The 227,266-nt window shown below is 56.3% G+C and carries 220 protein-coding genes (1 of these 220 running past the window's edge); 85 read left to right on the plus strand and 135 right to left on the minus strand.

Features of this window, described 5'->3' with window-relative positions; all coding sequences use genetic code 11:
* The 16 genes from AC0B60_RS11360 to AC0B60_RS11435 form a co-directional block, all read right to left on the minus strand.
* Window positions 1-232: the 5' portion of an isopropylmalate isomerase gene (locus AC0B60_RS11360; protein ID WP_465086138.1), read on the minus strand. It extends 197 nt beyond the left edge of the window; only the first 232 of its 429 coding nucleotides appear in the window; its start codon is at window positions 230-232; its stop codon lies beyond the left edge, outside the window.
* On the minus strand, window positions 222-812 hold the full coding sequence (locus AC0B60_RS11365) for an isochorismatase family protein (protein ID WP_465085921.1): 591 nt from the start codon (window positions 810-812) through the stop codon (window positions 222-224). The genes AC0B60_RS11360 and AC0B60_RS11365 overlap by 11 nt, the downstream gene beginning before the upstream one ends.
* The gene (locus AC0B60_RS11370; RefSeq protein WP_465085922.1) at window positions 809-2,686 is read right to left on the minus strand and encodes a hydantoinase B/oxoprolinase family protein; all 1,878 of its coding nucleotides are present in this window, start codon (window positions 2,684-2,686) and stop codon (window positions 809-811) included. The genes AC0B60_RS11365 and AC0B60_RS11370 overlap by 4 nt, the downstream gene beginning before the upstream one ends.
* Window positions 2,687-2,690: 4 nt before the next feature.
* Complete coding sequence (locus tag AC0B60_RS11375; RefSeq protein ID WP_465085923.1) at window positions 2,691-4,763, minus strand: hydantoinase/oxoprolinase family protein; 2,073 nt, start codon at window positions 4,761-4,763, stop codon at window positions 2,691-2,693.
* 37 nt (window positions 4,764-4,800) lie between these two features.
* On the minus strand, window positions 4,801-6,066 hold the full coding sequence (locus AC0B60_RS11380; protein WP_465085924.1) for a DUF1329 domain-containing protein: 1,266 nt from the start codon (window positions 6,064-6,066) through the stop codon (window positions 4,801-4,803).
* A 10-nt stretch (window positions 6,067-6,076) separates the two neighbouring features.
* Window positions 6,077-7,753 carry a DUF1302 family protein gene (locus AC0B60_RS11385; RefSeq protein WP_465085925.1) on the minus strand — a complete coding sequence of 559 codons (1,677 nt, stop codon included), beginning with the start codon at window positions 7,751-7,753 and terminating at the stop codon, window positions 6,077-6,079.
* 15 nt (window positions 7,754-7,768) lie between these two features.
* Window positions 7,769-10,162, minus strand: a complete 2,394-nt coding sequence (locus tag AC0B60_RS11390) for an efflux RND transporter permease subunit (protein ID WP_465085926.1) — start codon at window positions 10,160-10,162, stop codon at window positions 7,769-7,771.
* 2 nt (window positions 10,163-10,164) lie between these two features.
* A complete protein-coding gene (locus tag AC0B60_RS11395) occupies window positions 10,165-11,142 on the minus strand; it encodes a YCF48-related protein (RefSeq protein ID WP_465085927.1) in 978 nt (325 codons plus the stop codon).
* Complete coding sequence (locus AC0B60_RS11400) at window positions 11,132-12,061, minus strand: hydroxymethylglutaryl-CoA lyase (RefSeq protein ID WP_465085928.1); 930 nt, start codon at window positions 12,059-12,061, stop codon at window positions 11,132-11,134. The genes AC0B60_RS11395 and AC0B60_RS11400 overlap by 11 nt, the downstream gene beginning before the upstream one ends.
* A gap of 3 nt (window positions 12,062-12,064) precedes the next feature.
* A complete protein-coding gene (locus AC0B60_RS11405; protein ID WP_465085929.1) occupies window positions 12,065-13,261 on the minus strand; it encodes a CaiB/BaiF CoA transferase family protein in 1,197 nt (398 codons plus the stop codon).
* Between the two features lie 259 nt (window positions 13,262-13,520).
* Window positions 13,521-14,774, minus strand: a complete 1,254-nt coding sequence (locus tag AC0B60_RS11410; protein ID WP_465085930.1) for a D-amino acid dehydrogenase — start codon at window positions 14,772-14,774, stop codon at window positions 13,521-13,523.
* Window positions 14,775-14,835: 61 nt separating this feature from the next.
* Window positions 14,836-15,189 (minus strand): translation initiation factor Sui1, encoded by a 354-nt coding sequence (locus AC0B60_RS11415; protein WP_465085931.1) that lies wholly within the window; start codon window positions 15,187-15,189, stop codon window positions 14,836-14,838.
* A 37-nt stretch (window positions 15,190-15,226) separates the two neighbouring features.
* Window positions 15,227-15,751: a DUF4136 domain-containing protein gene (locus AC0B60_RS11420; protein WP_465085932.1), complete on the minus strand. Its 525-nt coding sequence runs from the start codon at window positions 15,749-15,751 to the stop codon at window positions 15,227-15,229.
* A gap of 78 nt (window positions 15,752-15,829) precedes the next feature.
* Window positions 15,830-16,435 (minus strand): YigZ family protein, encoded by a 606-nt coding sequence (locus AC0B60_RS11425; RefSeq protein WP_465085933.1) that lies wholly within the window; start codon window positions 16,433-16,435, stop codon window positions 15,830-15,832.
* A gap of 57 nt (window positions 16,436-16,492) precedes the next feature.
* Window positions 16,493-17,815 (minus strand): HAMP domain-containing sensor histidine kinase, encoded by a 1,323-nt coding sequence (locus tag AC0B60_RS11430; RefSeq protein ID WP_465085934.1) that lies wholly within the window; start codon window positions 17,813-17,815, stop codon window positions 16,493-16,495.
* Window positions 17,812-18,498 carry a response regulator transcription factor gene (locus AC0B60_RS11435; RefSeq protein ID WP_465085935.1) on the minus strand — a complete coding sequence of 229 codons (687 nt, stop codon included), beginning with the start codon at window positions 18,496-18,498 and terminating at the stop codon, window positions 17,812-17,814. Before AC0B60_RS11435 ends, AC0B60_RS11430 begins: the two co-directional genes overlap by 4 nt.
* Window positions 18,499-18,687: 189 nt before the next feature.
* Between AC0B60_RS11435 and AC0B60_RS11440 the strand changes: the two genes are divergently transcribed.
* The 3 genes from AC0B60_RS11440 to AC0B60_RS11450 are packed head-to-tail and all read left to right on the plus strand — an operon-like array spanning window position 18,688 to window position 20,964.
* Window positions 18,688-19,047, plus strand: coding sequence for a hypothetical protein (locus AC0B60_RS11440; RefSeq protein WP_465085936.1), 360 nt, complete (start codon window positions 18,688-18,690; stop codon window positions 19,045-19,047).
* A 55-nt stretch (window positions 19,048-19,102) separates the two neighbouring features.
* Window positions 19,103-20,272: a GNAT family N-acetyltransferase gene (locus AC0B60_RS11445; RefSeq protein ID WP_465085937.1), complete on the plus strand. Its 1,170-nt coding sequence runs from the start codon at window positions 19,103-19,105 to the stop codon at window positions 20,270-20,272.
* Window positions 20,273-20,313: 41 nt separating this feature from the next.
* Window positions 20,314-20,964, plus strand: a complete 651-nt coding sequence (locus tag AC0B60_RS11450; RefSeq protein ID WP_465085938.1) for a hypothetical protein — start codon at window positions 20,314-20,316, stop codon at window positions 20,962-20,964.
* 42 nt (window positions 20,965-21,006) lie between these two features.
* On the opposite strand, the gene AC0B60_RS11455 is transcribed toward AC0B60_RS11450, so the two are convergent.
* Together AC0B60_RS11455 and AC0B60_RS11460 are read right to left on the minus strand one after the other, a co-directional pair.
* The gene (locus AC0B60_RS11455; protein ID WP_465085939.1) at window positions 21,007-22,362 is read right to left on the minus strand and encodes a nicotinate phosphoribosyltransferase; all 1,356 of its coding nucleotides are present in this window, start codon (window positions 22,360-22,362) and stop codon (window positions 21,007-21,009) included.
* 81 nt (window positions 22,363-22,443) lie between these two features.
* Window positions 22,444-22,659, minus strand: a complete 216-nt coding sequence (locus tag AC0B60_RS11460; RefSeq protein WP_465085940.1) for a dodecin — start codon at window positions 22,657-22,659, stop codon at window positions 22,444-22,446.
* A gap of 194 nt (window positions 22,660-22,853) precedes the next feature.
* Here AC0B60_RS11460 and AC0B60_RS11465 point away from each other — a divergent pair, with 194 nt between their 5' ends.
* Complete coding sequence (locus AC0B60_RS11465) at window positions 22,854-23,624, plus strand: DUF3750 domain-containing protein (RefSeq protein ID WP_465085941.1); 771 nt, start codon at window positions 22,854-22,856, stop codon at window positions 23,622-23,624.
* A 142-nt stretch (window positions 23,625-23,766) separates the two neighbouring features.
* On the opposite strand, the gene AC0B60_RS11470 is transcribed toward AC0B60_RS11465, so the two are convergent.
* Genes AC0B60_RS11470 through AC0B60_RS11480 form a run of 3 tightly spaced genes read right to left on the minus strand, consistent with a single transcriptional unit; the run spans window position 23,767 to window position 25,729 of the window.
* Complete coding sequence (locus tag AC0B60_RS11470) at window positions 23,767-24,081, minus strand: AzlD family protein (RefSeq protein ID WP_465085942.1); 315 nt, start codon at window positions 24,079-24,081, stop codon at window positions 23,767-23,769.
* A complete protein-coding gene (locus tag AC0B60_RS11475) occupies window positions 24,078-24,821 on the minus strand; it encodes an AzlC family ABC transporter permease (protein ID WP_465085943.1) in 744 nt (247 codons plus the stop codon). The genes AC0B60_RS11470 and AC0B60_RS11475 overlap by 4 nt, the downstream gene beginning before the upstream one ends.
* 53 nt (window positions 24,822-24,874) lie before the next feature.
* Entirely contained in the window at window positions 24,875-25,729 is an 855-nt protein-coding gene (locus AC0B60_RS11480; RefSeq protein ID WP_465085944.1) for an NAD-dependent protein deacetylase, read from the minus strand.
* Window positions 25,730-25,966: 237 nt separating this feature from the next.
* Between AC0B60_RS11480 and AC0B60_RS11485 the strand changes: the two genes are divergently transcribed.
* A complete protein-coding gene (locus AC0B60_RS11485; RefSeq protein ID WP_075197036.1) occupies window positions 25,967-26,395 on the plus strand; it encodes an organic hydroperoxide resistance protein in 429 nt (142 codons plus the stop codon).
* A 64-nt stretch (window positions 26,396-26,459) separates the two neighbouring features.
* On the opposite strand, the gene AC0B60_RS11490 is transcribed toward AC0B60_RS11485, so the two are convergent.
* Window positions 26,460-27,074, minus strand: coding sequence for a LysE family translocator (locus tag AC0B60_RS11490; RefSeq protein WP_465085945.1), 615 nt, complete (start codon window positions 27,072-27,074; stop codon window positions 26,460-26,462).
* Window positions 27,075-27,189: 115 nt separating this feature from the next.
* Window positions 27,190-27,756, minus strand: coding sequence for a DUF1415 domain-containing protein (locus AC0B60_RS11495; protein ID WP_465085946.1), 567 nt, complete (start codon window positions 27,754-27,756; stop codon window positions 27,190-27,192).
* A gap of 121 nt (window positions 27,757-27,877) precedes the next feature.
* On the opposite strand from AC0B60_RS11495, the gene AC0B60_RS11500 reads away from it, so the two are divergent.
* On the plus strand, window positions 27,878-28,783 hold the full coding sequence (locus AC0B60_RS11500) for a haloalkane dehalogenase (RefSeq protein ID WP_465085947.1): 906 nt from the start codon (window positions 27,878-27,880) through the stop codon (window positions 28,781-28,783).
* Here the strand turns inward: AC0B60_RS11500 and AC0B60_RS11505 are convergent.
* Window positions 28,774-30,360, minus strand: coding sequence for an ABC-F family ATPase (locus AC0B60_RS11505; RefSeq protein WP_465085948.1), 1,587 nt, complete (start codon window positions 30,358-30,360; stop codon window positions 28,774-28,776). The two genes, AC0B60_RS11500 and AC0B60_RS11505, sit on opposite strands and share 10 nt — an antisense overlap.
* A 193-nt stretch (window positions 30,361-30,553) precedes the next feature.
* On the opposite strand from AC0B60_RS11505, the gene AC0B60_RS11510 reads away from it, so the two are divergent.
* The 3 genes from AC0B60_RS11510 (at window position 30,554) to AC0B60_RS11520 (ending at window position 32,663) form a co-directional block, all read left to right on the plus strand.
* On the plus strand, window positions 30,554-30,832 hold the full coding sequence (locus tag AC0B60_RS11510; RefSeq protein ID WP_007152613.1) for a peptidylprolyl isomerase: 279 nt from the start codon (window positions 30,554-30,556) through the stop codon (window positions 30,830-30,832).
* Window positions 30,832-31,788: a succinyl-CoA synthetase subunit beta gene (locus AC0B60_RS11515; protein ID WP_465085949.1), complete on the plus strand. Its 957-nt coding sequence runs from the start codon at window positions 30,832-30,834 to the stop codon at window positions 31,786-31,788. Before AC0B60_RS11510 ends, AC0B60_RS11515 begins: the two co-directional genes overlap by 1 nt.
* Before the next feature lie 92 nt (window positions 31,789-31,880).
* Complete coding sequence (locus AC0B60_RS11520) at window positions 31,881-32,663, plus strand: substrate-binding periplasmic protein (protein WP_465085950.1); 783 nt, start codon at window positions 31,881-31,883, stop codon at window positions 32,661-32,663.
* 11 nt (window positions 32,664-32,674) lie between these two features.
* Here the strand turns inward: AC0B60_RS11520 and AC0B60_RS11525 are convergent, their stop codons facing one another.
* The gene (locus AC0B60_RS11525) at window positions 32,675-33,853 is read right to left on the minus strand and encodes a M24 family metallopeptidase (RefSeq protein WP_465085951.1); all 1,179 of its coding nucleotides are present in this window, start codon (window positions 33,851-33,853) and stop codon (window positions 32,675-32,677) included.
* A gap of 74 nt (window positions 33,854-33,927) precedes the next feature.
* Window positions 33,928-34,746, minus strand: coding sequence for a DUF2059 domain-containing protein (locus tag AC0B60_RS11530; RefSeq protein WP_465085952.1), 819 nt, complete (start codon window positions 34,744-34,746; stop codon window positions 33,928-33,930).
* 205 nt (window positions 34,747-34,951) lie between these two features.
* Between AC0B60_RS11530 and AC0B60_RS11535 the strand changes: the two genes are divergently transcribed.
* On the plus strand, window positions 34,952-35,605 hold the full coding sequence (locus tag AC0B60_RS11535) for a transglycosylase SLT domain-containing protein (RefSeq protein ID WP_007152618.1): 654 nt from the start codon (window positions 34,952-34,954) through the stop codon (window positions 35,603-35,605).
* Between the two features lie 20 nt (window positions 35,606-35,625).
* Here the strand turns inward: AC0B60_RS11535 and AC0B60_RS11540 are convergent, their stop codons facing one another.
* The gene (locus tag AC0B60_RS11540; RefSeq protein WP_465085953.1) at window positions 35,626-36,519 is read right to left on the minus strand and encodes a LysR family transcriptional regulator; all 894 of its coding nucleotides are present in this window, start codon (window positions 36,517-36,519) and stop codon (window positions 35,626-35,628) included.
* A gap of 128 nt (window positions 36,520-36,647) precedes the next feature.
* Here AC0B60_RS11540 and AC0B60_RS11545 point away from each other — a divergent pair, with 128 nt between their 5' ends.
* Complete coding sequence (locus AC0B60_RS11545) at window positions 36,648-36,845, plus strand: hypothetical protein (protein ID WP_465085954.1); 198 nt, start codon at window positions 36,648-36,650, stop codon at window positions 36,843-36,845.
* Between the two features lie 96 nt (window positions 36,846-36,941).
* On the opposite strand, the gene AC0B60_RS11550 is transcribed toward AC0B60_RS11545, so the two are convergent.
* The gene (locus AC0B60_RS11550; protein WP_465085955.1) at window positions 36,942-38,624 is read right to left on the minus strand and encodes an AMP-binding protein; all 1,683 of its coding nucleotides are present in this window, start codon (window positions 38,622-38,624) and stop codon (window positions 36,942-36,944) included.
* Between the two features lie 208 nt (window positions 38,625-38,832).
* Here AC0B60_RS11550 and AC0B60_RS11555 point away from each other — a divergent pair, with 208 nt between their 5' ends.
* Window positions 38,833-39,747, plus strand: a complete 915-nt coding sequence (locus AC0B60_RS11555; RefSeq protein ID WP_465085956.1) for a glutathione S-transferase family protein — start codon at window positions 38,833-38,835, stop codon at window positions 39,745-39,747.
* A 4-nt stretch (window positions 39,748-39,751) separates the two neighbouring features.
* Here the strand turns inward: AC0B60_RS11555 and AC0B60_RS11560 are convergent, their stop codons facing one another.
* Genes AC0B60_RS11560 through AC0B60_RS11575 form a run of 4 tightly spaced genes read right to left on the minus strand, consistent with a single transcriptional unit; the run spans window position 39,752 to window position 43,109 of the window.
* Window positions 39,752-41,014 carry a DUF5610 domain-containing protein gene (locus AC0B60_RS11560; RefSeq protein WP_465085957.1) on the minus strand — a complete coding sequence of 421 codons (1,263 nt, stop codon included), beginning with the start codon at window positions 41,012-41,014 and terminating at the stop codon, window positions 39,752-39,754.
* A gap of 50 nt (window positions 41,015-41,064) precedes the next feature.
* On the minus strand, window positions 41,065-41,691 hold the full coding sequence (locus AC0B60_RS11565) for a TPM domain-containing protein (protein WP_465085958.1): 627 nt from the start codon (window positions 41,689-41,691) through the stop codon (window positions 41,065-41,067).
* Between the two features lie 60 nt (window positions 41,692-41,751).
* Entirely contained in the window at window positions 41,752-42,507 is a 756-nt protein-coding gene (locus tag AC0B60_RS11570; protein ID WP_465085959.1) for a TPM domain-containing protein, read from the minus strand.
* The gene (locus tag AC0B60_RS11575) at window positions 42,507-43,109 is read right to left on the minus strand and encodes a LemA family protein (RefSeq protein ID WP_465086139.1); all 603 of its coding nucleotides are present in this window, start codon (window positions 43,107-43,109) and stop codon (window positions 42,507-42,509) included. The genes AC0B60_RS11570 and AC0B60_RS11575 overlap by 1 nt, the downstream gene beginning before the upstream one ends.
* Before the next feature lie 206 nt (window positions 43,110-43,315).
* Between AC0B60_RS11575 and AC0B60_RS11580 the strand changes: the two genes are divergently transcribed.
* Window positions 43,316-43,591 (plus strand): YebG family protein, encoded by a 276-nt coding sequence (locus AC0B60_RS11580; RefSeq protein WP_007152627.1) that lies wholly within the window; start codon window positions 43,316-43,318, stop codon window positions 43,589-43,591.
* Window positions 43,592-43,614: 23 nt separating this feature from the next.
* Here the strand turns inward: AC0B60_RS11580 and AC0B60_RS11585 are convergent, their stop codons facing one another.
* Window positions 43,615-44,043 carry an Lrp/AsnC family transcriptional regulator gene (locus AC0B60_RS11585; protein ID WP_465085960.1) on the minus strand — a complete coding sequence of 143 codons (429 nt, stop codon included), beginning with the start codon at window positions 44,041-44,043 and terminating at the stop codon, window positions 43,615-43,617.
* 131 nt (window positions 44,044-44,174) lie between these two features.
* On the opposite strand from AC0B60_RS11585, the gene AC0B60_RS11590 reads away from it, so the two are divergent.
* Complete coding sequence (locus AC0B60_RS11590) at window positions 44,175-45,305, plus strand: arginine N-succinyltransferase (RefSeq protein ID WP_465085961.1); 1,131 nt, start codon at window positions 44,175-44,177, stop codon at window positions 45,303-45,305.
* Window positions 45,292-46,098, plus strand: a complete 807-nt coding sequence (locus tag AC0B60_RS11595) for a 2-oxoadipate dioxygenase/decarboxylase family protein (RefSeq protein WP_465085962.1) — start codon at window positions 45,292-45,294, stop codon at window positions 46,096-46,098. Before AC0B60_RS11590 ends, AC0B60_RS11595 begins: the two co-directional genes overlap by 14 nt.
* Before the next feature lie 12 nt (window positions 46,099-46,110).
* Here AC0B60_RS11595 and AC0B60_RS11600 read toward each other — a convergent pair whose 3' ends face one another.
* Entirely contained in the window at window positions 46,111-46,983 is an 873-nt protein-coding gene (locus AC0B60_RS11600) for a diacylglycerol/lipid kinase family protein (RefSeq protein WP_465085963.1), read from the minus strand.
* Window positions 46,984-47,119: 136 nt separating this feature from the next.
* Between AC0B60_RS11600 and AC0B60_RS11605 the strand changes: the two genes are divergently transcribed.
* A complete protein-coding gene (locus tag AC0B60_RS11605) occupies window positions 47,120-47,905 on the plus strand; it encodes a ZIP family metal transporter (RefSeq protein ID WP_465085964.1) in 786 nt (261 codons plus the stop codon).
* Here AC0B60_RS11605 and AC0B60_RS11610 read toward each other — a convergent pair.
* Window positions 47,902-48,690, minus strand: coding sequence for a TSUP family transporter (locus AC0B60_RS11610; RefSeq protein ID WP_465085965.1), 789 nt, complete (start codon window positions 48,688-48,690; stop codon window positions 47,902-47,904). The genes AC0B60_RS11605 and AC0B60_RS11610 overlap by 4 nt on opposite strands.
* 235 nt (window positions 48,691-48,925) lie before the next feature.
* On the opposite strand from AC0B60_RS11610, the gene AC0B60_RS11615 reads away from it, so the two are divergent.
* Window positions 48,926-49,591 carry an AbiTii domain-containing protein gene (locus AC0B60_RS11615; protein ID WP_465085966.1) on the plus strand — a complete coding sequence of 222 codons (666 nt, stop codon included), beginning with the start codon at window positions 48,926-48,928 and terminating at the stop codon, window positions 49,589-49,591.
* Here AC0B60_RS11615 and AC0B60_RS11620 read toward each other — a convergent pair.
* The 3 genes from AC0B60_RS11620 to AC0B60_RS11630 all read right to left on the minus strand — a co-directional run bounded on the left by AC0B60_RS11620 (window position 49,588) and on the right by AC0B60_RS11630 (window position 52,282).
* Window positions 49,588-50,655, minus strand: coding sequence for a peptidoglycan -binding protein (locus AC0B60_RS11620; protein ID WP_465085967.1), 1,068 nt, complete (start codon window positions 50,653-50,655; stop codon window positions 49,588-49,590). The genes AC0B60_RS11615 and AC0B60_RS11620 overlap by 4 nt on opposite strands.
* Window positions 50,656-50,667: 12 nt before the next feature.
* A complete protein-coding gene (locus AC0B60_RS11625) occupies window positions 50,668-51,390 on the minus strand; it encodes a flagellar motor protein MotA (RefSeq protein WP_465085968.1) in 723 nt (240 codons plus the stop codon).
* A 106-nt stretch (window positions 51,391-51,496) separates the two neighbouring features.
* Window positions 51,497-52,282, minus strand: a complete 786-nt coding sequence (locus AC0B60_RS11630; protein ID WP_465085969.1) for a substrate-binding periplasmic protein — start codon at window positions 52,280-52,282, stop codon at window positions 51,497-51,499.
* Window positions 52,283-52,485: 203 nt separating this feature from the next.
* On the opposite strand from AC0B60_RS11630, the gene AC0B60_RS11635 reads away from it, so the two are divergent.
* The 9 genes from AC0B60_RS11635 (at window position 52,486) to AC0B60_RS11675 (ending at window position 63,814) form a co-directional block, all read left to right on the plus strand.
* Complete coding sequence (locus tag AC0B60_RS11635; RefSeq protein ID WP_465085970.1) at window positions 52,486-56,187, plus strand: DUF1631 family protein; 3,702 nt, start codon at window positions 52,486-52,488, stop codon at window positions 56,185-56,187.
* A gap of 35 nt (window positions 56,188-56,222) precedes the next feature.
* Window positions 56,223-56,507 (plus strand): Rdx family protein, encoded by a 285-nt coding sequence (locus AC0B60_RS11640; protein WP_278367796.1) that lies wholly within the window; start codon window positions 56,223-56,225, stop codon window positions 56,505-56,507.
* Window positions 56,508-56,672: 165 nt separating this feature from the next.
* A complete protein-coding gene (locus AC0B60_RS11645) occupies window positions 56,673-57,380 on the plus strand; it encodes a DUF3581 family protein (RefSeq protein WP_465085971.1) in 708 nt (235 codons plus the stop codon).
* A 4-nt stretch (window positions 57,381-57,384) separates the two neighbouring features.
* A complete protein-coding gene (locus AC0B60_RS11650; RefSeq protein ID WP_465085972.1) occupies window positions 57,385-57,843 on the plus strand; it encodes a DUF4112 domain-containing protein in 459 nt (152 codons plus the stop codon).
* A 99-nt stretch (window positions 57,844-57,942) separates the two neighbouring features.
* Entirely contained in the window at window positions 57,943-58,161 is a 219-nt protein-coding gene (locus tag AC0B60_RS11655) for a hypothetical protein (protein ID WP_465085973.1), read from the plus strand.
* Between the two features lie 49 nt (window positions 58,162-58,210).
* Window positions 58,211-60,094, plus strand: a complete 1,884-nt coding sequence (locus AC0B60_RS11660; protein ID WP_465085974.1) for an N-acyl-D-amino-acid deacylase family protein — start codon at window positions 58,211-58,213, stop codon at window positions 60,092-60,094.
* Between the two features lie 360 nt (window positions 60,095-60,454).
* Window positions 60,455-61,297, plus strand: a complete 843-nt coding sequence (locus AC0B60_RS11665; RefSeq protein WP_465085975.1) for a formate/nitrite transporter family protein — start codon at window positions 60,455-60,457, stop codon at window positions 61,295-61,297.
* 7 nt (window positions 61,298-61,304) lie between these two features.
* Window positions 61,305-63,023 (plus strand): protein kinase domain-containing protein, encoded by a 1,719-nt coding sequence (locus AC0B60_RS11670; RefSeq protein ID WP_465085976.1) that lies wholly within the window; start codon window positions 61,305-61,307, stop codon window positions 63,021-63,023.
* A gap of 47 nt (window positions 63,024-63,070) precedes the next feature.
* Complete coding sequence (locus tag AC0B60_RS11675) at window positions 63,071-63,814, plus strand: maleate cis-trans isomerase family protein (RefSeq protein WP_465085977.1); 744 nt, start codon at window positions 63,071-63,073, stop codon at window positions 63,812-63,814.
* Here AC0B60_RS11675 and AC0B60_RS11680 read toward each other — a convergent pair.
* Entirely contained in the window at window positions 63,811-64,704 is an 894-nt protein-coding gene (locus tag AC0B60_RS11680) for a DMT family transporter (RefSeq protein ID WP_465085978.1), read from the minus strand. The genes AC0B60_RS11675 and AC0B60_RS11680 overlap by 4 nt on opposite strands.
* 144 nt (window positions 64,705-64,848) lie before the next feature.
* Entirely contained in the window at window positions 64,849-65,328 is a 480-nt protein-coding gene (locus tag AC0B60_RS11685) for a sll1863 family stress response protein (protein ID WP_465085979.1), read from the minus strand.
* Window positions 65,329-65,549: 221 nt separating this feature from the next.
* On the opposite strand from AC0B60_RS11685, the gene AC0B60_RS11690 reads away from it, so the two are divergent.
* Entirely contained in the window at window positions 65,550-65,726 is a 177-nt protein-coding gene (locus AC0B60_RS11690; protein WP_465085980.1) for a DUF1328 domain-containing protein, read from the plus strand.
* Window positions 65,727-65,759: 33 nt separating this feature from the next.
* On the opposite strand, the gene AC0B60_RS11695 is transcribed toward AC0B60_RS11690, so the two are convergent.
* Window positions 65,760-66,284, minus strand: a complete 525-nt coding sequence (locus AC0B60_RS11695; RefSeq protein ID WP_465086140.1) for a shikimate kinase — start codon at window positions 66,282-66,284, stop codon at window positions 65,760-65,762.
* 178 nt (window positions 66,285-66,462) lie between these two features.
* Here AC0B60_RS11695 and AC0B60_RS11700 point away from each other — a divergent pair, with 178 nt between their 5' ends.
* The gene (locus tag AC0B60_RS11700) at window positions 66,463-67,164 is read left to right on the plus strand and encodes a lytic transglycosylase domain-containing protein (RefSeq protein ID WP_465085981.1); all 702 of its coding nucleotides are present in this window, start codon (window positions 66,463-66,465) and stop codon (window positions 67,162-67,164) included.
* Between the two features lie 5 nt (window positions 67,165-67,169).
* On the opposite strand, the gene AC0B60_RS11705 is transcribed toward AC0B60_RS11700, so the two are convergent.
* Together AC0B60_RS11705 and mtgA are read right to left on the minus strand one after the other, a co-directional pair.
* Window positions 67,170-67,796, minus strand: a complete 627-nt coding sequence (locus tag AC0B60_RS11705) for a LysE family translocator (RefSeq protein WP_465085982.1) — start codon at window positions 67,794-67,796, stop codon at window positions 67,170-67,172.
* A 56-nt stretch (window positions 67,797-67,852) separates the two neighbouring features.
* The gene (gene mtgA, locus AC0B60_RS11710; protein WP_465085983.1) at window positions 67,853-68,554 is read right to left on the minus strand and encodes a monofunctional biosynthetic peptidoglycan transglycosylase; all 702 of its coding nucleotides are present in this window, start codon (window positions 68,552-68,554) and stop codon (window positions 67,853-67,855) included.
* Between the two features lie 65 nt (window positions 68,555-68,619).
* On the opposite strand from mtgA, the gene AC0B60_RS11715 reads away from it, so the two are divergent.
* Window positions 68,620-69,312 carry a pseudouridine synthase gene (locus AC0B60_RS11715; RefSeq protein WP_465085984.1) on the plus strand — a complete coding sequence of 231 codons (693 nt, stop codon included), beginning with the start codon at window positions 68,620-68,622 and terminating at the stop codon, window positions 69,310-69,312.
* A 55-nt stretch (window positions 69,313-69,367) separates the two neighbouring features.
* Here AC0B60_RS11715 and AC0B60_RS11720 read toward each other — a convergent pair whose 3' ends face one another.
* On the minus strand, window positions 69,368-71,107 hold the full coding sequence (locus AC0B60_RS11720; protein WP_465085985.1) for an extracellular catalytic domain type 1 short-chain-length polyhydroxyalkanoate depolymerase: 1,740 nt from the start codon (window positions 71,105-71,107) through the stop codon (window positions 69,368-69,370).
* Between the two features lie 230 nt (window positions 71,108-71,337).
* Here AC0B60_RS11720 and AC0B60_RS11725 point away from each other — a divergent pair, with 230 nt between their 5' ends.
* Window positions 71,338-71,982 (plus strand): DsbA family oxidoreductase, encoded by a 645-nt coding sequence (locus AC0B60_RS11725; protein WP_465085986.1) that lies wholly within the window; start codon window positions 71,338-71,340, stop codon window positions 71,980-71,982.
* Window positions 71,983-72,033: 51 nt separating this feature from the next.
* Here the strand turns inward: AC0B60_RS11725 and putA are convergent, their stop codons facing one another.
* Window positions 72,034-75,663, minus strand: coding sequence for a bifunctional proline dehydrogenase/L-glutamate gamma-semialdehyde dehydrogenase PutA (putA, locus tag AC0B60_RS11730; RefSeq protein WP_465085987.1), 3,630 nt, complete (start codon window positions 75,661-75,663; stop codon window positions 72,034-72,036).
* Between the two features lie 168 nt (window positions 75,664-75,831).
* Complete coding sequence (locus tag AC0B60_RS11735) at window positions 75,832-79,332, minus strand: NAD-glutamate dehydrogenase (RefSeq protein WP_465085988.1); 3,501 nt, start codon at window positions 79,330-79,332, stop codon at window positions 75,832-75,834.
* A 159-nt stretch (window positions 79,333-79,491) separates the two neighbouring features.
* On the opposite strand from AC0B60_RS11735, the gene AC0B60_RS11740 reads away from it, so the two are divergent.
* Window positions 79,492-79,944: an Lrp/AsnC ligand binding domain-containing protein gene (locus tag AC0B60_RS11740; protein WP_465085989.1), complete on the plus strand. Its 453-nt coding sequence runs from the start codon at window positions 79,492-79,494 to the stop codon at window positions 79,942-79,944.
* 43 nt (window positions 79,945-79,987) lie between these two features.
* Here the strand turns inward: AC0B60_RS11740 and efpL are convergent, their stop codons facing one another.
* Window positions 79,988-80,554 carry an elongation factor P-like protein EfpL gene (gene efpL / locus AC0B60_RS11745; protein WP_465085990.1) on the minus strand — a complete coding sequence of 189 codons (567 nt, stop codon included), beginning with the start codon at window positions 80,552-80,554 and terminating at the stop codon, window positions 79,988-79,990.
* Window positions 80,555-80,641: 87 nt separating this feature from the next.
* Window positions 80,642-81,673: a threonine aldolase family protein gene (locus AC0B60_RS11750; RefSeq protein ID WP_465085991.1), complete on the minus strand. Its 1,032-nt coding sequence runs from the start codon at window positions 81,671-81,673 to the stop codon at window positions 80,642-80,644.
* Window positions 81,674-81,928: 255 nt separating this feature from the next.
* On the opposite strand from AC0B60_RS11750, the gene AC0B60_RS11755 reads away from it, so the two are divergent.
* From AC0B60_RS11755 to AC0B60_RS11770, 4 genes are all read left to right on the plus strand, one after another.
* Window positions 81,929-84,019: a TonB-dependent siderophore receptor gene (locus AC0B60_RS11755; protein WP_465085992.1), complete on the plus strand. Its 2,091-nt coding sequence runs from the start codon at window positions 81,929-81,931 to the stop codon at window positions 84,017-84,019.
* A 98-nt stretch (window positions 84,020-84,117) separates the two neighbouring features.
* Complete coding sequence (locus tag AC0B60_RS11760) at window positions 84,118-84,729, plus strand: sigma-70 family RNA polymerase sigma factor (protein WP_465085993.1); 612 nt, start codon at window positions 84,118-84,120, stop codon at window positions 84,727-84,729.
* Entirely contained in the window at window positions 84,726-85,481 is a 756-nt protein-coding gene (locus tag AC0B60_RS11765; protein ID WP_465085994.1) for an anti-sigma factor, read from the plus strand. The genes AC0B60_RS11760 and AC0B60_RS11765 overlap by 4 nt, the downstream gene beginning before the upstream one ends.
* Before the next feature lie 107 nt (window positions 85,482-85,588).
* Window positions 85,589-86,008 (plus strand): DUF7282 domain-containing protein, encoded by a 420-nt coding sequence (locus tag AC0B60_RS11770; protein ID WP_465085995.1) that lies wholly within the window; start codon window positions 85,589-85,591, stop codon window positions 86,006-86,008.
* Between the two features lie 30 nt (window positions 86,009-86,038).
* Here AC0B60_RS11770 and AC0B60_RS11775 read toward each other — a convergent pair whose 3' ends face one another.
* The 3 genes from AC0B60_RS11775 to AC0B60_RS11785 form a co-directional block, all read right to left on the minus strand.
* A complete protein-coding gene (locus tag AC0B60_RS11775) occupies window positions 86,039-88,585 on the minus strand; it encodes a DUF2339 domain-containing protein (RefSeq protein ID WP_465085996.1) in 2,547 nt (848 codons plus the stop codon).
* Window positions 88,586-88,660: 75 nt separating this feature from the next.
* Window positions 88,661-88,987: a hypothetical protein gene (locus tag AC0B60_RS11780; protein ID WP_465085997.1), complete on the minus strand. Its 327-nt coding sequence runs from the start codon at window positions 88,985-88,987 to the stop codon at window positions 88,661-88,663.
* A 120-nt stretch (window positions 88,988-89,107) separates the two neighbouring features.
* A complete protein-coding gene (locus tag AC0B60_RS11785; RefSeq protein ID WP_465085998.1) occupies window positions 89,108-89,728 on the minus strand; it encodes a pyridoxamine 5'-phosphate oxidase family protein in 621 nt (206 codons plus the stop codon).
* A 93-nt stretch (window positions 89,729-89,821) separates the two neighbouring features.
* Here AC0B60_RS11785 and pdxR point away from each other — a divergent pair, with 93 nt between their 5' ends.
* The 3 genes from pdxR to AC0B60_RS11800 all read left to right on the plus strand — a co-directional run bounded on the left by pdxR (window position 89,822) and on the right by AC0B60_RS11800 (window position 93,955).
* A complete protein-coding gene (gene pdxR / locus AC0B60_RS11790) occupies window positions 89,822-91,252 on the plus strand; it encodes a MocR-like pyridoxine biosynthesis transcription factor PdxR (RefSeq protein ID WP_465085999.1) in 1,431 nt (476 codons plus the stop codon).
* A 41-nt stretch (window positions 91,253-91,293) separates the two neighbouring features.
* Window positions 91,294-91,437 (plus strand): DUF3096 domain-containing protein, encoded by a 144-nt coding sequence (locus tag AC0B60_RS11795; RefSeq protein WP_007152669.1) that lies wholly within the window; start codon window positions 91,294-91,296, stop codon window positions 91,435-91,437.
* A 94-nt stretch (window positions 91,438-91,531) separates the two neighbouring features.
* The gene (locus AC0B60_RS11800) at window positions 91,532-93,955 is read left to right on the plus strand and encodes a putative bifunctional diguanylate cyclase/phosphodiesterase (protein ID WP_465086000.1); all 2,424 of its coding nucleotides are present in this window, start codon (window positions 91,532-91,534) and stop codon (window positions 93,953-93,955) included.
* On the opposite strand, the gene AC0B60_RS11805 is transcribed toward AC0B60_RS11800, so the two are convergent.
* Together AC0B60_RS11805 and AC0B60_RS11810 are read right to left on the minus strand one after the other, a co-directional pair.
* On the minus strand, window positions 93,936-96,530 hold the full coding sequence (locus tag AC0B60_RS11805) for an EAL domain-containing protein (protein WP_465086001.1): 2,595 nt from the start codon (window positions 96,528-96,530) through the stop codon (window positions 93,936-93,938). The genes AC0B60_RS11800 and AC0B60_RS11805 overlap by 20 nt on opposite strands.
* Before the next feature lie 144 nt (window positions 96,531-96,674).
* On the minus strand, window positions 96,675-97,532 hold the full coding sequence (locus AC0B60_RS11810; protein WP_465086002.1) for a DMT family transporter: 858 nt from the start codon (window positions 97,530-97,532) through the stop codon (window positions 96,675-96,677).
* Window positions 97,533-97,654: 122 nt separating this feature from the next.
* On the opposite strand from AC0B60_RS11810, the gene AC0B60_RS11815 reads away from it, so the two are divergent.
* From AC0B60_RS11815 to AC0B60_RS11825, 3 genes are all read left to right on the plus strand, one after another.
* The gene (locus tag AC0B60_RS11815; RefSeq protein ID WP_465086003.1) at window positions 97,655-98,578 is read left to right on the plus strand and encodes a helix-turn-helix domain-containing protein; all 924 of its coding nucleotides are present in this window, start codon (window positions 97,655-97,657) and stop codon (window positions 98,576-98,578) included.
* Window positions 98,579-98,713: 135 nt separating this feature from the next.
* A complete protein-coding gene (locus AC0B60_RS11820) occupies window positions 98,714-99,457 on the plus strand; it encodes a substrate-binding periplasmic protein (protein WP_465086004.1) in 744 nt (247 codons plus the stop codon).
* Between the two features lie 251 nt (window positions 99,458-99,708).
* Window positions 99,709-101,331 (plus strand): M28 family metallopeptidase, encoded by a 1,623-nt coding sequence (locus AC0B60_RS11825; protein ID WP_465086005.1) that lies wholly within the window; start codon window positions 99,709-99,711, stop codon window positions 101,329-101,331.
* 12 nt (window positions 101,332-101,343) lie between these two features.
* Here the strand turns inward: AC0B60_RS11825 and AC0B60_RS11830 are convergent, their stop codons facing one another.
* Window positions 101,344-103,077, minus strand: coding sequence for a BamA/TamA family outer membrane protein (locus AC0B60_RS11830; protein WP_465086006.1), 1,734 nt, complete (start codon window positions 103,075-103,077; stop codon window positions 101,344-101,346).
* A 131-nt stretch (window positions 103,078-103,208) separates the two neighbouring features.
* A complete protein-coding gene (locus AC0B60_RS11835; protein WP_465086007.1) occupies window positions 103,209-103,583 on the minus strand; it encodes a hypothetical protein in 375 nt (124 codons plus the stop codon).
* Between the two features lie 111 nt (window positions 103,584-103,694).
* Here AC0B60_RS11835 and AC0B60_RS11840 point away from each other — a divergent pair, with 111 nt between their 5' ends.
* Window positions 103,695-104,264, plus strand: a complete 570-nt coding sequence (locus AC0B60_RS11840; protein ID WP_465086008.1) for an NnrU family protein — start codon at window positions 103,695-103,697, stop codon at window positions 104,262-104,264.
* 4 nt (window positions 104,265-104,268) lie between these two features.
* Here the strand turns inward: AC0B60_RS11840 and AC0B60_RS11845 are convergent, their stop codons facing one another.
* Together AC0B60_RS11845 and AC0B60_RS11850 are read right to left on the minus strand one after the other, a co-directional pair.
* Window positions 104,269-105,162, minus strand: coding sequence for a sigma-70 family RNA polymerase sigma factor (locus AC0B60_RS11845; protein WP_465086009.1), 894 nt, complete (start codon window positions 105,160-105,162; stop codon window positions 104,269-104,271).
* A 25-nt stretch (window positions 105,163-105,187) separates the two neighbouring features.
* Window positions 105,188-105,640 (minus strand): carboxymuconolactone decarboxylase family protein, encoded by a 453-nt coding sequence (locus tag AC0B60_RS11850; RefSeq protein WP_465086010.1) that lies wholly within the window; start codon window positions 105,638-105,640, stop codon window positions 105,188-105,190.
* A 133-nt stretch (window positions 105,641-105,773) separates the two neighbouring features.
* Between AC0B60_RS11850 and AC0B60_RS11855 the strand changes: the two genes are divergently transcribed.
* Complete coding sequence (locus AC0B60_RS11855; protein WP_465086011.1) at window positions 105,774-106,619, plus strand: DUF72 domain-containing protein; 846 nt, start codon at window positions 105,774-105,776, stop codon at window positions 106,617-106,619.
* A gap of 1 nt (window position 106,620) precedes the next feature.
* Here the strand turns inward: AC0B60_RS11855 and AC0B60_RS11860 are convergent, their stop codons facing one another.
* The 5 genes from AC0B60_RS11860 to AC0B60_RS11880 form a co-directional block, all read right to left on the minus strand.
* Window positions 106,621-107,262 (minus strand): response regulator, encoded by a 642-nt coding sequence (locus AC0B60_RS11860; protein WP_465086012.1) that lies wholly within the window; start codon window positions 107,260-107,262, stop codon window positions 106,621-106,623.
* A gap of 54 nt (window positions 107,263-107,316) precedes the next feature.
* Window positions 107,317-108,708: a cache domain-containing protein gene (locus AC0B60_RS11865; protein WP_465086013.1), complete on the minus strand. Its 1,392-nt coding sequence runs from the start codon at window positions 108,706-108,708 to the stop codon at window positions 107,317-107,319.
* A gap of 118 nt (window positions 108,709-108,826) precedes the next feature.
* The gene (locus AC0B60_RS11870) at window positions 108,827-110,119 is read right to left on the minus strand and encodes a TRAP transporter large permease (RefSeq protein ID WP_465086014.1); all 1,293 of its coding nucleotides are present in this window, start codon (window positions 110,117-110,119) and stop codon (window positions 108,827-108,829) included.
* On the minus strand, window positions 110,116-110,661 hold the full coding sequence (locus AC0B60_RS11875; protein ID WP_465086015.1) for a TRAP transporter small permease subunit: 546 nt from the start codon (window positions 110,659-110,661) through the stop codon (window positions 110,116-110,118). Before AC0B60_RS11875 ends, AC0B60_RS11870 begins: the two co-directional genes overlap by 4 nt.
* A 119-nt stretch (window positions 110,662-110,780) precedes the next feature.
* Entirely contained in the window at window positions 110,781-111,863 is a 1,083-nt protein-coding gene (locus AC0B60_RS11880; RefSeq protein ID WP_465086016.1) for a TRAP transporter substrate-binding protein, read from the minus strand.
* Window positions 111,864-112,462: 599 nt separating this feature from the next.
* On the opposite strand from AC0B60_RS11880, the gene AC0B60_RS11885 reads away from it, so the two are divergent.
* Window positions 112,463-113,605 (plus strand): fibronectin type III domain-containing protein, encoded by a 1,143-nt coding sequence (locus AC0B60_RS11885; RefSeq protein WP_465086017.1) that lies wholly within the window; start codon window positions 112,463-112,465, stop codon window positions 113,603-113,605.
* A 66-nt stretch (window positions 113,606-113,671) separates the two neighbouring features.
* Here AC0B60_RS11885 and AC0B60_RS11890 read toward each other — a convergent pair whose 3' ends face one another.
* Window positions 113,672-115,282, minus strand: coding sequence for a BCCT family transporter (locus AC0B60_RS11890; protein ID WP_465086018.1), 1,611 nt, complete (start codon window positions 115,280-115,282; stop codon window positions 113,672-113,674).
* Between the two features lie 130 nt (window positions 115,283-115,412).
* The gene (locus AC0B60_RS11895; RefSeq protein WP_465086019.1) at window positions 115,413-116,270 is read right to left on the minus strand and encodes a DMT family transporter; all 858 of its coding nucleotides are present in this window, start codon (window positions 116,268-116,270) and stop codon (window positions 115,413-115,415) included.
* Between the two features lie 191 nt (window positions 116,271-116,461).
* Between AC0B60_RS11895 and AC0B60_RS11900 the strand changes: the two genes are divergently transcribed.
* From AC0B60_RS11900 to tenA, 6 genes are all read left to right on the plus strand, one after another.
* The gene (locus tag AC0B60_RS11900; RefSeq protein ID WP_465086020.1) at window positions 116,462-119,788 is read left to right on the plus strand and encodes an alkaline phosphatase family protein; all 3,327 of its coding nucleotides are present in this window, start codon (window positions 116,462-116,464) and stop codon (window positions 119,786-119,788) included.
* 79 nt (window positions 119,789-119,867) lie between these two features.
* Window positions 119,868-120,680 carry a gamma-glutamylcyclotransferase family protein gene (locus tag AC0B60_RS11905; RefSeq protein ID WP_465086021.1) on the plus strand — a complete coding sequence of 271 codons (813 nt, stop codon included), beginning with the start codon at window positions 119,868-119,870 and terminating at the stop codon, window positions 120,678-120,680.
* A gap of 9 nt (window positions 120,681-120,689) precedes the next feature.
* Window positions 120,690-121,409, plus strand: a complete 720-nt coding sequence (locus AC0B60_RS11910; protein WP_465086022.1) for a hypothetical protein — start codon at window positions 120,690-120,692, stop codon at window positions 121,407-121,409.
* Between the two features lie 25 nt (window positions 121,410-121,434).
* On the plus strand, window positions 121,435-126,489 hold the full coding sequence (locus tag AC0B60_RS11915; protein WP_465086023.1) for a diguanylate cyclase: 5,055 nt from the start codon (window positions 121,435-121,437) through the stop codon (window positions 126,487-126,489).
* Between the two features lie 41 nt (window positions 126,490-126,530).
* Window positions 126,531-127,712, plus strand: a complete 1,182-nt coding sequence (locus tag AC0B60_RS11920; RefSeq protein ID WP_465086026.1) for an AAA family ATPase — start codon at window positions 126,531-126,533, stop codon at window positions 127,710-127,712.
* 104 nt (window positions 127,713-127,816) lie between these two features.
* Entirely contained in the window at window positions 127,817-128,485 is a 669-nt protein-coding gene (gene tenA / locus AC0B60_RS11925) for a thiaminase II (RefSeq protein WP_465086027.1), read from the plus strand.
* A gap of 11 nt (window positions 128,486-128,496) precedes the next feature.
* On the opposite strand, the gene AC0B60_RS11930 is transcribed toward tenA, so the two are convergent.
* Entirely contained in the window at window positions 128,497-128,841 is a 345-nt protein-coding gene (locus tag AC0B60_RS11930) for a PBPRA1643 family SWIM/SEC-C metal-binding motif protein (protein WP_465086028.1), read from the minus strand.
* A 199-nt stretch (window positions 128,842-129,040) separates the two neighbouring features.
* Between AC0B60_RS11930 and AC0B60_RS11935 the strand changes: the two genes are divergently transcribed.
* Window positions 129,041-129,364: a 2OG-Fe(II) oxygenase gene (locus tag AC0B60_RS11935; RefSeq protein WP_465086029.1), complete on the plus strand. Its 324-nt coding sequence runs from the start codon at window positions 129,041-129,043 to the stop codon at window positions 129,362-129,364.
* Window positions 129,365-129,387: 23 nt separating this feature from the next.
* Here the strand turns inward: AC0B60_RS11935 and AC0B60_RS11940 are convergent, their stop codons facing one another.
* The 5 genes from AC0B60_RS11940 to AC0B60_RS11960 form a co-directional block, all read right to left on the minus strand.
* A complete protein-coding gene (locus tag AC0B60_RS11940; protein WP_465086030.1) occupies window positions 129,388-130,110 on the minus strand; it encodes a DnaJ domain-containing protein in 723 nt (240 codons plus the stop codon).
* A gap of 58 nt (window positions 130,111-130,168) precedes the next feature.
* Window positions 130,169-130,864: a VWA domain-containing protein gene (locus AC0B60_RS11945; protein WP_465086031.1), complete on the minus strand. Its 696-nt coding sequence runs from the start codon at window positions 130,862-130,864 to the stop codon at window positions 130,169-130,171.
* Window positions 130,865-130,872: 8 nt separating this feature from the next.
* Window positions 130,873-131,511: an SDR family oxidoreductase gene (locus AC0B60_RS11950; RefSeq protein WP_465086032.1), complete on the minus strand. Its 639-nt coding sequence runs from the start codon at window positions 131,509-131,511 to the stop codon at window positions 130,873-130,875.
* 132 nt (window positions 131,512-131,643) lie between these two features.
* Window positions 131,644-132,195 carry a hypothetical protein gene (locus AC0B60_RS11955; protein WP_465086033.1) on the minus strand — a complete coding sequence of 184 codons (552 nt, stop codon included), beginning with the start codon at window positions 132,193-132,195 and terminating at the stop codon, window positions 131,644-131,646.
* A gap of 129 nt (window positions 132,196-132,324) precedes the next feature.
* The gene (locus AC0B60_RS11960; RefSeq protein ID WP_465086034.1) at window positions 132,325-132,777 is read right to left on the minus strand and encodes a GatB/YqeY domain-containing protein; all 453 of its coding nucleotides are present in this window, start codon (window positions 132,775-132,777) and stop codon (window positions 132,325-132,327) included.
* Between the two features lie 134 nt (window positions 132,778-132,911).
* Here AC0B60_RS11960 and AC0B60_RS11965 point away from each other — a divergent pair, with 134 nt between their 5' ends.
* On the plus strand, window positions 132,912-133,580 hold the full coding sequence (locus AC0B60_RS11965) for a glutathione S-transferase family protein (RefSeq protein ID WP_465086035.1): 669 nt from the start codon (window positions 132,912-132,914) through the stop codon (window positions 133,578-133,580).
* 111 nt (window positions 133,581-133,691) lie between these two features.
* Window positions 133,692-134,189 (plus strand): DUF2780 domain-containing protein, encoded by a 498-nt coding sequence (locus AC0B60_RS11970; protein ID WP_465086037.1) that lies wholly within the window; start codon window positions 133,692-133,694, stop codon window positions 134,187-134,189.
* A gap of 27 nt (window positions 134,190-134,216) precedes the next feature.
* Here AC0B60_RS11970 and AC0B60_RS11975 read toward each other — a convergent pair whose 3' ends face one another.
* Window positions 134,217-134,633: an acyl-CoA thioesterase gene (locus AC0B60_RS11975; protein ID WP_465086038.1), complete on the minus strand. Its 417-nt coding sequence runs from the start codon at window positions 134,631-134,633 to the stop codon at window positions 134,217-134,219.
* 15 nt (window positions 134,634-134,648) lie between these two features.
* On the minus strand, window positions 134,649-135,785 hold the full coding sequence (locus AC0B60_RS11980) for a zinc-dependent alcohol dehydrogenase family protein (RefSeq protein WP_465086039.1): 1,137 nt from the start codon (window positions 135,783-135,785) through the stop codon (window positions 134,649-134,651).
* 185 nt (window positions 135,786-135,970) lie between these two features.
* Here AC0B60_RS11980 and AC0B60_RS11985 point away from each other — a divergent pair, with 185 nt between their 5' ends.
* Window positions 135,971-136,936: a DUF6635 family protein gene (locus AC0B60_RS11985; protein WP_465086040.1), complete on the plus strand. Its 966-nt coding sequence runs from the start codon at window positions 135,971-135,973 to the stop codon at window positions 136,934-136,936.
* Between the two features lie 19 nt (window positions 136,937-136,955).
* On the opposite strand, the gene AC0B60_RS11990 is transcribed toward AC0B60_RS11985, so the two are convergent.
* Complete coding sequence (locus AC0B60_RS11990; RefSeq protein ID WP_465086041.1) at window positions 136,956-137,642, minus strand: SDR family oxidoreductase; 687 nt, start codon at window positions 137,640-137,642, stop codon at window positions 136,956-136,958.
* A gap of 226 nt (window positions 137,643-137,868) precedes the next feature.
* On the opposite strand from AC0B60_RS11990, the gene AC0B60_RS11995 reads away from it, so the two are divergent.
* The 4 genes from AC0B60_RS11995 (at window position 137,869) to AC0B60_RS12010 (ending at window position 140,993) form a co-directional block, all read left to right on the plus strand.
* On the plus strand, window positions 137,869-139,035 hold the full coding sequence (locus AC0B60_RS11995; RefSeq protein ID WP_465086042.1) for a methyl-accepting chemotaxis protein: 1,167 nt from the start codon (window positions 137,869-137,871) through the stop codon (window positions 139,033-139,035).
* Window positions 139,035-139,853, plus strand: coding sequence for a nitrate- and nitrite sensing domain-containing protein (locus AC0B60_RS12000; protein ID WP_465086043.1), 819 nt, complete (start codon window positions 139,035-139,037; stop codon window positions 139,851-139,853). The genes AC0B60_RS11995 and AC0B60_RS12000 overlap by 1 nt, the downstream gene beginning before the upstream one ends.
* 147 nt (window positions 139,854-140,000) lie before the next feature.
* Entirely contained in the window at window positions 140,001-140,444 is a 444-nt protein-coding gene (locus AC0B60_RS12005) for a YHS domain-containing (seleno)protein (RefSeq protein ID WP_465086045.1), read from the plus strand.
* A gap of 57 nt (window positions 140,445-140,501) precedes the next feature.
* Complete coding sequence (locus AC0B60_RS12010) at window positions 140,502-140,993, plus strand: MOSC domain-containing protein (protein WP_465086046.1); 492 nt, start codon at window positions 140,502-140,504, stop codon at window positions 140,991-140,993.
* Between the two features lie 14 nt (window positions 140,994-141,007).
* Here the strand turns inward: AC0B60_RS12010 and AC0B60_RS12015 are convergent, their stop codons facing one another.
* From AC0B60_RS12015 to AC0B60_RS12045, 7 genes are all read right to left on the minus strand, one after another.
* Complete coding sequence (locus tag AC0B60_RS12015; RefSeq protein ID WP_465086047.1) at window positions 141,008-141,442, minus strand: DUF4399 domain-containing protein; 435 nt, start codon at window positions 141,440-141,442, stop codon at window positions 141,008-141,010.
* 92 nt (window positions 141,443-141,534) lie between these two features.
* A complete protein-coding gene (locus AC0B60_RS12020) occupies window positions 141,535-142,488 on the minus strand; it encodes an adenosine deaminase (RefSeq protein WP_465086048.1) in 954 nt (317 codons plus the stop codon).
* A 41-nt stretch (window positions 142,489-142,529) separates the two neighbouring features.
* Window positions 142,530-142,985 (minus strand): CopD family protein, encoded by a 456-nt coding sequence (locus AC0B60_RS12025; RefSeq protein ID WP_465086050.1) that lies wholly within the window; start codon window positions 142,983-142,985, stop codon window positions 142,530-142,532.
* 95 nt (window positions 142,986-143,080) lie between these two features.
* Window positions 143,081-144,361, minus strand: coding sequence for an SO2930 family diheme c-type cytochrome (locus AC0B60_RS12030; RefSeq protein ID WP_465086051.1), 1,281 nt, complete (start codon window positions 144,359-144,361; stop codon window positions 143,081-143,083).
* A 13-nt stretch (window positions 144,362-144,374) separates the two neighbouring features.
* Window positions 144,375-145,961 carry a parallel beta-helix domain-containing protein gene (locus AC0B60_RS12035; RefSeq protein WP_465086052.1) on the minus strand — a complete coding sequence of 529 codons (1,587 nt, stop codon included), beginning with the start codon at window positions 145,959-145,961 and terminating at the stop codon, window positions 144,375-144,377.
* A 222-nt stretch (window positions 145,962-146,183) separates the two neighbouring features.
* On the minus strand, window positions 146,184-147,236 hold the full coding sequence (locus tag AC0B60_RS12040) for a helix-turn-helix domain-containing protein (RefSeq protein ID WP_465086141.1): 1,053 nt from the start codon (window positions 147,234-147,236) through the stop codon (window positions 146,184-146,186).
* Between the two features lie 160 nt (window positions 147,237-147,396).
* Window positions 147,397-147,846: a hypothetical protein gene (locus tag AC0B60_RS12045; protein ID WP_465086054.1), complete on the minus strand. Its 450-nt coding sequence runs from the start codon at window positions 147,844-147,846 to the stop codon at window positions 147,397-147,399.
* A gap of 114 nt (window positions 147,847-147,960) precedes the next feature.
* Between AC0B60_RS12045 and AC0B60_RS12050 the strand changes: the two genes are divergently transcribed.
* Window positions 147,961-148,527 carry a nucleoside 2-deoxyribosyltransferase gene (locus AC0B60_RS12050; RefSeq protein ID WP_465086055.1) on the plus strand — a complete coding sequence of 189 codons (567 nt, stop codon included), beginning with the start codon at window positions 147,961-147,963 and terminating at the stop codon, window positions 148,525-148,527.
* A gap of 49 nt (window positions 148,528-148,576) precedes the next feature.
* Here AC0B60_RS12050 and AC0B60_RS12055 read toward each other — a convergent pair whose 3' ends face one another.
* Complete coding sequence (locus AC0B60_RS12055) at window positions 148,577-149,359, minus strand: helix-turn-helix domain-containing protein (protein WP_465086057.1); 783 nt, start codon at window positions 149,357-149,359, stop codon at window positions 148,577-148,579.
* A 151-nt stretch (window positions 149,360-149,510) separates the two neighbouring features.
* Between AC0B60_RS12055 and AC0B60_RS12060 the strand changes: the two genes are divergently transcribed.
* Window positions 149,511-149,918, plus strand: a complete 408-nt coding sequence (locus AC0B60_RS12060) for a hypothetical protein (RefSeq protein WP_465086059.1) — start codon at window positions 149,511-149,513, stop codon at window positions 149,916-149,918.
* A gap of 46 nt (window positions 149,919-149,964) precedes the next feature.
* Here AC0B60_RS12060 and AC0B60_RS12065 read toward each other — a convergent pair whose 3' ends face one another.
* The 3 genes from AC0B60_RS12065 to AC0B60_RS12075 all read right to left on the minus strand — a co-directional run bounded on the left by AC0B60_RS12065 (window position 149,965) and on the right by AC0B60_RS12075 (window position 151,728).
* Window positions 149,965-150,450 (minus strand): hypothetical protein, encoded by a 486-nt coding sequence (locus tag AC0B60_RS12065; RefSeq protein ID WP_465086061.1) that lies wholly within the window; start codon window positions 150,448-150,450, stop codon window positions 149,965-149,967.
* Between the two features lie 8 nt (window positions 150,451-150,458).
* The gene (locus AC0B60_RS12070; protein WP_465086063.1) at window positions 150,459-150,839 is read right to left on the minus strand and encodes a DUF6152 family protein; all 381 of its coding nucleotides are present in this window, start codon (window positions 150,837-150,839) and stop codon (window positions 150,459-150,461) included.
* A 106-nt stretch (window positions 150,840-150,945) separates the two neighbouring features.
* Entirely contained in the window at window positions 150,946-151,728 is a 783-nt protein-coding gene (locus AC0B60_RS12075; RefSeq protein ID WP_465086064.1) for an MBL fold metallo-hydrolase, read from the minus strand.
* A gap of 90 nt (window positions 151,729-151,818) precedes the next feature.
* Between AC0B60_RS12075 and AC0B60_RS12080 the strand changes: the two genes are divergently transcribed.
* The gene (locus AC0B60_RS12080) at window positions 151,819-152,781 is read left to right on the plus strand and encodes a GlxA family transcriptional regulator (protein WP_465086065.1); all 963 of its coding nucleotides are present in this window, start codon (window positions 151,819-151,821) and stop codon (window positions 152,779-152,781) included.
* Window positions 152,782-152,792: 11 nt separating this feature from the next.
* Here AC0B60_RS12080 and AC0B60_RS12085 read toward each other — a convergent pair whose 3' ends face one another.
* The 6 genes from AC0B60_RS12085 to AC0B60_RS12110 all read right to left on the minus strand — a co-directional run bounded on the left by AC0B60_RS12085 (window position 152,793) and on the right by AC0B60_RS12110 (window position 157,137).
* A complete protein-coding gene (locus AC0B60_RS12085) occupies window positions 152,793-153,740 on the minus strand; it encodes a DUF4124 domain-containing protein (protein ID WP_465086066.1) in 948 nt (315 codons plus the stop codon).
* A gap of 18 nt (window positions 153,741-153,758) precedes the next feature.
* Window positions 153,759-154,010 carry a hypothetical protein gene (locus AC0B60_RS12090; protein ID WP_465086142.1) on the minus strand — a complete coding sequence of 84 codons (252 nt, stop codon included), beginning with the start codon at window positions 154,008-154,010 and terminating at the stop codon, window positions 153,759-153,761.
* A 33-nt stretch (window positions 154,011-154,043) separates the two neighbouring features.
* Window positions 154,044-154,523, minus strand: a complete 480-nt coding sequence (locus AC0B60_RS12095) for an FKBP-type peptidyl-prolyl cis-trans isomerase (protein ID WP_465086067.1) — start codon at window positions 154,521-154,523, stop codon at window positions 154,044-154,046.
* 76 nt (window positions 154,524-154,599) lie between these two features.
* Window positions 154,600-156,399 carry a DEAD/DEAH box helicase family protein gene (locus AC0B60_RS12100; RefSeq protein ID WP_465086068.1) on the minus strand — a complete coding sequence of 600 codons (1,800 nt, stop codon included), beginning with the start codon at window positions 156,397-156,399 and terminating at the stop codon, window positions 154,600-154,602.
* Between the two features lie 58 nt (window positions 156,400-156,457).
* Entirely contained in the window at window positions 156,458-156,691 is a 234-nt protein-coding gene (locus AC0B60_RS12105; RefSeq protein WP_465086069.1) for a hypothetical protein, read from the minus strand.
* A complete protein-coding gene (locus AC0B60_RS12110; RefSeq protein WP_465086070.1) occupies window positions 156,688-157,137 on the minus strand; it encodes a hypothetical protein in 450 nt (149 codons plus the stop codon). The genes AC0B60_RS12105 and AC0B60_RS12110 overlap by 4 nt, the downstream gene beginning before the upstream one ends.
* A gap of 244 nt (window positions 157,138-157,381) precedes the next feature.
* Between AC0B60_RS12110 and AC0B60_RS12115 the strand changes: the two genes are divergently transcribed.
* Both AC0B60_RS12115 and AC0B60_RS12120 read left to right on the plus strand, forming a co-directional pair.
* Window positions 157,382-157,942, plus strand: a complete 561-nt coding sequence (locus AC0B60_RS12115) for a hypothetical protein (RefSeq protein WP_465086071.1) — start codon at window positions 157,382-157,384, stop codon at window positions 157,940-157,942.
* 49 nt (window positions 157,943-157,991) lie between these two features.
* Complete coding sequence (locus tag AC0B60_RS12120; protein WP_465086072.1) at window positions 157,992-158,183, plus strand: helix-turn-helix domain-containing protein; 192 nt, start codon at window positions 157,992-157,994, stop codon at window positions 158,181-158,183.
* A gap of 8 nt (window positions 158,184-158,191) precedes the next feature.
* On the opposite strand, the gene AC0B60_RS12125 is transcribed toward AC0B60_RS12120, so the two are convergent.
* The gene (locus AC0B60_RS12125) at window positions 158,192-159,922 is read right to left on the minus strand and encodes a mechanosensitive ion channel family protein (RefSeq protein ID WP_465086073.1); all 1,731 of its coding nucleotides are present in this window, start codon (window positions 159,920-159,922) and stop codon (window positions 158,192-158,194) included.
* Window positions 159,923-160,506: 584 nt separating this feature from the next.
* Between AC0B60_RS12125 and phnD the strand changes: the two genes are divergently transcribed.
* The 5 genes from phnD (at window position 160,507) to AC0B60_RS12150 (ending at window position 164,825) form a co-directional block, all read left to right on the plus strand.
* The gene (phnD, locus tag AC0B60_RS12130; protein WP_465086074.1) at window positions 160,507-161,499 is read left to right on the plus strand and encodes a phosphate/phosphite/phosphonate ABC transporter substrate-binding protein; all 993 of its coding nucleotides are present in this window, start codon (window positions 160,507-160,509) and stop codon (window positions 161,497-161,499) included.
* 53 nt (window positions 161,500-161,552) lie between these two features.
* Window positions 161,553-162,347 carry a phosphonate ABC transporter ATP-binding protein gene (phnC, locus tag AC0B60_RS12135; RefSeq protein WP_465086075.1) on the plus strand — a complete coding sequence of 265 codons (795 nt, stop codon included), beginning with the start codon at window positions 161,553-161,555 and terminating at the stop codon, window positions 162,345-162,347.
* Window positions 162,344-163,162 carry a phosphonate ABC transporter, permease protein PhnE gene (gene phnE, locus AC0B60_RS12140; RefSeq protein WP_465086076.1) on the plus strand — a complete coding sequence of 273 codons (819 nt, stop codon included), beginning with the start codon at window positions 162,344-162,346 and terminating at the stop codon, window positions 163,160-163,162. Before phnC ends, phnE (AC0B60_RS12140) begins: the two co-directional genes overlap by 4 nt.
* On the plus strand, window positions 163,156-163,965 hold the full coding sequence (gene phnE, locus AC0B60_RS12145; RefSeq protein ID WP_465086077.1) for a phosphonate ABC transporter, permease protein PhnE: 810 nt from the start codon (window positions 163,156-163,158) through the stop codon (window positions 163,963-163,965). Before phnE (AC0B60_RS12140) ends, phnE (AC0B60_RS12145) begins: the two co-directional genes overlap by 7 nt.
* 68 nt (window positions 163,966-164,033) lie before the next feature.
* Complete coding sequence (locus AC0B60_RS12150; protein WP_465086078.1) at window positions 164,034-164,825, plus strand: DeoR/GlpR family DNA-binding transcription regulator; 792 nt, start codon at window positions 164,034-164,036, stop codon at window positions 164,823-164,825.
* Between the two features lie 104 nt (window positions 164,826-164,929).
* Here the strand turns inward: AC0B60_RS12150 and AC0B60_RS12155 are convergent, their stop codons facing one another.
* The 3 genes from AC0B60_RS12155 to AC0B60_RS12165 all read right to left on the minus strand — a co-directional run bounded on the left by AC0B60_RS12155 (window position 164,930) and on the right by AC0B60_RS12165 (window position 166,722).
* Entirely contained in the window at window positions 164,930-165,571 is a 642-nt protein-coding gene (locus AC0B60_RS12155; protein WP_465086079.1) for a DUF1294 domain-containing protein, read from the minus strand.
* Between the two features lie 91 nt (window positions 165,572-165,662).
* Entirely contained in the window at window positions 165,663-166,142 is a 480-nt protein-coding gene (locus AC0B60_RS12160; protein ID WP_465086080.1) for a nuclease-related domain-containing protein, read from the minus strand.
* A 217-nt stretch (window positions 166,143-166,359) separates the two neighbouring features.
* Window positions 166,360-166,722 carry a hypothetical protein gene (locus tag AC0B60_RS12165; protein WP_465086081.1) on the minus strand — a complete coding sequence of 121 codons (363 nt, stop codon included), beginning with the start codon at window positions 166,720-166,722 and terminating at the stop codon, window positions 166,360-166,362.
* Between the two features lie 525 nt (window positions 166,723-167,247).
* On the opposite strand from AC0B60_RS12165, the gene AC0B60_RS12170 reads away from it, so the two are divergent.
* From AC0B60_RS12170 to AC0B60_RS12180, 3 genes are all read left to right on the plus strand, one after another.
* A complete protein-coding gene (locus AC0B60_RS12170; RefSeq protein WP_465086082.1) occupies window positions 167,248-167,571 on the plus strand; it encodes a type II toxin-antitoxin system RelE/ParE family toxin in 324 nt (107 codons plus the stop codon).
* Window positions 167,568-167,858 carry a helix-turn-helix domain-containing protein gene (locus tag AC0B60_RS12175; RefSeq protein WP_465086083.1) on the plus strand — a complete coding sequence of 97 codons (291 nt, stop codon included), beginning with the start codon at window positions 167,568-167,570 and terminating at the stop codon, window positions 167,856-167,858. The genes AC0B60_RS12170 and AC0B60_RS12175 overlap by 4 nt, the downstream gene beginning before the upstream one ends.
* Window positions 167,859-167,933: 75 nt before the next feature.
* The gene (locus AC0B60_RS12180; protein WP_465086143.1) at window positions 167,934-168,386 is read left to right on the plus strand and encodes a DUF3010 family protein; all 453 of its coding nucleotides are present in this window, start codon (window positions 167,934-167,936) and stop codon (window positions 168,384-168,386) included.
* 17 nt (window positions 168,387-168,403) lie between these two features.
* Here the strand turns inward: AC0B60_RS12180 and AC0B60_RS12185 are convergent, their stop codons facing one another.
* Window positions 168,404-169,672, minus strand: coding sequence for a dicarboxylate/amino acid:cation symporter (locus AC0B60_RS12185; RefSeq protein ID WP_465086084.1), 1,269 nt, complete (start codon window positions 169,670-169,672; stop codon window positions 168,404-168,406).
* Between the two features lie 429 nt (window positions 169,673-170,101).
* Between AC0B60_RS12185 and rlmF the strand changes: the two genes are divergently transcribed.
* Window positions 170,102-171,034 carry a 23S rRNA (adenine(1618)-N(6))-methyltransferase RlmF gene (gene rlmF, locus AC0B60_RS12190; protein WP_465086085.1) on the plus strand — a complete coding sequence of 311 codons (933 nt, stop codon included), beginning with the start codon at window positions 170,102-170,104 and terminating at the stop codon, window positions 171,032-171,034.
* Window positions 171,035-171,097: 63 nt separating this feature from the next.
* Here the strand turns inward: rlmF and gcvA are convergent, their stop codons facing one another.
* Window positions 171,098-171,976, minus strand: a complete 879-nt coding sequence (gene gcvA / locus AC0B60_RS12195) for a transcriptional regulator GcvA (protein ID WP_465086086.1) — start codon at window positions 171,974-171,976, stop codon at window positions 171,098-171,100.
* A 126-nt stretch (window positions 171,977-172,102) separates the two neighbouring features.
* Here gcvA and AC0B60_RS12200 point away from each other — a divergent pair, with 126 nt between their 5' ends.
* Window positions 172,103-172,276: an RSP_7527 family protein gene (locus AC0B60_RS12200; protein WP_465086087.1), complete on the plus strand. Its 174-nt coding sequence runs from the start codon at window positions 172,103-172,105 to the stop codon at window positions 172,274-172,276.
* Window positions 172,277-172,381: 105 nt separating this feature from the next.
* On the opposite strand, the gene AC0B60_RS12205 is transcribed toward AC0B60_RS12200, so the two are convergent.
* The 11 genes from AC0B60_RS12205 to AC0B60_RS12255 form a co-directional block, all read right to left on the minus strand.
* Window positions 172,382-173,359, minus strand: coding sequence for a 5'-nucleotidase (locus tag AC0B60_RS12205; RefSeq protein WP_465086088.1), 978 nt, complete (start codon window positions 173,357-173,359; stop codon window positions 172,382-172,384).
* Between the two features lie 75 nt (window positions 173,360-173,434).
* On the minus strand, window positions 173,435-173,890 hold the full coding sequence (locus tag AC0B60_RS12210; RefSeq protein ID WP_465086089.1) for a metallophosphoesterase family protein: 456 nt from the start codon (window positions 173,888-173,890) through the stop codon (window positions 173,435-173,437).
* A 39-nt stretch (window positions 173,891-173,929) separates the two neighbouring features.
* Entirely contained in the window at window positions 173,930-174,388 is a 459-nt protein-coding gene (locus AC0B60_RS12215) for a DUF4174 domain-containing protein (protein ID WP_465086090.1), read from the minus strand.
* Between the two features lie 64 nt (window positions 174,389-174,452).
* Window positions 174,453-174,893: a thioredoxin TrxC gene (gene trxC / locus AC0B60_RS12220; RefSeq protein WP_465086091.1), complete on the minus strand. Its 441-nt coding sequence runs from the start codon at window positions 174,891-174,893 to the stop codon at window positions 174,453-174,455.
* Window positions 174,894-175,071: 178 nt separating this feature from the next.
* Window positions 175,072-176,037, minus strand: a complete 966-nt coding sequence (gene rho / locus AC0B60_RS12225) for a transcription termination factor Rho (protein ID WP_465086092.1) — start codon at window positions 176,035-176,037, stop codon at window positions 175,072-175,074.
* Between the two features lie 37 nt (window positions 176,038-176,074).
* Entirely contained in the window at window positions 176,075-176,308 is a 234-nt protein-coding gene (locus AC0B60_RS12230) for a hypothetical protein (RefSeq protein WP_465086093.1), read from the minus strand.
* Between the two features lie 237 nt (window positions 176,309-176,545).
* Window positions 176,546-176,962, minus strand: a complete 417-nt coding sequence (locus AC0B60_RS12235) for a helix-turn-helix domain-containing protein (RefSeq protein ID WP_465086094.1) — start codon at window positions 176,960-176,962, stop codon at window positions 176,546-176,548.
* Window positions 176,963-176,967: 5 nt separating this feature from the next.
* Entirely contained in the window at window positions 176,968-177,075 is a 108-nt protein-coding gene (locus tag AC0B60_RS12240; protein WP_465086095.1) for a type II toxin-antitoxin system HigB family toxin, read from the minus strand.
* Window positions 177,072-177,254: a PAAR domain-containing protein gene (locus AC0B60_RS12245; RefSeq protein ID WP_465086096.1), complete on the minus strand. Its 183-nt coding sequence runs from the start codon at window positions 177,252-177,254 to the stop codon at window positions 177,072-177,074. Before AC0B60_RS12245 ends, AC0B60_RS12240 begins: the two co-directional genes overlap by 4 nt.
* Before the next feature lie 214 nt (window positions 177,255-177,468).
* Complete coding sequence (locus tag AC0B60_RS12250) at window positions 177,469-178,065, minus strand: HNH endonuclease (RefSeq protein ID WP_465086097.1); 597 nt, start codon at window positions 178,063-178,065, stop codon at window positions 177,469-177,471.
* A 420-nt stretch (window positions 178,066-178,485) separates the two neighbouring features.
* Window positions 178,486-179,271 (minus strand): hypothetical protein, encoded by a 786-nt coding sequence (locus AC0B60_RS12255; RefSeq protein WP_465086098.1) that lies wholly within the window; start codon window positions 179,269-179,271, stop codon window positions 178,486-178,488.
* Between the two features lie 144 nt (window positions 179,272-179,415).
* On the opposite strand from AC0B60_RS12255, the gene AC0B60_RS12260 reads away from it, so the two are divergent.
* The 4 genes from AC0B60_RS12260 to AC0B60_RS12275 all read left to right on the plus strand — a co-directional run bounded on the left by AC0B60_RS12260 (window position 179,416) and on the right by AC0B60_RS12275 (window position 182,886).
* Window positions 179,416-180,156 (plus strand): NYN domain-containing protein, encoded by a 741-nt coding sequence (locus AC0B60_RS12260; RefSeq protein ID WP_465086099.1) that lies wholly within the window; start codon window positions 179,416-179,418, stop codon window positions 180,154-180,156.
* A gap of 68 nt (window positions 180,157-180,224) precedes the next feature.
* Window positions 180,225-181,154, plus strand: a complete 930-nt coding sequence (locus AC0B60_RS12265) for a zinc dependent phospholipase C family protein (RefSeq protein ID WP_465086100.1) — start codon at window positions 180,225-180,227, stop codon at window positions 181,152-181,154.
* The gene (locus tag AC0B60_RS12270; protein ID WP_465086101.1) at window positions 181,151-181,567 is read left to right on the plus strand and encodes a hypothetical protein; all 417 of its coding nucleotides are present in this window, start codon (window positions 181,151-181,153) and stop codon (window positions 181,565-181,567) included. The genes AC0B60_RS12265 and AC0B60_RS12270 overlap by 4 nt, the downstream gene beginning before the upstream one ends.
* Window positions 181,558-182,886, plus strand: coding sequence for a hypothetical protein (locus AC0B60_RS12275; protein WP_465086102.1), 1,329 nt, complete (start codon window positions 181,558-181,560; stop codon window positions 182,884-182,886). Before AC0B60_RS12270 ends, AC0B60_RS12275 begins: the two co-directional genes overlap by 10 nt.
* A gap of 335 nt (window positions 182,887-183,221) precedes the next feature.
* Here the strand turns inward: AC0B60_RS12275 and AC0B60_RS12280 are convergent, their stop codons facing one another.
* Window positions 183,222-183,938: a glutathione S-transferase gene (locus AC0B60_RS12280; RefSeq protein ID WP_465086103.1), complete on the minus strand. Its 717-nt coding sequence runs from the start codon at window positions 183,936-183,938 to the stop codon at window positions 183,222-183,224.
* Window positions 183,939-184,244: 306 nt separating this feature from the next.
* Between AC0B60_RS12280 and AC0B60_RS12285 the strand changes: the two genes are divergently transcribed.
* The 3 genes from AC0B60_RS12285 to AC0B60_RS12295 all read left to right on the plus strand — a co-directional run bounded on the left by AC0B60_RS12285 (window position 184,245) and on the right by AC0B60_RS12295 (window position 185,553).
* Window positions 184,245-184,820: a hypothetical protein gene (locus tag AC0B60_RS12285; RefSeq protein WP_465086104.1), complete on the plus strand. Its 576-nt coding sequence runs from the start codon at window positions 184,245-184,247 to the stop codon at window positions 184,818-184,820.
* Between the two features lie 31 nt (window positions 184,821-184,851).
* Window positions 184,852-185,157, plus strand: a complete 306-nt coding sequence (locus tag AC0B60_RS12290) for a hypothetical protein (protein ID WP_465086105.1) — start codon at window positions 184,852-184,854, stop codon at window positions 185,155-185,157.
* A gap of 195 nt (window positions 185,158-185,352) precedes the next feature.
* Window positions 185,353-185,553, plus strand: coding sequence for a hypothetical protein (locus AC0B60_RS12295; RefSeq protein ID WP_465086106.1), 201 nt, complete (start codon window positions 185,353-185,355; stop codon window positions 185,551-185,553).
* 25 nt (window positions 185,554-185,578) lie between these two features.
* Here the strand turns inward: AC0B60_RS12295 and AC0B60_RS12300 are convergent, their stop codons facing one another.
* From AC0B60_RS12300 to urtA, 16 genes are all read right to left on the minus strand, one after another.
* Window positions 185,579-187,738 (minus strand): DEAD/DEAH box helicase, encoded by a 2,160-nt coding sequence (locus AC0B60_RS12300; protein ID WP_465086107.1) that lies wholly within the window; start codon window positions 187,736-187,738, stop codon window positions 185,579-185,581.
* Window positions 187,728-189,395, minus strand: a complete 1,668-nt coding sequence (locus AC0B60_RS12305) for a dsDNA nuclease domain-containing protein (RefSeq protein WP_465086108.1) — start codon at window positions 189,393-189,395, stop codon at window positions 187,728-187,730. Before AC0B60_RS12305 ends, AC0B60_RS12300 begins: the two co-directional genes overlap by 11 nt.
* 100 nt (window positions 189,396-189,495) lie before the next feature.
* Window positions 189,496-190,320 (minus strand): nuclease-related domain-containing protein, encoded by an 825-nt coding sequence (locus AC0B60_RS12310; protein ID WP_465086109.1) that lies wholly within the window; start codon window positions 190,318-190,320, stop codon window positions 189,496-189,498.
* Window positions 190,321-190,486: 166 nt separating this feature from the next.
* Window positions 190,487-191,071 carry a HupE/UreJ family protein gene (locus AC0B60_RS12315; RefSeq protein WP_465086110.1) on the minus strand — a complete coding sequence of 195 codons (585 nt, stop codon included), beginning with the start codon at window positions 191,069-191,071 and terminating at the stop codon, window positions 190,487-190,489.
* Between the two features lie 45 nt (window positions 191,072-191,116).
* Window positions 191,117-191,755, minus strand: coding sequence for an urease accessory protein UreG (ureG, locus tag AC0B60_RS12320; protein ID WP_465086111.1), 639 nt, complete (start codon window positions 191,753-191,755; stop codon window positions 191,117-191,119).
* 23 nt (window positions 191,756-191,778) lie between these two features.
* Window positions 191,779-192,492, minus strand: coding sequence for an urease accessory protein UreF (locus AC0B60_RS12325; RefSeq protein ID WP_465086112.1), 714 nt, complete (start codon window positions 192,490-192,492; stop codon window positions 191,779-191,781).
* Window positions 192,464-193,006 (minus strand): urease accessory protein UreE, encoded by a 543-nt coding sequence (gene ureE, locus AC0B60_RS12330; RefSeq protein WP_465086113.1) that lies wholly within the window; start codon window positions 193,004-193,006, stop codon window positions 192,464-192,466. The genes AC0B60_RS12325 and ureE overlap by 29 nt, the downstream gene beginning before the upstream one ends.
* A 38-nt stretch (window positions 193,007-193,044) precedes the next feature.
* Entirely contained in the window at window positions 193,045-194,748 is a 1,704-nt protein-coding gene (gene ureC, locus AC0B60_RS12335; RefSeq protein WP_465086114.1) for an urease subunit alpha, read from the minus strand.
* Complete coding sequence (locus tag AC0B60_RS12340) at window positions 194,745-195,062, minus strand: urease subunit beta (protein WP_465086115.1); 318 nt, start codon at window positions 195,060-195,062, stop codon at window positions 194,745-194,747. The genes ureC and AC0B60_RS12340 overlap by 4 nt, the downstream gene beginning before the upstream one ends.
* A 10-nt stretch (window positions 195,063-195,072) precedes the next feature.
* Window positions 195,073-195,375 carry an urease subunit gamma gene (gene ureA, locus AC0B60_RS12345; RefSeq protein WP_465086116.1) on the minus strand — a complete coding sequence of 101 codons (303 nt, stop codon included), beginning with the start codon at window positions 195,373-195,375 and terminating at the stop codon, window positions 195,073-195,075.
* 348 nt (window positions 195,376-195,723) lie between these two features.
* Entirely contained in the window at window positions 195,724-196,626 is a 903-nt protein-coding gene (locus AC0B60_RS12350; protein WP_465086117.1) for an urease accessory protein UreD, read from the minus strand.
* Window positions 196,623-197,321, minus strand: coding sequence for an urea ABC transporter ATP-binding subunit UrtE (urtE, locus tag AC0B60_RS12355; protein ID WP_465086144.1), 699 nt, complete (start codon window positions 197,319-197,321; stop codon window positions 196,623-196,625). The genes AC0B60_RS12350 and urtE overlap by 4 nt, the downstream gene beginning before the upstream one ends.
* A 17-nt stretch (window positions 197,322-197,338) precedes the next feature.
* Window positions 197,339-198,163: an urea ABC transporter ATP-binding protein UrtD gene (gene urtD, locus AC0B60_RS12360; protein ID WP_465086118.1), complete on the minus strand. Its 825-nt coding sequence runs from the start codon at window positions 198,161-198,163 to the stop codon at window positions 197,339-197,341.
* Window positions 198,160-199,296, minus strand: a complete 1,137-nt coding sequence (urtC, locus tag AC0B60_RS12365) for an urea ABC transporter permease subunit UrtC (RefSeq protein WP_465086119.1) — start codon at window positions 199,294-199,296, stop codon at window positions 198,160-198,162. Before urtC ends, urtD begins: the two co-directional genes overlap by 4 nt.
* Window positions 199,297-199,299: 3 nt before the next feature.
* Window positions 199,300-200,898: an urea ABC transporter permease subunit UrtB gene (gene urtB / locus AC0B60_RS12370; protein ID WP_465086120.1), complete on the minus strand. Its 1,599-nt coding sequence runs from the start codon at window positions 200,896-200,898 to the stop codon at window positions 199,300-199,302.
* 97 nt (window positions 200,899-200,995) lie between these two features.
* Window positions 200,996-202,306: an urea ABC transporter substrate-binding protein gene (gene urtA, locus AC0B60_RS12375; RefSeq protein ID WP_465086121.1), complete on the minus strand. Its 1,311-nt coding sequence runs from the start codon at window positions 202,304-202,306 to the stop codon at window positions 200,996-200,998.
* Window positions 202,307-203,109: 803 nt separating this feature from the next.
* Here urtA and AC0B60_RS12380 point away from each other — a divergent pair.
* The 5 genes from AC0B60_RS12380 (at window position 203,110) to AC0B60_RS12400 (ending at window position 207,336) form a co-directional block, all read left to right on the plus strand.
* Window positions 203,110-203,379: a ComEA family DNA-binding protein gene (locus tag AC0B60_RS12380; protein WP_465086122.1), complete on the plus strand. Its 270-nt coding sequence runs from the start codon at window positions 203,110-203,112 to the stop codon at window positions 203,377-203,379.
* Between the two features lie 168 nt (window positions 203,380-203,547).
* On the plus strand, window positions 203,548-204,327 hold the full coding sequence (locus tag AC0B60_RS12385) for a (Fe-S)-binding protein (RefSeq protein ID WP_465086123.1): 780 nt from the start codon (window positions 203,548-203,550) through the stop codon (window positions 204,325-204,327).
* Complete coding sequence (locus AC0B60_RS12390) at window positions 204,324-205,763, plus strand: LutB/LldF family L-lactate oxidation iron-sulfur protein (protein WP_465086124.1); 1,440 nt, start codon at window positions 204,324-204,326, stop codon at window positions 205,761-205,763. Before AC0B60_RS12385 ends, AC0B60_RS12390 begins: the two co-directional genes overlap by 4 nt.
* On the plus strand, window positions 205,760-206,419 hold the full coding sequence (locus tag AC0B60_RS12395) for a LutC/YkgG family protein (protein WP_465086125.1): 660 nt from the start codon (window positions 205,760-205,762) through the stop codon (window positions 206,417-206,419). The genes AC0B60_RS12390 and AC0B60_RS12395 overlap by 4 nt, the downstream gene beginning before the upstream one ends.
* Window positions 206,416-207,336, plus strand: coding sequence for a DMT family transporter (locus tag AC0B60_RS12400; RefSeq protein ID WP_465086126.1), 921 nt, complete (start codon window positions 206,416-206,418; stop codon window positions 207,334-207,336). The genes AC0B60_RS12395 and AC0B60_RS12400 overlap by 4 nt, the downstream gene beginning before the upstream one ends.
* Window positions 207,337-207,355: 19 nt before the next feature.
* Here AC0B60_RS12400 and gloA read toward each other — a convergent pair whose 3' ends face one another.
* The 11 genes from gloA to AC0B60_RS12455 all read right to left on the minus strand — a co-directional run.
* On the minus strand, window positions 207,356-207,913 hold the full coding sequence (gloA, locus tag AC0B60_RS12405; RefSeq protein ID WP_465086127.1) for a lactoylglutathione lyase: 558 nt from the start codon (window positions 207,911-207,913) through the stop codon (window positions 207,356-207,358).
* A 279-nt stretch (window positions 207,914-208,192) separates the two neighbouring features.
* Window positions 208,193-209,329, minus strand: a complete 1,137-nt coding sequence (locus tag AC0B60_RS12410) for an alkane 1-monooxygenase (protein WP_465086128.1) — start codon at window positions 209,327-209,329, stop codon at window positions 208,193-208,195.
* A gap of 198 nt (window positions 209,330-209,527) precedes the next feature.
* Window positions 209,528-210,898: a sigma-54-dependent transcriptional regulator gene (locus AC0B60_RS12415; protein ID WP_465086129.1), complete on the minus strand. Its 1,371-nt coding sequence runs from the start codon at window positions 210,896-210,898 to the stop codon at window positions 209,528-209,530.
* Window positions 210,895-213,084 carry a sensor histidine kinase gene (locus tag AC0B60_RS12420; RefSeq protein ID WP_465086130.1) on the minus strand — a complete coding sequence of 730 codons (2,190 nt, stop codon included), beginning with the start codon at window positions 213,082-213,084 and terminating at the stop codon, window positions 210,895-210,897. Before AC0B60_RS12420 ends, AC0B60_RS12415 begins: the two co-directional genes overlap by 4 nt.
* A complete protein-coding gene (locus tag AC0B60_RS12425; RefSeq protein ID WP_465086131.1) occupies window positions 213,071-215,089 on the minus strand; it encodes a TRAP transporter permease in 2,019 nt (672 codons plus the stop codon). The genes AC0B60_RS12420 and AC0B60_RS12425 overlap by 14 nt, the downstream gene beginning before the upstream one ends.
* Window positions 215,086-215,601, minus strand: a complete 516-nt coding sequence (locus AC0B60_RS12430; protein WP_465086132.1) for a DUF1850 domain-containing protein — start codon at window positions 215,599-215,601, stop codon at window positions 215,086-215,088. The genes AC0B60_RS12425 and AC0B60_RS12430 overlap by 4 nt, the downstream gene beginning before the upstream one ends.
* A gap of 18 nt (window positions 215,602-215,619) precedes the next feature.
* Window positions 215,620-216,579, minus strand: a complete 960-nt coding sequence (locus AC0B60_RS12435) for a TAXI family TRAP transporter solute-binding subunit (RefSeq protein WP_465086133.1) — start codon at window positions 216,577-216,579, stop codon at window positions 215,620-215,622.
* A gap of 245 nt (window positions 216,580-216,824) precedes the next feature.
* A complete protein-coding gene (locus tag AC0B60_RS12440) occupies window positions 216,825-218,015 on the minus strand; it encodes an HlyD family type I secretion periplasmic adaptor subunit (protein WP_465086134.1) in 1,191 nt (396 codons plus the stop codon).
* Window positions 218,008-220,170 carry a type I secretion system permease/ATPase gene (locus AC0B60_RS12445; RefSeq protein ID WP_465086135.1) on the minus strand — a complete coding sequence of 721 codons (2,163 nt, stop codon included), beginning with the start codon at window positions 220,168-220,170 and terminating at the stop codon, window positions 218,008-218,010. Before AC0B60_RS12445 ends, AC0B60_RS12440 begins: the two co-directional genes overlap by 8 nt.
* Complete coding sequence (locus AC0B60_RS12450; protein WP_465086136.1) at window positions 220,167-221,441, minus strand: TolC family protein; 1,275 nt, start codon at window positions 221,439-221,441, stop codon at window positions 220,167-220,169. The genes AC0B60_RS12445 and AC0B60_RS12450 overlap by 4 nt, the downstream gene beginning before the upstream one ends.
* The coding region (locus AC0B60_RS12455; RefSeq protein WP_465086137.1) for an Ig-like domain-containing protein at window positions 221,438-227,266 on the minus strand (5,829 nt) is incomplete at its 5' end. The genes AC0B60_RS12455 and AC0B60_RS12450, both read right to left, overlap by 4 nt.

Below are 227,266 nucleotides of genomic sequence, written 5' to 3' on the forward strand. Positions count from 1 at the left end.
GAAGCGTCTCGGCTCTGGTTTTTAGGCCACTATCAGATTCACTCAAAGCCGCCACGTTGGTCTTGAACCCCCGTACGTACAGATCCCGGTAATGTTCACAGGCCTCCGGCTCGGCCGCGAGGGCGTCCAGAAACGCCTCGCGGTTCGATCCAGTCTCGGGCGGGTTTGGCAATGAAGCACAAGCGGCTAGCGTCAGGCTCAGAGAAACCGCTACCCAACGGTCAGAAAACATATTCAATCGTTTCTGCCAACGAGAGCACATCCACGTATTTGGTGTTCAGATCCTTCAGGTTCGCGGCGTGGGCGTCGCGATCCCGGTCGCCACAGGCGTCCTCAACCACGATGGTGCGGTATTCGTGTTGCAGGCAGCCAAGCGCCGTGGCACGCACACAGCCGCTGGTAGTCAGCCCTGTCACGACGGCACCATCAGCCCCGACACTTGTCAGCTGTTGATGCAAGTCCGTTTGAAAGAAACCACTGGGCCACTGTTTGGTCACCAAGACTTCGTTGTCGCGCCGTTCAAGTCTTGGGTCGATCACTTCCAGCCCGGAACCTGCCTGTAGCACCTCCAACTCAGGAAGTTTCTCGCGAAATATTCGCGCCTGCTCAGGCGAGCTGTAGGCCACGGTCGTGAACATAACCGGCAGGCCCGCAGCACGAAACCGGTTCAGCAATACACGGTTGGCTTCAATCACCGCGTCACACTCCGCGGCCAGCGGGCTGAGCGCGGGGTCGGTAAACCCCAGGCTCATATCCACCACGATCAACGCGTATCGTTCGGCTTTTCCAAGGGTGCGAGAGTCCAGGCTCATGCCACACCTCCTGCGCCGGATTTCCAGACTGGCATGGCAGGCGCAGGCAGGCCCGTCTCCTCCTGGCACCGCGCCTTGATTTCCTCGATAGTGCCACCTCGGGAGAACAAGGCCGAGCTGTCTCGGGTTGATGCCATATCCTGTCGCAGTGCCGCGGTGGCACTATCGTCGATTCGGCCTTTCGCATCCAGGACAACGCCGTAGCGTTTCGCGCCCTCGACACTCACGAGACCCTTGAGAACGTCTGAAGCCACCGCTTTCGAATCTCGCTCCAGGGGATTGCCCCAACCGCCGCCACCCCAGGTGTCAAAGATCACCAGATCGCCGGTTTCCACTTTAACGTGGTCACACTTCGACGGCAGCATTCGACGCTCACCGTTGGCTTTTACCAGTTCCTTGCGGCTGCGCTGGCCGGGGTCGCCACCGTTCACGCCCCAGGGATATGTCAACCAGCGATCATCGTGGATGGAGATTTCGCCATCAGCCAGCAACCGATAACCCACACGAATACCGTTACCGCCCCGATGCAACCCGGCGCCGCCGGAATCCGTGATGGTTTCATAGGTCTCAATTCGCAGCGGGAAGTATGCTTCAACAAACTCATTGGGTACGTTGGTGAAGCCTGGCCAGAGTGAGTGGCCATCCGGCCCATCGCCCACCGGCCGACCGGGAATACCGCCGAAGCCGATCTGGAACAGCTGGAACCACTCATTATTCTCGTCGTAACCCGAGTACATGAAATGGGGCGAATCCGAGAAGCCAGCACCACTCATGGCGTCCGGCGTACCCTGTCCCAGCAGCCCCCCCATCACATCGAAGATACGTCCCAGAAGATGGGTCCGGCAGGACAGCGCCGCCGGGAAATTGGGCTTGAGGATGGAACCCTGGGGAATATTCACTTCCACCAGATCATAGAAGCCGTCGTTGAATAGAATCGACGGATCGAACAGGTTGATGGTGAAGGCGCCAAAGAACATCTTGAACATCTCCTCGTTGAGGTAGAAGTTCACGGAAGATGGCGCCTGTGGGTCTGTGCCCTCAAAGTCAAAAATGGCTTTGTCACCTTCGCGCCACATGGTGCAGCGGATGGTGTAGGGGCCAAGGCCTGCACCGTCGTCACAGATATAATCTTCGAACGAGCGCTTTTCTTCCGGCACCACTGCACGGATGATTTCCCGCATGGCAATGAAGTTACGATCCAGCATCATGCCCAGGGCACTGGTGAAGATGTCGTCGCCGAACCGGTTGGCGAGTTCCACGCAACGTCGTCCGGCGGTGCGGCAGGACGCCACAATGGCGTTGAAGTCGGACTTGTTCCAGCGTGGCATGCGCACGTTGTGCAGGATCAGATCCAGCACGTCTTCGTTCAGCTCGCCTTTCTTGTAGATCTTCACCGGTGGAATGCGGATGCCTTCCTCATAGATGGTTTGCGCGTCGGTGGGCAGACTGCCAGGCACCTTGCCGCCCACATCCGACATGTGTCCGAACATGGCAGCCCAGTTAATCAGACGGCCATCCTTGAAGATCGGCACCAGCACCAGCCAGTCTGGCAGGTGACTGACCGCACCGTCACACATATAAGGATCATTGGTCAGGAAAATGTCACCCTCTTCAATGGTGCCCTCGTAAGACTGGGTAAACCCGGTAATGAAAGAGCCAAACTGCCCCACCACCATCTTGCCCTCGTGATTGGCGATCATGGGGAAGGCATCCCCCTGCTCGCGGATACCGGGGGACATGGCGGTGCGGATCAGCACCGCATCCATCTCGTTGCGGGCGTTGGCCATGGCGTTCTCGATGATGTCGAGGGTGACGGTATCCACGTCCACGCGTTGCAGCGGTGTGCTGTTGGGTTGAATGATATTCGCAGACATACGATTACTCCCTGCCCTTATGACCAACGGGTTCAATCAGCAGATTCCCCACCCTGTCGACTTCCGCCTGATAGCCGGGGAAGACCACGGTGGTGGAATCCATCTCGGTGACAATCGCCGGCCCCGGCACAATGTGTCCGGGCCAGAGTTTCTCGCGATCATACAAGGTGGCGTTGTGGTCCTGACCGTCAAAATAGATCGCACTCTCGCCGGTAACTGCCTCGCTCAGGCTTTCGGCCTCGGTGGTCCATTCCTTCTCAGTAATGTTGGGCCGCGGTGCTCGGGCGATGGCGCGCAGGTTCACCAGCTCGTGTTCTTCGTCCAGCGAGAAGCTAAACAGCTGATGATGCTCCGCGTCGAACGCATCCTGTAGCAAGGCCAGGCCTTTCGCTTTCAGCTCTCGCGGCTCTATGTCCTGTGTCAGCAACAGCGCCTGGCCCTGATAACGAACGTCCGCCTGCCAGGTGATGGTTTGCTGGTCCCGGGGAATGTCCTGAACTTCCAGAGATTGATTGACCTGTTGGGTCAACGTTTCGAGGATGTCCAGAATTTCGGACTGGCCCAGTTTGGAGAAGCCTTTGATCAGTGACCGTGACGCCTCATCCTTCACCCGTGTTGTGGCGTCACCATAGGCGCAAAGCACGCCGGGCGATGGCGGTACAATCACCGGCCAGGCATCCATCAGTATACCCAGGGCGTTGGCGTGCAGTGGGCCGGCACCGCCAAACCCGCACAGGGCAAACTCCCGCGGGTCGTAGCCCTGTTCGACCGAGATCAGCCGCAGCGCCCCGAACATATGCTCGTTGGCGATCCGCACAATGCCCTCTGCAGCTTCTTTCAGAGACACGCCCATGCCATCAGCGACTTTCTGAACCGCCGCTTCGGCGAGATCCTTGCGAATCTCCATGTCGCCGCCCAGCTTCTGGTTTGACGGCAGGTAACCGAGTACCACGTTGGCGTCAGTCACCGTGGGCTGGTCACCACCCTTGTTGTAGGCAGCCGGCCCGGGTTCCGCGCCCGCACTGTCCGGGCCAACACGCAAAGCCTTGGTCAGCTCCGGCACAAAAGCGATAGAGCCACCGCCGGCGCCAACCGTGCGCACGTCCACCGAAGGCGCTCGCACGGCCACGTCACCCACCCGGGTTTCCCGTCTCAGGCGTGCGCTGTTGTTTTCGATCAGTGCCACGTCAGTTGAGGTACCGCCCACGTCGAATGTCAGTACCTTGTCGAAGCCACCCCGTGAGCAGAACCAGATGGCTCCGGCCACGCCCCCGGCCGGGCCGGACAGCAGCAGATTTACCGGCGTGTAAGACGCGGAATCGCAGGTAGCCAGACCACCGTCGGAGCGCAGGATGGACAGTTGAACATCGTCTGCCAGGCGGGATTTGATCTCGTGTTCCAGATGGTCCAGGTAATTGGACACCTCCGGGCGCACAAAACTGTTTACCACGGTGGTTTCCGTACGCTCATACTCCTGCATTTCGGGTACTACCCGCGAAGACAGCGACACCGGAATCTCCGGCATTACCTGGGCGGCGATGTCGGCGATTTTCTCTTCATTCACGCCGCTGGCGTAAGCGTTGATCAGCGACACCGTCAGCGCCTCGATTCCAGACTCCCGCAATGCTTCCAGCTTCTGACGAATGTCTGCCTCATCCAGCTCGGTGACCACTTCGCCTTTTGCGCTCACCCGCTCAATCGCTTCCACGGTATGCTCCAGCGACGCCAGCAACGGCTGCTTGTTGAAGATCACCCAACCGCCCAGACCACCGGGCACAAACGAGCGTGCAATGTGCAGCACCTGCCGATATCCCTGAGTGGTCACCAGACCTACCTTTGCTCCCTTCTGAGTCAGAATGGCATTGGTGGCCACCGTGGTGCCATGCATGACCGAGCGGATCTGCTTCGGGTCAATACCCGACGTGCGGCAGATCTTCTCGATCCCGTTCAGTACGCCCTGGGACGAATCCGAGGGCGTGGAGGGCACCTTCGCGGTGAAGGTGGCCCCGGTATCATCGTTGATGAGAAGCAGGTCCGTGAAGGTGCCGCCCACATCAACCCCTAATCTAAAGCTCATACTTCCTCCTGACTGTTCAGTCGGGTAATGGCGGACATCAGCGCACTGCTGCCTGCTCAAGTTCACGGAGACTGATGGCATCCCCATCAACGCCCTGAGTATTCAGTTTCGCATTGGGTGCGAGCACGAAAATGGTAGCGTGACGACGCTGGTAATCGATCGTGAAGCCTGCATTGGAAACAATGCCCCGATCACCGTCTTCCGTCTCAATCGTCCTAAGGTTGTAGTTCATCCACTTCCAGAATTCCCCTTTACGGTCGTACACGTCTGCCATGTAGAAGCGTGGGAACTGGGTATCCATGTACATGACCTTCTTGCTGTAGGGGTGTTCGGGTGGTGCCACCGCCTCGATCACCCAGACTTCGCGAGGTTCCCACTGATCGTTCGGATTCCAGTAAGGCGCATTGTCCAGATCCACAATCGGGTACTCTGCGTTTCCGCTGGCATCCTGGTTCCAGGACGTCGCCTGACTATTGGCTACAACCAGGATCTTCCGCTTGCCCAGCAGTTTGTACTCCGGATACCACGTGGGATGCGCGTTGAAGATCTCGATATCATCGTTTAGCTGGTCCGTGCCACCGATCGGGTCCATCCAGGTGCCACCAGACAGACGACGGGTACGGCGAACAGACTTGAGATACGCCCAGCTGTCATCAAGCTTCGGGCTGTCGTAACGCACAGTGAACAGGCCCAGGCCGCGGATGTCGTTCGGGTAAGTGGCGTACAGCAACTGCTTCCACAGGACATCGCCATCACCCTCTACGGTCTTTTCTTCACCCAGGCGCCCTTTCATGTAGTAACGGCGCAGCACCCATTCCTGAGTCCGCTCCAGGCCACGGTCGTCGTCGATGAACAGGTAAGCGAATTCCGGATAGTCCTGATAGTTCTTGGTGGGCTGGGATACGTGGTGATTCCAGATCAGCTTTTCAGCCGCGTTGGGGGTATCCGCCGTGACGTTGGGGAATGGCATACCGGCTTTCCAACCCTCCATCATCCGGGTATCCGGATTGAACGTGGCCTGATCCGAATACGTCTCGGTGGCCGCCAGATAGTCTTCGCCCAGTTGAATGTCTTCCGACGCTTTCAGGGTAATCTGCAAGCCCTCTTCACGGATCAGGCGCTTCTGCAGGCCGGTCAACAGCGAATCAATGCGGTCACCCTCGAAGGTATCGCTCAGCCGCGCATCCAGGTTGCCCGCGTTGATGGTATCGCCCGGAGACAATTCCGCCGCAGCCAGACTCCCGGCACCTACCATTAGGCCAAAGGCCAGCGTGAGACTTCTAATGGATGTCATTGTTTTCATGATGGTCTCCTCAGAACTGGTAAGTCAGGCGGGCGGTGAGTTGGTCGTTGCCCGAAAAGTAGCCGAACAGATTCGTGTCGTTGAAGCCTTGCAACGGGCGCTCCTGATCGGTCTCGTGGAAGAAAATATCCGCTTCAACGCGAACACGAACGTGATCACCGTAGGCCAATTCAACGGCCGGAATCACAAAACCACCGCCGTACGTCAGGTCGGAACCCACTGCCAGCGACGGATTGATCTGGTCGTTGGCATAGTTAGTCGCCAGAACCGCCGTGATGATGCTACTGAATTCCTTAGTTTCGCCGCCGAATCCGGCCAGGTTGACCAGTTGCTCGTCTTCTTCGAAATCGGTAATCCAGTTATTGAACAGCTGGACGGTGAAAAAGGAAGGACGACTGGTGCCCAGGTATTCCTGAAGATCCAGCTGCTTGTCGATGCGGAACATGGTTCGCAGCAGGTTCTTCTCTTCGATGCCACAGAAACCGGGGAAGAAGCCACAGGCCTCGCCCGCGCCGAGCCCGGCCAGACCGCCTTCTGTCCCCACGTTGTAGGGCGCTTCCGGGATATAGGCGATCTCGGTGCTGAACACCAGATCAGGGCCCGCAAAGTAGCTGTTGGCGGTTACGCCAAAGATATCGATGTAGGGATAGATGAACTCCCCAGCCTCAGCTGGATCACCTTCGTAGTCGTAGGGGTTGGTCTGCAAATCCGGACGGGCGCCGTTGGCAGCGGGGTTGGGATTCACCACCGGGTTGGGATTGGGGCCATGGAACCAGCCCAGCGAATAACCCCAGTCCCCGGCCAAACCGTTCCAGCGCAGACCGTAGGAATCGTCGTCCATATCCGCGTCGGAATGGTCGTAGTTGTATGGGACGTTTGCACCTAACGGCGCGGATTCAAAGGTAATGCCTTTGTTGGGATTGTTCGCCCAGCGACCGCCTTCCACGTCATAATTGTTGCCGCGGTTTTCGCCATCGTTCAGTTGGCCCGGGATAAAGAGCAGTTGGAGACTACCTTCGAGGCTGTCCACCCGCTGGACCAGATTGACCAGGTTCAGCGGCTTGCGCAGCTCTTCGTTTTCCGGCTCCAGGAATGAGCGCCAGCGGAAGTCATAGCCATGAACCACGTCCAGCAACTGGAAGAAGTCTGTTTCGCCCCAGACCACCTGCTGTCTTCCCACCTTGAGGTTGGTGGTGTCAGTCAAATCTCCCTGAATCCAGAGTTCGCGAATTTCCTCATCATCGTAAACGTCGTCGCGTAAATCGACTGATGATCTGGGCGCTCCGCCAGTCTGCGCCCACTCATCGGCAACGGCCTGAAGGTCCTTCAGGTAGTCGGTTGGCGACTCCCGAGAAACCCTGCCGGTGAACTTGAAACGCACACCATCAAAGTCCCGGAAAAGATTGAGCTTGGCTACCGTTCTGGCCATCGACAGGTCATAGCGATAATCGTCACGCTGCTCGCCGTCAAAAACGGCCGGGCCCGGGCCGATCAGAGTTGGGTTTTCCAGGTTCCAGGACAGATATTCCCGCAGGTAACCGGTAACCTCCCAGTCTTTGGTTAACCAGTCTTCCTCCGCCATCACCATCTGTGGCGCACTCATGGTGGCAGCAACCACGCTGGCCGCTAAAAGCCCGCGCTTCCAGAGACAGCTCTCCACCTGTTTTTTGTTTGTTTTAGTACTCATAGGATTTACCCATTCTCAGTGAGTGGATTGCGCTAGCCGGTCCGAGCCTGGGGCGGAATCGGCCTGTTGAGGCGCTTCATCGAAGATGAACTTCGGCTTCAGCACCCGGACAAGGGAGGGCATGACGAACAGCGAAGTGAACGCTGATACGAGTAGCCACAGCCCAATGAGAGTTCCCATTTCCGCCTGGAAGCGAAGGGACGAAAAAGACCAGAGCAGAACACCAGCGGCCAGCGTGACCGACGTAAGCAGAACGCCTCGGCCAGCGGAGAAGAGCGCCTGACGGATCGCCTCCATATGCTCTGCCTCGGGGTATTTCTCAAGGTATTCCTTGATGGAGTCGACAATGTAAAAGGCATAATCGACGCCCAGCCCGATACCCAGGGCAACCACCGGCAAGGTACTGATGCTCATGCCAATCCCCTGCCATGCCATAAAGGCGAAAGTGACAACGTTGGAAATCAGCACCGGGACAATGAAGAAGATGCCACTGGCGGATGACCGGTACACCGCCAGACAAGAGAGGATGACCACCAGTAACGCCAGAGCGATGGCCTCGATCTGGTCGGACAAGAGGATTTCATTCACCGCTGCAATGACGCCCAACGATCCACCGGCCAGACGCACAGTCACGCCATCGAGCGGGTTCTCGGCGATGAACCGTTTGATCTGATAGGTAGCTTGACGCAGGGTTTCACCCTGGCGATCGCGGAAAAAGAGAATGACCGATCCGTTCTGGAACAGGGTGTCTGCAAACTGCGCCAGGTCATCCGGTGCGGCGCCCTGCATGTAGAAACTGATCAGCTCGCCGTTTTCCAGGCGGCTGGCACCCAGTTCTCGGTATCGCGGGTTGCCCTCATAAAGGTTACGCCGCACGTCCACCACAATATCCGCCAGTGAGATACTGCCGCCGACCTGGGGCATGCGTTCCATCCGGCGCTGAAAGCGTTGCATCCAGTCCAGTACGTCCGGGCGCTTCAGAGCATCTTCCTCTGCGCCCTCAAGAACGATAAACATCTGCTCAGTGCCCGGATAGTTGGCATTGATCAGAGCACTGTCGCGGTTAAAAGACGAGTCCTCCCACAGAATCGGCGAACCGGTGGTAGCGTCACCAATCGTCAGGTCGGTCGCCTTGAACACCAGCAACCCCACGCCTACCAACGTGACGGGCAGCACGTAATAGCGCCCGCGTGTCTCAACCACTTTTACGGCAAGACTCAGCACCGCCGTCAGCAGAAAGCGCAAGTTCACCGGGTGGGCGTTGCGCAAGGGAGCCTTTACCCAACTGAGCATCACCGGGGTCAGAATGACGGCGGAAAACCCGATGGTTATCACCCAGATGGCGCCGATAATAGAGACTTTCTGAAGTAGTGGAATGGGGGTCAAAACCACACAGAGAATGGCACCGGCATCAGAGACCAGACCTAGCAAGCCCGGACGAAACAATTCCTTCATGGTCTGCTCGGCGGCGCGCCGCGGCTCCACGCCTTCGCCATCGCAGAGGTCGTCAAAGCGGGTGATCAACTGAACTGCGTGACTGAAGCATCTCGCGGTAATGATAAAGGCAACCACGATGACCAGTGGATCAAAGTTGAACCCCAGCAATACGCCGATACCCAGCGCCCAGATGGTAGACACGACACCACTTAGCAGCGGCAACAGCGTGCCCCGCCAGGTGCGGTTAAGCAGAAACAGTGCGAACAGCATGGCCGCCAGAGACAGCAGCGCGATGGCCACGGTTTCTTCCAGATAGAAATCTACCCAGCCGTAAAGAATGGGCTCGCCAACCACGTGATGACTGACCTGATCCTTGACCGGAGAAGCATCGAGGATGGCCTGTATCTGCGGAAAGATCTTGCTGTAGTCCACCAGATGGTCATAGAAATCCATCTGCAATAGCGTCGAACCCAGATCCTGTTCGACATAGATCCCGTATACCAGAGGGTTGTTGAGCACCGAATCCCTGAGAGCCTGAATATCGCCCTGAGTTTCGGGAACATCCGGCCACATCAGTGGCACGCTCTCGATTCCCATGGAAGACGCGCTGACGGATTTCAGCTTGCGGGACGCCAGAGACACCACCTGGAAGGGATTCACACCGCTGACCTTGGCCAGTTCCCGGGTTACTCTCTGAACTTCATCCAGAATCGGCTTGGTGAAAATGGTGCCTTCTTTGGCCTTAATCAGAATGCTGACCTTGTTGGTGCCACCAAAGGTATCTTTATACCCTTCGTGAACGTCCACATAGGGATGGTCACTTGGGACCATATCGCTAAATACGGTGCGCACATCCATCTTAAGCAGCGTCAGCGCCATCAAGAGGGTGGCCCCCAAAATGACGCCCGCCACCGGGCCGCGATGACGGATACAAAATTCGGACAGAGACCCTGCGAAGCGACTCACTGACATGATTATTCGCCCCCCTCAGGCCAATGAGTCCAATCCCGGTTTTTCAGACGGCCAATAGTGGCGCCGGCAACCAGCACAGCCTGTTCCGCCGGCAGTAGACGAGTATGAAATCCGCTGTCGAACCCCGCAGGACGCAACGGACTCCAATCCCGGCCATTTTCAGAGGCCACCAGCACACCGCCATTGCCCGTTGCCAGCCAGCCACTTCCGTCATGAACTACGTCATAGAGGTGCTCTTCAGTCGCGGCGTCACGGCGCTGCCAGCTCTCGCCCTGATCGTCGCTGGTATAAGCCACACCGCCATTACCCACAATCACGCCCCGGTGACCGTCGAACGCGATGGACCTGAGGCTTTCATAGCCCAGCTCCTCACCGTCCCAGGTCAATCCGCCATCCACAGAACGATAGAGGGTTCCAAACTCTGCGGTGATCCAGAGTGTACCGTCCGCCGACTGGACAATGTCATTCAGGCCGACATCCCCATCAATGCTCACATCAGTCCACTGCTGACCGTCAGCACTGCCACGAAAAACGGCACCCATTTCACCAATGGCCCAGAAGTACCCGTCGAGCCAGGCGATCTCGATCAGCTTGCCAGCGATGTCCGAGACGGGTAACTGCTGGCTATCCCAGCTCGTTCCGTTGTTGCGGAATAACCAGCCCTGGTTACCCACTGCAATCACCAGCCCACTGGGCGAAGTAGCAATGCCTTGAAGATTGACGCTGAGATCCATACTATGGCGAACCCAGTCATCCCCGCCGGCACTGCGTTCCAGAACGATCCCGTTGTTCCCTGCAAACCAGTACCCCTGCTGATCGGAACCCGCCACGTCATAGAACAGATCCCTCGGCTCGCTCAGTGGTTGCGGCAAAGGAAGCGGCTCCACCGACGGCTTGATGAATGCTGCCGCGTAAGCCAGACCACTGACGACAGCCCAGGGTGCAACCTGTGCCGCAAAACCCAGGACCTTACCCACCATGGTTCAGCGCTCCGTTGTGTTTGTCCCACTGTTGGGCCAGCCAGCGATATGACTTACCACCAAGCGGAACCCCGGTCATGACTTCGATGTCCCTCACAACCGGCACCAGGTCCAGGGGCTGTATTCCAGTTTCATACCCCATGCTCTCAAGCAGCAGCACCACATCTTCCGTCGCCACGTTGCCGGTGGCGCCAGGCGAAAAGGGACAACCGCCCAAGCCACCAATTGAGGAGTCAAACTCCCTGACACCGAAATCAATTGCAGCAAGAATATTGGCCAGGGCGAACCCACGGGTGTCATGGAAATGACAGGAGAGCTTTTCGATGGGAGCAACTTCCGCCACACCGTGGAGAACCTGCCGCACTTGGGCAGGGTTGGCCGCTCCGATGGTGTCCGCGATGATGATTTTCGCAGCGCCCGCCTCCTGCATCTGCTTTGCAAACCGCTTCACAACGGACGGGTGTACCCGGCCTTCAAATGGACACTCGACGGCCACCGCCAGATATGCCTGGACCTCAATGCCCTCGCCGCATCCGCGCCGGACAATGGATTCACAGACCTCGGCGGTCTGATCCAGCGACATGCGGATGTTCTTCTGATTCATGGTTTCGGTGACCGACAGAACTACGTTGAGCACCTCCGCCCCGGCCTCCGTCGCCAACTCATAACCTTTCATGTTAGGAATCAGTCCTGCGTAGCGAACCGACTGCCTAGACGGCAGGTCGGCAAAGATCTCTGCCGTGCCTGCCATCTGGGGAACCGCTTTCGGCGACACAAAGCTGCCTGCCTCCAGGTGGCGAATGCCGGCATCAACCAGACTTGAAATCATGGCCAGTCGGTCGCTCGCCGTCAGGGTTTTACCCTGACTCTGGAGCCCGTCTCTTGGCCCGACTTCGTTCACTCGAAACGTCTCAGCCATGATTTACCCCACTACCTTCTTGTTGCGCAGTTCGTTGATGCGATCACTGCTATAGCCCATCGCCCGCAACACCTCTTCTGTGTGTTGCCCGAGTAGCGGTGGTGGCGTGAATGATTCCGTGGCATCAACACTCATCTTGATGGGGTTCCCTGGTGCTTTAACGGAACCGCCATCAGGCTGGGGAATGTCCACCACCATATTGCGAAAGAGCACCTGAGGATCGGACAACGCATCCGAGAACTTATTGACCGGAGCGCAGGGAATGCGCGCGCTGGAAAGCAGCTCAACCCAGTGTTCAGTGGTGTTGGTCTCCAGCAGTTCGGTCAGGATGCCGTTGATCTTGTGTTTGTCCGCAAACCGGCCAGGCTGGGTTCGGTACTTCGGATCTTTCAGGTCGTCGATATCAAGCAGCTCTACAAGGTTGTCCCAGAAACTGTCGAAGATAACGGCGATAATGACGAACCCGTTGCTGGTGCGGAAGGCATCGTAGGGCACGTGGACAAAATGGGCATTGCCGATGGGCGACGGGTTGTCGCCACTGAGGAAATACATGGTGGCCATGTAATTGAGCATGCTGATCTGGCAATCCAGCATGGAAATGTCAACGTGCTGGCCATAGCCGTGGGTCGCTCGCGAATGCAGGGCCGCAAGAATGCCCATGACCGCGAACATCCCGCCACCAAGGTCACCAATGGGAATACCGGCCCTTGCCGGGTGGCTTTCATCATGCCCGGTGATGGACATACCACCACCAATACCCTGTACCACCTGATCAAAAGCCGGGCGCAAATAATTCGGACCGTCCTGACCGAAACCGGTGACGGAGCACGTGATGATTTGAGGATTTACTTTTTTGAGGTGGTCGTGATCGATCTTCAGCTTTGTCGGAACACCAGCGGAGAAGTTGTCGATCACGATATCGGACTCTTTCACCAGGTCATAAAAGGTTTCCAGGCCCTCGTCAGATTTGAGATCAATACAAATACTTTTCTTATTGCGATTCAGGGTGATGAAATAAGCTCCCTGGCCGTTGTAGGAATTATTCGGATCCTTTGCCAACAGGCTGCGGGTACCTTCGCCTTTCAGCGGTTCCACCTTGATCGAGTCTGCGCCAAGGTCAGCGAGAATCATCCCGGCGTAAGGCCCCGAGAGCATGTGCGTCAGATCAATAATCCGTACGCCTTCCAGTGGTTTTGTCATAGTCAGCCAGCACACTGTTGTCAGAATGAGTGTTACCGTCCCGGGCACCAGGACGCTTTCACTACACAATCGCAAACGCGGTGCCAACTTTCAGATATGGCGGATTCTCAACCTTAATGCCATGAAATATAAGTATTTATGCGGATAGGACGAGAAACCATAAAACGGCCGCTCTACAAATTAGATATTTCAATATGAAATTTTATGTTTCATATTGAAATTTCGAAGGGCATGGAGCTTCGTGGAAGGGACCGGGCCGCTACAGCCCGGCAAACGCAAAATCAACATCCGGAGTGCGGCCAGCCACAATGTCCGCCAGTGCTGCGGCAGAACCGCAGGAATGCGTCCACCCCAACGTGCCGTGGCCGGTGTTCAGGTAGAGGTTGCCGAAGTGGCTCTTTCCGATGTAGGGCACATTGGAGGGGGTCGCCGGGCGCAGTCCGGCCCAGAATTCGGCCCTTTCCCAGTGCCCCGCATCGGGCATCAACTCTGCGGTGCGCCGGACGATCGTTCGGCAACGGGTCAGGTTCAGCTCCCGGTTGTAGCCGCTCAGTTCCGCGGTGCCCGCCACCCGTATGCGGTCGCCCAGTCTTGAGTACACCAGCTTGTACTCATCGTCGGTAAGACTGACGTTGAAGGCAGCGGCCTCGTTCTTCACCGGCACGGTGATGGAGTAGCCTTTCGCTGGGTAAATGTTCAGAGTCAGGCCCAGTTTTCGAGCAAGAATAGCGCTAAAGCTACCCAGGCACAGCACGTAGTTGTCGGCACGAAGGGTCTGGTGGCGGCCTTCACGTATAACATTGACTCCGAGAACACGATCCTGGGTGTTCTCGAACCCCAGGATCTCGCTGTTGTAGAGGAACTCCACACCGGCTTCCTCAGCCTTTTTCGCCAGGGACTGGGTGAATTGACGGGCATCACCGGATTCATCTTCCGAGGTGTACGTGGCGCCGGCAATCCGGTCTTTAACCGGAGCCAGGGCGGGTTCCAGTTCGACGGCCCTGTTGGCGTCAATCACCTGACGATCACACCCCAGTTCTCGCATGATGCGGGCCGGCCTCAGGGCCGATTCGAATTCCCCAGGATTGGTGTAGAAATGCAGGATGCCTTTCGCGAGATGGTCGTATTCAATGCCGATGTCCTGGCGCAACGCTTGTAAATGAGCGCGGCTGTAGATCCCCAGATTCACGATCTGCCGAATGTTGTAAGCCGCCCGGGAAGCCGTGCACTGCTTTAGGAACGCCATCGCCCAGCGCCACTGCGCCGGGTCCAGGCGGGGACGAAAAAGCAGTGGTGCATCGGACCGGGCTAGCCATTTGAGGATCTTCAAGGGGGCAGAAGGGTTAGCCCAGGGCTCGGCGTGGGATACCGATATCTGGCCGCCGTTGGCATAACTGGTTTCGGTGCCTGCCTGATTTTGCCGGTCTACAACCGTGACGTCATATCCCTGCTGCCTTAGGAACCATGCGCTTGTAACACCAACAACACCTGCACCCAGTACCAGTACGTGCATTCATTTTCTCCGGTTGAACAAGTTCAGAACGCCTTACAGTATACATGATAGTATACAAAACTCAGCCTCCGGACCGTTTCACCGTCCAACCTTTTTCCTTCAAAAGGGGCACCAGCAGGTCTCGCTGGTCACCCTGGATCTCCACAGTGCCCTCTTTCACCGTGCCGCCGGTTCCGCACCGGGCTTTCAGCACCTTCGCGAACGCTTTCAATTCCTTGTCATCCATCGGAATACCGGTAATCAAGGTAACACCCTTTCCTTTGCGCCCCTTGGTTTCCCGGCTGACGCGCACAACGCCATCGCCGGCGGGACGAACCGGTGCCCCGCAGACGCATTCATCAACGGGGTGGCGACAGTCTGGGCACATACGTCCCTGTTCCGTGGAGAACACCAGTCCCCCAGAACGATTCTTCATAACGCCCTCATGTAGTTTTAGAGCCCTGTTGAGACACTCACGTCCCGGGAGGGTATTTTTCGAACATGTCCGTGACTATCTCGTCGATCAGCTCCCGCCGAGACTCGGTTGTCTGGTTCTCATTCAGATAACGCCGGCTCGCTGCGCGCCAGACAACCCGGTCGGTCTCTGTGTCTACCAGCTCCACCACCAGCTTGCCTTCCTGAACTTCACGCACTGGCGGAGCCGACGATAGCCCCCAACCAAAGTTACCACTGCCAAAGCCGAAGCCGAGTCCAACACCACTACGTTCGAGACGCTCCTCCTCAACCACCTGCCAGGTGACAAGCAGGTCTGCCTCGCTTTCTTCCACTTTACGCATGGCCTTTCGGTTCAGTTCTCGCTCAACCGCGCTCTCTATCCGACCACCATCAAGCGAGGTGAAAGACTGATCCTCGCCCTTCGGTGCAAATGCCCAGGAACTGTAGTTACCGAAAACCGCGTTGGAATCGTAATCGGTGACCACATTGCTGGCACAGCCCGTCAGGGCCATCAAAAACAGGGACACAACGATAGCTTTCATAATCTTGGTTGCCTCTTTCCATACTTCATTTATTAAAGTATACGCACAGTCGACACGAAGCGTTTCGCAAATGGTTCCTTAACTGTCAAAACGGTAACCCATGCCCCGTGCATCGCAAAACGCCGTGAATTCCAGGTTCCGCTCTTCCACCAAGCTCACGTCAGCCGTTACACCGGCGCTGTAGCCAACGTTGTCAATCTCGGCACCGTTTTGGTCACACCAATGCCTGAGTGGCTGTTCATCAGCGAAAGTCATAGTCACCGTTACTCGTGACATGGGTCGCTGGATCACCCTTTCAACCCCCGAAAGAACAGCTTCAGTCGCTCCTGCATAAGCCCTGACGAGGCCGCCGGCCCCGAGTTTGATACCACCGAAATACCGTATCACCATCACCAGCACGTCTCCCAGATCCTTGTGCTGAATGACACTGAGAATGGGCTTTCCTGCGGTTCCTGATGGTTCGCCATCGTCGTTCATGGCGGCTTCGGCGGCCGCGCCGGGCCGACCTATCTGATAGGCCCAGCAGATATGGCGGGCGTCCGGGTGGTCGTTCCGGGCCTGTTCGAGCCAGGCCTTGACGTCATCCCGGGACGAGACCGGCGCAACCCGGGCAATAAACCGACTCTTTTTGATCTCCGTCTCCCGCTCCAGAAAGCCAGCGGGTATAGGGTAATCCTTGGGCATAATACCTGTTCCTGATACACGTCCATCCTGGGGCCGACACCAAGCCCTTTTCGCTCTTCAACCAGTAGTAAAGAGCGGAAAGCTCAACACCACCACCAAACCACCCGGTTCGGCATTGAACGCCTCTATCCGACCGTCATGGATGGCAACGATGTCTCTCGCAATAGCCAGGCCAAGCCCCCACCCCTTACCCCCACGGGACTTGTCGGCCCTGTAGAAGGGCTCAAACAGATGAGGCAGCACGTCTTCAGGCACACCCGGACCTTCATCTCGCATCTCCACCAACAAGTGTCGCTGATCACAGCGCAACGCGACATGCACATTCTTTCCCGGCGGCGTATGATCCAGGGCGTTCTGGAGGACATTGTCCAATGCCCGCTGAATGAGCCCGCGATCACCCAGCAACGACGTGTTGCGGCAGCCCTCATCGACCAGAAGCTGGCAATCCACTCCACGGTGCTCGGCGTAGTCCGCCGCATCCTTGAGAATGTCGTTGATCACCACGACTGGCTGCACGGCTTCCCGCTCGATATCGCCCCCCTGCTCCGAGACCCTGTACAGCGTCAGGATTTGAGAGGTCATCGCTTCCAGACGTTCATTCTGCCGCAGGATAGACGCCAAAAGGTCCGCATCCACGCTACCATCACTGGCCAGCTCAATGGCAATCCGTTGCCGCGTCAGAGGGGTTCGCAGATCGTGGGATATATCACGCAACAGGTGCGTCTGGCGATCGAGCAAACTGCACAGTTGCTGGGTCATGGCGTTGAAGGCCGTCGCCAAAGCACCCACCTCATCCCGTCTACTTGCGATGCGATCACTGACCCGAAGGGCGTTGTCACCACCAGCGATTGCACGGGCAGTGGATTCCATGTGCTTCAGGGGACGGGACACCAGGCGCGCAATCCACCAGCAAGCAAGAGTGATGATGACGAATGCCAGCCCCAGTTCCAGTAGACGGAACAACCGGGGATCAAGCCAGCCTTCGCCATCCAGTCGGGGCCAAGCCACCAGACGATGGTCCTCACCAACCTCAATAACCGCCGGTTTCTGCCGGTACCAACCACCCGACTTCATACGCTCCCGGATGGATGAAGGCAGGTCACCGTCGTTGTGATCTGCGTCTATCAGTAACAGGTGAAGGTCCAGGCTGCGCCCCTGTTCTTTCAGAAAGCGCCAGGCCGCGCCACGACCCTCATTTTCCCGGACCACCAGAGCTTCCAACGCCAGCTCCCGCAGGCCGACCTGCCGTTCGATGGCTTCTCGTTCCCGTTCCATCAAGGCGCGGGTAGCCACATTGCTCATCAACACCGTGATCGCCATGGCCAGCCAGATCGACAGGAATATCCGCCAGAACAGGGGAAACCTGAGCCGCCGGATCATACCGGCACCCGGTAGCTGTAGCCCAGCCCGCGTACGGTTTCAATTCGGGGCGGGTCGTCGTTCCCCAGCTTTTTCCGGAGGTTGCTGATGTGCATATCCAGGGTGCGATCGTAGGCTTCCAGACGACGGCCCAGGGCCCACTGCATCAGATCTGTCTTGCGTACCACACTGCCCGCATGGGCCAGCAGTACCTGCAACACTTCGTATTCGGTAGCGGTCAGGTCCAGCGCCACGTCGCTCTGGTAGATTCGACGATGAACCGGCTCGACCCGCAGGTCACCGTATGCCCTTGACTCCTCCATTCCCACTTCCTGATCCCAGGCAACACGGCGGAGCAATGCCTGTAGCCGAGCGATCAGCTCCCGGGGATTGCAGGGTTTGGGTATGTAATCATCCGCGCCAACTTCAAAACCCACGATGCGATCCGTCTCATCGCCACGGGCCGTCAGCAATACGACGGGAAGATGGGTTTTTGCCCTTAACTGGCGCAGCACCTCCAGGCCGCTGATATCCGGCAACATGATATCCAGCACCACCAGGTCGCAGTGCTGGCCCAACGCCAGAGATAACCCGTCGTGGCCATTTGCGGCTTCTCTTACCGTAAAACCCTGATTGGACAGATAGCGGGACAGCAGTTCCCGCAGCTCCTCGTCGTCTTCAACCAACAGCACCCGGTTCTGCATGGAAATCCTCCGTTGTGACTGAATGCAGTCTAACACGCCAGCGCAAGCCCACTGATTTGCATCATTTTCCTTTGCATAACCTTTACAGTTCGCTGACGCCGCCTGACACCATCCTCAGCTAGCATAGTCCCTGTGAGTTCAAACCGAGCCTGCTGGTGCAGACTCATTTACAACACAGGAGAACACTCAATGAAACACATCACTTCCGGACGCGTTGCCAGTGCTTTGATTGCTGCAGCCCTTTTGACCAGCCCTATGGCAATGGCCTCGGACCACGGCGAACACCACCGAGGCAAACACGATAGAGCCGAAATGTGCGAGAACATGCGCGAAGGCAAAGGCTGGTTCAACGACGAAAAACGCCAGGCAAAACGGGAAGAGCACCGCAACGACATGGCAAATCGCCTGAAACTGACCGACGAACAACGCGAGATCTGGGACGAGATCCACGAGGAAAGGCAGGAAAAACGAAGCGCCAAGATGGAAAAACGGCGAGCGAAAATGGAAAAGCGCTGTGAGGCCATGGAAAACCGCACTTCCGAGCAGTGATCACACACCGGGTTCTGACGTATGGTACAGGGTAAACCACGGAGAAGCCCTGACCATGCCAGAACCCGGTACCGCAGAACTGACAATCCAGCCCGTCCAGTCCATTGATGACATTCATCCGGAAGACTGGAACGGGTTTGTCGACCGTTATAACCCCTTTCTTCAACACCAGTTCCTGCGCGCACTGGAAGAGTCTGGCTGTACAACCACCGCCACAGGCTGGCAGCCGGCCCATCTGGCGTTCTACCTGGACAACCAGCTTGCCGGTGTGGCTCCGGCCTACCTGAAAACCCACTCCATGGGGGAATACGTCTTTGACTGGGCCTGGGCCGATGCCTATCAACGCTATGGCATGGACTACTATCCCAAGCTACTGATTGCCATCCCATTCACGCCCTGCCAGGGGCCACGGCTGTTGTTTTCTGAAACCCTTCGCCAGTGGATGACGCCCGAACGAATCCACGAGGCGCTGGATGCCACCACCAACCGCCTGGAGGCCCACTCCTGGCACCTGCTTTTCCCGGATCGCCGGGACCAGGCACTGCTGGACAAGAGCGACCAGCTTCACCGGATCGGCTGCCAGTTCCACTGGCACAACCACGGCTACAACACCTTCGAGGATTTTCTCGCCCGGCTGACGTCGCGCAAGCGCAAGTCAATCCGCAAGGAAAGAAGACAGGTTGCCGATCAGGGCATTTCATTCCGACATTATTCGGGAGACGATATCCCGGATAACGTGCTCGCGGCCTTCCACGTGTTTTACCAGGCCACCTACCTGAAACGGGGCCAGCGGCCATACCTGAACAAGACCTTTCTTCGCCTGCTGAAGGACGGACAACCAGAGCAACTCCACCTTGTCATGGCGATAAAAGAGGGTGAGATGATCGCCGGCGCCCTGTTCCTGATGGGTGAGGATACGCTCTACGGGCGTTACTGGGGTTGCCTGGAGGAATTCGACCACCTGCATTTTGAAACCTGCTACTATCAAGGCATCGAACTGGCCATACGGCTGGGGCTGGCACGCTTCGATGCTGGCGCGCAAGGGGAACACAAACTGGTTCGGGGGTTTGAGCCGGTGATCACCCATTCCTGGCATGGCGTTATGCATCCCGGTTTTCGTGACGCCATCGCAAGGTTTACCAGCGAAGAAGCGGAGCATGTCATGGCCTATACTGAAGATGCCCTGCGCGCGCTGCCATTCAGACAAGCCGAGCAGAACCAGTAGCTAGCCAGGGGTCGTGCAGACACTTACCGGAGCGGGCAGCCATGGATATGGACTACCTTTTCGACTTTTTCGCGACAACACAACTGACGTTTTTCATTGCGATTGCCGCACTCATTGTGTCCATCATCGCCCTGTTTTCGGCCGCCGCCGCCAGACGGGCCGCGGCGGAACAGAGCAACACCGTGAAACAACGCGTTGACAGCCTCTGGCAAGACATGGATGAAATACGCGTGTCCCAGTTCAACGGCTCCGGTTCCACGGAAACCGGCAGCGCCATCGCCGGCGAACAATTCTCGGCTGAAAAGGCCGCTTACGAGGCTATCTGGCCCCTGGTCTGGCTACTGCACGACAAGCTGGGCATGTTCCTGCGTTCCGTGGAGTCCGATGAACCCGCCGGCGAGCTGCGTCTGGAAGCCCGCAAGGCGGCGCTGGACGCGCGCAGCACCCTCAATCGTGTACGCCCGTTCTGCCACGACGACATCGATGGGCTCATTACGCAACTGATTGATAACCACATAAGGGCACACCTGGCCGCCTGCCATTTCATGGATCTACGCAAGGACTCTCTGTCGTCGAACACCAGCCATGAACGAGAGGTGCAGAAAGAAAAGTTCCATACACTTTACGAGGGCCAGTCCCGCGAACTTCTGAACCAGTTGGTTGGCGCCATCAGGCGGCGCATGCTTCGGTAATCCAGGGCCACACGGTATCTCGCACTTCCGGCTTACAATCGGTCAGCCCCTGACCTTTGCCAACGTGTCCCGCTGCAACGCTCTGAGAAAGTCACTGATGACAACCGGATGCTCATGCGCGGGCTCCAGCGAGCGAAACCGGCTCGGCAGGGTATTTATCGCCCGCTTCGCGCTCTCCACCTGACTATCCAGTGTCGGAATGGCACCTTCGATGATTTGACCTCGCCTCATGACCGGCTTCAACAGCGGCTCGCCATCAAACACTTCATCCCGGCCGGCAACGACGTCCTGTACGAGGCGGCCGTTAAAGTCGAGGCGACGATAGACTTGCTTTCGGCCCGGGAACGACTGCTTGCCAGGGGAGTTTTTCATTCTTGGCAAGTCAGCGTACTCCGTAAGTTTGAACGCGAGTTCCAATGCCGACTCATCGTTCGAGGCCGCGATGGCAGTGCCAACACCGAAGCCATCGATGGGGGCGTTGCCGGAGACGAGTGTCGCGATCTTGTATTCATCCAGACCACCGCTCGCCATGACTTTTACATCGCCAAGGCCAGCCTCATCCAGCATCCGCCGGCATTCAGCGGCCTCATTGGCAAGGTCACCGGAATCCAGGCGGATGCCGCCAATGCGCACATCCGGTTCTTCTTGCAGCCAATCGATGATCCGCGCCACCGCCGAGCGGGTGTCGTAGGTATCAACCAGCAGTGTTGTACCTGGGTAAAGCCGGGCATAGGCCCTGAACGCCTCCATCTCATCTGTACAAGCCTGAACAAAGCTGTGTGCCATAGTGCCGTATACCGGCATGTTGAAATCCAGGCCCGCCAGGACATTGCTGGTTCCGGCCAGGCCCGCGAATCGGTAAGCGCGCACACCCCGGTGTGCTGCATCCATACCATGGGTACGGCGCATTCCGAAGTCGACGACAGGCCGGCCTTGCGCCGCGAATATCAGGCGGACCGCCTTGGACGCCAGTACCGATTCCAGATGCACATAGTTCATCACCAGGCTTTCCAGCAACTGAACCTCGGCAACAGGCCCTTCCACTTCCAGCAATGGTTCCTGAGGGAATACTGGCGTTCCTTCCGCAATCGCGTGCACAGAACCGCTGAAGCGGAATTCCCGTAGCCAGTCCAGAAAGCGGGGCTGGAACTGGCCCAGGGATTCCAGGCGCTTTATGTGTTCATCGGTGAAGGCAAGAGATTCAATAATATAGGCCGCGTGCTGCTGGCCACAGGCAAGAACGAAATTACGGTTTTCAGGAAGCTCGCGAAAGAAAAGACTGAAAACCGCGTTTCCGGTCATGCCTTCGGACCAATATGCCTGGGCCATGGCCAGCTCATATAGATCCACCAATAGCGGCAGGTCAGTCTCTTTTACAACCGGGGGTTGTTTCAGCACAGTTCCGCGCCCTCCTCGTCCAGTTGGGTAGCGTCGAATTCGGAATAGGCATCCACTGAAACTTATGCAATCTACCGAATATCAACTTCCTTCAATCTTGAAGCCAATCTTGAGCACGACCTGATAGTGTCCAACTTTTCCGTCGACCACATGGCCGCGCGTCTCCTGCACCTCGAACCATTCGATGCTACGAAGATTCTTGCTGCATTCGGTAATCGCGTTCTCAATGGCATCCTCGATACTCTTCTTCGAAGAGCCAACCACTTCCACCTTCTTGTAAACATGATGGTCGGACATAAAACCTCCTGTCCCAAAAGCAGTGAGTGTCAGGCAAGTGCTTTGAATGCCTGTATTTTCAGCGTATACCAGTAAACCGTGGCCATCAAATGGCCAGATGCGAGGTGGACGGGAACTTTGCGGCGCGAATGAACTCTGAACTCCTTGCATCGTGCCATCGTAAAATATGGGTCATTCAACGTTTCTGGATTCAGATGAAGATCTTCAAGCGCTGCTTTATTGGTCTCACCCTGACACTGTCACTCTTGCTTGCCGGCCCGCTGTTGCTGGCCGCCTGCGCCGGCCTCCAGGACTCCGGGAGCTGGCGAACGACGGACCGCTCCAGTGCGGGTATTGCCCCACCCCCGGAGCAGGAGCAGGCGGCGGTGGTTCAGGTCTACGGTGCCCGTGCCTATAACTGGCGGGGTTATTTTTCATTGCATACCTGGATCAGCACCAAAGAGGCGGGGGCCGACGGTTACTATGTTCATGAAGTCACCGGTTGGCGTCACTACGTTGTCCAGTCCCGGCCAGACGACCCGGATCGCGCCTGGTACGGCGCACCGCCGACGTTGATTGCGGATATCCGCGGTGAGCAGGCGGCGCGGATTATTGATCAGCTTGGTGAGGTGATTAACCGCTATCCATACCCAACGGAATACACCGCCTGGCCCGGCCCCAACAGCAACACCTTCGTCGCCTGGGTGATCCGCCAGATTCCGGAAATGGACGTGGCCCTGCCGAATCATGCCATTGGTAAGGACTACCTGGGTAACGGCGTCCTGTCTGAGGTGCCTGGCGGGAGTGGTTACCAGCTATCGCTTGGTGGCTATTTTGGTGTTCTGGCCGGTGTTCGCGAAGGATTCGAATTAAACATTCTTGGACTGTCCATGGGCATCAATCCGCTGGGGCTCGGTATAAAGCTTCCGGGTATTGGTGAGCTGGCACTGCGAAATACCAATCCGATGCCGGAAGTGACCCCTTAGCTGAAGAGCGCAGGCGGGCAGGCCTTCCCAAAAATGTGCGGAGCCATGGATGGCGGAGCCCAAGCGTACACGGACGTATTTACAGCGTTTTTTGGGAAGGCCTGCCCGCCTGCGCCTACTCCAGAACTAAGAATTACAGCACCTAAATACCCGCGTAGCGGACCAACCCCGCACTCGCAATACCGGCTGCGATAGCGGGCAAAGGCTTTTTCGTGGCCAGCATGATGATGGCGGTGACAACCAGCGCAGCCAATGACCCGGCATCACCACCGACCGCCATGGGAACGATGATCGCGATCAGCACCGAACTGGCCATGGTGTTGATGAAACTTTCGATGCGGGGATTAATTGTTACGAAAGACATCAGGAACACACCGCCGAAGCGAGTTGCCAGGGTGACAAGCGTCATGATGGCTATCAGCGCCAGAGTGCCGGCGACCGTGGTTTCAACCGTCATGATGAACGCCCCTCTTCAACAGATTCCGATGCTTCGGGCTTCTTTTCCATCCAGAAAAAACCAATGGCACCACCGGCCAACGCCCCGACAACCACATGGGTATTGGGCGGCAGCCATTTCCAGGCCGCCAATGACGAGATCGCTGCAACCGTCCAGGCCACCAGTGTTCGCGGTGATTTATTGCCTCCGAGCGCCATCGCCAGCAGGAAACAGCCGAGAACCATATCCAGGCCCAGTGCTTTGGGGTTCTGCAGCAACCCACCGAAATAGACGCCGAGCCAGGTTCCGATTATCCACGCTACCCACAGAACAAGACCACCGCCGAGGATAACTTCCAGGTTTCGCTTACCACTCTGGTATTCCTGCGCGGACACCGCCCAGTTGGCGTCCGTCAGGAGCAACAGTAAGCCATAGCGTCGACCCGGAGACACATCCCTGAGCATGGGGTACAGGGAAGCCCCCATCAGCAGATGGCGGGAATTAATGGCGAATACGACGGCCATCAAAGGAATCAGCGACACCTCGCTACCCCACATATCGACAGCGGCAAACTGGGAGGCGCCCGCAAATACCGTGGTGCTCATGAGAATCGCCTGCAGCGGTTCCAGTCCTTTCTGGATGGCCGCCAATCCAAAGGCAGCACCAAAGGCCACCACAAATAACGAGATGGGAAGAAGCCGGAAAAATTCCGCGCGGACTTTTTCTGGTTGAAGCTGGTAGGAATATGTATGAACGTTCATCTAAGCAAGCTAATGAAACCAGCTTCAGATGCGTATAGGTAGATGCCGAAGCGTCAGAGCTGGCCCAAGGCGCAGGCCAGGGTGTCACTGATGCCGGCGTTAAGCTTCAGGTCCACCAGCGAATCAGCACGGGTACGCCCCAGATTCAATGTCGCCATGGGTTTACCCCATTCTCTGGCGTAGCGACAAAACCGAAATCCGGAATAGACCATCAACGAAGAGCCAATCACCAACAAGCCATCACACGCCTTGAGCGTGTCCAGTGAGGACGTCACCCGGCCCTTGGGCACGTAGTCCCCGAAAAACACCACATCCGGTTTAAGAATGCCGTCACAACCCGGGCAGTCCGCAATGCGGAACTCAGAGAAATCCACCTCCAGATCGGCATCACCATCCGGAGCAGCGCCGGCGGAATAGTGCTCAAACGTTGGGTTCATATCCGCGCAACGCTCGTGGACCTCGTCCCGCTTGCAGCGATATCCGCAATCCATGCAAACAACCTCGTCGGCCCTGCCGTGCAAATCCGTTACCGAACGGCTACCCGCCTGCTGATGCAGGCGATCCACGTTCTGGGTGACGAGCAAGCGGCTATAACGGCGAGATTCCAACTCTGCTACATGATGATGCGCCGTGTTGGGCCTGGCATTGCGGATGATCGGCCAACCAATCAGGCTTCGCCCCCAGTATCGCTGGCGCACCACCGAGCTTGTCATAAAGTCCTGATGCTGGACCGGCTGTTTGCGTTTCCAGGCTCCATCGCCATCCCGATAGTCAGGAATGCCGGAATCGGTGCTGACGCCGGCTCCCGTCAATATCATCAGGCCAGGATGCCGGTGGATAAATTCCGCCAGCATGGCCCCCGCCTGCTCGGGAGAATGCAGCTCCAATGGCTGGTCTGCAGCCGGCATTGTTACGCCTTTGACAGGTTTTTGAATGACAGGCATCACACTCACAACTCGTTGGGAACACCCTCTACTTTAGGGAGCAAACCCGCCGCTGCCAATAGTAGCAACCGGAAAACATTCGGATAAGGGCACAACGTCTTATTTGCATTGTGCAAAATTTAATTTTGTGCAACTATTAATCCTGAAATAAAATCATCAACACACGATGCGTTTTAATGCGCATAAAGGAGAGTCGAAAACATGTCTATTGAACAGGTTGTTTATCGCGCGTCAGCAGAAGCCACCGGTGGCCGTGACGGCCGGGCCATCTCCTCGGACGGTGTCCTCGACGTTGAACTGACAACACCGAAAGAAATGGGTGGTGCCGGTGGCAAAGGCTCCAACCCGGAGCAGTTGTTCGCGGCCGGTTATTCTGCATGCTTCATCGGCGCCATGAAGTTCGTCGCTGGCCGGGACAAGCTTCCCATGCCAGAGGACGCGTCCATTGAGGGTGTGGTCGGCATTGGCCAGATTCCCGGAGGCTTCGGGATTGAGGTGGAACTGAAAATCTCTCTGCCGGGCATGGACGACCAACAGGCTAAGCAGCTGATTGATGCAGCCCACCAGGTGTGCCCCTACTCCAACGCCACCCGTGGCAACATCGATGTGACACTGACCCGAGTGGATTGATATAGACTGGTCGATCACGGAAATCTGACAGCGGGGGGGTGCGTTACCCGCTGTCAGAAACCGACTAGACCAGCTTTGCGGTTTCCACCGACAGCATGGGAATAACCGACAGCGCAAGCAGCGCGCCCATGGTCCAGTTGAACATCCTTCGATACAACGGCCTGTGCAGCAATTTCCGCAACCCAGCCCCACCAAGCATCCAGCTCCCGACACAGGGCACGCTGACCAGCAAAAAGGTCAGTCCAATCCAGAATGACTGCTGCAGCACTTCGCCACTACTGACCGTTGTGAACGTCGCCAACGCGCCAACAGCCATAACCCAGGCCTTGGGATTCACCCATTGGAAGGCCGCCGCCTGAAGGAACGACAACGGCTTGCTGGTTTTCTCACCGTCGATCTCTGTGGCTGTGGTCGCTATTCGCCAGGCCAGATACAGTAAATAGGTAATACCAAGAACCTTGATCACCAGATGCAACTGCGGAAAGGCTTCAAACACTTTCCCCAGGCCGAGACTGATGGCGACCACCATGGCGGGAAAACCAATACAGATGCCCAGATAGTGAGGCAGCGTTCGCCACACCCCAAAATTGACACCTGACGTCATGATCATGATGTTGTTCGGGCCCGGTGTTACCGTCGACACCAGCGCGAACAGCAATACACTGAGTAAGATTTCCATGTTCCTGGCGAAGCTCCCTGTTACCAATGCGTTTCCCAGTCAATCCTACGCAGCGGGTTGCAGGCGAAACAGATTCAGAAGTGCGGTTTTTTGACCATAACAGTTGGCAGGCTCATTACTCGTTGTTCAGGTTGCTCTCCGGGCAGAATGCGAGGGCGAGCAGATCGCGCATGTGTCCTGCACCCAATCGATTCATCAGCTCGACATTCTGCTCTGGTATCGATTCCGTTCCCGGGTATCCGTCAATCGCACGCTCCAGGCTACGCTCCCTCAGCAGATGCAGCATCGGGTAAGGTGAGCGATTGGTGTAGTTTTCGGCGTCGCTCGGATTGGTCCCGCCAAACTGATAGTCAGGATGAAAGCTGGCAATCTGGTAGACGCCGTCCAGCTCGAGATGCGCAAGAAGGCCGTCGGCCGCGGCGAGAAAATCGTTGTAATCTAGAAAGTTATCCAGCACGCCTGGGTGCACCAACAGTGTCGTCTCAACCTCCGGATGCTGGTCCAGGTGCATCAGTTCTTCCTGCAGCGCCATTAACAGGGTCTCTTCCGAATTGGCATCCGTGGCCGCAAAACGAATGCGCTCGTTCACCAGTTCCCGGCGGGCAAATGGACACAGATTGAGACCAATGACCACCTCTGACACCCAGCGCCGCGTGGCGGCCAGAACCGAATCATGCTCCACGTTGAAACTCCCATGCGTTTGAAGGGCCTGAAAAGGGCGGAAAAGAGCCGACACACCCGTGGCAAGTCGTGATACGTTAAGCAAGCTTACAATAATTCCGTGACGGATGCCGGAGAACACGATGAACGCGCTACGAACACCTGACAAACGATTTGAACGCCTGCTGGATTACCCCTTCGCCCCCCATTACCTGGAGGTCGACGGATTGCGCATGCATTACATCGATGAAGGGCCTTCGGACGCCAGCCCGGTGCTGATGATGCACGGCGAGCCTTCCTGGTCGTACCTCTACCGGCATATGATTCCCATCTGCGCAGCAGCAGGGCACCGGGTGATCGCGCCAGACCTGATCGGTTTTGGCAAATCCGACAAACCCACGGACATCAACGCGTACAGTTACCAGAGCCATATGGACTGGATGCAGGCCTTCCTCGACCAGACCAACCTGCGCGACATTACTCTCGTATGCCAGGACTGGGGATCTCTTCTCGGCCTGAGACTGGCGGCGGAAAACCCGGAGCGATTCCGTGCCATCGTTGTGGGTAATGGCATGCTGCCTACCGGCGACCAGCCTGTGCCCAAAGCGTTCCAGTTATGGAAGAACTTCGCGCTATACAGCCCCTGGTTTCCCATTGCCCGCATTATCAATACCGGAAGCTTTCACACACTGGGCCCCGACGAGCGTCGTGCCTACGATGCGCCATTCCCCAACAAGAAGTACAAGGCCGGTGCCCGCGCTTTTCCGAAGCTGGTGCCAGTGACACCGGACAACCCCGCCAGCGAGGCCAATCGCGAGGCCTGGAAGGTTCTGGAGCAGTGGAAGAAGCCGTTCCTGACCACCTTCAGCAACGGCGACCCGATCACCCGGGGCGGCGACCGTTACATGCAGGAGAGAATTCCCGGCGCCAAGGGCCAGCCCCACACCACCCTCACCGGTGGACACTTCCTGCAGGAAGACTCACCGGTTGAGTTTGCAGGCGCCATCAATAGCCTGCTGGCCCGCCTGGACGAAGGCGATCAAACATAACCCTGGCTTCGTAGGTAGTCGTCATAACTGCCGCTGAAGTCGGTTATGCCGTCGGCCCTCAGTTCAATAATTCGAGTGGCAAGGGATGACACAAACTCCCGGTCATGGCTGACAAACACCAGCGTGCCCGGGTAATTCTCCAACGCCAGGTTCAGGGCTTCAATGGATTCCATATCCAGGTGGTTAGTGGGCTCGTCCATCAGCATGACATTGGGCTTTTCCAGGATTAGCTTGCCGAACAGCATGCGACCTTGCTCTCCGCCTGAAATCACCTTCACTGATTTACCGATATCATCCCCTGAAAACAGCATGCGGCCGAGGGTTCCCCGAACCAGTTGTTCACCGCCAGTGGTCCATTGCGACATCCACTCGGTCAGATCCATATCCTCATCAAAATCGGCGCCGTGATCCTGGGCGTAATAGCCTACCTGGGCACTATCGGTCCATTTAACATCACCGCTGTCAGGTGTCATAGCGCCGGCCATGCACTGCATCAGTGTGGTTTTGCCAATACCGTTGGGCCCGATGATAGCTACCCGCTCACCCGCTTCGATTTGCAGATTCATCTTTTCGAACAGAGACTTGCCATCAAAGCCCTTGGTGAACTCCTTCAACGTTACCGCCTGGCGATGCAGCTTCTTGGTTTGCTCAAACCGGATGAACGGACTTACCCGACTGGACGGCTTGACCTCCTCCAACTGGATCTTGTCGATCTGTCGGGCGCGTGAGGTTGCCTGTTTGGCTTTGGAAGCGTTGGCGGAAAAGCGACTGACAAACTGCTGCAACTCGGCAATCTGGGCTTTTTTCTTGGCATTATCCGACAGCATACGCTCACGGGCCTGGGTGGCAGCGGTCATGTATTCGTCGTAGTTACCCGGGAACAGCCTCAACTCGCCATAGTCCAGGTCCGCCATGTGGGTACACACGCTGTTCAGGAAATGGCGGTCGTGGGAAATAATGATCATGGTGCTGTTGCGGGCCACCAGAATGTTTTCCAGCCAGCGGATGGTATTGATATCCAGGTGGTTGGTGGGCTCGTCCAGCAGCAGGATATCGGGGTCGGAAAACAATGCCTGAGCCAGCAACACCCGCAGTTTCCAGCCTGGTGCAACAGCGCTCATGGGGCCGTTGTGCTGTTCCAGGGGAATATCCAGGCCCAGCAGCAGTTCGCCGGCACGGGCATCGGCGGTATAACCATCCATCTCTGCGAACTGCACCTCCAGGTCCGCCACGGCCATGCCGTCTTCCTCGCTCATTTCAGCGAGCGAGTAGATGCGGTCACGCTCGGCTTTTACACGCCAGAGCTCTTCGTGGCCCATAATGACGGTATCAATCACCGAGCAGTCCTCGTAGGCAAACTGGTCCTGGCGCAGCTTACCCAGCCGCTGGTTCTGGTCCACCATAACCTGGCCGGCTGACGGTTCCAGGTCACCGCCCAGAATTTTCATGAACGTGGACTTGCCGCAGCCATTGGCGCCGATCAGACCGTAGCGGTTGCCATTGCCGAATTTGACGGAGACGTTTTCGAAAAGGGGTTTGGCCCCGAACTGCATGGTAATGTTCGCGGTGGATATCAAGAATAGACCTGCTGAGAGTGAAGACCGGGCACGGGCCGGCGAAAGAAAAGCCGGCATTGTACAGGTTTGTGGCCCAAACCGTGAGACAGCAGAAACACGGATAAAAAGCGCTTGCCTCAACGGCCCAGTGCGGGCAGCATTTCACCCTCGGTGATTGCAACATAATCCTCAATCGAAAAAAGGAAACCACACCATGACACAGGCAACCGCGCGTCACATCCTTGTAGACAGCGAAGCAAAATGTGAAGAGCTGAAGCTAGCCATTGAAGGCGGCCAGGACTTCGCGGAAGTGGCGAAGCAACATTCTTCCTGCCCCTCTGGCCGCAACGGCGGCGACCTGGGCGCGTTCGGCCCGGGCCAGATGGTTCCGGAATTCGACAAGGTGGTTTTCAGTGGTGAAGTGAACAAAGTGCTCGGCCCGGTAAAAACCCAGTTCGGCTACCACTTGCTGGAAGTGACCAGCCGGAGCTAATGGCCTTAAACCTGCCAATGTACCGGCCTGCCCGCAACGCCCAGATATTCCGGTATCTGGCGTTTGCGGGCATGATTCTGATTGCACCTCTGTTTTTTGTCGGCGGCCCCGGTTGGTCCGATGGGCCGTTGTTCAAGTCCGCCTGGAATCTCGGGCACATCCTGTTCTTCGCTCTGTCGACCCTGGCCATTCAGCCCTGGCGGATCTGGACGGGATGGTCTCTCTGGGGCATTGGCACCCTTGCTGTACTCGTACTGGGCACTGGCATCGAACTGCTTCAACACGGAACCAGCCGCCAGATGGACTGGCAGGATATCCTCCGCAACCAGGTAGGCGTATGGACCATCCTGGCCGTGCGGCCACGGGCCTCGCTCACCCGGCAGTCCCGGCCTTTGGTCTGGCCATTGAGGCTCATTGTGACCGCGCTGCTGGTTGCGGAAATCGGCGCCACGGCAAGAATCGCCATTCAGCAGTACCGCGTCAGCCAACTATTGCCGACACTCTACGACTTCCGCCAGCCAGACCCTTCGCCATTTTGGGACGGCGTCATAGAGCCGGTAACCGACCATGCTATAAACACCCATAACCGTGCACTGAGGATATCCCTGTCCACAGCGCGTTATTCAGGAGTTTCCCTACACAATTTACCCGAAGACTGGCGTGACTATGACCGCCTCGTCATCAATTTGTACAACCCTCAGGATCACCCATTGCCAATGATTCTGAGAATCAACGACATGGAGCATGACCTGGGCGACAACGACTACAATGACCGCTTCAACACCCGTCTCCCCCTGGCGCCCGGCTCCAACCAATTCGAACTGGACCTCGACAGGATCAGGACAGCCCCGAAAGGCCGATCAATGAATATGCAGGCCATCAGGCGGCTGATTCTGTTCACGGTTGCACTGCCAGAGCCCAAGACCCTCTACCTGCGTGACATTCGGCTGGAATGACGGATCATTATCCCTGGTCTACTATCAAAAGGAGAAGCACCCGTAAGGTATCTCCTTGCCTCTCTTTGCAACATCCTTGTGTAGGCGATTGCATGAAAGCTTTAAAAGCGTACTTCGTTGCGCTGGTTGTGTTGTGGTCGGTTCCGGCATTAGCAGATGATGGCGAGCGACAACTGAGCATTAGCGTTGGCGACTGGCCTCCCTTTTTCGTGGAGAGTGAGCCTGGTCAGGGCACGGTTGCCCGGCTGGTCAGAGACATCTTTGCGGCGGAAGGTTACACGGTCAAATTCCACTTCCTGCCCTGGAAACGTGCCTATCGTGAAGCCGCGAATGGCAGGCACGACGCCACAGCCATCTGGATGTACACCGCCGACCGACAGAAAGACTTCCTCTACAGTGATCCGGTGATGAACGAGCGCTTCGTGCTGTTTTACCGCAAGGATACGCCCATTGAATGGAACCAGATGCAGGACCTTGCCGACCTTACGCTTGGGGGAAGCATCGGATACAGCTACGGCCCCGAATTCGATAGCGCCATCGAGAACGGTACCCTGAACGTGGAATGGGTCGCCTCCACGGAACTTAATTTCCGCCGCCTGCTATTTGGCCGGATTGATGCCTTCCCGGAAGAAATCAACGTTGGCTACTACATTCTTCGCCGGGAAACGGATCCACAGGAAACCAGTCAGATTACCCATCACCCGGAGCCCATTCTGGAGAATCAAAGCTTCGTGCTGTTCCCGGCCAACGAACCGGAAACACAAGCCCTGCGAGAGGTCTTCAACAAGCGCTTGCAGATGTTTCGGGAAAATGGCCGCTACGACACCTATTTTGAAACCAAGCCCCAGGCATCACTGAACAAAGTGAGAAAGTAGCCGGTTTACATTCAGTCGAGCCGCCAGGGGTTCGCCGTCAGCGGTTCACCACCATGCTCTCCCACCAGTACCGTATCGCTGCACCCCATGCCCCACTGCCCCGGAATCCTCAGGCAAATGGGTAGATGAAACACCATCCCCGGCTGGAACACCGTCGACTCTCCCCGGGCGATAAAACCGGACCCTTCCACCCATGACGGGGGAAACTGCGCCCCCACCGTGTAGCCAAACACCCCGGAGAAAAACACCTCACTGGCCAGTGGGGCCATAACCTGCTCCGCAGCCCTGGCGGCGGAATCGAAAGTTTGGCCCGGCACCATGGATGCCTTAAGGGTATCCACCACGCGACGGCAACCGTCGAAAACCGCCCGCATCCTGGCCGACGGCTGACCCGCCACCAGCGTACGCATCATCGGTGCCGTGTAACGTTGCCAGGCAGCGCCAAACTCAAGGAACACCGTATCGCCGTCTTCAATCCGGCAGCGCTTGTGATTGGTGTGGATGACACTGCTGCGCAGCCCGACCGTTACGATAGGCTGCATGCTCATGAATTCACTGCCGCCCGCCAGAAGGCTTTCGGCACCGACGGCTGCGATGTCGTTGTCGGTCATACCGGGGCGGATGGACGCAGCCGCGGCTTCGATGCCCTGGCCCGTGATGCGGGCACTCTGCCGCAGACAGTCAATCTCCGCGGGTGATTTCACGATACGGATGCTTTTCAGCAGCCCGGACGCATCCACAAACTGTGTGTCCGGAAGTCGCTGTTTAAGCCCTTCAAGGACCCCCTGGCGAAGCGAGCCATGCCAGTAATCAACCCCTACCTTCGCACCGTGCCCGGCCAGCGAATGCGCCAGAGGATCCAGCACATCGCCTACACCTTCCCAACGATAACCGATAACGTGATCTACCCGGGTGGTCACCATGGCGGGACCGGTTTCGATGGAGGGCACTTGAAGGGTTATCGTGTCGGCCGTGACCACCAGGGCAACATGAACGGACACTTCAAAGGTACTGTAACCGGTCAGATAAAACAGGTCGGACGGGTCGGTTAACAGAACGGCTCCGAGGCCCTCTGAAAGCATCCTGGCGCGAAGGTGTTTGAGACGCTGTTGGTACTCCGCCTCGGGAAAGGGACATTCCCGGCCCCTGAGTTCGGTGGCCAGGGTTTGCTGGTAGGCATTGAAATCCATGGGGCCGTCTCCGCTGCGGAAAGTTACTACTGGAGACTGGACCCAAAACAGTGGCTTTTCAATCTTTGTCGGTGTCAGCGCGGATTAAAAAAGCGCACCAACTGGTTGCCGATGGATTCCACCGGTTCTGTAATCGAAGTCTGAACGCTGTTGGTGACTACCCGGGTGAATGCCGAGCCGGCATCACTTTCGAGAAACTCGATGTACGCCTTCAACTCGGAAGGGCTGAGATCCTGATAGGTGTAGAGGTAGCCATCGTAAACCTGCTGGGCGACCATACCCCGCAACATGCCGCGTTGGTTCTCGATTTTTTTCTGAAGCTGTTCGAAGGTTGGGCCCTTGCTACCGTTGAACGCCGCCATGGCGGAGGCCAACCCCAACTGCACAGCGACGGTGGTATCCACGGCACTCTCCGTTGCGCGGGCAGCCCGGTCAAAGCGGGTAAACAGTTTGGCCCTTTCGCTACCCTTATATTGCTCCTGCAACGCCGCAGCATTGGCTTCCACCTGCTTCCAGGAGTCAGGGTTGGAGGCGGCCACCTCGGCCTTGGAAATTTTCTCTGCCAGCGGCGTCTTATACCAGGCCAATACCGAGTTCAGTTGCCCCTCGCTGAGCCCCTGGTCCAGATCTTCCACCAGTTGCGCGCGAATCTCGGCAACGCTGAACGCATTACTCACAACGCTGCTGATGGTGTTGGCAACAAATGGCTCAACCCGTCCGCTTTGTTTCAGACCCTGGCGGATGCCCTGGCTCATCATCGCCGGGTACTGGGCGACAACCTCATCAATGGGCGACACCCGGAGCACCGAGTCCGCCAGTGGGCTTGCGGTGGCAGAGCCGCAGACCAGCAAAAGAAAAAGTAATGCCGGTTTAACTTGGGATAGTGCGCGCATGAATCTAGTATCCTCTGGTAACGAGAATCTCGTTATGCCATGGAGCCGGCGGGAGCTGCAAGCAAAGCCGACCAGTAACAGATGACCATTTTGTAGTGTGGAGTGACAGGGCCCGGTCCCGCCCATGAAGAAACGCCGTAATCGACCGAAAAACAGACGACTCAGCCGGCTTAGAAGCAGCCGAGTGAAAATCTGGAAGTCCCGAATGCGGTGGTATGGCCTACCAACGCTGGGCTTGGGGCTGGCAATCACCATTGTCGCCATCATGCGTTTCAGTCTGTTGGAGCCAGACCCACCGGCAAATCCGGAAGACGTCTGTGAAATCTTCCGTGAGCATCCGGTATGGTACGACTATGCGAGCCGTTCAAAGGAGCGCTGGGGCACTCCGATTGCAACGCAGCTGGCCTTTGTCTACTACGAATCGTCGTTTCGCAGCCACGCCCGCCCACCACGGACCCGCCTGCTGGGGTTCATTCCCTGGCGCCGGCCAACATCCGCCTATGGCTACGCCCAGGCGCTCGACCCGGCATGGGCCGAGTACCTGGCCGCAAACGGAGACGGTCTGTCCGTAGTAAGAACCAACATGAAATACGCACTCGATTTCGTGGGCTGGTATAACCACCTGACCCGGAGAGACGTGGGCATTCCTCTCACCAGCCCCGAAAAACTGTACCTCGCCTACCACGAAGGCAGGACCGGCTACCAGCGACAGAGTTACCTCGCCAAGCCGGAGGTAAGGTCACTGGCCACTCGGGTCCAGAACCGGGCCTTCCGCTACGACCGCCAGCTCCAGACCTGCGAGGAGGAATTCCAGTGCTGGCGTTTCTACCAGTTCTGGCCCTTCTGTGGTGACTGGTAAGCACAGACCATGATTGGGCTTCAGCTCTCGCCTTCCACCCGGGGTGTCAGCCGGGCCAGACTGGCGGTCAGGAACTCCATCACTATCCTTACCCGGGCCATTTGTTGTGTGTCGTGGTTCACCATCAGCCACAGGTCAACCCCCTCGCCTTCAAGTGGCTCCGACAGACGCGTCAGCTCCTTCGTACTGTCGCCCAGGTAGCAGGGCAACGCCGCCACTCCTGCCCCGGCCCGCGCCAGGGCATGCATGGCCAGAAGACTGTTACAGCGGATGACGGACGACGCGTTCTTCAAGTGCTTGCGATACCATCGCCCCGTTGCCAGGTGGCTGAAGCTCTCATCCGGCAGAATCCAGAGCGCCTGATCGGGGGCGTTATCAAGATCCAGTTCAGGATTCCGTTTTTGGTAGTCGACCGAGCTATAAATGGCCGACTCAATCGTACCTATGCGCTCGCCTTCCAGTGTGGCCTGGGGCTTGTTTACCGGCCGCAGCGTCAGGTCTGCCTCGCGGTGGCTTAGGTTCAGCACATCGTTGTCGGTGAGCACTTCCAGCTCGATGTCCGGGTACTCCCGGACGAGCTCTGCAATCATCGGACTGATAAGAGCCTTCACCATGGTGTCGGTGGCCGCCAATCGAACCTTGCCGACAGGAGCTGAATCCTGCCCGACCAACTGCCGTTCAAGATTTTCCATATCGGCAGCCAGCCTTTCGGCTTCACGGAACGCGGTTTCACCCACAGGGGTGAGTTGCAGACCATCCCGGTTACGCTCAAAGAACTGAACGCCCATCTGCTCTTCCATCTGGTCCAGGCGACGAAGCACCGTGGTCTGGTGAACGCCCAATATCTCACCAGCTTTGGCAAGGGTTCCCCCTATTGCCAGGGCGTGTATGTATCGAAGATAATCCCAATCCATAGAGACTGCATATTTGCAACGTGAGTACGGAGTTTAACGTATTTAAACTGCAAATACGAAGCCGTACACTTCTTTATATAGTCAGCTAACCAATATTTTTTAATCCACCAGATAAGGAGGAAGGCGCTATGACTCAAGACCATATCGCAACCGTATACCCGCTGCCGTCCAGTATCCTCCACAACAGTACTGAGGTCAGGCGCCAATATACCCGTGCAGCCGCAAGGCAGGCCGTACAGGTTATCAGTCGGAAAGTGAATTCCTGGAAAAAGAAGGCAGCAACCGCGTCGCCGGAGATGCCCCAGATGATGCAGGGCGAGCACTAAGCCCGTCCCTGTATGGGTAAGTAAGGGAAGACAGATTTCGTAAACGCCGGTGGGCCTGAATATCCAGGCCCACCGGCGTTTTCGTTTTTGGGGGGGTCAGAACTCCCAGATCACCTTTTGCCTCTTGCCAAACCACTCGTCCATTTTGCGGTTGTAGAAGTCCTCGATCACATTTCGTTTGATCTTCATGGTGGGTGTGAGCATGCCATTTTCCATGGTCCAGGGTTCTTTCACCACCACCACGAACGCCAGCTTTTCATGAGCCTCGCACTCACTGTTAACGGCATCCAACTCCGCCGCCAGCTCCCTCTCCAGTTCGTCGCGGCTGCCACCTGCTTCCAGCGCCTCCCGTGCTTCTTCGGATAACAGTACCATCAGGCAAGGCTGGGGTTGGTTGGCTCCCGCCACACACACGACCTCTGCCCTGGGATGATTAAAGCGACTTTCGATGGGCACTGGCACCACATACTTACCCTTGGAGGTTTTGAACAGATCCTTGACGCGGCCAGTGATGCGCAGATACCCCTCGCTGTCGATCTCGCCCATATCGCCGGTTTTAAGGAAGCCGTCCTCGGTAACGTCCTCGCGGGTTTTCTCTTCGTTTTTATAGTAGCCCAGCATCTGGCCGGGGCTCTTGACCTGCACTTCGCCATTCTCAGCCAGGCGATGCTCCGCGCCCGGGTTGGTAACGCCGACGGTACCCACCTTGGCCTGGCCCGGACGGTTGGCATGGGAATAGCCGAAGTTTTCCGACATCCCATACACCTCCAGCAGTTCCAGACCGAGGTTCCGGTACCAGCCAATAATCTCGCCGGAGAGTGGCGCCGCCCCCGTCAGGGCCGCCCGGCAATGATCCAGGCCCAGCTGTTTCAATACCTTCTTTTTCACCAGCTTGTTCAAAACCGGAATATTGAACAGTACCTTCTGTTTCTTCGGCGGCAACTTGCTGTTGATGGCCAGGTAGAACTTCATCCACAGCCTGGGCACCGAGAAGAATAGGGTCGGCCGGGCTCTTTGCAGGTCTTCCTGGAAGGTATCCAGGGAATTGGCAAAATAAAGATGGAAACTGTAATAAAGCGACTGGGTTTCCACGGCCGCACGTTCAGCAACATGGGCAAGGGGCAGATAGGAAAGCATTCTCTCTTCCTGAGTGACCGGGAATACCTGCTGCAGCCCATCGGCGACGGATATCATGGCGCGAAAACTGTGCATAACGCCTTTGGGGCGACCGGTGCTTCCCGACGTATAAACAATGGTGGCCATGTCGTCAGGGTCCGGCAAACCGGGCTCGGTCGGCTGCTGTTGGGCGATGATATCCAGCCACTTCGGCGTGTCGTCCCGGGGTGACATTGGCAAAGAGATAACCGGCAAGTCTCCGGGGATGTGGCCCTTGATATCGTTCCAGCCGTCGGCTTTGCCGTCCAGCTTCCCCAGGAACAGCAGTTTCGCTTCGCTGTGCTCCAGCACATAAGCTGCTGTCTCACCATTGAGAGTTGGGTAAAGCGGAACTGAAACGTGGCCGGCGGCCCAAATGGCGAGGTCTGACAGGATCCAGTGCGCACTGTTCTTGCCGAGAATGGCAATATTGCTGCGCTCAGGCAGCCCCTTGGTTGCCAGATGCGCCGACATCCGGGACACCTGGTCGGCGGCCTGTTTCCAGGTAATGTCTTCGGTGGTGCCATCGGGAAATGGCTGGGTCAGGTATACCTTGTCGGGTGTTTGCTTTGCCCAGTAGTACAGGCAGTGGAGGGGCGTTTGCTTGTTGCTGTCTGCAGCCATCAAGGGCTCCTTATTGTTGTCGTCTTTTCTGACGTTATTTTTAGGCAACCAAAGCATAGTACCTGTATTTCCCGTTTCCTCAAGCCTGGGCGACGGTGACGGGCCGGCTGGCCCACACGGACAACTCCCGGCCTTTCGCCCAACGGGATTGCAGGGTAACCTCCCGGATCGCTCCAGATAACATTGCCATATAAGGATGGGTTACCCCATGCAAGAGTTCACTCTGTACCACTACGCCATGTCGCCTTTTTCCGAGAAGGTTCGGGCCATGCTGGGCTACGCCGGCCTTTCCTGGCAGTCCGTTATCGTCAGGGAAATGCCGCCCCGGCCTATGCTTTCCGCGCTGGCGGGCGGTTACCGCAAGGTTCCCGTGGCCCAGAGTGGCGCCGATGTGTTCTGCGACAGCCGCGCCATCGCGGACGAAATAGCACGCCTGAGTGGCAAACCGGAACTGAGCCTGGCCAGCCAGCCGCAAGCAGTCATCGACTTTGTGCGAACCACGGACCTTGAGGTTTTTCTTGCCTGCGTGATTGCCGCCAGCGATGGCCGCATGTTGCGAAAGCTGATCCGTGACACGTCGCTGCTGAACGCCTTACGCTTCCTCAAGGACCGCATCACCATGGGCACAAAGTCCCGCGTGAAAGCGGTACGAGGGCCGCAGGCAAAAGCCAAGGTTATGGCGCACATCGAAACCATGGAGTCGATGCTGGCGAAAGACTTCCTGTTTGGTGACACTCCCTGCATCGCGGATTTTTCGGCCTACCATGGCCTGTGGTTTGTCTGCGATCTGGCGGGCAAGCCCTGGCTGCGGGACTACCCGAAGGTGGCGGCATGGCTGGAGCGAATGAAAACCTTCGGGCATGGCGAACATCGCGAAATCACCGCCGACCAGGCGTTGGACATCGCCCGTAATGCAACGCCACGAGCCATTGAGTCTGCCGGTGATGATGATTTAACAGGAAAGAACGTCGAAGTCGCACCCGATGACTACGGGCGCGACCCGGTCACAGGACGCCTGGTGTTCGCAGATGAGCAAACCCTGATTTTGGAGCGTTCCCACGCGCGTGTCGGGCAGGTCCATGTTCACTTCCCGAAACAGGGCTATGCAATCAAGCCGGCCTGATGCCTCAAGCCGGCTCGCCCTCCGGGCCTGTGCTTTCAAAAGCTGCCAGCACTGACGACAGAAAGTCATCCATTAACGAGCGCGGCGCGGGACTGTTTCCGCCGCCCCGCTCGTTCTGGAGCAACTGGAAATCGTCCAGCAGTTTCTGCATGAGCCCTTCCATTGTCTGAAGGTCCATGCCTTTGGCGACCGACTCCTGAGCGAGCCCCTGAATGCCCCGGGCGAAACCGCCGAGCGGGCGCAACTGCATGTCTGCTGAAGGCTCTCTATTGCCGGAAGGCTCGCGGGATACGGACTCGTATGCGGCGGCGGATACCATTCGGGTGGCAGAGAGGTTCAGGCTGAAGCTGGCCAACTCGTCGCCACCCAGGTTCAGCGACTGGGCTGTTTGAAAGGCACCCTGGATATCGCCGTCGAAAAAGCGGCCTGACACCTGTTGCACTCTGCCAAAAAGGTCCGCGAGCGCGGCTTTCTCACCGTCATCCAGACTGCCCTCCACCGAGAACGCATAACGCCCCGAAAACAGACTGGCTGAGCGTACTTCCTCAGACCGGACACCATCACTCTCGCGGGCACTTGCCGACATCGCCGAGTACCGTTGCTCATCCATGCGAACGGTCACACGGTCGCCGTCACGGGTGGTGACCTCAAACGCAAACGACTCTTTGCTGGCACTCTCCACCATCGCCGCTGTTACTCGGCTCTCGGACGACACCCCGCTCTGCAGATATCGCGACTCCAGGTCAGACAAACCGTCCTGGATACGCGTGAAGCTGTCGTCGATATCACGATTCAGTGTTCCCGTCATCAACCCCAGAGCTTCGATCTGCTCCCGCGCCTCGGAGAACCCCTGTTCAACGCCACGACGTGCATCTGAAAGCAGGCCGGCCAGACGTTCTGAATCGGCACCGGTAGCCGCTTCCTTTTGCAGGCGCTGCTGGACAAAGCCCAGCACACGGCTGGCCACGTCGACGGCTGTCGGCGGTTCGAATCGATTTCGGGTGGAGGCAGATGCGTCGGGGCCGGAGGCCCCGAGCCGTTGCTGAAGCTGTTGCTCCAGCCTGCTTCGGAGTACGTTGATGGCATCCTCGGGCGTGCGGATCGCCCCCCTGCCCTGTTCCCTGACCTTGGCAGGCTCGGGGTCATTGCTTGTCGACCGGCTTCCCGATGGCTCTGCGCCGGAGCGACCTGGCCTTCCGGAACCGGGAATATTAATTGGAGAAACCATACCCTCACCCCTCATCAGCGCTGTCTGCAGGCAGGACATGGGATGCTTCCGCAGCCTGCCCCTGTTTATCGGCAGACCGGCGCCAGGCATTAAGAACGTTTCGGTATTAGCACCAGATGATTAGGCAATTCGTTTTTCTCGCGGGTTGCGGGCAACTGCTCCCGCAGATGCTGGCCGCAACTTTCGATGCAACCGAGAAAGCCGGCCAGGGTGTCGCCACTGCGAACCTGGTTGGTAAAAGTGCCGACAATATCTTCCCAAACCCCGTCGCTGACCTTATCGGCGATGCCCTGATCCACCAGGATCTCAACATAGTGTTCCGCTTCCGACACGAAAATCAGCATACCGACGCCGCCCTGGGTGTGATGAAGATCCTGCTCCAGGAATTGCCGCCGGGCCATGTTGGACGCCCGCCAGAAGCGAACAGCCCTTGGCACCAGATGATGTCCCACACCCGGAAACCGAAACAACAGGCATAACACGCTAAAGGTTACCCACTGGACCACTAGCAACCAGTCCGCGCTCAGCGAACCGGTAAAGTAATTGATCGCTCCGGGCACCAGTAGTGCAATAACCCCGGCCCAGAGCAGGGGGATATAGGAATAATCATCGGAGGCTGCGGCGAGCACGGTTACCAGTTCCGCGTCGGTCTCACGCTCCACCTCTGTGATAGCCGCAGCCACCTGTTGTTGCTCACTGCCTGTTAATAACGTCATGTTCGTTCCGGTGTTGCTGAATCAATAGGTTCGCTGTCTATTCGCGTTGAGGCGCCGGCGCTACCAACCGCCGGAGGCACCGCCACCGCCGAAGCCACCGCCTCCGCCGCTGAAGCCACCACCGCCAAAACCGCCGCCGCGACCACCACCAAGACCGCCAACGAGCGCACCGGCCAGCAGAGCACTGCGGCCACCACGGCCTCTGCCAACACCGCCTCTAAAGAATGCACTCAGCACAATGATGAAAAACAGGATGCCTAACGCCGGATGGGGCCGGTCATCCTTGACCCTGGAGCGCCCGGACTTTGGCACTGCAAGTGGCTCACCGCCCAATACCTGGACCATGGCAGCTGTTCCGTTGGCAATGCCGGTAGCGAAATCTCCCTGCCTGAACGCCGGGGTAACGATCTGGTTGATGATGGTGGCGGATGTCGCGTCGGTCAGACGACCTTCCAGCCCGTAGCCAACTTCGATCCGAATCCGCCGCTCTTCCTTGGCGACAATCAACAGCGCACCGTTGTCTTCACCTTCCTGGCCAATTCCCCAGTGACGACCCAACTGGTAGCCAAAGTCTTCAATGGCATAGCCCTGGAGGTCGGGCAACGTCACCACAACCACCTGTTCGGTCGTTGATTGCTCGTGGGCCTCCAGCATCTGGCTGAGGCGACCTTCAACCTTGGAGGGCAGCATGTTGGCGCCATCAACCACGCGACCAGTCAGTTCGGGGAAATCAGGATTGGACTGCGCCTGGGCACTGGCCTGGCCCAGCACAACCAGGGCCAGGAAAACGATCACTGTGTGGAAACGAACAGGCATCAGAACTCCACCTGTGGCGCATCCTGGGCATCGGGGGTGGTGGCTTCGAAGTTGGCTCGCAACTCAAGGTCGCTGTACAGCATGCTGTGCCAGAGACGGCCCGGGAAAGTCCGGATTTCCGTGTTGTAGCGTTCAACCGCCTGGATAAAGTCACGCCTTGCGACCGAGATACGGTTCTCCGTGCCCTCCAGTTGCGACTGCAGCGCCAGGAAGTTCTGGTTTGATTTCAGATCCGGGTAGCGTTCGGAAACCGCCATCAGTCGGCTGAGCGCACTGCTGAGCTCGCCCTGCACCTGTTGGAACTGTTTCAGCTTCTCGGGATTGTTGAGAATGCTTTCGTCGACTTGGATAGAGGTGGCCTTTGAGCGGGCTTCGGTGACCGCCGTCAGGGTTTCCTGTTCCTGGTCCGCAAAACCTTTCACCGTTTCAACGAGGTTCGGCACCAGATCCGCCCGCCGCTGGTACTGATTCTCCACCTGCGCCCAGGCCGACTTAACCTGCTCGTCGTACGTTGGAATGTTGTTGATGCCGCAACCTGTGAGCAGCAAGGCCATCAGGGCCAGGCCTGCAAGTTGAAAGGGCGTTCGGCCCGGGCGGGCCATAGGTTGGTCATGCATAACGTATCGATTCCTTGATGGTAGGTCTGGTCATCGTCGGCCTAAGACACTATCACATTTTTCCGCCCGACATCTGCCACACAGGCCGCCGAAAACACTGTATACATATACAGATATGTTCAGTATACTCACCGCAGATTCAATGAACCCCACCAGACACGACAACGTGCGGGAACACACTGGAGAAAGTCATGGCCGTACAAGCGCTGTATTACTCGGAGAGGGATGGACTGGAGATGGCACTGAAACACCCCGACACAATGCTCTTCTCGTCCAAAGCGGAAGCCGATGCCCGGGACAAGGTCCTGGAACTTGCCGAGGAAATCACCCAGTTTCTGCAAGCGCGGGTAGAGGGCCTGGATGAAGCCATGGCGGAAAAAGCCGCACTGGCCATTGCCGAGGAAAAGGACCTGTTCGCCAAGGCCCTGAAAAAACCCTCGTTACTGAACGAAACCACCGACGCATAATCGTAAATGGCGGCAAGACTGTATTAACGCCTGAAACGCGTCTCCAGAACCACTGCCGAGTTGGTTCGCTCCACGCCCTCAAGATTACCGATCTCATCCAGAACAGCGCTCAGTTCCTCCAGGGACTGAGCCTGGACAATGGCAATCAGGTCATACTCTCCGCTGACAGAATACAACTGGGATACCTGGCTGATCTGTTCCAGGGCTGCGTTTGTTCGAGCCGTCAGCTTCTGGAAGACCTTGATCGACACATGGGCCTCTACCTGGGTTGCCGAGTATTCACCCCCAAGCTCAACGGAATACCCGCGAATCACACCACTCGCTTCGAGCTTTGCAATACGGTTCTGCACCGTGGAGCGCGACAAGTCCAGTGCCCTGGCCAGGTCCGAGACACTGCAACGGGCATTCTGGCGCAAGTGTAAAAGCAACTTTTGGTCCTGCTTACTGATCATATCGACATTATCCCAGGTCAAATTGCCACAATATATCATCATTTATCATTTTTTGACGCTACAAAATAGCATCACACCCCATCATACTGACCCTGCCAACTATCCGCTTCCAGCGGTCAGCAGATGAGGACATGTCTATGATTATCCGCCCGGTTGCCCTCTCAGACCTCGCCGCTCTGCAGCAGATTGCCGTGGAATCCGGCCCCGGTTTTACCTCACTGGTCGATGACCGTGACTTCCTGATCCAGAAAATTCGCCATTCCATGGACAGTTTTGACCGCCATACCGACACCCCGGGCGACGAAGGCTATCTGTTCGTGTTGGAAGACCCGGAAACCGGGGAAATCATGGGAACCACCGGCATTGAAGCCTCGGTAGGCATCCGACGCCCGCTTTATCACTATCATCGCAGCCAGGTCGTTCACCACTCGCCGGAACTGAATCTGCTCCGCCGACTGGAAGTCCTCAACATGTGCAATCATTACACTGGCTGCAGCGAGATCTGCACACTGTTCCTGCGGCCCAAGTTTCGGCGCGCGCACGCGGGCAAGCTGCTCTCCCGGGTTCGCTTTCTGTTTATGGCCCAACATCCGCAGCGTTTTGCCGAGACTGTCATCGCTGAAATGCGAGGCATCTCAGACGAAGGCGGACAGTCGCCGTTCTGGAATTGGTTGCGGACCCATTTCGTGGATCTTGATTTCAGCACGGTGACACGCATGGTGGGCACGGGCGACAATGGCTTCATCGCTGACCTGATGCCCCGACACCCGCTCTACACCCATTTGATGGACGAAGACGCCCGCGCGGTTATCGGGCAGGTGCACCCGCACACCCGTCCAGCCCTGGCCATGCTGGAAGCCGAAAGGTTTCGCCACAACGGCTATGTGGATCTGTTTGATGCCGGCCCGACCGTTGAAGCAAGGCTGGCCGATATCCGCTCGGTATCGACATCCATCGGCTGCCGCATCCAGATCGTCGATGATGTGCGACCGACGCTCGAGGAATGGAACCGGGGCGGCCAGGGGCGGCTGCTGGCCATCACCAACACCGAAACGGCGGATTTCCGCGCCACTGTCACCAGTGCGGCCAGATACCTGCCAGCTCACAATCTCCTGCAAGTACCGGCGGCACTGGCAAAGTCACTCCATCTGCGCAACGATGGAGACGTCCGATTCATGGAACTTGCAACCGCACAGAGCGGCGCTGCGACGACAGCCATTCCACTGCGCCAACAACAGGAGGCCATCCATGCACACCGATAGAGATACATTGTTCCGCCACCTTTGGGACAATTACTGCGAGGTGACACCCTCGGCACAGGATATCCACCGGTTGCTGGACGACACCCAGGGTGGCGACATCGTGAACGACCACATTGCCCTGCGAACCTTCAATCTTGAGAAGGTAAACCTGGACAAACTGGCCGCGCACTTCCTGGCGCTGGGATATCACGAAGGCGGCGACTATCACTTCGACGCCAAGAAACTGTACGCGAAACACTACGAGCATCAGGATCCGACTGCCCCCAAGGTGTTCATTTCCGAGTTGCTGGTTGATCAGTGTTCCGGGTCACTGCAATCCATTGTGGAAGGCCTGGTGAGCCAGATGGACCCTACCGCCGTCACCAGGGACGACTTTCTCTATTCCGGTCGTCACTGGGATGTCGACCACGCCACCTACCAGACCCTGCTGGAGGAAAGTGAATACGCGGCCTGGGTAGCGGCTTGGGGTTATCGGGCCAACCACTTCACGGTAAGCATCAATCATCTCAGCCGATTCAAAACCGTGGCTGAAATCAATCAGGCCCTCAAGGACAACGGCTATCGCGTGAACAGTTCCGGAGGTGAGGTCAAAGGCTCTCCGGAAGAGCTGCTGGAACAATCTTCCACCATGGCGGATCGTGCCGACGTCCGGTTTAAGGATCAGACCGTGGCCATACCGAGCTGTTTCTACGAATTCGCACGTCGCTATGCAAAGCCCGACGGAGAGCTCTACAGTGGTTTTGTCGCCGCCTCGGCGGACAAGATTTTCGAGAGCACGGACAGCCGGACCTGAAGGACAGAGCCTTCAGGTCGTTACCAGTTCCTCACAGATGACCTTCAGACAGGCTGGCCTGCAGCGAGCACGAAGCGGCGTGTGGCCAGCGATGTCTCCATCCATGGTGACCGTTCGTCGCGAACGGGTGGTGATCGACACAGTTGGGCTTTTAAGGTGGACCACCGTACTGGTTCGTTTCGGAGAGTGACGGCTCAACCGCACCGTCAGAAAGGCAATAAAAAGCTGTAACAGCGAACGCGGCCTCACGGCCACGACATCCAACTGACCATCCCCCGCCGATGCCTGGGGAATCTCGTTGCCACCGCCGAAAAAGGCACCGGAGGAAACCGCAATGGTCAACCATCGCCCGGCCACGGTTCCCTTTTCCGTTTCGATGAGGCCATGGAACCCCCGGTTCACCCGCAATTTCTGCAGCAACGCTACGCCATAGCTGAAGCGCCCAAGCAGTCGTTTGGCGTCCGCCGACGACTCCCGAACCGGCAATGTGCCGAGCCCAATATGAGCCACGTTCAGGAACAGACCATTTTCAGTGGCGGCAACATCCAGCATACGGGTCCGTCCCGCCGAGATCAGGTTGCAGATATGCTGGGGATCGTCGGGCAGCCCCAGGTTGCGGGCAAAATCATTGGCGGTCCCGGAAGGCAGAACCGCCAGGGTAGCGCCGGTATCAAGACAAAAACCGGCCGCCGCATTGACTGAGCCATCACCTCCGGCCGCGAGGATGAAGTCCCTGGGGCCCACCTCTTCGGTCCAGCTCTGGTCGTCCAGACTACAATCCCTGATATCGACAACGCCCGCACTTTCAAGATAGCTGCGCCAGAACTCAGCGCCACGACTGTTTTTTTCCCCCGCTTTGGGGTTAGCCATCAACCAGTAAACCATTGCATATCCATGCTTCCTGAGTCAGTTTTGGATTTTTGACGTACTAAGGTATAAGCCATGGCAGCGAAACTTGCCATCAACATGGTCAAGGTTTAACTGCGCTGCAACGCCGCCACCGATGAACGAAGGGAGACCAATGCTGGAAGATATCAACGTTGTCTGGCTGGGGTCGATTGCCAGCCTGCTGGCAGGCCTTGGGACGGGTGTCGGTGCCTTGGGTGTGTTCCTGGTCAGGAAACTCACGCCACAACTGCAGGACGGTATGCTCAGCGCCGCTGCAGGGGTCATGCTCGCGGCATCGTTTTTCTCGCTGCTGCTCCCGGGCATCGAATACGGCGAACAGCTGACCGGCGCCACCTGGAGCGCCTCACTGATGGTCATCGCCGGCCTCCTGATGGGCGCGGGCCTGCTCTTCAGCATTCATCAACGACTGCCCCACGAACACTTCTCCCTGGGCCGAGAAGGCCCTGACAGCGCCCGTATTCGGCGAATATGGCTGTTCATCATCGCCATTGCCCTGCACAATTTTCCCGAAGGCATGGCCGTAGGTGTCGGGTTTGCCGGCGGTGACATCGGCAATGGTATTGCCCTGGCGGTGGGTATCGGGCTTCAGAACATCCCGGAAGGTCTCGCCGTGGCCGTCTCCTTGCTGGCGATCGAGCACTCACGTCTAAAATCCTTTGGCATCGCCTTACTGACCGGACTTCTGGAACCGATCGGGGGACTCTTCGGCAGCACCATGGTATGGCTGGCAGAACCCATCATGCCGTGGACACTGGGCTTTGCCGCCGGGGCCATGTTGTTCATTATCAGCGATGAGATCATCCCCGAGACCCATCAGGGCCGTTTCAAGACGCTCTCGACCTTCTCGCTTCTGGGCGGTTTCGTCATCATGATGTTCCTTGACGCCACACTGGGTTAACCGGGAAACAATACCCGCGCCATGCCGATGCTGCTGACGATCAACAAAACAACGCCCAGCACCCGGAAGAAGATCGGTGTTTCCGCTTTCAGCATGCGGTCGTGAACGTAAAGCCCGATGACGTGACCAATGGCAGCGCAGGGTAACAGCCACAAGTGGTGGATCAGCTGCAGGTCGACCCCTACCCAGATAAACGCCGCCATCTTGATCACCACCAGGATGAACCAGAGCGCGAACAGGGTGTCCCGCAAGCGTTCTTTCGGCAGGTGCTGCGCCACGACGGCAATAATCAGAGGGGCACCAATCAGGGACGTACCGCTGATGTAACCGCCCACCATCAGAAACACCGCGTCCACAGTCCGGCTGCCGCTGCGAAAGGGCCTGTCCAGGATGTAGGAAACGGAATACAGGGACACGATCACAAAGATAATGGTGCTCATAATCTCTGACGGCAATGTGATCAGCCCGAACACCCCGATCAGCTTGGGCACAATCATGATCGCCAGAATCCGCCAGAGATAGTGCCAGTCAACCGTACCCACGACCGCTACGCCATCGTCATTCGTACCCGAAGACTTGCGGTTGTTCATCCAGATGGTCAGGGAAGAAAACACCAGCAGGTGCACTGCAATGAGGGGCAGGAACACCAGCGGGTCGTCCAGCACCAGCAGCAGGAAAGGCAGTGACAACACTGCCCCGCCGAATCCCAACCCCGAACGGACAAACCCGCTCCAGATAAAAATCAGGCCAATCAGGACATACTGGTACAACGCCAAGTCAGACATAGAGGTATCGAGGTTCCGGGAGCCAAGTTCACAAATACAAAGGTGAATGAGCATACCTGCCGGGCAGCCCTTACTTCCAGTAACAAACTGGCTACTTTTCTACAACGGAAGAAATGACAGAAAGCGCCTAGTTTTTAATCAATGCTTCCGGTAAAGCCGCCGGACAGAATTTCCGACAAGAACAACAGCCAGGCAGGAGGTGGGCCCTTCTGCCCGTGGTAAATGGAGAACAGCCATGTCAGCAGCAGTTGATCATCTGGACGAACGGCTCCGGGACGACGGAGAATCACTTGAGGAGATCATGCCCTCAGCCATCACCCTGGCCATGATGCTGCGCCACCGGACGATGGCGTCGTGGATGCGAATCGAGTTTGACGGCTACAGTGATACTTCGGAACTCCCGCCCTACCGGCGCGATGTTCCCGGCCACATCGTGGCCCGTTCACCTCAATACGGTTGGATTCCGGCCCCGGTTGAAGACCAGCAGAAACAGGACTTCGGCCATCGGGACATGCCCGAAGGCGTAAAATCCCTGGAGAAAACCTGCCTGGCCTGCAAGAAAGGCACGGGCCACCGTATTGTTTTCGACAAAGAGGAAATGGCCACGCTTCAGTCTCATATCAACCTGACCGCCGAGCTGGCCATTACCATCAGCAGGGACAGCTATAGCAAGCTTCTTCGGGTTGTTCGTTGCGCGCTGTATCTGTGGGAACAGGAACTCGTGGAACATGGGCTCAGTGGAGACCATAATTCCTACAGCGCACAGGAACGGGAAAAGGTGGCTCACCTCGATGATCCGGAGCGGTTCTGGCGCAAGGCACTTGAGGAAAACGCCGACCTACCCATTCCCGACGTACGGGAAACCGGGTTCTTCGAACGGTTCTTCGGACGGACGGGCTAGCGGTCAGTCAGCTTGATCTCGATACGTCGGTTCCGTCGCAGCGCCTCGGCAGAACCGCCCGAAGCAACCGGGAAAAACTCCCCGAAGCCGGCAGCCACCATGCGGTTCTGGGGTACGCCTTCGGACGCCAAGTAACGCACCACCGCCACGGCCCTGGCGGTGGAAAGCTCCCAGTTCGAGGGAAACGCTTCGGTATTGATGGGAATACGGTCAGTGTGACCGTCGATGCGCAGAATCCAGTCGATGTCTTCGGGAATGGCGGCCACGACGTCCAGCAGTACGTCCGCGAGCTTGTCCAGCTCCTGCTGGCCCTCTTGCCCGAGACTCGCGGAGCCGGACGCAAACAGCAGTTCTGACGGCAACAGGAACCGATCACCGACAATGCGGATGTTCTCGTTGTCCTGCAGAATATCCCGCAATCTGCCAAAGAATTCAGACTGATAGCGCTCCAGTTCATTGACGCGCTCCGCCAGCAACGTATTTAGGCGCTTCCCCACCTCTTCAAGTTCGGCTGCTTTCTCGGCGGTGAGATCCTTCTGTAACCGCAACGCAGCGGTGATGCGGCTGAGCTGGTCCTGCAGCGCCGCAATCTGGTTCGAGAGTTGCTGGATAATCGCGCGCTGGGAGGCCGTTAGCTGCTCTTCATCCTCCAACTCCGACTCGGCACTAGCGATCGCCTTGCCAAGATCCTCAACCCGCAGGGCCTGGGCCTCGGCATTGTATTGCTGCTCCAACCGCCGGGCCTTCTCCTCCTCCAGCTCCTCACTAAGCGTATTGTTCAGCGCGAGGCTTTCACTGAAGCGGTTCTGGACCGCGGCCATCTCGTTTTCCAGGGCAGCGGTTTCCTCCTGCTCAAGACCAAGCAGCCGGGAAATCTCCTGCAAGCGGCTATTAAGCCTGGCCAGCTCCGAATCCCGATCAGAGAGGGTTTGCGACAGGTACAACTGGCTGACCACGTAGATAAGCAGCATGAAGATGATCAACATCAGCAATGCCGACAAAGCATCGACGTATCCTGGCCATACGTTGATACTGCTGCGGGTTCGACGCCGGGAACCGATCATGGGGCAAGCCTGCTATCGCGGGTCATCATCAACCCGGTCCACCAGATTGGTTACACCTGTCAGCCATTCCTCCAGGCCGTCGTAAAACCGGTTCTGTGCGTGGCCTGCCTGGATATCCAGAAAACCCAGAACCAACGAGCCACCAAGCCCCAGCAACGAGGAGCTGAACGCCGTGCCCATGCCTTCCAGGGGTTCCAGAAGGCCAGACTGCAGGCCGGCAAACACCTTGCCGAAATCCTCCTGGCTCATATCCAGATTTACAATGACGGCGCCCACGGAGTTGATGGTTCCAAGCAGGCCCCAGAAGGTGCCCAGCAACCCCAGAAAGATGAGAAGACTGATGAAATAGCGGGTAATTTCCCGCTGTTCGTCCATGCGGCTGTGGATACCATCCAGCACCGTGCGCAACGACATGGTGGACAACGAGAAGCGATCACGCTTGGAGTCGTCATCCAGTTGCCGCGCCAGCGGCTTCAGCAGTCGGGGTTCCTGCAACACGGAGAGTCCGGCATTGCCAGTGCGGAACTGGGCAATCCAGCGCAACTCCGGAAACAGCACAAACACCTGACGATAGGTGATGACAATGCCAATCAGGAGCACGCAAACGATCAGAAGATTGAATACCCAGTTCGCCAGAAAGGCCTCCTGCAACGGTTTGTGGATCAGTGCACAAACCACCGCAACGACCACCAGAAACAGCGTCATCCAGAAGAGGGTATGCTTGGGATTACTCATTAACGCCACCGCATTTATCGGGAAACACGTTAAAAGCTAGCACAAGCTCGCGAATACTGCCGTCCACAACCCACTTAGAAACCGTTAAGGTTTATTTACCACCGCATCAAGGCTCGTAGCGTTGAGCGATACTGTCCAGGGCGCCGCTGTCTCGCGCTTCATCGAGCGCAGCCTGAAGATCCTCCACAATGGCCGGGGCCGTTTCATTGCTGACTGCCAGGTACATTGGCGTCTCACGGAATACCAGAACCGGTTTCAGGCCGGTGATGTCGTGCTCCTTTTCAGCCACCAGCGGCCCTACAAGACCGTCGGTCACCCAAAGATCGGCCTGGCCCAGCACCAGGCGACGAGGATTCTGCTCGCCGGACACATTCATGACCAGATCAAACCCCTCACTCACCAGGTAGTCCGACATAACATCGCCCTTGTACCCGGCAATCTTGTACTGCCGGGCACCTTCGAGGGAATCAAGCTGAATGTTGGAATCGGGTGCGGCAAACAGGGTCCACTTGATCGACGCCAGTGGGCCGACCCACTGAAACTCATCTTCCCGCTCCTTGGTCCTGGCGGTGCAGAACAGAGCATGGTTTTCCCGCCCCTGGACCCACTCATAGGCACGGCTCCAGTCCCGCATTTTCATGATGTACTCGTAGTCCACCCGTTCCATCATGGTTTTGACCATGTCGGTACAGATACCGGTGATATCGTCTTCATTATGGGCGAAGCCCTGCCCAGTGGTTGACGCGTTATAGGGCGGGTAGTTCTCGGTGAAGATATACAGCTTCTCATCAGCAGCAGCCGACGACACCATCGCCAGCATCAGGAGGCCTTGTAAGACCGGTCTAACGAATTTCAGCGGGCCGGTCGTTTCTGAGCCTGGCTTGGCGGGCATGCTTTTATCCTCGTCGCAATGGGCATTGGTAGTTTAGGCTAGCCACTTTGAGCAATAATGCCAATACACCCATCATTGTCGTTATCCATCAGAATAAACAGATTTTCCGCCGAAACTGGTCTACCGTGGTGGATAAACAAGTGTAAAATTTGAATGCATGTTTATGGAATTTTAGGCAGCTAGCCTGCCCAGGGACCCCGTTTATGACAGAAAGCCAGACCCGTATCGCCGGCCTCCGTCAAAACGCTCTCATCGTTGTTCGCGGTTTTATCCCTTGCGGAAGTAAACTGGCTGCGGCCTCTTCCGGCAGTGACGGCGTTCAACTGACACTGTCGAATCTCACATCACCTGGTCTGATACAACACCTGAATGGGTCGGACCACACTCGCGCCGAATTGTTTCTGTTTGATGGCAACCACCCCACCCGTGTGAGCGGTGATCTACAACCAGCCAATGGAGACACCGTGCGGATGATCAGTGATCCCCACGACGCGGAAACCATTGAATACTTGCGACAACTACCGCAAAGGATTCCTGGCCAGTTCGCCTCCCCCTCCGCTAGCTTGACGTCGTTACGAGACGCCTACCAAAAACACACCCGGCGCCTGCTGGGGACATTGGTAGCCGACTTCATCGACCAGGCCGGCGAGAGTATCGGGAACGACCTTGAACAGGCGGCGGAAGTACGAGAGATCACCCGTCTGAAGGACATGCGTTTTATCTTCAACAGTCGCGGGGAGCAGATATACCGGGATTTTACGCTGCAGTTCCAGGCGTTTGACCGCCAGCTCAACCCAAGTACGGACAACGACAGCCAAAGCGGCGAACTCAGGATCGTGGAACAGCATGTCTTTGAGGACTGGCTGGAACTCCAGATGGTGGCATCCGAGCTCGCCAGCAAACACACCAATACACTGTTCGTGCTCAGCCAGTTGCTCAACCAGCTTTTTTCCTGCGATATCAGCGACCGCAGCAACCCTCTTTCACCATTGTCACTGTGCACCTGCCTGCAATTCGCCATTGACCGACTCGGCATTGCCCGACAGCATCGCGGCACGCTTTATCTTGCTTTCGAGACCGTGCTGGACGACCTTTGGCCCCGAGCCACGGAGTCGCTGAACCGCGACCTCCGTGCAGCGGGACTGCTGGCGCTCGATCTGACCAGCCTGCCTTCCAACTGGTCACTGAGGGAATCCAGCAAGGTCCGGGAAGCACCAGTGGAGACGCCCCACCCTGAAACATCGGTGAAAGACTCCACCCCCCACGAGGCACTCGCCTCGGCCCCAGGGCGTTCGTTACTGCGCCTGATGAGTTTGCAACACAATGCCAACACCATGCGGGATACCTGGCCACCTACAAACCCACAGTTTACTGCCGAATTGCGACCGCACAGGGACGATTTACGCAAGATACTCGGCAAGCCCGCCCCCAGCATGGAGGAAGCTATCCGCAACCTGGCATCATCCAATCCGGATTTGGAACAGGCACTTGATGATGGTACGTGGGACAAGGTTACCCTCGTGGATCGCCTGTTCGCCCCACTGGAACAGGAACAGGGGCTGAACAAAACCCTGAGGGAGCAGCTCGAACAGCTGCGGCTGCCGGTGCTGGAGGTCCTGCTTGAGACCTCTGAATTCCTCGACCGTGACAACCATCCTGCCAGGACCATCGTCAACGATCTTATGCGCCTCTGCCTGGCCGAGCGGAGTTCAAGCCGCAACCTGGAACACACGGTAACGGGGATTATCGATGAACTCATCCAGACGGAAGAACGGGACGAAGCGTTTTACCGGTCCATCGGTACCCGATTGCGGGGTCTGGTAGAGCGCCAGGACCAATCGTTCCAGAGGAACTCCGAACGTATCGCCAAGACTCTTGAAGGCAAGGAGCGCCTGCGGCAGACGCGGCTCGGTGTGCAGCGGCGCCTGAACATGATCCTTGCCGACAAGGCCGTGCCAACGGTGCTACTTGATCTGTTGCACGCAGGCTGGGAGCAGTTGATAGTGCTGGCGGTATTGCGGGAAGGCGCTGAGAGCCAAACCGCAACAAGCTTCATAAACATCGTTGAGCAGATCCGCCTCTGGCTATCCGGCGGAGAAACCAGCAAGGACCTCGCGTTTGAGCGGGAACTGGAAAGCGACGCATTGATCCAGCTTATTGACAGAGAGCTGCGCACGGTTGGTGAAGTGTCTCCGGTCCGCGACGTGGTGGTGAGGCTGACTCGGGAATTGCACCAGCAGGCAACGACCGAGACAGTGACTCTCGATGCCTATCCCCAAGGTTCCTGCCTGCAGGAGGAAGCAGAAGCCTCTACAGAGCCAGTTGACACCCGCTGGGCCAGGCGTGCCCAGGAAATTGGCGTGGGTGATTGGGTCGAGATTGCCCTCGACAATGGTGAAAAACGGCGCATGCGACTGGTCTGGGGTGGCAAGGACGTCTTTCGTTTTGTATTCCTTTCGCCCCAGGGACTGGGTGAGATGAGTTATCAATATTCAGAATTCGTGTCGAGATTGGCCCGCGGTGACGCGTGGCTCGTCAAGCAGGGCGACATTCCCTTTGTAGACCAGAGCCTGTTCGACATCGTTCAGGGGGTCTACAGCAAGCTCAATTTCGAAGCCACTCACGACGCCCTCACGGGATGTCTTCACCGGAATGATTTTGAGAAGCAGTTGGCTCAAGCCCTGTCCGTAATGGACGGGAAACCCGGCAGTCATACCCTGATGGTGTTCGACATCGACGAGTTCAGTGTGATCAATGCCACTTATGGCACCGGTGCCGGAGACGAGCTTCTGAAACGGTTTGCCGCCCTGCTTCAGGATCAGGCCTCAGGACACTCCGGCGATCACTGCATCGGGCGACTGGGAGGCAACGAGTTTGCGTTGCTTGCCCAAAAGATGCCGGTGGAGGATGGGCTGGATTTCTCCGAACGGCTGCGTGACGCCTTTCGAACAGAGTCACATACCGTTGACGACACCGACTTCTCCGCCACCCTAAGCGCAAGCGTGTGCCCTTTCGAAGACACTTTACGCTCTGCCGGTGAGCTGATGAACCAGGCAAATCTGGCGCTCAAAGCCGCCAAGCGAAAAGGCGGGAACAACGTTGAACTGGTTCGGGACCAATCCCAGCAGGTGCCCGCCTCGGGCCCCCAATGGGTGCCCGAAATTGACCGCAGCATACGTGATGGCAGCCTCTACCTTCGAGCACAACGGATCATTCCCCTGACGGGGGACAGCAACGGGGACATGTATGAACTACTGCTTGGCCTTCAGAACTCCTCCGGCCAGGAGATTTCCCCACAGAGTTACATTGAGGCTGCGGAACAGTTCCGCCGGAGCTCCCGTGTTGACCTTTGGGTGATTGACGAAGCAATAAACTGGATGGAAGGGCACCCCGACGCTATGGAGAGCATCCATACGTTCAACATCAACCTCTCCGGCGCGTCATTGAGTGACGACGCCTTTCTGTTCGCCCTGGAAACCAGGATGAAGCAGCACAACGCCCTCACCCACCAAATCTGTTTCGAAGTCACCGAGACGGCCGCCGTTGCCAACCTGCATTACGCCGCCGACTTTATGACCGAAATGAAGCGGCTCGGGTGCCGGTTTGCACTCGACGACTTCGGAACCGGCCTGTCCTCCTACGCCTACCTGCAGAAACTACCGGTGGACTACGTCAAGGTGGACGGTATCTTCGTCCGTGACATGGCCAGTAACCTGACCAACTATGCACTGGTTCGATCCATCACCGAGTTGTGTCATTTCCTCGGCATGAAAACCATCGCCGAATACGTGGAAGACATGGAGACCCTGGAGCTGCTCAGGGAAATCCAGGTAGATTTCGGGCAGGGATTCTGTATTGCCAAACCCCGGCGGATGGACAGTCTGGGAACCACAGCAAAAACCTGAAACACTACGATCACCGAATCAACAGGAGACCACCTATGCCAAACAGCGTAAAAATCACGTACTGTACGGGCTGCAAGTGGATGCTTCGATCCGCCTGGATGGCCCAGGAACTGTTGAGCACCTTTGAGGAGGAGCTTAATGAACTGACCTTGATACCGGGCACTGGCGGAATTTTTGAAATTCACGTCAATGGCAAGCGCATCTGGTCACGTAAGGAACAGCAAGGCTTCCCGGACATCCGGGAACTGAAGCAACTGGTTCGCAATGAAGTCTCGCCCGATCGATCACTGGGCCATACAGACGGGGTACCCACGGCCTGATCGCCCGGGCATACCTGGCAATTGGCCTTTGTCAGCGCCGGGCGACACGGCGAAACCATTTATTTACGTCCAGGCCTTAGACATTGGTTTCGTAGTGTCTTGCTGCAAAGGACGTTTCACGCCACTATCATGGCTTCTCTATTTGCGAAAACGAAAAGGCAACGCATGTTTCTCGAACGCTACCACGCCATCCAGGACGGACTCGTACTGATCAGCGCGACCCAGGCCAGCCGATTTGCCAAGGAAGTGGCCGGTGACTTCAATCCGATCCACAACCCGGATGCCCGGCGTTTCTGTGTTCCCGGAGACCTGCTGTTTGCCCTGCTGTTGTCACACTTCGGGCTGTCCCGACAGATGACTTTCCACTTTCGCAGCCTGCTGGGTGACAACGTTCCATTAGACTTCCGCGAGGACGACGACGGTCTGATCCGTGTCTATGACCAGAAAGGCAAGGTCTACATCGAGGTGGAGCGCAGCGGTGAGCGGACTCACGACAACACCGTGATTGGGAACTTCACCCGCTGCTACGTGGCCGCTTCCGGCAAGAATTTTCCCCACACGCTCAAACCGCTGATGGAGAACGAAGGCGTGATGTTCAATCCGGACCGGCCAATGATCATGTATCAAAGCATGAGCCTGGCCCTGGATACTCTGGATGCGCCAAGTCCTGATCTTGAACTCCACAATGCCGAGCTGAAACCGGACGGGAAGCGCGGCAATGTCTCACTGGACTACCGGCTGATCTCGGACGGTAACGTCGCAGGCGAGGTTTCCAAAAAGCTCGTGGTCAGCGGACTTCGCGACTATGACGCCGAGGCCATGGATGCCGTGGTCGAGGAGTTCTATCGGCTCAAGGATAAATCCTGGGACTGATTTCATGTCAACGCCAGTAAGCCAGGAAGAAAAACAGGCGGCCCTGGCCCGCCTGAATCGATTCAGTCAACTGGCCGACAACGCCATCGGCATCCCCTTCACGCGCTTTCGAATCGGGCTGGAGCCCATCATCGGCCTGGTGCCGGTATTGGGCGACCTGGCCGGGTTGCTCATGTCCTGCTACGTGCTTCTGGAAGCACACCGTGCCGGTGCCAGCCCTCGGGTCAAACAGCAAATGGTCAGGAATATGCTGATCGACTTTTTCGGCGGCCTTGTTCCGGTCGTTGGCGACGTCTTCGACTTCGCCTGGAAGGCCAATGTCCGGAATACCCAACTGCTCCGGGAACAGCTGGAAATCGAGCTGAGCGTGCAACAAAAGCCGCGGTTTCCCTGGGGACAACTCCTGATGATCGTGGGGGGCCTGGTCGTATTCACCGGCCTTGTGGTGGTGTTTGCCCTCTGACTCAGGGTCACTACGGATTTATCCCCAACGCTTTCTGGCCTTAACTCTGTAGATGTCACCCTATGCCTGTGACCCGTCATCACCAAAAGGACAGACAACATGGCAAAGACCCAATGCTCCAACTGTGGAGCCAGCCTCCCCCTTGAAACACCTAAATGCCCGGAATGCGGGAGCCTTCAGAGTTCCAGGCCCAAAATGATTATCGGCGCGGCCGGCGTTGTGATCGCAGCCCTGGCCATCGTGCTCGGCGCCATCTATGTTATAGCCAAGGATGAGCCCGCCAATCCGGCCGGTAGCACCACCGAGATCAGACCTTAGCGTTCCGTCCTGCTACTCGGGAAACCAGAACAGAATACGTGAGGCACGTATGAGCGATACCACACCTGATACAGCCTGGGACTACCTGATCCAAGGCGCCAAGGTCTTCGACGGTATTGGAGAATTACCTGTCCGCGAGGACATCGCCATCGCAGATGGCAGGGTCGCAGCGCGAGGGCAGGATCTTGACCCGCAAAAGGCACGCAACGTAATCGATGCCAGTGGGCGCTGGGCCATGCCAGGGTTGTTTGATATCCACACCCACTACGACCTCGAGCTGGAGGTTGCTCCCGGCCTGCCGGAATCCGTGCGTCACGGCACCACCACGGTGGTTATTGCCAACTGTAGCCTAGGGCTGGCGTTTGGCTCGCAACGCAAGGACGGCTCAGACCCGATTGTGGATTGTTACGCCCGTGTGGAGAATATTCCCAAGGAAGTCCTAAGGGCGACCGCTGATCGAATGGACTGGAACAACCCGAAAGAATACATCCAGCATCTGAACAGGCTTAGCCTGGGCCCAAACCTGGTCACCATGGTGCCCCACTCCATGCTGCGGATCGAAGTGATGGGGTTTGATGCCAGTATCTCCCGTGATCCAACGGAAGATGAACTCAAAACCATGGAGTCATTGCTGGAGCAGGCCATGGACGACGGCTATGTCGGATTTTCCACCGATGCCCTGCCATTCCATTACCTGGCCAACCAGCCTAATACCCGCAAGACCATACCCACCCAGTTCGCCAAATACCCGGAAATCAAACGGCTGACGGAGGTAGTACGGCGCAAGGGCGGTGTCTGGCAGGCCACGCCACCGAAAGACAGCACCATAGGCACCATCAAGACCTTCCTGCTCAGTTGTGGCCTTCTCCACGGCAAGCCGCTCAGAACAACGGTGGTGGCCGCCCTGGACGTGCAAAGCAACCGCAAGATCGTGCGGCTGGCGAGATTGCTGGCCCGGGTTCTCAATTCCCGACTGTTGCGGGGTGACTTCCACCTGCAGGCTCTGGCCGCACCCTTCAAGGTGTGGTCTGACGGCGCCGTAACGCCACTCTCCGAGGAGATCGAGGAGTTGCGCATTCTCAATGAGACTGAACTGGAGGACCGTGAAGGCAGACTTAGAATTCTCAACGATCCAGCCTACATCGAGTCGTTCAAGGCCATGTGGATGAGCGGCAAAACCGGGTTTGGTCTCAAGCGCCTGAAACGTCTGGTGCGCCTGGAGGATTATGCTTTTAACCGCACCCTGGCGGACATGACCATCGACGTATGCCCCCTGAAGGAATGGCAAGGCTATACCTTTGCCGATGTCTTCGCACGGGTGAACGCCGCCAACACAGGAAGATCACCCGAAGGCAGCGATGCAGAACGGGCCGTGTTGAAAGACCACTTCTCGGGGGTGAAAGACGAAGGCGATTTCGTGCTGGCGATGCTGCGGGCATTCGACCGTGACCTGAGCTGGTACACCGTGTCCGCGAACCGGAACGAACGCGTTGTCCGCAAACTGCTGATGGACCGACACCTTCTACCTGGTTTCAATGACAGTGGCGCCCATCTTACCAACATGGCGTTTTACGACGGCAACCTCAGAGCCCTGAAGCTTGCCTCAGACGGTGGCGACATCGACGTCGCGTACATGGTGCGCCGTCTTACCCGTGATCCCGCCCGTGTATTTGGCGTCAAAGGGGGCGGCATTGAAGTGGGCGATCAGGCCGACCTTATTCTGGTGGACCCTTCAGTCCTGCGTCGCATGGACCATAACAATACTGTGCAACGTCAGTACCGGGAGGCATTTCAGCACGAGCAACTGGTTAACCGCACCGACGGCGTGGTGCCCCTGGTCATGATTGGCGGCCATCCCGCGTGGCACGGAAAGTCGTTCGACCGTGCGCTGGGCGAGAAAAAGATGGGCACTGTGCTCGACACCACCTTCTGACATCTGTTCGCGAACCATTTCAGCGAGGGTTCCGTTTCGGGGCAAACGCGTTCTTTACGCACTAATTTGAATCACACGGGGTTCAATCTACGGCTCTTGCCCCATTGCCCGGCTATCGGTTCATCAGAGCCATCCCTCCTACCTTAATAATTTTAAAGAGCTTTTATTCCTTCGGAAGATTCAGGCATGGGTCTTGCGTAGGACTGGTCGACACTAACCAGCGAACACCGGGCCCTTCAAGCCCAAAACATTGAACACTATCTGGACAACGGCGTCCTCACCAACCTGACACTCTCGGGTTGTCGTGTGGGCGCCGTTTTTTTATGCCCGGGAAACCACCGTTGAATGAGGTAATCAAGAATGTCTTATCTAGTTCCGTCAGAGTTCGTCACCAAAATGGTAGACGCGGGTGAATCCAAGGTTCATATGTCGACCCGAGATACACTAATACGCGCGTTCATGGCTGGTGCTATTCTTGCGCTGGCTGCCGTTTTTGCGATCACCGTTGCGGTGCAGAGCGGCAGCTTCCTGCTCGGAGCCGTGCTCTTCCCCGTCGGATTTTGCATGCTGTATCTGATGGGGTTCGACCTTCTTACCGGGGTCTTCATGCTAACCCCGCTCGCCCTTCTGGATAAGCGCCCAGGCGTTTCCCCCAACGCCATCCTCAGGAACTGGGGCCTGGTCTTTGTGGGCAACTTTGCCGGTGCGCTGACGGTCGCTTTCATGATGGCGTTTATCTTCACCTACGGCTTTAACACGGATCCCGGAGCCGTCGCCGAAAAAATCGCTGGCGTTGGTGAAGCCCGCACTCTCGGTTACGCGGAATACGGCGCAGCCGGCTGGTTCACCATCTTTATCCGCGGCATGCTGTGTAACTGGATGGTCTCCATGGGTGTCGTCGGTGCCATGATCTCGACGAATGTCGGCGGCAAGGTGCTGGCAATGTGGATGCCAATCATGCTGTTCTTCTTTATGGGGTTCGAACATTCCGTTGTGAACATGTTCCTGTTCCCGTTCGGCATCATTGTCGGCGGCGGTTTCTCGGTGATGGACTACCTGGTCTGGAACGAGATCCCCACGGTGCTGGGCAACCTGGTTGGCGGCCTCGCCTTTACCGGCCTGACCCTGTACACCACTCATATTCGCACAGGTGCCAAGCGTAAGGTGTCCACGACCGCCAGCACCGATCGTGTACCTGCCTGATAGCCCCATGGGCAATCGCCTGAAGGTCTCTGTGGGGCAGTATTCCGACAGAGGCCGTAAGCCATCCAACCAGGACTTTCACGGTTACACCATGCCCGCTGAGCCGCGCCTCGGCATGAAGGGCATGGCCTTCGCCATGGCCGACGGCATCAGCAGCAGCGACGTCAGCCATATCGCCAGCGAAACCGCCGTCAAAAGCTTCCTTGACGACTATTTCTGCACCTCGGAAGCATGGTCGGTTCGCAAATCCGCAGAGCGGGTCCTGACTGCCACCAATTCGTGGCTCCATGCCCAGAGCCGCAACGGTCCGCATCGATACGAAATAGACAAAGGTTATGTTTGCACCCTGAGCGCCCTGGTCATAAAGGCTTCCACAGCGTATCTGTTTCACGTCGGTGACACCCGGATTTACCGGCTTCGGGACCATGCCCTGGAACAACTCACCAATGATCATCGGCTGTGGGTTTCCCAGAAAGAAAATTACCTGAGCCGTGCACTGGGGGTGGATCCACTGCTGGAAATTGATCACCAATCATTGCCGCTGCAGGAAAGGGACATTTTTATCCTCGCCACCGATGGTGTTTACGAACACGCCAGTGCGCAGCAGCTTATAACCATCATCAACCAATACCCGTCAGACCTGGACGCCGCCGCGAAAGCGGTGATCGAAAGCGCCTATGGCTGCGGTAGTGACGACAATCTCAGCGTGCAGATTATTCGCGTGGACCAGCTGCCGGATCGGAAAACCGTAGAACTTTCCCGGCAGGTAGAAGCGCTGCCCTTCCCACCAATATTGGAAGCACGACAGGCCTTTGATGGCTACACCATACTCCGGGAATTACACGCCACCAGCCGCAGCCACGTGTATCTGGCGCTGGACATCGAAGCGGACACACAGGTCATCCTGAAGATCCCCTCCATCGACCTGAGAGGCGACCCGGGATACCTTGAGCGCTTCCTGATGGAAGAGTGGATCGCACGGCGCGTGAACAGTGCCCACGTTCTCAAGGCCGGCATTCAGGACCGGCAGCGCAATTACCTCTACACCGTGACCGAATACATCGAGGGGCAGACCCTCAAACAATGGCTGATCGACAACCCCAAGCCGGACCTGGAAACTGTGCGAAATATCGTGGCGCAGGTGGCCCGTGGACTCTATGCGTTGCACCGTATGGAGATCCTGCACCAGGATATCCGGCCCGATAACATCATGATCGACACCAATGGCACGGTAAAAATCATCGACTTCGGATCCGCCCGCGTAGCCGGCATCGTGGAAGCCACCGTTCTGGAGCCCAACGAGGTACCCGGCACCGCCCTCTACATGGCGCCGGAATACTTCATGGGCGAAACCGGCACAACCCGCTCGGATCTCTATTCATTGGGTGTACTCTGCTACCACATGCTGTCTGGCCAATTCCCCTACGGCACCCAGGTGGCCAAATCCCGCACTGCATCGTCCATGCGCAGGCTCAACTACGCCTCTGTTCTGGAGGATGACCGGGAAATTCCCGCCTGGATTGATGAGACGATAAAAAAAGCCGTGCATCCAAATCCGGAAAAACGCTACCAGGAGCTCTCTGAGTTTACTTTCGACCTGAGGCACCCCAACCAGGTATACCTCAACAAAAGCCGACCGCCACTGCTGGAACGCAATCCCGTTGTGTTCTGGCAGGGCGTCTCGGCCCTCCTTGCCGTTGCTGTGATCTACTTGCTCAGTCGGTGAGGTACAACTTGTTGCCAACGCTGCCAGAACTCTACTACTGTTCAGGTATGAACAAAACCACATCGATTCCCCGCATCGCCTTTCTTTACCCTGGATACGCTGCCGAGGATGATTACCCTCGTCTGGCCGGAATGATATCGACACCGGCTGAAGTGAGAGTCGTACACACGGCGTTCGATGAAGATGCACATACCGTTAAAGCACTGACCGAAATGGGAAGCCCGAAGCGGCTTAAGGAAGGGGCCGAACACCTGAAAAATGCGGATATGGAAGCCGTTCTATGGACGTCCACCAGTGCCAGTTTCGTTCGTGGCATTGATGGCATTGGGGAACAGATCGAGACGCTTGAAAGCCTGCTTCACGTCCCAGCCTCCACCACCGCCATGGCGTTCGCGAGGGCCGTTACCGCCATTGACGCAAAACGGGTTGCCATCGCGGCTACCTACCCCCGGGACGTAGCCCTACTGTTCAAAACGTTTCTGGAGCACTTTGATATCGAGGTGGTGCACATAACCTGTCGTGGCATTATCACGGCGGCGGAGGTCGGCACGCTGGAGAAAGAAGCTGTACTGCGGTTTGCGACGGACAATGATCACCCGAACGCAGATGCGATTTTGATTCCCGACACCGCATTGCATTCCGCCGCCTGGCTGGAAGACCTGGAGGCAGCGGCGGGCAAACCGGTACTGACCGCCAACCAGGTCAGCTTCTGGGAGGGCCTGAGATTGTGTGGCAAACTCACCCCGCAATCCGGCTTGGGCACCCTGTTCCGGGTGAATCCCTGGAGCTAGGTCGTCTGTTTTCGCTGCTGCGTCACCACCAGTGCAACCCCGGTGATGGAGATAACACCCCCAATCATCGCAAGTACGCCCAGTCTTTCATCAAAGAGCCAGTATGCTTCCAGCGCCGTTACGGGTGGTACCAGATAGAAAAGACTGGCCACCTGCGAGGCGGCACCGCGTCGAATCAGCCACATCAGCAGCAGAATCGCCCCGATGGAAACACCGAATACCAGCCAGACCATCGACCAGATCAACGGCTGAGCCCACACCACCTCACGGGTTTCAAACGCAAAAGCACCGACGGCAAAAAACGTAGCCGCAGCACTGTACTGAATGAACGTACCTGCGACGAGATCCGACTGAGTGCCGTTACGTTTCTGGTATACAGTACCCAGGGATATCCCGCCCAGGGACAGCGCAGCCCAGAGCAGGGTCCAAAGCGGGAAATCGGAGGCGGAAGCACCACCACCGAACTTTTCCAGCAACACCAGCGTTACACCAACAAGGCCCAGCGACAGGCCCAGCCATTGCCTACTCGAGACACTTTCCTTCAGCACCAGAATAGCCACGGCGGACGTTACCAGCGGCTGCAGGCCGACAATAAGCGACACGATGCCCGACGGCATGCCCCCCTGGATCGCGTAATACACCCCGCCCAGATAACAGCCATGGACCAGCAGACCGGTGATCGCCAGGTGACCAGCACCACGCCAACCAGGCCAACGGGTTTTCATTATCCAGGCGAGTACGCTGAGCAGCACCAGCGTAAACAGCATGCGTATCAGCAGGAGGGTGAACGGCTCCGCAAAGGGTAAGCCATACTTGGCGCCAATGAAGCCCGTGCTCCACAACCAAACGAATAGCGCCGGCACAAAAAACGAATAGAAAATCGGGGGCATACGGTTAACCGAGAGGCAGACGAATGTGAGTCTGCCCACTGTAACCCGTCACCGGCAAACAAAACAGATACAGTAAATGGAATCAACAACCGGTACAGATGATCAGGGTGACTCTGTCTGGCCGGTGCGATTCCGAAAAGGCGGCTAAATGCTGTCCTTCTTCTTGTCCGAGTCGTCCATCAGTTTGCGCTCGGTTTCATTCCACTGTTCCGACAGTGCCTCATAGGCATTGGAGAAGCCCTGCTTTGTGCGTTCCCAGGCGGAGGATGAGCTGGTCTGTAACTCGTCATACCATTGCTGGACGCGTTGCCGCTGCTCCTGCAAGGACTCAAGACTTTTCCTTGACCGTTCCCGGGCCGTGTCACTCATGTCGTCCCAGTTCTGATCCAGTTCATGCTGTAGCGTGTCAATGCGCTTGTCCAACGCCGAAAGCGTATTTTCAATGGCAGTTTCAGCCTCCGCTTTCTGGTCCGCACCAAACTCTTTCAGCGCCTGGCCAAGTTCGCGGGTTTCTTTTTTCAAAGACTCAACCGACGAATCCCCGGAGGATTCCGCGTGCAGGGAACCAGACATACCGAGTGCAAGAACCAAAAACAATGAGTAGCCAAGTTGCTTGAAGAGCATTGAAATTCTCCCGATATTATTTGGTAGACAGTAACAATCTTTGGCGCCAAACCGCACCTTAGCAAAGCTTAATCAATCGACAATAAAGAAATTTAGGCTCCCAAAACAATCGTTTGCAGAACAAATCATTCCCTTGCGAAGCACTTGCGGACTTCCACTATTTGTAGCTTTCAGGTGCGTGTGCCATTTTGATAGTGACGCTACACAAAGGGAGAAACATTATGCTCTATTGGGCTCTTGTATGCCTGATCGTCGCGATAATCGCCGGTGTACTTGGTTTTGGCGGTATCGCGGGGACAGCCGCAGGGTTTGCGAAAATTCTGTTCTTTATCTTTCTGGTACTGCTGGTTATTTCACTGGTAGCCAATGCGCTTCGGGGCAAAGGCCCAAAACCTTAGCAGCCGTCACTTCAGGTCCGGCGGCACCGTTTTCTACCGTGTCGCCGGCGTCTTCGGCATCACCGCCGATATGTCGTCGCAAACGTCCTCCTGACTCTTTCCAACACAACTAACCGCCACGTCCGCGACCCGGGAGTAAAGCTCAAAACGTTCCCAAAACAGCTGTTCCAGCGACTGATCCGGTCGCCGGGAGATGCCACGGGCACTGTAGTCCCCTATTCGCGCAACGACCACTTCCAGCGGAATATCAAGAAACACCACGAGACCATCAGCTTTCAAATGGGTCATCGCAGGTTCACTGTAGACAGCACTGCCGCCGGTGGATATAACCTGGCGTCGCACATTCAGCCTGAGCAATACCTGCTCTTCGATTCGCCTCAGTGCCTGGTAACCATCGCCGTCGACAATGTCCTGCAGGGTTCTCCCTGCCTCCTCCTGAATCAACAGGTCCGTATCAACAAAACCCAAACCGAGCTGTTTTGCCAGCAGCACCCCAACCGTGCTTTTACCACTGCCGGGCATTCCAATGAGTACAACGTTGCTGCGGGACTCGTTCAAGGGCACAAGGTCTCCAGAATTTCGCCAACAATGAGAATTGACCGCCATATTGAGAAAAGTAACACTTTTCCGACAAACATTGCGGTTTCTTCAGCCCATTAACGCCGTATAATCAGCCCTATGGTTGTTATTCACGAGCGCAGGCAGCGTTCTTGATCATGCACTCCAAGAGTCAACAATGATAAGCGGAAAAACCCTTTTCACTTCCTCGCTGGCGTTTCTTCTACTGGCCTTCGCTGCGCCCGTATCGGCGGACAGTATCAAGCGCATTGTGCACCCCGACGGCACGGTGGAATACACCAATGTTAAGGGCAGTGGCGAGAAGCGTGCGTCAACAAAGGACGAAGTGGTATACCGCTACACGGACGACAGCGGCGTGATTGCCTATAGCGGTATTCAGCCTGCCAGCTCGAATTTCGATGTCATCCGGTTCCACTGCTACGCCTGCAACCCGGATTCCAACGTGAATTGGCGCACCACACCGCTGTTCCTGTCGCCCTACCGGGATGAAATCAAGACGGCCGCCAGAGAGTTCAACGTTGACCCCGCCCTGGTTCGGGCAGTCATACATGCGGAGTCGGCGTTTAATGACAAGGCTCTGTCGCCCAAGGGGGCCCAGGGACTGATGCAGCTAATGCCTGCCACCGCTGAGGAGCTGGGCGTTCGCAATGCCATGGTTGCCCCCGAAAACATTCGCGGCGGGGTCAATTACCTAGCCCGCATGCTCAAGCGCTTCGACGGCGACATCAAGCTGGCAACGGCCGCCTACAATGCCGGCCCAGGAGCCGTAGGACGCCATGGCGGCATACCGCCCTACGCGGAAACCCGCGCCTATGTGGAACGGGTGGGAATCCTCCACCAGCGCTACGCCAGTAACTGACTGGCCTAACCGAACGCCAGCCAGGCGCCCACCAGTACCATCAGACTGCCCGCCACACGGTTAACCGTGCGAACACCACCACCCTGCTTTAGCGCTTTGCGCAGAGTCTTTCCACCATGGGCATAGAGCTGAAGGCAGAGGAATTCCAGGCCCAGTATGATCAGAATGAGGGCCGTGAGTTGTGGCGCCATCGGCAGTTTACTGTCAATAAATGGCGGCAATAGCGCGATGAAAAACGCCCAACCCTTGGGGTTGGCGATAGCGGTCACAAACCCCTGGAGCGCCAGTTGCAACCTTGAGCTCTCTACCGGTTGCGAATCCTCTTCCGGCATGGCCATTTTGCCCCTTGAGCGCCACATCTGGATGCCCAGCCAGGCAAGGTAGGCGCCGCCCGCATATTTGAATACGGCGAAAGCCGTTGGGTATTTCAACATGAAGGTGGCCACACCCACCGCCGCCGCAGTCGCCACTACGGCCACGCCAACCAATTCACCGGCCATCATCCACAGTGCCCGCTTCACGCCAATGGTGATGCCCAGGGACAGCGCCAGGGTCATACACATGCCCGGCGTAATGGACACCACAAAGAACGTCGGAATAAACGCGGACAGCAGGGCCAGGTTCAGTGACATCACAGCAGACTCTTACGTTGAATATTGACTATTGAATCTTGAGAGAAACGAAACTCTTAATTATACAGTCCACGCAAATAATGCAACCCGGACAGTTGAGCCATCTGCCCACGGATCCATGCCACTCTCTCCCAGACATAGGACGACGGGCTGGCGGCACTGAGCACTTTCGGATTGGGAAGAACCGCAGCGAGCCGTGCCGCCTGGGTTTGTGAGAGCCGGCTGGCGGGAATGCCGAAAAAGGCCCGGCTGGCGGCCTCAACACCGTAAATCCCATGACCAAATTCGGCGATATTCAGGTAAACCTCCATGATCCGCCGCTTCGGCCATATGGCGTCGATACCAAGCGCCAGCCCGGCCTCCAACGCCTTCCGCACAAAACTGCGCCCGTTCCACAGAAACAGGTTTTTTGCCGTTTGCTGCGTGATGGTGCTGGCCCCCCGCAACCCATGCCCCGCACGGTATTCCGCAAGCGCCTTGCGAATGGCGCTGAAATCCACCCCCTGATGGTACGGAAAGCGTTGATCTTCGCTGGCCACCACCGCCAACGGCATCCAGGGTGATATATCGTCCAGACTAACCCACTCCTGCCTGAGTTCGTAACTGGAACCGGAAAACAGATGCCCCAGCATGAAGGTCGAGGTCGGCGGATTCACGAACCGTAGCAGGACAATCAGTGTGATTATCAACAGCAAAAAGCCTACCAGCGACCAGGCAAGCGCACGCAGGGATTTTTGGATCACAGTTCGTTGAGCCACGGTGTTATTATCAACCAGAATCGGAAATCACGGAGAATGTCGGACCAGACTATAACACTGCCACTATGAAGCTTTCCCGAATTCTCAGTAATCAAAACGGTGTCAGCCGCAAGCAGGCCAACGCCCTGGTCGCGGCCGGAACGGTTACAGTGGACGGTTGTATCTGCAGGGAGGCCGCCCGGGAAGTCGACCGTTTCAGCACTGTAGCCTGCAACGGCAGGGTTATCCAGCATGGGGACCGGGCCCACTACCTGATGCTGCACAAACCGGCTGGATACCTCAGTGCCACGGCAGACAAGATTCACAAAACCGTAATGGAGCTGATCGACCCGGAACTGCGAGAAGACCTTCACATTGCCGGCAGGCTCGACCGCGCCAGCACCGGTTTGTTGATACTGACCAATGATGGAACCTGGTCACGGGCGCTTACGGAGCCGAAAATAAAAATCCCAAAAATCTATCGGGTAACCACGGTGGACCCGGTTTCAGCCAATGCCATTGAGCGCTTCGCACAGGGAATCTGGTTCGAATACGAACAGCTGACCACTTCTCCTGCGCGGCTGGAGCCACTGGCTGCCAACGAATCCAGGGTGACGATCTATGAGGGTCGCTATCATCAGATCAAGCGCATGTTCCACGCGACGGGCAACCGTGTGACCAGCCTGCATCGAGAGCAAATGGGCGCAATCACACTGGACCCAATTCTGGAACCCGGTGAATTCCGGCCGCTGACCGCTTGCGAGATTATTCTGGAGTAACAACGAAACAGGGGGCGGTTTCCCGCCCCCTGTTATTGCCAGTCTTCGATGGCTGTCAGTTACACTGGCCGGCTTCGAAGACGCCACTGTCGGTCTCTTTCACCCAGCTGTAGGTGCCAGACACCGCGCCCAGGTAGTCGTTACCACCGGTGGTGTAGTAACCACCCGAATAGTAAGCCCGACCAGCCGTGTCATGGTTCAGATGGGTGTCGTTCCAGTCCTGGCAGGTGACGTCACCACCAGAGCCTCCATCATCACCTCCACCTGTTCCGCTGCAGGCGCTCGGCTCGGATGCGTACCAGAGCCCAGGATCGCCCTCATAGAGGGTGACATTGCTCCAGGTATCGAAGGAACCGCCGATGTCGACGTCGTCGCCACTGGCATAGGCCCTCAGGTTAGAGTTACCCCCAGCGTAGGCGCGGCTTGCCGAAATGTGGGCACTGGGCGACGCCGTTTCCTGCTCGCAAGTCTCGGTGGGCGCGTTGGGATCATACACGTCGACCTGACGGCTTTTCGTCGTTGTATTGCTGTCGCTGTCGGTCGCACTGTAGTCACAGGTATAGGAGCCGACCGTTGACGTATCCACCGCACTGCAGTCGGCGTTTACCGTCAGTGAACCGTCCTCGGCATCCTGCCCGGTGGCACCCGGATCGGTAAACGTCGTGTTAATCGCCACCGTCATCGGGTTATCGCCAATCAACGTGATGACCGGGAAACCCTCAGGCTCCGTTCCATCGCGGCTGTGGCGGTTAAAGAAATCCCAGATAATATCGGGATAACTGGGGCCCACCCTTACAGACCATTTGCCATTGTTACCATTCTCTCCGCCAACCCAGTAATGACCATGATTGGTGTCCTGGCTATTGGGGGTCGACAGGGGGCCGTCCAGGTAGACGGTTTCAACCACCGAACGCGCTCCGTTGGTGCCATCCTGGGTATAACGGATGTGCTCGCAGCTGTGGTTGTTCTGGTAGTACGGCGAACAGGCTACGGACGAAGCGTAGGCCTGGCCCGTGGTCTGGAACCCGGACTCGCCAAAAACCTGAAGGTGGGCGTCCCGAGTGTTGTCAGCCGCCTCTTTCACCACGGTACAGTCGTTCTCGTTCTGCAACACCATGAGCGGGATCGGATACTGGTCGTCCACTTCCGACTGCATATCGGATGATACCTGCGATACGCTGTGAAACGTTGCACTGCCGGGGCACTGTCCGGACAACGAGACAGAGGCAGAGTCCTCACCGTACGGCAGGCCCGAGGCAGGCGCGGCGGCCGCCCAGTATTCGTTATGGGTCACCGAGGCTACGGTTGCCATGGCACCGCCGGAAGACAGGCCGGTGATATAACGACGATTGGCATCAATGGTGTAATTGGACTCAACGGCCAGTGCAATCTGGTGCAGGTCCTCCACTTCGCCAGCGCCCTCATGGCGGTGGTGGTCAAACCAGAAACCCCAGCAGTTTTCATTACGCAGCCCGTCGTAACTGGTAATGAAGGGGGCAACCAGAATGAACCCGTACTCATCGGCGGCCGCTTTCAGCCCCCAGTCATTGAGCACGTCGTTGTTGGTCTGTTTGCATCCATGCAATGCCATCACCATGGGTGCGGGCGATTGCACGTTCGAGGGCACATACACCTTGTAGTTACGGGCCCTGGACTGATTGTAGGATTGCTGTGGCAGCGTATAGGAATCCGTCTGGCCTGCGAACGCAGGAAGAGCGGGAATCATCAGGGCTGCGGAGGCCAGCAATGCCGATAGCGTGCCACCACGCACCTGACGTGCGATAAGTTGGAACATCTTGAGCTCCTTTTATTGGATTTATTGTTCGGCAGTGTTGGAACTGAAAGAAACGTGCCAGGATTGCAGGTTGCTGATTTCCCACATCCCACGGACGGTGCCGGGTAAAGATATGCCCGGAACCCCGGACAGGGTGTCCGCAACCCCGGACGTCCGGAGCCTGAACGGGCAGTCATTCGCCCAACTTTCAGGTACCCTGCCCTTATCCGCCCTTACAGACAGGAGCCACCATGACCCAAATAGCCATAGACATTGTTTCCGATATTGCCTGCCCCTGGTGCGCCATTGGTTATGCCCGCCTGGAAAAGGCAATGGACGCCCTGAAAGACGACATGGACTTCACCGTTGCATGGCATGCCTTTGAGCTGAACCCGGACCCAACCGGTGACGGCGAGCCCATTCTGCCTGCCCTGAGCCGAAAATACGGCCGCAGTGAGGACGAGATGAGGGCCAATCAGGCGCAGATGATGGATATTGCCAAGGGACTGGGACTGAACTTCGAGAAACTTCAGGAACGCTACACTCGTAACACCTTTGATGCCCATAGACTGGTCAAGTGGGCCGGTGAACATGACAAACAGACCGATATGAAAATGGCGTTTTTCGAGGCCTATTTTGGACGCGGTGAGAATATTTCCAATCCGGATACGCTGATCCACTGTGTGGAAACGATCGGCCTGGACGGCTCGCAAGCGCGCGAGGTGCTGGCGTCTGATCAGTATGCAGAGACTGTGCGGGAGGAAGAAGCGCAGTATCAGCAGGCGGGTGTGTCCGCAGTTCCTGCGTACATCATCAACCAGAAATACCTGATCTCCGGTGCGCAGGAACCCGACGCCCTGATCAACGCGTTCCGGGAGATCGCTGACTCTGCCTGATCAGAGAGCCCTTGCAATGCCCTTCCCTGGGCATTGCAAGGCGATAGGTCGTTACTCGGAAGCCGCAATCAGGCTGGCGTTACCACCCGCGGCCGTGGTGTCCACACACAAGTGGCGCTCAATCACAAACCGCTGGTCGAGCTTGTGCTCGGTAATCAGCGGTAGCAATGCCCCTTCCCGCTTCGCCAGAGCCTGACGGTACTCTTTCAACAATGACGGCTCCGCACAGCTTACAGCTGCCTGGAAACCGCGGGCCTGGGCCAATGCCCCTGGCTCCAGCAGGCCCTCAACACCCACAATCGGCAAACCAGCCTTGGCAGCGCGCTCAACCGTGTCCTGGGTGCCCGGCGCAACCACAACCACCTTGTTGCCCTGGGACAATGCCATTGCGGCCTGCTCCAGCGCGGTTTCCTTATCCGGACCAAGACAGAGCACCACACCCCGGGCGTGATTGCTCAGGCGGTTCAGCTCACCGGTGGGCCCTGGCAGTTCCTCGGCATGGGCATCCAGCGGTGTCGGCACGTTACCGAAAATCGGCTTCATGGCTTCAATCCTTGGCTCTGGCGCGAGCGCTTTCACATTCGCGACCTTGCCAATCAGCCCTTCAAGTTTCTTGATATCCACGGTTTTGGCACTGGCATCCGCCGGCCGCTCCACGGTGTCGCCTTTCAGGAAACGACGCACGTACTGTGGGCCGCCGGCCTTGGGGCCCGTGCCGGAAAGCCCTTCGCCACCAAACGGCTGGGAGCCGACAATGGCACCGATCTGATTGCGGTTCACATAGGTGTTACCCACTTTGATACGGCTGGCAATGCGTTCAACGCGGCGATCAACACGGCTGTGCACACCGAACGTCAGCCCATAGCCCTTGGCGTTGACACTATCAACCACCTTGTCCAGATCCTTGGCTGCGAATGTGGCCACGTGCAGCACCGGACCGAAGATTTCCTCTTCCAGCTCTTCAATGCCACTGACACTGATCACGGCAGGGGAGACGAAATTGCCCTTCTCCGGCACGGCCATTTTTTTCGTCAGCCGACCCTTGGCTTCATACTTGTCACAATGGTCGACAATCTTCTTCCTGGCCGTTTCATCTATCACCGGGCCAACATCGGTGGACAGTAACCAGGGATCGCCAATGCCCAACTCGTCCATGGCGCCATACAGCATTTCCAACAGATGATCGGCAATGTCTTTCTGCACATACAACATACGCAGTGCCGAACAACGCTGGCCCGCGCTCTGGAAGGAAGACGCCAGAACATCGCGGACCACCTGTTCAGGCAGCGCAGTGGAATCCACGATCATCGCATTCAAGCCACCGGTTTCCGCCACCAGGGTGGCATCAGGAGCCATGTTCTCGCTCATTTTCTTATCGATGCGCTGGGCCGTTGCGGTCGACCCGGTGAAGCAAACACCAGCGACCCGAGAATCGGATGTCAACGCCCCACCCACCGTTGCACCGGTGCCCGGCAGCAACTGGATCACGTCTTCCGGAATACCGGCCTGGTGCATCAGCTCCACGGCCCGCACCGCCAGAAGTGAGGTCTGCTCGGCCGGCTTGGCCAACACGGCGTTACCCGCTACCAGATTGGCAAGAATCTGGCCTGTGAAGATCGCCAGCGGGAAGTTCCAGGGAGAAATACACACCACCACCCCACGCGACTCACCGCTGTCCTTGTAACGAATTCCTTCGTTGGCATAGAACTGGGCGAAGTCCACCGCCTCGCGAATCTCAGCAACGCCATCCAGCAACGACTTGCCCGCTTCCCGGGTGGCCAGGGCAAACAGCTCGTGGGCATTTTCCTCGTACAGGTCCGCGACTTTGCGAAGACACTCGGCCCGCTCTTCAGCCGAACGGGCAGACCAGGCCTTGAAGCCTTCCTGAGCTGCGGTGATCGCTGTGTTCACGTCCTCCTCGGACGCCTGTGTCACATGGCCGACGGTATCTTCGGTGTCGGCGGGGTTACGAACCATCTGCACTTCCGCACCAGACACCTCACCAGCGATGATCGGCCCACCCTTCCAGCGATGGTCACGATAGGCATCCCGGCCCTTGTCGATTTCCGCAACCGTCACCGGATCGGTGATGTCCCAACCTTTGGAGTTTCTACGCTGTTCGCCAAAGAGTTTGAACGGGTGGACGATGGCCTTGCTTGAGATATTAGTGCCCATCTCCTTAACGGAGTCCATCGGGTCTTTGGCGATTTCTTCCGGCGTAATGCTCTTATCCACGATCTGGTTCACGAAGGAACTGTTGGCACCATTTTCCAGCAGGCGACGCACCAAATACGCCAGCAGATCTTTGTGAGGGCCAACAGGTGCATAAATCCGACAGGGCACACCACTGGTTTTCAGCACTTCGTTGTGGAGCGATTCACCCATACCGTGCAGGCGCTGAAACTCATAGTTGTCCACGCCTTTGGATTTGGCCAGTTCGAGCACCGCCGATACCGAGTGGGCATTGTGGGTGGCAAACTGCGGATAGATCCGGTCGGTCATGTTCAGTAGCTTGGTGGCGCAGGACAGAAATGAAACGTCGCTGCACGCCTTGCGGGTGAATACCGGGAACCCGCTCAGGCCCATCACCTGCGCACGTTTGATCTCCGCGTCCCAATAGGCGCCTTTCACCAGACGCACCATAAAGCGGCGGTCGTACTTTTCAGCCAGACCGTACAGCCAGTCCAGCGCAAAGGCTGAGCGCTTGCCATAGGCCTGAACAACAACACCGAAGCCATCCCATCCCGCCAGTTCCGGATCAGAAACCAGTTCCTCGATCACATCCAGGGAGAGGTCCAGACGGTCCTGTTCCTCGGCGTCGATATTGAAACCCATGTTCGCCGCAGCGGCCTTTTTCACAAGCTTCTTGGCGCGAGGAAGCAGTTCGTTCATTACCCGCTCTTTGTTGCCGTATTCATAACGGGCCAACAAGGCAGACAGCTTGACGGAGATGCCTGGATTCTTGCGTACATCGCCCTTGCAAGCCTTGGCAATGCTGTCGATGGCGTTGGAGTAAGAGTCGTAGTAGCGCTTGGCATCAGCATCTGTACGGGCGGCTTCGCCGAGCATATCGTAGGAGTAGGTGTACCCCTTGGCCATGTAGTCTTTTGCTTCGTCTTGGGCTTCATCAATATCACGGCCCAACACGAACTGACGGCCCATTTCCTTCATCGCCTGACCAGCAACGGTGCGGATAACCGGCTCGCCAAAACGTTTGAGCAGTTTACGCAGCGTATCGCCAACGCTGTGACGCTCGGAATCCTTCAAAAGGTTGCTGGTCATCAGCAACGCCACCGTCGCCGTGTTGATCAGCGGCGACGACGCTCGGCCAATGTGGGTGCCCCAGGCACCAGACGTAATCTTGTCTTCGATCAGCTCATGGATGGTCATGTTGTCCGGAACGCGCAGCAACGCTTCTGCCAGACACATCAGGGCAACACCTTCCTTGGTGGTGAGACCATATTCCGCCAGGAACTTTTCCATGATGGTGGACTTGGCATTCTTGCGCACACTGCGCACCAGATCGGCCGCACGGTCGGAAATCGCATCACGCTCTGCCCGGCTCAACTGGGCGCCAGCAATCATCTCACTAATCACCTTGTGTTCGTCCGCAAGGTAATAATTGCGGATGGACTGTCGGCTATCGACAAGTGTGGGAGTCTCTGATTGCTGCGGTCTCATGGTTGAACCCTCTCAATTGTTTATCTTTCCCGCATTCTACCGGGAACGACAAAGACTATTTGACTGTAAAAACCAGACAGGCGCGACGTTCAGGCTTTTTTGGTTAATTTAAATTTACATTTTTCCTGTGCAATGATTAATTTTCAGGCGAAAACACCCTAATAATGGTTAAGCTGCCTTTGCGGCCAGCTCCCGAAGCACGCCGTGGGCCACCGAAAAAACTGCACAATCCACGTCACTCGCGGCCTGCATATCACCCAGCATCCTTTGCCAGCGGCCCAGAAGAGCCTGCTTGTCCTCACGCCAATGTTCCAGCAACTGCTCAGGGGACATCGACTCGCCCCCTTCGGAAGCGAAGGAAAGTACACTCGCAGTCAGGTTCCGCAACTGGTGATCCAGCTCGTCCCTGTAATGAAGCGTCGCCAGCACCTGCCAGTGCCCCCGGGCCTTGAAGGCGCGCATCTGGCGATCCAGCCAGGTCAGTTTTAGACCTTCTCCCAAGCTGAAATATACCCAGGCCACCGATTCGAGATCCTGATCCAACTGACGGCCAATCTCGACAATATCCATCAGCCAGTACCGGCTCTCGGCAGAAGCGGCATAGGCGGCCAGTCTCTCCGGAACGCTTTGCTCACAGTATTTATCATAGCGGTCCTGCCACCGACTTGCAGGAATTACCGCCTCAAGACTCGCTGTGGAAGCCAGCACTTCAGCCAACGGCCGCTGATAGTGTGCAATACAGGCAGCCGGATCCAGATCGGAGCGGCGATTGTGCAGCAACCAGCTGGTACTGCGGGTGACCAGGCGAATCGCGTCACTGAATAACTCCGCCTGCACGTCAGCACTGATTTTTCCATCAAGCGCTTCTATAGCTTTCCACTGAGTCTCTACGTCATGGATCCGGAGGGAGATCAGATAGCCAGCAGCGATCCGCCCGCAGTCAGCACCAGTGGCATTACGAAGCTTATCGGCCCAACTGATCCCCATGCGATTCACCATATCGTTGGCAATCTGCGTCGCCACGATTTCGCCCCGCAACGGATGGATATCAATCGCTTCTGGGAAGCGCTTGAGCAATGACGCCGGAAAGGCCGAATATAGCGCTTGGACAAAGCGATCATCGTGAATAATGGGTGTGGTCAGCAGTGCCTGTTTCAGCTCAATCTTGGCGTAAGAAATCAGTACCGACAGCTCCGGGCGAGTCAAACCGGAAAAACGCTCACGCCGCTCCCGAAGTTCCTCATCATCAGGCAGGAATTCAAGAACCCGGTCGAGCTTGCCTTCCGACTCCAGTCGCCGCATCAAACGCTCATACTCATCCATGGTAGAGACCGCGCCACTGGCAGCGAGGCTCAAAGCCATGGCCTGGCGGTAATTGTTCCGCAGCACCAGCTCCGCCACTTCCGGGGTCATTGTCCGGAGCATCTGATTACGTTGCCTGAGCGTCATCTTCCCGCTTCGCACCTGTTCGTTGAGCAGGATCTTGATGTTCACCTCATGATCCGAACAATCCACTCCGCCGGCGTTATCAATAAAGTCGGTATTGGCGGCACCACCGGTTCTGGCAAAGCCGATGCGACCGAGCTGGGTGAAACCGAGGTTTCCACCCTCACCAAGAACCCCACACCGTAGCTGATGGCTGTCGATCCTTACGGCATCGTTGGACTTATCGCCGACATCGTCATGGGTTTCGCCAGCCGCTTTCACGTAGGTGCCGATACCACCGTTCCAGAGCATATCCACCGGCGCCTGCAAGAGCGCCCTGATTAACTCATTCGGCGGCAGGCGGGTTTCGCTAATCCCGAAACGGGCCTGTATTTGTGGCGACACAGGAATCCACTTTTCAGCCCTTGAGAACACGCCACCGCCCTCACTGATCAGTTGTACGTTGTAGTCCTCCCAACTCGATCCCGGCGTCTCAAAAAGACGCCTGCGTTCGGCGAAGGAGGCCGCTGCATCCGGCTCGGGATCGATAAAGATATGCAAGTGATTGAAGGCTCCCACAAGGCGAATACGATCCGACAACAGCATGCCATTGCCAAACACGTCCCCGCCCATGTCGCCAATGCCAACAACGGTGAACTCGTCGGCCTGAGTGTCGATGCCCTTCTCCAGGAAATGACGTATGACCGACTCCCAGGCGCCCTTTGCGGTAATACCCATTTTCTTATGGTCATACCCCTCACTGCCTCCGGAGGCAAAGGCGTCTCCAAGCCAGAAGCCGTATTCCCCGGCAAGCCGGTTCGCAATGTCAGAGAAGGTCGCAGTGCCTTTGTCCGCAGCCACCACCAGATAGGTGTCATCGCCGTCGTGACGGACCACATCAGCCGGGGGCACTACGTTGCCTTCGTCCAGGTTGTCGGTCAGATCCAGCAAACCGCGGATGAATGTCTGGTAGCAGGCGATACCCTCTTCTCTGAGCGCCTCCCGTGAGCTGCCTTCCGGAGGCTGTTTGACGATAAAGCCACCTTTGGCACCCACGGGTACGATGACCGAATTCTTGACCTGCTGGGCCTTCACCAGCCCAAGTATCTCGGTACGGTAGTCTTCACTACGGTCGGACCAACGCAAACCACCACGGGCCACGGAGCCTCCCCTGAGGTGGACCCCTTCCACCCGGGGCGAACACACGAACACCTCGAAACGCGGGCAGGGCTTGGGGATATCCGGAATGCTGGATGGGTCAAGCTTAAGCGAGAGATAACCCTTGAACTCGCCGGCGTCCTGGCGTTGAAAATAGTTGGTTCTGAGGGTGGCCTTGATGAGCACATAAAACCGCCGGAGGATACGGTCATCGTCGAGACTTTTGACGGTTTCGAGAGCCTCATGAATCCTGTTTTCAAGGCGCTCGGATTCCGCCGCCCGATTGGCCGTGGCTGGATCGAAACGAGCGCTGAAGAAGGCGACCAGCAAGGCCGTAATATCCAGATGCCGGGCCAATGTGTCGGCAATAAAGGGCTGGCTGAATCCGAATCGCAACTGTTTGATGTAACGGGAGTAGGCACGAAGCAGGCTGACTTCACGCCAGTCCAGGCCCGCCGCCATCATCAACTGGTTGAAGTCGTCGTTTTCCGCGAAACCATTCCAGATTTCGCGGAACCCTTCCTGAAGTCGTGGTTTGGCCGCTTCAACATCGGCGTCACGGCAACGTGAATGACATTCCACGGTAAAATCACTGACCCCGAACTGCTCACCATCACGCCGTCGGATACGATACGGGTGCTCCCCCAACACCCGCATGCCAAGATTCTCGAGGATCGGAATCACGTCTGACAGGATGACAGGTTTACCCTGACTGTAGAGCTTGAAATTCAGCTCCTGCTTCCCCTGTTCGGATGATGCGTAAAACCTCATGGGCACATCAGAACTCAGGGCAATGGACTGGATTTGCTGGATATCGCCAACAGCCTCTGCGACGGAGAATCTTGACCGGTAACTCGAAGGGAACCCGCCATTGAACATCCCGGCCCAACGCTTTCCTTCCGACTTGCCCAACACCTCGGTCAAACGACGATGTAGCGCGTCGTCCCACGACTGGGACTCTTCCAACATCGTCGCCACGATGTCACGCAGATGACCGGAATCGTCAGGGTCGTAGTCTTCACCCTCCAGCGCCTCAGAAAGCTGTTCCAGGAGGGTTTGGTTTTGGGGGGAATCGGAATGGGTCATCGGAGATCTCCGGGGATATCAACTGGGGGCCTGTATGACTGAACATCCCCAGTATAGACAACTCACGAAAGACTCTTTGCCCATATAGTTTTAAAATGGAGGCAATTTGATTATATTCTTGGCCTTATACAGCCGTATATCTCTCTCGGGAAATAAATTATGGTCGAATTGGACAGAATCGATCTCTCCATCATCCGCGAACTACAAAAACACGCACGGGTGACCATCACCGAACTCGCGTCACGCGTTGGTTTGTCAAAAACCCCCTGCCAGGTCCGCATGCGGCGCCTCGAAGAACAGGGCTACATCACCGGTTACACCGCCCTGATCAATCAGACCAAACTTGGGCAGAGTCATATTGCCTTCGCCCAGGTCACTCTGAACGACACCAGCAGCAATGCCCTTGCCGCCTTTAATCATTCGGTGAAACAAATTTCGGCGGTAGAGCAATGCCACATGATTGCCGGCAACTTCGACTACCTGCTGAAAGTACGCACGCAGAACATGGCGGAGTACCGGCAAGTGCTGGGGGAGCAGATATCGGCACTGCCCCATGTGTTGCAGACCAGCACGTTCGTAGTAATGGAGAATGTGAAAGACGCGGGGCTATGAGCCGCAACGGCAACGAAAGCCCCGCTATTGGGTAAGCCGTGGGTTAAGCTCGCCCCAGAAACCTCCGTTCCTCGACATTGACCTTAATGCGATCGCCCGTGGAGATATGTTCGGGCACCTGCACCACCAGGCCAGTGGTGAGTCTAGCCGGCTTCGTGCGCGCTGTTGCCGAGCCACCCTTTACCGACGGGTCGGTCTCTTCTATCAGAAGGTCCACTGTTGGGGGCAGATCCAGAGCCACTGGCGCGTCGCTCACCAGAATCACCATCAACCCCTGCGTCTCTTCGTTAACGAACAACAGCTCCTCGGCAATGGATTCACCATTGAGGCTGTATTGTGTGTAGTCCTCGCTATCCATAAAGACGTATTCCTCGCCATCAGAATAGGAGAACGTTGCTGCCCGACGGACCAGATCCGCCAGGTTCAGCATATCGGTGTCCTTGAAGGTCTGGTCGATCTTATGACCGGTTACAACGTCGTAAAGGCGCATGCGATACAGACTACCGCCAGCCCGCCCCTGCGGGACCGAGCGCTCGATATCCTTTACAAAGTAGACACCACCTTCGTACTCGATCGCCGAATTCTTTTTGATTTCACCTGCTTTTGGCATTGCTACTGATTCCGGAATTTATAGAGGGACAAACACGGTGCTGATATATCATGAAGCGACGGCGCTGGCGAGAGGCCGGCGCCAAAATCAGCATACCAGCGCCCGCAAGTCCGCCAGAAAACGATCCACCTGCTCCGGGGTGGTCGACCAGGAACACATCAGGCGAGCGCTGCCGCCAATGAAGTTATAGAAGTTCCAGCCTTTCTCCCGCAGAGCGGCCTGCACCGGTTCAGGCATCTCAACAAAAACGCCGTTGACCTGCCGCGGATACCGAAGTGTCATTCCCGGCAACCCTTCCAGTCCTCGTGCCAGTCGCTCGGCACAGGCGTTGGCATGCCGTGCGTTCTCCTGCCACACATTTCCCTCGAGCAGCCCGCACCAGGGTGCGGAGATGTAACGCATCTTCGAGGCCAACTGCCCTGCCTGCTTGCATCGCCACTCAAAATCTTCCGCCAGCGCGCGATTGAAAAAGACCACCGCCTCCCCCAGCGCCAGGCCGTTTTTAGTGCCGGAGAAACACAGCACATCCACGCCGACTTTCCAGGTAATCTCTGAAGGGTGCACATCCAGCGCCGCCACGGCATTGGCGAAACGGGCTCCGTCCATATGAATATTCAGATTGAAACGGTCAGCCGTTTCCCGGATGGCACGTAGCTCGTCCGGGGAATAGACGGTACCCACCTCAGTCGCCTGGGTCAGGCTCAGAGCCTTGGGTTTGGGATAGTGGATATCAGTTCGCTTGGTGACCAGGTGCTCAATGCTCTGTGGCGTCAGCTTACCGTTCGGCCCCTGGCCCAAAAGCAGTTTTGCACCGTTGGAAGCATACTCCGGCCCTCCACACTCGTCGGTCTCGATGTGTGCCAGTTCGTGGCAGATCACACTGTGGAACGACTGCCCCATCGACGCCAGCGCCAGTGAGTTTGCGGCGGTGCCATTGAACACGAAAAAGACATCGCAGTCGGTGTCGAACAGAGCACGAATCCCATCCGCCGCCCGCTGTGTCCATCGGTCTTCGCCGTACGCCGGTTCATCAGAACCATTCGCCTCGGCCATTGCCGCCCAAGCTTGTGGACAAATGCCGCTGTAGTTGTCGCTGGCGAACTGTTCTGACTCGGACACGGGCACGCTCCTGGAAGGCTGTATCGAAAATGCTGCTAAGACCTTAACTCTATTTACAAATATCCGAATTTGCTACTCAAAAAAGCACTTTCCTCGGCTCGTCACGTCATGACGTCGAACACAGAACTACAAGCAAGTACGCTTATCATAAATAATAATGAGATTGATTTGCATTATTTTATGCGACTGATATTATTGCCGTCATCAACATGAACATTCGTTCACTTCTCTCCCAGTGTTTCCCGGAGGTTTTCGATGGCCCAGTCCCCCAATCCACACCAGCTCGCACTGGTGATCAGGCGCTCACTAACCCTTTTAGCAACCTGCTCGACAATCTGCATTCCAGCTATCGCCGTCGCGCAGGACGATACCAACGCGCCAACGAGCCTGGGAGAGCTGGTTGTGTCCGCAACCGCATTGAAGGTGGAAGCCCCTTTGATGGAAACACCTCGCCCCGGCTCGGTGGTGGAGCAGGAAGAACTGGAAGAGCGCAACGTGCAAGCGCTTGATGAAACGTTCCGCTATCGCGCCGGGGTGCTCTCGGGACAGTATGGTGAGGACAACGATACCGACTGGCTAAAGATTCGGGGGTTCGACCAATCCACCTACCAGGACGGCCTGCGGGTCTATCGCGAGGGGTTCTATCAATGGTTGCCAGAACCCTTTGGACTGGAGCGAGTAGAACTACTCAAAGGCCCTGCGTCCATTCTGTACGGCGAAGCACCTCCGGGTGGTGTGATCAATGCAATCAGTAAGCGACCTACCGATACTGCCCAGGGCCAGATCAATCTGCAGGCAGGCACCGACGAACACCGTCAGCTTGGGATCGATACGTCTGGGCCCGTCGCCGATCGAAATGACCTTCGCTACCGCCTGGTTGGCTTGTACCGATATAACGAAGGCGACCTGGACTTCACGGAAAACGAACGCTATTACCTGGCACCAAGCCTGACCTGGGATATGTCCGACCAAACGGAGCTCACGGTACTGGCAAGTATCCAGAAGGACGACGCCATTCCAGTCAATTCCTTCAAGCTGCCATATGGCACTGTAGACGAAACGCCTTTTGGTAAGGTGGACCCTTCCACCAACTACAGCGAGCCAGACTACGACACGAACGAACGCACCCAATCAGCCATCGGCTATTCACTGAGTCATCGCCTCAATGACACCTGGACCTTTGAACAAGATTTCCGCTATAGCCAGGTAGACCTGCTGTTGCGCAGTAGCTTTATCTTCTTCCAGACCGGTCCACGGGAAGGTCAGCGCTATCTGGTCTACCGGGACGGTGAGATCAACAGCTGGACCGTCGACAACCGCCTGGTGGGCAAGTGGTTCACCGACCGCACTGAACATACGTTGCTGTTCGGAGTGGATTATCAGGATCTCGAAAACGAAGGCAAACAGAATGGCGCCGGGGGCTCAACTCCGTTTGGCGGCCCTATCGACCTGTTCGACCCACAGTATGGCAACTTCACGCCTATCACGGCATCCGACCTGATCGTACAGGACATCAACAAACAGCAAACAGGCTACTACCTCCAACACCAACTGCGCCTGGATGATCGCTGGGTATTCCTGGCTGGGGGTCGCTTTGACCAAGCCGAAGTAGACAGTATCAATCGTACAGCCGGCACTCGACAGGAAGCCGATGCCGATGAATTCTCCCTCTCCGGTGGGGTTATGTACTTGGCCGAGAATGGATTCTCACCCTACGTGTCCTACACCGAATCATTTCAGCCCATTTCAGGTACTGATGGCACTGGCGACCTTTACGAACCAAGGAAAGGCAAGCAGCTGGAAGCCGGCGTCAAAATCGCTCCGGACGATCTGGATGGTTACGTAACAGCCGCGGTTTACCGGATCGAGGAAAGAAATTCACTGGGAACTGACATTGGTTTCCAGGTTCAGGACCGGGAGCGCACTACAGCTGGCTTCGAAGTGGAGAGTGTCAGCTACCTCACCGACCAACTGGAACTGACGGCCGCCTACACTTACAACGACGCCACCATCAAGGAAACCGAAACCGACAACAGCGAACGCGCGTCCCCGCTTATCCCAAGGCACATGGCCTCGGCCTGGCTGGACTATAGCTTTGTCGACCAACTGCCCGGCCTCAAAATCGGCGGTGGTGCCCGCTACGTGGGCTCAACCCGCGACGGCACGACCAACGTTCCCTCCTACACAGTCCTGGACCTGATGGCCCAATACGATGTAACCCGCAATTGGCAGGCACAGGTAAACGTCACCAACGTTGCGGACAGGGAGTACGTCGCGAGCTGTGATTACTGGTGTTACTACGGCGAAGCCCGCAGCGTGGTTGCCAGCGTTCGCTATCGCTGGTGAGGGGTCTGGCGCGCAAACTTGCTTGACGTCACAAACCCGAACACGGCAATCTGCCGTATAAAGAGGCAACTATTCACACACCCGTTGGCGACTCCTGCATGTCTGAACCATTCAGTTCATCCACTACTGACCGCGCGCACTCAGGCGCGGAGTCGCCATCCTTGTCAGTGTCTCCCGATCAACTCAGCCAGCTGCTCAAGGGCGTTGCCGCGAAAGACCGCTCAGCGCTTGCAACACTGTATGAAGCAACGGCACCGAAACTTCTCGGCACCATAATCCGTATCTTGAATAACCGGGGCTGGGCCGAGGAAGTTGTTCACGATACGTATATCAAGATCTGGCGGAAAGCGGATCAATTCGACGCGTCCAAGGCCTCTGCGATTACCTGGATGGTCACCATTGCCCGCAACGGTGCTATCGACGAGCTGCGAAAGCAGCCGGTAAGTCGCAAGGCACCGGAAGATGAGCTGGAGCAGCTTGCCAGCAAAGAACCCAATGCCCAATCACAAGTGGAAAGCCAGCAGACCGTGAACCAACTGAACCTATGCCTGGAGGAACTGGAAAAAGATCGCCGCGACATGGTGCGGTTGGCCTATCTTAACGGCTGGTCCAGAGCAGACCTGGCCACGCATTTTGATCAGCCGGTGAATACTGTCAAAACCTGGCTACACCGGGCGCTGAAACAACTGAAAGGGTGTCTCACACCATGACCGACCGCGACGATCTGGACATGCTGGCAGCAGAGTTCGTCCTGGGCACACTGGATGCCCGGGAGCAGGCCGCTGTGGCCGTGCGTCGGCAAAGCGAACAGGATCTCGACGAGATAATCACTGCCTGGGAGCAGCGCTTGTCTGCACTGGCTGATGAAGTAACGCCGGTCACGCCAGACCCCGAGCTGTATCAACGGATTGAACAAGATATCGATGCCCTCGAGACGCGCCGAGCAGGTATCAATACTGACAGCCACGACAATTCCAACGTGGTCTCCCTGCACAAGCGCCTGCGGCGGTGGCAGTGGAGTACCGCCCTGGCCTCAGCGGCCGCCATGGTGCTGGTTGCAGTCCTGGCATTCCAACCTGCACCTGAACAGGGCTCGCAGTCGTTTGTAGCCGTGTTCCAGGAGAACGACCAGCAGCCGGCCTTCATGCTCTCGGTAGATCTGACCAACCGCCAAATGCAGATTCGTCCGGTAACGGCCAAACCCGTGCAGGGAAAATCCTACCAGATGTGGATAAAGGCCGATTCACTCGGGCCGAACCCGCGTTCCCTGGGCGTACTCAACGACAACTTCAAGCTGGAGCGCGCTGCCCTTCGTGACTACGACCCTGAGCTGCTGAAGGAAGCCACCTTCGGCATCAGCGTAGAGCCCGTAGGTGGTTCACCCACTGGCCAGCCTACCGGGCCAGCCATACATGGTTACCTTTATCCCGTTGCTGATGAGGCCTCCGAACCCTCTCATTGATTCTTTTTTTCCTTGCTGAAACTTTTGGGAACCTCCCCCCGTAACTGTGGTTACACCCATCGAACAAGACACCAGGATGGGATCAACCCGAAAGCAAGGAGAACACAATGAAGAAGCATTTGATGACAAGCGCATTTCTAGCCGCAACTCTGGCTTCTGGTTCCGCATTGGCAATGGACAACATGAAAGTCGGGGTTTGGGGAGACAATCAATCAGTTGCGGACGGCACCGTCACTGCCAAAAAAGTGGTTGCTGAGAAAAATGGCTGGCTCGTAGTACATCGCACAGATGAGAGTGGCAAGCCCGGGCCGGTGGTGGCACACGCCCCCCTTCGTGAAGGTAAAAATACAGATGTGGCCGCCATCCTGACCGAAGACGTCAAATCCGGTGATATGCTAATGCTGATGCTTCATAGCGAAGACGGCGGCATGAAAACCGGCATTTTCGAATACACCCTGGGCGCCAAGGAAGACGGTCCCATCAAGAAAGACGGCAAGCTTGTGATGAAAACCATCACAGCGAAGTAATAGCCAGGGTGGGGCCGCTCATGGCCCCACCTAATCAGAGGGCGGGGCCGCGATACCCTGCGCTTTTCGATACATCCACGCCAATCCCAATAACGCCAGCCCAAGCCCCATAAAGGCCGCCACTCGCCAAAGCCCCTGCAGGCCTGCCATATCAATGAGAAAAATCTTGGCAATCACCAGACCTAACAGAACCATGCCCGCCTTATAGAGCACCGCATTGTCACGTTTGGCGGAATAGGCAATAGCGCCAATGGCGTAGAAAAGGCTGACAACTGAATAGCTGTAAAGCTCACCCTCTGACATACCGAACGACAACCCCATATCACTCCCCTGCCAGAGTTGTCGGATTTCCAACGCGGTAAACAGCAGAAAGCCTGCAGACGCCACGCACAACGACCAGAACCGGGGCGCAAGCGATGGAAACCGGCTGACCGCAATCGCCAGCAGAACGGGGCCACCGTATGCGGGAAGCAGCATGTTGATGATCGCTGCATTACCAATATGGCCGCCGCCCCACCAGGGATTGTGCAGCGTCACCAGAGCGAGATAACTCAACATCGACAGCGCGACCAGTATCCGCGAGAACAACCGGTACAGCCAGGCCAGTGACTCACTCGCCCCGGCACGCACCGTATAGGTCACACCCAGTGCACCCCAAAGCAGTGTGTTGATTACGGCCTCGGTAAAGCTGTACTGCTGGGAAAAAATATCGCCATCGTAAAGCCAGTAGCGCATCTCGGCACCCAGAAACAGTACCAGTAGATGGAGGGTTGCCCCCTCCAGCCAGGGACGAATGGCACGATCCTTCCCCGCCAGCCAAGTGGCAATGCCGGCAAACAGCGTAGCACCACCATAGCTCCAGAGTGACCAATGGAGATCGGTATCGTAATCCTGCAGCCAGGGGTTGAACGTCAGCCGTGCCACCACCAACGCCAGGGCCACCTTCAACAGCAGATGAAGCTCGGGCATCTGATAACGCCGCGCCAGCCAGGTAAGGCTGACAAACTGAGCCGACAGGGCCAGGGTGAGTGACGCCTCACGAACAATCATTATCGCCGCCAGGGAATAGCTGACGTGTGCCGCCATCACTGCCCAGACAACGCCCACCCGATAGCGCTGCACGCTTTCGAGCTTCCACGCGAGAACGCCGTAAACGCCGCCAACCAGCAACATCGCAACCGACCAGGCGGATGACGTTTGATGACCGTGTATCAACAGCCAACCCAGTACCGCCCAAACCAGTGGCGACAACAGGGTGAAGGAGGCCCACCGGCGACGATCATTCTGGCGAACCCAGTGCCACAACCCGAGCCCGGTGGAAAGTATGGCGCCCCCAATCAGGTAGGACAGCAAACCACCCTGATGCTCTGACGCTATCTGCGTAACATAGGTGATTTCAGTGCCATTACGCCCGACATATCCGAGCCATCCCAACGCACTGGCCAGCACCGCGCCCCAGGGCAGGAACCAGAGCGCTCCACGACTCTGCGGCACCAGCACTGCAGCCGGCAGTATGAGAAGCCAACTCCAGAAAATCGGGCGACTGCCCTGCCCGATTATCGATAACGCCCAGATAACCAGCAGCGATATCAAAACTTCCCGTAAATACGGCAATGCCTGTTCTGAGCGAACCGGAACCGTGGCAAACACCACAAACAGGGCGGCGATGTACCAGGCTGTTGATGCGCCGATGACGGCTCCGCTGGATGTGGCCAACCACCACAGCAACGCGCCGGATAACGTGGCGTACCAGAGCCAGTCCCGATAGACATAACGCATCAACATCAACGAACTGACGGTGATCAGGAAACTGTAAGACAACACAAAAACGACGCTGCCGTCGTCGCTACCAATCAATAACGGCACCAGGTAGGCGCCGCTCAACCCCATGACGGCAAGCAACGGGCCATGAACCAGCGCCAGAACCATGGTACCCAGGGACACAATGGCAAGCCCGAACAGGCCCACTGTTGGGCCGACCAGCCCGTAATGGTGGACGCCTGCCAGCAACGCCGCATAGAGAGTGATACTGCCACCACCCGCCAGCGCCGCGAATACGTCGTTCGCACCCCGGTTACGACGGCGCAGGTATTCCGCTCCCACATGCAACGCTAGACCGCTGAGCAGCGCCAACACCAACTGCTGCGACGGGCCGATCATTCCCGCGTTGATAGAGTGGCTGACCATAAAGATACCGGCCAGCCCAACGCTCAGTCCGCCGAGCCAGACCATCCAGTTATCCTTCAGGGCCTGGATAAAACGAGGTCGATAGCGTGACGTAGCATCCGCAGGCAGGGGATTTGTGTCAGGCAATGGAGATATTTCGGGTGAGGCTGGCGTATTCTCAACAACGGCTTCGTCGAGTTCAAGTTCCGGGGCCGGTTGGCCTTGGTCTTTTCCGCCCATATGTTGCTTGAGATAGGTCACTTCTTCGCGCAATCGGGATACTTCCCGGCCCAAGGATTCAACGCGTTCCGACTGATCGCGGCGTCGTGAGAACGCGAGAATGCCCAGCACTGCCCCCACCGGAAGGAGTATGGCAAGACCAAGTGCCAGAATAATCAATAATGCTTCCATGCTGCCCCTCGTGTGTCAGGCGTCCAACCTTCCAGCCCGCGAATGGCGCACCGGTTCATCCCGGCACAGGCCGGCTTATCCAAAATAATCCTGCATCCAGTCCACCAGTGCCTGGGCACTGACCTCCGACAACGCCATGCCCTGGAACTCATCACCCACTTCATCATCGATGGTCACGAACTGATACAACAACACGCCTGGCTGGTTGTCGTGCAGGATCAACGTTATGCGGCGACGGGTGCGCAAGCAATCGATGGTCATAACATCGGCGGGAATGCCCGTATCACGCATGCCCCGGCGCACTTCCAACACCGGGTTGATGTGCTCGTGGGCGGCCTGGATGCGTGTGTGAGCATCACTGGCGATATCGGACAGGGCTTTCAGGGGATCAACATCGGACATGCATTGCTGCCTGTGTTATCTGGCAAGTAAGTGAGACGATTGAGTACACAGTTTACCTCGAATGAACCCCAATCATAACCTGCCGGCCAACGATCGGGGGCATCAACGCCTGCACTCGCCTTACGCGGGCAGCACACCGTGCCACACCGGGAGCGCCATATCCTCGGGTTCCTCTCCAGGACCGCCATCCCGGCTTTTGAAAGCGCCCTCCTCGATCGGAATCCGGAACAATGCCGTCGCCTTCCGCTCCTTTGCATTGGGGGTACGCACCTGTTCCCAACGGCCCGGTTCAATCTGATTAATGATGGCCTGGAACGCGGCGTCGAACTCACGATCATCCGACACTGGCGAGGCCCTGCCGAACAGCACCAGCGATTCATAGTTGGCACTGTGGTGGAACGCCGATTTTGTCATCACCCACTGGTTTGTCACAGCGAATGAAATGCACAACTGTTGTCCCGATGCCAGCGTCTGCGCCAACCTGCCACCGCTGAGTGTATGCAGGTAAAGATCGTCAGCAAGACGCCAGGCCGTGATCGGGATAATGCGTGGCTCACCTTCTTCAACAAAACCCACATGCGCTGTTTTTAACCGATCGATCAGGGCGTAAGCCGGCGCCCGCTCATAACTGGCTCTCCTGGCCGCGCGCTTCACCCGGCTGCGAGGACAGCAAGACAGCGGTGATGACGGCGGTGATAACGGTAGTGATAAAGGGGTATCCGTGATTTCCTTCCGAGACATCGTATGCTCCTTTTGCAAAGTACGCCTCTATTAGAAAAAACATCTGATACCATGGAAAGATCCAGATTATAGATTTCAATAGGACCAGTTAAGGTGATTGACGATATACGGTTCGAGCACACCAAACCGCTGCAAACGCAGCTTTATCAACACCTGGCCCAACGCATTATCCATCAACGTTACCCGCCGGGAAGCCAACTGCCCTCCAGCCGTCAATTGGCTGCAGACCTTGGAATCAGCCGCAACACCGTTAACGCCGTTTACGACCAACTGAAGGCTGAAGGCTTTCTGCAAAGCCAGGCTGGTCGAGGCGTATTCGTGCATGAAGACCTCAACCTGGCCATCAACCAACCCACCGGCAGAGCCACTCAAACCACAAAGGCCATGGCCTTGCCACCATTGCCGCCGGCTCCCGCTGGCCGCGTGAGGCTCGGGGAAGACGCCAATCTGCCTTTCCAGCCCGGCCTACCCGACATCGGCGCCTTTCCCATTCGCAGCTGGAACCGGATACTGCACCATCAGGAGAGCCGAAGAAGCCTTCGCGGCTATGACACAACCCAAGGCTACCAGCCATTGCGAAGGGCCATTGCCGACTATCTGAGGACCTCACGGGGTGTGCGCTGCCAGGAACGCCAGGTTATTGTCACAAATGGGGCGCAACAGGCGCTGTCGCTGATTGCAGACGTGCTGTTAAAACCCGGTGACAGAGTTTTTGTGGAGAACCCCGGCTACCGGGGCGCCCGATACGCCCTTGGCCGTCACGGCAACCCGCTGCTGCCCGTACCGCTCAAACATCAGGTGCTGGATGTCGGCATCCTGGACAGCCTTGGCGCCGCCAAACTGCTGTTCTGCACCCCGACTCACCAATACCCGATGGGCGGCATTCTTGATGTGTCACAGCGCATGGCACTTGTACAGTGGGCGCACCAAAACCAGACGTGGATCGTGGAGGACGATTACGACAGCGAATTCCATTTCTATAACAAACCCTTCGCAGCCACTCAGGGCATGTTCGATACCGCCCCTGTTCTCTATGTGGGTAGCTTCAGCAAGACGTTGTTGCCAGCCCTACGCGTCGGTTACCTGATCGTACCGGAGCCGCTCATCGATCATTTCCTCTGGGCCAAGCGTGTCAGCGGCGGAGAGACGCCCTTACTAACACAGGCAACCATCGCCGAATTCATCGAGAGCGGCCAATTCACTCGGCATCTACGCCGTATGCGTCAGCTCTATCGTGATAAATGGCATCACTTCCAGGCGCGGGTTTCGAAAAAGCTTGGCGGCAGGCTGAACCCGATAGCGGAAAGCGCCGGTATGCACTTGGTTCTGGAAGGGAACGTGGACGATCTCGCCCTGAGTCAGCAACTGAGGAACCTGGGCTTCGGCAGCACTGCCCTCAGCGAGCACTACATCGGAAAAGCCGCACAGACCGGGCTGGTGATGGGATTCGCGAGTGCGAGCGAATCACAGATCGAGGCGTGCGTGGATGCACTGTGCAGACTTACAGACTACGATGAAAGATAGCAAAAACATGCTCCAACGTACTCGACAGGGATATTACTGTTATGACACTTCACCTTGAACTGGCGCCACTGATCAGCCTGGGCGCAGGCATTGGCATACTCGTGTTTCCAAAGCTGCTTAACTACATCGTGGCGGGCTACCTGATCATCCTCGGGGTTCTGGGGTTGTTGGGGCATACATTGTAAACCGACGCCCCATCGAGAAAATCCCACCTACTGGCACTATTTGTGGTGCGCCATTTATGTTGTGGTGCACCATTTATGGAGAGTACCGGCAGCCATGCGAAGCAAAGGACAGCAACCCAGTCTTCAACGAAAATTGACCGCACTTGTGGCAGGATTGTGCCTCACGATCATCCTGACCGTGTGTTTCATGGTCGCCGTGGTGCAGGTGCAATCGGCGATCACCGCCTATACCTGGGGCGAAAGCGTCTGGTCCCGCGCACAGATCGATACTGTCCACCACCTCAACCGGTTTTCCGAGTCCGGTGATTTTTCGCACCTTGCGAAGGCGAGGCAGGCGCTGGCGGTGCCCATCGGCGATCTGCACGCCCGCGTCGCCATCACCTCCGATACGCTCGATTGGCAACGTGCCAGGCATGGTTTTCTCCAAGGGGGCAACCATGAAGAAGACCTGACCCGCATGATTCTGCTGATCCGTCTTTTTTCGTGGCTTGATCAACTGGAGCGGGCGTTAATCGCCTGGGAGGGCGCCGATGACCTGCTGTTTGAACTGGATCAGATCGGCAATGCGATGGAACGAGAGTGGCTGGCGGCACCTCCGAATCGCGAGCAACTGCAGGCCCTGCGAGACAGGCTCGCGATTGTTGACCAGCAACTTCAGGTTAATGCCCGGGAATTCCGCCTGGCCATGGGAGACGCCTCGCGCTGGTCTGCCAGCTTCCTGTCTGTTGTCAGTGCATTGTTCCTGACTCTTGTGGCGCTGCTGTCCTGGTTCCTGGGATTCCGGCTGGTGAGACTGCTCAACCGAACCGAGCAGAACTTCCGCTCGATCTTCGAACAGTCCGCCATCGGCATTATCCAGATTGATACCGATGGCCGAATTGTTAATGCCAATCAGGCGACCTGCGACATCCTTGGCTACCAGCCCGATGACCTTGTGCAGCGCCCCTACCGGGAGCTGGTCCATCCGGATGACTGGAACGTAGCCCGGGAAGAACGACGTAACATCAGCTTCGGCAATATCGACAGCTACACGACCGAGCATCGTATCGTTCGCAAAGACAATGACTTCTTGTGGGCCAGGCTCACCGTATCCCGGGTGTGGGACGCACCCAGCGCTTCGGCTTACTTCACAACGGTTATGGAAGACATTTCCGAGTCTCACCGTCTGTCGACGGAACTGAGCTACATGGCGACCCATGACAGCCTGACCGGCCTGATAAACCGAAGAGCCTTTGAGCAGCAGCTTGCCAGCCATCTCGGACACGTCCGCAACGGAGGAAAGCAACACGCCCTCTGCTATATCGACCTGGATCAGTTCAAGCTGGCGAACGACACTTCGGGCCATGATGCGGGTGACCAACTCCTGCGCCAGGTAGCGGACATCATTTCAAACAATCTGCGCGAAGCAGACATCCTGGCCAGACTGGGCGGCGACGAGTTCGGTATCATTCTTCAGAACTGCGACCTCGACACCGCCCATCATGTGGCTGAAAAGGTGCGGGCATCACTCGACCACCTGGTGTTCTCCTGGCAGCAAACCAGCCACACCATCAGTTGCAGTATTGGCGTGGTGCCGATCACCGCTGAAAGCGCAGGCATCAGCGCCCTGATGAAAGCTGCCGACATTGCCTGTTACACCGCCAAAGACAGCGGCCGCAACCGCGTGTGCGTAATGTCGATGGACGACGAGCAGATGGCCTCCCAGCAAGGCGAGATGGAATGGCACAACCGCATTCAGACCGCGCTTCAGGACAACCGTTTCTTCCTTGAATGCCAGATAATCGCCCCGCCCACTGGCCGGAGCAAGGGGTTGCGATACGAGGTTCTGATTCGCATGCGCTCACCGGACGGTTCGGTGGTACCTCCCAGCGCTTTCCTGCCCCCGGCGGAGCGCTATGGCATGGCATCGAGAATCGACCGCTGGGTTATCGAGAATGTGCTCGAAGAACTATCCGCCGCCCCAAAGCACCTTGATGCCCTGGAAGCCTGCCACATCAACCTGTCTGGTCGCTCGTTCGATCAGGCAGACTTCGCGGATTTTGTGGTCGGCAGATTCCACCATTACGGGGTTCCAGCGAACAAGATCTGCTTCGAGATTACCGAAACCGCCGCCGTCCATAACCTGCTAGAAGTCCAGGCCTTCATGAAACGGTTGAGCGATCTGGGATGCAGCTTTGCCCTGGACGACTTCGGTTCAGGGTTGTCGTCATTCGGTTACCTGCGCCGGCTGCCGGTTACCTGCCTGAAGATCGACGGGATGTTTGTTCGCGATATTGTCACCAGCAGAACGGACCTTGCAATGGTCAGGGCCATTCATGACATTGGCAGAACCATGGACATGACCACGGTGGCCGAGTACGTCGAGTCCGAAGGTGCAGCGTCACTACTGAAAGAGATCGGTGTGGACCTTATTCAGGGTTTCTGGGTCCACAAACCATGTTCGCTGGATGACATCCTGGGCACGGAGCCCAGCCGCCTCTCGGAAAAGGTTGCGCATCTTAAGGCTGATGCAACGTAGCCAGAGGATTCAGCTCCGCCGCCAGCCACTCTCTGACGCCCTTCAGCGACAATGGCCTACCGAGCCAATAACCCTGTAGCATATCGCACCCCAGTTGCTGGATTAATCGTGCTGACTGTTCGCTCTCCACACCCTCTGCAACTACTTGATAACCAAGTGTATGTGCCATATTAATCGCGGTCTGGACAATGACCTTTGCGCTGTCACTGATTGCAACATCTTCAATCAGGGAACGATCAAGCTTGATTTCAGTGGCGGGCAAACGCTTGAGATAGGACAGCGAGGAATAGCCGCTGCCAAAATCATCGATTGACACGAGAATGCCGCTTGCGGCCAATCGCTCCAGAGTCTTCAGGCCTTTATCCGGATCCTGCATCGCAGCGGTTTCAGTCAGCTCCAAAGTCAGCCGGTGCGTCTCGACGCCATGAGCGCGAAGGTTCGAGGCGATTAAACCTTCCAGATCGGGGGAAACCAGGTCACGCGCGGATATGTTGATCGAAATACTCAAATCCGGATAGTCACCCGACAAGCTGGCGAGGTCTCGAATACCCCGCTCAACGGCCCATCGTGTCAACTGCGTGATCACTCCGGTTTCCTCCGCCAGCGGGATGAAATCCGATGGAGAAACCCACCCTCGCTCCGGGTGATGCCAGCGTATGAGTGCTTCCAGCCCCACCACAGAGCCGCTAACCAGACAAAGTTTAGGCTGGTAGTAGAGTTCGGTCCGGTTCTCGTACAGCGCCTCTCTCAAGTCCGACATCAGCGTGAGGCGACTTTCGCTGTATATATCGTGCTCTTCAGTGTAGAAGCCGGTCTCAAATCGGCTATGAGGGGCGATCTCCATCCCCACATGGGCATTGCGAATCAACTGTGCGGCGTTGTCGCCATGCTCCGGATAACTGGCAGCTCCGAATTTAGGGTGTAATTCAATAGCAAGGTTGTCCAGCACTACCGGCGCTGCCAAATGTTTCAGCGCTTGGTTGAGGCTATCGAAGTCGTCATTGACCTCGCGGGTATTGACCAGCAGACCAAAGCTGTCGCCAGATATCTGATAGATCAGTTCCTGCCGCCCCCGATCGTCAGGCACCCGATGGAGAAACGGAAGCTCATTTGCCAGCGCCGTCATTTGCCTGGCCAACTGTTTTATCAACCGCTCGCTGCGGCTCAGCCCCAGTGTTCGGTTGACCTCGTCCAGGCGAGTAATACGGGCTACGCCCACCATATAACGGCCGTTGGGGTCTTGCTGCAGCTGCTCGTTCACCATGTGCTCGAAGCGGTTCCGATTGGGTAAGCCGGTCACCGGATCGTGTGTCATGGCATCGTTCAGCCGGTTCTGCGCTTCACTCCTGGCTTTTTCTTTCTGGAGATTATCGGCCTGTGCCCTTATTTTATCCTCACGCTCACGATACAGCCGGTCTGCAAGGGCCAGGGTCAGGATGAATGCCTCAAGACCGGATCCGATCTGCATCGCATGCTCAGTCAAAAAGTTCTCAGGGAAGAAGCCTAGAGCCCGTCCAGCAGTGGCCAGAACCCCAATGGTCAACGGAGTCCAGGCGACGGTGAAAAAAGCGCCGGCACGGACCCCTGCTGCCCAAGTGATAGGCCCAGCCACGAACAGCAGGGAGAAGAAGAACAGTGCCGAAACCGCAGACAGGATGATTGCCGAGTTGTAGCCCAGAGTCAGCGCCGAAATGAAGTTAAGGACTTCAAAGCCGATCATGGCACGAATGGCGATGTCCAGTTTCGGGCTATGGGACGGTATTCTCAGCAATTTACGACAAAAGAGTACTGAGAAAAGCGCCAGGACCGGCATCGACACCAGTAGCGCGCGGGCATGCACGGCGGGGTATTCGGGATAAAGAAGCTGAAAGCTGTAGCCCTTGATGGAGGCAAAAAACAATAGGTAGCCCGCAATCGCAATGGCGTAGTACAGGTAGAGTTTTTCCCGGAGGGTCAGGAAAACCGCCAGGTTGATCAGAATGATGACGGTAAGGCTACCGTAATAGAAAAAGTGCAACTTCTGTTCGTTTGAGGCCGCCCCGAAAAAATCGTTCGCCTGCCAGATCGCAAGCGGCAGGATCACTGACCCGGCCGTTTGGACACGCACGTAGACTGTTTTTGTCTGCGCCGGGCCCAGCTCAAAGCGCAGCAGCATGTTGGGGTGATCAACCTGTCGGGGATAAAACGGCCTGGCGTCACCGGTACGGAATGTCTCAACCCGTTCCCCACCGGAAAAAACGTAAAACACCACATCGTCCAATTGGGAATACGCCAGTTCCGCGATCAGGTTCAGTGTATCGGGTACCCGGTTCTCCACCGCAAATTTTATCCAGTAAGCAGAAGAGGTAATACCAAACGTCGCGTTGCCAGTTGTTTCGGTTTGCCATTGGCTATCGGGCAAACCGACAACCTGCTCAATCCCGGCCTGACCATCAGGGTCCTCCCACACATCAAAGGGAACCTCATTGGGTGAAATCGAGGTGATCGGGATCGGTCTGACATCCGCCTGCGCATAGTTCCAGGCGCACAGGAACAGCACAGTCATCAAACAACGCAGCATCGGTATCAGAGCCATAGCCAAGCAACCCACGCATTGGGCATCGAGAGCTCCTTTTGCTTCTATCGCCAGCCTTCACTCACAAGCCTAGCCCCGAATCGGTCTGGGTCGAACATTTTTCTTGTAGAAAATTGTTTATACAGCCACGCCAAGAGCCGACCGTCACTTGCGGAACAACACATAGTTTCCAAGGATAGCCAGCAGCGCCCCAAGTACTGCGGTTGTTGTCCATTCAAACCCTTCCAGCCAGGTCGATACACTCAGGGCAACCACCGGAAACAGCACCGTTGCATAGCCGGCCCTGTCGGCACCGAGGGTCTGAATCACCGTGATGTAGCAGTAGAACGCAACAATCGACCCGGGGACCGCCAGGAATACCGTGGCGCCCCAAAAGGTCGCGGATGTTGGCATCACCCACTCCACTCCCTGCAACAGACACCAGACGCCGAGAATCACGGCGCCGTATACCATGGCCCAGGCATTCGCCACCAACAGCGGTATCTGCGCCAGCCGAACCTTTATGCTGACCAGGTTCCCCATGGAAAACCAGAAAGTTCCGGCAGCCGCAAACAGGATGCTGACACCGGTAGCGTTACCAAGCTGCAAATCATGCCAGAACAGCAGCGCTACGCCAGTAATTCCCAGCGCCACAGCGGGATACAAACGGGCAGTGGGTTTTAGCCGCAACCACAGCCAGCCATTCAGGGCATTGAACAGCGCCGCTAATGAAAACACCACCGCCAGCAAACCACTGGTCATGGACTCGGCGGCACGGTATATGAGCAGGAAATTCACGCTGTACAGCGTCAGCCCCTGCAAAAAAAGCCATCCATGCTGCTTCAGCGTCAACTTCTGCAGCCGCCCAAACAATGCAAGCACCACCAGGGCCACAACAGAAGCCATCAAAAAACGATAGAACACTGAAACATCCACCGGCGCAGCCTCAACCTGCAGGCGAATGGCCGTCCAGGTCAGGCCCCAGATCAGTACCGTTAAACCGTAATGCACGGAAATCGGCATAGCTGTAATTCCCTTCTAGAAAGTAACGCGTTGGTGGATCACGTGGCCAAGCTTATGGCAGTGCGAGGGAGAAAACTTGTCAGATCCTGCGCAACCATGGATGATTCTTGCGGAGGCCCGATATGCAAACCAGCTCAGCCCAGATACCCGATTCAACGAAGAATCCCCACAGGGAACGCCGCGACATTGTGGACGCGCTGCGAGCCGCTGGCGTGGCGCCGCAAAGGCTCATCGAGCTGGACCAGGGCCGCGCCCTCGCACAGTGGCAGAACCGCAAGGGCGAAGTGCATTACGAGCGCCCGCGCCATCACGCCCTGAGCATCTACATTAACGAGGGCGACAAAGCGAGGCGGGTAGTGAACGGACGGGCCGTGAGCCAGGGATTTCCGGGGGCTGTGTGTCTGTTTCCCGCCGGCAGTCAATCCACCTGGCAAGTCGATGGCCAGTTCGAATTTTTCCACCTCTACTTCAATGACCTGGACATCGCCCGCTGCGCAGAACAGACGTGGGACTGCGAGCCGGGCCAGGTTGAACTCAGCGAACGATACCACACCCAGGACACGGTTCTGGCCCAGGCGGGCCAGTTACTGGCACTGAGTGACTGGCAGGCACCCGGCCAGTCCATGGCAATGGATCACCTGGCCCAATGGCTACTACTACAGGTGGTTAGCCGTCACTCGAACGTACAGCAGGCAACTCCCTCCGTCACCGGACAACTCACCCTGCGTTACCGCCGATTGCTACAGGAGCGTATTCACGCGCAGTTGGACCAGACGCTGACCCTCGCGGACATGGCGGGCTGGGTAAATCTAAGCCCTTACCATTTTGCCCGCCTGTTCCGCGCGACCTTCGGCTGCGCACCCTACCAATACGTTCAGGAGCAACGCCTGACCCGGGCCCGGGACCTGCTCCGCCAACCGGGGAGTAAAATCACCGCCATCGCCCTCATCTGTGGTTTCAACGACTCCAGCCAGTTCAGCCGGGCATTCAAGGCGAGGTTCGGAGAGACACCGTCCGTCTACCGTGTCCGGGTGAACGCCAGGTAGAACGCCAGCATCAGTTGTTACTTTCACTACATTGCCAAAATGTAAAGAAGAGGAATCCAGCATGCCACGCTGGATTCCTCTTCAATATCATGCCGCACTCCATAAATACCGTAACCATACATGTGGAGTGGGTTCATGAAAGGAAAATTCGGGCTGACAATGGCCCTGCTGTTAACGGCAGGTTGTGCGGCTGCCGCTGAAGAACTACGGATCTACACAGAGCAATACCCTCCTTATAACATGACCACCAATGGTCAGCCATTTGCCCATTCAGAAGCAGACATCACAGGCCTTTGTACCGATGTCGTGAAGGCACTTCTGGGTAAAGCCGAGCTGGATTACAGCATCAAGCTCCGGGACCTCAGCTATGGCCTCAACCGGGCCGAACGGCATCCTGAACACGCCATTTATTGCGTGTCCAAAACAGAAGACCGCGCGCCTTTTTTCGACTGGGTGGGCCCGCTGTCCTCCATCGAGTGGACGCTGTTCGCCAAACCCGGTTCGTCTATTGAACTGAAAAATCTGGAGAACGCCCGTAACTACCAGATCGGTGGATATAAGGGCGATGTCATGACGAACTACCTGATCGACAAGGACTTTAACGTCTCGGCGATCAGCAACAACGGCCTGAATGCACGCCGCCTGGTCCAGGATCAGATTGACCTCTGGGTGGCTGACGGTCTGGCTGGCCCATACCTGGCTGCCGATGCGTCCGATGTAACGGGGCTCGAGCGCGTTCTGGTATTCCGTGAAACGCCAATGTATCTCGCCGTCCACAAGGACACTGACCCCGAGATCCTGCAGGCTCTGAACAAGAGTTACCAGGCACTGGTTGAGTCTGGCGAAAAGGAGACGATTTCCCGCTCCTACGGATTCTGACCATCGCCGCAAAAGCATCCTCCCTATCTCCCAACGCCGACGTGATCCGAGGTCACGCCGGCGCCTCCCAAAAACCTAACGTTTTGTAATGTTTTTCGTCTGGATGGACAAAAAATCCACGACTAGTCTTGCAGTAGGCATCGAAGGAAGTAGTGATGCCCGGGTGCCTGTTTCCCATCCTTTCAGGTAGCCCTCGCTGAAAATCCGCCACAAGCGGATCTAACAACAAACTCCCAGGATTGGAGAAAAAAATGCATATCAAAACCGTAAGCCGCACCTTGGCTTTAGGATCGCTTTTCTTTGCAATAACCGCACACGCCGCTCCAGGCAAACAATCCACCGGCGATTTACTCAACGACTTCTGGAGCCCTGACCGCATCAGTCCATTCGAGTGCCGGTTTGGCATTCTCAACAGCACGCCCTTCGGCCTGCCCCGATGTATGCAGGCGAGCAACATCCAATACCATCTAGACAGGTTTTACGGCATTGCCGAGGCCAACGATGGTAATCGCGCAGCCGGCTTGTCCGGTTACCAGGCGTCAGTGGATTACGTTAGAACCACACTTGAAAGTGCAGGCTATGACGTCACCATCCAGCAGTTTCCCTTCAATGCCTTCTACCCGACCGGGGATGGTATTTTGCAAGCAACTGCGCCAACCCCTACAGACTATGTATGGGAGGAGGACTTTACCTACCTCTCGCAGACTGAACCTGGAGACGTGTCAGGCACAGCCGTCGCAGTTGATGTTCAGCTGGGCCCGGACAATACCTCTACCAGTGGCTGCGAACCTGAAGACTTTACCGGCTTCCCCGCTGGTTCTGTCGCCGTAATCCAGCGAGGCGCCTGCGCCTTCGGACAGAAAGCAACCAATGCTGCCAATGCCGGCGCCACAGGTGTGGTCATTTTCAATCAGGGCAATACGGAAGACCGTAAAGGCCTGACCAATGCCACGCTGGGCGACGACTATGCCGGCGGTATCCCTGTTGTGTTCACCACCTATGACATTGGCGCTGGCTGGGTAGACCAACCAGACCTCCAACTGCGGGTCGTGACCAACGTAGTGAGAGAGCAGACCGAAACCTCCAATGTGATTGCCCAAACGAACAGAGGTAATCCTGACAACGTGGTGATGACGGGCGCTCACCTGGACTCAGTGTTTGAAGGGGCTGGTATCAACGACAATGGCTCCGGCAGCGCTGCGCTGCTTGAACTGGCCCTGCAAATGAAACGGGCCCATCCCCGTAATCAGGTCCGCTTTGCCTGGTGGGGTGCGGAAGAGGCCGGCCTGGTTGGCTCAACGTTCTACGTTAACAGCCTTTCCCAGGAAGAGAAGGACAAGATCAAGGTCTACCTGAACTACGACATGATTGGTTCGCCCAACTTCGGCAACTTTATCTACGATGGCGATGGTTCCGACTTCGACTTGGCAGGTCCTCCCGGATCAGCAGCCACGGAGGCGTTGTTCGAGAAGTACTTCAATTTGCGTGAAATTGCCTCAGAGGGCACGGAAATCAGCTTCCGCTCAGACTACGCTCAGTTCTTCGAGGACGGCATTGCGTTTGGCGGGCTATTTACCGGTGCCGAAGTGCTGAAAACCGAAGAGCAGGCGGCCAAGTTTGGTGGCGAGGCTGGCGTTGCTTTCGACCCCTGCTATCACTCGGCCTGTGACGACATCACCAACGTTGACGAGCTCGCTCTTGAAATCAATGGCGATGCCGCTGCCTTTGTGACCAGCTGGCTATCTCTCTCAACGCGAGTGATTGACGAGGAAATCGCAGCCGCGGAAGAAGCGGAACCGACGGCTGGTGCCCGCACCCTGCAAGTGGAGCAGAAGCGAGACATTACCCACTGGGGCGACAAGTGGATCAAGTGACCTAACGGTCGCCTAGAACCGCGAACGACCCCGCAACAAGACCTGCACCTGGTCAATGCTATCGTCTCCCGTTAACGGGAAGGCGAAGTCCAGGTGCAGCATTCGCTGTACCTCTATCCGGCTTGATGCCAGCCGCAGCCCGAATCCCACATCCGTCAGTACGCCATCATCGGGCCCGTTATTGCGACCGTCATCAAACCAGGCCTTGCCTACATCAGTAAAAAGAACACCCCCTACACGGAACAGCTTGAAGGGGTGCCAGTCCGGGAAGTAGCGGCGTTCCAGTGTCCACAACGCTCTCCGGTTTCCCTGCTGATAGCTGTCAGGATAACCACGAAGGCCGTTGTCACCGCCAGTGAGCAACTGTTGGTCCACAGTCAGGTTATGGGCGGCAGTATAGGAAACATTGGTGTACCAACTGTTCCAGTCCACCGCCCCGCCGTGAAAGTACTCCAGGCTCAGGGTTCCGATAAGGTTCTCGAAACGGGCCTGATCGAATCGCCAGGTGCCGCTCTGACTGAGTCCGTAGCTGGCGTAGTTGGTGTCGCTGACCAGCAGCGCATCCCGGAAGTTCATGTTCAGTACGGCGCGATCTTCAGTCGCCCCTAGCCCTGGCGATGAGTACCCCAATTCTGTACGCCACACAAATCCGTCACGCACGTCCTCGACCCGTTGCAGACGGGTCAGATTCGTCATTTCCCGAAACCGGTTCTCGCGGTAATCAAAACCGATCCATGGGTAGCTCAGAGTGCGATTTTCAGGCAGCAGGTCCAGATTGGGCTCATCCGGTAAGCGCTCGAACGCCCGGGCATCGTATCGAAAGCCAGCGAGCAGGCTTAGCTGTCGGCCATTGCGCTCTGCCAGTCGCCAGCCTACATCAACACTGACGAAATCGCTGTCTTGTCGATAATCCGCAATTGCCTCCGCCCCCACATAGCGGGATTGTTCGCGAACGTCGTCTTCGCCACTCAGGCCAAATCGCCACTGCGCCAATTCACTGTAGAATGGTCGCTCAAGGTAGACACTGCGACCGCGTCCGTCGCTGCGTTTGTCGTAGGAAAGCCCCGAACGCCAGTGGGAGCCAAGCACGTTAGGATCGTCGAAATCGACACTGGTCTCGCTGCGGTCGGCATCTTTTTTGTGAGAAATCCCCACACTCTTGCCGGACCCCAGGAAATTCGGATCAGAAAGGCCGGCGTTGGTTTTGTTCTCGCCCCCCGTCCTGGAAGCACCAACGCTCGGCAGCAACGTCCAGGTGTCACGCGCAAGGACAGTGACCTCCAGCTCGTTCCCGCAAACTCGGGTAACACCGATCCACGCGGCCGTCAGGTACTCACGCTGGCGCAATATGCGTTCAGATTCGTCCAGCGTACCCGGTTGGAAAATATCACCTTCGTCAAACACCAGTTGAGCACGCAGGGCCGACTCCCAGGTAGGCGTGTTAAGTGCATTCAGGGACCGGTACAGAAAGTTGTCCTGATCGGGATCGCTGGTATCGAAGATTGGGCGCCGAACGATGTTTATCCGGGTAATTCGGGCATCCTTGGGAATGATCAGATCACTCTGGCGTGCCAACTGGTCTCGGGGCTGATCAAGATCAATGACCTCCGGCTGGATTTTGCTGGTAATACAGCTGTTGGTATCGATCTGCGCGAGGACACTCTGGCTGGTAGAGAGAACCCCAACAATGAAAAGGGCTCGACTTTGGAGCTGCGGGACTCTGTCAAAGCATTTGGTGCGGGTCATCGTCTGGCCACAGAACACGGAAACTCACTATAGTGTTGATATTACCCCACTATAGTGCCGTTTCAGGTTTTCGGCCGGGATACTCGTAGAAAATACCGCCCACAATTCCGGTAAGTCATTGAGTAAAATTCTTATTCAACCAACCCGGATTGCGGAACCAGGCAGCTCATCGCGGTAATGGAGACATCCCGGAATAGCTCCTCCGAGGCGATCACGCTCGGAAAACGGTCATAAACCGCACGTCGGCACGCCGATGTGCGGGTCTCGCCTTCACTGACACACGCCGAATGGGCCTCTGAGCCTGAGCCTTGTCCAATTGACTCCTCACACAACGCGGGGAGTTGGCGAACGACCCAGTCCATGGCTACGCTAAGTTCGACTGGATTAGCCGCCAAGTTTGTAAAACGGCGGGCATCCACGGGTTGTGGGCGTTCCCGGGTCTGCTCCCAAAGCACAAACAACAGGGCTGCGGAAACCAATACGACAGTGACTTTTGGAAACTTCATGGGTGCCTTTTCAATCCGGTAAAACAGGTCCCGGATGATAAACGCTTGAAGATGCCCTGTCCCGGTTTGCGCAACTATACTGTCTGGAATTTCTTAACGGAGCATTGGTATATGGCAACACTGATCGTTGGTCTGGTTCTATTTCTTGGCGTGCATTCGCTGTCCATTGTCAACGAGCCTCTACGCAATCGCCTGCAGAAATCCCTGGGCGAAGGTGCGTTCAAGGGGCTGTACTCGTTGGTCGCATTGGTCGGTCTGGTTCTGATTGTTTGGGGTTACGGCAACGCCCGTCTCGACCCGACCGTCATTTACACACCGCCAGGCTGGCTCCGGCACCTGGCCATGCTCCTTCTTATTCCGGTCTTTCCTCTACTGTTTGCTACCTATTTTCCGGGCAGCATAAAGGCAAAACTCGGGCACCCAATGCTCGTCGCGATCAAACTCTGGGCTTTGTCTCACTTACTCGCCAATGGGATGCTGCACGACCTGTTGCTGTTCGGCTCATTCCTGGCCTGGGCTGTGGTGGATCGTATTTCCATAAAACGCAGAGCCCAGCGGCCGATTGCTACCCTGCCCGCCAGCAAAGCGAACGATGCCATAGCGGTTGTTGGCGGCCTTGCGGTCTACGCAGTGTTGGTAATGTGGGCTCACCAGTGGCTCTTTGGCGTGGCACCGATGTGACACCCTAAGCAGGCGATTCTGGCAGGTAACCAGCCAAATGCCGCAGCTTATCCGGGTTACGGACGACATAGACCGACTGTACACGGCCATCCACTACATCCAGTGTCGTGATCTGTGGCAGCCCATCCTGTTCGATGGTCAACCATCCCGGCAGCCCATTTACGATAACGGGTTTAACCCACCGAGGGCCGGGCGATACGGACTTGCGGGCCACCCCTTCAAAGAAGCGGCTGATCCTGTCGGCGCCAAGGATCAGGCGCCGCGCTGCAATCCTCTTGCCGCCACCATCGGTATGCAGAGTGGCGCTCTCACTAAGTAGCGCCTTCAACGTCGCCACATCGCCACTGCGGGCCGCGTCAAAGAATCGATCCGTCAGTTGACTGTGCTCGCTTGAACTCACCTCATAACGCGGTCGCTGAGCCTGCACACGTTTCCGGGCTCGGCTTGCGAGTTGGCGGCAACTGGCTTCACTGCGTTCCAGGCTCACGGCAACCTGGCTGAAATCCAGGCCGAATACATCGTGCAACAGGAACGCAGCACGCTCCAGAGGAGATAACCGTTCCAGCGCCAACATCAGAGCAAAGGACACGTCGCTGGCAAGCGCCTCGGCGCCTGCCGGAGTACATTGAGTTTCTACTATAGGCTCCGGCAACCAGGGACCGTCATAGACTTCCCGCTGCCGTTGAGCGGCCCGGAGGCGATCAAGGCAGAGCCGACTGGTAACAGTGGTCAGGTAAGCCCGCACATCGTCGACTGACAAGTGATCAGCATCGTGCCAGCGCAGGTATGCATCCTGCACCACATCCTCTGCCTCGGTCACCGAGCCCAGCATTCGATACGCAACGCCCGTCAAGTAACGGCGCCAGTGGTCAAACTGATGCGCAGGCTGTTCATGCATGGCAATTGGTTCCTGGCGTACTCGGTTACAGTTTACGGTCATACGGATGAACCGCTCGAAAGCCCACGCTTATCCGATTCCAGACGTTGATCGCACCGATCAGCAACGTCAGGTCGACAAACTCCTTCTCGGTGAAATGCGCTCGCCCCTGCTCATAATCCTGAGTGGGCGCACCGGTGGCAGCCACGTTCGTCAGTGCTTCGGTCCAGGCCAGGGCAGCCCGTTCACGCGGCGTGTAAAGCCCGGATTCACGCCATGCAGACAACAGGTAGAGCCGCGCTTCACTTTCACCCGCCTTTCGTGCATCGCTGGTGTGCATGTGCAGGCAATAGGCACAACCGTTAATCTGGGACGCCCGGGTTTTCACCACATGGATCAGGCTGTGTTCCAGTCCACAACTGCCAACGTACTCCTCCAGGTGGGTCATTGCGGCAATGGCATCCGGGGAGGCCTGGTAGGCATTCAATCGCGTTTCCATTATCTTACTCCTCTGCATGGGGTGACATGGGGTGGCATCATGTCCACGTAGGTTCTACAGAGGTAGACGGGGCAGCCCTGATGTTTGTGACATACAGAAGCTAAATTTTAGCAAACGGTGATAAAACAGGACCATGGTACAACCCTATTTCCTCGGCTGCCCGCAGTGGCAACATCCCGACTGGACCGGCCGACTCCCTCCCGGTCAGAGCCCGCTGGCACGTTACAGCAGCGCCCTCAATTGCGTGGAGGGCAACACCACGTTTTACGCCACGCCCAGCCAGGAGCAGTGCCGACAGTGGCGCTCACAGGTGCCCGACGACTTTCGTTTTCTGTTCAAGTTTCCACGCTTGATCACCCACGACCGGCTACTGAGCGGCGCTGGCCGCGAAGTATCGGACTTTCTTGAGATAATTGCGCCACTCAACGATGTGCTTGGTCCAATCCTTCTGCAACTTCCCGCGAGTTTCGGGCCGGAGCGTCTGGAGAACCTGTGGCGATTTATGGATACCCTGCCTCCGCCTCTGACCTGCACCATTGAGGTTCGCCACAGCGCCTTCTTTGATAAGGGGGACGCCGAGAAAGCCCTGAACCGTGGTTTGAGGGAGCGTCGCATTTCACGGGTGTGCATGGATAGTCGAGCACTCTTTGCCGCTGCCGCGGATAGCGAGGAGACACGTGACGCCCAGCGCAAAAAGCCCCGGGTTCCGGTACACCTTCTTCCTGTGGATGCTGCGCCGGTGGTCCGATTTGTCGGCCATCCCGACCTGGAGGCCAACCGCCCCTTCCTGATGCCCTGGGTTGAGCGGGTGGGTGCCTGGATTGAAGAGGAAAAACGTCCCTACATATTCATGCATATGCCGAACAAAGGCGATGCCCTCTCCCTGGCCGCACTCTGGAACGAATTACTGCGGGAACGGGTACCCATGGTTAATGCCCTGAACCTCAACGATACGCAATCCCAGATTGGGCTGTTCTAGCTCAGAGCAACTGTTGGTCATAGGCGTACTTGGTAAGCTCTGCCGTGGTATTCAGTTGCAGTTTGGTTTTGATGTTCTGCCGGTGAGTCTCGACCGTCCTCACACTGATATTCAGTTCGTTGGATATGGCTTTGCTGCTGAACCCTTGAGCCACTTTGGAAAGAATCGCCTCCTCACGGCGGGTAAGGTTACTCTCCACAGGTTCCACTTTTTCCCCATGACGAAACAACGTCTCAGTCGCTGCCCGGCAGATGTAGGTGGCGCCATCAGCCACGGTACGAATGGCGCTCACCATTTCCTCAACCGATACGTCCTTCAGGATGTAGCCCTTGGCGCCATGAAACATCAGCTGTGAAATGTATTCCCGGTTGTCGTGCATGCTGAGGATAAGCACTTTCAGATCGGGATAGCGCTCCTGGAAAATTTTCGTTGTTTCAATCCCGTTCATGTTGGGCATACTGACATCCATCATGATCACGTCCGGCTTCAGGTCTTTGACCCGCTCCAGTGCTTCGAGCCCATCGGTCGCCTGGCCGACGACGTCGATGCCCTTTTCCTGTTCCAGCCGCGCCCTGATACCTTCCAGGACAAGGATGTGGTCATCAACCAGCATGACCTTCACTACAGATACTGATGCACTCATAGGACTGTTACCGTCAGGTTTACAATACCTCCAGACTTATCCTTATTCTTTCGACTATGCCTGGTATTGTTTGAACGAGGCCATTATCCGGGTTCCGTTACCTGGCCGCGGAGATACCTCAAACTCCCCTCCCAAGAATTCCACACGTTCGCGCATATTACGCAATCCAATGCCTCGCCTGGCGTATGCATCTTTCTCCACCATGCCTACGCCGTTGTCGGAAATGCACAGAAACAGGCCCTCTGCGTCTTCTTCCAGGCTCAGCGCCAACCGGGTGGCCTGGGCGTGTTTCTCAACGTTCGACAGGGCCTCCTGAACAATACGGTACAGCGTTGTGGCCACCTCCTCGGAAATATCCTCCTGCGGTGGCTGGATATCAATGTCCATGATAATCCCGCTACGTTCGCGGAAGTCATCCAGCAGTTGGGTGAGCGCCGCCAACAATCCCAGATCATCCAGTACGCTGGGGCGCAGATCATGGGAAATACGCCGTACTTCCTGTATCGCACGGTTTAGAACCTCTTCGCCTTTGGACAGCGACTCCTGGGCGACGGAGTCACCCTCGGGAATATGAGTCATAGCCGTTTCTAACCGGTATTTCACAGACACCAGCAGTTGGTTGATACCATCGTGCAGTTCCCTCGATACCCGGCGGCGCTCTTCCTCCTGGTGCTGTACCGTCTTGTGGCTCAATTCTTTCAGATTCTGGTCCGCCAGGCGATGTTCGTGCACGTTGAACAGAACCCCCGCGGACACCACAACACCGATGGATACCACCAGCGCCAACAGAATCGCCCATAAAGTCTGCTTGACGTTAGCGTCCACTCCCGCTTCGATGGCTCGCATTTCCGTGGCAATATCGTCGATATACAATCCCGTGCCAAACATCCATTGCCAGTCTTCAAGCTGCTCGACATAGCCGACTTTATCCACTTCCTTGGCCGTGGACGGCTGTTGCCACAGATACTGGTAATACCCCCCGCCATGTTCAGCGATCCGTATCAAATTCTGGATCAGATAGTCACCGCTGCTGTCCTGGAAATCGTACATATCCCGCCCAACCAAATCCGGTTGCGCCGCATGGACCAGGTTTAAGCCGTCATGGGTATAGGCATAGAAATAGCCATCGTCACTGAAAGACGCTTCCTGCATCAGAGCCATAACCTTGTCACGGGCTTCACTATCATTGGCGGCGTTCTGACGAACAAAATCGATAGCAGTACGCATGATGGAAACGTAGTCTTTCAACGCCGTTTCCTTGGACCGCCGCAAGTTCTGCTCAAAAATCTGCAGTTCACGTTCCATCAGTATGTCAGCCTGATGCAGGGTCACTGCGGAAAAAATACCGGTGACTACCAGCAATGGAACCAGGGCGAGCAGTATCAATTTTGTTCTTAACGACATGACCGTCACATTGTCCTTTATAAGCGCACGCCATCGAGGCATAGGTTGCGAGACTCCATCAGTCTAACCCAAACCATAAAAAAGAGCGGGCCTGGAGAAGAGTCTCCCCAGGCCCGCCAAACCTCCAATCAAGGTACTTCAAACAGATCGAAGCATGCTCTCAGGACGATGACATACCAAAGAACGCAGGGAAGATCAGGATCGCAATCAGCACCATAATCTGCAGCACTATGAACGGCGCAACACCGCGATAGATATCGGTGGTTTTAACCTCGGGCGGTGATACCCCTTTCAGGTAGAAAAGACTGAACCCGAACGGCGGCGTCAGGAAGCTGGTTTGCAGGTTCATCGCGATCAGGATCGCAAACCAGAGCATATTGATGCCCATCAGTTCAGCGATGGGAGCCAGGATCGGTACGATAATGAACGAGATTTCGACAAAATCGATGAAGAAACCCAGCACCAGAATGATGAGCATCGTCAGGATCAGGAAGCCCCATTTCTCACCCGGTAGTTGCAACATCCACTCTTCCAGCAGATAGTCGCCACCGGTGTAGCTGAATACCATGGAGAAGGCGGTTGCCCCGACCAGAATGGCGAAGACCATGGCTGTCACCTTGACCGTATCCCGGGAGCTTTCCCACATCATCCGCCAGGAGAACTGGCGATAGGCCACCGCCAGCACCAGCGCACCGACGGCCCCCAGGGCTGAAGATTCGGTCGGAGTCGCGATACCGGTAAAGATGGAGCCAAGCACCACAACGATCAATGCCAGCGGCGGTATGATCGCCATCAGGGCTTTGCCGATTTCCTGTGCCCGACTGTCATCGCTATCCCGCGGCATAGCAGGGGCCGTTCCGGGCGATTTCCAACTGACGAACAGGATATATCCGATGTATAACCCCACAAGCACCACACCGGGAACCACCGCGGCCTTGAACAGATCTCCTACTGGCAAGCCAAGCACGTCACCGAGGATGATAAGGATGATGGACGGCGGCACAATTTGCCCCAGGGTTCCTGACGCACAAATGGTGCCGCAGGCAAGCTTTTTGTCATAGCCATTAGCCAGCATGACCGGGAGCGAAATCAATCCCATGGCCACGACACTGGCACCCACCACTCCGGTGGAGGCGGCCAGTAAAGCACCGACCACGATGGTGGATATCGCCAGTCCTCCGGGCAATCCGCCAAACAGTCGCCCCATGGACTCCAGCAATTGCTCCGCCAATCGGGTGCGCTGCAACACGATACCCATATAAATGAACAGCGGTATCGCCATCAACACCGTGTTCTGCATAATGCTCATAATGCGGAACGGCATGAAGGCAAACAGTTGCGGACCCTCTGCAATCAGGCCAAAAATCAAGGCAACTCCGCCGAACGTAAACGCAACAGGAAAACCCCAAAGCAGCATGAAGAGGCAGACCCCAAACATTATCATCCCGATCATGCCAGACCTCCTGCACCGGTTTGCTCTTCGTAGGCGGACTCGTTGCTAAGCACCCTCAGAGCGAAGGTCGCCATGCCCACGCTGGCAACCGCCAGCCAGAATGACGAAAACGGAATCAGCCCTTTAACAATAAAGCGGTAGGGCAAACCTCCAGGATCCCCGCTGCTTTCCCCCATGTGATAGGCGTCCAGCATGTACCCCCAACCCAGCCAGGCGATCATGGCGGCAATCGGAAGCGCAAAAAATAGAGCCCCAACAAGATTGACCCAGGCCTTGAAAGTTTCACTGCGGCCGGCATAAAGAACGTCCACTCGCACGTGGCCATCCGTCCTCATGGCGTAGGGAATGCCCATCAGGAAGACAACGGCGTACAGGTGCCACTCCATTTCCTGCATACCGATGGATACCTCGTTGAAGGCATAGCGGGCCACCACATCGTAGAAAACATTCAGCATCATCAGGACAAAGGCCACGCTTGCGACCCAGCCACACGCTCGAGATACGGCGCCTAACCCGTCATCCACAGCAATTAACCAACGCATTACAGCTCCTCTTGCCGAAGCGGGGCTCCGGACCAATCGGGATTCAATAGGTCTCATGAAAACACCCGAATGCCGACACTCCTTGCGAAGCGCCGGGCATCGGGCCAATGGCGGGAAACTTACTCTTCCAGTTCAGCCATGGTGTTCAGGTAGGCGCGCTCAGAGATGTTGATATAAGCACGTGTTTTGTCCAGATACGCCTGCTGCGACTTGATAATGCGCTGGCCCTGCTCATTGTCCTGGGAATACTCTTTCAGGACCTTTTCGTTAGCCGCAACCATGGCTTTGAAAATGTCGTCGGGGAAGGTTTTGACCTGGACGTTCGGGTATTCGTCGCGAATCGAAGCCCAGGCTTGTGCATTGGCATGCACGGATTGGGTCAGCATGTCGTAAGATGCAGTACGCATAGAGACACGCAGGACTTCCTGCAGATCCGCAGGCAGCTCCTCCCAGACATCCTTGTTGATCAGGAACTGCAACTCGGTGGCGGGTTCATGCCAGCCGGTGTAGTAATAGTCAGCAATCTGCTGGAAACCCAGACGCAGATCCAGGGCCGGGCCTACCCACTCGACCGCATCAATGGTGTTGCGCTCCAGGGCGGTGTAAAGCTCTCCCGGCGGGATGTTGGTAGGATTAACGCCAACTTCGGCAAAGACTTCGCCAGCAAACCCGGGGATTCGCATTTTCAGCCCGTCGAGGTCTTCCAGGGTTTTGATTTCTTTGCGGAACCAGCCACCCATCTGGTTACCCGTATTACCGCCTGGGAACGACAGCATGTTATGGGGCTCGTACACTTCCTGCATCAGCTCCATACCGCCACCGTGGTAGAACCACGCCCATTGCTCCTGAGCGTTCATACCAAACGGCATACTGGTGAAGTAAAGGGTGTTGGGCACTTTGCCCTTCCAGTAATAAGACGCTGAATGGCCCATGTCGTATTGGCCCGCTTTAACCATATCAAAGACGCCAAAAGGTGCTTTGTGGCGGTTGGCGGAATCAATCCGGATCTTGAGGCGGCCGTTGGACATTTTTTCGGCCATTTCCGCCATGTTCTTGGTGGCATCACCGAAAATCGGGAAGTTCGGCCCCCAAGTCTCAGCGAGTCGGAGCGTGTAGCTCTTATCAGCAGCATGGGCAAAGGACGTAAACAGCGTGGAGAACACCACTGCGGCAATCGCAGCAGCTTTCAAGAAGTGTTTCATGATCTTGTTCCTGTTGTGTTTGTTTTTGAGAACGATGCTCGTGTCGTCATTCGCGACTTATGGTCACGATTTGAGCGATAGTTAACAATCCGTAGGAATAACCAAACCAACACGCAGTGATTACGTAGAACTTTGCAGGCAAAACTACGTATTAATACTTAGAGATGCATCCCGCTCCTGTTCACCGTTTAAATTTGTAAACACCAATAGCCACACCGCGCCCAAGCACCAGGCTCGGCCAATGGAACAAGTGTAAAAACCGTATTATTAACAGCGAACTAAGAAACCAAATTTGCTTTGATGGAACGTAACGTTCAGTCTCGCCATGTATCGCTCTGTAAGCGCCAACTTTCTGACGATTCTCGCACCAAGAATCCTGAACCAGACCGCATATAACCGAAAACTGCCGCGGTAAGATTCGCCCGAACTCGTCAATAAATTGGTGCGGAACAATGTCAAATTGCGGCAAAAAATCATCGAAGCATGGACTGCTGACTTTATCTGTAGCGGTTCTGCTTTCGGGCTGCGGTCTCGACATCACCTCACCAGACAATGCCACGACACCGAAATCTCAAGCGTCGACCGACCCGGATGTTGAAATGGTTGAGCTTGCCGGCGCCGCCATGAAAGGGGTTATTCAACAGGGCCTGGTGACCGCCAACCGCCTTATATCCGACAAGGGCGGCTACTACGCCACACTACAACAGGCTGAAAAGCCGGTTTTGACGGCAGACGATGGTAGTTATGTGTGGCAATTGCCAGGAAAGGCTGACAGCTGGGTTTTGGTAGAACTCACCGCCAACAGCAGTACTCGCATGATCTGCGACGTCGTCCCGCAATGCGAGCGTAGCGGCGCCGAGCCAGTTGCCTTTGGCGACCCCATGGCGCTGGACAATAATTTCAGGCTGCGCGGAGCTGGTGATCTTCGCATGGAAACCGTCAATCTTACGCCGCTGACCCATTTGGCCGTGGCGCTGGCTGGGCGCAGCGGAAACGGGCTCTCCCCGGAGGCACTTTCTGACGCTTATAAAAAGGTTGAAACCTGGTTTGGCCTATCAGCCGGTTCCCTGCACCTCAACCCGCCTGACCTGACCCGCCTGGACGGGTCTGATGGTGTATCAGCCGATGCGTTGCAGGTTGCGGTCGCCAATGCGGCCTTCCTCGCTCTGGTCAACAACAGCGCTCAGTGGGACAACATTTCCGATGTCCTGAACAACGTGGCAGCCCAGATCGCCGAAACCGGCCAGATCAGTCTGATGGGCGACGGCGAAAACGTCGCTCTGGCCGACCTCGTGTCTGCCGCGGCAGTGCAGGCATCCGAGCTTCAGGCCAAGGTGGATTCAAGCGTCATCAACCAGAGACTCGTGGTGGTTGAATACCGCAACGTGCAACGCTTCAAGACCATTGCGGACGTATACGGCGAAGACGATACCAGCGTTGTCGACACACCAGAGCCTGGCCCCGAAGAGACCGTTCCAGTCAACTCGGCTCTGCTGAGCTGGACCGCGCCGCTCACCAGAGAGAATGGTGACAGCCTGGCGATGGGCGAAATCGCTGGCTTTGAAGTGGTTTACGGCAACAGCGAGGACAACCTGGACCAAAGCCTGGCGATTGGCGACGCCTCTATCGAGGAGTTGCTGGTGGACGATCTCACCGGAGGCACCTGGTACTTTGCGATCCGCACCCTGGATACCGATGGCAACCGCAGCCGACTGTCAGAGGTGGTCTACAAGCAGATATAACGAGGCGTACACCTATCTTCGGCCCCAGAATATCGCGCCTGGAGGAATCCACCCGTTCAGATCAGATCACAACTGATCCGGCCCGGGTGGACTACCCACCCTCACTTCGCTGAGGTCCTCCTGTGCCAGGCCGCGGAACAGGGCGAACATCATGGCAAACACGAGGATGAACATCGGCAGACCAACAACGGTGATAACCTCCTGCAACGCGGTCAGCCCGGCGTCTCCCGCAAGTACAATCAGCATCGCTGCCAGCATACCTTCGGACACACCCCAGAAAACACGTTGATGCCATGGGCCCGGGTCCGGCGAGCCCGTGCATAACATATCGACTACCAGTGAAGCGGAATCTGATGAGGTCGCGAAGAAGATGGCCACAATCACCACCGCCAGGCCCTGAATCAACGTAGCTGCCGGGAAATTTTCAAAGAACGCGAACATGGCCAGGGGAACACTTTCCCCTACGGCTTGGGACAACACCCCAGCCTGGTCACCCAGCGCTTCCCTGGCCTCCGGCCCAATGCCGTCAATCTGCATCGCAGACCATCCGAAGATGGCGAACCAGATCAGAGTAAAAATCGATGGCGCGAACAGGACGCCGAGCACGAATTCACGAATCGTCCGCCCCCGCGAAATCCGCGCCACGAAGATGCCGATAAAGGGCGACCAGGTCACCGTCCAGGCCCAGTAAAACACCGTCCAGCTGCCTTGCCATCCCCAGCCGCCATCGTCGCCGGTATAACTTGCAAGCGTGTCGTTCCAGAAGGCCATGGGCAGCAAATTCGATATGTAGAGGCCAAACGTCTCAACCACCGCGCGCAGAAGGAAAACCGTCGAACCCGTAAAGAGCACGAATACCATCAGGCCAACGGCCATACTGATATTGATGTTGGACAGCCGCTTCACACCTGAATCCAACCCGGCGACGATCGACCCAACAGCAACAGCCGTCAGGATGGCAATGATCAGTACTTTAGTGACCACCGCATCCGGAATGCCAAACAACTCGGTCAGCCCTGCGTTGATCTGCTGGGTGCCCAGGCCGATTGACACCGCTACACCGAAAAGCGTGCCGAGGATAGCGAACACGTCGAGAGTCTTGCCTAAGGGCCCGTATATGCGGTCGCCGATCAACGGATAGAATACCGAACTGAAACGCATTGGCAGGTCGTAACGATAGATAAAATACGCAAAGGCAAGCCCCGGCATGGTGAAGATCGCCCAGGTATGCAGCCCCAAGTGATAGATGGCGAAGCTCATGGCATCGTCGGCGGCTTCGACCGAAAAGGGCTCGACATTCGGCCTCGGCGGTGAGGAAAAGTGCGAGATGGGCTCGGCCACGCCCCAGAACATCAGCACGGTGCCGATGCCGCCGGCAAACAGCATGGTGAACCAGGAGATATTGCCATAGTCCGGTTTCGCGTCGTTGCCGCCGAGGCGAATGGTGCCGAATCGGCTGAGCGCGACCCATAAGAGGAATGCCACCCAACTCGTCACCCCGAAAATGAAAAACCAACCCAGGTTGGTAACGATCCATTCACGCCCCGCTCCGAAGGCTTCTCCGATTGGACCGGGTGCGATCAAAAGCACCACCAGAAACAGGATCATGACCCCAGCGGACGTGAAAAAAATGGTCGGGTTGGTCCTGAGACCCAACTTTCTTGCGAGAGCTTCCATGGCGATTCCTCCCCGAGTCTGTCCCACAACAATAGGAGCAAATCGAACTGCACGCCAAATTGTAAGCAAGATTTCATGTTCCCAGAGACAAATGCCTATCGTCTGGGGAGGCTGAACTACTGATCGATCACTACGAGGACTTGCTTGAATAGAAGCTCAAGGCGGTCACCGTGATCAGAATGAAGCCCATACCGAGTAACTGGACGCCTCCCAAGCTCTCATTGAGCAGCACAATGCCGAAGAGCGCAGCGGTAACAGGTTCGACCATCGCCACAACGGCAGCGACCGTTGGTACGGTGTGCTTGAGGCCCACTATATAGCTTATAAAAGACACTCCACCGCCGAGCACACCCAGCGCCATGAACATCGACCATTCCGGTGCATCCAGGACAGCAATGACCTGCACAAGGCTTGCTGGCCAGATCAGAACAATACCGAGAACGGCAAACGCGATCACCAGAATGGCCTGAGGGCTGCCGCTCCTGGCAGCGAACTTGAAGCCAAAAATAAACACCGCATAGGACAATCCCGAAAGCAGACCGGCAACCACACCAACCCACGTAATATTGCTACTGCCAACGTCATAGATGCCCGTGAGTAAGGTAATACCGACAATAACGATGACAATGGCCACGCACTTGAATAGCGTCGGCTGCTCCAGCCCGATGGCAAAGGAAACAAGAAACACGAACACCGGGGCGCAATACATGAGGGTCGCAGCGACGGCAACGCTGCCCTCGGAGATACTCAGGAAATAAAATGAGAAGTTACCCGCCACCCCAAGGCCGGCCACCGCCGCCCAGAACCAGAGCCGCGGATTGCCTAAACCGCTGCTCTCTGGACTTAGAATCAGCCAGACAAGCACAAACAGCAGGCCGATAATTCCCCGGTAGAACGAAACCACGAACGAGCCCCATCCTTCGGCGAGGAGGATGGCGCCGATACCACCCGAAAGCCCCCAGAAAAATGCCGCAAATGCGACAAGCATTGCACTTCTTAGTGCTCGGTCGGCGGACTGTATCGGACTAAAGCCGCTCATGATGCACAGCATCCTTAAAATGTTGGTCTACTATTATGCCCCGACAACTTTCGGAAAAACGTCGCCTGAACAAACTTAGAGTTGCATGTGAATTCAACAGTTAACGCCGCCTTCCATGTATTTTTCATAAGGAGATCATTTTGCCAACTCAGGAAACGGGCACCAAGGGTACGAGTATCGATATCGGGCTGGGGTATTACCAGGAAATAGAGGGCCTGTTTCAATTCGGGGAGGATAGCCCAGACCTGGAGGACACTATTACCTTTGTGTTCAGCCAGACGTTGCAACGGGACCTCTTCTTCGGGGCCTGGGCGCAGGCCTACCGAAACGGCAACGGCGAGTATCGGCTGAAAATCAACAGCCCCCGTGATGATGTATCAGCCTATGAAACCCTGATTCCAGGATACATTGCCGCCGGCAAACAGGCGCTGACCAGTTACTACAAGAACATCCCATGGTCTGCACGCGAGGGATGGGAGTTTCTGTTGCCATTCGGGCTGGCCATGGCAAACGTGAAATCCATCCAGTTACTGCACTTCCCACCCCTGGAAACCTTCACCTACAAGGACTACCTATACTCCCCCACCAACCGCCGCTGGGAATGCCTGTTGGCGCAAAATGGCTTTAATGGGGCCGACAACACCGCTGTTGAGCGCATCGTGGATGTTGCCCCCATCGCAGCCCCCGGTGGTGCCGGCAGTGAACTCAGTGATTACAATGAGGCCTTTATCCCTTACGCGAAAGCGCAGCTTCGGAACTTCCTGCGTCCGTTGAAGGAGACCGGCCACTCGTTCACCCAACCCATGGTTGCTTACGGCGAACCTGTCCACGATTGGCTCCGACAGGCCTTTGGACTAACGCGCTCGCCCTGCACCCTGGAGATCATCCCGCTCACCATCATTGACGGGGCCGATGGCCAACCCGCCCCGACAACCTGGGTACTGTGTGCAAACCACCCCAGTGAGTATCTCTACGACACCAACCTGCCATTGAGCGATGCCTTTAAACCCAACGGTGAATATCCCCCGCCCATCAACGTGATGTGCCAAGATTTGATTACTGCGGGCTGGCAGGCCCATATGGCAGACCACCCCGGCGATGACCCACATAAAATCCTGGCGGACCTCGAGGCACACTGGGGATGGGATTCTGCCAACGAAACAGTCAGGAAGGACAAGGCTGATGCGCTTCTGGCAATCATGAAAGAGCAGAACCACGAATTCAGCCTCGACAACAACAGCTTCGTCCCCACGGAGGCGCAAAGCACGGCAGGCAGCTTTGTGCTGACTCGCAATCCGGCATCGGAAGCCTATTCCGCGTACGCCTTCCGCCCTTATGTCGACCGCCCCTTCTCTGAAGTGCCAACGACCAAACATGCCCGCTTCCCTGCCAACCACCGGCTGATGCAGGTGGGAGGATACCTGGTTGACTGGACACCGCCTGAGGCAGACGATGATGTAATCCACTATCGCCTACTGACGTTCGACCGCAACAGCGGAAACCCCCTGGCGGAAAAGACGCTGGGCTACGGCACCTGGAAAAAAGAGAAGTTTTTCGGCAACTATCGCTCCAATTTCGGCGCAAGTTTTGAGCAAATCGAACTGATCGGCCTGCCGGGTTATGTGCTCAGCATTATTCCTGCCGATGGACGGCGCAGCTATCAGTTGTGGAGTTTTGATCCGCAGTCCGAGGGAGACTGCCTCTCCGATGGCGAATTCCAAAGCGGTGGGTTCCGCGATATAGCCGCAGACCGCGAACTCTATGCCATCGGCAACTATATGCTGGACCGCAAAGGCTCGAGTTACCGGGTCTGGAGTTTTGATCCGCAATCGGCACCGCCACTGGCACTTCCCACCGTGCAAAGCGGTAATTGGAGCAACATCGACCAAAGTGACGCGATGGCCATAGTCGACGGCCACATTGTGACGTGGAAACCGGACGCCCCTTCTGCAGGCTGTCGTATATGGCGATTCGATGCCAACAGCGCCAATCCCCTGGGCGACAAGCCGATCAATTCAACACCGCTTCCAGACGGCTTCGCACCAACTTCGACAGTGTTTGGTGTGGTACCCGGCCAACCTCTCCACAAATCCCGGGAGAAAACGCCTGGCACCGTAGAATTCATGCGTAGCAAGATCGAGCATGTCGTTTACTACATGCTGGAAAGCCGGTCTTTCGACAACGTTCTGGGATGGCTCTACGAACGGGGGCAAAAAGATGGCTTGAACTGGATCGGCGCCAATACCGATGGTTTTCGGGGCCTCGACACAGCGATGAGCAATCCCCTGCCGGACGGCCGGGATGCCCATGTGAGCCAGTACATGGAGGGCAGACTGAGTAACGACTTTGTGCTTGGTGGGCCGGCCCAGGACCCCTGGCACGACAACAGCGATGTGCTGATGCAGATGTTCCACGGTTATGGAGGCTATGCCGAGCGCGCGCAACCGAAGATGGATGGCTTTGCATGGAACCAGAACAGTGCTGCGGTGCTATCAAGCTTCTCCCCGCAACAGTTATCAGTATTGAATGGCCTTGCCCAACAGTTCGCGCTGAGCGACGACTGGTTCAGTTCAATACCCGGAGGCACCGATGTCAATCGTGGCTTCTCCGTCAGCGGCTCGGCCTATAACCGGCTGGGTACCTGGGAGGGCGGCAAAGCCTACCAGGACTGGCCAGACAAAGCGCACCGCCAATCACTGTGGAAAACCCTATGGAGTCACGGCCACCAGGACTGGAAAATCTATTACAGCATTCTTTGGGAAAAGGCTGTGTTTACCCATCAGCTTTACCTCAAAGGTCAGATACCAGAGGTGGATGCGGCATGGGCCCAAGCAGTGCTGGATGCGGGACGGAAAGGCGATCTGCCCAGCTCAACCTGGATAGCCCCGTTGCAACAATTCTACGACGACGTGAAATACGATGCTCTGCCCCGCTTCAGCTATCTCGAGCCTGCCTGGGTTGGCGCTGACTGCACCTCCTACCACCCCGGCTCTTCATCAGATGGTATCAACTCAGTGGTGCCCGCTGAACGGGCCCTCAATGAAATTTATCAGGCCCTCAGCAGCAACAAAGAGCTTTGGTCGAAAACGCTTCTCGTAGTCACATTCGACAAGAACGGCGGCCTGTTTGATCATCAGCCACCACCCTATGCCCGAAAACCCTGGCCAAACGACCGAACCGATGGATTCGAGTTTGATATCATGGGCCCCAGGGTGCCGGCGATTTTTGCATCGCCCTGGATCAAACCAAGGACGATCCTGCGCAGCGACTGCGGCCGACGTTTTGACGCGACGTCGTTTGCCGCAACCCTGCTGGACTGGTACGGCGTCGCCCGCGAGACTTGGGGGCTGGGAGACAGGATCACGGAAACACCCACGTTTGAAACGCTGTTCACAGAACAGAAGCCCCGCGAAACGGCACCAACATTCCCGGTACCCTATGACAAGGACTTCCCAAAACGTGGATAAGCCAACCCGCCGCGGCGTTTCCCGTGGCGAGTTATAGAAAAGTACCTAAGGGCAGGTTAACCTGTAACCTATTGAATCTATGTTTTACTATTTTGGCTTTGGTTCCAACATGAGCATGCTCTCGCTGAGAGCGAAGGGTGTCGAGCCTCAGGCATCCAAGAAAGCAGTGCTGCGCGGATGGCGGTTGCGCTTCAACGTGCAGCATTTCTTCCGACATGAAGGCGGTGTTGGCAACATCGAAAACACCGGCCACCCGGATGACCGAGTGCTTGGCGTGCTCCACGAATGCCCGGATGAGGCGCTTTCACTGCTGGACCAGGCAGAAGCCTACGGGCATGGCTATGACCGTATAGAGATCGAGGTGGAGCCGGATGGCCCTTGTGCGAAAACCGCTCCGAAGGTCTCTGCCCTCACTTACGTGGGCATGCCCCAGTTTATCGACAACGGCTGCCGGCCCAGCCGTCGTTACCTGAACATCGTTCTGGAGGGTGGCCGCCAGGCCGGACTGGATGGCACATACCTGGAGTCATTGGCCAGGCAGCCAATTCATCAACTTGATGAGTATCCAACGTTCACGGCACCACCCGGCGACTACCCGACATTTGACCGGGAGTTGCTGGCAAAACAGCCGCTTTACACCGCGCTCTACGGGGCCGTGTTTGACATGTCCGAGGCACGGCCTCTGCACCACTTCCTCAAAGGCTTTTTTGGAGCCAGGGACATGACACTTTTTCACCTCAGGCGGTTGGACAGCAGCAACGTTAATGAAACCATGGACGATATCCGGAAAGGACGCCTCAACAAGGCCCAGAAGCAATACCTCAACGCCTATCTGAACGAATACGCCAGAGAGTATCGCTACGTTGGCCGCTATAATTATGATAAGGACTGAGGAGTTCTCATGCCGTCTTTCCCGCCAGCCCTGGCACACAATGCTATCGAAGAGATCCTGCCGGATCTGTTTTTTGTCAGCGGTGCCATGGAAACCGTTCTTATGGACCTGGACTGGCAGTTCAGCCGCAACATGACCATCATCCGTGATGGTGAACGGCTTATCCTCATTAACACGGTTCGCCTTGGTGATGACGGCCTGGCGGAACTGGACCGACTGGGAAAAGTAACCGACGTGATTCGGCTCGGCGCTCTACATGGGCGTGACGATGCGTTCTATGTTGACCGTTACCAGGCGCAGTACTGGGTGATGCCAGGTCTGGAGCCAGAGGACCACAGCGGCACGGAAAGAAAGGCAAACGTCCTCGGCCAGTCGCTGCCTCTTAGCGATGCATCGCTATTTCAGTTCCAGACCACCAGCATCCCTGAAGGCGTACTCCACCTCCATCGTGATGGCGGCGTCCTGGTGGCCTGCGACGCCTTGCAGAACTGGCTGAAACCCGACGAGCACTTCTGCGACGCCTCGCGACAGCGAATGGAACAGATGGGCTTCTTCACACCCGCCAACATTGGCCCGGTCTGGCTGCAGGCAGCAGAACCCGCTGCCGAGGATTTTAACCGCCTCAAAACGCTGAATTTCAAACACGTTCTCTGCGGCCATGGGCAACCTCTGCTCGATAGTGCCAAAGAGGACTTCAGCGCCACCTTCAGTCGAGTGTTTCATTGCTAAGCGCGACCCCCAGGAGCGGCACCTGATGCAAAGCGAATTACAGCTGCCCGGATACACAATCTCCTTCTGCCTTTGGAGAAAGGCAGGCCGGGCGGCCTATCGCGCTCGGCGACTCTCGGATGGCAAAGACGTCTGCGTGGAAACCCTCGACACCGAGTATCCGGACCGCAGGCAGGTAGCCATACTCAATCATGAAGCCAGTCTTGCCGCACGGCTCGAGGGCGTGAAAGGCGTACGCCGGGTTCATGACATACTGCCACACGGCAGCGGGAACCTGGCGCTCGTCACCGATCTCTATGAACGTTCGCTTGCCTCGGTACTGGCAGAGAGCAGTAACAAACGTTTGCCCCTGCCCCAGGTACTGGAAATTGCCCAGGCCCTGGTGCAAATCCTGAGCGATATTCACGCGCAGGATATCGTGCACAAGTCGCTGACACCCCACAACGTCCTGTTTGACCCCAGAAGTGGCGCGCTGGCGTTATCGGGCTTTAATATGGCATCGGAACTGGGGCAGGAACGGCAAGCCAAGCATCTCCCCAACCAGCCCGAGGCGGCACTGGCCTACATGTCGCCGGAACAAACCGGACGTATGAACCGAAGCCTCGATTACCGCTCGGACTACTATTCCCTCGGTTTGCTGCTATTTGAACTTCTGACCGGCCAACCTCCGTTTACAGCCAACAATACCCTGGAGTGGGTACATAGCCACATCAGCCGCGTGCCTCTGGCGCCTCACACATTGTTTGAGGACATACCCGAGGCCCTTTCTGCCATCGTGCTGAAGCTTCTGGCCAAATCCCCGGAAGAACGTTACCAAAGCAGCCTGGGTCTGTTGTACGACCTATCTCGTTGCGCCACTGCGATAGAACAGGATCTGCCACTGGCGCCCTTCACACTGGGCAAGAAGGATCACCTGCAGAAGTTTCTGATTCCCCAGGCACTTTACGGCCGCGAGCGCGAGCTGCAGGAGCTGCTGGGCCTGTTCGAGCAGGCGGTGGAGGGACGATCCCGCTTCTGCCTGGTTCACGGCTACTCCGGCGTTGGCAAGTCGGCACTGGTCAACGAAATTGATCGCTACCAGATCCGCGAACGCGGCTTCCTGGTCCAGAGCAAGTTCGACCAGTTCCAGCAAAGTGAAGCCTATTCAGCACTGGCAGCCACCTTTCGAGCCCTCGTGCAGCAAATTATGCTCGAGCCCGACGACCAGCTTGACGGCTGGCGCACCGAACTGCTCAGTGCGCTGGGGCCCAACGGCGCCCTGGTGATCGACCTGGTCCCGGAACTGGCACTGATCATTGGCGAACAGCCCCCGGTGACCGAGCTGCCACCCTCAGAGAGCCGCAACCGGTTGCAGTTGGTGCTAACCGCATTCTTGCGGGTGTTTGCCGGTGAAGGCCACCCGGTCGTCCTGTTCCTGGACGACCTGCAGTGGAGCGACACCCCAACCCTAGACCTGATACGCCGTATAGTCACTTCCAGAGACCAAAGCCATCTACTGTTGATCGGCGCCTATCGCAGCAACGAAGTCGGCCCTGGGCACCCGCTCAGGTTGCTCCTGGATGACCTTAACAACCATCGGCGAATTCACCAGATCCCTGTGGGGCCTCTTGATCAATCGTCGGTGAACCATCTGGTAGCCGATGCCTTACGTTGCGAGCCGGAAACAAGCCGCACGCTGAGCGAGATGCTTTTTCACCGGGCCCAGGGCAACCCCTTCTTTACCAACGAGTTGCTGCGGCAGTTCCATACCCAGGGGGCAATCTGGTCAGACTCGGGAAGTGGCCAATGGCACTGGCAGCTCGACAGAGCCAGTTGGGAAGAGACCAGCCATGACGTGGTCGAGTTCATGCTGGACAACCTGCGACGGCTCCCAGACGAGACACAGAACGTACTTCAACTGGCCGCCTGCATCGGTAATACCTTTACCCTGAAAACGCTCGCCACCATCTATGAACATACCGTTGCCGCGACCGCCCAGGCTCTGCTGCTAGCGCTGAAACAGTACACCGTGCTGCCACTACACAGTGATTATCGCCTGGCGAAACACCAGAATGAAGAACTGGTGCTGAACCCCAACTATCGTTTTCAACATGACCGGGTGCAGCAGGCCGCCTACAATCTCATCGCAACCGACGAACTCCCACGGGTACACCTCACGATCGGGCGCCTGATGTTGCAACACAGCGGTGGGCAGGTCGCCGATGACCAATTGATTGATATCGTCAATCATCTCAACCAGGGGCGGTCGCTGATCCAGTCCGAGGAAGAACGCCTTCAACTGACCGAGTTCAACCTTCGTGCCGGCAGTCGCGCCCGGCAAACCTCTGCCTATCAACAGGCGCTGGACTATTTGCAGGTCGCCGAGGAATTGCTGCCAGGCGACGCCTGGTCACTGATGCCCTCACTGATGACCACATTGGCGTCGGAGATACAGCTTTGCCTCTATCTCACCGGGCGCACCGAAGACGCCGACCATTGGCTGGAACAGATGCTGGACCATGCAGAGTCCCGGCTACACCGCGCCGACATCCTCGCCATACGCACCCGGCAGAATGCCACACTGGGCAGAATGGAGGCGTCGATCCACGCTGCCATTGAAGGGCTGGCGCTGCTGGGCGTCAATTTCACCGAACACCCCAGCCAGCACGATATTGATGTCGAACGCCAACAGGTACTGGCAAACCTGGCTGGCCGCGAAATCACCGACCTGGTTGATGCACCAATCATCGAAGACCCTGCCACGTTGACCGCCATGCGCCTGCTGATGGAGATATTTGCGGCCGCGTTTCTTTCTGGCAACAAGCTGTTCAGCTACCTGGTGCTAAAAGCGGTCAACCTGGCATTGCATCGGGGCAACTGCCCGGAATCGGCGTTCGCCTATGCCGCCTACGGCATGCTTCTGTGTGGTGAGCTGGACGAGCCTGCCCTTGGCTATCAGTACGCCAAGGTTGGCCTGGCGATCAACGAACGGCTCGACGACCTCAGCCTGAGGGCGCGCGTTATCTATGTATACGCCATGTTCGTTCATCACTGGAGCAACCACTGGGCAACGCTAACGCCCTGGTTCCGCAAGGGCATCGAGGCGGGTTATCAATCCGGTGACCTGCTCTACCTGGCCTACAGCGCCCAGGATTGTGTGATCTGGGACCCCGGCATGGACCTGGAAACCGCAAGCCAGTTGCACGAGGAAAACCTCGACATCGTTCGCGAGTGCGCCTACCAGGATTCACTGGACTCCGGGTCCCTCTTCCTGCAGATGCAGCGCAATTTTCTCGGCTTCACCCACGACCAGTCCAGTCTGAGCAGCGATGACTTTGATGACCAGGCGTGTCTCGAGGCGATGAGTGCCCGCCGGTTCATGACCGGCATCGCCAATCATCAAATCTACAGTGCCGAGATCAACCTGCTCTATGGGAACTACGAACAGGCGCTGTACTTTGTAAAAAAGCAGGACAAGCTGATCAAGTCCGCGATGTCCCTGCCCCAACTTGTGCGCTTCTACATCGTTGCCAACCTCACACTCACGACCCTCTTCCCCACCATGGACAAGACGGAGCAACAGGCCACACGGGAACGCCTGGAACGGGACCGGGCGCGCATGACCCGTTGGGCGGACAATTGCGAAGCGAATTTCCGCCACCTTCAATGGCTGATGACCGCAGAACTCGCCCGCCTGGATGGCAAGCACGACACCGCACTGGAGCTCTACGACACGGCCATTGATACAGCACGGGCAAACGGCTTCCTGCACGATGAAGCCACGGCCTTTGAGCGAGCCGCACGGCATCTACTGGCACTGGGCAGACGGCGCTCTGCCGAGGGCTATCTCCGTGGTGCCCACGGGGTATACAACCGCTGGGGCGCCCAACGCAAAGTAGAGCAGCTGGAGGAAGAATTCCCGGTGCTTCGTCAGTGGATTCAGGCCCACCTCACCCCACCAGGGAGCCATTTAACCAGCCTCGATCTCGCATCGGTTATGAAAGCCTCCCGAGAGATCTCCGGCGAGATGGTACTGGACCAGCTGCTGCAGAAAACCCTGGCAATTCTGCTGGAAAATGCCGGTGGGCAATGGGGCTGCCTAGTTGTCCGGGCCGGGGGCGAGTTTAGTATTGAGGCCGTAATCCGGCCAGAACAACAGTCATCGCAGGTTGAAATCCCCACCCACTCAACACTCAATGATCGTCAGGGCAAGCCACTCGCCCTGCCGATGAGCGTGATCAGTCAAGTGTTTCAACGAGGCGAAGCCGTAGTCTTACACGATGCCAAGGCCGACGGCCCCTTTGTGAACGACCCCTACACCATTCACCTGCATCCTCGCTCGGTATTGTGTGCCCCAATCATCGTACGGGACCGCTTTGAAGCCGCGGTATACATGGAGAACAACCTGACCGACGCCGTCTTCACCGATGACCGGGTGGAATTGATTCAACTGCTCTCGGCCCAGGCGGCTGTCGCCATCGAAAACGCCCGACTCTACACTCAGGTACAGGACCATTCCCGGCTCTTGGAAGAGAAGGTGGTTGAACGCACGGCAGAGTTGGAAGAGCTCAATGAAGAACTACAACGCCTGGCAGACCGCGATGGCCTGACCGGCGTCGCCAACAGGCGCTCCGGAGACGCCTACCTCAAGGACACATGGCTGCGCCTGCGGCGCCAGCCCCAGCCGTTATCGGTGGTTATGCTCGATGTGGATCACTTCAAGCACTTCAACGACAACTACGGCCATCAGATGGGTGACGAGTGCCTGATCCAGGTTGCCGAGACGCTGCAGGCGCAACTGCACCGCTCAACCGACATGGTGGCGCGCTACGGGGGAGAAGAGTTTATGTTGATACTCCCCAATACAGACGAGAGCGGTGCACTACGGGTTGCCGAAAACGCCCGACTCGCCATCGAGTCACTCGACATCCGGCACGACCATTCAACAGCGCGAGACTGCATTACCGTCAGCGTGGGCTGCGCCACCATCGTTCCCGACGACAAGAGCAGGCTTGAAGAATTGGTCTTTGCCGCCGATGCGGCACTCTACAAAGCCAAAGAGAGCGGCCGGAACCGGATCCAAGCTGCTGAGAGTGCTTAAGGTAACGGAAATTTTTCACCAAACTCAGCGACTTTGAGATTATGATCAACGCCTTTGCCGTATCCAACTACCGCAGCCTCAAAAATATCGTCGCTCCCCTGGCCGGTCTCAATGTGGTAACCGGGCCCAACGGCTGCGGCAAGTCCAACCTTTACAAGTCCTTGCGGTTACTGGCTGAAACCGCAAAGGGCAACTTGATCTCGTCGATCGCACAGGAAGGAGGGCTGGATTACACGTTCTGGGCGGGGCCGAAAACCTTTACCAAGGGCATGAAAGACGGTGTCGATCCCGTCCAGGGCTCTGCCAAAAAACAGAACAGCCGACTTAGGCTGGGCTTTGTAGGTGAAGACTTCGGCTACGCCATCTCATTAGGCATGCCCTCACCTCAAGGATTTGCGGGCTACCAGGACCCCTCAATGTTTCAGTTCGACCCGGAAATCAAGCGCGAATGCATATGGGCGGGCGACGTCTGCCGTCCCAGTAGTTGCCTGATTGACCGGGTCGGGCCAGTGGTAAAAGTGCGCAACGGTCGTAAATGGGAGGTCTACAACGCCCATCTCAACACCTACGAAAGCATCCTCAACGAAATCAGTGATCCTGTGGCTGTGCCCGAGGTCCATGCTGTCCGGCAAACCATCCGCAACTGGCGCTTCTACGACCAGTTCCGGACCGATCCGCAGTCCACCATCCGCTCTCCGCAAATCGGTACGCGAACGCCAGTACTTGATCACGACGGCCATAGTCTGGTCGCGGCCCTGCGGACCATCTACGAGATTGGAGACCGCGCAGCGTTGTACGATGCTATTGAGGATGCCTTTCCCGGAGCAACCATCAACTTTGAGGCAGACTCCGGCAACCGCTTCATACTACAGTTTTTTCAGGATGGGTTGCTACGCCCGTTGAACCAAGCGGAACTGTCAGACGGCACGCTTCGCTATCTGTTGCTGGTAGCCGCATTACTCACGCCCAGGCCACCTTCACTACTGGTGCTAAATGAGCCCGAAACCAGCCTGCATCCGGACTTGCTTCCTGCCCTGGGACGCCTGATCATCCGCGCATCTCGTGAAACCCAGGTGTGGGTGGTTTCCCATGCGCCACGTTTGGTGGCGACTCTGGAACAGGATGGCGACTGCAACTCCATCGCCCTGAACAAAGACCTTGGCGAAACCGTTATCCTGGGGCAGGGTTTGTTGGATGCGCCACCCTGGCAATGGGCGGATTAACAATGGAGTTCACCTTCATGGGCACATCCGCCGGAACCCCAACACGGTCACGAAATGTGAGCGGCCTGGCCCACACATACCCAATCTGACGAAGGATGTTCACAATGCCTTACCAGTTCGAAGATCTACGAAAAGCCTGTCAAACCGAATGGCGCGACTACATTGAGCACAGTTTCGTAAAGCAGTTAGGCGATGCGTCGCTCGCTCCCGAAGCGTTTCAGCACTATCTCAAGCAGGATTACCTGTTTCTGATCCAGTTTGCCCGCGCCTTCGCCCTGGCGGCCTACAAAAGCCCAACCCTGCTGGATCTCCGCCAGGCAAAGGAAGGCTTGCAGGCCATCGTGGATGTAGAGCTGGATTTGCACATCAACTACTGCAAGGAATGGGGCATTTCAGAAGCAGAACTTGCCAACCTGCCGGAAGCGCGCGCCACCCTTGCCTACACACGCTATGTGCTCGACACCGGCAACCGCGGCGATTTGCTGGACCTGCATGTTGCGCTCTCACCCTGCATGGTGGGTTACGGGGAAATCGCCAATTGGCTGAACAACCGGGCGGAAACCATTCGGGGAGACAAAAATCCGTATGATGCCTGGATCGCCATGTACGAAAGCGACGAGTTCCAACAAGCCATGCACGCGGAAATCCAGTGGCTGGATGAACGACTGGCGGATGTATCTCCCGCCAGGTTCGCGCAGCTTACCCGGATATTCAGCGACGCCACCCGGCTGGAAATCGATTTCTGGGAAATGGGGCTGAAGCAGAGCGATTGAGAAACGCGTGGTCAACCACAGCACTTCTTGAACTTGGCACCACTCCCGCAATGGCAAGGATCATTGCGGGAAGGCAGTTTCGCCGTGGTCACCGTCGCCCCTTTGTTCAGGAGTGCCGTCAGTTCGGTGATGGATTCAACCGCACCCTCGCGGGTATCCACTGTAATGTTGGCGTGCAGATTGGCTTCCGCCACCTGTGCTTCGACCTCCTGCCTACGCGCCTCGCTGGTGACCACCAGCGTTAGCGGAAACTTCTTACTGCCACTCTTCTGACTGGCCTTGGTCTGAAAACCGCCATAAGCGGTGTGATGCTGGCGTGCGTCCTGCCGGCCTTTGTAGAAGAACTTGTCTGACATGCTGAAATCTCGATGAATGGAAGAGTACCTGGCGCCCCAAAAAAGCGAGCGAGCACCGGACGAGACGTTTTAGCATGCTTACGGAATTGGATATATAGGCATAAGTGGAATTTCGATGTACCCAACCCTAACTTGACCACAACCCAACAGCCGCCGCAAACTGAGAAGAAACACCACTCAATAGCGAAAAGCACAGCCAATGCCTGAAAACGTAAAAAACCGGATTCTCTTTCGTTCCAAACGCCTGAATCTGTACCTCGTTCGTTACCCGGAAGGTCACAAGGTGGGACCGCACCTGGACATGACTTCCGAAGGCCGGCTGTACAAACTCAATTGTGTTCTGGTAAAGCCCAAAGCAGGCGGTGAGTTCATCTGCGAAAAGAACATTTTCAACTTGTTTGGCCGGGTATACCTGTTTCGACCAGATCTCTACCAACACCGGGTTTCGAAGATTGAACGTGGGAATCGTTGGTTGCTCAGCTTTGCACTTAACACATCGGGTAACGTTCCCCTGGCACAATGATCGCCTCGATCCGACAGAAGCCGTCAGCCCAACAAACACGCCTTGGCCTCGTTGATGCGGGCGGCCAAATAGTTACTCCCGCCGCGGTCCGGGTGTACTTTCTGCATCATCCTGCGGTGGGCCTGAATGATCTCGTCCTGTGTTGCACCAGGCTTCAGTCCCAAGATATCCAGTGCTTCGCTCTCGGTAAGCGGACCGCCGACATCGGCTTGCTCTCCGGATTCTTCGCCTCCAGCGCAGGCTTCATCGTCAGCACGCCATGAATCACCAAACCGGCGGTCAAGATAGCTTTCCAGCAGCCGGGCGGAATCCTCGTCGTGCGCCCGGCAGTATCGCAACAGCTCAAGAAATTCGCTTTCCCCCAGGTCCGCCAGCTCTCGCCCGGCCATGGGGCCTTTCAGGACCTTGCCACTCATGATGCCGGAGTCATGATCCAGGCTCATTTCCAGAATGTCGCCGGACACATGGGACTGGTTGCCCGAACTTGCGTTTGTATCTCCCGTTCCGGCCCCCGCCATGCGCCCCGTCAACAATGATGGCAGCACCCGGCGTAGCAGTGGATAGAGAAACGCCAACAATGCGAATAAGGCGTGCAAGCGGCCGGTAACGGCCAACAGGACCACTATTCCGATAGCGGCCATCAAGGCCAGCTTAATCATCGCCGGCTTACGTTGGCTGGCCGGCTGGTTGCGCAGCCAGACCCACGCAACAACCGACAGTGCTATGACCAGAAGCGTTAGTGGCACTCAGATACCCCGGAACTCATCGGTCCATCGATGGCTTGAACGTGGATTGAAACAAGCGCTACTTGATCTGCTGGGTCAGGCGCTTGATCTCTGGAGAGCTGCGGCTGGAAAAATCCTGCAGGGCCTTGGCTCCCCCGGAAGCATAGACCGCCACCGCAGCCATAAGATCCTTGAGAACCTGCGGACTGTTGCGATCGAAGGGGGCATAGGCGCCACCAGACAACTTGCTCACCTGCTGGAACACTGCCATAGCATGTGCGTCGGCGCCCTCGTGGAACATGAATACCGGTGTTCGCAGCATCCCCAGCTCACCTGCGGTATGACACAACTCGTCCACCGGCTCCTCGCAACAGTCGCCGATAAACACCACGGCGCTGACGGCCTTTGCGCGGGTCTCTTTCAATGCATGAGCCAACACCCGGCTGATCTGGGTGCGGCCACCCAGGCAGGAAACGCCGTTCATCAGGTTCAATAACTGACCGGTCTCAGTCACAAACCCCGTGGCCTTGAACTCGCCAAAGCCGCGGTAGTAACACAGCTGAATGGACAGACCGCCCAGATCACGGGTCGCGATGAACAGCTCACTCTGCAAGTGGCAAGCCTCATCCCACGTCGCCTCCCTGCTCGCTGTGGCGTCCAGGGCAAAAATCAGCCTGCCCTGTTCACTACCTTGTTTGGGCAGCGTGCGAACCTCATTGATAAACCGGTCAATAGACTGTTTATCGGATTTGGCGCGAAGCTCTTTGTCGGACATCGTGGCGGTTACAATCCTGCCAGTGCGTCAGGCACCGGCGTTTCGCCAGACACCACGTCAAACACGCGGTTAGTGGTGGCATCCGAATCCAGAACCGCCAGCAACACGCGGGCAACGTCCTGCCGTGGAATCTTGCCGAAATTCTCCAGCCTCGCACTCACCGCAACCTTGCCCGTGCCTTCATCGTTGGTCAGTTGCCCCGGGCGAACAATGGTGTAATTCAGGCCGCTGTGCTTCAGGTACTCATCAGCGTTGCGCTTGGCCTGAAGGTAATGGCGCAGCTTTTCCGGCCCCTTCTCCGGCTCCTCAGCCCGCATACTGCTCACGATGACAAACCGCTTTATACCCATGGCCTTGGCCGTGTCTATCAGACGGATAGCACCGTCCTGATCCACATCGACGGTCTTGTCCGGCCCGGTATGAGGGCCTGATCCCGCGGTAAAGATGACTGCATCGCAACCTCGCATGGCCTCACTGCAGTCTTGCTCCAGATCGCCCTGTACGGTTTCCGTAGCGCCCAGTTTCTGTAATTCCGGCCCCTGATCAGGGTGCCGAATGAGGGCCCGTACTTCGTGATCGCTGTCTGCCATTTCCTGCAAAAGGTATTGCCCGATTTTCCCGTTGGCTCCTGCAATGAACACATGCATGGCGGATCTCCTGGTTAGTTGTTTGGCATGAATATCCGTTATAGCTGTGTGTGCTGCACGCAAAATTCAAGGCCACGAAAACCCAAGTACATTGCTGAACCAATGGTAATCCTGCCCGGACCAGATCAACATCTAGGTTTTAACAAGATGTGCCGGTTGGGTGGGATTGAAGTCCACCCAGTGCCCACTTTTGATACTCCCCTCCGCTTCCTCAATCTGATCGGCATCGTGCTCCCCGAACAGTGCCACAATGTCCTGCCAGTCCTTGTAATCCACTTCGACAGCCACATGAAGCCCGGCTTTACGGTCCACAGCCTGCCGGTCCCCGGGGGTCTTTTCCGCCGTTTCGGCCTCGTTATCTGTCTCTCTAACTGCGCCTGCCAGGGACCCCGTATAGGCACCCACACCTGCACCGGCGACAGTCCCTAACGGCCCGGCGACGGAGCCGACGGCTGCACCCGCTGCCGCACCTACACCAGCTCCGACCCCAGCCCCTTTCCCCGCATCAGAGGCACCAGGCGACGCTGTTTTGTCTCCTCCCTGGGGTAGCAAGTGGTGTTGCCCGTCGGGGTTAATGAAGAACACAGAAACCTTTTCCCGACTGATCCCTAACTCTTGAAGGGCATTGGCAAGTTTTTCCGCATGTTCCTGGACGTCCAGCCGCCCCGCGATGATAAGCCCCATAGAATTCTCCCCAAATCTCTCCCAATATTCGCATTACTACATGCCACAACAATAGCAGATGTAGAGTTTTGCATTCCGGGTGCCGTTTTCTCCTGTCTTCGCTATCCAACCAGGAACGAGAAAATATACCTACGCCAGTGCGGCCCGCACCTTCTTGCTCAGGTGGCCCATATCGACCCGGCCAAGTACCTGGGGCCGCAAATCGTTCATAACACGCCCCATATCCTGCATACCCTGAGCGTCGGTTGAGCTGATGGCCATACGAATCAGGCCGTCAAGGTCATCCTCAGTAAGGGCGGCGGGCATGAATTCCTCGATAATCACCATTTCCGCTCTTTCCTTGTCACCCAACTCCTCGCGGCCGGCCTCATCGTACTGACTGGCAGCGTCGCGGCGCTGCTTGAGCATCTTGTCCAGCACCTTCAGAACCTCGTCATCGCTCAAGTCACGGCGCTCATCAATCTCAATCTGTTTGACCGCAGCCTGCGCCATACGCAGGGTGACAAGCCGGGTTTTATCCTTGTTCCGCATCGCGTCTTTCACCGCAGTGTTCAGTTGTTCCTTAAGTGTTGCTTCTGCCATTGCCGGCCTCCTTAATATGAGTTAGATCAGCTTTCCCAAATAGTGATTCATAGCACGATGAGAGTGAACCAAAAAGCTATTTGCAGACTACACTACTAACCTGCTCATTCTTTTGACATAAGTGGAGTCACTGCATGATTACCGTTCACCACCTCAACAATTCCCGCTCACAACGCGTTCTCTGGATGCTGGAAGAATTGGGAGTGCCCTACGAAATCCAGCGTTACGAGCGTGACCCTCAAACCATGCTGGCGCCTGCCAGCCTGAAAAAAGTACACCCGCTCGGTAAATCACCGGTTATTACCGATGGCGATCTGGTGGTAGCCGAGTCAGGCGCTATTATTGAGTATCTGGCCCACACCTACGGCAAAGACACCCTGTTGCCGGAAGCCGGCGGCCAGGCGTGGCTGGATTATACCTATTGGCTGCATTACGCCGAAGGTTCCCTGATGCCACCACTGGTGATGCGCCTGGTATTCCAGAAGGTTAGGAACAGCCCGATGCCATTTTTTATCAAGCCGGTGGCCAAAGGCATCGCCGATAAAACCACTGAAACCTTCATTGGCCCGATGATAAAGACACACCTGGATTTCGTGGAGGCCCACCTGGCGAACAACACCTGGTTCCTCGGGGATAATCTCAGCGCCGCGGACATCCAGATGAGCTTTCCGCTGGAAGCCTCAGTGGCACGGGGTATCGTTGGCAAAGACAGGCCTCACATCAATGCGTGGGTCGAGAAAGCACACGGCAGACCCGCGTATCAGAAGGCACTTGAGAAGGGCGGTGAATACGATTTTGCCTGAGCGCAAGGTCCGATACTCAGATATGTCTCGGTTTCCCACACTTTTATTGAACACCGGTCGCCACCATCTATAGAGAACAGACTTCGACCATACATCCCTCAGGATCTATAAATGAACGCGACCATCAAGCAATTCCTCCTGGTTTCAAGCATCTACCTGCTCGCCCCAACCGTTAACGCCTTCGACCTTAACGACGCGCTTTCCAGCGGCACAGAAGCAATGTCCTCGGCATCTGACGTCAGCGGTGAAGCCCAGCAACTGGTTGGCCAACTTCAGAGCCAGCTCGGCGTCACGCAGGCCCAGGCAACAGGGGGCACCGGTGCCCTGTTACAGCTCGCGAAAAATCAGCTTGGCAACGAATCCATGAGCACCCTCACCAGCAAGGCCTCTGGCCTATCCAGCCTGCTGGGCGGTGGTAGCAGCCTGAGCGGAAACCTGCTCTCCAACATATCGTCGATGGACGGCGTGCGGTCTGCCTTCACCGCCCTGGGTATGGACAGTGGCATGATCCAGCAGTTTGTCCCCGTTATCATGAGCTTCCTGGGGAACCAGGGGATTGGCTCTTCGTTGCTGGGGCAACTGCAAGGGCTCTGGGCGCCGGACTCGTAAAAAGGTCGACTCTCTCAGGGCCGGTTCCTACACCGTGATTCGTTCCAGGGCCTCCCGAATCCCTGGAGGAATCGATGTCGAGGACTGGGTGGCACGATCAACAAACACATGGACAAGCTCGCCATGTGCGGCTGCCTGTGTGTCGCTTCCCGCGAATATCCCCACTTCGTAGGTGACAGACCGGTTGCCAATTCTGGCGACCCGAACGCCGGCTTCGAGGGCATCAGGGTAGGCCACCGGCTTCTTGAACTGGCAGCTCGAACTCACCATAAAGCCCACTACCGGCGCGTTGTGTATATCAAGACCGCCTTCCTCAATGAGATAGCGGTTGATGACGGAATCGAAGTACGAATAGTAGGTCACGTTGTTTACGTGCCCATAGATGTCGTTATCCATCCACCGGGTAATGATGGGGTAAAACACGGGGAAGTCAGATCGTTCCATGGAGGCGGCCTGGCGTCAGTGATCGTCAAAAAGAATGACCTGGCGAATGGCTTTGCCGTTTGCCAGTCGCTCAAAGCCTTCGTTAATCTCATCGAGGGTCAGGGTGTCACTCAGTAGTTTGTCTACCGGCAACCGCCCCTGGCGGAACAGGCTGACGTAGCGGGCCACATCGCGCACCGGCACACAACTCCCGACATAACTACCCTTGAGGGTTCGTTCCTCTGCCACCAGGCTGACCTGCTGAATGGAGACCTTCCGTTCTGGATGTGCCAAACCACCGGTTACAGTTGTACCGCCACGACGAGTCAATTGATAAGCCAGCTCAAGCGCTTTCTCAGACCCTGCCATTTCAATCGCGCAGTCAACGCCACCGTTCGTTAGCGCTTTCACCTGGCTCACGCAGTCCTCATCCGCAGCATTGATGCCAGCGCTGGCACCCAGGCTCTTGGCCAGTGCAAGCTTGTCGTCGTCCAGGTCTATGGCGATAACCTGCCCCGCCCCGGCCACCAAGGCACCCAATACACTGTTCAGGCCCACGCCTCCGAGCCCGACAACGGCTACCGTCTGGCCAGCTTTGATGTCGGCCGAATTGATGGCGGCACCCACACCGGTCAGCACGGCACAACCAAAGAGGGCTGCATGGTGAAACGGCAGGTCTGGATCAATCCGTACCAGCGAATGCCTGGATACCACCGCGTGATCGGCGAACGCAGACACGCCCAAATGATGATTCACCGGCGCACCATCCGCTCGATGCAGCCGATGTTCGCCACCGATAAGCGTACCGGCATTGTTTGCGACCGCAGCCGGTTCACACAGAGCCGGGCGACCTTCAGCACAGGGGCTGCAGTGGCCACAGCTGGGCACGAATACCGTGACCACGTGATCACCCGGACTGAGATCCTTCACCCCTGCCCCAACCGATTTAACAACGCCTGCCGCCTCATGGCCCAGGGCCATGGGCACGGGCCTTGGCCGGTTGCCGTCGATCACGGACAGGTCCGAATGGCACAAACCCGCAGCGCGGATCTGAACCAACACCTCATGATCGCCCGGGGCATCGAGTTCCAGTTCTTCGATCGTCAACGGTCGGGTTTTGTCGAACGGCTGTGGCGCACCAATCGTCTCCAATACAGCTGCACGGATTTTCATAGCGGTGATCCTGTTGGCGTTTTTGTTCAAGATTTCCGCAAGGTACTAAGTTTCTCTGACTTAGGGAAGTTCTGAGATTTCTCTACCTGATGATCAGGGTGTTATCGGGAAACCATGAAGATTCCTGATAAAGTGAGCGCCTGGAAATGAATCCGTCCCACTTACCAGTAACTGCGCCAGTATCTATGTCGAATGCCATATCGTCCGAGCAGAACATCTCCGAGGCAGAGATAGAGCAAGCTATTCGCTCGGGAATTGAGCGGTATTTTGCCGACTGCAGGGCGCGGGTGCCGGCGTTTATCGACCGACATTTTCATTACCCCGGAGCTGTCGCGACCAACCGGATGGCTCTGGGCTGGGACATGTTGCGGGCGCCGATCAACCTGCTTTGGGCGCCGATTTACGCCCTGGCCTGTCTGGTAAAAATTCCGACGCGCAAACGAGCCGGCCTGAGGTGGCTGTACCGAATGGCCGATCGCGTGCCTGCGGGTTTCACCACCCGCGTACAACTACACATCTCGAATCTGATTCAGGCCGACCTGCTGAACAATGGTCAGCCAACGGGCCACCTGCTGGAGGACTATCTGTTGGAAGCGTTGGAGGAGGTTTATGAGCGCCACAGCTCTGAGCCGGTCGACCACCAGCGCTTTATCAAGCTGATAGAGCCCGTGATTGCCGACGCTCTTCGTCAGTACCGCGTAACCCGGACGGCCTCTGCCGATATCACCAACAGCATTTCATGCACGGTACTGGGCGCGTTTGCGTTCCAGAAGTTTACGCCTGGGGGCATAGGCCTCGGAGTGGTGCTGGCGTCCATGCTCGCAAAGACTCTGGCTGCCAGGGATTTTATCCTCGGCGAAACCATAGGCGGGTGGTACTACAGCGTGTTTCCACCCGAGCCCTCGCTGGCGACGACGGCCAGCGTCATGCTCGCGGTCATGGCCGCCCTGGCAGCATTCGCAGCGCTGTCCGGCGTCATTTCCGACCCTGTGCAGGCGGCAATCGGCCTGCACCGTCGTCGCCTGCACAAGCTTCTGGATCACCTGGAGCGGGACGCCTCTCTCAGCACCCAAAGCAGCTTTCGCCCGAAAGACCAGTACGTGGCGCGCATTCTGGACACGTTTGACGTGATCCGGGCGGGGTTGATCTAACCCGATTTCCGAGCCCCTCTTATTCAATGGGCGGCGTAGGCCGGACAAGTATCTCGTTTACATCTACGTGGGCTGGCTGCGACAGGGCGTAGACCACCGCATTGGCGATGTCGTCCGGCTTCAGTGCCCTTTCTGGGGGCTCGTCAAAGAAAGGCGTGTCTACCATTCCAGGCTCTATCAGCGTTACCCGAACGCCGGTTCCCCGTAACTCTTCCCGGACACCGTAGCCGATGGCCGACACCGCCCACTTCGTGGCGCTGTACATAGAGCCAGGAATGGTCACCCTGCCGGCGGCGGAACCGGTGAGCAGCAAGTGGCCACGGCTTTCTTTCAGGGCTGGCAGACAGTGTTGCAGAGTGAGGCCAACGCCATAAACATTGGTAAGAATCATATCCCGCCACGCGTCGGTGTCTGCGCCACTGAAGCCGCCCGGCGAACCACCGCGACCTGCATTGGCAAACACCGCATCAATTTGCCCAAAAGCTTCCAGGGCCCGTTCAACCATGGCCTTCTGGTCTTCGCTGCTTTGAACATCACACTGAACACTGATTGCCCGATCGCCACCAAGCTCCTCCTTCAGGCTTTGAAGACTGTCTTCCGAACGCGCTGCCAGTACAACACGATAACCATTTTCCGCAGCAGCGCGAGCCGTGGCGGCACCAATGCCCGAAGATGCGCCGGTGATCAAAAGAACTGGGTCTGCCATGACAACCTCCTTTTCGATTGGGTTCGGGGCTATGTACGAAGTGGTATTCAGATTAGCTTCATTTGGTCTTTTGCGCTGTTTTTACGCTCGGGCAACAGAACGGCGCCCCATAAAAGTGCACAAGCCATCCCGCTCAGGACTCCAAACCCGGACGGCACGGTCATCCAGATACGGTATATATCTTGCTTCGCGTCGAAGAGCACCCTTTAGATCGTGAGGACGGATAATGAATCTACTGCTGTACCCTGCGGCGCTGTTTGCCAGCCGACTCAGGCTCCGACCTGTTATTACTGGCACCAGCATGGCCCTGATTGCCGGTGTGGTGTTGACTATTTTGGGGCATTTCGCGGCTGGACTGGTACTGATGGTATTGGCGGGCTACCTCACCAACAGCCTCCTACTTCTTGCTCAAAGAGAAACGGAAGTCCTAATTGCCGAGTGTCGAAATCAGCTCGACAAAAGAGATTATCGCCTTCTTGATACGCGACTAGGGGTATTTGGACCCGTCGCCCAAGCCTTCGCCGACACACTTCGCGACAGCGAACGCCGGGAGCAAAGGCTTGAGGACCGCCTTGCTGAAATCGCCCATGCCACTGGCGAACTGTCGCAGAGCAGCCAACATATCGCCAACAGCGCCGGCGAGCAGCGACAGGCGTCCGCTGCAACCTCCGCAGCTGTCGAGGAGATGAGCCAGAGCATTGCCGAAGTCGCACGCAACGCCCGGTTTTCAGAACAGGCCAGCGAACAGGTTCGCGATCTGGTCAAGGAAGGCGGTAGTCGCCTGGCGACGGCCAGCGACACCATTGTCGAAATGGCGGCCGATGCAGAGCGGACCACCAGACTGATGACACAACTCCTCGACCAGTTTCAGTCTGTCACCAGCATGACTGCCACCATCAGACACATCGCGGAACAGACCAACCTGCTCGCCCTGAACGCCGCGATCGAGGCAGCGCGTGCTGGCGACGGCGGCCGAGGCTTTGCCGTTGTTGCCAGCGAAGTCCGCCAACTGGCCAACAGCAGCCACCAATCCGCCGCTGACATTGGCGCTAACATTTCCAGTGTCAGAGAAAAAATTGAAGCGACCCATAACCAGATGGACAAGCTTCTGGGGCAGGCTCAGGACGGCGTGGCTCACACACGGGCCGTTCAGGAGTGCCTGGAGCAGATTCAGTCCCACTCCCTGCAAATGAACGAGCAGGTGGCGTCAGTGGCGCAGAACGCGCGCGAGCAGGATCTCGCCGTCAGTGAAATCGCCACCCAGGTGGATACCACACACCAACGGATTGACGCCAATGGACGGGCAACCGAGGAAACAGACCAAATTGTTCAACATATCCAGAGCCTGACAGCCACACTCACAGAACCCGCCATGGCAGGAGGTACTCGCTGATGGAACTCCTTATTGCCGCCTCATTAAGCGCTCTCGCAATCATCGTTCTGGCGATCAGGAAACCCTGGCAGAACCCGGCCCGGCGCGCGGAAGGGTTACACTTGCTAAAAGGCCTGCGGCAGCTCCTCGAACACCTGCAACAGCACCGTGGCCTGAGCACGGGTTATCTCGGCGGCGATCGCTCCCTCAAGCCCAAAGTGGATCAGACCCGGGCATCAATTCGTGCAGACCTTCACAACCTCGATGCCTCCAGTTTGTCTTGCCATGAACGCTGGGCCTCGTTTACCGACCACTGGTCCCGGCTGGAAAGCTCAGCCCTTACGCTTCCGATCAGTGACAACATAAAACAGCACAACCAGCTCATTGCCAACATGCTGCAACTGATCGAAGACATCGCAGCCCACCATAACCTGCTGTTTGTGACGCATCCGGGTGACGGGGTGAGCACCCTATGGCGCGAGCTACTGTATACCACCGAATGGCTGGGACAGGCACGGGCTCTGGGCACCGGCATTGCGGCAGCCGGGCAAAGCACTGGCGTGGAGCGAATCAGGCTGGGCTTTCTGTGTGAGCGAATTGAAGCATTGTCGTCCATCGCACACGCCGATCTGAATGGGCACAACCAGAACGGGCCGCGGTCACTGAAGGACGCCGGCCGGACCGTCAGCGTGCTATTGTCCGTTATCGAAACCGAGTTCCTCTCTGCCGCCGCACCGAAACTACCGGCAACAGCCTATTTCGACCAGGCCACCAAGGCCATCAGTGCCCAGTTCGCGGTGGTCGATGAGATGCTGTTGGCACTGCAACAAAAGGTCTGACTTCACGCCGGAAGCCCGGGCTGCCCCAGAAGGGTATTGTGATGAGGCTCGGGCCTCATCACAATACGTCGTCACAATAGCTCTGCGTAACAAACGGCTATCACCGGTGTCTTAGTGCCTGTAGCCTTTATAAAAAAGGAGAGCGACATGAACAGATTCCTAATGTTGGTCACCATTGCCCTGCTCTACACAACCAGTGCATTAGCTTCGGAGTCGCCCGTTTACACCGGCCTCTTGAGCAACACCGGCGCCGGCGGGTACGACACGGTCAGTTACTTCGAATCAGGACAGCCCACCAAAGGCTCCAGTGAGTACACCACCCAGTACCAGGGGGCCACCTGGCGATTTGCCAACGCCGAGAACCTTGCCCGCTTCAAGGAAAGCCCTGAGCGGTTCGCTCCAGTCTACGGCGGCTATTGTGCCTGGGCGGTCAGCCAGGGCTATCTCGCCAAAGGGGATCCAAAGCACTGGAGCATCCGGGAGGGTCGGCTGTACCTGAACTACAATCAGTCCATACAGGACCAATGGCTGGAAGATCCCGACGGGTTTATTCGCCAGGCGGATGCGAATTGGCCGACGGTTCTGGAGTAACAACGCTCAACACAACCGTGCAGCCCCAGGCTGGGTTAAAACTCACATGAGGTATCCATGGCGCAACCGACCTCGCTTCAAACCTTATTCGACACCCTTCCTCAGAGTGGCCGGGTTGAATGGATTGGCATCCGCCCTGCCCGTGGTGAGCCCATGAAAATACTCGATTACGCGATGATCACGCCGGGCAAAGGCTTGAAAGGCGATCGATTCGAGGGCCGCGAGACCAGCAAGCGGCAGGTCACCCTGATCCAGAAAGAGCACCTGTATGTCATTGCCTCCTGCCTAGGGCGGGAGGTTATTGATCCCAAGATTTTCCGGCGCAATATCGTGGTCTCTGGCCTCAACTTGCTGGCCCTGAAAGGCAAAACGTTCCGAATTGGGAGTGCGGTGTTGGAATACACCGGTCCGTGCCACCCCTGCAGCAAGATGGAGACGGCCCTTGGGCCGGGCGGTTATAACGCCATGCGTGGGCATGGCGGTATAACGACGCGAGTGATTGAAGGGGGCGAGGTGGTACTTGGCGACAGCATACTGGCCTGCCTCTGAGCCAGTTTGGGCGATTACTCCACCGTGATGGTGATCTTCTCGGACATGACAGGCGGCTCATGGGGTACGTGCAGGTGATCACCCACCAATAACTGCAAGGTGTGTTCACCCGGCGACAATTCCAGGGACGTCTGAGTCTGTCCGCCACCAAAATGAATATGGCTCTCATCCGATGGGACGGGTTGGCCCATCGGCGGCAGATCGTCTAAATCCACAAGCAGATGATGGTGGCCGGTGCCCTTGCGTTCCACACCCGCTGGCGCCACTCCCAGCCCCTCCAGACCGAACCTCACTGTGACCGGCGAACTCACAGTCTGCCCATCAACTGGCGTAATAAAATACACCGACGCACCTTCAGTAGCGGGTGTCGCTCCATGGACCCCGGCAACCATTGAAGTGGCGAGAACCGAACTAAGCAATAAACGTTGGGTACTGTTGATCATGCTCATGACTCGTTCCTTGAACGCGGGATTTACTGTTCAATGGTAGGACAGAATTCCGCATCTTGCCGAATATCGATACGGCCTTGCACAAGCTGAATCTACGGAGCTAACCGAGCGTCCATACTGTTCTGCGCCAACCGGCGGGCCTGCTCTTCGGTCATCCCCAGGCCATCGCGCAGCGCCACGAAGTTCTCCAGCACATAACCGTCGAAATAGGACGGGTCGTCCGAGTTCACGGTCACCTTCAAACCCTGATCCAACATTTCCAGGATGTTGTGGTGGGCCATGTCCGGGAACACACGCAGCTTGATGTTCGACAGAGGGCAAACCGTTAACGGAATCTGCTCTTCCGCCAGTCGGTCCAACAACTTCGGATCTTCCGCAGCACGAACTCCATGGTCAATACGGTTTACCTTGAGCAGATCCAAGGCCTGCCAGATGTACTCAGGCGGCCCCTCTTCACCAGCATGGGCAACAGCCAGGAAGCCCTCGGCCCGTGCTTTGGCAAATACCCGCTCAAACTTGCTGGGCGGATGGCCCTGTTCGGCGCTGTCCAGCCCCACCGCAAAGAACTGATCACGAAACGGCATCGCCTGTTCAAGTGTCCGGAAGGCGTCGTCTTCAGACAGGTGCCGCAGGAAACTGAGAATCAGCCCACCGGTAATGCCCAAATGCTCGCGCCCATCCCGCATGGCACCGCTTATGCCGTTGATGGCCGCTTCAAAGGGAATGCCGCGCTCGGTGTGGGTTTGCGGATCGTAGAAAGGTTCAACGTGGACAACGCCCTGCGCCTGACACTTCTGCAGATACGCCCAGGTGAGATCGTAGAAATCCTGTTCCGTTCGCAGCACATTGGCACCCTGGTAATACAGATCCAGGAATTCCTGCAGATTATTGAAGGAATAGGCCTGCCGAAGCACATCGACGTCATTCCACGGCAATTCAATGCCATTACGCCGGGCCAGTGTAAACATCAATTCGGGCTCAAGCGCGCCTTCCAGATGTAGGTGTAATTCCGCTTTGGGGAGGGTTTTCAGCCAGGCTTCGTTCATAACAGTCTCCGGGATGAGGCTTTATCAGCTACCAGATCAGCCTAAAGATACCGACCACCGGCACCGATCACCACTGTGATCAGCCCGAGAATCAGGTTGGTGCCTACCAGCTTGCGGATCTGTCCCACCTGGCGCCCGCCTTCCTCTGGGTCCTGATTGGCAACGGCCTGTTTCAACCGCCGGAAGGGGGCAAAATAGACGTGACAATAGAGCAGCATCATCACAATCCCCAGCCCCTGCATCACATGGACATGCCAGCCAGCACCCGCCATGCCACCGAATACGCTGAAGACCATCCAGTAACCAGTCACCAGCAACAGAATGATCGCCACCCATACCCACCGGAAAAACCGGGATAACGTATGACACCAAAGCGCCCCCCGCTGCGATGCATCAATGACCTCTACCACTGCTGGCCGCATGGCCATATAGGCGAAAAACATACCGCCAACCCAAATCACGGCAGAGAGAACATGTAATGCGATAGCCAGACCCATAAAGCGACTCCCGGATAAGAAATGTGTGACGAGCATAAGCCTCACCCGCCACAAAACCAACTCTCTTGACCGGATTCCCGGCTAAACCCACGCTATTACGGCATCGGCGAGCAACTGGCACTGGGCAATTGGTCAATCCAGCTACGAATCAGTTGAGCACCTTCCTGATGCACAGTGCTTCGACCCAGCTCGGGCATCTTGTGCCGGCTGTCCGTCGTCTCGACGCGGAACAGCAGGTAGGACTCATCCGCGTTGCCTGGAATTACGTCGTACGGATAACCGTCTTTGCCCCCGGCCACCGGGTCCTTGCAGACACCGAATTTACCCGGCGAGTCAGCATAGTTGCGGTTATACTCCAACTGCACACCGCTACTGCCTGCAGGCCCGGCATAGTCAGCCGGCAACGTCAGGTCTGCCCGGTGACAATGGGCACAGTTGATGTCGAGGTAGGCCCTGGCCTTGTCGTTCAGTTCAGCGTCGCTCAGTGACGGAATGTGGGTTTGGTCATTGAACACCGGTGCCTGTTCCACACTGTTAAAATCCGCCGGTAATCCAGTCAGCAGTTCGCCTTCCGCCCAGTATTGAAGCTGGTTGTAGACTGTGCCATCCGGGTAGCTGAAATCCTTGTTCAGATAACGGGCTTTTGGACCGATGGGCAGGAAGATCTGCTCACGCTGGTCATCCGGCCCGGCCAGGTCTGGCACGATGGAGTGGCAGGAGGTGCAGTCCGCGGCTTTGGGCACCGCATAGTCAAAGGTGAGCGTCTGCCCCTGGTTGTTGATGGTGGTCAGGTCAGTCAGGCGTTTCCCCGCAATGGCGAGTGTCGCCTCGGACTCTGACGACCAGTAATACGGCAATGCCATCCAGCCATCGGCCCGGTGGATCAACAGGCGCGTTTCGATCACCAGCTCCGCACCGTCAGGCATAGCGGTATTTTCCGGCAACGCAAAGGTTTTGGTAATCACCGTCCCAACCGGGAAATCCAGAGCCTCTGACGGGTTGTAACCAACCGTCTTGCCCTCAGGCACAAATACAAAGCGGTACTTGCTGGTGTAATCAGAGAACAACGCGGTGGAGAGATCATAAGGCACCCCGCCCCGCGTAGGCCCGGCCGTTGGATCGCTGGCGTCAGTAAACAGATTGTAGTCGGAGAGCTTCGGGCACACCTCGGTCATCAGCGCATTCCAGTTGACCCCGTCGGTTGTCGCACTGCAACTGCCCTCACCGCCTGTCGGCGCCCCTGCACCGGCATTCAGTGCACTGCCCGCTTGGCCTTCGCCATCGTCGCCCGATGAGTCTCCGCCTCCGCCGCCACAGGCGGCCAGAAGCAAAGACGTCACGAGGGCGGCTGCGATTGTTTTATGGTTATTGCTCATTGGAAACCCTCTTTTACAGCGCGCAGGCGGCTTCCGCCAGGTCATCCCCGGTACAGCCGTAGATGTTGTTGCGGAAATTCACCACCGCCGGTGCAAGTCGGGGCTGGACGCAGTTCAGGTAGGTGTTGTTGACCATCTGATCAATCAGCAGGTGTGGCAGAGGATTGCCATCGCCGTCGACCATGGTCACGTCGGCTGGGTCATCCGGATAAACCAGCCCGGTATTCACTTCGTCGTAATCTGGCGCCGGGTTGCCATTGATGTTGCTGTTGGCACAAACCTGATCGCCAGCGCCGTATGGGTCATAGTTCACCCCATCGGCCTGAGCTTCGGCACCAACCAGAGCATTGAAGCCAGCCAGCTCACCGGCGTTCGACAGCAGTTCACCGATACCGTCATACAGAATCGCCGGAAAGATTTGCGGTGATCCCTTGCTGTTCATGTTCGACGTGTAGCCATCAATAACCGGCTGGAGTAACGCACCCCGTGGATTACTGCCGTTCCGGGCAATGGTGTTGTTGTGCAGGTAGACGTTCTTCAATGTCGGGCTCCATCCATTGCCCATAGTGGCGCCATAGTTGGCAGGATAACTGGCCAGATCATCATCGATCAGCAGGTAGCTTGTAACCGCAACCGCCGTAGTGTCGTTGTCCGTGATCTGGTTGTTGTACATCTCCACGTCACTGGTGGCCAACACCAGGGCACCGGTTCCCGGTGGCACCGTTCCAACCACACCAGCGCCTACGTTGTCGGCGTTATTGTTGTATGCCTGATTGTTGAAAACACGGACATTGCCGCCGTAGGCCTTATCCAGCCCTGGCAAATCGAATACCAGAATGCCGCCAGAGTTTCCGAGCGCGATGTTGTTATACACATCCGCCATGGTGGAGTTTTCAATCTCAATGCCCGCCACATTCTGTTTGGCAGTGTTGTTCCGAACCACGATGTTCTCAGACTGGCCCACATAGATGCCCGCATCCGCAGACCCGAAGGCGTAGTTGTTCTCCAGCAGCACGTTCTGGCTCTTCAGCGGGTACAGTCCGTAGGCGCCGTTGTTCGCCTCCAGCTCCCCTTCCCAGACCGTGGCCGTGTAGGCCATATGAATGCCATTCACGTTAGTGGCCTTGATACCGTTCTTCGGCGCCTCGTACACGCCAAAGTCCCGTACCGTTATGCCATTCCCACCCTGGAAGCGGAACGCGTCGTCACCATTGGACGTGCTGAAATCCAGTGCGGTTTCGTTGATACCGTGGCCGGTGAGGGTCAGCCCACTGGCGCTGTTAACAACGATGCTCTCAGTCACCACAAAACGCCCTTTGGGCAAGACCACCAGGGCATCTTCCGGCAGATCGAATAACGCCACGGAGAGCGCTTCGGTAATGTCGTCACCGTCCGCTGCATCCGGTGCCACCATAATGGCGCCTTCAGGAATGGAGAAACCGGAGGTGGTCACCGCGAGTTGTGCTGTGCCATCGACGGACTGCCCATCGGCCCCATCCGTGCCGTCTTTTCCATCGTCCCCACCGCAGCCGGCAACGAGAAGCCCGCTTGAAATGGCAGTTACCAATAAGAGTTTCTTGAACGTTCTAGCCTGGCGCATCACAACCTCTGCTTTATCAATTTGTTGTTATTCGTGCGTTCCTAAATGAACGCGGTGTCCTGAACGACACTAAGCAGGATGCGACATGTTGGCGAGAACAACCGATATGCAGAAAGCCACATGCCCTGTGCAAATTCTGCAATGGCGTGTGTGCCAAGGGTTCGGAGGGAGAAACAGCAGGCACTGTGCAAAACCTGCAATCTACGGAATTGCAGGATTTGATCAGCTGACGTCGGCGCCAACGCAGTGCTGACGAAACTCTGTGGGAGTGGTGTTCTGGATATCCCGAAACGCCCGATTGAAGGAACTAAGAGTGCGATAGCCAACATCCAGAGAGATGTTCAGCACGGGTGTCTCCGGTTCGTTCCGCAAACGCTCAGCGGCGTCGGCTACCCGGAGCTGGTTGATGTAGTCATTGAAATTGCGATAGCCCAGAGTCTGGTTGATCACCTTGCGCAGACGGTATTCAGGAATCTCGGTGGCTTCCGACAGCTTTGTGAGGGTCAGTTTTTCCGTTCGATAGAAACCGGCATCCATGATTCGGCCAAGCGCTGCTGCGTCCTGCTTCTGTTGTGCCAAGTGTGCCGAGTGGGGGTCCTGAGCCTCAGCCTCTGGAGTTGGAACGGGCTGAGACTCAGGAGAACCGGCAGGCCGATCGCTGCCCACCAGATCCATGATTCCCTCCCGCGCGGTGACCAGGCAAATCAGGGTTGCGAAAGCCGCCAGCCCCGCGATGATCCCGCGGATGTACTCATGGTAAAGCCCGAAATTCAGGCTGACCGTCGCCACGCCCACGGCGCTGCCGACAATGAGCAAAAACGCCAGGCGGGCCTTCCTGCGGGCTTCCACCAGATCGTTTCGCCAGTACCGAATCACAAAACTGAGGCCATGCAATAACACAACGTATTCGAAGAACTGGCCCAGCCGCCATCCGAAGAACACCGCCGGAGTCCATGCATCACCGGGCTCTACGAAGGGCCGTGCCAACGCCGGCGCCAGAAAGCTGTATAGCGCCATCGCGCCCCACACCGACTTCAAACGCGGTCGCGGCGCAAAAATCAGCTGACACAGCAGCCAGAACAAGGCGGGCAACGCGGTTTGCAGGTCGGAAGTGATCCAGCGCCATTCGGTTGGAACCAGAGGGTCAACCAGGAACGCCACGGACCCAATCATCACCAGCAGGAACAGCTGGCCAACCAGCAAATGCCGGAAGTCTCGCAACGTAACCACAAACAGGGGCAACAGGCAGCCAAGCCCGAAGCCAGTTAGCAACATCACTGTTTTTACCTTTTTATTATTACCTTAACTTTTGAAAGCTGATGTTAGCTGAAGTACTGAGCGCTTTGATAGCGACTTATTATGCGTTGACGTAAATCTGCTCTGACTAGGTGCGAGTTTGTTTACCGACCGCTGGTTACTTGGAGCTTATTTCGTTTTAACCCTTCCAGATTCCCAGCATTGCACCTGTACCCAGAACGAGCGCCCCGCCAACCTCTCCAACGATCAGCAGCAACATGAAGAACCCGGTCACCCAGGTCGGCAGCAGCCGCTTACCCAGGCGGTGGGGCCGGCGCAATTGGTTATCCGTATCCTGAAGCAGTCCGTGAATCACGTAGGTGCCAATTGCAAAGGCGAAGAACACCAATGCAGCCAAGGCGGCAATAGTGTTAACCCAATCGGCCAGCACGCTGTGGGCGCTGAATACCGCCAGCAGTATCGCCGCGAAGCTGTATAGCAGCGAGCTTCGGTGAGCAATATCCACATATACCGGCGAGGTGGCATCCTCACTTCGCGCCATATGACGATACTTCCAAATGCCAGTAAGCAGACCCGTCATAAAGAACAGGAAAGCTGCGGAAAGGCAGATTTTTTCAGCCAAAGACATGCCGTCGCTCCGTGGTTATTATTGAAAGGCCGAATTATGCCATCGGAGAGACTGTGCGGTACGATAAAACAGGAACCACGTATCTTTCGGCCTTTGATGACCAGTTGATTCCCCATGACACAACCCAAACGCATCTACCTCGCCGGCCCGGAAGTCTTCTTCCCCGCCGCAGAACACAAGGCTATCGTAGCCGAGAAAAAACGCCTGCTCCGGGAATATGGGTTTGAAGGCGTCGACCCGCTGGACACCGAGATAGTGTTTTCAGATGACGAAGCCAAACCCGATCGCGGGCACCGCATCTACCAGGCCAACCGCAAACTGATGGACAGCTGCGATGCCATTATCGCCAACCTCACACCGTTCCGCGGCATCAGCGCTGATCCTGGCACCGTGTTCGAGGTGGGCTATATGGTCAGCCAGGGCAAGACGGCCTTCGGATTCAGCCTTGATAGCCGACTGTACCGGGAGCGGGCCGGCTCAACCGACGTGGATGAACTCGGCCACACGATTGAGGACTTTGAACTGAGTGACAACCTGATGATTGAAGGCGGCCTCAGCGATTCCGGTGGCCAGCTATTTGTGGCAGAGCAGCCAGGAGAACACCGGTTCTTCTCTTCGGAGCTGTTCCGCCGCTGTGTGCGGGCCCTCAGCCAGACGCCAACAACCGTCTCGTCGCACTGACTCTTACATCACACTGGGACAGATCTACGTTCCTTGGCAGCAGCCCGTTTCAGCTTTGCCAAAAAGCCTTGCTACGCTCATCCATTGGGAAAAAATGTTCGATCCGCAAATTCTGTGCGGTCACATCCAGGGGCGTGCCTATCGTTGCAATGGTCGAAAAGATTTTAAGCTGCTGATCCCCCAGGTTCAGGGTAAAAGGAATTGCTGGGTAGTCGAGATGTTCCACAACGTGGCTTTTCCAGTCCTTTGGAACACCGGGTAGAGTCAAGGCATGCTCAAGCAATCGGTTGGGCTGATCTCTAAAGGGGCCAGCGAGATGCTCATGGTAGACTCGCTGCAGCATGTGGCATGCGATATTTTCCCAATCACCCACGAAGGGTTTCATGCCCCCGTCATCCAGCAGCGCCAGCAGAAAGTTTGGCCTGGCCGGGAAATGCGCGCCCAACTCCACCATTCTGACCATCATTTCCTGCATGGCTGTGTTGGCCATCACCAAATAGTATTCGTGATCAAACACAACCGCCGGATAAGGCAGGTGCGATTGCAAGAGGTGCTCAAGCGCTTCCTTGATCATCGCCATGCCGGGTGCGCTCAAATCCTGGTCGCTGTATACCTGACTGAACCCCGCCGAAGAAAGCAGACGGTTTGTCCCTGCCAGATCCGTTTGAAGCATCTGCGCCAGATGCAGAACCATGCCCTTACTGGGCTTGCTTCGGCCAGTTTCCAGGAAGCTGATGTGTTTTGCCGACACTTCGCATTCAAGGGCGAAATCCATCTGGCTCAACCGTTTACCCTGCCGCATTTCTCTAAAAAGAGTACCGAAGGCGCTCATCGTCGTTCCTGTGAATGTCCGAGTGTTCAGTGATTATCTTCCTCGAGGGTAAGCCACACCATTACCTCACAGGTAATTGAGTCGATCACCGCCTGGGTAGATGCTTTGTAGCGTAGTCAAACACATTGCGAAACCCGATCGAGGTGATCCTATGAAAAACTTCGTGCGTCAATTCAGCGTAAAACAAATCGTCCTGAGCGATGTTGTCCTCTCCACCCCTCTGGCGCTGGTTCTGATCCTGGCCGCAGGGCCAATCGCCCAGTTGGCTGGAGGCCCTGGCGCAACGTTCTATCTGGTGGCGGGCATCGTGTTGCTGCTCTGGTGCGTGGATATGGCTGCTACGGCCATGAACGAACGTTGGCTGGAGAAATACTTCAACCTGATGATCGTTGTTGATATCAGCTGGGCCTTACTGTCTTTCGCCCTGATGCTGTGGTTTGCGGACAGCCTGCAGGCGTTGGGCTGGGCGCTGTTCGCACTGAACGTTCTTGTTCCACTGGACATGGCGTGGATGAAACGGGTTGCTGGAAGTAAGTCATTCGAGCCTGAGTTCAGCTGATCATCGAAGCGCCGGGTAGCGGCAGCCCATGCCGCTACCCGACTGCTCAGAAGTACCCTAATAGCCGGCCGAGGACCAACGCGCTCACCCAGAACACCAGAGACATCAAGGCCCCGGCCCTCAGGGGTAAAGGCATGGAAGTATTCATTGGAAGGCTTCGTATATCCCGATGCTTTAACACCCGCGCTAGCATCAACGCATTCAACACTCCCAACAGGACAACCACCATCTTTACCCGGAACAGCATCGATCCAGCATAGTCAGCGGCCGCAGTGGCAAATAGAAGCCCACCACAAACAACCGCCAACCCCAAACCAATCGCCGATGTGACTCGAAGCACGTCGACAAACACCATCACGGGGTAGTAGCGCCAGAGCCCCAGCAAACGCAAGTCCAACGGCACAATTCCGCCGATCAGCAGGGCAATCCCAAAAATATGCCCGGCGTTGACCAGCGGGTATACCAACGTGGAGTTGCGCAGCGCTGAGACAAAGGCCAGATTCTCGACGAAGACCAGTATCGACTCAATCATTTCCAGATTCAGGAATCACGGCCGGGGTACAAATCGTAGTTGTTCCCGTCGATCACAATCCGCTCAGCCTTGACCAGCCGTTCGCCTTCTTTGGCGGAACGATGACCGTGCACGGTCACTTCCCGGCCGACGCTCAAAATCTCTTTGCTGAGCCCGACACGGTCGTTACGCCAGGGCTGACCGACCTCCACAACCCATGCCTCACCATCAACATCTATCGTGACCTCGCCATGGGGATTACCAAGGCGCATCGACTGGATGGTGCCGGTGATTTCAAACTCCTCGTCCGTGGCCCAAGCCCAACCGTGATGAGCCTGAGCAGTAGAGGCAACGAGGATAGCAACAAAAACCAAAAAACCGAGCGAGTGGGTAAAACGAACGTGAGGCATATCGAATCCTCTTATCGCGAGTTTATGAACGCCATCGAACCACAAATTCCACAACTGAGTCTATTCGACACTCGGGATGTAGCGGAATTCCCATAAACCGGCACCACTAGTTCACCGCAAACGTAAGTGTTTGCCCATCCTCAGGAATCAGCAACTTTCCCTGAAGTTTCTCGCGCCGACAACGGCTGGCCAGGTCTTCACGGCTAACCGGGCAGTGATCCAGGGCCTCCAGGTGATTGGCGACAACAACTCCTGCACTGAGGTGACTGGCAGCAACCACGTCATCTTCACCCATGATAATGTCACCACCCAGATCGAACCGGGCTCCACCAGCAGGTAATACAGACACATCCGGTTGGCGCTGCGTTAAGCACCTTTTGACGTCCTCAGTCAAAACCGTATCACCGGCGATGTACAGTGACGGTTCACCAGGAAGCTGAATAAAAAAGCCATGACCATGGGCCATCATACTGCCGACAACACCATGGCCGTGAACACATGGAATGGGCACTATGGTGCCATCCAGGAATGCCTGCTCGTTGCTGCAAGCTTCCAGCGCTGACACTTTTAACCCTTTCCGTTCCAGGAAATCCGCATCTCCTTCCATACAGATCATGGGCACCTGATGCTCGCGCAACCACTTCACCGCGGCTCTGTCCAAGTGATCGAAATGTCCCTTCTGGCAATGGGTAATCAAACAGTGCGTCACACGCTCCAGCACGGCGCCTGTCGCTTCGGGCAATTCCACCAACGGATTTCTACGCCGGCTTCTGGTGAAGTATTTCAGCGCGGGAATCGCTCCCCGGGGTGCCAACATGGGGTCAAGCAGAATAACCCTGTTATTGGCCTCGATGACCACAGTGGCATTGCGTAGCTGAGTAATCTTCATGGCGAACTCCTGTAGTAAGAGCGCCATTGTAGATACCCCACAGCCTTGCTAGCATGTCTTAAAATGACATAAAACAGACAATTTTCGCCAATGAAGATAGGCTTGCTTCTCTACCCCGACTGCATCCCCTCCGGGTTGTTTGCCTTTTCAGACCTGCTGCTCGCAGCCAACTTGCGCCTGGGAAGATCCGTATTCGAATGGTGTTGGCTAAGTGAGGAAGGCAAGCCTGTAGCCTGTGCCAATGGCGTCGAATTGACGGCCAGTAATCTGGAAGGTGCAGATGTAGACGCGATGCTGATACCTGGCGCCTGGCGTGACCAATCGAATATCCATAACCCGAAGGACGAAAGCCTGGTTCACGCTCTAAAAACACTCGTAGAGCCGTCCAAGAACAAGCAGGGTAGAAGAACTGACATACTGAGCTACTGCACAGGTGTGTATCTGGCGGCTCGTTCCGGCAAACTGAACCAACACACCGCCACCACTACCTGGTGGTTATTGGACGTTATTCGCGAGCAGTTTCCCAGTGTGCAATGGCAACTCAATCGCACCTTCGTGATGGATGACGGCAACGCCACGGCAGCTGGGGTTAACGGACACCTACCAATAGCGCTAGCACTGATTGAACAGCAATGCGGCAAAGAGGTCGCCAAAGACATTCAACAGTACATGGTTCTGCCACGCCCCATTGAACGCAACACGCCCTTTCAGGAGTTACCCGAACTCCTGCAAAAAGAGCCCTTCATACGCGACGTATTTCAGTGGGTGGAGCAAACGCCCTACACAGGCCTACAGACCGCCGCACTCGCGGAGCATCTGCACATCACACAACGCACCCTCAGCCGGAAAATTGTCAGCAAAACCGGCTACAACAGTGCCCAACTCATGCGGTTGATAAAGCTCAATCAGATAAGCGAGCAACTGATCAGCACCAACAAGTCGATATACCGCATCAGTGACGAACTGGGCTTCGCCGATGACACCAGCCTGCGCCGCAGCTTCAAACGGATAACAAACATGACACCAGGGGAATATCGGCGATCATTTGGTTGAAGAGAGGAAGGCTAAAGCCTGGTCACCCCTGTACCCTGTTCGTGTAGCCAGCGCCGCCAATCCAAATCCAACATATTTACCCCGCCAATGTAATTATCATCCACCAGATAATACGCGAGGGTTCGGTCACCCCGGTTGAAGTTGTGCATCAGCCGCACCACAAAGTTGCGGCGGGTCGGTTTGGAGAGCAGGAAACTGAGAAATTGGCCAGACTGGGCCCGCAGGCTTCCGTGCCCCGACAGATCAGAATGGCGCCATTTATTGCTGGATATTTTCAGAAACTGTGAGATTCCCGTTAAACGGCCCTGTTCCCGGGCTCGGGCGACAACCCACTGATTTTCCTCGTGACGATCAAAATACAAACCCGACTCATCACGCTTCAACATCTCCATCTGCTCGGCAAGCCCCTCATTTAACCAGACAGGCGCATAGGGAACGATGGTATCGACCACCGCGTGACTCACCTCGTGCTTGATCGTTTCGAAAGTGCGGTTTCTGTATTCCTGCACATAGACAACTATCTGATGTTCTGAAGGTATATACAGGCCGTACGACGCAACCGCCAAGCCCTGGTTCTTGCGAACAAGGTAGTTCCGGTATTCAGTGCTATCCTTAAAAATCAGTATATTGACAGGCACTGTCCTGTACATGTCAAAGGACATCACACGATCAAAAAACTCGTATACATTGTTCACGCCGTCAACAATCTGCTGGTTTTCCTCGTCACTCAGCTCTACATCGACGGCTTTAATCTTGATGTCAAAACGCGACCACTTCGACGCACCAGGCTTTACGTTGATAACTTCCTGTTCAACGCTGCGGTCTTCCCGGTCGCTAAAATGGGTCTTCCCGTTTTCATCAACCCATTTATAAATCTTTGCATAACTGGAGTTTGCAATGATCACAAATAGCAAGAAAACAAGGATTGGATTTACGGCTTTCATGAATCCTTTAATCACTGCACTCCAGAAAAGCGACTATTTCAGAGTAATCTGTTTCGGGTTCTGAGAGGTTTCTTGCCCACTCTTCCCCTTACCTACATACTCCACAACCCCGCCTGACTTTAAAAAGGCAGCGGTCTGCTCCTCAATCGTGGCAGACGTTAACGTAACTTTTTCGGGCTTCTTGCTCATTGTGCTCTCCACGTGACTGTTGGCATATACACCAACTTTAAACGTCCATGATATCCGAAATGGGAAAACCTTGCCGCCCTTGCCGCGGAACCCCATTTTCACGTTGGCAAGAAACGCCTCTCTAATTCCTTAATGATGCCCACCCGGCCCATGCGCATGGCCGTGCGATAGCTCTTCCGCATCGGCGGCGCGTACTTCGATGACTTCGATATCAAAGGTCAGCGTTTTACCGGCCATCGGATGGTTGGTGTCGACATCGGCAAACTTGTGACCGACCTTGGCGACGATCACATGGCGCGGGCCCTGCTCGGTTTGCACCTGAGCGATCATGCCCGACTTCCAGCGCTTGGCACCCATCAAATGCTTGATCGGCACGCGCTGCACGGCATCGGCCTTGCGCGGACCATAGGCTTTTTCCGGAGTGACAGTGACGCTGAACGTATCGCCGGCCTCGCGACCTTCCAAAGCTTCTTCCAGGCCTTGGATAATGCCGCCGTGACCATGCAGGTAGGCGTTCGGCTCTCCGCCACGGGAATTTTCAACTTCGTTGCCCTGGTCATCACTGACGCTGTAGTGGAACAAGACGACCTGATTCTTTTCGATTGGCATAGAGTTCTCTGCAAAGATAAATGGTAGGTCATTATAGCCGGCAGCGGCGTTAACTGCAGGAGCGGAACACCGGCCCTCACGCCTCGTTCGCCTTACGATGATGCCCCTGATAATCAAAAATCCGTTCCTGCACCTGCCAGCAGTGCTTCTGCTTGCGGGCAATGACAAAATCCGGTGCCGGCATCAGGGCCTGCATCTCAAGCACCTCATGCGTCCTGCTGAATTGTTTCGGAGCCTGGCCATTTGCGAAACGCCGCCCGAACAGCTTGTTAAAGACGGTGCGCTGCGCCGGTTTACTGAAATCAAACGACTCCCTGAGTTCCTCCCCATCTTCACCGTGATAGGTGGTCCTCAGTTTGCTGCCATCAACACTCAGCGTAATCCCGGCGCAACGGATCACCATGGCATCCTTGAGTTTCAGCGCATCCCGTAGCTGATCGTCGGGATCAATGATGGCTTTGTGGCACTGGTGGCAGTTCCGGGCCGCGATATCATTCTCGCCACCGCAATGCGAGCACTCCTTGAAACGGAAACGGTAATCGCACTGTTGCAGGCGCCCGTTCTGCGCGGCGGGTTCAACCCCTTCCGCGGCCCCCAGAAGCCCTTGGCAACGGCGCCCGTAGTGTTCGATAACACGGCCTTCACTATCGGTTTTGCCCCAGAAGATATTGGCAAACCCACAGCCCGGGCAGAACACTTGCACCGGTTCACTGTCAGGGTTCGGTTTTGGCTCCCCTACCTCCGGGTGATGCAGATTCACATGGTTGCCCGCGTAATCAATCACCAGGCAATCCTGCTTGCCCTCGTCCAAGCGAAGCCCCCGGCCCACAATCTGCTGATACAGGCTCACCGACTGGGTCGGACGAAGAATGGCGATAACATCCACATGGGGCGCATCAAAACCCGTGGTGAGCACCGACACATTCACCAGATACTTCAATTGCCGCTGTTTGAAGCGCCGAATCAGCAACGCCCGTTCATTCGAATCGGTCGCGCCAGTCACTAGTGCGGTCTGGAGTTCCGGCAGATACCCGGTGATCTCCCGCGCATGGTCCACCGTTGCCGCAAAGATCATCACCCCCTTGCGCTCAACGGCCAGTTCCACCACCTGCTCAATGATGGCACGGGTCACACGCTTGTGTTTGCTCAGCAGCTGGTTGACGTCCTTCTCGGCGTATTCGCCAAAGCGATCCTGAGCCAGCGCGGAGAAATCGTATTGCGCCACCGCCGCATTTACCAACTCAGGCCGGGTGAGATAGCCCCGGTTGATCATGTAGCTCAACGGCAACTCATAGATACAATGCCGGAAGGGCTTGCTCTGCTCGTCACCCGAACCGCGAACAAAACCCCGGTAGTGATAGCGATAGATCCAGCCCATGGCCAGGCGGTAGGGCGTAGCGGTCAGCCCGAGCACTTTGAGGGCGTCATTCTGTTGCCGTAGCAACTCGATAATCCGTTGATACTGACTGGTTTCATCACCACTGACCCGATGGCATTCATCGATGATGACCAACGAGTATTCATCCCGGAACTGATCCAGATTCGCCGATACCGACTGCACACTGGCGAAAGTCACCTGGTGGTGGCTTTCCTTGCGCTTCAGCCCAGCGGAGAAGATGCCGCCTTCTAACCCATAACTCTGGTATTTGGCGTGGTTCTGCTCCACAAGCTCTTTAACGTGGGTCAGCACCAGAATCTTACGCTTGGCCAGACGGGCCAGCTCGGCAATGACCAGGCTTTTTCCGGCGCCAGTTGGCAGCACGATCACCGCTGACTCGTCGGAATTTCGGAAATGGTTCAGCGTGGCGTCGACGGCTTCCTGCTGGTAAGGCCGCAGCTTGAATTCGGCGTGGCTGCAAATGTGTTTTACGTACATGCGATTATCACGGAACTCAATGAGAGTTTTCAGGGTTTCTACGAGTGGACTCGAGCAATCACGAACTACCCACCAGAAGCCACAACGCCAAGCCGGCGACCACGACAGAAAGCGTGGCTACATGAACCGCCAGGTTCGCTCGAGTCGTTGGAGCGGGCTTTCTGGCGAAACGAAAATAATCCTCACCAAACAACCCAACGCCGCAGCCCTCACAGTAGTTTTTTGAGTAGGAAAGCCTGAGCTCGGATGGGGCAAATTTCTTCCGACAGCTGTAGCAGCTCGGCTTGATCATTCCGGCCTCCGGTCAGTGCGTTGTCCAGTCAACAATCGGCAACTCCCCAACGCCTGCGCCTGCAGGTACTCGCAAAACGCCGTCACATCGGTATTTTTGAACTCACTGGAAACAAACTCACCCGGAATCAGTCCTTCATCCCATCGCGACGTCACCAAAGTATGGGGATACGCCGCATCGTCGCCGGGATAAATCTGCACCACCGCTTGGGTCTGGTGAATATAAAGATCGCGAAGTTCTTTGGCACACCGAAGCGCACTGGGCTCATGCGTGGCATCGCATTCGTAGCCCGCCGCAATGAAGAACTCGCTGGCAACGGAAAACAGCGTGTTTTCGTCCAGAGCAGACGACGCCGGATGAATGGTTCTGGCGACATCGCCGGCCATGTTGGTACAGCCGGCAATTAACGACAGCAATGGAATCACCAGCACATGAAACCTATTCACAAAAGCGCCTCTCCAGTTAATCTTTTCGATTGACGTAACGTTTTCTGCAACGGTTGGAAGTCGGCCATTATAGCCAGCAGCGGCGCTGACTCCAGAAACCCGCAACCGGAACACCTCAGCGCAATCTGGTAAACAGGAGAAAGAGCCGCCCTCTCCAAAGAGCCTGGTCTATCGCGGCCACCCACCTTATGCAATAATGATATAACCACATTCCATTTAGATAGCATTGTAAGGGAACAGAACAATGAAAAGGATTTTAGCGTGCACCTTTATATCGACATTAATGGCCGGTTGCGGAGGCGGCGGTAGCGGGAGCGACCTGGAAAAAGCCAACGAGAATACCACTCCCGATCCAGGATCGTCTGATGGGAACGACGATAACAGCCCCGTGACGCCACCCGAGCAAGTCACGGTACTCGAGGGCACCTGGAAGAAACCATGCGGGCCCGTGGAGGGCGAAGCACACTACGATATCGTAACGATCTCTTTCACCCGCAGCGCATTCGCCACGAGTATTGAGAACTACCTCGATAGCGCTTGCACGACCCCGCTACCGGGGGCTCCAAATCCTACCTCATCAGGCAACTTCACACTGGGTGAAGATGTGTTACTCGGGTCCGGCCTAACCGCTACCGAACTCACGTCTCATGTGACTCAGTTCAATGGCGCGAACTTCCAGATCGACGAGTACAATGTCGTTTACATCAACAACAATGTTTTCTATACAGGAGAAGGCACAGCCAGTTCGCCAGCACAGCGGCCAACCAGTCTCGATTTTGATCGTCCGTTCTATCGAGTGAACTAGGTTACTTCGACAATTCAAAGTGATCGTACTGGCCATGATTCTGTGGGTGATGAGTGATCTGCTCGCCAAGCGAAAAATTCGAGGCAAAGAACTTGCCATTGAGATCGGCATTACCGAACAGAACCTGTCACTACTACGCACCGGCAAAGTGAAAGGCGTACGCTTTTCAACGCTGGAAGAGATATGTCGAATACTGGAGTGCCAGCCGGGCGACATCCTTGAATACAACCCCGATGAGTAAACGATCAATCAAGTTGAATCGCCAGGGTCAAGGTGCTCAGTCACGGTCGTCGGGAGCGAGGCCGAACGGTTGGCCTCGCTCCCGACACTTGTAATATCGTAGGGGCTGGAGACCACCACCTCTCTCGGCCACCATTCGGGGTGATTGTCGCGGATAAAGCTCATCAACTTCTCACGGACATTCATTTCTGCTTCCCAGCCCGCAAAGGGTTCAGAGGTCATAAGGTAGAAAGTGACCTTCTGGCCCGACTCGGTCTGAGCAGTGACATAGCACGAAAGCTTGTGGTGCTCGATGACGTTTTTTTCTGCCTCGGCGAACTCCTTGAACTTCTCCCTCAGGCATTCAATGTCGGCGTTCAGGTGAAGCGTCAGCTCTATCATCCTGTACATCTTGGCAGTCTTTACCGACAGGTTTTCGAAGGGCTTGGAGGTGAAGTACTGGACCGGTACAATCAAACGGCGTTCATCCCAGGTTCTCAGGCGAATGAACGTATAAAAGATGCCCTCCACATAACACCACCGATCCTCGAAGATAACCAGGTCACCAATTCGTATGGGCTTGGCGAGCGACACTTGAAACGAAGAGAGGATGTTGCCCAGCACTGCCTGACCGGCAATACCCAAGAGGACCGTCAGAATACTGGCCGACGCCAGAAGAGTCAGCCCCAGCGTTTCGAACAGCTCGATTTGCGAAAGTATGTAGATGCTGACCGCGACAACCGTTATCAGGATGATGCCGCGACGCAACGCATAGAGAGACGTCAACAACTTTCGCTCATCCCCGGTTTTGGTGTCATCGATATCTCCTACCAGGCGTCGCCTCAGCTCCAGCAGGATGACGTCCACGAAACGCAGCGCGATCATACCGATACCCCACGCCAGGATGGTGATCAGTAGTATGCGGAAAGACGTCGTCGCCACGGCCGAGAAAGACACCACGTAGTTGAGCAGAGTCTGGGCAACGAGCGTCATGGCGACGAACGCCGTGGGTGTCTTGATCTGACCAGCAAAAATACTGGGCAAGCCGGAAGGCAACCATCGTGCCGACAGACCTACCAAGCGATGGACAAGCCACCCCATCCACCCCGTCGCCAGCAGGAAAATCGGAATAGCGATCCACTCCCAAATCTGGAGCATGCCGAACGTTGACTTGAAACGTTGCGGCACATGTTCTTCCAGCCAGGAGGGGCCAAATTGTTCATACAACCAATGGACTGGGGACAGACTGTCCGGGGTGATCAACCAGACAGCGTCCTCGTCGCCCACCCGATAACGGGCAAGACGAATATCATAGGTTTGTCCTTCGGCACGAAGGGATGCGATCAGGAGGTTGCGTCTTGGTTTCCCCGCTTGAGGATTCTGCCCTGACAAATCTTCGACGGCGGCATCCCGTCGCCCGGACAAGTTGGAGGGATTGATCCATTCGCCACGCCTGAGAACTGCGGCCAGCTGCCTGGCTAACTCGCCGCCCTCCTCGCGCTGTTCTGTAGCACTCAGCTCGGATAGATTTAGAATGTGTGCCGCCGCGGCGAAATCCTTCTGTTTGGTGAGCCTGAGAAAGCTACGCACCGCATCGCGTGGTGTCAGTCGTTTGACCGCCTCGGGGGGCGCCTCGAGCCCGGCATTCAAGGCATCAATAGAAAACCATCGCGTCTCTTTGTCTTGCGATGTCTGCGCAACGCCCAGGCTGGAAAACGCGAGAGCAACAGCCAAAAGCCACCATATCGCATTGTTTTTCATTCGCGTCATCGCCTTGTTCGGTACTCATTTTGGTATCAGCGTAAGAGTCTCCGTGACCCGCCTGTGGCGAACATCAATCTACTAACCTACGGTGAGAGCATAGCAGACTCGTGAATCAACTCTTTTTTGGAAGAGCTGTACAACATGGAACTGACAAGCACATTGAAAATAATGGAGGAATACGACCTTACCGTTGTTGTCGCTGGGTTAGGGGTCCTTGAACTTAACGCGTGGTCAGTCGTTCGACTCACCCACTGACGATGACGGCAGATTCATCGAGTTTTCGGAAATGATTCAGCGGTACGTCTACGATCAGCCCCCAGCCGCGAGATTTGCCTACTCCCCCAGACATTCAATTGAATACTGACCGCATACACTATTTCGATGACACTCCAAACGCTGAAATGTTTGCTCTCGGCTCACTACGCAGACGTTAATGGCCTTGCCTAATTGTTTCACGCTGCTAAGCTCAATGTTCAATTGAACATCAACAAACAACAGTTAAATGAGCTGGCCCCTCCGCGATGTTCAATGCAAGGCCGAGAAACCTTATGCACGGGCCGCTCAAACAATGGAGAACAAAAATGGACCTGTCTAAGAAAGTGTTTTCCGGAATCTTGCCGTCTGTCACTCTGGCGGCATCCGCGTTATTGGTGAGTTTTAGCGGTCAGACCTTTGCTGATTGCAAACGAGGTTCACTGGATGCCAAGTACTGCGATGAGAACGGCGACATGGTCGCTGACCGGCCGTCGAATGAATCAGAGTGGGTGAATCCCGATACCCTGATTTTTGCCTATACGCCAGTTGAAGATCCCGCCATCTATTCCGACATCTGGCAGCCCTTCATTGATCATCTGTCCGAAGTCACCGGCAAGGACGTTCGCTTCTTCGCTGTGCAATCCAACGCGGCCCAAGTGGAAGCCATGCGCAGTGGCCGTTTGCATGTGGCAGGCTTTTCCACCGGCCCGACGCCGTTCGCGGTTAATCTCGCCGGTGCAGTCCCCTTCGCCTTGATGGGGTCGGACTCAGGGCAGTTCGGTTATTCGCTGCAGGTCTATACCCACAGTGATTCTGACATTCATGAACTGACTGATTTGAAGGGCAAGCGTGTCGCACACACCTCACCCACCTCGAACTCTGGCAACCAGGCACCCCGAGCCCTGTTCCCGGAAATGGGCGTAGTGCCAGGCGATGATTACGAAATCACCTTCTCCGGCAGCCATGACCAGTCCATGCTCGGTGTGGTCGCCAAGGATTACGATGCAGCCCCGGTGGCTTCGGAAGTCGTCGAACGCATGGCAGCTCGCGGTCTCTACGACGAAGAGGAAGTGCGGCTGGTGTGGGAATCCGAACGGTTCCCGACCACCTCTTACAATCACGCTCATAACCTGCATCCCGAGCTGGTCGAGAAAATTCGCGAAGCCTTCTACAGCTTCAAGTTCACCGGCACCGAACTGGGCGAGGAGTTTGAAGGCGTCGAAACCTTCATCCCCATCAACTACAAAGACAACTGGCGCGTTATCCGCACGATCCAGGCGTCCAACGGCGTTCAGTACACGCCTGACAATCTCAAATAGGAAACACGGGAGCTTCCGGCCCTTGGCTGGAAGCTCCGGCCGGAGCAAAGCACATGTTAGAGATCACCAACCTGGTAAAGCGATACGGGCATAACGAGCCGGTGCTCAAAGGACTCGACCTGGCCGTTGAAGGCAGCAGCGTCGTTTCCATTGTGGGCGCGTCAGGTGCGGGCAAAAGCACCCTGTTGCGCTGCATCAACCGGTTGGTTGAACCCACATCGGGTTCGATCAAGCTGAACGGCCACCAACTGGTCAATCTTCGCGGCAGCGACCTGCGCCATTCCCGCCGGCGCATCGGCATGGTTTTTCAGGGTTTTAACCTGATTGATCGTTTAACCGTCATGGAGAACGTTCTGTCCGGGCGTCTTGGCTATGTATCGCTGTTTCAGGCCCTGACCCGCCGCTTCCCTCAATCAGACATCGACCGCGCCTTCCATTTAATGGAACGGGTGGGCATTGCCCACTATGCCAACAAACGCGCCGATCAGCTGTCAGGGGGGGAACGTCAGCGGGTGGCCGTTGTGAGGGCGCTGATGCAGGAACCTGAAATTCTCCTGGCGGATGAACCAACCGCCTCGCTTGATCCCAAAACCTCACAGCAAATCATGAGCCTGTTGCAAACCCTCGCCAGCGAAATGTCACTGCCGGTGCTGATTAATATCCACAACGTTACCCAGGCACGAATGTATACGGACCGCATTGTGGGCATGCGCCACGGCCAGATGATTTTTGATGGCGAACCCAAAGACTTCAATCAGGACGCTCTGGACGCCATATACGGCGGCATTGAGTCACCGGAAGAGGATACCGGTGATGCAACAGCCCAGACGCAGGAGGCGACCGCATGACCACCAGCAGAACTGCAACCGGCATAACGTCGGGCAGGGTCTGGAAGAAGCCTCCGTTCATCGCCAACCCCTGGGTTCGCTATGGCTTGATTGCAGTCACCCTGACCTACCTTTACTGGGCTTTCTCAACGCTGCCCTTTGACTGGGAGCGAATTTCCGAGGGTCTGCCTCGTGCCGCCAAAATTTTCGGGGGTGCCTTCCCCCCAAGCTTTGAACGTGCCGGGTTGCTATGGACCGGGTTCAAAGAAAGCTTCCAGATTGCGTTTCTGGCGACACTGCTGGGGGTTTTCCTGTCGATTCCCATCGCGGTGATGGCCGCCAAGAACGTGGCTCCGAAACCCGTCTATCTGCTGGGACGCGCCATTATCATCATCTCCCGCAGCTTCCACCCGGTCATCGTCGCCATCCTGTTTGTGGCTGCGGTCGGGTTTGGCCCCGTGGCAGGTATTCTGACCCTGGTCCTCTATTCCATCGGATTTGTGGCCAAGTTGCTGGCCGAGGAAATTGAAGAAATTGACTGGGGCCAGGTGGAAGCCATGCGCTCCGTTGGTGCCGGTTATATGAAAATGCTGATCTACGGCGTATTTCCTCAGATCATGCCGCGCCAGATCGGGCTGTCCATGTACCAGCTCGACAGCAACCTTCGTGCCTCCGCAGTGGTTGGCATTGTTGGGGCGGGTGGTATCGGCGGCACGCTAATGAATGCGTTCGGACGTTACGATTACGATTTCGCCTTTGCCATTCTGCTGATGATCATTGGCATCATTCTGATCAGCGAAGGCATCAGCGGATGGGTGAGGAAGAAAGTATGGTAGATCACGCTGAAAAACTGACCGACCGTGTCTGGTCCCGATACGACCGGAAGGAACAGTGGACCCGCTACGGGATCTATCTGTTGACCCTGATAGCCATCGTCTGGGCGGTGCGTGACATCGACATTTTCTGGCCCTGGGTGTGGGACGCTCCCAACCAGATCCAGAACCTGGGCGCACGCATGTGGCCACCGGAGTTCAGCACCTGGAACGCCATTTTCGCGGCAATGCTGGAAACGGTGCACATTGCCACCCTGTCTACGATGCTGACCATTTTCATCGCCCTGCCGGTGTCCTACATTGCGGCGCAGAACACCACACCCAACAAGGCCACCCTATGGCTGGGCCGGTTTATCCTGGTGTCCAGCCGCTCGGTAAACACCATCATCTGGGCACTGTTATTTGTCGCGATTTTCGGCCCCGGTGTACTAGCGGGGATTCTTGCGGTGATGTTCCGGTCGATTGGCTTCATCGGGAAATTAATGGGTGAGGCCATCGAGGAAATCGATCGCCGCCCAGTGGAGGCCATGCAGGCCACCGGCGCCGGTAAGCTGAAGGTGGTGCTTTACGCGATTGTGCCCCAGGTGATGCCGGCGTTCTTCGCCATCATCATACTGCGCTGGGACATCAACATTCGGGAATCCACAGTTCTGGGCCTGGTGGGCGCCGGCGGCATCGGGGTATTGCTGCAGGGCTCCATTGACCTTTTCGAATGGCAGACGGTCGCCACCATTCTGCTGGCCATTGTTGTGTTGGTTATTCTGGGCGAGGCTCTGACAAGCGCCCTGCGGAAGAAAGTCATCTAACCCTGACTCAGCCCCGCCCAAATCATTGGGTGGGGCCAAGTTACTAAACAGGGCGGGTATCTAGTCAAATGGGCGCCATTGATAGGCAGCAAAGCATTCTGAAATGGGTGCATGAACAGAAGCATGTCGAAGTGGAAGACATCGCTCAGCGCTTTGGTGTCACCACCCAGACCATCCGGCGAGACATCAACAAACTATGCGAACAGGGCTTGCTACGCCGTCGTTACGGCGGCGTCAGCCTGCCTCCCAGAACCTCGACTCCTCCGGCCCAAAACAGGAAAGTACGCCATTTTGCCGCCAAGAAGCAGTTAGCCCAGCGAATCGCCGCGGATATTCCTGAAGGCGCCACCGTCAGCCTGGGTGTAGGCAGCACCGTCGAACTGGTGGCGCAGGCCCTGATCCATCACCAGTCACTGCGCATCCTGACCAACAACTTGAGTGTGGCCTCGGCACTCTCAGGAAATCCAGGCATTGACGTCATTGTTTCTGGTGGCCAGTACCGGCACAACCACCATGATGTGGTCGGGCCGGAAGTCACCAGCTTCTTTGGCTCCTTCCTCACCGACTTCGGCATCATCAGCACCGGCAGTATGGACCCACAGCATGGCTTGATGGACTACGACATCCGGGAGGCGGAAGTCAGCCGAGCCATCATCGCCAACACCCGAACCCGCTTACTGGTGGCCGATCACAGCAAGTGGACCCAAAGCTCTCATTGCAAGGTTGCGTCATTCAGGTATGTGGACCGCTTTTATACCGATGTAATGAACAACCCGGAAAGAGCCGGCCTGCCAGACTCGCTGGTCATCATCGAATCTGCCCAAATCGAAAAAGCTCTGCAGCAAGCCCCTATTACGTGAGGTTTCCGGCGTGAAGGATCAAATCCGAGCCTTTCAATACCTCCAGGGCTTAGGGACGTAGTTGCTGTGGGTGTCTGCGATGACGCTGATTTGCATGCTTCGTGCTACCAGATAAGCGGCTGCAAAGACTTCGACAAATCAAAGCCCCATTGTTGACGCCAACTCATCGCCTCCGGGGCCAGCAGCAGCCACCCCAGAGCACCCAGATTGGCCATCACCGCCAGCCAGAAAACAAACTGATAGCTGCCCTTACGCGTCTTATGGCGAAAAACCTGCTGAGCCAAAAGCGCACCGGGCCAACCACAGCAAAGCTCGAACAGATGCAGCGTTTTCTCTGCGGTTCGTTGAGCACCCCGTTGCGCCGCCCGCTTATCGATCCAGTACATCACAAACAGCACCAGGCTCACCCCACCGTAGGCAGCAAGGATCGAGACCGGCAGATAACCTCGATGAAACAGGCCCGCCAGCGTGGCAAACAATGCCAGCACAGCAGCCGCAGCCGCCCAGACTCCCGGCGCAATGCTGGCACCAACCTTTGCTGCTCCGGCGTACTGGAACCGCCCTGCCCTTAGCCGGCCCTGACCGTCCTTCGTAAGGCTGTAAGTCACCTTGCGATTGGAAGCCGGCCGGCCACGGCCTGCGTAACTGCTGATATGGGCAAAGACCCGCTCACCGCCGCCCTGCGGCGTAATGAAGCCGAAGCCCTTGGCGTCGTTCCATGCGGTGAGTAATCCTTTTTGATTCAATGCTCTTCCCCTCGCAAAACCTTATACCGAGCACACGCCTTATCCCTATCTCTAAGAAGGCGCCGATCCGAGCTACCAATAGCAGCAGCAATCAGGGAGTTACATTCCTGCCGCGCCAAGAGGAACTCGGAGGAAGGTTGATGAACACGCTCAATGACAGCGCTTGACGAAAGCTCAGGTTCCACCGTCCGAGAATCGGTTTTGGGCTCGCTTTCAGGTCTGTGAAGAATGGGCTGCGGTACGCTTTCAACCCTGTGCTTGGCCGACGGGGCGCTTCACCGTAACGATCGGAAACCAGCCCTTGATGTTTTTTTGTCTCGACAACGAAGACCCCGAATTCCGATACCAGAACGTGGTCGATCTGCGTGGTGCCGTCCTCCGTGGGGAGGGTAACGTTCTTTATGAGATGGTAGCGGGATTTATCCAGTAACCACCGCGCGGAGAGGTTCACGACAAACTCCCCGAACTTGCCCTTGAACCACGGCGACTTGATCAGGCTTGCGATGATTACAGGGGGCAACAGGTACAAGAGTAGAGTGAAAAGGGGCTGGTAGACCAGGCTCAAATCCATTTCTCAGACATCCTTGCTTCGCTTCCTAAATCCATCCGATGTGAAACATAAATCAGTCTTCGTTTCGGCGCCTTAGGATTTTTGTAACTACTCGCCAAGGAAACATCGGCCCCTGTGGCCGAACAACAAAAACGTGCTTTGAGAATTCGGAGTTGAAAAGGCCGACTGAAACTGTCGGCCGAGAAACGTCCGGGTATTTGGCGTGCAAGAATCGGGGCTATGCGCTTGCGCTGCAACCATCGATCTCTTCGTCGATAATCAGATTCCCCTCCACACGGAACCCTATCCGGCCAACCACGAACGCCTGCTGAAGACTGGTTTTGACAAGGTCAGTCAGACCAACGGCACAACGATCCTTTTCAATAGCATCATCTACCGCTGTCTTGACATTGGGAATACCCAGCGGGAACAGGACGACGGGAACGATATCCTCGCCGGTTACCCGATCACCTTTCAGAAAACTCGCTGAATTGATGTTGTAGTTTTTGGTACTGCCGACCGTCAGATCAGCGACGCGGTGAGCACAGCCAGAAGCCAAAACCGTAGTGGCAATTACTCCAACAATTGCTGCCTTTTTCATTATCTACCTCTTATTTAGGTTGCTTTTTATTGCGGCGCAAGTTTATGTTTTTAAAGAAAAGAAATGAAAGAGGGAAATGTAGTCAATTGTAAAAGCTTGCTAGAAAGGCACCTTCCGGCAGCATGGCAGAAAATCAGTTATATCTGTCGTTTGGGATGAATGACAGAATGTCGGAAAAACCTGCGATATCGGCATCTCCTCTCCTCACTCAAGCCGTGCTGGAGACCCGTTAGTCTCACCGGCCTGCAAAGTCCAAGTCATCCCCAAAGCGCGACCCGCTTCAGCACCCCAGCTTCCGCCTGCTCAAGTGTGCCGTCAGATTCCAGCAGATCATCAAGTGAGTTGCCAACGTGTTTATGCTGGGTCATTTTCTTGCTCTCACTCAGACAGTGATTCTGTTTTTGATCTTACCTTAAACAAGCAATCGAACCTAAATAGGTACGCCTTCATCAGTATATTCCTCAAACATATTTCCCACCCACCAAGGTTGTCGTATATGATAACCAGAAAGTAAAAGGAGCACCCATGGATTGGGAAATTGAACTCTACGGGAAAGTAGATCAGGAGCTGGCCCGAATGCCGACCAAGATTCAAGCACGAATGATCCGGTTGGTGGAATTGATGGCGAAACACGGGGCTAACCTTGGAGAGCCACACACGAAGTCACTTGGCGATGAGCTTTTCGAGCTCCGCGCAAAGGCCAAAGAGGGAATTGGAAGAGGACTCTTCTGCTACATGCAGGGTAAACGAATCGTCATCCTGCATGTGTTTGTGAAGAAGGATCAGAAAATACCAAAGAAAGACCTGGAGCTCGCCAAAGAGCGTTTAAAGGAGGTCAGAAAGCTATGAACTTTAAAGAATTTAAGCAAAAGGCACTGGAAAACCCCGAAGTTCACAAAGAGTATGATGCTCTCGAGGAAGAGTTTAGCCTGATTGATCAGCTGATCACTATGAGGACGAAAGCAGGTCTTACACAGGAAGATGTCGCGAAGAAGCTGGGGACAAACAAAAGCAACATTTCCAGGCTTGAGCGTGGCAAAAGCAATCCTAGCTGGGGGACTCTCAATAAGTATGCTGCTGCCTGTGGCTATACGGTCAGGCTCGACGCTACTGAAAATGATCGTCCTTCGCCATAGAGAACCACATCGAACGAGTGCGTGCTGGTAAAGTCATTCGTGGCAAACGACAACCGGAGTATGAGGGTAATGGCTATGATTGTTTGCGGAGTTGAGCTGACGGGCAGCGATGCGGTGGTGTGTTTGCTGAATATGGACAGGGGGCAGTTCTACCTGCCGGAGTGCAAGGTGCGCAAACTGTCACTGCCGAAAAACCATAGCCGTGAAGATCTGAAGCGTTTCCAGGCGGTCTTTGCGGAGTTAATGGCCGAATACGGGGTCACCCGTGTCGCGATCAAGGAGCGGATGCCAAAAGGCAAATTTGCCGGTGGTGCCATCAGCTTCAAAATGGAAGCAGCCATTCAGCTGACCACCGGTAATGAGTTTACGGTGACCATGCTGCTCCCGGCACTGATCAAGTCTACCCTGGCATCCAACCCGATGCCCATTGCGTTCGCCGACACGGGTTTGAAGGCCTTTCAGGAAACGGCCTTTATCACCGCCTATGTCGCTCAGCTGACTAGTATGAAAGAGCCCCCGTCAATGTGAGCCGGCCTCGCAGCCCCCTAGGACAACTGTTTCTCCGGCACCGCCTGACTTGAGCTTGCCTCTACCGCCTCATATTTATCCTCGGAACGGGCAATCACCGAAGTACACACCAGATCCCCGGTCACATTCATGGCCGTGGCACCCATACCCACAAGGGCATCGATGGACACCAGCAGCGCTACGGTTTCAATGGGCAGGCCCACCTGGGCAAACACCGTAGCAATCATCACAATACCCGCGCCCGGCACACCGGCCGTACCGATGGAGGCCAGGGTGCCGATCAGAACGATTTCCAGCATGGTGACAAAGTCCAGGGGCACCCCTATCACATTGGCGGCAAAGGCTGCAGAAATGGCAATGCGGATGCCGGCCCCGTCCATATTGATGGTGGCGCCCAGCGGCAAACTGAAGCCATAGATACTCTGGGGAACACCCAAACGCCGCGCCGCGTTCAGGGTCAGGGGCAGCGTTCCGGAGCTGCTCTGGGTGGCAAAGGCCGTAGCGACCGGAGCCCGGGCCTCACGAACAAAGTCCATAAGGTTAACGCCATTAAGACGCATAAGAACCCCGTAGACCACCAGCTGTACCGCCAGGGCGATATACAACACCATGACCATATCCCCCAGGGCCATTATCGTGTCCATGCCCTGCTCACCTGCCGTGCTGGCCACAATCGCAAACACACCAATCGGAACATACTGGAGAACCCCGGCCATCACCTTCATGGTGACCTCGTTCAGGCCGGAAACCACGCCATACACCCGCTCCGCAATTTCGCCGTGTGCCTCAGACTCACGCAGCTTCAGCAGTGCAATACCAAAAACAATCGCGGTGAAGATAATCCCCAGCAGGTTCGGCTCGGCGAATGCCTCAACAATATTGGTGGGAACAATATTCAGAAGTACCTGGATAAAGCCCGGATTCTCCGGCACTTCGACACTTTCCGAAGACGTCAATTCCAGACCACTGCCAGGTGCGAAAGCGGAAGCGACACCCAACCCCACCGTGATCGCCAGGGCCGAGGTCAGCACATAGAAACCCAACATCTTCCGACCCACGCGCCCCATACTGCCAAGATTGGCCTGATTGATTCCCACCATCAGGGTTAACAGGACAATCGGCACAACCAGGAACTTCAGCAACCGAAGCAACAGTTCCCCCAGAGGGTCCAGCCATTCGGCCACCGCGGGCCCGCCTACCAGTCCTACAATCAGACCAAGAACAAGCGCAATGCCAATGCGCAGCACCAGCGAAGTATTCAGATAGGCATCAAGTACAGCTTTCATGGAGGCTCCCGTTACACCCTGGCCCATCAGTGAGCAGGCGTTCAAAAACGTAAGGCCTGGGATTCTGGTCAGTACCGGCTCATGGGTAAACCGGTATTGCCACGTACGTTACTCACAAAATCTGTGGATAAGTTTGTTAGGAACCTAGGGTTAAACACCCACAAGCCTTGTGCCACAAGGCCTCGGGAAACCTGATGCAATTATGGGCTATACGCGAGTGCTATATGGATATGAAGGATCTGTCTCAGCAGGGTTAGGAAAAAGAGATGGAGTGCATGCGTCACTAGCAGAAATGTGTAACAACCGATTGAGTGATAGCATGCAACTTTGCTATCCGATGACTTTCGTTAACGCCTGTTCGCAATTCATATACACAGAGAACCTACGCGAAAGCCCCGAAAAATAGCTCAGCCACGGTTCCCCCTGTTTATGAACCAAAAAAATAATTCTGATCCGATTTCCACAAAGCCTACTCGCAAGGGTCTACACCCGAGGAACCTGCACAACCAGGGCTATGACTTCCCAGCTCTCATAGAAACCCACCCGGCACTAGCTCCTCATGTGAAAACGAACCCTCATGGCAATCTTTCCATCGATTTCGCAGACCCATTGGCAGTAAAAAATCTCAACGCCGCGTTATTAGACCGATACTACAACATTGTCGCTTGGGACATTCCGGACGGGGCGCTTTGCCCTCCAATCCCGGGCAGGGCCGACTATATCCATTACATCGCCGACTTGCCCGGGCTTGATCAGCCCAGCATCAAGCTGCTGGATATAGGGACGGGAGCCAATGGCATCTACCCGCTACTGGCCTGCCAAATTTACGGCTGGCAGTGTGTCGGTAGCGACATCAGTACGGAGTCGCTTGCGAACGTAGCCACAATCATCACCAACAACCCCACACTCAAAGACCGCTTCACGCTGCGCACCCAGCACGATAAAAACCAAATGTTCGAAGGGATCATCCAGGCGGGTGAGTTCTTTGACGTCAGCGTATGCAACCCGCCTTTCCATGCCTCGCTCGATGAAGCGATTAAAGGTAGCCGGCTAAAGCTCAATAACCTTGCTCGCAGTCGCGGTGAACAAAAAACAAAATCCGAATCCCCTACTTTGAATTTTGGCGGGCTGGGAGCAGAGCTTTGGTGCAAGGGGGGCGAACAGCTGTTTCTGAAAAAACTGATAAGAGAAAGCCAGGCGTATTCAACTCAATGTCGCTGGTTTACCAGCCTGGTTTCAAAAGCCGACAATGTTAAGCCTGCAAAAAAGTTGATTCGTAAGCTTGGTGCAGTCGATATAAGGGAAATTGAGATGAAACAGGGAAATAAGATTACGCGGGTCTTGGCCTGGACATTCATCTGAGCCGCCCCGAGTTTAAGACGTTTCTGTCCCGGTTTTCCTCCCAGAACCAGGCCCGAGGGCTCCCTACATCTCGCTCATCAGCCACTCCTTGAAGGCTTTCATTCCGATGGTCAGCGGGCGTTGCTTGCGGTAGACCAGATAGAAGGCCCGATTCGTATCCAACTGGATGTCGAAAGGCACCACCAACTTCCCGGATTTGATCTCACGGGACGTCAGGGTGCTATCAGCCAGCGCTACTCCCAGGCCCTCCTGGGCCGCCGCCGTGGCAAGTTGCCCGCTGGACATTTGTAGGCTGCCCCGGGCGGATATAAAATCCACGCCTGATTGTTGCAGCCAGTTCTCCCACTCCCACTTCCGTTTGCTGACATAGATCAGAGTGTGTTTGGCCAAGTCTTCAGGCTTTTCCAGCGGCAACTCACCCTCCAATAACAGTGGGCTACACACCGGAACCAGCATAACTTTGCGCAGGAAATGCACTTCAATATCGTCCCATTCACCATTCCCGAAATAAACCGCCATATCGGTACTGGTGCGGTCGAAATCCAGCAGCCCCATGGACGCATTAATTTCCAGCTCAATATCCGGGTACAGGGCCTGGAATCGAGCCATGCGTGGCATCAGCCAGCGGGTTAGAAAGTTGGGTGCAACGCTGATCTTGACCACGTTGGATTCCTGGTTCGCGGTCAGTCGTTGGGTGGCCATTTCAATCTCATCGAACGCATGCCTGACAGATGAGAGATATTGCTCGCCTTCAGGGGTCAACGTCACCGTTCGCCTGCTTCGATCAAACAGTGAAAGCCCCAAATATTCTTCAAGTGTCTTCACCTGATGACTGACCGCCGATGACGTCACGAAAAGTTCCTTGCCAGCTGCGGCAAAGCTGCGGTGTCTGGCGGCTGATTCAAATACCCGAAGCGCATTCAGGGGTGGCAGGTGGCGCATGACTTTGCTCGACTGGTGAGATTAATTCATCAGTCTGATGAGAAAGGATCGCTTTTTCAAGAGCCTCGCACTCATTATCATAAGTCCTGTAGAAGATACTCACTTATCGAACCAGGACACAGCTCCATGACCTATCAGGCTCCGAAACTGAACGAACACGGCACTATCGACATTGATTACTACACAAAGCTTGCATCGCAGGAACGAAGCGAATATATCGCGCAGATGGCGGTGTCACTCAAAGCCAAAATCAAGTCCTTCTTCCACGTGACGCTGCCGAAACTGTCCATTAGCCATTGATTTGTGTTCCGTTTAACGCTCAATGGCTTTATGTGGAGACTGGCTGGTTTTGCTCAAACTGGCGAACCAGCCTGATTGCGCGTTGAACGAGAAAGCGGGACATATCTACTTTTCCGTTTTCCAGCTTTTCTTAGAATCCCTCAAAGGCGACCCGGATCTATAAGGCACCTTCCCTGCAGGCGTATATCTGGCAGCAGGCTCCAGATGCACATCCTGATCATCGAAGAAGATGTGCGCCTTGAACGCCTTGATGATTTTCGATTTATCCAGCCCGCCCAGGAAAAAAATCTCATCCACATACACCCCCCAATGTCGCAGGGTTTTGATTACCCGCATCTCAGCCGGGCTGTTTCTTGCGGTGATGATGGCCACACGAACGGGTGAAAAGTCGACCTTGTGAGGAAGCCGGTCCTGCAAACGCGACAACTTCCGAAGCAGCGTCGCATAAGGCCCGTCGCTCAGGGGATTGTCCTGCTCTCTATCCTCAGCCGAATGAAATCCCTTCAGGCCCTCAGCCTTGAACACGATTTCACTCTCGTCGCTGAACAGCACCGCATCACCATCGAAGGCGATTCGCACCTGACCATCGGGAATGGTTTCCATATTGGCGGGTGGCTCCTTCACCAGCGCCACGGCGCAGCTATCACTATCAATCACCCGCTGCGCATCTTTGGTGTTGGTGGTCAGGAACAGATCCACATCGTAAGCGTCCAGATAGTCCACCACGGACTCACCACCGGTGAACGCAGATCGTGTGATATCCAGGCCGTACTCGCGAATGTTATGAAACACTCGCACCCCGGTTTCAGGACTGTTGCGGGACATCACCACAACTTCCACCAGTGGGGCATTGTCGCCGGACTGAAACTGGTTCAGAGAGAGAAGGGCCTTCACCAGGTAGAACCCTGTGCCAGGCTTTAGCCCATCGGACTCACGGGCCGCCATGTATTCACGGTACTCTTCGATGGCCTCTTCACGATTGGATTCAAACTTGCTGCGAAATACGGAATCCGCCTCGCTCAAGTCGAACAATGCCGTTGCTGTGATGCCAACCACCAAGGTATCCGATAAATCGTAGGCCATGGGCAGTCCTTACAGGTGTTATCAGCTGTGCGCCATCTTTGGTGACATCCAATCTGTCACGGTTTCCCCACCCGATCAAACCGGCAACTCGATAATTTCACCAACCACACCGTCTTCACTCACCTGCAGGCGCCCCACCGTTATCGGCAGAGTAAATCGCCGGGGGCCGGCGCCACCTGGATTGAAGTAAAGCACATCGCCAATCCACTCATTACGGGGTTTGTGGGAATGGCCGGCGATGACCACGCGGTAACGGCCCTGCGGATCGATTTGGAGGGTTTTGACATCGTGGAGCATGTGGAAGGGGTGGCCGAGGAATGCCATATCTTGAACATCGGGAAGCGTGGCTGCGCGGCCTGTTTTGTCGATATTGCCACGGATCGCAACCAAGGGGGCGATCGCCTCCAGCGCATCCAGAACCTCGTCCCGCCCCACATCACCGGCATGAAGAATCAGATCCGAGCCTTTCAAAGCCTCCAAGGCTTCGGGACGCATTTTGCTGTGGGTGTCTGCGATCACTCCGATTTGCACGCTTACTCTCCCCCGAATCCCTCAATGATGGCCGCCTGTTTAATCGCTGGCGCTGCTTTGATTGGTGCGCATCTCGCGAATGCGCATGGGCATGCCGTCGATACGGTGGAAAATAGCGTCAAGGTCGAGACTGGACTCGCGGCTTTTGATACCGCCGTCTTTGCCTATCAACAGCACCCTCTCATCCGAACGGGACTCTTCAAGCAGAGCCTTAACCTCGCTCTCGAGGCTGCCCGAAACAGCTTTCTGATTTGAAACCACGTCCGACTCGGTGTTCACAAACCAGACAATATCACGATCCTCAACTTCGGCCCGGGCACTCCTGAGCGTTTCAATCTCACCGCCATTCTCACTGGCTGCTTGCACCAGAATGAGTCGGTTCTTCCACTGGTAGTCGTTCAGCTTGTTCATGTCAGCCCCGTGAGTAGCCAGTGTAATGAGCGCAACCACCATCATCAGAATGATTTGCCTTCTGATGAGGACAAAATTGAAACTCATTTTTTTGCTCCCATGATTGTTCGCTCAAGAACATACGAGAGCGAAAACCGGGACAGCCATCTCACTAACGAATACCTTTCGATTGCAGCCACTGATTGATCTGCGCCTGATTTATGGCACCACTTTGGCGAGCGACTTCCCGGCCGTTCTGAAACAGAATCATGGTGGGTATGCTGCGAATCGCAAACTGACCGGCCGGCCCAGGGGCTTGCTCGGTGTTCAGCTTGGCAAAGCGCACTTTCCCTCGCCAGGCTTTCGCGGCCTGTTCGAACTGGGGCGCCATCGCTTTACACGGGCCACACCAACTGGCCCAGAAGTCCACTAGCACGGGTACCTCACTGCGTCCTGTGTGGGTAGCAAAGCTCTGCTCCATCAACTCCAGAACCTGATCCGGCCAGAGCGGTTGTTTGCAGGCGCCACAATTGCCGCCGGATGACAACTTATCGGCAGGTACACGGTTCACTTTGTGGCAATGGGGACATACCAGGTGTCGAACGTCAGTCATGGTGGATCTGCCTCTGATTGGCTAGTTGTAAGAATAATCAGGGCATAAGAAGAGAAATCAAGCGACGCGGTAAGCTGCGGTGCCGTCTTGTGTAGGCAGCAGGGGCTGAAAGGCAATCTAGAAATAGATCTGTCCCGAATTTGCAAAAATAGGTCTGCCCCGGTTTTCGCACGCATAATCATCCTGGCCCGGGGATGTTTTTCAGAAGCTCGGCGTTTGTGGGGTACTTCTCAAGCAGCTCAACCAACTTTTTTGTGCCCTCTAGCGGTTTGAGACCGCCAAGCGCCCGGCGCAATGCTCTTATTTTGTCTAAATCTTTTGGATCCAACAGTAGCTCTTCACGGCGTGTACTGCTTTTCGAAATATCCAGCGCGGGAAAGATTCGCTGATTCGCAACGTCTCTCGATAACACCAGCTCCATGTTCCCCGTGCCCTTAAATTCCTCAAATATAACCTGGTCCATACGGCTGCCGGTATCAACCAGAACGGTTGCCAAAATGGTAAGCGAGCCGCCATTCTCGATGTTTCGTGCAGCGCCAAACAACCTCCGCGGGATCTCCATTGCTCGAGCGTCAACCCCGCCAGACATAGTGCGGCCGCTGCTCTTTCGCTCCGCATTATGCACACGCGAAAGCCTCGTGAGAGAATCAATCACAATCATAACGTTGTGACCCTCACCAGCTTGTTGGCGGGCAATATCAAGAAGCTCATCGGCAACGCGAACGTGATGAGCATAGCTCTCATCCGAAGAAGAAGCGTGTACCTCAGCCGGGACGCTACGCCTGAAATCAGTGACCTCTTCGGGTCGCTCATCTATCAATAACGCGTACAGTTTAATCTCGGGATACGCCTTCCCCACCGCCTGGCAAATATCTTTTAAAATCGTCGATTTTCCAGACCCCGGCGGTGCAACTATCAAACCTCGCTGCCCCATTCCAATCGGCGTGATCAAATCCATCGCACGCACCGTGAGTTTTTCTGAACCTGACTCCAAACGAATCCCCGGCGTTGGATTGATAGCCACACCGTTTAAAAAACGTTTTTGTGGATCAGCCTCAACCTCAACCATAGCTTCGGCTTCCTCAGCCACAGGTTTGGCGCCTTTAATTGGTTTCCGGGTTAAACCTAATGTCTTTCTCGTCATGTCTGTTTGATAGCTCTTGTTTGATAGTTGCCTGTCTTTACTGCGTGGCCTGATCAATCTTTTCCGCCTGCTTGGCCGCCTCATCCTCCATAAACTTCTTCATGCCTTCTTCAAACTTCGGCACATCGCCCGGGTTCGTCGGAACCTGTGGCGGCTTGTCGGTCCCGATTTCCGCGGCTTGTTCAGCGTTGGCTTCCTTACCCTTATTCAGTTGCTGAGTCACCAACAGACCAACAACCAATACAGCGGCGAGCAAAAGGATCAGCCTCATAACAGTTTCTCATTCAGTGGTTACCGATCAGATTAACTCAATCGGTGCGCATATCACGAATGCGCATCGGCAGGACATCGATCCGGCGGGAAATTGCGTCGAGCCCCAACCGTCTGCGGGTTTACTCTGAAGAATGGGGCGAACCGATGACCACAGGCATTGGCGTTCCGCCATGGTAGAAACCGGGAAATAAATCTGCCCCGATTTTATCTGAAGGGAAAACGTACTTGGAAAACGTCAGAAAAACAGTACCGGAGGCACCCCAAACCGCTTACTCAGTGCTTCCATATGTTTGCGGGTCAGCTTTTTCCCTTCAGCACTATTGAGAATTTTGCTCACATTGCCCTTTGAACCCAACTCCGGCAGATCAGCCACCCCAAGACCGTGTTGAGCCATCAGGGTTTTCAGTACAGCAATACCCCTGTCCGTTTCAGCAACAGCGGCATTAAAGTCGACAAACTCTGCAGACTGGTCTTCCCAACGCTCAATGCTCGTAGCCAGAATTTCAATTAACAGTCTATTGGCGTCGTAGTCATCTACCAACTCATCCATCAGCTCCAACGCTCGCTCATAGTCATCCTGGGTCTCAATATGGGCCACGAAAGGCACCTGAGCCAGCGCTTCTCTGATCTCAACAAAAGCAGGCGATAACATAAGCCTCACTCCTTATTGCGACGGTATTTATCAGTCAGCCGGTCGTATTCGGCATGGCTGCAAATGTGTTTCACGTACATGCGATTATCACGAAACTCAATGAAGGCAATCATCCGTAAATTGTAACCCCACCGCACGAGATTGCCCCACCCGTCACGGCAGCAGGAATACCATTAATCAGAACGGTTGCAGAGCCGGCGGCTATAGCTCGCGGATGGGGGGGATGCTTGGGCTTGGAGTGTGGCGCGAGCGGGTCCCCAGCACGGGCAACGGGTTTGCCATCAATCAACACATTGGGGAGCCGGCAGTCACCGGCGTTGGTGGAAACCCGGAGTGATCAGTCCCCACGTCACCTAATAAAACAACTTTCTTGCTCATTCCTTTGCTCCTTCTGTCCTTGAGGGAGATTTATCCATGTTTTCGCAGGATCGCCTTCACTGGCTCCTGTCGCTGTCATGCTAACCAGAATTCCGGCAAGAACCAAGTTGCCACTAAGGCAACTCTCATTATGCCTCCCTGAATGCTTGATAACGTCCTTCAAGTGCGATTTTGTCAGGCCTGAAGTCGGCTCGCCGAGGAATGATGATTTTTTGTCCGTGCATCTGTTGCAGCCCAAACCGAAGCATTGGGCCGTCTATTTCTTCGAGGATATCCTTTCGAATTTCGACGACATAGTCCGGCCTAATTCCCAGAATATTCTGGTCAAATGCCGCGTGGTGCAGCTTGCACAGTGAAACACCGTTTTTTACGACGGGCTCGCCATCGGGCGATGAGTCCGGCGTGATGTGCGCAGCTTCCAAAAGCGACGTATGACGAAGCCGACAAAGTGCGCATTGGTCTCGGTACGCCGCCAGCACTCGTTCACGAAACAACCGCTGATGTAACCGTACCTTCACCGCCGCTGTAACATAACGGCGCCGTGAGTTCGCATCATCATCGTAAGCTCCAAGAACCACCTGCTCCGACAACGCAGCGCGATCATCCACCGCAATGGATACCGCCAACCCTTTGGGATCGTCGCCCACAACAAAGGCTGGCCAAGTTGCAACATATCGCCCCGGAACGATCCCATGGAAATACACCAAGGGCTTTCGTTCCATCATCAAAGCTCTGAGGCCAACGTTGTCCCGATGGTGAGGATCTATCCCTCGATACCGGTAACGAACCAGGCTGTCCTCAGTAAACGAGTCATCGTAAGGGCTATTTGGCGCCGTCGTTATCGAAATCGGAAGATCGAGAATCTTGGGTTTGAAGATTCCTTGTGGTCCGAGCAGGGGCACGCGATGGCCGTGAAAGTTGATGCCCTGTCTCAAGGGTTCGATTGGGAGCACCTCACCATAGCAGTCCGCAAGCTCACCCAGGAAATCGAAAACCTGTGTTCGGACAAGGTGATCGTAATCGGACGAATTCAAAGTATCGGTCTCCCGTTCATGCCAAGAAGGTGTGCCCAGGGAGCAAGCAACGCCCTTCTCGACCCTATCCCGTAGCAGGCGACATCGCCCAAACTAATTACACGTTCTCACCTAAAACAACTTCCTTTGGTTCGTCTCAATGTTCGCCTTCTCGACAAAGGTAAATTCGTAGCTTTCGCCCTCGAGCTCAATGGTAAACGTGTAAAACGATTCCGGCCGTTGATCAAACGTCGTCATAGCCGATTGAAACCGCCCCATGAAAGTCTGGCCAGGAAAAACAGTAGTTGTCTGGAAATACCCCTCCAGAGAATTGAGATTCTGCTGCAGGTCGGATCTGATGTTTGCGATACCGGATTGCGCACTGCTCTGGATTTGGGCTTGGGCCGCAGCGCTAGCTGCGGGATCGCGTGAATAGGTGGTTGAAGAACCGTAGTAATTTACGGTGCCCCCAGGCCCGTAAGCTGTGCCAGAACCATAAGACGAAGTCGTGGCCGGTTGAGAAGCGCTCAACGTTTGAGCCAACGCACCCAGAGCGATAGCCGTGCGACGGGACTGCGCCTGCGAGATATATTGCTGCTCTAACTCACCATACGATCTAAGAGAGACCAGACGTTCGTCCTGCTGGAGAGTGATGTCATTGATGCTGACTGTCAGAGGCTCATCCGACCTATTTTCAAGATAAAGAACTGCCGTAACCTCTTCCCATGGTTGCTTGGCTTCATGCACTGCAAGCTCAACAAGGTGTCCCTCATCCTTTTGGCTTTGAACGATCCATCCGCTCGCGTAGTAGGACTGGGAACCGCCATCATCAACCGCAGCAAGCTCAGTCTGAACACTTTGACTCGCACAACCAGATAGAAAAGCGCCAAGAAAGAACACACCCGCGCACTTTTTCATAGCCACCCTCACAACCAACACTCTTGTCGATCAGACTAGAACATGTATTCCCGGAGTGCAGGTTTGGCTAGCAAAAATGTGTAACGACTGATTGAGTGATAGCATGCAACATCCCCCATCCGAAACTAGGAAACCTCAAGGAAGATGAACAACAATTACAAAATCGCACTCCTGATCGACTGCGATAACGTCAGTCACCAGTCGGCTGAAGGTGTTCTGCAGGAACTTGCCAAGTATGGCGCTGTGAACGTTCGCCATGCTCATGGGAACTGGAATGGCCCCCAGCTGAGCGGCTGGATAGAAAAACTGCACTCGAATGCTATTCGGCCAGTTCAGCAGTTTGCCTATACCACCGGCAAAAACGCTACCGATGCCTCGATGATCATCGATGCCATGGATCTGCTCTACAGCGGAAACGTCGATGCCTTTGCCCTTATGACGAGTGATTCCGACTTTACGCCCCTGGTCATGCGAATTCTTGAGGCCGGACTACCCGTTTTTGGCTTCGGCGAGCGCAAAACTCCGATGCCCTTCGTCAACGCCTGTTCACAGTTCATCTACACAGAGAACCTGCGAGAAGCCCCCGAGGAGGCGGACAATGTCAGCAACGGAGGAGCTCCAAAATCGACGGTAGAAACTAAATGGGGACGCAACAAACTTCGAGGCGATACGGTCTTGGTACGGACTCTTCGAACTGCGGTGGAACAAACGGCTGATGACGATGGTTGGGCCCATCTCGGCGAGGTTGGCAAATACATTTCAAATAACAGCTCCTTCTCCCCGGTGAATTACGGATATAAGAAGCTAAGCGAACTCGTCAGAGCCAGCGAACTCTTCGAAATGAGCGTACGGGACAAAAACGTTTTCTATATCAAAAGCCCCTAAGAAGAATCCAACGAAGTAGCGTCTTAGAGTACGCATGGAATAATAAAGTTACGACAAGGAGAGATTTGATGCCAGGAGCCTATGCCCACATTACTGCGGTCAACATAGCCAGTGAAACCCACCGCCTGCAATCAGCAGGAATCTCCCGGGAAGCATCCATCGCGCTCGGCCGCTATAAGGGATTTCTTGAGCTCGGTGCTGTCAGCCCTGACTACCCGTACCTAGACATAGGATTTGGAAGCTCAGCAAAAAAATGGGCCGACAAAATGCACTACACAAATACGGGATACATGGTTGGGTATGGAATTGAACACCTATCCTCTGTTGGGCAAGAAGCCCGAGAAAAATGTATCGCGTGGCTACTCGGTTATGCAGCGCATCTTGTCGCCGACCTAACCATACATCCGATTGTCGAGCTACGGGTCGGCCCCTACCATAAAAACGCCGCAGATCACCGCACATGCGAAATGCATCAGGACGCTTACATTTTTGACCGCCTGGCACTCGGGCCAATCGGCGTTTCAGAACATTTAGATAGCGGAATATCTCGTTGTTGCGGCGACGACGATTCGCTCTTGGATGAGGACATCAAAGCGTTGTGGCTCGCAATGCTATCCACAAACTACCCCGACGATTTCAGCAGCAGCGAACCCGACCCTGACAGCTGGCATGCTGGCTTCAAGAGAATCGTTGATACCGTCGAAGAGGGATATAAATTATTCCCTATTGCCCGACATGTAGCGGCGGATAAAGGGCTCACCTACCCGGAGAGCAAAAATATCAATCAGAGCTTTATTGAAGATCTGAAAACCCCGTCGGGAACCGCCCATTACGATCAGATATTCGACAAAGCAGTTAGCAATATCGTTCAGATGTGGAAACAGATCTCTGACGACCTGAATCGACAAGAACCTGAACTAATGGCTCAACTCGGCAACTGGAACCTGGACACAGGCCGAGACGAAAACGGTCAATTGGTTTACTGGGGAGTGGCATGATTAACACGTTAAAGCTTTTCTTAATTTTCAGCATCCAAATTGCAGTAACAGCCTGCACTTCCGTTTCCACCTCCGAGGAGGAAATGTACGAGAAGGCCTCTGCTCTCACAAAACTGACGGGAATGGTCGAGGTCATCGTCGTCTACTCCGAAGACGAATCCAACCTCACTGACGCTGAGCTTCTGGAGGAAGCAACCGCGCATGATCCAACGGTACTGGATCAGTTTGAGAACTATGAATTAAGGGCCTCTCAGAAAGGCGGCCATGCGGTAGTCACTATGTGTGATGCGAACGGTAGTGAAGCATTGCTCCAGGATCTTGGTTGCACTGCAAAGCTCGATAAACACTTTTGGCAAACCAAAACACAGGAGCCATGTACCACGGAACAGGTGAACGCTCCAACATGCCGATAGCAAAAAAAGTTAATGTATCACCAATGGGGCCAAAAAATTACAACTGGCAAAGCCGCAAGGGTTGGGAAGCCCCTCGCCTCCGTTCTGATCGCAAACGCACGCTTTTACTCACCTGGGTCATGGCTCTGTTGTGGAACGCCATAAGCACGCCGCTGCTCTGGACGCTGCCAAAGGCCCTGGATCAAAATCAGTGGTTGGTTCTAATGGTTGTCGCTTTTCCTGCCGTGGGCCTGGGGCTGCTCTGGAAAGCCGTCGCCATGACCCGGGAATATCGCCACTACGGCACGGTCGAACTGGAAATGGACCCGTATCCAGCGGCCATCGGTGGCCAGATGGGTGGCACAATCCTGGTGCCAAGGCTCAGGATTCAGGAACTTGCAGCTCCCGGTGCAGAAGTCACCGTGACACTGGAATGTATTTACACCTATGTCTCTGGATCGGGAAAGAACCGCACCCGCCGAGAGCAGATACTCTGGGCGGAGCGCGGCACACCGAAAATTGAGACAGCCGGGCAAGGTGTACGCTTTGCTTTTCGATTCGACCTGCCGGGCGACTTACCAGAAGCCGATATTGAACGGTCCAGCCGGTACCATTTCTGGCGTCTATCGGTGAAAGCGGATATTGCGGGCGTAGATCTGGAGCGCCAGTACGACATTCCGGCGTTTCACGGCGATACCCGTTCTCAGAGTGTCGAGCATGATATCAGTGCGCAAGTGCGCGCCTTACGCGACGAACAATCCCAGGCCGCCAAAGAAGCCATACAGTCTGGCCAATTGGACCTGCCAGGCCTCTCCCGTGCCATGAACTACCAGGATTATGGCCATCAGATAAAAATGCGTTTCCCCATGTTCCGCAACAAGATGCTCAGCGCGTTCGCCTGGATCTTTGCAGGCGGTTTCGGGTTTGCAAGCGTATCGATGCTGACGTCGGCTTTTTCGGGCGGGGCCTTTGGCGTGTTCTTGGGCCTGTTCAGCGTGCCCTTTGTGCTGGTCGCGATTGCTGCAGGCGCTGCTGCCTTATACCTGCCCTTCAACCGCCTGGTTGTCCGTATTGACCGACAGGGAATTCGTACCTTGAGAAGCTGGCTCTTCCTGCCTGTACGCAGCCGCAAGCTGACGATGGATCAGGTTTTGCGCCTGACGATCAAGCGCACGGGAAGCACGGGACAGGGGGTAAGCAAGGTGGAGCACTTCAAGATTCTTGCGATTGATAACCAGCAAAGAAAGACGACAATCGCCGAAGATCTAGACGGCCAGGACGTCGCCCAACACTTTTGCGATTACCTGGCCGAGCGCATTGGCGTTTCTGCAAAAGAATGATGGTTTGCGAGGCTGACTCGACATGCAGATCGGGATCTCAGAGAAAATAGATCTGTCCCGGTTTCACGGGTTCACCGTGCGGCCCGAGAGAGCCCGAATTGCGGGCATAACTGCTGAGGACGTGTGGATCTACCTGCAGGACAGTCCAGCCACTCAGATGATCGAGTTTGGCCGGTTTCTTCCAGCGCCAGGAGACGAAGCTGAGTGGGAGCGGGGAATGACTCCGGGAAAACGGACCAGGTTACCCGATAAACCGAACGCTGACGCTCGGCGAGAAACTTCAGGCTTGCCGATAAACCCGAATAATAAATCTGTCCCGATTTTCCGGTCGAGGTTTACGATCTTACGAATGCGGTTATTTGTGGAAATACCACCAACTCATCGCCTTCCTGCCACGGCTGGCATTTGACCATTACCTGCAGGAACACTGGATGGTCCAGCCAACCCCTCAGCCATCGCTGTAAATTCGGATAGGGCAGACTGTAAAACACCTCCCGATCCACATGGGCGAACTGGCGCACAAAGGGCATGATGCCAATATCAGCGATGCTGATGTTGGCCCCCAGGAGATACCGGTTCTTGGCCAATAGGCTTTCCAACGCCTGCAAAAACACCTCACCCTTTTTCCGGTAATCCAACTGGGTGGGTTCTGGGTGCCGATCCGCATATTTATAGCGGTCCAGCCAGTGTTTAAACTCGTTATCGTTACGGTCAATCAGGGCATTAGCGCTTACTAAATCAGTGTTCAACAAACCCTGCGGATCACTCTGCCGCAACGCCCATTCGACGATCTCTCGGCTTTCCTCGATAATGAACCTATCAGAGCTATCACCCCCTGCCAACTCCAGAACAGGAACCGTGCCTTTGGGACTGATCGCCAGCATCTGCGCCGGTTTGTTTTTTAGCACGATCTCCCGCAGCTCCACCGTCAGCCCGGCAAACAAGATCCCGAGCCGAGCGCGCATAGCGTAAGGGCAACGACGGAAAGAATATAAACGAGGCAGTGGCACGGTAATGGCGTAGCTCCTGGCTGAATTAACGAAGCCGCTCATTGTAGCGGAATATCTAGGGATCCTGCGGGAGCGTCGTCTCCCTGTTCAACAAACTGCCGATAAGCCTCCAGCCTTGGCTGGTGACTGCCTGCCAAAGGGAAAATAGATCTGTCCCGGTTTTCATACTGTCCCAGTTTTCGTTTATACCCAACGAGAAAATTCAAACAAAAGCGGCCCTCGAAAAGCTGGAACAGATCTATTTTCCCGACGTTAAGCAATATGACGCCAAACCAACCCTTTCCATCAACACCCTCAGAAAGTAACCTCTCTCCCAATGGACTGAAACTTCTCCAAAGGAACCGGACGATGAACCGTTTTAGCTCAACCGCCCTCGCGTTGCTACTCTGCCTTTCGGCAGTCGCCTGTGCATCTTCCCCCAAGCTCAATGTGCTTGACCCGGTCGAGCCGCGAAAAGAAGCTCCTGGCGTCACGGTCAGCCGCGTGGCACATCCCATTACGCTCCCCCTCGAATCGCTTGCGGGCGCATCGTTTATCGGTAGCGACGGTGAGCTCATTTTGTATGACGGTCGCAAAGGCCTCTTCGCCACAGTGGTGACACCAGAGGACTGGGGCAATCCCTCTATTCAGATGAACCAGGCGCCCAGCTACATCTTTAAGCGCGACCTCAGTTCGGTTGAGGACCTTGAGTTCCGAAAGGAGCTTGAAGGGATTGCCAGAATGACGCTGGAACCTGCTGATGAGAAACGAACCAGTATGATGACCGTTGGTGAAATCACCGCCTACATTGCCTTCAGCCCCAGAAAAACCGTCATCATGCTCACTTCACCGGCTAAGCCGGACCTGTTTACTCAACTGGTATTGGACAACTTCAGCTGGGACGAAATCGAAAACGAAATCCTGAAAGGAATCGGGGGACAGTAATATGCTTACGAGGCAGGAGAAAGATGACCTCATGACGGTCATCAACATACTCTTTGACGACAACCGGTTGCGGAGCGTGAAACACAACTTCAACGAACGCACAGCTGAGGTAGTCGAGCAAGCCATGGAAGAACTGGTCAAATGCAACGCCAGTATGAAGGAGCTGGTGACCGGGCTTACAACGGGAATATCCGTTTTTACTCGTGGCTGGCTGAAACAGTCACTGGATAGAGTCGCCCGAGCTCTTCGAGACAGACAGTTACAGTTCGATGGAATGGCTTGCCGAAATCAGGTGACGATTAATTTCCGAATGGAGATTTATCGCTCTGTTTTATAGGCTACGATCACCTGAAATATCTCCGTCTTGATTTTCAGGTTGGCTCGATAGCCAAATCACTGACGTAGACCTTTCGATTGCCGCTTCTGATTGATCTGCCTCTGATTGGCTAGTTGTAGGGATAATCAGGGCATACTGTAGTGGTCAACAAAGGCTGGAAGAAGATCGAAAATAAATCTGTCCCGGTTTTCCGCGGTGCGGGAGAAGGCAGCGGTAACGTCCACGTTCTTTGTCGTGGCCTATATCGCTATCTCGGTACCGATGATCGGCCTGGGATTGATGGCGAGCATGACCAGCCTGAAGACGACCGGGATCACTTTCGCCGCCGTGATGGGGTCACTGGCGGCGCTGGCTCTGGTGCTGCTGATTCGGCGAGAACGGGCAGGGGGAAAATAGATCTGTCGCGGTTTTTCTCCTTAGTTCAGTCAAGCGCCAACCTAACGAACATTTTGTCTACAGAGTCTAAGCCCTGAATCCTATGATAGTTCCGCCGGAGATATCTAGAAAGAACCTCAATACTTGCCGATCCCAACCTTTCATCGGCAATCTTCTCTAATGTCTCAATAGCTACTCCCATTTCCTCCAATGCCGAAAGTCTAGAAGCCAAGTGAGAATTCTCAAACACATGAACCAAATATCCAAAATCAGCCTCAAAATCTATGCCACTCTCTGAGAACTTAAGATTAAGCAGATCCTGAAGAAGAACCAATGCCCTAGGAATAGCATGTTTGAATACATTGCGAACTATCTTTAATTCCTTGTCCGTTTTTTCCGAACGTAGTTCCTCACTTGCGTAGTAACGATAAATGTAATCAAGCCTCTCACGGATATAGGAGGAATGACAATTCGAGTAAACATACCAACCAATTCTATTGCGGAGATCTTCATTATCATCGAAATGGATATTTAGCCTCTGCAGGGTCCGATACTCAGCAACTTTGATGAATTTTGAAAGCAGGTCTAACTGGGCCGCATCCGGCATTTTCTTCCCTGAAATAACCTTGAGATCGCTCCAGGAAAGTGACTCTAGAAAACTAAACGCCGCGTCAATTGATGCTACATTGTATGAAGAGTGACTCTTGATAATTTCTATAGGAAACTCTGAAACTCTATTGAACTTTTCAATAAACTCGTTAGATGCGTCCGAGAGGTGCTCGTTCTGCATACTTGCTAGCAAATTTAAGGGTGTATCAGCATCTTGCCGACCAATGGGCAGATCGACCACATTAGTCTGAAGTTCTTTTCTGGGGAGTGCCTCCATACAAAAGACATTTCCGACTAAGTGCACATTCATGCGGCCAGCGCGGCCTGAAATATTTTTATGTGTAAAATTATCAATAGAAAAAGTAGATCTCCTATTGTCATAGATCACTACATTTTCAGCAACGGTATTCACTCCTTCGATAAGGGTAGACGTACAAACCAGCTTATTGACATATCCGCTATTGAAAAGCTCTATCGTCTTCTGCTGTAAAGCCCTAGGCAACACTCCATGATGCACTCCAGCTCCTAGCTTAAGAGCTTTGGTATAACACCAGCTCTCTCCATAATATTTTTTTAGCCACTCATAATACTCTTCATTTTCTGATGAAAGTTCGCTTTTAGATACCCGGCTCAACGAATTTATGACCTGTTCAATGGAACTTTGGGACTTACAATAAATTATGGTTTGCCCAGGATATTCGTTCAAAATACTCATTAAACGACTATTTTTTTCTGACAAATCATTTGGCTTAATATTGTATTCAAACAAATTCAATGCAACAGTATTAAAATCTGAGGGAACGAAAACATAGTCTTTAAGAAGAAAATCTAAACCTTGAATAGCATCGATATAAGGCCCTATCATATAAAATTGTTTAGATACCGTGAGCAACTTACTCAGAGCTATATTTAGAGCGATTACGCGGGAGGCATCACCCTGAGAGAAAGCCAGCTTGTAAAATTCATCCACGACAAATAGGTCGATGTTTTCGATATCTTCTCGTTCGTTAACCCTTTCCTGTGTAAGGATATATACAACGCGATTCTTACGACGGGATTGTGACCCATGGTGAATAACTTGAAACCGATTACCAAAAGTTTTTGTTATTCGGCGCCTTGTCTCGTCAATTAAGGCGATTGTAGGAACGACTATAACAACTCTATTAAATTTCTCGCTTGCAATAAGTGAATCAACAATAGCACTCTTCCCCATACTCGTGGGGGCGCTCAAAACCACATTTCTTCCCGAGAGCAATAAATTGAAAATTTTAGCTTGCATTGAATGAAATATGAAACTTGAATTGAATTCACTTTGATACAAAGTTAAAAGAAAGTCAGAATCCGGTTTTTTATCATTCGAAAAGTATTTTTCTAAATAAGGATATAACCCAGCCTTTCTTACCAAATTTTTTAAAAGCAATCGATGCTTCTCAAACTGATCAATATCATCCAACGCTCTGATAACATACTCGCGACCGATTGACTTGTATGCAGGAGAAGAAAGGCACTCATTAGCATATTTTAAATATCCAAAAGCGCTAAGCCCACCCTTCCTAACCTTTTCGAGACCTATTCGCGCACCTTGCTCATTTATCATTTGAAGAAAACTCCTCTTCAACGGAGGTTTTAAGGTTAACTATTGAGGGAACAGGATAAATATACGCTGTTATGTGTAGGTCTTTAAAAAAATCGTCTTTATTTATAAGCGATGAAATTAGACCGTCAAAATGAGACCTTACTTCTCCCTCCAGCCTGGACTGACAATCTTCATCCGTCCTGCATTCTTCACATTTCAAAAATTCAGTCTCGTAACCTATAAAGAATGCAAATACAAATCTCGATAGATGCTCATCCAGTGAAGTACTTGCACTTAAAATTTCATCGACATCATGCTTAAGAAGGTATCCATCCTGCTTGTCCTCCAGGATCTTTTCCTTTTTGGCGCCAAACGCATCAGATTGAAGCAGCGCATCAAAGTCCGACACTATTTTTTTGAGAGAGTCATCTATGGATCCACTTATCAATGAGCTAAATCCTAATAGAAGTTGATCAGGTTCATGGTCATTGAGTAGGATATGAATATTATCAATTGTAGTTCCATCTTCATCATCCACATGAAGCAGAGCTGGAACAGGCTGAGAATCGTAGCTCGTTCTCACTACAGAATGAAGCAGAACATTAGCAATCAAGTTTCTTATATCAGCTAAATATAAAATCTTTTTTGATGTGTACTCTTTAAGTTTACTGATTAACCTTTCAGGAGCTTGATCTGCCAGTTCGGACGGCCGCAAAAGTACTTCCGGCAGCCATCTCAAAATACCTTTAGAAATACCACCGTACTCATATCTTCTTCGATGGTATTTTCCTCGCAGTCCGCGACACAGCTTTTCACCACTGTGATCATAAAGATTGTTCAGCTCTAAAAAAACATCTAAAATGGATTTTAGCTTTTTCTTGTCGACAGTATATATTTTTACATTATTATTATTTTTCTGCGCATAATGTAGCACCTCTTTTTTAAACCAATTAATGAAATCACCTCTAGAATAAATTTTGTTTTTCTTGGCCCGCAAAACAATTGAGGTAGCGCTTTTTTCAATAAGGTTTATGAGCAAATCGTTAAGTATACGATAAGGGTCTCGGGATGGATTTAGATGAACACCGTAGCATTCGTGGGCTACTGTAATTATTTTATTTACTGCCTCTAACTTAATTTGATCTTTTGTAGGGATAACTTCCCATACTGCCCTATCTAGCCAATACTCCACATCATTATTGTTCGGAGTTTTATAGCATTTTGTAGCCTGTTGCAATGACTTCAGCATTGCCTCTCTACCAGTTTTTCCAACACGTTCATTAATTGGTATTTTCAGAAACGAAAGCTTCGCGTTAACATCACGTGGTGTCACTATTCTAAAATGGCCGGGAATTTTATCTGAATCACAATCCATCGATTTATGTAAAATCGAGTCACGCTTGTATTCTTTTCGCTCTTTTCCAGTCCTCGTTTTTTTGGTGTTATAGGAGCACTTTGTAAATTCACCTATTTGCCAAGCTTTATCCGATTTAGTCGTTTTTACTTGGATATATTCAATATAACTATCGTAGACCACGTCTATATCATCAGAAACTTCGCACCTTATTTCTGAAATAGCTTTGTCGTCCAGCATTTTGAGCACATACAGCGCAGCCACATAGTCTTGATATAAAAAACCTTTCTTTGCACCGATACCACCACTATCATTTTCAGCCATATCATTCCTAGCTGGTTAAAAAACCATTTCCCAAAAGATAAATCCGGAAGTCCATGCCAAAGATCGTCTCACCATTCGACATCCTTGCCGCTCGTAACTTCTAGCTAGAGGCCGGAGCGAATTCATTTCTCCCAGTACAGAGAATGTAAGCCACCATAACGAGGTTAACAAAGGCGAGCTCAAGCTTGATCTTCCAGCGGCTCTTGGATGGCGCTGATCTGACAGGCACTCTCTTCTCTTGTGTAGCGCCACCTTGGTTCGTTGAAGCACTCTTATTAGGAACAACGTGCTGGACGTAGCTCCGGTCATCTCGGTATGTCCTGCGCGCTGCCTTTAATCGAACCGAGTTAAGGGCCTCGTCAATTTGCTTGACTTGCGTTGCAGTCAGCTTCAGTTCCAGATGCGATTTGATGAAATTCAGGTACCAAGCTCTCTGGATCCCGTTGTACGGCATGTTGGTCTTGAAAAAAGAATCTTTGGCAAACAGTGGGACCGAGTGAATCCGCTCATCACTCAATTCAAATAGCTTCCGGAGCGTCTTCACATGTCTGTAGTTCTGGTGAAGCGGGTTCTGGAATTCCTGGGAGTAACGATAGATTTTCTGGGTCCACTGGCGCTGTTTAGCATTGCCAAAGATCCAGCCTTTCATGTTTTTGGTTTCTACCACGAACACGACATATCGGGAGACGATGACATGGTCGATCTGGGTGGTGCCGTCTTCCGTTGGCAGGGTGACGTTCTTGATCAGGTGGTAGTGGGTTTTATCGAGAAAGAGTTTGGCGGAAAGGTTAACCACGGCTTCGCCCGCTTTGCCTTTGAACCAAGGTGATTTGATGACCACAGCCAGGATAAACAGGGGAATCAGATACCAGATGCTCGTGGGAATGGCGTTTTGGAGGGTGTGCAGTATCTGGGTGTGGTCCATCCGTTATCCTTAACAGCGGTGTAAATCCGTTTCTTATGACTACACACTAGACCAACCCTTGCGAAAGTTCCTACCCGGAAGACGTAAAATTTAGTAAATCATATACAACAAAAGCCGCCCGGTTTCCCGAGCGGCTTTCTGTTTGCTATCTGCTTTCGTCAGGCTATCAAGCAGCCGCCAGATACGCCCCCGCAGCTGTCAGCACGCCACCAACACCACGGCTGAACCGGCTATCCGCTTTCAACATCAGGCTACCCAGCCCACGGCCAACCAGAGTGATGGCGAGGGTAGCGATGGAGAAACCGGCCAGGTATGCCGCGAGCGTTGCGCCTGTGGGCATTTCTGTGCCGTGGGCGAAGCCGTGGAACAACATAAAGGCACCGACGAGCGTGCCGCCAACAGCCGTGGGCAGTTTGGCCAGGGTGGCGATGAGAATACCGGCCACCAGCACGGAGAAGGTGATACCGGTTTCAACACCCGGCAAGCTCATCCCACCCCAGGCAAGCCCCGCACCCAGTATCATCCCGCCAATCACAAACAGTGGCGTAATCTGTTTCATGGTGTTGCTCTGGCGCACACTCCAGAAGCCAATGGCAGCCATGGCCAACAAATGGTCCAGGCCCAGCATGGGGTGCAGCAGGCCGCTGAGGAAGCCGCTTTCAGCGTGGGCGCCGTGGCCGGTGTGAGCGGCGGCGGTGGTGGCGGTGAGTAGCAGGCCGGCGGCCATGAGGAGTTTGGTTGTCTGGTTCATGGTGTTCTTCCTTGTGTTGCTGAATTCGGTGTTGGTGGTTCGGTGTCAAGCGGTTTCGGCCGCTTTGTTCGGGCGCCGTTCCGGCAGCATGCCGCGCTCGAGGATGAAGCTGATGATGGTTTCCAGCCCTACGCCGTCGTACAGGTTCGTGAACACAAACGGGCGCTCGCCGCGCATTTTCTTTGAGTCACGCTCCATCACATCCAGGGAGGCGTGTACCTGTTCAGCGATGTCGATTTTGTTGATGATCAGCAGGTCCGATTTGGTGATACCGGGTCCTCCCTTGCGGGGAATCTTGTCGCCGGCGGAGACGTCGATCACGTACAGGGTGAGGTCGCTCAGTTCCGGGCTGAAGGTGGCGGAGAGGTTGTCACCTCCGGATTCCACCAGCACCAGTTCCAGATCCGGGTGGCGGCTTTGCAGGTCGTCGATGGCCGCCAGGTTCATGGAGGCGTCTTCTCGGATGGCGGTGTGCGGGCAGCCGCCGGTTTCCACGCCGAGGATCCGGTCGGCCGGCAGGGCATCGTGTTTCAGGAGGAAGTCGGCGTCTTCTCTTGTGTAGATGTCATTCGTGACCACAGCAATGTCGTAGTGGTCTTTCAGGGCTTTGCACAGTTGGCGTAGTAGCGCGGTTTTACCCGAGCCGACCGGGCCGCCGACTCCAACTCTCAGACAATGTGTCATGGCAGTTTCTCCTCGATTTTTATTCAGCTTCTGAAAAGCCGTGAATACTGTGTTTCGTGTAAGGCACTTCCGAGCGCCAGTCCCGGCAGGATGGGCCCGAGTTCGTGATCGTTCCGTTCCAGAGCGGTGTCTACCGCCACGGCAAGCTGTGGCCGCAGCCGTTCGATAATGCGCTGGGCGGCGGTGTGCCCAAGAGGCAGCGCCTTGCAGGCCACCGCGAGCTGGTTTTCCAGCCAGGCCCAGGCGAAGCCGAGTAGCGCTTGGCGCACGGGCACAAAGCGTTTGTGGGCAACCCAGGCGAACATGGTGATGTAGCCGGGGTCTGCCGGAATCAGGTGTTGCTCGGGCAGGAGCTCCAGGTTGCGCAGCAGAGTCACGAGGGCGCCGCCAAGGCGGGTGTCTTCGTCGCTCAGTTCGGCGGTTTCCCGGGTGGCGTGCAGCCAGTCGTTCCACTGCGCCAGCGCATCGGCATCACTGCTGGCCCAGGCGCTCTGCAAACGCACCAGCAGGGGCAGTTCGCAGCGGCTGAGGCCGTCTTCCAGTACGCCTTCAATCCACTCGGCCAGTTCGGCTTCGTTGTTCACCCAGCCCAGTTCGAAGGCGCTTTCCAGGCCCTGGGACCAGGCGAAGGCGCCGATGGGCAGTGCGGGGCTGACCAGTTGCATCAGGCCCAGCAATGCCAGGTCGTTCACCTGTGGGGTGCCGGCCTCAGTGGGTGTGTTTGTGGCTGTGGCCATGGCTATGCCCGTGGTCGTGATCGTGTGAATGGCTATGGTCGTGCCCATGGGAATACCCGGCCTGGGTGTAGGCGCCGGGTTCCGGGTCGAACGGGGCCGTGTGGTGTATCAGGGTGGCGCCCAGGCGTTCCGCCAGCTCTTCCAGTACATGGTCCGGGGTGATGCGCACGTAGGCGCCCTGCTCGTCCATGCCGATAGCCAGCGTTACGTGGCGGTTGCCCAGGTGATAACACAGGCGCGCCAGGGGCTGACCGTTTTCGATGTGGGCGGTGACCACCTGTTCTTCGGCCGCGCGGATGCGGATGATCTCGCCGGTTTTTGCTTCCAGCAGATCGCCGTCCCGCAGTACCGGGCCACGATCCAGAAACAGGCCGACGTCCACGTTGGTTTCGGTGGTCGCGCGCAGGCGGCCACGAATGCGTAGCTCGTAGGGCAAGATCAGGTTGTCCAGGATCTCGCTGGTGTCGATCCCGGCGCTTTTCACATCACCGATGCGTTGTGTCAGTTCCAACATTCGCTCGTTCCTCTCAGAGCAGCCTTGTGCTGTATTGATTAAAAAAGATGGTAGCGCTGGGCCAGGGGCAGTTCGGTGGCCGGCTCACAGGTGAGCAGTTCGCCGTCTGCATGTACTTCGTAGGTTTGCGGGTCCACGGTGAGGTGCGGGCACGCGTCGTTCAGTTTCATGTCTTTCTTGCGCACGTCCCGCACGCCTTTACAGGCGGACAGCGGGCTGTCCAGGCCCAGCTCTTCATTGATTCGGGCATCCAGCGCAGCCTGGCTCACAAAGGTCAGGCGGGTGGCACTGGCGGCCTTGCCGAAGGCGCCAAACATGGGGCGGTAATGCACCGGCTGGGGCGTGGGAATCGAGGCGTTCGGGTCACCCATGGGGGCGGCCGCAATCATGCCACCTTTGATGATGCAGGCGGGCTTCACGCCAAAGAACGCGGGGCTCCAGAGCACCAGGTCTGCCAGCTTACCCACTTCCACCGAGCCGACTTCGTGGGCGATGCCGTGGGTGATGGCAGAGTTAATGGTGTACTTGGCGATGTAGCGCCTGGCGCGGAAGTTATCAGCGCCCCGCTCTTCGTCTTCCGGCAGCAGCCCGCGCTGCACTCTCATTTTGTGGGCGGTTTGCCAGGTGCGGCACACCACTTCACCCACCCGGCCCATGGCCTGGGAGTCGGAGGAGATCATGGAGATCACGCCCATGTCGTGCAGGATGTCTTCCGCGGCGATGGTCTCACGGCGAATACGGGAATCAGCGAAGGCCACGTCTTCCGGGATATTGGGGTCCAGATGGTGGCACACCATCAGCATGTCGAGGTGTTCGTCGATGGTGTTCACGGTGTAGGGCCGTGTGGGGTTGGTGGACGACGGCAGTACGTAATCCTTGGAACAGGCGGTGATGATGTCCGGTGCGTGACCGCCGCCGGCGCCTTCGGTGTGGAAGGTGTGGATACAGCGACCCTTGAACGCAGCCAGGGTGTCTTCCACGAAGCCGGATTCGTTCAGGGTGTCGGTGTGGATGGCTACCTGCACATCGTACTGGTCTGCCACAGTCAGGCAGTTGTCGATGCTGGCCGGGGTGGTGCCCCAGTCTTCATGCAGTTTGAGGCCGATGGCACCGGCTTTGATTTGCACTTCCAGCGCTTCTGGCAGGCTGGCGTTACCCTTGCCCAGGAAGCCGATGTTCATGGGCAGGCTGTCGACGGCCTGAAGCATCTTGCCCATGTGCCAGGCACCCGGTGTGCAGGTGGTGGCGTTGGTGCCGGTGGCCGGGCCGGTGCCGCCGCCAAGCATGGTGGTGATACCGCTCATCAGCGCTTCTTCCACCTGCTGGGGGCAGATGAAGTGGATGTGGGGGTCGATGCCGCCGGCGGTGAGGATCTTGCCTTCCCCGGCGATGATTTCAGTGCCCGGGCCGATAACAATTTCCACGTCTGGCTGGGTGTCCGGGTTGCCGGCTTTGCCGATGGCGGCGATGCGGCCTTTCTGGATGCCCACGTCGGCTTTAACGATGCCCCACCAATCGAGGATGAGGGCATTGGTGATGACGGTATCCATCACGGCATCGTCGCAGCGCTGGCTCTGGCCCATGCCATCACGGATAACTTTGCCGCCGCCGAATTTTACTTCGTCGCCGTAGTGGGTGTGGTCTTTTTCAACTTCAATCCACAGTTCTGTATCGCCGAGGCGCACGCGGTCGCCAACGGTGGGGCCGTACATGTCGGCGTAGGCCTGTCTGGAGATTTTCATGCTTTGCCCTCCAATTTACCCATCACATCGCCGCGGAAGCCGTAAATCTCCCGGTTACCGGCGAACGGGATCAAAGTGACGGATCGCGTTTGGCCGGGTTCGAAGCGAATCGCGGTGCCGGCGGCGACGTCGAGGCGGTAGCCGCGGGCTTTGGCGCGGTCGAAGTCGAGTGCGGGGTTGGCTTCGGCGAAGTGGTAGTGGGAGCCGATTTGAACGGGGCGGTCGCCGGTGTTGCCGACGTCGATGGTGATGCGTTCGCGGCCTTCGCAGAGTTCGATGTCGCCGTCTTTGAGGTCGTATTCTCCGGGGATCATGGCGCGCTCCTTAGACGATGGGGTTGTGAACGGTGACGAGTTTGGTGCCGTCCGGGAAGGTGGCTTCTACCTGCACTTCGTGCACCATGTCGGCCACGCCGTCCATGACGTCGTCGCGGGTGAGGATTTCGGTGCCGGCGCTCATCATTTCAGCCACAGAACGGCCTTCGCGGGCGCCTTCCATGATTTCGGCGCTGATTAGGGCGACGGCTTCGGGGTAGTTCAGTTTCAGGCCTTTGGCCTTGCGGCGTTCTGCTAACAGTGCTGCTGTGAATAGGAGCAGTTTGTCTTTGTCTCTGGGCGTTAGCTCCATTTTGTTCTCCTGAAAACTTTAAGTTATCGGCAGGAGGGAAGAGCTGTCCGGGATACGCTGTGAATACGTCCATGTACGCTCGGAAAAAACATCCATGTTTTTTACGATCCCGGACAGCTCTTCCCTCCTGCCTTGTCTGAATTCTCGGTTGGCTGCCGGTTTAACTTCGTTATTCCAAACAACCATTTATGACCCAATCGAGCTAGCGCGCTAACTCTTTGTTCCGCCGAACAGGGCGGGTGGGTCCGTTCGGGGATGTAAAAAACATGGATGTTTTTTTCAAGCGTCCATGGATGGATTTACAGCGTGCCCCGAACGGACCCACCCGCCCTGTTCCCGCACAAACCATCAGGTCAACCATATCCGAGGCACCACCGCAGACTGCCCGGCCAACAAGGGCCGAAGTACCTCCCAGGCACGCTGACAAACATCCCATGCTTCGTTTCTTTCATTGCCCAGGTAACGCAACAGAACCACACCGCGCCGGCGGGTAACGGCCCAGTGGGCGGAGGCCGGTAGTTGTTCGCGGATGGCTTCTATCGCGCCGGCTTCGTCTTCCAGGCCGACGGCCCACAAGGTGGCCTGAACGGTGGCGCCGCCCTGCCCCCATTTGCCGTTGAAGCGGGCATGAGTTGGGTCCAGGAGTTGGCGCTCCAGCCACAGGGGTTTGCCATTCATAGTCAGGCTGAAGCGTTGTTCCATGTGGCCGGTGACGAACGGCAGGTTACCCACTGGGCGACCGAGGGCCAGGATTTCCCAGCCGATGCATTTGGCGCCGGTTTCCAGTTCGATGGTGGTGGTCTGTTCGCCCCGGGAGCCGTTGAAGGCCAGGGTTTCCTGGGGGAGGTATTCGAGAACGCCGCCGTCGGCGACTTTCAGGTGTGTGTGCTGCGCCCAGGCAACGCCGTTGCGGTCTGCTTTGTAGAGTTTTGCCGCCGCCGGGGTGGTTACCAGGGTGTGGGCGCCACTGCCCACCGCTACATTGATGTTCAGGGCGTCGCCGCTGACCAACCCGCCGGGTGGGTGCAGCAGGTATACATGGCAGCAGCCGGTTTTGCCTTCGGGGTAGAACGGGCGCTGTACCCGTAATGGCCCTTTGAATTGGGTGCGGGTCATTCGGGTAACTTGCGCACCCTGCTCCTGCCGGGCTTCGAACCCCAGGTCCAGGGTGGCGGCCCAACGCCGGTCCGCGTCGAAGCGGTGGCCGGAGTCGTGGGCCGCGTTGGTAGTGATGGGCTCGTAGGCGGTCATACCGTCAGGTGCTTCTTGATGAGTTCATCAGACAGCCCCGCAATCTCGCCCTCGGCCACGCGGCGGCCGCGGTCCATGATGGCGAAGCGGTCGGCGTATTTGCGGGCGAAGGGCAGTTTCTGCTCCACCAGCAATACCGTCAGGCCGTCTTCCTTGATCAACCGGCGGATGACTTCGCCGATCTGGGCCACGATGTTGGGCTGGATGCCTTCGCCGGGTTCGTCGAGGATCAGTAACTGAGGCTCAATCACCAGGGCGCGGCCGATGGCGAGCTGTTGCTGCTGGCCGCCGGAGAGGTCGCCGCCACGGCGGTTTTTCATTTCCTTGAGTACCGGGAACAGCTCGTAGATGCGCTCGGGGATTTTCTTGCTGCCGTCCTTGCGCACGGCCAGGCCGGTGCGCAGGTTTTCTTCCACGGTCAGCAGCGGGAATATCTGCCGGCCCTGGGGCACGTAACCAACGCCGAGGCGGGATCGTTCTTCAAGTTTCTGTTTGGTCAGTTCGGTGCTGCCATCAAACTGGATGCTGCCGCTGCTGGTGGTTTCCTCACCCATGATGCATTTCATCAGGGTGGTTTTGCCCACGCCGTTGCGGCCCATCACGCAGGTGCACTGGCCTTTGGGCACGTCCAGTTCCAGCTCCCAGAGGGTGTGACTCTGGCCGTAGAACTGGTTCAGCTTGTCGATTTTCAACATTTGCTTTTCGTCAGGCATCAGGCTTCCTCCCCGAGATACACCTTGATCACTTCCGGGTCGTTGGAGACCTGGTCCATGCTGCCTTCCGCCAGCACGCTGCCCTGGTGCAGCACGGTCACCTTGCGGGCGATGGAGCGCACGAAGCCCATGTCGTGCTCCACCACCACAACCGACTGTTTGCCGGCAAGGCTGGTGAGCAGTTCGGCGGTGCGTTCCATTTCCTGCTCGGTCATCCCGGCCACCGGCTCATCCACCAGCAGCAGGCGGGGCTTCTGCATCAGCAGCATGCCGATTTCCAGCCACTGCTTCTGGCCGTGGGAGAGAATGCCCGCCAGCTGACTCCGCAGTTCCTGCAGGCCGATGGTGACCAGCACTTCGTCGATGCGATCGCGGAATTCCGCTTTCATGGTTGCCCGCAAGGTGGGGATGACCCGCTTGTCGGTGGCCATGGCGAGTTCGAGGTTTTCGAACACCGTTAAGGCTTCGAACACCGTGGGTTTCTGGAATTTTCGGCCAATGCCCAGTGAGGCGATCTCCGGCTCATTCATGGTCAGCAGGTTATGGCGGCTGCCAAACCATACTGAGCCGGTGTCCGGGGCGGTTTTACCGGTGATGATGTCCATCATGGTGGTTTTGCCCGCCCCGTTAGGGCCGATGATGCAGCGCAGTTCGCCGTCGTCGATGGTCATGTTGAGGTTGTTGATGGCCCGGAAGCCGTCGAAGCTTACGTTGACGTCTTCCATGTACAGGATCGGCCCATGGCGGGTATCCACGGGGGACACCGCTGGGGTCAGGAATTCAAACACGCGGTCGCGGTTGGAAAGCTCCTCGATAATGCTCATGCGGTCGCCTCCGTAGTGGCTGGGGCGGTTGTCGTGTCCGTGTCGTGCTTTTTGCCCTTGCGGCGGCTGGCCAGCAGGCCGGCGATGCCTTTGGGGAGGAACACGGTAACCAGCACAAACAGGCCACCCAGCGCGAACAGCCAGGCGTCTGGCATCACACCGGTAAACACGGTTTTGGCGTAGTTCACCAGCACCGCGCCAATCACGGCGCCGTACAGGGTGGCGCGGCCGCCAAGAGCAACCCAGACCACCACTTCAATGGAGAACAGCGGTGAAAATTCACTGGGGTTGATGATGCCGACCTGGGGCACGTACAGGGCGCCCGCCACGCCAGCAATCATCGCGGAGACCACGAATACGAACAGCTGTACCCGGTCCACCCGGTAACCCAGGAAGCGGGCGCGGGCTTCAGCGTCGCGGCAGGCGATGCTGACCCGGCCCAGTTTGCTGGTGACAATGCCCCGGCACACCACGTAGCCGATGGCCAGGGCGATACCGGTGGCGACAAACAGCCCCAGGCGGGTGGCGTCGGTGCGCAGGTTGAAGCCGAGAATGTCGCGGAAGTCGGTCAGGCCGTTGTTGCCGCCAAAGCCCATCTCGTTGCGGAAGAAGGCCAGCATCAGCGCAAAGGTCAGCGCCTGGGTGATGATGGACAGGTACACGCCGGTTACCCGCGAACGGAACGCAAGGAAGCCGAACACCAGTGCCAGCAGGCCCGGCGCCAGCAGCACCATGATGAAGGCAAACCAGGCCATGTCGAACCCGAGCCAGTACCAGGGCAGTTCCTGCCAGTTCAGGAACACCATGAAGTCCGGCAGGGTGGGGTCGCCGTAGGTGCCGCGATCGCCGATCTGGCGCATCAGGTACATACCCATGGCGTAACCACCGATGGCAAAGAAGGCGCCATGGCCCAGGCTGAGGATACCGAGGTACCCCCACACCAGGTCCACGGCCACCGCCAGCAAGGCGTAGCACAGGTATTTGCCCAGCAACGTCACCGTGTAAGCACTTACATACAGGGCACTGTCTTCTGGCATGGCCACGTGCAGGAAGGTCACGATAGCCAGGGCTGCAAACAGAACGCCCAGGAAAATCTGCGTGGATCGTTCACGCAAGGGTCGAGTCAACCACATACCTTAACCCTCCGCTGCCCGGCCTTTCTGGGGGAAGAGCCCCTTCGGCCGTTTCTGGATAAACAGGATGATGAAGACCAGAACAATGATCTTCGCGAGTACGGCACCGGCCCAGGGTTCCAATAGCTGGTTAATGGTGCCCAGCGACAGCCCGGCAATGAGCGTACCCCACAGGTTGCCCACGCCACCGAACACCACCACCATGAAGGAGTCGATGATGTAGTTCTGGCCCAGGTTGGGGCCGACGTTGGTGAGCTGCGACAGCGCCACACCGGCCAGGCCGGCGACGCCGGAGCCGAGGGCGAAGGTCATGATGTCCACGCGGGTGGCGCGGATACCCATGGAGCGGGCCATGGCCCGGTTCTGGGTCACGGCGCGCACTTCCAGGCCGAGACGGGTTTTACGCATGATCATCATCAGTGCGGCGAAGACGATCAGCGCAAACGCCAGGACATAGAGTCGATTCAATGTCAGGGAGAGCGCATCGTTGATCACCAGCGAGCCGCTCATCCACTCCGGTGTCACTACGGTGCGGTTCTGGGGCGAGATTACGGTACGCACCAGTTGCTGCAGGATCAGGCTGATGCCGAAGGTGGCCAGCAGGGTTTCCAGCGGGCGGCCCTTGAGGAACTGGATCACGCTGCGCTCAATGATGATGCCGGCAGTGGCCGCCACCATAAAGCCGGCGGGAATCGAGAGAATCAATGCCAGGCCAGGCTGGCCCGGCAGCAGTTGTTGCATACCCCAGGTGGTGTAGGCACCCAGCATGATCAGCTCGCCGTGGGCCATGTTGATCACGCCCATCACGCCGAAGGTGATGGCCAGGCCGATGGCAGCGAGCACCAGAACAGAACCAAGGGACAACCCGAAATACAGGGTCTCCGCGGCGCGGTTCAGTTTCAGTTTCTGTTCGATGCTGTCCAGGGCTTTGGTGGCACTGTCAGCCAGTGCCGGGTCGTCGTTCCGGGCGGCTTCATTCAGGGCCGCACGAGCGCGGGGATGAAGGCTGCCGGCGAGCACGTCAACGGCTTCAAGGTTGCCCTCGCCTACCCGATAAATGGCCAACGCTTCTTCAATGCGGTTGCGCACGCCGGCGTTTTCTTCCTGTTCCAGCCGCGCTTCCAGCGGCTCGACCAGGGATGCGTCCACTTTACCCATCATGTCCTGTGCGGAAGCTTCACGCACGGCAGGGTCTTCGGCGTTCAGGTCCAGCATTGCAAGAATGCCTTCCAACTGGCCCCGTATCCGGTTGTTGATGGCGATTCTGTCCAGCTCGCGGCGGGACATTTCGCCCAGATTCTCTCCGGTCAGCGGGTTTGCAATCTCCCAGTCCCTGCCCCGGTTATTCAATACGATTACGACCTGCCCGGTGTCTTCTATCTGGCTCAGGCGGTTGTTTCCATAAGCTTCGAGCCAGCCCCTGGCTCTTTCGTCACCGCTGCTGACGATGGCGTTAATGGCCTCTTCCACGCGGCTGGCTGGCGCGTCTGCAAGATTGTTCAGCAGAGCCTTTCCGGGGTCGTCTTCCTGGGCGGAGGCCGGAAGCGACAACACGGAAACCAGGGCGATAAGCAGCAATGTGAGCGATCGAATGATGCTCATGATGGTGTCCTGTCAGTTGAAAGCGAGTTGCGGAGGCGACAATCCGGGGAAGCATGGCTGCCCCGGAATGCCTGTATTGCTGTGCTGGCTGCTTGCCTTATTCGGCTTCTTCAGCCGCCATTTCGCCGGCGGAGGCGCCACACTTACCGGTCACTGCGTTAAAGCTTCCGCAGAACATCGGCTTACGCCAGTCGGCAATCAGGTCACGGGAACCTGGCAGGAAGTCAGACCAGGCGTCGCCAGCCACGGTAGACGGGGTTTCCCAGACCACGGAGAACTGACCGTTGTCCTGAATTTCACCGATCAGTACCGGCTTGGTGATGTGGTGGTTAGGCATCATGCTGGCGTAACCGCCGGTGAGGTTCGGCACGCTCACGCCGATGATGGCGTCTTTGACTGCGTCCACGTCGGTGGTGCCCGCTTTCTTGACCGCTTCAATGTACATGTTGAAGCCAATGTAATGGGCTTCCATCGGGTCGTTGGTGACGGCTTCTTCGTTACCGGTGTGGGCAACCCACTGGTCGATGAAGTCGTAGTTCGCGTCGCTGTCCACGCTCATGAAGTAGTTCCACGCGGCCAGGTGGCCAACCAGCGGGCCGGTGTCGATACCGGAGAGTTCCTGTTCACCCACGGAGAAAGCAACAACCGGGATGTCTGAGGCGGAGATGCCCTGGTTACCCAGTTCACGGTAGAACGGCACGTTGGCGTCGCCGTTGATGGTGGAGACCACGGCGGTCTTCTTGCCGGCAGAGCCGAAACGCTTGATGTCAGACACAATGTTCTGCCAGTCGGAATGGCCGAAAGGCGTGTAGTTGATCATGATGTCTTCCTTGGCCACGCCCTGGTCCATCAGGTAGGTCTCAAGGATTTTATTGGTGGTGCGCGGGTAGACATAGTCGGTACCGGCCAGAACCCAACGCTCAACACCGATGTTGTTCATCAGGTAGTCCACTGCAGGAATCGCCTGCTGGTTGGGGGCGGCGCCGGTGTAGAAGACGTTCTCGGAAGATTCTTCCCCTTCATACTGCACCGGGTAGAAAAGCAGGCCGTTGAGTTCTTCTACCACTGGCAGTACCGATTTACGGGACACGGACGTCCAGTTACCGAAAATCACGTCCACTTTTTCCTGGGCCAGCAGTTCACGGGCCTTTTCGGCGAACAGCGGCCAGTTGGAGGCTGGGTCAACCACAACCGCTTCCAGCTCACGGCCGAGCACACCGCCTTCGGCGTTCTGCTTGGCAACAAGCATCTCGACGGTGTCTTTCAGCACGGTTTCACTGATGGCCATGGTGCCGGAGAGAGAGTGGAGGATGCCGACCTTGATGGGATCTTCGGCGGCCGCTGCGTTAAGAGACATAGAGAGAGCCAGTGCTGACAGGCCCAGTTTCACGTGTTTTTTAATCGTCATGTTGTGCATCCTTTTCGGATTGATTGGTGTTATTGCCCCAAAATGCACCAACCCCTCTGCATCAGCTGTTCCAGAATGCAAATCACGCCTTATCTTTCAGAAACTTAACGTCCATTAAACGATATTCCACTGGGCTTTCGAACCACCAGTAACGCACCATGATGAATCGACACTCCACTAAGCGCACTATTACGATGCGCCGAACCCGCAGCCATACAATTCTATCAACCCACAAATTAACTCATTGTTTTAACTATTTTTTTTATTTTAATCCCGCATATCCTCCGGTCACTGTCCAGAAACGGGGCAACAGCATGGTCAACTCTGGTGCTCCAGATCATTAATTGTGCACCGGAAACTGTGAATGCGAAAAATCCAGGAAATGCATGAACATACGTTCAAAATCCACCTGTCATTTTGATTACAAATCTGTAAGAGATATCGCACAACTAAGGGAGCGAATGTCCGGTTTCTTGAGAATGGCTCCCACGTAGAATAGTCAGCGTCAAGGATGAAAAGCCGGCAAGGAATGCTGGCTCAGGGAAGATAACTCCAGGGATCAGGAGTTGCCCAGGGAATCAGGGCTGCAGGGACGAACAACAGGGAAGACGTGCACAGGATGTTGCGCAGCCTGAAGGATCAGGCATGGGGTCAGCCACGGGCTCAGGAGCATAGGGAATGTGTTCCTGTCCGTGCACTTACTCTCCCGCCCGTTACCTTCTTCTTTACTCAATCAGCTCCGCCGCTTTTACGTCCTGACGAATAATCAGAAACGTAAAATCACTCTCAGGAGCAAAGCAAGAATGAAACGCACCCCTTATATCGCCATAATGGTCCTTCTGTTTAGCCTGTTCACCGGTTTCGCCCACGCTGAGCCTGCCAGCATCAACATCAACACCGCCGACATTGAAACCCTGGCCAGCCTCAACGGCATCGGGCAGAGCAAGGCCGAAGCCATCGTGGCCTATCGCGATGCCAATGGTCCTTTCCAGTCCAGCAATGACCTGACCAACGTCAAGGGCATTGGTGAGCGCACGGTTGAAAAGAACGCCCAGCGCCTTACGGTCGAATAACGCAATTCGGGCAGTGGCCCGCTGCCGCTGCCCGTTCCCCGGCCACGCTATACCACCCCACCCGTTTTCCGAACACGCAGACTCCCCATAAAGTCGGCTGGCAACCGCCAGGGCGCCGCCCTATTATTGTGGTTCAGAGAGACAATAATAATCGCGAGCGACGGCACTATGGTTGATCCCATCAAGGTTTACCCGGCCAAACCTTCCAAGGTCTATTTCTACGGTACTTGCCTGGTCGACATGTTCTACCCGGACGCGGGCATGGCCGGTATCCAGTTGCTGGAGCGGGAAGGCATTCAGGTAATCTACCCCGAAGACCAGACCTGCTGCGGCCAGCCCGCCTATACCTCCGGCTATCACGATGAAGCCCGTTCGGTGGCCCGAGCCCAACTCAACCTGTTTCCGGAAGACTGGCCGATTGTGGTGCCGTCCGGGTCCTGTGGCGGCATGATGCGCAAACATTACCCCGACCTTTTCAAGGACACCGGAGACGACGTGAAAGCCGCAGAAGTCGCCGGACGGATCTGGGAGCTGACAGACTTCCTGGTGAACGTGTGCCACATCAAACTGGACGACCTGGGTGAGCCCACGACCGTAGCAATGCACACCTCCTGCTCAGCCCGACGTGAAATGGGTGTCGCGGAAGTTGGCCCCAAACTCCTCGGACAACTGAAAAACGTCAATCTGGTGGAACAGGTGCGGGCGGAGGAATGCTGTGGTTTTGGCGGCACCTTCGCAGTGCGTCACCCTGAAATCTCAGGGGCCATGGTCAGTGAGAAGGTGGATACCCTGGTGGACACCGGTGCCACGGAATTCGTGACCACCGACTGCGGCTGCCTGATGAACATCGCCGGCTACGCTGAGAAGAACCAGAAACCCGTATCGGGCCAGCACATTCTCAGCTTCCTCTGGGAGCGCACTGGTGGCAACGAAGGGGAACGCTCATGAGCGAAACAGCACACCAATCAGCCCATCACATCGATGTAAAAGAGTTTCACCCCCGTGCGCGGGCGGCTATCCATAACCCGCAGGTTCGCCAGAACTTCCGCAAGGCGATGGACGGCCTGATGACCAAGCGCAAGTCCGCGTTCGAAGGCTGGGACCTGGAAACCCTGCGGGACCTGGGCGCCAACATCCGCCTGCGGGCGCTGGCCAACCTGCCCGACCTGCTGGAGCAACTGGAACAGAAGCTGACCGAAAACGGCGTTACCGTGCATTGGGCGACCGACGGCGATGAAGCCTGCCGCATCGTGCGCGACATCTGTGTGGCGCGAGACGCCAAGACCGCAATCAAGGGCAAGTCCATGGTGTCCGAGGAAATGGAACTGAACCATTACCTTGAGGAACAGGGCATCGAGGCCCTGGAGTCTGACCTTGGCGAATACATCGTGCAGCTGGCGGAAGAAACCCCCTCGCACATCATCATGCCGGCGATTCACAAGAACACCGGTGAGATCTCCCAACTGCTGCACGACAAAACCGGCACCGATCTGTCCAACGACGTTGAATACCTGACCGCGAACGCCCGGCTGCAGTTGCGGGAAAAGTTCCGCAATGCCGACGTGGGTATTTCCGGCGTTAACTTCGCCGTGGCCGAAACCGGCACCCTGTGCCTGGTGGAAAACGAAGGTAACGGGCGCATGACCACCACCGTCCCGCCCTGCCACATTGCCGTGACTGGCATTGAAAAAGTGGTACCCAAGCTGGAAGACGTGACCGCCCTGCTGGCGTTATTGACCCGCTCGGCCACCGGCCAGCACATCACCACCTATTTCAATATGATTTCCGGCCCCCGCAAGGCCAATGAGATGGATGGCCCGGAAGAGGTTCACTTGGTGCTGGTGGACAATGGCCGCTCCACGATTTACCAGGACGACGAGCTGTTGGACACCCTGCGCTGCATCCGTTGCGGCGCCTGCATGAACCACTGCCCTGTTTATACCCGGGTCGGCGGCCATGCCTATGGCACCACTTACCCCGGGCCCATCGGCAAAATCCTGATGCCGCATATGGTGGGCCTGGATGAAGGCCGGCACCTGCCTACCGCATCGAGCCTGTGTGGCGCCTGCGGCGAAGTCTGCCCCGTTAAAATTCCGATTCCGGACCTGCTGGTACGACTGCGCCAGGAATCCGTGGACGGTGACAAGCTGCACCCAGCCAAGGTTCGCGGCCATGGCGCCAAGCGTAGCGGTATGGAAGCGATGATCTGGAAAGGTTGGAGCTGGATGCACGCCAGGCCGGGGCTCTACCGCTTGGGTACCAGCCTGGGCGCACGTTTCCGCAAGCTTCAGCCAGGCAAGGTCGGCGCCTGGACACAATACCGAACAGCGCCAAAACTGGCGCCTAAAACCCTGCATGAACGGATGAAGGAGCGTGGCCAATGAGTTCCAGAGACGCCATTCTCCAGCGCCTGCGCAACCGCACAGGCGGTGAACTGACGGCCCCGGAATGCGATTTTTCAGTGCTTGATCGTCCGGACTGGAGCACCGCTGAACGGCTGGACATGTTCGAACGGACGATCGAATCGGTTCACGGCGAAGTGCATCGCACCACCGAATCCGGCTGGATTGACCGGTTGGCTGAAATCCTGCAAACCCGAGGCGCCCAGACCCTGCTGATTGCGAAGGAACATGAGATCGGCCAGGCCCTGAAAAGCGCCACCAAGAACCGCGAGGACCTGCCGCAATTGCTGGTGTACGACGAACCGGTCGACAGCTGGCGGGAAGCCCTGTTCAGTGAGGTGGATGCCGGCATTACCTCCACCCGTGGCGGCATTGCCGAAACCGGGTCGCTGATCCTGTGGCCGACGGCGGACGAGCCCCGGCTGATGAGCCTGGTGCCCCCTATCCACATCGCAGTGCTGAAGGCCAGCGAGCTTTACACCACGTTCCACGATGCCATGCAGTCCCAGAACTGGGCCGCTGGCATGCCAACCAATGCGCTGTTAGTCTCCGGGCCTTCGAAGACCGCTGATATCGAGCAAACTCTCGCTTACGGTGTTCACGGTCCCAAGGAACTCATCGTACTGGTTATTGAATGATCCGAGGCGCATTACTGATTGCCCTGGCCGCCCTGCTCTGGGCGACCACGGGCATTGTGGCAAAATTCCTGTTTTCCGGCTCCGACCTGCAGGCTGTTACCCTGGGCTTCCTGCGCCTGGCGGTGGCTCTGCCGTTTTTCTTTGTGTTGATGTGCAGGGAGCAGAAAGCACTTGCCCGCCAATCCGCGCCCTTACCGAAACTGACTCGCAAGGCACTGGTGCCGTTGGTGGCCCTGGGGTTCTTCCAGGCGGTGTACCAGGGCAGCTATCTGCTGGCCGTGGATATGACAGGGGCTGGTATTGCCACGCTGATCGCCCTGTGCCTGGCGCCGGTACTGGTGGCAATCATGGCGGCACCTCTGCTGGGTGAAAAACCAGGGCTGGTGACCATGCTGGCCCTGGCAGCCGCCATCGCGGGCACCGCCATGCTGGTAATCAGCGATATGGACAGCGCCGGCCGGCTGCGCCTTGGCGGTATTCTGGTGGCGGTTCTGGCAGCCCTGGTATACGCCGGGTTTACGCTCACCAGCCGGCACACCTCCACGGGCACGCCGGTGTTCACCACGGCGTTCATCTGCTTTTTTACCGCCGCGCTGATTCTGCTGCCTGTCGTCGCTCTGAGTGGTGGTTTCGACGGGCTGGGGAGCCTGGAAATCTCACAATGGCTGATGGTGGGCTACATTGGCGTGGTGCCAACCTGCCTGGGGTATGTCAGTTTCTTCAGCGGCATGAAGACCACTCCCGCCACGCTTTCGAGCATTATCGTTACGCTGGAGCCACTGTTCGTGGCGTTGCTTGCCTGGGTGATTCTGGGGGAGGAACTGGGGGTGATTGGCATTGCCGGGGCGTTGATTCTGACGGCTGCGGTGATTGTGGCTTCAAGAAGCAGTGTCGGGCCCCGCCCCGACACTGCCTGATAACGCCAGTTCAGGCGACTTACTCTTCCTCTTCTGCCCGGCGCTGCTTCTCGAGCATGTTCGGCTGCAGGATTTCGATCCAGTAGCCGTCCGGGTCTTTAATAAACGCCAGACCTTTCATCTTACCGTCGTCCGGCTTTTTGACGAACTCCACGTCCAGTTTTTCAAAGCGGTCGCAGGCACTGTAGACGTCCGGTACGGCAACGCCGATGTGGCCAAAGCCCTGGGGCTCGTCGTTGCCGTTGTGGTAGCCGAATTCTTCTTCGTTCTCGGTACCCCAATTGTGGGTCAGCTCAAGCATGGCTTCACGGCCGAAGATGAAGGTGGTGCGGTGGGCGTCGTCGTTGGGGACCATGTTGGCCTGGCGGTCGTCGAGGTAGGCGAGGAAATAGAGGGTGAATTCCATTTCCGGGAAGTCGAGTTTTCTGACGAGGCGCATGCCCATTACCCGGGTATAAAAGTCCATGGAGCGCTCGGGGTCTTTGATGCGCATCATGGTTTGGTTGAAGACGTAGCCTTCGGTCTCGGGGACGGTTGCTTCGTGCAGGCCTGGGGCTTGTTCGAAGTGTTTGGGCATGGGGGCTCCCTTTTATGGGTTCAGGATTCAACCATTATACATGCGTGCGTTAAAGGGAGATTTCAAGGTCTGCTTTTGATTGCTTGTCTTGGGGGCTTGATTGGGGGGGGGGGCTGGCCAGTGTGGAGGCTTTCTCCCCAGACACGCCGTGAACCCATCCATGGGGGCTCGGCATTGCCATCCATGGCAATGCACGGTCTGGGGAGAAAGCCTCCACACTGACCGATCGTACTCTTCAGATAACGCCTTTAGGCGTATGCCTCCTGTATTTGTCTCGACTCACGCCAACTGGTGTTCTTCGCCTTCGTAATACGCCTCCACCCTCGGATTCATCACCTTTTTCCACAGTGGCGGGATCATCGCCAGGACGACCATGGCGGCGTAGCCAGCGGGAAGTTGGGGTGCTATCTCGTGGTGGCGGAGGACCTGGTAACGGCGTTTGGCCCAGGCGTGGTGGTCGCTGTGGCGCTGGAGGTGGAACAGGAAGACGTTGGTGAGGAAGTAATTGGAGTTCCAGCTGTGTTCCGGGCCGGTGCGTTCGTAGCGGCCGTTTTCGAGTTTGCGGCGGTGGAGGCCGTAGTGTTCGAGGTAGTTGACGATTTCCAGCAGGTTGAGGGCGATGAAGCTCTGGCCGAGGAAGAACGCTGCGCCAAGCCAGCCGAAGGCGATGGTGAAGGCGGCGAGTGCCAGGGCGGTGATGCTGTACCACCAGATCAGTTCGTTGCGCCAGCTGAAGGCTTTGTGGCCTTTTTTCTCGAGGCGTTTGGCTTCCAGTTTCCAGGCGTTGATGAAGTTGCGGGCGTAGGCCTGGGGCAGGAAGTTGTAGAGGGATTGATTATAGCGTGACGACGAGGCGTCTTCCGGGGTGGAGACGTGGACGTGGTGGCCGCGCAGATGTTCGACCTTGAAGCCGGCGTAGCTGACCAGTGACAGCAGGAAACCGCCAGCCCAGGTTTCGAGTTTGCCGTCTTTGTGGATGAGTTCGTGGGCGACGTTGATACCAAGGCCACCAACGATACCGATGGAAAATATCCAACCGATGCTTCCGGCCACATTGAACGGGCCGGAAGCCAGTACGAACATTCCCCATACCAGCAACACCGCAAACGCGGCGACCCAGCCCAGAGTGATGAGTTTGTAGAACACTTCGGTGTTCATGCGCGGGGTGTCCACTTCCTCGTTCGGGTTGAGGGCGTCTTTGCCCAGCAGCAGGTCGAGGATGGGGATGATACCGAAGACGACCACCGGTACGCCCCAGGCGAACAGGTTGATCCATCCTGTAGCCTGCCCGGCCGCCAGCAGCAGAGGCGGCAAGGCCAGGGGCAGCATGGCAATCAGGTAGCTGTATTTCTTGAGTGTCAGTAGCACTTTCCGGCGGGCGGATTCGGTGCTCAGAGTCAATGGTTTGGTACTCACGTGTTTTCCCTCATTGGCTGTTGCGTTGGATCTTAGCGACCGCTTATTGTTGACTGCATTATTGTCCTACAATACGACAGTCGTCAAGAAAGAAATGCCAACTTTTTGGTTAACACACCACCACTCCGAGTGTCGATTACTGACAACCGGCGTGGATTCAGGGAGTTGTAAAGAATCGTTCAGGAAAAACGGGGGGAGTCAGTCGGCAACAAACGCATCACGTTTGAGGCCGTACTTTTGCATCTTTTCATTTAACGTACGGCGGGGAAGATCGAGCACTTCCATGACCATTTTTATGCTGCCGTTGTGATGGCTCAATTCGGCACTGATGAGGGCCTTCTCGACCTGCTCCAGGCGGTCGCTGAGCGAGCCCTCTCCCGAAAACCCCGTCGAGCGGTTGCTCTGCCCGAGTTGCAGCAGGTCGGATAGCGATATGCCGCTGAAGCTGCGGGTCAGCAGATACCGTTCGGCGGTGTGTTTTAGTTCACGGACGTTGCCTGGCCACTGGTGCAACTCCAACGCGAGAACATCCTCGTAATTGAGAGCGGGCACCTCCAACTGGTTGCTTTTGCCCGCTTCCCGCAGGAAATGAGCGAACAGGGGTGGCACGTCATCAATGCGGTCACGCAAGGCGGGTAGATATATGTCTGCTACCATCAGCCGGTAATAGAGATCTTCCCGGAAGTGCCCGGCTCTGGCAGCTTCCCTCAGGTCCTCCTTGGTGGCGGAGATGATCCGGACATTGATCGGAACAGGCGCATGGGACCCTACTCGCACCACTTCCCGTTCCTGCAGAACTCTCAGCAATTTGATCTGGAACGACATCGGCATGCTTTCGATTTCGTCGAGAAACAATGTGCCCTCATGTGCCGCTTCGAAATAGCCAATGCGGCGTTTCTGGGCCCCTGTGAACGCGCCCGCTTCATGGCCAAACAGTTCACTTTCGAGCAGGCTTTCCGGTATCGCCCCCACGTTGATAGCGACAAACGGTTGATCCCGCCGGATACTCAGCTGGTGAAGGCTTCTGGCCACCAGTTCTTTGCCCGTGCCGGTTTCCCCGGAAATAACCACGTCGGCATTGGCTCTCGCCAATGCCTGTATGTGCTGCCTGAGGGTTTGTGTTGGTACAGATTCACCAATAATGGCTGTGGCCAGCCACTCTCCTTCTTTCGCGGTCGAATGCTGTGGCTGGGTAGCGAGGGTAACCTGCCGTTGCTGGCAGGCACGTTTGATCAGTTCAACCAGGCGATCCTGCCGGTAGGGCTTCTCAATAAAATCAAAGGCTCCCAACTTCATGGCTTCGACCGCCTGGGCTATACCACCGTGACCGGTAATCAGGATCACCGGTATCCCCTGGTCGATCGACTGAAGCAGGCTCATGCCGTCCATGCCCGGCATGCGGATATCGCTGACGACAACACCGCGGAAGTCAGTCGTCAGCATGGGTAACGCATCGCGGGCATCGCTGAAGGTGGTGACCTCAATGTCCGCCAGCGACAGCAGTTGTTCCAGTGATTCCAGTACCGTGGGTTCGTCATCAATCACTACGGCATGCGTTATGTTTTTCACGAATGATCCTCCCTTCTATCGGTACTGGCGGTACTGGCGGTACTGGCAGCACTGGTGATCGGCAGGATCAGGGAGAAACAGGTCCCTTTGCCGAGACGACTGCTGACCGTCAGTTCAGCGCCGATATCACAGGCCAGGCTATAGCTGATCGCCAACCCCAGCCCAAGCCCTTTTCCCATCGGTTTGGTGGTAAAAAAAGGCTCGAAAGCGTGTGTCAGCTGCTCATCGGTCATTCCGTGACCATTATCTTCAATGTTCAACGAAACCTTCTGGGGCGCCCCATCCAGTTCTTCCAGTTTGATCTCGATACGGGCGTCCGCCTCGCCGACGAGCGCGTCCATGGCGTTGGTCAGCAGGTTGACGACAATCTGTTCGAGCACCATCGCATTGGCCCGCACCTCGTAATCGCGGGGCAACGACAGCCGGCATTCCACCTGTTCACTTGTGAACCTCGGCGCCAATAACTCCAAAGCATACTGAACCGGCGCCTGCAACGAAACAAAAGCGCTGCCGGTGTTGCGCTTGCCAGAGAAAATGCGCAACTGACGGGACAACTTCGACAGGCGAGCCACCAGATCCTCAATCTTGAGGAAGTTGTCGTTCACCGCGTCCACCTTGTTTCTCGCCAGCAACATTTGGCTGCTGGCAACGAAGTTCGACAGCGCCGTGAGCGGCTGGTTGATTTCGTGGGCAATAGCGGCCGACATGCGGCCCAGGGCCGCCAGCTTCTGGTTCTGCGCCAGCTCGGCCTGCGCTTCTTCCAGATCCCGCGTGCGCTCCTGAACACGTCGTTCAAGGGCCCGGTTAGCCTCTTGAAGCGCCTGCTGTGCAGCGGTCAGTTCGGTGACATCCTGAATGGTCAGGATAAACTCGTTGTGCTCGCCCACCCGAATCGGGTTGAGCGTGTACAGAATAGGAAAGCGGTTGCCATCTGAGCTGACACCCTCGGCGCGACAGGAGCCATTTCCTGTTTCTTCCGGCTGCCATGGCTGAATCAACTCCGAGGGGTCTCGGAAAATGGCGTCATGGCCAAGCCTGAACAGGTTTCGGGCACGTTCGTTCAGGAACAGCGGCCGGAATTGGTCATCCAGGTTGAGCAGCCCCACATCGGTGTTCTGAATGATGGCTCGTTGATGCGACTCTCGTTCGGCGGTCAGTTGGGCAAGTGCATTCTGGGCCTGAGTGCGACGACGGCGTTCGCGATAGAACAAACTCCCCACCGCGAAACCTGCGTACAGCAGGACAATCATGCTCTGTTTCCACTGCACCTGGGCTTTCACCTCGGCCAGCGGTATCCGGTGATGCATTCGCCATGGGTAGCCCGGGATAGGCGAACCAAACACCAGCTGGGGCCCGCCCGCATTCAGATCAAACGTGGACCAGTCGCTCGATTGCCATTCAGTCACTCGCTGCAGCGGGGTGACCGGGCCGCTTCCATACTGGCGGGTTTGAGCCAGTTCAGCCTTTACGTCCCCGGAGAGCGGCTGCAATGTGGCGTAGTGCCACTGCGCGGAAGACGCCAGGAAGATAATTCCCCTCCTGTCCGTCACCCACACAGCGTCTCCTGATGCCTGCCAACTCTGTTCCAGTTTCTGCAGGTCTATCTTCACCACGATAACGCCCTGCGTCTTTTCTGCTGCGGAGTAGACCGGTGCCGACAGGAACAACCCCGGAATACCCGAGGTTGCCCCAACGGCAAAATAGAAACCGGGTACACCGCCCAATGCATCGCGGAAGTACGGGCGGTAACCGTAGTTCATGCCCACGAAACTGTCTTGCGTGGCGTAATTGCTGGAGAAGTGGGTGGTGCCCTCCGGATCCATCAGGAAGATCTCATCGGAGCCGGCCTCACGATTGATCTGATCCAGGAGCCGCGATATCGATACATCACCCGACAACCGCTTACTCTGACCATCAAGCAAGCCCAGGCTATTGACGATGCGCGGGTCGGAGGCAAGAACACGGGGCAGATACAAGTGACGATCAATAGTGGCCAGAAGGGACGTTTTGTACGCGCCCAATCGCTGCAGCGAATCATTCTTCGCCTGATTAATTTCGTATCGCATCAACCCCGGGTGGGTAAAAACAAGCGCCAGAACCAACGAAAACAGCCCGACAAACAACCAGAACGGCAGTGATCGAAGGGACGGACGATAACGCCGCAATGGCTGACTACCTGAGGGCATAGTTTCGGTGTTCTTGGTGGCGCTGCCAGTAGTTCATTGCCAGCAACACAAGCATCGTCATGACACCCGCCACTTCCACGTTGAGGTCGGGGTAAAACACCGCTATGACGGCCCCACTCAGCGCAATTCGCATCCATGCTTTCATGCTGGTGAAGAGGAAGCCTTCAAGCGCCGCCGCAAAGGCCGCCAGGGCGAGAATGGCAATGAATCCATTCCATAACACCAGAGGCAACGGGCCACCTTCTATGATGACGGGATTGAACACCATAAACAGCGGAATGAGATACAGGCCCTTGGCAAACTTCCAGGCCTGGACACTGGTCTCCATGGTTTTACTGCCTGCGATCGCCGCCCCTGCAAACGCCGCCAGCGCCACAGGCGGCGTGACGTTGGAATCCTGGGAATACCAGAACACCAGAAGGTGGGCCACCAACAGCGGGATACCAAACTCGTTGGTCAACGCCGGCCCCACAAGCACGATCAGCACGATATAGCTGGCTGTCACCGGCAGCCCAAGGCCAAGAATCAGGCTGGCAATGACCACCAGGAACAGCGCCATCAGGATGTTGCCGTCAGCAAACGCGATCATCATGGAAGAGAACTTCAGGCCCAGCCCGGTCAGGCCCACGACCGCCACCACGATACCGGCAATGGCACAGGCAATACTGACCGGAACGGCGTTACGGGCGCCCAGTTCCAGCCCCTGTAACAGCTTTACAACACCTTCCCGCAACGCATGGGTGAGGCTTTTGCCAAGCTGGTTCTCCGCCCGGCCTTGTTTGTAGGCAAGGTACAGGCCATTCAGCCCGGCGATACCAATGATGCCGACCACGGCGTAAAAGCCGACCCGCATCGGGGAAATACCAATGACCAGCAGATACACCAGCATGATGATCGGCAGCAGAAAATACCAGCCGGTGGCCATCACATCCTTGACCTGGGGAAGATCGCTGGAAGGCAGGCCTTTCATGCCCTGCTTCACCGCACAGATGTGAACGAGGAGGTATACGGTGGCAAAGTAAAGCAGTGCCGGAAACACGCTGACCTTGACGATATCCAGATACGGCACCCGGGTATATTCAGCAATCAGGAAGGCGCCGGCGCCCATTAACGGGGGCATAATTTGTCCCCCCGTACTGGCGGCGGCTTCGATGCCACCCGCCTGGGCCGGGCGAAAGCCCAGTTTTTTCATCAATGGGATCGTAAACGCGCCAGTGGTCACCACGTTTGCGATGGCACTGCCAGAGATCGAGCCCATACTGGCCGACGCCAGCACCGCAGCCTTGGCAGGGCCGCCACGCTGACGACCGGTTGCCGCGAAGGCCAGATCAATAAAGAAGCGACCGGCACCGGTGACTTCCAACATGGCGCCGAACAGTACGAAAATGAAAACGAACGTCGCCGCTACCCCCAGCGGCAGGCCGAAAATACCTTCCTGGCCCAGGTACAGCTGGGCACCAATCCGATCCAGGGAGTAGCCACGGTGGCTAAGAATGCCTGGCAACCATTCTCCCAGTTCCGACAGCGGTCCGCGCTGACCACTCATCGCGTAAACGATCGCAATAACGCCGATCACAGTGAGGCCGGTACCTACCGCGCGGCGACTCGCCTCAAGCAAGGTTATGGTGCACACCCAGGCCATGACAATATCGGTCTGGTTCCAGAATCCTGCCCGACTGGTAATCTCGTCAAGAAACCAGACCAGGTAAAACCCGGACGCTGCCGAGGCAATCAACAGGGCGGTGTCGATCAGTGCCGTTATCGGACCGCGGGATTTACCGGGGCGTGGTCCAAATAACAGAAAACACAGCATCATCACCAACGCCAGGTGAATACCACGTTGATAGAACAAACCGAGGGGCTGGATACCTGCACTGTAGAGTTGAAATAACGACAGGCCGATACCGATCAGCGCAACAAGCCAGAGCAAAAGCCTGGGCCCGTTCATTCGTTCAGGCTGCCAATCGCCATTGGTTTTCAGGTAGATGGCCGTTTGTTGACTCATTTGAGTTCGTTTCCTTTATCCCCTGCAGGCCGCACTCGAATCTCAACGAGTTGGTCTGCCGCCAGGTCGCTGAGACTGATCAGGCGCGAACCCACCTCAATACGGTGATTCACCGAGGGGGCGCCGACACGCAGCGAGAGACGATTGTTGGGTATGGGCACCTGCATATCGACGATGCGGTAACCGTGTTTGTTATCAGACGTCAGTGTTCCACGCCCGCTCGTGTAACCAAGGCCGGCGGCGAAGTCTGGTGTGTGGCTGCTGTCCAACATCAGTTGGCCCTCGTCCATCTGAAAGCAATCGGTGACCGGGAACCCCTGGACCGAGTGATTCCACACCAGGCACCACCGCCCGGCTTTGGGCAGATCGATCTCGACCAACGCAGTTTGGCTGGGGCCCGACACCGACAGCTGCCAGGGCGCGGCGCCCTGTGCGCTGACTGCCGTGGGCAATAGTCCCCACAGCAGTAATCGCGTCAGGCAGCCGGCCAGGAAAACCATGCGCCGAGACATGATGGTGGTGAATTCCGGTTATTCGCGCAGGTGGTCCGGCACCGTGGCGCCGGCTTCCTCGTAATAACGAATCGCACCTGGGTGAAGCGGAATGGGCGTGGACTCCAGACTGAACTCCACGGTGGTGTCGTCAGCGGCCGGGTGGATCGCCCGCAGGTCTTCCACTTTCTCAAACAGAAGCTTGGTAACCTTGTAAGCCAGCTCCTCCGACATGGCGTTATTCACGGTGAGGACGTTGGGAATACCAATGGTGGAGGTGGCCGCATCAACACCTTCGTAGGTACCGGCACGCAACTGGTATGGCGCGAACACCGGAACGTCGGCCCTGGCATTGGCGACTTCTTCCTCAGAGAGGGAAACCAGTGCGATATCGCGCGTGGTGGCAAGGCTGACGATGGAGCTTGTTGGCGGACCCACACTCCAGAACCCGGCGTCGATGTCGCCATCGCGAATGGCATCGGCGGATTCGTTGAAGTTCAGGCCGCGAACGTCGAAGTCGTCGAAGCTCATGCCGTTTGCTTCCAGCAGCGACTTGGCGTTGACTTCGGTACCGCTGCCGGGCGCGCCGACAGACACACGCTTGCCAGCCAGATCTTCCAGCGAGGTAATGCCGGAGTCCGCCAAGGTAACGATCTGAACCGCATTCGGATAAAGCGAAGCAATGGCCAGCACATCCAGCTTATTGCCATTGAAGCGGTCACCACCGTGGTAGGCCTGATGTACGGTATCGGCCAGAGCGATGGCCAGGTCGGAATCCTGGCGATGGACCAACCCCATGTTTTCCACCGAAGCGCCGGTGACCTCAGCAACCGCGTTGTAACCTTCAATGTGGTTGCTGATCAACTCGGCAAGCCCACCACCCAGAGGATAGTAGGTACCGCCAGTGCCACCCGTGGCGATGGAAAGATTCGTTTCCGCCTGTGCGGGAGAAACACCGATCAGCGCGGTTGCGCTCAGAGCAAGGAATAACTTACGCATGTTTGTTACCTCGTTTTTGTTTGAATAGCGTCGGGACAGGTGAATCCCGTTGACGTCTACATAGGACAGCAGCTTGTGTGCCAATTCCCGGATAGGCGTAGATAGTGGGCCGCAGAGCGAACAGCAGGAATGAATAGGCGGAATTCCGCCTATATGGCGAGACGACGGTCAGCGAAATTCCGCCGACCCCGACCGCTTTCTTAAACTCTTCCAGCTATATAGAAATCTCTGAACAGGCATACGTTTTAATATAAACGTGCCTTGATAATGGGCTTCAGAAGATAGCTAAGCAAGGAACGCTTGCCCGTCTGGATATCGACCTGGGCCACCATGCCTGGGCGAATCGGCAAGGTTGCCCCATTGCGCTCGAGATAAGCCTTCTCTGTGCGAATCAGCACCTCGTAGAAAGCTTCTTTGCCTCGCGGCGTTTCCTCTTCGATGGTGTCCTCACTGATTTGCTCTACCTCACCCTGGAGGTCACCGTAGATGGTGTAGTCATACGCGGTAATTTTTACGCTGGCGGGCATTCCAGGTGCCACAAAAGCTACGTCTTGCGGGCTCACCTTGGCTTCGATCAGTAATTCTCCCTCGATAGGCGTAATCTCCATGATCGGTTCACCGGAGCGGATCACTCCACCCTCGGTATTGATCAGAATGTCATTAACCCTGCCGCGAACCGGAGAGTATATTTTTGTACGCTCAAGCTTATCTCGCCTCTGCATCAACTTCTGTTCAAGGGAGCTTACCTCCGCCTGTTTGGCGGACAGTTCGGTGTAGGCATCCTGCACATAGGTATTGCGCAGCTCTGCCAGACGCCCGGCCAGGCCTGCGATGGTCTGGCCCAATTTCAGAGACTCCATTTCGCTGACCGAACGCCGCTTGACCAATGGCTCTACCAGTTCCAGCTGTCGGCGCGCCAAGCTCATTTCCTTGTTGATGGATCGCTCCGCCTCACTCATCCGTTCACGCCGGGCACGAAACAACGCTCGTTCTGAACGCGCCAGTTCGCCTTCAGGGTCCAGTGTTTCGGGAAAATCAATTTCATTACTCTCGAGCACTTCCGCTTCCAAGCGTGCAATGGATGCGCGCAATACGGCGATCTGGCTGGCGATCTCCAGGTAGGCACTCCGGAACTGCGTATCGTCTAGGCGCGCTAATAGCTGCCCCCGCTCCACGCGATCACCACGGCGCACCATAAGCTCGGCCAGAATACCTCCATCCAGGCTCTGAATAGTCTGCATGCGGCTCAGAGGCACGACCTGCCCCTCACCACGAGTGACTTCGTCAATCTCCGCCCAGGCCGACCAACCGATGAACAACGCAATGACCAATAGACTGCACCAAAGTATCGGATGGCTGGCCCGATAATGACGGCTGAGGCTCGTATCGCCCAATTCACTCAAAATGCGCAATGTTTGAGTATCCCGACTAGCCATCCTGGCGCTCACTTTTCTTCACGGCATCGCGCTTCGGTGCTCGCACCAGGTTACCATCAACCACCGCACCCACCGGGCCATCCATCACGACCTGACCATCCCGCAGCACGACAGCGCGTCCCACCAATGACAGAAGCGCGCGCTTGTGTGTCGACACCACCAGAGTGCGGCCCACCAACCAATTCTGCAGGTAATCAATGATCTGCTTTTCGTTGGCCTGGTCGAAGGCTGACGTTGGCTCGTCCATCAATACGATACGTGGGTCCTGGAGCAACAGACGCGCCAGCCCGATAGCCTGCCGCTGGCCACCTGAAACACTACCACTGCCCTGGATCGGTAGGTCCAGCCCCAACGGATGACGGCGCACGAAATGCCCCAAGCCCACAGCTTCCAGCTCTGCAAGCAGGGTTGCATCATCATGGGCCGCGTTGTCCAACAAGAGATTTTCACGCAGAGTGCCATAGAACAGGCCAACATCCTGAGGCAGGTATCCGATCGCGCGTCGACGATCTGCCGGCTCAATCTGGCCCAGGTTGACGTCATCCAAAACCACACGCCCGCCATCGGGATCGCTCAGCCCGGCCATCAGGCGCAGCAGCGATGATTTACCAGCACCGTTTCCACCCAGCAAGGCCACACGATCGCTGGCATGCACTTCCAACGATGAAATGGCCAACGCTGCTGGCGCCTCATCCCCGTAGCGCAGCGTAACGTCTTCCAGTTGATAGTGGCCCTTCAGCGAAGGTTTACGTGCGAAGTCGCGCCCCGCCGGACGCTCTACCGGCGCGTTCATCAGCTCGTCGAGCCCCTCCATGGCAACTTTGACATGCTGCCACCGCGTTAGAATGCCGGCCACCTGAGCCATTGGCGCAACGGTACGCGAAGCCAGAATGGTGCACGCAATCAGCGCCCCGATGGTCATCTCGCCAGCACCGATCTGGTAAACACCAACCATTACCACACCGATATAACAAAGCTGCTGCACCATGATGGCACCGTAGCCGAGCATCGATGACAGCCGCCGCACACGCACGCCGACCTCAGCGAGATCCGCTGAGAGATGCTCCCAAAGCCGGAGGTTGCGCCCCTCGGCCCGGGTCGCTTTGACTGTTTCCAGGTTTTCAATGGACTCCAGCAGCACTCCCTGGCGTACGGCGCCCTCGCTCAAATTCTGTCGGGAGAGCTTGGCCAGATGCCCTTGAGCCAGGAATCCCGGCAATACCATCAATATCACGGCAACCAGTGGCACCCAGACCAAAGGCCCGCCGATGTAGGCAATGACACCCAGGAACAGAACGACAAAAGGCATGTCGCTGATCGCTCCGATGGTCGAGGACGTGAAGAACTCACGGACCCCCTCAAACTCACGAATCTGTGAACTGAAGGCCCCCGTTGAGCCAGGCTTAGCCGCCAACTTGAGTTGCATCACCCGATCGAACAGAAGCCCCGAGAGCTGAAGGTCCAGCCCCTTGCCGGTTACATCAAGCAGGTGAGCGCGCAGACTGCGCAGCATAAACTCCATCACGATCGCCAACGCCACACCACTGGCCAGGATCCACAACGTATCGTAAGCGGAGGTAGGCACGACTCGGTCATAGACCTGCATGGCGAAGATCGCCGTCGATATGGCCAACACATTTGCCATCAGCGCCGCGATGCCAACCTCACCCCAGGTCCGCCAACGCTGTTTTAATGGCCCCTTAAGCCAATGCTCGTCCTGCTTCCGGGCGAAATCTCCCGCTCGCTGGTCGGGCCGATAGGCCTGACGCGCGACAATGGCGTTGCCAGCGTAGCAGTGCACCAGAGAGTCGCGGGTTATCTTTTCCTTGCCACCGCCGCTCTCCGGCACCAGGATCACCGCCTCATCGTCCTGCCACTCAACCAGCAACGCAGTAGTACCGTCCTGCTGAATCAACAAGGCAGGCAAAAGACGCGAGTCCACCTGTTCCATTGGCAACGCCAAAACCCGCCCTTCAACGCCAACCCGGTGCAGCGCCCGCGAGACCAGCTCCAACGGCAGCCGCCCCTCTTCAAGCGCCAGGCCATCACCCAGTTCAGCCACAGTGGCGGTAACGCCAAGCTGCCGGCAGAGCAACACCAACCCTTCTCGCAAGGGGTCTTCTGGGCGCCGAGCATGTTCATGCTTCCTTGTCATAGTGCTTCGTTTCCGTCATCGACCTTTGAGTTCAACACCTCATCCAATCGGCCTAACCGAGAAGCGACGCGATATTGAAGGCGAACCTTCTGACTCTCAACCTCACGGATCTGACGTTCGGTATCAAACATATCCCGCTGAATGGGGAGCAGATCTTCAATATCCCGCAGACCAGCCTCAAACTGTTCCTGATACGCCTCCGCAACCTCTTCAGCACGACCTAGCTGCACCTTGAGAGATTCGAGTCGCCAGCCCAGCACCTCGTGTTGCTCAAACCAGGCCGTAAGCTCCCGACGCAATTCTCGTCGCGTCGCTCTTTGTTGCCACCTCGCGGCCTCAACCTGACGGCCGGCCGACTCCACGCGACGAAAATTGGAGAGTCCTTGAAAGGAATCTATGCGTAGGCGCAGGGCGATCACGGCATCCTCTTCCATGCGACCGCCAATCTCACGACGCATCAGGGAGCCCTCCAGGTTAAGACGGGGCTTCAGCGCTGCACGCGACTCTTCACGCAGCGCAATGGCCTCATCGACTTCCTCGCGGACCCGCCGGTACTCCGGTGCCTCGGCCACGGCTTTATCAAGCAATTCGGAGCCTCGAAAACGACCGATAATGGCTTTTGGATCCGGTTGGGACAGAGCGTCAGCGGCATAGCCAATCAGCTCGCGAAACTGAGACTTGGCGTCTGCCAGCGCTCCTCTTTCAACGGCTAGCTGTTCCCGAGCGCGAGCCAGTTCCAACTCCGCCCGCCCGGCCTCGGAGCGACCAACGTAACCCAGCTCGCTTCGATCATGGCTGAGCTCTGCAAGCTGCCCTAGCCGTTCTATATGACGTTTCACTGCGGCCGCTCGTGATTCATACAGCAGCACGTCCAGATAAACCTCAATAATATCCAGAGCTGCCTCGGCGCTCGTGATCTTGAGCGCCTCCAATTTCTGGCGCTCCACCGCCGACGCGCCCTCCACCTGGGAGTTGACCTCTCCCCAGTCGTAAAGCGTCTGACGTGCAGTAACGTCATAACCGACTTCGCCCCACAAGGAATTCTCCGGACCGGCGCTAGCCTGGACCGTCGGCCAGTAACCATCAACGGCGATGTCAACGTTCATACCCGCAGCTTCCACTTCGGCACGAGCTGCAGCAACGGAAGGGTGGTTGATCATTCCTCGGTGAACCGCCTCTTCCAGACTTATGGCCCCCGACGGTGACGACGCCAGCAGCCCGATGCAGGCCACGCCGACGAGTAATGAACTGAAGCGCAGCCCGGGCGTCAAGAAACCTCCACGTTAATACCGTCCTGCACCAGTACAGTGGCGTCATCGAACGAATACTCAGAGTAGGCCACTCCGTCACGCACGACCGAAGCGCCCACAACCCAAGCCTCACTGCCGATATTCAGGGTGTCCTGCTCGTCGCCCTGAACGATCAGCATGTTGTCCTCGTCCGTCAATTCGATGAGCTCATCACTATCCAGCGTCAGGGTACTGGTGCCATCACTCTGGCCCAGATCAATCTGCTCTATTCCCGAAACTGGCCCCGTACCGGGGTCGGTCATGTCCAGATTGATACCCCCGTCCAGCATCAACTCATCGAAGCCGTCACCACCGTCAATTGCCGCAAACTGATCACTGGTCGTCCAGATAACGTCATCACCGCTCCCCCCACTAAAGGTGTCCTGGCCGGCTCCGTCTATCAGGATGTCGCTGCCATCACCGCCATCCAGAGTGTCATCACCTGAACCTCCCCGGACCAGATCGTTTCCTCCCCCGCCATAGAGAGCATCATTTCCGTCATAGCCGTAAAGGCGCTCGTTTTCTCCTGAGCCAATAAGCGTATCGTTACCGTCGCCACCCTCGATGATTTCGTCGGCGCCGAGAAGCGTTTTGAGAACATCGACCGAGGTCAATTGGCCAAGCGAGGCAGAGTCGGTGAGGCCTGCGGCATTGGTGGCAGTGATGCTAGTAGCCGCTAGCAAGTCTGCTTGCACATCGATACCGAGACCCAAAAGAGACTGACCATTCTCGAAGCTTACGGTAGCCAGGAATTCGTTAATGGCGAAGTTGTCGATGTCACCATCATCGGCCGCCGTAATGGTCAGCACGGACGATGGCGCAACCAATCCCAGCAAGCCGGGATCGTTCTCCACACTAAACTGCAGTCCAAGCTCATCTGCCAGTTGTGACGACGCCGTCAAACTCTGCTCGTCAAGGTTGACGCTGAGTATTGGTTGATAGGCCACTTCGACGGAGCGAAGCTTGCCCCCTGCATCCAACGCGGTGAAATCCTGATTATTGAGATTGAACAGCCCCAGCGCTTCCACGCCAACAACGCCCAACAATGCGGAGGTGTCGACCTGGACAACAGGAGCAGGCTGACCGGGTGATGGCGCAGGTGGTGTGCCACCAGTGCTGTCAAACTCCACCTGAGTATCAGCCGTGTCGCCATCGTTGTCCGAGACACCAGTAGTGACCGTGGTCGTACCTCCCACCATGTCAGTATCTGCCGTGGCTTCGTCGACAAGCAGGTTGCCCTGATTGAGCAGAGCGGCAATCACGTCCTGATCAGAGGCGGCATCTTCTATCAGGTCAACGCCTTCCACGACGATTTCCTGATCAACCTCCGCAGCGCTATAGCCCCCGAGGAATTCACCGGTGCTGCTAATGAAAATCGTGGTATTCGTACCATCAAAAGCGAAGTGCAGATAATTCGCCAGGTTGCCTGGATTCGATCCAATTCGACCTTCACCCTGCAACAGACCGGTTAGGTCGAGTATGTCGCCATCAGCAGCTACTGATATGAAGCTGAAGTCGGCCACGGTATCGACCACTGGCGTACCGGCCACCCCCTGGTGACCGTCTTCCCAGCGGAATACATCACGACCACTGCCACCCGTCAGAGTATCGGCACCGGCGCCACCAATCAGGATATCGTTACCGTCTCCGCCATTGAGCGTGTCGTCGCCAGCGCCGGCACGCAAAATGTCCGAGCCACCAAGGCCATCGAGACTGTCGTTCCCATCATAGCCATAAGAACGATCTGAGCCCTCGGTACCAGTCAGGGAGTTATTTCCCCCATCCCCCTCGACCAGATAATCGGGCGAGTTATCGTTCAGCAGATCGAGTGCCAAAAGATCGCTACTGCTCTCACTCACCGTGTTATTTTGGGAATCAGTCGCTTCGATAGAAAGTGTCGGCGCTACACCCACCTGAAGAACCGGATTGCTGAAATAAACGGACCCCAGATACTCATTTAGCTGCTGGTTATCGAGAGTTCCTCCACTCTCGGCTGAAATTGTCATGGACGCGGTCAGCCCCAACAACGCCCCGAGATCGTCGGTTTCTATGGAGAAGCCGAACTCTTCAGCCAGTTCCTCCGAACCCCGAAAACCTGAGGGCCCAAGATTAACGCTGAGAACAGTAAAATTAAGGGTAACTGACTCAATGTCATTGTTTTCATCTGTTGCAGCAAAGGCCTGTTGCTCGCTGAAATTAATCAGGTTCAACGCATCTGCGCCAACCAATCCAAGGAGGCTATTCGAATCGCCCAAAGACACCTCAGGGCCGACCGTTTCCTCAACCGGCAACTGAGAAACGCCTGTGTGTGTGTACTCATAGCTACCGTCGAACATGTTCACGACCAACGACTCACCTTTCATCGTTTGAACAGTGAGTTCTCCTGTCGTCGTGTTGTAGTCTTCAGAGGAGAAATTCAGGACGCTATCAGAGGCGCCACCCGCCGAGACCGAATTGGTTGCCGGGTCGAGCTCAAAGGTATAGCCATCTACCGTCACCGAGGAAATGTGCCCGCCATCAGCACCAAACGACTCAACAAATGAGCCGCTCTCGGTCGTTGGTGTAGAAGTGATACTGAACAATACCGGATCTGCCGCTACCGGCATGTCATCCTCGACATTCACGACCAGCGCGCCCTCATTACTGGTATTGCCAGCGGCATCCGTCGCACTGACGCCGAAGTTCAATGTCAGGACATCTTCAACACTGTCACCGGGATGGTCCAGCGGTGCCTCCAGCGTAAAGCTGTAAGCTCCCGCCGTTGTCAACGTCAGGGTAGCAACGGTGCCCGCACTGACGGTAGAACCCGTCAGAGTATAGGTGTCTCCAGAGAACGCGCCTTGCCAGGAAACGGTCTCCCCGCCGGAGGTAACCGATGGCGGCTCGATGACCGCCACCTCCGAAACAGTGGTTTCCTCCGCGATGGACAGAGTGCCACCCACGGTAGCGGAGTCTCCTGTGTCACCAGGCGTGCCGGTAGTGTCTGGTTCACCACCCGGCAGGCCTTCTTCTGAAACAGCACCAAGGGCCTCGCCGACAACCGGGGGCGTGATGTCTACGTTCACCCCGACAAGGCTGCCGCTGGCACTGGTGTTGCCCGGCGCATCGGTCTGGCGCGCAAGCACATCACCTTCGGCGTACTCGCCCGCCGGAAGCTCAAAGCTATTACCCGTGCCCTCACTCCAGGTGACACCCCCATCAATGGAATACGACCAGGTCGCTCCAGGTTCCAGGCCATCGATCGTGACCGTGCCGTCGCTGGTCACACCGTCACCGTCTGCACCGGTGTCATTCGCCAGGGCGAGCGTCGGCGCACTCGGAGCAACCGTGTCCACGGTCAGGTCGAACGTTGTACTGACTGACGATTCGTTCCCCGACGAATCCGTGGCTGTGGCCGTGAAGCTGTGCCCGCCCTCGGCCAGGGTCGGAGCTTCAACACTCCAGTCACCCTCGGCATCTGTTAGGGCCGTACCGATCGCGTTACCATCCTGGAATACCGTCACCGTGCTACCTGCTTCGGCAGTACCCGTCAACGTCGGCGTGGTCTCATCGGTACTCGATCCGGTCGGCAGACTACCCGTCACATCACCGGTATCGTCAGTGGCTGAATCAATCGTCGGGACATTTGGGGCAACGGTATCCACGGTCAGGTCGAACGTTGTACTGACAGGTGATTCGTTCCCAGACACATCCGTCGCTGTGGCCGTGAAGCTGTGATCACCCTCGGCCAGGGCCGGAGCATCAACACTCCAGTCGCCCCCGGCATCCGTTACCGTTGTACCGATCTCGTTACCATCCTGGAACACCGTCACTGTACTGCCTGCTTCGGCAGTGCCGGTCAACGTCGGTGTCGTCTCATCGGTACGCGATCCGCTCAGTAAACTACCCGTCACATCACCGGTACTGTCAGTGGCTGAATCAATTGCCGGAGCATCTGGGGCCGCCGTGTCCAGCGTGAAGGTGACTTCATTGGTGTCCAGCGAAGCATTGCCCGCCTCGTCGGTGATCACCGCCACGGCATTCGACAGCCCGTCGGCAAACGGACCAGTCAGAGCCAGGCCAACGTCGCCAGCCGTCAGGTCGGCCGCCGTCACGAGGTGCTCGACCGTATGCTCAACCGCATTCCCATCGGTCAGCGTCACCCTGACCGTGTCCCCTTCCTCAGTATCGGGCGTCAGGGTGACCACGGCCTGGATGCCGTCGCTCAGTTCATCATTGCCAATGAAGCCGTTATCGGCTTCGGGGATCACCAGCGTGGGCGCATCGGTGCCGTCCGCGCCTCCGGGGCTGGTGTTGTCCACGGTCACACCAATCAGGCTGCCGCCATCACTGGTGTTGCCCGACTCGTCGGTCTGGCGTGCAAGCACATCCCCTTCGGCGTACTCGCCCGTCGGAAGTTCAAAGCCGTTACCCGTACCGTCGGTCCAGGTCGCCCCTCCGTCAGTGGAGTACGACCAGGTGGCATCAGGTTCCAGGCCGCTGACCGCGACCGTGCCGTCGATGGTCACGCCGTCACCGTCTGCGCCGGTGTCGTTTGCAAGGTCCAGCGTCGGCGCATCCGGGGCAACCGTGTCCACGGTCACCTCGGCCGGGGCACTGGTGTTATCAGCTTCGTCGGTGGCCGTCACACTGACGTCGGTGCCATCGCCCAATGGCGTATCAGGCGTCACCGACCAGCGGCCGTCCACATCGGCTTCGGTTGTGTAATCCGCCGTTCCGTCTCCGTCCGTGTCAACGCTCACCGTGCTGCCCGGCTCCGCCGTGCCGGTCAGATCACCATTGCCGGCCGGGTCAACGGTGACCGACGGCGGCGTGGTATCAACCGTCAGCGTGCCGCTGACGCTACCAACATTGCCCGACGCACCGGTGGCGGTTACCTCAACGGTGTAATCGCCCTCGGCCAGCGACGGCAACTGATCGTCCGCCAGGGTCCAGGTGCCATCGCCATTGTTGAGGGCGTTGTAGTCATTGCCATCCACGGTCACGGTGATGTCGGCGGCCGCACTGTCCACCGTTCCGCTCAACTCCGGCGTCGTGTCGTTCGTGGACAGACGGTCGAAGGTCACCGCCGGCACGGAGGTATCCACGGTGAGTGTGCCTGTGTTCGACCCTTCGTTACCCGCCGGGTCAACCGCAGTCGCCGTGACGGTGTAATCCCCCGCACCCAGCGTCGACAGGGTGTCGTCTGCCAGGGCCCAGGTACCATCACCGTTGTTGGTGGCGCTGTAGCCATTGCCATCCACGGTCACGGTGACGTCAGCACTCGCGTCATCCACCGTGCCGGTCAGTGCCGGCGTGGTGTCATTGGTAATCCGGGGGTTCACGCCCACCGACGGCGCCGTCTGATCCAATGTGGTGGTGCTCGCCACCGAGCCACTGTTGCCAGCCTCGTCCGTCACCGTCATGGTCACGGTGAGTTCACCGTCGGCCAGACCGCTCAGGTCCTGGCCGGTCACGCTGACGTTGCCGCTGCCGTCGACGCTGATCGCGCCCGCAGCAACCGTGACAATGCCTGAGTCGCCATCGGTGATTTCAATACGGTCAACGGTGGCGCCGGTTTCCACCTGGCCGTTCAGACTGACACTGTTCGACTCGGCGGCACCCAGAAGGTCATCACTACCATCATCGAAGGCGATGCTGTTAGCGCCCGTGTCCGGGACCGCCGTGTCCAGCGTGAAGGTGACTTCATTGGTGTCCAGCGAAGCATTGCCCGCCTCGTCGGTGATCACCGCCACGGCATTCGACAGCCCGTCGGCAAACGGACCAGTCAGAGCCAGGCCAACGTCGCCAGCCGTCAGGTCGGCCGC

It is taken from the genome of Marinobacter sp. V34, assembly GCF_055524115.1.

Bases quoted from the DNA above. Each gene is read 5' to 3' on its own strand.
- AC0B60_RS11895 (WP_465086019.1), bottom strand. From the start codon at position 116,270: ATGCTTGTCGCATTTGCGGCATTTTTCTGGGGGCTTTCGGGTGGTATC.
- AC0B60_RS11520 (WP_465085950.1), top strand. From the start codon at position 31,881: ATGAAAGCTTTAAAAGCGTACTTCGTTGCGCTGGTTGTGTTGTGGTCG.
- AC0B60_RS12105 (WP_465086069.1), bottom strand. From the start codon at position 156,691: ATGATCAAGCCGAGCTGCTACAGCTGTCGGAAGAAATTTGCCCCATCC.
- AC0B60_RS11480 (WP_465085944.1), bottom strand. From the start codon at position 25,729: ATGCCGGCTGCAGACCAGCCATTGGAGCTGCATTCTCCCGAGCAGGCG.
- AC0B60_RS12205 (WP_465086088.1), bottom strand. From the start codon at position 173,359: ATGGCCTACGATTTATCGGATACCTTGGTGGTTGGCATCACAGCAACG.
- gloA (WP_465086127.1), bottom strand. From the start codon at position 207,913: ATGCCCAAACACTTCGAACAAGCCCCAGGCCTGCACGAAGCAACCGTC.
- AC0B60_RS11820 (WP_465086004.1), top strand. From the start codon at position 98,714: ATGAAAGGAAAATTCGGGCTGACAATGGCCCTGCTGTTAACGGCAGGT.
- AC0B60_RS12400 (WP_465086126.1), top strand. From the start codon at position 206,416: ATGATCCGAGGCGCATTACTGATTGCCCTGGCCGCCCTGCTCTGGGCG.
- AC0B60_RS11540 (WP_465085953.1), bottom strand. From the start codon at position 36,519: ATGGATTGGGATTATCTTCGATACATACACGCCCTGGCAATAGGGGGA.
- AC0B60_RS11965 (WP_465086035.1), top strand. From the start codon at position 132,912: ATGATTACCGTTCACCACCTCAACAATTCCCGCTCACAACGCGTTCTC.
- AC0B60_RS11860 (WP_465086012.1), bottom strand. From the start codon at position 107,262: ATGAGTGCATCAGTATCTGTAGTGAAGGTCATGCTGGTTGATGACCAC.
- urtA (WP_465086121.1), bottom strand. From the start codon at position 202,306: ATGACGATTAAAAAACACGTGAAACTGGGCCTGTCAGCACTGGCTCTC.
- AC0B60_RS11605 (WP_465085964.1), top strand. From the start codon at position 47,120: ATGCTGGAAGATATCAACGTTGTCTGGCTGGGGTCGATTGCCAGCCTG.
- AC0B60_RS11600 (WP_465085963.1), bottom strand. From the start codon at position 46,983: ATGGTTTACTGGTTGATGGCTAACCCCAAAGCGGGGGAAAAAAACAGT.
- AC0B60_RS11945 (WP_465086031.1), bottom strand. From the start codon at position 130,864: ATGTCCGACAAAGAGCTTCGCGCCAAATCCGATAAACAGTCTATTGAC.
- AC0B60_RS12075 (WP_465086064.1), bottom strand. From the start codon at position 151,728: ATGAAGATTACTCAGCTACGCAATGCCACTGTGGTCATCGAGGCCAAT.
- AC0B60_RS11435 (WP_465085935.1), bottom strand. From the start codon at position 18,498: ATGCAGAACCGGGTGCTGTTGGTTGAAGACGACGAGGAGCTGCGGGAA.
- ureC (WP_465086114.1), bottom strand. From the start codon at position 194,748: ATGAAAATCTCCAGACAGGCCTACGCCGACATGTACGGCCCCACCGTT.
- AC0B60_RS11430 (WP_465085934.1), bottom strand. From the start codon at position 17,815: ATGATCCGGCGGCTCAGGTTTCCCCTGTTCTGGCGGATATTCCTGTCG.
- AC0B60_RS11485 (WP_075197036.1), top strand. From the start codon at position 25,967: ATGTCTATTGAACAGGTTGTTTATCGCGCGTCAGCAGAAGCCACCGGT.
- AC0B60_RS12065 (WP_465086061.1), bottom strand. From the start codon at position 150,450: ATGATTGAGTCGATACTGGTCTTCGTCGAGAATCTGGCCTTTGTCTCA.
- AC0B60_RS12120 (WP_465086072.1), top strand. From the start codon at position 157,992: ATGAGTGATCTGCTCGCCAAGCGAAAAATTCGAGGCAAAGAACTTGCC.
- AC0B60_RS12340 (WP_465086115.1), bottom strand. From the start codon at position 195,062: ATGATCCCCGGAGAATACGACCTCAAAGACGGCGACATCGAACTCTGC.
- AC0B60_RS12305 (WP_465086108.1), bottom strand. From the start codon at position 189,395: ATGGCTGAAAATGATAGTGGTGGTATCGGTGCAAAGAAAGGTTTTTTA.
- AC0B60_RS12080 (WP_465086065.1), top strand. From the start codon at position 151,819: ATGAAGATAGGCTTGCTTCTCTACCCCGACTGCATCCCCTCCGGGTTG.
- AC0B60_RS11440 (WP_465085936.1), top strand. From the start codon at position 18,688: ATGAAACACATCACTTCCGGACGCGTTGCCAGTGCTTTGATTGCTGCA.
- AC0B60_RS11510 (WP_007152613.1), top strand. From the start codon at position 30,554: ATGACACAGGCAACCGCGCGTCACATCCTTGTAGACAGCGAAGCAAAA.
- AC0B60_RS11630 (WP_465085969.1), bottom strand. From the start codon at position 52,282: ATGCCCGCCAAGCCAGGCTCAGAAACGACCGGCCCGCTGAAATTCGTT.
- AC0B60_RS11905 (WP_465086021.1), top strand. From the start codon at position 119,868: ATGTTTTACTATTTTGGCTTTGGTTCCAACATGAGCATGCTCTCGCTG.
- AC0B60_RS12285 (WP_465086104.1), top strand. From the start codon at position 184,245: ATGAACCGTTTTAGCTCAACCGCCCTCGCGTTGCTACTCTGCCTTTCG.
- urtE (WP_465086144.1), bottom strand. From the start codon at position 197,321: ATGTTGAAAATCGACAAGCTGAACCAGTTCTACGGCCAGAGTCACACC.
- AC0B60_RS12265 (WP_465086100.1), top strand. From the start codon at position 180,225: ATGCCAGGAGCCTATGCCCACATTACTGCGGTCAACATAGCCAGTGAA.
- AC0B60_RS11575 (WP_465086139.1), bottom strand. From the start codon at position 43,109: ATGGCCCGCCCGGGCCGAACGCCCTTTCAACTTGCAGGCCTGGCCCTG.
- AC0B60_RS11380 (WP_465085924.1), bottom strand. From the start codon at position 6,066: ATGAAAACAATGACATCCATTAGAAGTCTCACGCTGGCCTTTGGCCTA.
- AC0B60_RS11770 (WP_465085995.1), top strand. From the start codon at position 85,589: ATGAAGAAGCATTTGATGACAAGCGCATTTCTAGCCGCAACTCTGGCT.
- AC0B60_RS12275 (WP_465086102.1), top strand. From the start codon at position 181,558: ATGCCGATAGCAAAAAAAGTTAATGTATCACCAATGGGGCCAAAAAAT.
- AC0B60_RS11405 (WP_465085929.1), bottom strand. From the start codon at position 13,261: ATGACAAAACCACTGGAAGGCGTACGGATTATTGATCTGACGCACATG.
- AC0B60_RS12055 (WP_465086057.1), bottom strand. From the start codon at position 149,359: ATGAGCGCCTTCGGTACTCTTTTTAGAGAAATGCGGCAGGGTAAACGG.
- AC0B60_RS11865 (WP_465086013.1), bottom strand. From the start codon at position 108,708: ATGCCTCGATGGCGTGCGCTTATAAAGGACAATGTGACGGTCATGTCG.
- AC0B60_RS11460 (WP_465085940.1), bottom strand. From the start codon at position 22,659: ATGTCCGACCATCATGTTTACAAGAAGGTGGAAGTGGTTGGCTCTTCG.
- AC0B60_RS11415 (WP_465085931.1), bottom strand. From the start codon at position 15,189: ATGAAGAATCGTTCTGGGGGACTGGTGTTCTCCACGGAACAGGGACGT.
- AC0B60_RS11515 (WP_465085949.1), top strand. From the start codon at position 30,832: ATGGCCTTAAACCTGCCAATGTACCGGCCTGCCCGCAACGCCCAGATA.
- ureA (WP_465086116.1), bottom strand. From the start codon at position 195,375: ATGGAGCTAACGCCCAGAGACAAAGACAAACTGCTCCTATTCACAGCA.
- AC0B60_RS12445 (WP_465086135.1), bottom strand. From the start codon at position 220,170: ATGACAAGGAAGCATGAACATGCTCGGCGCCCAGAAGACCCCTTGCGA.
- AC0B60_RS12160 (WP_465086080.1), bottom strand. From the start codon at position 166,142: ATGGATTTGAGCCTGGTCTACCAGCCCCTTTTCACTCTACTCTTGTAC.
- AC0B60_RS12255 (WP_465086098.1), bottom strand. From the start codon at position 179,271: ATGAAAAAGTGCGCGGGTGTGTTCTTTCTTGGCGCTTTTCTATCTGGT.
- AC0B60_RS11830 (WP_465086006.1), bottom strand. From the start codon at position 103,077: ATGACCCGCACCAAATGCTTTGACAGAGTCCCGCAGCTCCAAAGTCGA.
- AC0B60_RS11590 (WP_465085961.1), top strand. From the start codon at position 44,175: ATGTCTATGATTATCCGCCCGGTTGCCCTCTCAGACCTCGCCGCTCTG.
- AC0B60_RS11855 (WP_465086011.1), top strand. From the start codon at position 105,774: ATGGTACAACCCTATTTCCTCGGCTGCCCGCAGTGGCAACATCCCGAC.
- tenA (WP_465086027.1), top strand. From the start codon at position 127,817: ATGCCTTACCAGTTCGAAGATCTACGAAAAGCCTGTCAAACCGAATGG.
- AC0B60_RS11715 (WP_465085984.1), top strand. From the start codon at position 68,620: ATGAAGCTTTCCCGAATTCTCAGTAATCAAAACGGTGTCAGCCGCAAG.
- AC0B60_RS12015 (WP_465086047.1), bottom strand. From the start codon at position 141,442: ATGAGCATGATCAACAGTACCCAACGTTTATTGCTTAGTTCGGTTCTC.
- AC0B60_RS11910 (WP_465086022.1), top strand. From the start codon at position 120,690: ATGCCGTCTTTCCCGCCAGCCCTGGCACACAATGCTATCGAAGAGATC.
- AC0B60_RS11805 (WP_465086001.1), bottom strand. From the start codon at position 96,530: ATGGCTCTGATACCGATGCTGCGTTGTTTGATGACTGTGCTGTTCCTG.
- AC0B60_RS11570 (WP_465085959.1), bottom strand. From the start codon at position 42,507: ATGCCTGTTCGTTTCCACACAGTGATCGTTTTCCTGGCCCTGGTTGTG.
- AC0B60_RS11700 (WP_465085981.1), top strand. From the start codon at position 66,463: ATGATAAGCGGAAAAACCCTTTTCACTTCCTCGCTGGCGTTTCTTCTA.
- AC0B60_RS11930 (WP_465086028.1), bottom strand. From the start codon at position 128,841: ATGTCAGACAAGTTCTTCTACAAAGGCCGGCAGGACGCACGCCAGCAT.
- AC0B60_RS11845 (WP_465086009.1), bottom strand. From the start codon at position 105,162: ATGCATGAACAGCCTGCGCATCAGTTTGACCACTGGCGCCGTTACTTG.
- AC0B60_RS12005 (WP_465086045.1), top strand. From the start codon at position 140,001: ATGAACAGATTCCTAATGTTGGTCACCATTGCCCTGCTCTACACAACC.
- AC0B60_RS12090 (WP_465086142.1), bottom strand. From the start codon at position 154,010: ATGGGGTTCCGCGGCAAGGGCGGCAAGGTTTTCCCATTTCGGATATCA.
- AC0B60_RS12390 (WP_465086124.1), top strand. From the start codon at position 204,324: ATGAGCGAAACAGCACACCAATCAGCCCATCACATCGATGTAAAAGAG.
- AC0B60_RS11835 (WP_465086007.1), bottom strand. From the start codon at position 103,583: ATGAAGTTTCCAAAAGTCACTGTCGTATTGGTTTCCGCAGCCCTGTTG.
- AC0B60_RS11610 (WP_465085965.1), bottom strand. From the start codon at position 48,690: ATGTCTGACTTGGCGTTGTACCAGTATGTCCTGATTGGCCTGATTTTT.
- AC0B60_RS11400 (WP_465085928.1), bottom strand. From the start codon at position 12,061: ATGGCTGAGACGTTTCGAGTGAACGAAGTCGGGCCAAGAGACGGGCTC.
- AC0B60_RS11420 (WP_465085932.1), bottom strand. From the start codon at position 15,751: ATGAAAGCTATCGTTGTGTCCCTGTTTTTGATGGCCCTGACGGGCTGT.
- AC0B60_RS12240 (WP_465086095.1), bottom strand. From the start codon at position 177,075: ATGATTGCCTTCATTGAGTTTCGTGATAATCGCATGTACGTGAAACAC.
- AC0B60_RS12315 (WP_465086110.1), bottom strand. From the start codon at position 191,071: ATGAACCAGACAACCAAACTCCTCATGGCCGCCGGCCTGCTACTCACC.
- AC0B60_RS11535 (WP_007152618.1), top strand. From the start codon at position 34,952: ATGCGGTGGTATGGCCTACCAACGCTGGGCTTGGGGCTGGCAATCACC.
- AC0B60_RS11915 (WP_465086023.1), top strand. From the start codon at position 121,435: ATGCAAAGCGAATTACAGCTGCCCGGATACACAATCTCCTTCTGCCTT.
- AC0B60_RS11800 (WP_465086000.1), top strand. From the start codon at position 91,532: ATGCGAAGCAAAGGACAGCAACCCAGTCTTCAACGAAAATTGACCGCA.
- AC0B60_RS11725 (WP_465085986.1), top strand. From the start codon at position 71,338: ATGACCCAAATAGCCATAGACATTGTTTCCGATATTGCCTGCCCCTGG.
- AC0B60_RS11985 (WP_465086040.1), top strand. From the start codon at position 135,971: ATGTCGAATGCCATATCGTCCGAGCAGAACATCTCCGAGGCAGAGATA.
- AC0B60_RS11950 (WP_465086032.1), bottom strand. From the start codon at position 131,511: ATGCATGTGTTCATTGCAGGAGCCAACGGGAAAATCGGGCAATACCTT.
- AC0B60_RS12325 (WP_465086112.1), bottom strand. From the start codon at position 192,492: ATGGCCACAGCCACAAACACACCCACTGAGGCCGGCACCCCACAGGTG.
- AC0B60_RS11645 (WP_465085971.1), top strand. From the start codon at position 56,673: ATGTTTCTCGAACGCTACCACGCCATCCAGGACGGACTCGTACTGATC.
- AC0B60_RS12100 (WP_465086068.1), bottom strand. From the start codon at position 156,399: ATGTACGTAAAACACATTTGCAGCCACGCCGAATTCAAGCTGCGGCCT.
- AC0B60_RS11525 (WP_465085951.1), bottom strand. From the start codon at position 33,853: ATGGATTTCAATGCCTACCAGCAAACCCTGGCCACCGAACTCAGGGGC.
- AC0B60_RS11640 (WP_278367796.1), top strand. From the start codon at position 56,223: ATGCCAAACAGCGTAAAAATCACGTACTGTACGGGCTGCAAGTGGATG.
- AC0B60_RS11870 (WP_465086014.1), bottom strand. From the start codon at position 110,119: ATGATCGGGATGATAATGTTTGGGGTCTGCCTCTTCATGCTGCTTTGG.
- AC0B60_RS11920 (WP_465086026.1), top strand. From the start codon at position 126,531: ATGATCAACGCCTTTGCCGTATCCAACTACCGCAGCCTCAAAAATATC.
- AC0B60_RS12115 (WP_465086071.1), top strand. From the start codon at position 157,382: ATGAAAAGGATTTTAGCGTGCACCTTTATATCGACATTAATGGCCGGT.
- AC0B60_RS12060 (WP_465086059.1), top strand. From the start codon at position 149,511: ATGAAAAACTTCGTGCGTCAATTCAGCGTAAAACAAATCGTCCTGAGC.
- trxC (WP_465086091.1), bottom strand. From the start codon at position 174,893: ATGACTGACGTTCGACACCTGGTATGTCCCCATTGCCACAAAGTGAAC.
- AC0B60_RS11635 (WP_465085970.1), top strand. From the start codon at position 52,486: ATGACAGAAAGCCAGACCCGTATCGCCGGCCTCCGTCAAAACGCTCTC.
- AC0B60_RS12310 (WP_465086109.1), bottom strand. From the start codon at position 190,320: ATGGACCACACCCAGATACTGCACACCCTCCAAAACGCCATTCCCACG.
- AC0B60_RS11385 (WP_465085925.1), bottom strand. From the start codon at position 7,753: ATGAGTACTAAAACAAACAAAAAACAGGTGGAGAGCTGTCTCTGGAAG.
- AC0B60_RS11780 (WP_465085997.1), bottom strand. From the start codon at position 88,987: ATGTCCGATGTTGATCCCCTGAAAGCCCTGTCCGATATCGCCAGTGAT.
- AC0B60_RS11995 (WP_465086042.1), top strand. From the start codon at position 137,869: ATGAATCTACTGCTGTACCCTGCGGCGCTGTTTGCCAGCCGACTCAGG.
- phnC (WP_465086075.1), top strand. From the start codon at position 161,553: ATGTTAGAGATCACCAACCTGGTAAAGCGATACGGGCATAACGAGCCG.
- AC0B60_RS12435 (WP_465086133.1), bottom strand. From the start codon at position 216,579: ATGCGTAAGTTATTCCTTGCTCTGAGCGCAACCGCGCTGATCGGTGTT.
- AC0B60_RS11395 (WP_465085927.1), bottom strand. From the start codon at position 11,142: ATGGTGGGTAAGGTCCTGGGTTTTGCGGCACAGGTTGCACCCTGGGCT.
- AC0B60_RS11795 (WP_007152669.1), top strand. From the start codon at position 91,294: ATGACACTTCACCTTGAACTGGCGCCACTGATCAGCCTGGGCGCAGGC.
- AC0B60_RS11955 (WP_465086033.1), bottom strand. From the start codon at position 132,195: ATGGGGCTTATCATCGCGGGGCGGCTGGACGTCCAGGAACATGCGGAA.
- AC0B60_RS11875 (WP_465086015.1), bottom strand. From the start codon at position 110,661: ATGCGTTGGTTAATTGCTGTGGATGACGGGTTAGGCGCCGTATCTCGA.
- AC0B60_RS12235 (WP_465086094.1), bottom strand. From the start codon at position 176,962: ATGTTATCGCCTGCTTTTGTTGAGATCAGAGAAGCGCTGGCTCAGGTG.
- AC0B60_RS11880 (WP_465086016.1), bottom strand. From the start codon at position 111,863: ATGAAACACTTCTTGAAAGCTGCTGCGATTGCCGCAGTGGTGTTCTCC.
- AC0B60_RS11585 (WP_465085960.1), bottom strand. From the start codon at position 44,043: ATGATCAGTAAGCAGGACCAAAAGTTGCTTTTACACTTGCGCCAGAAT.
- rho (WP_465086092.1), bottom strand. From the start codon at position 176,037: ATGACGAGAAAGACATTAGGTTTAACCCGGAAACCAATTAAAGGCGCC.
- AC0B60_RS11565 (WP_465085958.1), bottom strand. From the start codon at position 41,691: ATGACGTTATTAACAGGCAGTGAGCAACAACAGGTGGCTGCGGCTATC.
- AC0B60_RS12350 (WP_465086117.1), bottom strand. From the start codon at position 196,626: ATGACCGCCTACGAGCCCATCACTACCAACGCGGCCCACGACTCCGGC.
- AC0B60_RS12230 (WP_465086093.1), bottom strand. From the start codon at position 176,308: ATGAGGCTGATCCTTTTGCTCGCCGCTGTATTGGTTGTTGGTCTGTTG.
- AC0B60_RS12380 (WP_465086122.1), top strand. From the start codon at position 203,110: ATGAAACGCACCCCTTATATCGCCATAATGGTCCTTCTGTTTAGCCTG.
- AC0B60_RS12040 (WP_465086141.1), bottom strand. From the start codon at position 147,236: ATGTTGCTAACTGGCTTCGGGCTTGGCTGCCTGTTGCCCCTGTTTGTG.
- AC0B60_RS12020 (WP_465086048.1), bottom strand. From the start codon at position 142,488: ATGAACGAAGCCTGGCTGAAAACCCTCCCCAAAGCGGAATTACACCTA.
- AC0B60_RS11810 (WP_465086002.1), bottom strand. From the start codon at position 97,532: ATGCCGATTTCCGTGCATTACGGTTTAACGGTACTGATCTGGGGCCTG.
- AC0B60_RS12425 (WP_465086131.1), bottom strand. From the start codon at position 215,089: ATGAGTCAACAAACGGCCATCTACCTGAAAACCAATGGCGATTGGCAG.
- ureE (WP_465086113.1), bottom strand. From the start codon at position 193,006: ATGTTGGAACTGACACAACGCATCGGTGATGTGAAAAGCGCCGGGATC.
- AC0B60_RS11970 (WP_465086037.1), top strand. From the start codon at position 133,692: ATGAACGCGACCATCAAGCAATTCCTCCTGGTTTCAAGCATCTACCTG.
- AC0B60_RS11500 (WP_465085947.1), top strand. From the start codon at position 27,878: ATGAACGCGCTACGAACACCTGACAAACGATTTGAACGCCTGCTGGAT.
- AC0B60_RS11490 (WP_465085945.1), bottom strand. From the start codon at position 27,074: ATGGAAATCTTACTCAGTGTATTGCTGTTCGCGCTGGTGTCGACGGTA.
- AC0B60_RS12150 (WP_465086078.1), top strand. From the start codon at position 164,034: ATGGGCGCCATTGATAGGCAGCAAAGCATTCTGAAATGGGTGCATGAA.
- AC0B60_RS11740 (WP_465085989.1), top strand. From the start codon at position 79,492: ATGGTCGAATTGGACAGAATCGATCTCTCCATCATCCGCGAACTACAA.
- AC0B60_RS12030 (WP_465086051.1), bottom strand. From the start codon at position 144,361: ATGAGCAATAACCATAAAACAATCGCAGCCGCCCTCGTGACGTCTTTG.
- putA (WP_465085987.1), bottom strand. From the start codon at position 75,663: ATGAGACCGCAGCAATCAGAGACTCCCACACTTGTCGATAGCCGACAG.
- AC0B60_RS11680 (WP_465085978.1), bottom strand. From the start codon at position 64,704: ATGCCCCCGATTTTCTATTCGTTTTTTGTGCCGGCGCTATTCGTTTGG.
- AC0B60_RS12440 (WP_465086134.1), bottom strand. From the start codon at position 218,015: ATGGCTAGTCGGGATACTCAAACATTGCGCATTTTGAGTGAATTGGGC.
- AC0B60_RS11550 (WP_465085955.1), bottom strand. From the start codon at position 38,624: ATGGCTGCAGACAGCAACAAGCAAACGCCCCTCCACTGCCTGTACTAC.
- AC0B60_RS11390 (WP_465085926.1), bottom strand. From the start codon at position 10,162: ATGTCAGTGAGTCGCTTCGCAGGGTCTCTGTCCGAATTTTGTATCCGT.
- AC0B60_RS11445 (WP_465085937.1), top strand. From the start codon at position 19,103: ATGCCAGAACCCGGTACCGCAGAACTGACAATCCAGCCCGTCCAGTCC.
- AC0B60_RS11545 (WP_465085954.1), top strand. From the start codon at position 36,648: ATGACTCAAGACCATATCGCAACCGTATACCCGCTGCCGTCCAGTATC.
- AC0B60_RS11975 (WP_465086038.1), bottom strand. From the start codon at position 134,633: ATGGAACGATCTGACTTCCCCGTGTTTTACCCCATCATTACCCGGTGG.
- urtD (WP_465086118.1), bottom strand. From the start codon at position 198,163: ATGAGCATTATCGAGGAGCTTTCCAACCGCGACCGCGTGTTTGAATTC.
- AC0B60_RS11470 (WP_465085942.1), bottom strand. From the start codon at position 24,081: ATGACGGTTGAAACCACGGTCGCCGGCACTCTGGCGCTGATAGCCATC.
- AC0B60_RS11705 (WP_465085982.1), bottom strand. From the start codon at position 67,796: ATGTCACTGAACCTGGCCCTGCTGTCCGCGTTTATTCCGACGTTCTTT.
- AC0B60_RS12000 (WP_465086043.1), top strand. From the start codon at position 139,035: ATGGAACTCCTTATTGCCGCCTCATTAAGCGCTCTCGCAATCATCGTT.
- rlmF (WP_465086085.1), top strand. From the start codon at position 170,102: ATGAACCAAAAAAATAATTCTGATCCGATTTCCACAAAGCCTACTCGC.
- phnE (WP_465086076.1), top strand. From the start codon at position 162,344: ATGACCACCAGCAGAACTGCAACCGGCATAACGTCGGGCAGGGTCTGG.
- AC0B60_RS12025 (WP_465086050.1), bottom strand. From the start codon at position 142,985: ATGGGTCTGGCTATCGCATTACATGTTCTCTCTGCCGTGATTTGGGTT.
- AC0B60_RS11980 (WP_465086039.1), bottom strand. From the start codon at position 135,785: ATGAAAATCCGTGCAGCTGTATTGGAGACGATTGGTGCGCCACAGCCG.
- AC0B60_RS12125 (WP_465086073.1), bottom strand. From the start codon at position 159,922: ATGAAAAACAATGCGATATGGTGGCTTTTGGCTGTTGCTCTCGCGTTT.
- AC0B60_RS11685 (WP_465085979.1), bottom strand. From the start codon at position 65,328: ATGCTCTTCAAGCAACTTGGCTACTCATTGTTTTTGGTTCTTGCACTC.
- AC0B60_RS12070 (WP_465086063.1), bottom strand. From the start codon at position 150,839: ATGCCTCACGTTCGTTTTACCCACTCGCTCGGTTTTTTGGTTTTTGTT.
- AC0B60_RS11475 (WP_465085943.1), bottom strand. From the start codon at position 24,821: ATGAACGTTCATACATATTCCTACCAGCTTCAACCAGAAAAAGTCCGC.
- AC0B60_RS11655 (WP_465085973.1), top strand. From the start codon at position 57,943: ATGGCAAAGACCCAATGCTCCAACTGTGGAGCCAGCCTCCCCCTTGAA.
- AC0B60_RS12420 (WP_465086130.1), bottom strand. From the start codon at position 213,084: ATGCCCTCAGGTAGTCAGCCATTGCGGCGTTATCGTCCGTCCCTTCGA.
- AC0B60_RS11450 (WP_465085938.1), top strand. From the start codon at position 20,314: ATGGATATGGACTACCTTTTCGACTTTTTCGCGACAACACAACTGACG.
- AC0B60_RS12045 (WP_465086054.1), bottom strand. From the start codon at position 147,846: ATGTCTTTGGCTGAAAAAATCTGCCTTTCCGCAGCTTTCCTGTTCTTT.
- AC0B60_RS12260 (WP_465086099.1), top strand. From the start codon at position 179,416: ATGAACAACAATTACAAAATCGCACTCCTGATCGACTGCGATAACGTC.
- AC0B60_RS11660 (WP_465085974.1), top strand. From the start codon at position 58,211: ATGAGCGATACCACACCTGATACAGCCTGGGACTACCTGATCCAAGGC.
- AC0B60_RS12035 (WP_465086052.1), bottom strand. From the start codon at position 145,961: ATGCGCCAGGCTAGAACGTTCAAGAAACTCTTATTGGTAACTGCCATT.
- AC0B60_RS11775 (WP_465085996.1), bottom strand. From the start codon at position 88,585: ATGGAAGCATTATTGATTATTCTGGCACTTGGTCTTGCCATACTCCTT.
- AC0B60_RS11840 (WP_465086008.1), top strand. From the start codon at position 103,695: ATGGCAACACTGATCGTTGGTCTGGTTCTATTTCTTGGCGTGCATTCG.
- AC0B60_RS11595 (WP_465085962.1), top strand. From the start codon at position 45,292: ATGCACACCGATAGAGATACATTGTTCCGCCACCTTTGGGACAATTAC.
- AC0B60_RS12200 (WP_465086087.1), top strand. From the start codon at position 172,103: ATGACCTATCAGGCTCCGAAACTGAACGAACACGGCACTATCGACATT.
- gcvA (WP_465086086.1), bottom strand. From the start codon at position 171,976: ATGCGCCACCTGCCACCCCTGAATGCGCTTCGGGTATTTGAATCAGCC.
- AC0B60_RS11580 (WP_007152627.1), top strand. From the start codon at position 43,316: ATGGCCGTACAAGCGCTGTATTACTCGGAGAGGGATGGACTGGAGATG.
- AC0B60_RS12185 (WP_465086084.1), bottom strand. From the start codon at position 169,672: ATGAAAGCTGTACTTGATGCCTATCTGAATACTTCGCTGGTGCTGCGC.
- AC0B60_RS12280 (WP_465086103.1), bottom strand. From the start codon at position 183,938: ATGAGCGGCTTCGTTAATTCAGCCAGGAGCTACGCCATTACCGTGCCA.
- AC0B60_RS11370 (WP_465085922.1), bottom strand. From the start codon at position 2,686: ATGTCTGCGAATATCATTCAACCCAACAGCACACCGCTGCAACGCGTG.
- AC0B60_RS11615 (WP_465085966.1), top strand. From the start codon at position 48,926: ATGTCAGCAGCAGTTGATCATCTGGACGAACGGCTCCGGGACGACGGA.
- phnE (WP_465086077.1), top strand. From the start codon at position 163,156: ATGGTAGATCACGCTGAAAAACTGACCGACCGTGTCTGGTCCCGATAC.
- AC0B60_RS11670 (WP_465085976.1), top strand. From the start codon at position 61,305: ATGGGCAATCGCCTGAAGGTCTCTGTGGGGCAGTATTCCGACAGAGGC.
- AC0B60_RS11425 (WP_465085933.1), bottom strand. From the start codon at position 16,435: ATGCCCAAGGATTACCCTATACCCGCTGGCTTTCTGGAGCGGGAGACG.
- AC0B60_RS11675 (WP_465085977.1), top strand. From the start codon at position 63,071: ATGAACAAAACCACATCGATTCCCCGCATCGCCTTTCTTTACCCTGGA.
- AC0B60_RS11625 (WP_465085968.1), bottom strand. From the start codon at position 51,390: ATGAGTAATCCCAAGCATACCCTCTTCTGGATGACGCTGTTTCTGGTG.
- AC0B60_RS11960 (WP_465086034.1), bottom strand. From the start codon at position 132,777: ATGGCAGAAGCAACACTTAAGGAACAACTGAACACTGCGGTGAAAGAC.
- phnD (WP_465086074.1), top strand. From the start codon at position 160,507: ATGGACCTGTCTAAGAAAGTGTTTTCCGGAATCTTGCCGTCTGTCACT.
- AC0B60_RS11410 (WP_465085930.1), bottom strand. From the start codon at position 14,774: ATGCACGTACTGGTACTGGGTGCAGGTGTTGTTGGTGTTACAAGCGCA.
- AC0B60_RS12430 (WP_465086132.1), bottom strand. From the start codon at position 215,601: ATGTCTCGGCGCATGGTTTTCCTGGCCGGCTGCCTGACGCGATTACTG.
- AC0B60_RS12215 (WP_465086090.1), bottom strand. From the start codon at position 174,388: ATGAGTTTCAATTTTGTCCTCATCAGAAGGCAAATCATTCTGATGATG.
- AC0B60_RS12180 (WP_465086143.1), top strand. From the start codon at position 167,934: ATGATTGTTTGCGGAGTTGAGCTGACGGGCAGCGATGCGGTGGTGTGT.
- efpL (WP_465085990.1), bottom strand. From the start codon at position 80,554: ATGCCAAAAGCAGGTGAAATCAAAAAGAATTCGGCGATCGAGTACGAA.
- AC0B60_RS12270 (WP_465086101.1), top strand. From the start codon at position 181,151: ATGATTAACACGTTAAAGCTTTTCTTAATTTTCAGCATCCAAATTGCA.
- urtB (WP_465086120.1), bottom strand. From the start codon at position 200,898: ATGAGCATCATTCGATCGCTCACATTGCTGCTTATCGCCCTGGTTTCC.
- AC0B60_RS11555 (WP_465085956.1), top strand. From the start codon at position 38,833: ATGCAAGAGTTCACTCTGTACCACTACGCCATGTCGCCTTTTTCCGAG.
- AC0B60_RS11825 (WP_465086005.1), top strand. From the start codon at position 99,709: ATGCATATCAAAACCGTAAGCCGCACCTTGGCTTTAGGATCGCTTTTC.
- AC0B60_RS11720 (WP_465085985.1), bottom strand. From the start codon at position 71,107: ATGTTCCAACTTATCGCACGTCAGGTGCGTGGTGGCACGCTATCGGCA.
- AC0B60_RS12050 (WP_465086055.1), top strand. From the start codon at position 147,961: ATGACACAACCCAAACGCATCTACCTCGCCGGCCCGGAAGTCTTCTTC.
- AC0B60_RS11735 (WP_465085988.1), bottom strand. From the start codon at position 79,332: ATGACCCATTCCGATTCCCCCCAAAACCAAACCCTCCTGGAACAGCTT.
- AC0B60_RS11690 (WP_465085980.1), top strand. From the start codon at position 65,550: ATGCTCTATTGGGCTCTTGTATGCCTGATCGTCGCGATAATCGCCGGT.
- AC0B60_RS12250 (WP_465086097.1), bottom strand. From the start codon at position 178,065: ATGATGGAACGAAAGCCCTTGGTGTATTTCCATGGGATCGTTCCGGGG.
- AC0B60_RS11990 (WP_465086041.1), bottom strand. From the start codon at position 137,642: ATGGCAGACCCAGTTCTTTTGATCACCGGCGCATCTTCGGGCATTGGT.
- urtC (WP_465086119.1), bottom strand. From the start codon at position 199,296: ATGTGGTTGACTCGACCCTTGCGTGAACGATCCACGCAGATTTTCCTG.
- AC0B60_RS11650 (WP_465085972.1), top strand. From the start codon at position 57,385: ATGTCAACGCCAGTAAGCCAGGAAGAAAAACAGGCGGCCCTGGCCCGC.
- AC0B60_RS12385 (WP_465086123.1), top strand. From the start codon at position 203,548: ATGGTTGATCCCATCAAGGTTTACCCGGCCAAACCTTCCAAGGTCTAT.
- AC0B60_RS11365 (WP_465085921.1), bottom strand. From the start codon at position 812: ATGAGCCTGGACTCTCGCACCCTTGGAAAAGCCGAACGATACGCGTTG.
- AC0B60_RS11760 (WP_465085993.1), top strand. From the start codon at position 84,118: ATGTCTGAACCATTCAGTTCATCCACTACTGACCGCGCGCACTCAGGC.
- AC0B60_RS11815 (WP_465086003.1), top strand. From the start codon at position 97,655: ATGCAAACCAGCTCAGCCCAGATACCCGATTCAACGAAGAATCCCCAC.
- AC0B60_RS12010 (WP_465086046.1), top strand. From the start codon at position 140,502: ATGGCGCAACCGACCTCGCTTCAAACCTTATTCGACACCCTTCCTCAG.
- AC0B60_RS11560 (WP_465085957.1), bottom strand. From the start codon at position 41,014: ATGTCCTGCCTGCAGACAGCGCTGATGAGGGGTGAGGGTATGGTTTCT.
- AC0B60_RS12095 (WP_465086067.1), bottom strand. From the start codon at position 154,523: ATGCCAATCGAAAAGAATCAGGTCGTCTTGTTCCACTACAGCGTCAGT.
- ureG (WP_465086111.1), bottom strand. From the start codon at position 191,755: ATGACACATTGTCTGAGAGTTGGAGTCGGCGGCCCGGTCGGCTCGGGT.
- AC0B60_RS12395 (WP_465086125.1), top strand. From the start codon at position 205,760: ATGAGTTCCAGAGACGCCATTCTCCAGCGCCTGCGCAACCGCACAGGC.
- AC0B60_RS11935 (WP_465086029.1), top strand. From the start codon at position 129,041: ATGCCTGAAAACGTAAAAAACCGGATTCTCTTTCGTTCCAAACGCCTG.
- AC0B60_RS12165 (WP_465086081.1), bottom strand. From the start codon at position 166,722: ATGAAAAAGGCAGCAATTGTTGGAGTAATTGCCACTACGGTTTTGGCT.
- AC0B60_RS11885 (WP_465086017.1), top strand. From the start codon at position 112,463: ATGGTTGAGCTTGCCGGCGCCGCCATGAAAGGGGTTATTCAACAGGGC.
- AC0B60_RS12290 (WP_465086105.1), top strand. From the start codon at position 184,852: ATGACGGTCATCAACATACTCTTTGACGACAACCGGTTGCGGAGCGTG.
- AC0B60_RS11665 (WP_465085975.1), top strand. From the start codon at position 60,455: ATGTCTTATCTAGTTCCGTCAGAGTTCGTCACCAAAATGGTAGACGCG.
- AC0B60_RS11465 (WP_465085941.1), top strand. From the start codon at position 22,854: ATGAAGATCTTCAAGCGCTGCTTTATTGGTCTCACCCTGACACTGTCA.
- AC0B60_RS11620 (WP_465085967.1), bottom strand. From the start codon at position 50,655: ATGATCGGTTCCCGGCGTCGAACCCGCAGCAGTATCAACGTATGGCCA.
- AC0B60_RS11765 (WP_465085994.1), top strand. From the start codon at position 84,726: ATGACCGACCGCGACGATCTGGACATGCTGGCAGCAGAGTTCGTCCTG.
- AC0B60_RS11375 (WP_465085923.1), bottom strand. From the start codon at position 4,763: ATGAGCTTTAGATTAGGGGTTGATGTGGGCGGCACCTTCACGGACCTG.
- AC0B60_RS11530 (WP_465085952.1), bottom strand. From the start codon at position 34,746: ATGCGCGCACTATCCCAAGTTAAACCGGCATTACTTTTTCTTTTGCTG.
- AC0B60_RS11890 (WP_465086018.1), bottom strand. From the start codon at position 115,282: ATGGAAGCTCTCGCAAGAAAGTTGGGTCTCAGGACCAACCCGACCATT.
- AC0B60_RS12175 (WP_465086083.1), top strand. From the start codon at position 167,568: ATGAACTTTAAAGAATTTAAGCAAAAGGCACTGGAAAACCCCGAAGTT.
- AC0B60_RS11755 (WP_465085992.1), top strand. From the start codon at position 81,929: ATGGCCCAGTCCCCCAATCCACACCAGCTCGCACTGGTGATCAGGCGC.
- AC0B60_RS11785 (WP_465085998.1), bottom strand. From the start codon at position 89,728: ATGTCTCGGAAGGAAATCACGGATACCCCTTTATCACTACCGTTATCA.
- AC0B60_RS12300 (WP_465086107.1), bottom strand. From the start codon at position 187,738: ATGATAAATGAGCAAGGTGCGCGAATAGGTCTCGAAAAGGTTAGGAAG.
- AC0B60_RS12170 (WP_465086082.1), top strand. From the start codon at position 167,248: ATGGATTGGGAAATTGAACTCTACGGGAAAGTAGATCAGGAGCTGGCC.
- AC0B60_RS11850 (WP_465086010.1), bottom strand. From the start codon at position 105,640: ATGGAAACGCGATTGAATGCCTACCAGGCCTCCCCGGATGCCATTGCC.